This window comes from Dactylosporangium sp. NPDC049140, assembly GCF_040648435.1.
Window position 1 is genome coordinate 57320 of the sequence record NZ_JBEZDS010000005.1, and the last position, 227526, is coordinate 284845.

Annotated in this window: 211 protein-coding genes and 6 pseudogenes (2 of these 217 only partly in view); 108 read left to right on the top strand and 109 right to left on the bottom strand. The window is 72.2% G+C overall.

The window, feature by feature from the left end; genetic code table 11:
- The 3 genes in view from AB0B76_RS10835 to AB0B76_RS10845 are tightly spaced (at most 60 nt apart) and all read left to right on the top strand, a layout consistent with a single transcriptional unit that may run on beyond the window.
- Window positions 1-215: the end of a hypothetical protein gene (locus tag AB0B76_RS10835; RefSeq protein ID WP_360372885.1), read on the top strand. It extends 475 nt beyond the left edge of the window; only the last 215 of its 690 coding nucleotides appear in the window; the start codon falls outside the window, past its left edge; it ends in the stop codon at window positions 213-215.
- A gap of 60 nt (window positions 216-275) precedes the next feature.
- Complete coding sequence (locus AB0B76_RS10840; protein ID WP_360372888.1) at window positions 276-833, top strand: hypothetical protein; 558 nt, start codon at window positions 276-278, stop codon at window positions 831-833.
- Between the two features lie 4 nt (window positions 834-837).
- On the top strand, window positions 838-1347 hold the full coding sequence (locus AB0B76_RS10845; protein WP_360373633.1) for a GNAT family N-acetyltransferase: 510 nt from the start codon (window positions 838-840) through the stop codon (window positions 1345-1347).
- On the opposite strand, the gene AB0B76_RS10850 is transcribed toward AB0B76_RS10845, so the two are convergent.
- Window positions 1320-2396, bottom strand: a complete 1077-nt coding sequence (locus AB0B76_RS10850) for a LacI family DNA-binding transcriptional regulator (protein ID WP_360372891.1) — start codon at window positions 2394-2396, stop codon at window positions 1320-1322. The genes AB0B76_RS10845 and AB0B76_RS10850 overlap by 28 nt on opposite strands.
- 144 nt (window positions 2397-2540) lie before the next feature.
- On the opposite strand from AB0B76_RS10850, the gene AB0B76_RS10855 reads away from it, so the two are divergent.
- The 6 genes from AB0B76_RS10855 to AB0B76_RS10880 all read left to right on the top strand — a co-directional run bounded on the left by AB0B76_RS10855 (window position 2541) and on the right by AB0B76_RS10880 (window position 8423).
- Window positions 2541-3407: a sugar ABC transporter permease gene (locus AB0B76_RS10855; RefSeq protein WP_360372894.1), complete on the top strand. Its 867-nt coding sequence runs from the start codon at window positions 2541-2543 to the stop codon at window positions 3405-3407.
- A complete protein-coding gene (locus AB0B76_RS10860) occupies window positions 3408-4253 on the top strand; it encodes a carbohydrate ABC transporter permease (RefSeq protein ID WP_360372897.1) in 846 nt (281 codons plus the stop codon).
- Window positions 4254-4284: 31 nt separating this feature from the next.
- A complete protein-coding gene (locus AB0B76_RS10865) occupies window positions 4285-5628 on the top strand; it encodes a sugar ABC transporter substrate-binding protein (protein ID WP_360372900.1) in 1344 nt (447 codons plus the stop codon).
- Between the two features lie 14 nt (window positions 5629-5642).
- On the top strand, window positions 5643-7655 hold the full coding sequence (locus AB0B76_RS10870) for a beta-galactosidase (RefSeq protein WP_360372903.1): 2013 nt from the start codon (window positions 5643-5645) through the stop codon (window positions 7653-7655).
- The gene (locus AB0B76_RS10875; RefSeq protein ID WP_360372906.1) at window positions 7652-7975 is read left to right on the top strand and encodes a DeoR family transcriptional regulator; all 324 of its coding nucleotides are present in this window, start codon (window positions 7652-7654) and stop codon (window positions 7973-7975) included. Before AB0B76_RS10870 ends, AB0B76_RS10875 begins: the two co-directional genes overlap by 4 nt.
- Window positions 7976-8099: 124 nt before the next feature.
- Window positions 8100-8423, top strand: a complete 324-nt coding sequence (locus AB0B76_RS10880) for a hypothetical protein (protein ID WP_360372909.1) — start codon at window positions 8100-8102, stop codon at window positions 8421-8423.
- A gap of 362 nt (window positions 8424-8785) precedes the next feature.
- Here AB0B76_RS10880 and AB0B76_RS10885 read toward each other — a convergent pair whose 3' ends face one another.
- Window positions 8786-11479, bottom strand: a complete 2694-nt coding sequence (locus tag AB0B76_RS10885; protein ID WP_360372912.1) for an RICIN domain-containing protein — start codon at window positions 11477-11479, stop codon at window positions 8786-8788.
- A 458-nt stretch (window positions 11480-11937) separates the two neighbouring features.
- Here AB0B76_RS10885 and AB0B76_RS10890 point away from each other — a divergent pair, with 458 nt between their 5' ends.
- Both AB0B76_RS10890 and AB0B76_RS10895 read left to right on the top strand, forming a co-directional pair.
- Window positions 11938-13857, top strand: coding sequence for a transketolase (locus AB0B76_RS10890; protein WP_360372915.1), 1920 nt, complete (start codon window positions 11938-11940; stop codon window positions 13855-13857).
- A gap of 155 nt (window positions 13858-14012) precedes the next feature.
- Window positions 14013-14795: an alpha/beta fold hydrolase gene (locus AB0B76_RS10895; protein WP_360372918.1), complete on the top strand. Its 783-nt coding sequence runs from the start codon at window positions 14013-14015 to the stop codon at window positions 14793-14795.
- Between the two features lie 124 nt (window positions 14796-14919).
- Here AB0B76_RS10895 and AB0B76_RS10900 read toward each other — a convergent pair whose 3' ends face one another.
- The gene (locus AB0B76_RS10900) at window positions 14920-16380 is read right to left on the bottom strand and encodes a non-reducing end alpha-L-arabinofuranosidase family hydrolase (protein ID WP_360372921.1); all 1461 of its coding nucleotides are present in this window, start codon (window positions 16378-16380) and stop codon (window positions 14920-14922) included.
- A 672-nt stretch (window positions 16381-17052) separates the two neighbouring features.
- Window positions 17053-17427, bottom strand: coding sequence for a helix-turn-helix domain-containing protein (locus AB0B76_RS10905; protein ID WP_360372924.1), 375 nt, complete (start codon window positions 17425-17427; stop codon window positions 17053-17055).
- Between the two features lie 99 nt (window positions 17428-17526).
- On the opposite strand from AB0B76_RS10905, the gene AB0B76_RS10910 reads away from it, so the two are divergent.
- The gene (locus tag AB0B76_RS10910) at window positions 17527-18354 is read left to right on the top strand and encodes an alpha/beta hydrolase (RefSeq protein ID WP_360372927.1); all 828 of its coding nucleotides are present in this window, start codon (window positions 17527-17529) and stop codon (window positions 18352-18354) included.
- 370 nt (window positions 18355-18724) lie between these two features.
- Complete coding sequence (locus tag AB0B76_RS10915; RefSeq protein WP_360372930.1) at window positions 18725-19759, top strand: sugar phosphate isomerase/epimerase; 1035 nt, start codon at window positions 18725-18727, stop codon at window positions 19757-19759.
- A gap of 341 nt (window positions 19760-20100) precedes the next feature.
- On the opposite strand, the gene AB0B76_RS10920 is transcribed toward AB0B76_RS10915, so the two are convergent.
- The gene (locus tag AB0B76_RS10920; RefSeq protein WP_360372933.1) at window positions 20101-20811 is read right to left on the bottom strand and encodes an NAD(P)H-binding protein; all 711 of its coding nucleotides are present in this window, start codon (window positions 20809-20811) and stop codon (window positions 20101-20103) included.
- 225 nt (window positions 20812-21036) lie between these two features.
- Between AB0B76_RS10920 and AB0B76_RS10925 the strand changes: the two genes are divergently transcribed.
- Entirely contained in the window at window positions 21037-21720 is a 684-nt protein-coding gene (locus tag AB0B76_RS10925) for a GNAT family N-acetyltransferase (protein WP_360372936.1), read from the top strand.
- Here AB0B76_RS10925 and AB0B76_RS10930 read toward each other — a convergent pair.
- Window positions 21708-22397 (bottom strand): TetR/AcrR family transcriptional regulator, encoded by a 690-nt coding sequence (locus AB0B76_RS10930; RefSeq protein WP_360373636.1) that lies wholly within the window; start codon window positions 22395-22397, stop codon window positions 21708-21710. The genes AB0B76_RS10925 and AB0B76_RS10930 overlap by 13 nt on opposite strands.
- A 375-nt stretch (window positions 22398-22772) precedes the next feature.
- On the opposite strand from AB0B76_RS10930, the gene AB0B76_RS10935 reads away from it, so the two are divergent.
- From AB0B76_RS10935 to AB0B76_RS10945, 3 genes are all read left to right on the top strand, one after another.
- Complete coding sequence (locus AB0B76_RS10935) at window positions 22773-24113, top strand: serine hydrolase domain-containing protein (protein ID WP_360372939.1); 1341 nt, start codon at window positions 22773-22775, stop codon at window positions 24111-24113.
- Between the two features lie 168 nt (window positions 24114-24281).
- Window positions 24282-24725, top strand: a complete 444-nt coding sequence (locus tag AB0B76_RS10940; RefSeq protein ID WP_360372942.1) for a hypothetical protein — start codon at window positions 24282-24284, stop codon at window positions 24723-24725.
- Window positions 24726-24968: 243 nt separating this feature from the next.
- Window positions 24969-26408 (top strand): cytosine permease, encoded by a 1440-nt coding sequence (locus AB0B76_RS10945; RefSeq protein ID WP_360372944.1) that lies wholly within the window; start codon window positions 24969-24971, stop codon window positions 26406-26408.
- On the opposite strand, the gene codA is transcribed toward AB0B76_RS10945, so the two are convergent.
- The 4 genes from codA to AB0B76_RS10965 form a co-directional block, all read right to left on the bottom strand.
- Window positions 26383-27651, bottom strand: coding sequence for a cytosine deaminase (codA, locus tag AB0B76_RS10950; protein ID WP_360372947.1), 1269 nt, complete (start codon window positions 27649-27651; stop codon window positions 26383-26385). The genes AB0B76_RS10945 and codA overlap by 26 nt on opposite strands.
- Window positions 27648-28847 carry a Rieske 2Fe-2S domain-containing protein gene (locus AB0B76_RS10955; protein WP_360372950.1) on the bottom strand — a complete coding sequence of 400 codons (1200 nt, stop codon included), beginning with the start codon at window positions 28845-28847 and terminating at the stop codon, window positions 27648-27650. Before AB0B76_RS10955 ends, codA begins: the two co-directional genes overlap by 4 nt.
- A gap of 132 nt (window positions 28848-28979) precedes the next feature.
- On the bottom strand, window positions 28980-29993 hold the full coding sequence (locus tag AB0B76_RS10960) for a hypothetical protein (RefSeq protein ID WP_360372953.1): 1014 nt from the start codon (window positions 29991-29993) through the stop codon (window positions 28980-28982).
- A 228-nt stretch (window positions 29994-30221) separates the two neighbouring features.
- Window positions 30222-30596, bottom strand: coding sequence for a DUF5997 family protein (locus AB0B76_RS10965; RefSeq protein WP_360372956.1), 375 nt, complete (start codon window positions 30594-30596; stop codon window positions 30222-30224).
- A 24-nt stretch (window positions 30597-30620) separates the two neighbouring features.
- Here AB0B76_RS10965 and AB0B76_RS10970 point away from each other — a divergent pair, with 24 nt between their 5' ends.
- Window positions 30621-31301 (top strand): LysR substrate-binding domain-containing protein, encoded by a 681-nt coding sequence (locus AB0B76_RS10970; RefSeq protein WP_360372959.1) that lies wholly within the window; start codon window positions 30621-30623, stop codon window positions 31299-31301.
- On the opposite strand, the gene AB0B76_RS10975 is transcribed toward AB0B76_RS10970, so the two are convergent.
- The 4 genes from AB0B76_RS10975 to AB0B76_RS10990 all read right to left on the bottom strand — a co-directional run bounded on the left by AB0B76_RS10975 (window position 31302) and on the right by AB0B76_RS10990 (window position 38927).
- A complete protein-coding gene (locus AB0B76_RS10975; RefSeq protein ID WP_360372962.1) occupies window positions 31302-33641 on the bottom strand; it encodes an RICIN domain-containing protein in 2340 nt (779 codons plus the stop codon).
- A gap of 2 nt (window positions 33642-33643) precedes the next feature.
- Window positions 33644-35119: an RICIN domain-containing protein gene (locus AB0B76_RS10980; protein WP_360372965.1), complete on the bottom strand. Its 1476-nt coding sequence runs from the start codon at window positions 35117-35119 to the stop codon at window positions 33644-33646.
- Window positions 35116-36597 carry a pectinesterase family protein gene (locus AB0B76_RS10985; RefSeq protein ID WP_360372968.1) on the bottom strand — a complete coding sequence of 494 codons (1482 nt, stop codon included), beginning with the start codon at window positions 36595-36597 and terminating at the stop codon, window positions 35116-35118. Before AB0B76_RS10985 ends, AB0B76_RS10980 begins: the two co-directional genes overlap by 4 nt.
- A gap of 143 nt (window positions 36598-36740) precedes the next feature.
- Window positions 36741-38927: a sigma-70 family RNA polymerase sigma factor gene (locus tag AB0B76_RS10990; RefSeq protein WP_360372971.1), complete on the bottom strand. Its 2187-nt coding sequence runs from the start codon at window positions 38925-38927 to the stop codon at window positions 36741-36743.
- A gap of 337 nt (window positions 38928-39264) precedes the next feature.
- Between AB0B76_RS10990 and AB0B76_RS10995 the strand changes: the two genes are divergently transcribed.
- Window positions 39265-40140 (top strand): GH25 family lysozyme, encoded by an 876-nt coding sequence (locus AB0B76_RS10995; RefSeq protein WP_360372974.1) that lies wholly within the window; start codon window positions 39265-39267, stop codon window positions 40138-40140.
- A 7-nt stretch (window positions 40141-40147) separates the two neighbouring features.
- On the opposite strand, the gene AB0B76_RS11000 is transcribed toward AB0B76_RS10995, so the two are convergent.
- Complete coding sequence (locus tag AB0B76_RS11000; RefSeq protein WP_360372977.1) at window positions 40148-40936, bottom strand: SAM-dependent methyltransferase; 789 nt, start codon at window positions 40934-40936, stop codon at window positions 40148-40150.
- A gap of 132 nt (window positions 40937-41068) precedes the next feature.
- Between AB0B76_RS11000 and AB0B76_RS11005 the strand changes: the two genes are divergently transcribed.
- Both AB0B76_RS11005 and AB0B76_RS11010 read left to right on the top strand, forming a co-directional pair.
- Window positions 41069-41869, top strand: coding sequence for an ABC transporter ATP-binding protein (locus AB0B76_RS11005; RefSeq protein ID WP_360372980.1), 801 nt, complete (start codon window positions 41069-41071; stop codon window positions 41867-41869).
- Between the two features lie 3 nt (window positions 41870-41872).
- Entirely contained in the window at window positions 41873-44347 is a 2475-nt protein-coding gene (locus AB0B76_RS11010) for an FtsX-like permease family protein (RefSeq protein ID WP_360372982.1), read from the top strand.
- A gap of 33 nt (window positions 44348-44380) precedes the next feature.
- On the opposite strand, the gene AB0B76_RS11015 is transcribed toward AB0B76_RS11010, so the two are convergent.
- Window positions 44381-45400 carry a LacI family DNA-binding transcriptional regulator gene (locus tag AB0B76_RS11015; RefSeq protein ID WP_360372985.1) on the bottom strand — a complete coding sequence of 340 codons (1020 nt, stop codon included), beginning with the start codon at window positions 45398-45400 and terminating at the stop codon, window positions 44381-44383.
- 243 nt (window positions 45401-45643) lie between these two features.
- Between AB0B76_RS11015 and AB0B76_RS11020 the strand changes: the two genes are divergently transcribed.
- The 4 genes from AB0B76_RS11020 (at window position 45644) to AB0B76_RS11035 (ending at window position 49802) form a co-directional block, all read left to right on the top strand.
- Window positions 45644-46642 carry a polysaccharide deacetylase family protein gene (locus AB0B76_RS11020; RefSeq protein WP_360372988.1) on the top strand — a complete coding sequence of 333 codons (999 nt, stop codon included), beginning with the start codon at window positions 45644-45646 and terminating at the stop codon, window positions 46640-46642.
- 199 nt (window positions 46643-46841) lie between these two features.
- On the top strand, window positions 46842-48122 hold the full coding sequence (locus tag AB0B76_RS11025) for a hypothetical protein (RefSeq protein ID WP_360372991.1): 1281 nt from the start codon (window positions 46842-46844) through the stop codon (window positions 48120-48122).
- A 40-nt stretch (window positions 48123-48162) separates the two neighbouring features.
- The gene (locus AB0B76_RS11030) at window positions 48163-49128 is read left to right on the top strand and encodes an RNA polymerase subunit sigma-70 (RefSeq protein WP_360372994.1); all 966 of its coding nucleotides are present in this window, start codon (window positions 48163-48165) and stop codon (window positions 49126-49128) included.
- Complete coding sequence (locus AB0B76_RS11035; RefSeq protein WP_360372997.1) at window positions 49101-49802, top strand: SDR family NAD(P)-dependent oxidoreductase; 702 nt, start codon at window positions 49101-49103, stop codon at window positions 49800-49802. Before AB0B76_RS11030 ends, AB0B76_RS11035 begins: the two co-directional genes overlap by 28 nt.
- A gap of 7 nt (window positions 49803-49809) precedes the next feature.
- On the opposite strand, the gene AB0B76_RS11040 is transcribed toward AB0B76_RS11035, so the two are convergent.
- Window positions 49810-51249, bottom strand: a complete 1440-nt coding sequence (locus AB0B76_RS11040; RefSeq protein ID WP_360373000.1) for an MFS transporter — start codon at window positions 51247-51249, stop codon at window positions 49810-49812.
- An 84-nt stretch (window positions 51250-51333) separates the two neighbouring features.
- Between AB0B76_RS11040 and AB0B76_RS11045 the strand changes: the two genes are divergently transcribed.
- Both AB0B76_RS11045 and AB0B76_RS11050 read left to right on the top strand, forming a co-directional pair.
- Entirely contained in the window at window positions 51334-51942 is a 609-nt protein-coding gene (locus AB0B76_RS11045) for a TetR family transcriptional regulator (RefSeq protein ID WP_360373003.1), read from the top strand.
- A complete protein-coding gene (locus AB0B76_RS11050; protein WP_360373006.1) occupies window positions 51939-52070 on the top strand; it encodes a hypothetical protein in 132 nt (43 codons plus the stop codon). The genes AB0B76_RS11045 and AB0B76_RS11050 overlap by 4 nt, the downstream gene beginning before the upstream one ends.
- Window positions 52071-52214: 144 nt before the next feature.
- Here the strand turns inward: AB0B76_RS11050 and AB0B76_RS11055 are convergent, their stop codons facing one another.
- From AB0B76_RS11055 to AB0B76_RS11065, 3 genes are read right to left on the bottom strand one after another with little or no spacing between them, the layout of a single operon-like run.
- Window positions 52215-52979, bottom strand: coding sequence for a dienelactone hydrolase family protein (locus AB0B76_RS11055; RefSeq protein ID WP_360373009.1), 765 nt, complete (start codon window positions 52977-52979; stop codon window positions 52215-52217).
- 10 nt (window positions 52980-52989) lie between these two features.
- Entirely contained in the window at window positions 52990-53427 is a 438-nt protein-coding gene (locus AB0B76_RS11060) for a TIGR03668 family PPOX class F420-dependent oxidoreductase (protein ID WP_360373012.1), read from the bottom strand.
- Window positions 53424-54257, bottom strand: a complete 834-nt coding sequence (locus tag AB0B76_RS11065) for an LLM class F420-dependent oxidoreductase (RefSeq protein WP_360373015.1) — start codon at window positions 54255-54257, stop codon at window positions 53424-53426. Before AB0B76_RS11065 ends, AB0B76_RS11060 begins: the two co-directional genes overlap by 4 nt.
- A 79-nt stretch (window positions 54258-54336) precedes the next feature.
- Between AB0B76_RS11065 and AB0B76_RS11070 the strand changes: the two genes are divergently transcribed.
- Window positions 54337-55644 (top strand): hypothetical protein, encoded by a 1308-nt coding sequence (locus tag AB0B76_RS11070; protein WP_360373018.1) that lies wholly within the window; start codon window positions 54337-54339, stop codon window positions 55642-55644.
- A gap of 139 nt (window positions 55645-55783) precedes the next feature.
- Here the strand turns inward: AB0B76_RS11070 and AB0B76_RS11075 are convergent, their stop codons facing one another.
- On the bottom strand, window positions 55784-56005 hold the full coding sequence (locus AB0B76_RS11075; RefSeq protein WP_360373638.1) for an ATP-binding protein: 222 nt from the start codon (window positions 56003-56005) through the stop codon (window positions 55784-55786).
- Window positions 56006-56010: 5 nt separating this feature from the next.
- On the opposite strand from AB0B76_RS11075, the gene AB0B76_RS11080 reads away from it, so the two are divergent.
- Together AB0B76_RS11080 and AB0B76_RS11085 are read left to right on the top strand one after the other, a co-directional pair.
- Entirely contained in the window at window positions 56011-56319 is a 309-nt protein-coding gene (locus tag AB0B76_RS11080; RefSeq protein ID WP_360373021.1) for a hypothetical protein, read from the top strand.
- Window positions 56320-56437: 118 nt separating this feature from the next.
- On the top strand, window positions 56438-56803 hold the full coding sequence (locus tag AB0B76_RS11085) for a hypothetical protein (protein ID WP_360373024.1): 366 nt from the start codon (window positions 56438-56440) through the stop codon (window positions 56801-56803).
- 51 nt (window positions 56804-56854) lie between these two features.
- On the opposite strand, the gene AB0B76_RS11090 is transcribed toward AB0B76_RS11085, so the two are convergent.
- From AB0B76_RS11090 to AB0B76_RS11100, 3 genes are all read right to left on the bottom strand, one after another.
- Window positions 56855-58252, bottom strand: coding sequence for a glycosyl hydrolase (locus AB0B76_RS11090; protein WP_360373027.1), 1398 nt, complete (start codon window positions 58250-58252; stop codon window positions 56855-56857).
- A gap of 43 nt (window positions 58253-58295) precedes the next feature.
- Complete coding sequence (locus tag AB0B76_RS11095; RefSeq protein ID WP_360373029.1) at window positions 58296-59195, bottom strand: ROK family protein; 900 nt, start codon at window positions 59193-59195, stop codon at window positions 58296-58298.
- 78 nt (window positions 59196-59273) lie between these two features.
- On the bottom strand, window positions 59274-61625 hold the full coding sequence (locus tag AB0B76_RS11100; RefSeq protein WP_360373032.1) for a glycoside hydrolase family 2 protein: 2352 nt from the start codon (window positions 61623-61625) through the stop codon (window positions 59274-59276).
- 129 nt (window positions 61626-61754) lie between these two features.
- Between AB0B76_RS11100 and AB0B76_RS11105 the strand changes: the two genes are divergently transcribed.
- The 7 genes from AB0B76_RS11105 (at window position 61755) to AB0B76_RS11135 (ending at window position 68925) form a co-directional block, all read left to right on the top strand.
- Window positions 61755-62777, top strand: a complete 1023-nt coding sequence (locus tag AB0B76_RS11105) for a LacI family DNA-binding transcriptional regulator (protein ID WP_360373035.1) — start codon at window positions 61755-61757, stop codon at window positions 62775-62777.
- Between the two features lie 203 nt (window positions 62778-62980).
- Window positions 62981-64291, top strand: a complete 1311-nt coding sequence (locus tag AB0B76_RS11110) for an extracellular solute-binding protein (RefSeq protein WP_360373038.1) — start codon at window positions 62981-62983, stop codon at window positions 64289-64291.
- Window positions 64292-64350: 59 nt separating this feature from the next.
- Entirely contained in the window at window positions 64351-65271 is a 921-nt protein-coding gene (locus AB0B76_RS11115; protein WP_360373041.1) for a sugar ABC transporter permease, read from the top strand.
- Entirely contained in the window at window positions 65268-66098 is an 831-nt protein-coding gene (locus AB0B76_RS11120; RefSeq protein WP_360373044.1) for a carbohydrate ABC transporter permease, read from the top strand. The genes AB0B76_RS11115 and AB0B76_RS11120 overlap by 4 nt, the downstream gene beginning before the upstream one ends.
- 16 nt (window positions 66099-66114) lie before the next feature.
- Window positions 66115-67128 carry a LacI family DNA-binding transcriptional regulator gene (locus AB0B76_RS11125; RefSeq protein ID WP_360373047.1) on the top strand — a complete coding sequence of 338 codons (1014 nt, stop codon included), beginning with the start codon at window positions 66115-66117 and terminating at the stop codon, window positions 67126-67128.
- Window positions 67129-67184: 56 nt separating this feature from the next.
- On the top strand, window positions 67185-68246 hold the full coding sequence (locus AB0B76_RS11130) for a LacI family DNA-binding transcriptional regulator (protein ID WP_360373050.1): 1062 nt from the start codon (window positions 67185-67187) through the stop codon (window positions 68244-68246).
- A 7-nt stretch (window positions 68247-68253) separates the two neighbouring features.
- Window positions 68254-68925 carry a TVP38/TMEM64 family protein gene (locus AB0B76_RS11135; RefSeq protein ID WP_360373053.1) on the top strand — a complete coding sequence of 224 codons (672 nt, stop codon included), beginning with the start codon at window positions 68254-68256 and terminating at the stop codon, window positions 68923-68925.
- 57 nt (window positions 68926-68982) lie between these two features.
- Here AB0B76_RS11135 and AB0B76_RS11140 read toward each other — a convergent pair whose 3' ends face one another.
- The 3 genes and pseudogenes from AB0B76_RS11140 to AB0B76_RS11150 all read right to left on the bottom strand — a co-directional run.
- The gene (locus AB0B76_RS11140) at window positions 68983-69753 is read right to left on the bottom strand and encodes an SDR family NAD(P)-dependent oxidoreductase (RefSeq protein ID WP_360373056.1); all 771 of its coding nucleotides are present in this window, start codon (window positions 69751-69753) and stop codon (window positions 68983-68985) included.
- A gap of 9 nt (window positions 69754-69762) precedes the next feature.
- Window positions 69763-71148 carry a lectin gene (locus AB0B76_RS11145; RefSeq protein WP_360373059.1) on the bottom strand — a complete coding sequence of 462 codons (1386 nt, stop codon included), beginning with the start codon at window positions 71146-71148 and terminating at the stop codon, window positions 69763-69765.
- Window positions 71149-71284: 136 nt separating this feature from the next.
- Window positions 71285-71668, bottom strand: a pseudogene (locus AB0B76_RS11150) (EAL domain-containing protein); the annotation flags it as partial.
- Between the two features lie 166 nt (window positions 71669-71834).
- On the opposite strand from AB0B76_RS11150, the gene AB0B76_RS11155 reads away from it, so the two are divergent.
- Entirely contained in the window at window positions 71835-72020 is a 186-nt protein-coding gene (locus AB0B76_RS11155) for a hypothetical protein (RefSeq protein WP_360373062.1), read from the top strand.
- Window positions 72021-72282: 262 nt separating this feature from the next.
- Here AB0B76_RS11155 and AB0B76_RS11160 read toward each other — a convergent pair whose 3' ends face one another.
- A complete protein-coding gene (locus AB0B76_RS11160; protein ID WP_360373065.1) occupies window positions 72283-72651 on the bottom strand; it encodes an MTH938/NDUFAF3 family protein in 369 nt (122 codons plus the stop codon).
- Between AB0B76_RS11160 and AB0B76_RS11165 the strand changes: the two genes are divergently transcribed.
- From AB0B76_RS11165 to AB0B76_RS11180, 4 genes and pseudogenes are all read left to right on the top strand, one after another.
- Window positions 72586-73167 (top strand): hypothetical protein, encoded by a 582-nt coding sequence (locus AB0B76_RS11165; protein WP_360373658.1) that lies wholly within the window; start codon window positions 72586-72588, stop codon window positions 73165-73167. The genes AB0B76_RS11160 and AB0B76_RS11165 overlap by 66 nt on opposite strands.
- A complete protein-coding gene (locus tag AB0B76_RS11170) occupies window positions 73089-73742 on the top strand; it encodes a hypothetical protein (RefSeq protein ID WP_360373068.1) in 654 nt (217 codons plus the stop codon). Before AB0B76_RS11165 ends, AB0B76_RS11170 begins: the two co-directional genes overlap by 79 nt.
- A gap of 25 nt (window positions 73743-73767) precedes the next feature.
- Window positions 73768-74064 (top strand): annotated as a pseudogene (locus AB0B76_RS11175) (DUF4062 domain-containing protein); the annotation flags it as partial.
- A gap of 104 nt (window positions 74065-74168) precedes the next feature.
- Complete coding sequence (locus tag AB0B76_RS11180) at window positions 74169-75032, top strand: SMI1/KNR4 family protein (RefSeq protein WP_360373071.1); 864 nt, start codon at window positions 74169-74171, stop codon at window positions 75030-75032.
- Between the two features lie 36 nt (window positions 75033-75068).
- On the opposite strand, the gene AB0B76_RS11185 is transcribed toward AB0B76_RS11180, so the two are convergent.
- A complete protein-coding gene (locus AB0B76_RS11185) occupies window positions 75069-75542 on the bottom strand; it encodes a hypothetical protein (RefSeq protein WP_360373074.1) in 474 nt (157 codons plus the stop codon).
- Between the two features lie 166 nt (window positions 75543-75708).
- The gene (locus AB0B76_RS11190) at window positions 75709-76428 is read right to left on the bottom strand and encodes a histidine phosphatase family protein (RefSeq protein WP_360373077.1); all 720 of its coding nucleotides are present in this window, start codon (window positions 76426-76428) and stop codon (window positions 75709-75711) included.
- A 49-nt stretch (window positions 76429-76477) separates the two neighbouring features.
- On the opposite strand from AB0B76_RS11190, the gene AB0B76_RS11195 reads away from it, so the two are divergent.
- Both AB0B76_RS11195 and AB0B76_RS11200 read left to right on the top strand, forming a co-directional pair.
- Window positions 76478-77332, top strand: a complete 855-nt coding sequence (locus AB0B76_RS11195; protein ID WP_360373080.1) for an aminoglycoside phosphotransferase family protein — start codon at window positions 76478-76480, stop codon at window positions 77330-77332.
- A gap of 14 nt (window positions 77333-77346) precedes the next feature.
- Window positions 77347-78246, top strand: a complete 900-nt coding sequence (locus tag AB0B76_RS11200; protein ID WP_360373083.1) for a sporulation protein — start codon at window positions 77347-77349, stop codon at window positions 78244-78246.
- Window positions 78247-78252: 6 nt separating this feature from the next.
- Here AB0B76_RS11200 and AB0B76_RS11205 read toward each other — a convergent pair whose 3' ends face one another.
- From AB0B76_RS11205 to AB0B76_RS11225, 5 genes are all read right to left on the bottom strand, one after another.
- Entirely contained in the window at window positions 78253-82299 is a 4047-nt protein-coding gene (locus AB0B76_RS11205) for a hypothetical protein (RefSeq protein WP_360373086.1), read from the bottom strand.
- A 260-nt stretch (window positions 82300-82559) separates the two neighbouring features.
- Complete coding sequence (locus AB0B76_RS11210; RefSeq protein WP_360373089.1) at window positions 82560-82844, bottom strand: hypothetical protein; 285 nt, start codon at window positions 82842-82844, stop codon at window positions 82560-82562.
- A gap of 57 nt (window positions 82845-82901) precedes the next feature.
- Window positions 82902-83246, bottom strand: a complete 345-nt coding sequence (locus tag AB0B76_RS11215; protein WP_360373092.1) for a DoxX family protein — start codon at window positions 83244-83246, stop codon at window positions 82902-82904.
- Between the two features lie 26 nt (window positions 83247-83272).
- Complete coding sequence (locus AB0B76_RS11220; protein ID WP_360373095.1) at window positions 83273-84307, bottom strand: oxidoreductase; 1035 nt, start codon at window positions 84305-84307, stop codon at window positions 83273-83275.
- Between the two features lie 41 nt (window positions 84308-84348).
- Entirely contained in the window at window positions 84349-85878 is a 1530-nt protein-coding gene (locus AB0B76_RS11225; RefSeq protein ID WP_360373098.1) for an alpha-L-arabinofuranosidase B, read from the bottom strand.
- 109 nt (window positions 85879-85987) lie between these two features.
- Here AB0B76_RS11225 and AB0B76_RS11230 point away from each other — a divergent pair, with 109 nt between their 5' ends.
- Window positions 85988-87016 (top strand): NAD(P)H-binding protein, encoded by a 1029-nt coding sequence (locus tag AB0B76_RS11230; protein ID WP_360373102.1) that lies wholly within the window; start codon window positions 85988-85990, stop codon window positions 87014-87016.
- Window positions 87013-87717: a type II CAAX endopeptidase family protein gene (locus tag AB0B76_RS11235; protein WP_360373105.1), complete on the top strand. Its 705-nt coding sequence runs from the start codon at window positions 87013-87015 to the stop codon at window positions 87715-87717. The genes AB0B76_RS11230 and AB0B76_RS11235 overlap by 4 nt, the downstream gene beginning before the upstream one ends.
- Here AB0B76_RS11235 and AB0B76_RS11240 read toward each other — a convergent pair.
- Window positions 87714-88199 (bottom strand): SRPBCC family protein, encoded by a 486-nt coding sequence (locus AB0B76_RS11240; protein ID WP_360373108.1) that lies wholly within the window; start codon window positions 88197-88199, stop codon window positions 87714-87716. The genes AB0B76_RS11235 and AB0B76_RS11240 overlap by 4 nt on opposite strands.
- Window positions 88200-88286: 87 nt before the next feature.
- Window positions 88287-89024, bottom strand: coding sequence for an alpha/beta fold hydrolase (locus tag AB0B76_RS11245; RefSeq protein WP_360373111.1), 738 nt, complete (start codon window positions 89022-89024; stop codon window positions 88287-88289).
- Between the two features lie 53 nt (window positions 89025-89077).
- Between AB0B76_RS11245 and AB0B76_RS11250 the strand changes: the two genes are divergently transcribed.
- The 3 genes from AB0B76_RS11250 to AB0B76_RS11260 are packed head-to-tail and all read left to right on the top strand — an operon-like array spanning window position 89078 to window position 92687.
- Window positions 89078-90694, top strand: coding sequence for a GMC family oxidoreductase (locus AB0B76_RS11250; protein WP_360373114.1), 1617 nt, complete (start codon window positions 89078-89080; stop codon window positions 90692-90694).
- The gene (locus AB0B76_RS11255; RefSeq protein ID WP_360373117.1) at window positions 90691-91269 is read left to right on the top strand and encodes a helix-turn-helix domain-containing protein; all 579 of its coding nucleotides are present in this window, start codon (window positions 90691-90693) and stop codon (window positions 91267-91269) included. Before AB0B76_RS11250 ends, AB0B76_RS11255 begins: the two co-directional genes overlap by 4 nt.
- The gene (locus tag AB0B76_RS11260; RefSeq protein WP_360373120.1) at window positions 91266-92687 is read left to right on the top strand and encodes an NAD(P)/FAD-dependent oxidoreductase; all 1422 of its coding nucleotides are present in this window, start codon (window positions 91266-91268) and stop codon (window positions 92685-92687) included. The genes AB0B76_RS11255 and AB0B76_RS11260 overlap by 4 nt, the downstream gene beginning before the upstream one ends.
- Here AB0B76_RS11260 and AB0B76_RS11265 read toward each other — a convergent pair.
- Window positions 92678-93289 (bottom strand): acetoacetate decarboxylase family protein, encoded by a 612-nt coding sequence (locus AB0B76_RS11265; protein ID WP_360373123.1) that lies wholly within the window; start codon window positions 93287-93289, stop codon window positions 92678-92680. The two genes, AB0B76_RS11260 and AB0B76_RS11265, sit on opposite strands and share 10 nt — an antisense overlap.
- Before the next feature lie 298 nt (window positions 93290-93587).
- Entirely contained in the window at window positions 93588-94799 is a 1212-nt protein-coding gene (locus AB0B76_RS11270) for a D-alanyl-D-alanine carboxypeptidase (RefSeq protein ID WP_360373126.1), read from the bottom strand.
- Window positions 94800-94924: 125 nt separating this feature from the next.
- Between AB0B76_RS11270 and AB0B76_RS11275 the strand changes: the two are divergent.
- A pseudogene (locus AB0B76_RS11275) lies at window positions 94925-95290 on the top strand (sensor domain-containing diguanylate cyclase); the annotation flags it as partial.
- 47 nt (window positions 95291-95337) lie between these two features.
- Window positions 95338-95409, top strand: a pseudogene (locus AB0B76_RS11280) (hypothetical protein); the annotation flags it as partial.
- A 171-nt stretch (window positions 95410-95580) separates the two neighbouring features.
- Here the strand turns inward: AB0B76_RS11280 and AB0B76_RS11285 are convergent.
- Together AB0B76_RS11285 and AB0B76_RS11290 are read right to left on the bottom strand one after the other, a co-directional pair.
- Window positions 95581-96927: a chitosanase gene (locus tag AB0B76_RS11285; RefSeq protein ID WP_360373129.1), complete on the bottom strand. Its 1347-nt coding sequence runs from the start codon at window positions 96925-96927 to the stop codon at window positions 95581-95583.
- Window positions 96928-97016: 89 nt separating this feature from the next.
- Window positions 97017-97256: a hypothetical protein gene (locus AB0B76_RS11290; RefSeq protein WP_360373132.1), complete on the bottom strand. Its 240-nt coding sequence runs from the start codon at window positions 97254-97256 to the stop codon at window positions 97017-97019.
- Here AB0B76_RS11290 and AB0B76_RS11295 point away from each other — a divergent pair.
- Window positions 97255-97632, top strand: a complete 378-nt coding sequence (locus tag AB0B76_RS11295) for a response regulator transcription factor (RefSeq protein WP_360373135.1) — start codon at window positions 97255-97257, stop codon at window positions 97630-97632. The genes AB0B76_RS11290 and AB0B76_RS11295 overlap by 2 nt on opposite strands.
- 32 nt (window positions 97633-97664) lie before the next feature.
- Window positions 97665-99320, top strand: coding sequence for a lysine--tRNA ligase (gene lysS, locus AB0B76_RS11300; protein WP_360373138.1), 1656 nt, complete (start codon window positions 97665-97667; stop codon window positions 99318-99320).
- Here lysS and AB0B76_RS11305 read toward each other — a convergent pair.
- A complete protein-coding gene (locus AB0B76_RS11305; RefSeq protein ID WP_360373141.1) occupies window positions 99279-100124 on the bottom strand; it encodes an ornithine cyclodeaminase family protein in 846 nt (281 codons plus the stop codon). The genes lysS and AB0B76_RS11305 overlap by 42 nt on opposite strands.
- A 69-nt stretch (window positions 100125-100193) precedes the next feature.
- On the opposite strand from AB0B76_RS11305, the gene AB0B76_RS11310 reads away from it, so the two are divergent.
- The 5 genes from AB0B76_RS11310 (at window position 100194) to AB0B76_RS11330 (ending at window position 103511) form a co-directional block, all read left to right on the top strand.
- Window positions 100194-101096 (top strand): UbiA prenyltransferase family protein, encoded by a 903-nt coding sequence (locus tag AB0B76_RS11310; protein WP_360373144.1) that lies wholly within the window; start codon window positions 100194-100196, stop codon window positions 101094-101096.
- A gap of 164 nt (window positions 101097-101260) precedes the next feature.
- A complete protein-coding gene (locus tag AB0B76_RS11315; protein ID WP_360373147.1) occupies window positions 101261-101839 on the top strand; it encodes a MerR family transcriptional regulator in 579 nt (192 codons plus the stop codon).
- A 35-nt stretch (window positions 101840-101874) separates the two neighbouring features.
- On the top strand, window positions 101875-102489 hold the full coding sequence (locus AB0B76_RS11320) for an FKBP-type peptidyl-prolyl cis-trans isomerase (RefSeq protein WP_360373149.1): 615 nt from the start codon (window positions 101875-101877) through the stop codon (window positions 102487-102489).
- 140 nt (window positions 102490-102629) lie between these two features.
- On the top strand, window positions 102630-103196 hold the full coding sequence (locus AB0B76_RS11325) for a GNAT family N-acetyltransferase (RefSeq protein ID WP_360373152.1): 567 nt from the start codon (window positions 102630-102632) through the stop codon (window positions 103194-103196).
- A gap of 114 nt (window positions 103197-103310) precedes the next feature.
- Complete coding sequence (locus tag AB0B76_RS11330) at window positions 103311-103511, top strand: hypothetical protein (RefSeq protein ID WP_360373155.1); 201 nt, start codon at window positions 103311-103313, stop codon at window positions 103509-103511.
- Between the two features lie 30 nt (window positions 103512-103541).
- On the opposite strand, the gene AB0B76_RS11335 is transcribed toward AB0B76_RS11330, so the two are convergent.
- A complete protein-coding gene (locus tag AB0B76_RS11335; protein WP_360373157.1) occupies window positions 103542-106121 on the bottom strand; it encodes a polynucleotide kinase-phosphatase in 2580 nt (859 codons plus the stop codon).
- Window positions 106118-107544: pseudogene (locus tag AB0B76_RS11340) on the bottom strand (3' terminal RNA ribose 2'-O-methyltransferase Hen1). The gene AB0B76_RS11335 and the pseudogene AB0B76_RS11340 overlap by 4 nt, the downstream one beginning before the upstream one ends.
- Before the next feature lie 77 nt (window positions 107545-107621).
- Here AB0B76_RS11340 and AB0B76_RS11345 point away from each other — a divergent pair.
- Window positions 107622-108224, top strand: a complete 603-nt coding sequence (locus AB0B76_RS11345) for a class I SAM-dependent methyltransferase (protein ID WP_360373160.1) — start codon at window positions 107622-107624, stop codon at window positions 108222-108224.
- Window positions 108225-108781: 557 nt separating this feature from the next.
- Here AB0B76_RS11345 and AB0B76_RS11350 read toward each other — a convergent pair.
- The gene (locus AB0B76_RS11350; RefSeq protein WP_360373163.1) at window positions 108782-109396 is read right to left on the bottom strand and encodes an HAD-IA family hydrolase; all 615 of its coding nucleotides are present in this window, start codon (window positions 109394-109396) and stop codon (window positions 108782-108784) included.
- 42 nt (window positions 109397-109438) lie between these two features.
- Between AB0B76_RS11350 and AB0B76_RS11355 the strand changes: the two genes are divergently transcribed.
- Window positions 109439-110536 (top strand): ROK family transcriptional regulator, encoded by a 1098-nt coding sequence (locus tag AB0B76_RS11355; RefSeq protein WP_360373166.1) that lies wholly within the window; start codon window positions 109439-109441, stop codon window positions 110534-110536.
- Here the strand turns inward: AB0B76_RS11355 and AB0B76_RS11360 are convergent.
- Window positions 110523-110651, bottom strand: coding sequence for a hypothetical protein (locus tag AB0B76_RS11360; protein WP_360373169.1), 129 nt, complete (start codon window positions 110649-110651; stop codon window positions 110523-110525). The genes AB0B76_RS11355 and AB0B76_RS11360 overlap by 14 nt on opposite strands.
- 61 nt (window positions 110652-110712) lie before the next feature.
- Here AB0B76_RS11360 and AB0B76_RS11365 point away from each other — a divergent pair, with 61 nt between their 5' ends.
- A complete protein-coding gene (locus AB0B76_RS11365) occupies window positions 110713-111861 on the top strand; it encodes a PLP-dependent transferase (protein WP_360373172.1) in 1149 nt (382 codons plus the stop codon).
- Window positions 111862-112264: 403 nt separating this feature from the next.
- Window positions 112265-113227 (top strand): fibronectin type III domain-containing protein, encoded by a 963-nt coding sequence (locus tag AB0B76_RS11370; protein ID WP_360373175.1) that lies wholly within the window; start codon window positions 112265-112267, stop codon window positions 113225-113227.
- A gap of 277 nt (window positions 113228-113504) precedes the next feature.
- Here the strand turns inward: AB0B76_RS11370 and AB0B76_RS11375 are convergent, their stop codons facing one another.
- Window positions 113505-115913, bottom strand: coding sequence for a family 20 glycosylhydrolase (locus AB0B76_RS11375; protein WP_360373178.1), 2409 nt, complete (start codon window positions 115911-115913; stop codon window positions 113505-113507).
- Between the two features lie 229 nt (window positions 115914-116142).
- Between AB0B76_RS11375 and AB0B76_RS11380 the strand changes: the two genes are divergently transcribed.
- Entirely contained in the window at window positions 116143-116715 is a 573-nt protein-coding gene (locus tag AB0B76_RS11380; RefSeq protein ID WP_360373181.1) for a GNAT family protein, read from the top strand.
- A gap of 48 nt (window positions 116716-116763) precedes the next feature.
- Here the strand turns inward: AB0B76_RS11380 and AB0B76_RS11385 are convergent, their stop codons facing one another.
- The gene (locus AB0B76_RS11385; RefSeq protein WP_360373184.1) at window positions 116764-117396 is read right to left on the bottom strand and encodes a hypothetical protein; all 633 of its coding nucleotides are present in this window, start codon (window positions 117394-117396) and stop codon (window positions 116764-116766) included.
- Between the two features lie 131 nt (window positions 117397-117527).
- Between AB0B76_RS11385 and AB0B76_RS11390 the strand changes: the two genes are divergently transcribed.
- The 4 genes from AB0B76_RS11390 (at window position 117528) to AB0B76_RS11405 (ending at window position 120930) form a co-directional block, all read left to right on the top strand.
- Entirely contained in the window at window positions 117528-117923 is a 396-nt protein-coding gene (locus tag AB0B76_RS11390) for a hypothetical protein (protein WP_360373187.1), read from the top strand.
- Between the two features lie 292 nt (window positions 117924-118215).
- Window positions 118216-118470: a hypothetical protein gene (locus AB0B76_RS11395; protein WP_360373190.1), complete on the top strand. Its 255-nt coding sequence runs from the start codon at window positions 118216-118218 to the stop codon at window positions 118468-118470.
- 103 nt (window positions 118471-118573) lie between these two features.
- Window positions 118574-120184, top strand: a complete 1611-nt coding sequence (locus AB0B76_RS11400; protein ID WP_360373193.1) for a glycosyltransferase — start codon at window positions 118574-118576, stop codon at window positions 120182-120184.
- A gap of 200 nt (window positions 120185-120384) precedes the next feature.
- Window positions 120385-120930, top strand: a complete 546-nt coding sequence (locus AB0B76_RS11405) for a hypothetical protein (protein WP_360373196.1) — start codon at window positions 120385-120387, stop codon at window positions 120928-120930.
- Between the two features lie 523 nt (window positions 120931-121453).
- On the opposite strand, the gene AB0B76_RS11410 is transcribed toward AB0B76_RS11405, so the two are convergent.
- Window positions 121454-122095 (bottom strand): helix-turn-helix domain-containing protein, encoded by a 642-nt coding sequence (locus AB0B76_RS11410; protein WP_360373199.1) that lies wholly within the window; start codon window positions 122093-122095, stop codon window positions 121454-121456.
- A 58-nt stretch (window positions 122096-122153) separates the two neighbouring features.
- Here AB0B76_RS11410 and AB0B76_RS11415 point away from each other — a divergent pair, with 58 nt between their 5' ends.
- Together AB0B76_RS11415 and AB0B76_RS11420 are read left to right on the top strand one after the other, a co-directional pair.
- On the top strand, window positions 122154-122603 hold the full coding sequence (locus AB0B76_RS11415) for a VOC family protein (RefSeq protein ID WP_360373202.1): 450 nt from the start codon (window positions 122154-122156) through the stop codon (window positions 122601-122603).
- A gap of 829 nt (window positions 122604-123432) precedes the next feature.
- A complete protein-coding gene (locus tag AB0B76_RS11420; protein ID WP_360373205.1) occupies window positions 123433-124452 on the top strand; it encodes a hypothetical protein in 1020 nt (339 codons plus the stop codon).
- Between the two features lie 444 nt (window positions 124453-124896).
- On the opposite strand, the gene AB0B76_RS11425 is transcribed toward AB0B76_RS11420, so the two are convergent.
- Both AB0B76_RS11425 and AB0B76_RS11430 read right to left on the bottom strand, forming a co-directional pair.
- Complete coding sequence (locus AB0B76_RS11425; protein ID WP_360373208.1) at window positions 124897-125322, bottom strand: integrase; 426 nt, start codon at window positions 125320-125322, stop codon at window positions 124897-124899.
- Window positions 125323-125430: 108 nt separating this feature from the next.
- Window positions 125431-126390, bottom strand: coding sequence for a DUF6193 family natural product biosynthesis protein (locus AB0B76_RS11430; RefSeq protein WP_360373211.1), 960 nt, complete (start codon window positions 126388-126390; stop codon window positions 125431-125433).
- Between the two features lie 406 nt (window positions 126391-126796).
- Between AB0B76_RS11430 and AB0B76_RS11435 the strand changes: the two genes are divergently transcribed.
- A complete protein-coding gene (locus AB0B76_RS11435; RefSeq protein ID WP_360373214.1) occupies window positions 126797-128404 on the top strand; it encodes a cellulase family glycosylhydrolase in 1608 nt (535 codons plus the stop codon).
- Between the two features lie 490 nt (window positions 128405-128894).
- Here the strand turns inward: AB0B76_RS11435 and AB0B76_RS11440 are convergent, their stop codons facing one another.
- The 3 genes from AB0B76_RS11440 to AB0B76_RS11450 are packed head-to-tail and all read right to left on the bottom strand — an operon-like array spanning window position 128895 to window position 130722.
- Window positions 128895-129761, bottom strand: coding sequence for a PhzF family phenazine biosynthesis protein (locus AB0B76_RS11440; protein ID WP_360373217.1), 867 nt, complete (start codon window positions 129759-129761; stop codon window positions 128895-128897).
- Window positions 129762-129784: 23 nt separating this feature from the next.
- Window positions 129785-130387: a carboxymuconolactone decarboxylase family protein gene (locus tag AB0B76_RS11445; RefSeq protein ID WP_360373220.1), complete on the bottom strand. Its 603-nt coding sequence runs from the start codon at window positions 130385-130387 to the stop codon at window positions 129785-129787.
- A gap of 47 nt (window positions 130388-130434) precedes the next feature.
- Window positions 130435-130722 carry a helix-turn-helix domain-containing protein gene (locus tag AB0B76_RS11450; protein WP_360373223.1) on the bottom strand — a complete coding sequence of 96 codons (288 nt, stop codon included), beginning with the start codon at window positions 130720-130722 and terminating at the stop codon, window positions 130435-130437.
- A gap of 259 nt (window positions 130723-130981) precedes the next feature.
- Between AB0B76_RS11450 and AB0B76_RS11455 the strand changes: the two genes are divergently transcribed.
- Together AB0B76_RS11455 and AB0B76_RS11460 are read left to right on the top strand one after the other, a co-directional pair.
- Window positions 130982-131821, top strand: a complete 840-nt coding sequence (locus AB0B76_RS11455) for an HAD-IA family hydrolase (protein WP_360373226.1) — start codon at window positions 130982-130984, stop codon at window positions 131819-131821.
- Window positions 131822-131926: 105 nt separating this feature from the next.
- Window positions 131927-132238, top strand: a complete 312-nt coding sequence (locus AB0B76_RS11460) for an EthD family reductase (protein WP_360373228.1) — start codon at window positions 131927-131929, stop codon at window positions 132236-132238.
- A 176-nt stretch (window positions 132239-132414) separates the two neighbouring features.
- On the opposite strand, the gene AB0B76_RS11465 is transcribed toward AB0B76_RS11460, so the two are convergent.
- The 3 genes from AB0B76_RS11465 to AB0B76_RS11475 all read right to left on the bottom strand — a co-directional run bounded on the left by AB0B76_RS11465 (window position 132415) and on the right by AB0B76_RS11475 (window position 133609).
- Entirely contained in the window at window positions 132415-132603 is a 189-nt protein-coding gene (locus tag AB0B76_RS11465; RefSeq protein ID WP_360373231.1) for a hypothetical protein, read from the bottom strand.
- A gap of 39 nt (window positions 132604-132642) precedes the next feature.
- Window positions 132643-132948, bottom strand: coding sequence for a hypothetical protein (locus AB0B76_RS11470; protein WP_360373234.1), 306 nt, complete (start codon window positions 132946-132948; stop codon window positions 132643-132645).
- Between the two features lie 121 nt (window positions 132949-133069).
- On the bottom strand, window positions 133070-133609 hold the full coding sequence (locus tag AB0B76_RS11475; RefSeq protein WP_360373641.1) for an O-acetyl-ADP-ribose deacetylase: 540 nt from the start codon (window positions 133607-133609) through the stop codon (window positions 133070-133072).
- Between the two features lie 473 nt (window positions 133610-134082).
- Here AB0B76_RS11475 and AB0B76_RS11480 point away from each other — a divergent pair, with 473 nt between their 5' ends.
- Entirely contained in the window at window positions 134083-134721 is a 639-nt protein-coding gene (locus tag AB0B76_RS11480) for a GtrA family protein (protein WP_360373237.1), read from the top strand.
- 220 nt (window positions 134722-134941) lie between these two features.
- Here AB0B76_RS11480 and AB0B76_RS11485 read toward each other — a convergent pair whose 3' ends face one another.
- Window positions 134942-135757 carry a MerR family transcriptional regulator gene (locus AB0B76_RS11485; RefSeq protein ID WP_360373240.1) on the bottom strand — a complete coding sequence of 272 codons (816 nt, stop codon included), beginning with the start codon at window positions 135755-135757 and terminating at the stop codon, window positions 134942-134944.
- A 48-nt stretch (window positions 135758-135805) separates the two neighbouring features.
- Here AB0B76_RS11485 and AB0B76_RS11490 point away from each other — a divergent pair, with 48 nt between their 5' ends.
- The 3 genes from AB0B76_RS11490 (at window position 135806) to AB0B76_RS11500 (ending at window position 137777) form a co-directional block, all read left to right on the top strand.
- Window positions 135806-136132, top strand: coding sequence for a nuclear transport factor 2 family protein (locus AB0B76_RS11490; protein ID WP_360373243.1), 327 nt, complete (start codon window positions 135806-135808; stop codon window positions 136130-136132).
- Entirely contained in the window at window positions 136129-136971 is an 843-nt protein-coding gene (locus AB0B76_RS11495) for an SDR family NAD(P)-dependent oxidoreductase (RefSeq protein WP_360373246.1), read from the top strand. Before AB0B76_RS11490 ends, AB0B76_RS11495 begins: the two co-directional genes overlap by 4 nt.
- Before the next feature lie 98 nt (window positions 136972-137069).
- A complete protein-coding gene (locus AB0B76_RS11500) occupies window positions 137070-137777 on the top strand; it encodes an SHOCT domain-containing protein (RefSeq protein ID WP_360373249.1) in 708 nt (235 codons plus the stop codon).
- Window positions 137778-137782: 5 nt separating this feature from the next.
- Here AB0B76_RS11500 and AB0B76_RS11505 read toward each other — a convergent pair whose 3' ends face one another.
- The 3 genes from AB0B76_RS11505 to AB0B76_RS11515 form a co-directional block, all read right to left on the bottom strand.
- The gene (locus tag AB0B76_RS11505) at window positions 137783-138649 is read right to left on the bottom strand and encodes a methyltransferase domain-containing protein (protein WP_360373252.1); all 867 of its coding nucleotides are present in this window, start codon (window positions 138647-138649) and stop codon (window positions 137783-137785) included.
- Between the two features lie 95 nt (window positions 138650-138744).
- The gene (locus tag AB0B76_RS11510) at window positions 138745-139137 is read right to left on the bottom strand and encodes a hypothetical protein (protein WP_360373255.1); all 393 of its coding nucleotides are present in this window, start codon (window positions 139135-139137) and stop codon (window positions 138745-138747) included.
- Between the two features lie 6 nt (window positions 139138-139143).
- The gene (locus AB0B76_RS11515) at window positions 139144-139503 is read right to left on the bottom strand and encodes a hypothetical protein (protein WP_360373258.1); all 360 of its coding nucleotides are present in this window, start codon (window positions 139501-139503) and stop codon (window positions 139144-139146) included.
- Between the two features lie 339 nt (window positions 139504-139842).
- On the opposite strand from AB0B76_RS11515, the gene AB0B76_RS11520 reads away from it, so the two are divergent.
- Window positions 139843-140367 (top strand): SUKH-4 family immunity protein, encoded by a 525-nt coding sequence (locus AB0B76_RS11520; RefSeq protein WP_360373261.1) that lies wholly within the window; start codon window positions 139843-139845, stop codon window positions 140365-140367.
- Between the two features lies 1 nt (window position 140368).
- The gene (locus AB0B76_RS11525) at window positions 140369-142657 is read left to right on the top strand and encodes a hypothetical protein (protein ID WP_360373264.1); all 2289 of its coding nucleotides are present in this window, start codon (window positions 140369-140371) and stop codon (window positions 142655-142657) included.
- Window positions 142658-142860: 203 nt separating this feature from the next.
- Here AB0B76_RS11525 and AB0B76_RS11530 read toward each other — a convergent pair whose 3' ends face one another.
- Both AB0B76_RS11530 and AB0B76_RS11535 read right to left on the bottom strand, forming a co-directional pair.
- A complete protein-coding gene (locus AB0B76_RS11530) occupies window positions 142861-143691 on the bottom strand; it encodes an SDR family oxidoreductase (protein WP_360373267.1) in 831 nt (276 codons plus the stop codon).
- A 28-nt stretch (window positions 143692-143719) separates the two neighbouring features.
- Entirely contained in the window at window positions 143720-144052 is a 333-nt protein-coding gene (locus tag AB0B76_RS11535; protein WP_360373270.1) for a helix-turn-helix domain-containing protein, read from the bottom strand.
- Window positions 144053-144120: 68 nt separating this feature from the next.
- Between AB0B76_RS11535 and AB0B76_RS11540 the strand changes: the two genes are divergently transcribed.
- Window positions 144121-144576: a group II truncated hemoglobin gene (locus AB0B76_RS11540; protein ID WP_360373273.1), complete on the top strand. Its 456-nt coding sequence runs from the start codon at window positions 144121-144123 to the stop codon at window positions 144574-144576.
- Here the strand turns inward: AB0B76_RS11540 and AB0B76_RS11545 are convergent.
- On the bottom strand, window positions 144573-145499 hold the full coding sequence (locus tag AB0B76_RS11545) for a GNAT family N-acetyltransferase (RefSeq protein ID WP_360373277.1): 927 nt from the start codon (window positions 145497-145499) through the stop codon (window positions 144573-144575). The genes AB0B76_RS11540 and AB0B76_RS11545 overlap by 4 nt on opposite strands.
- Before the next feature lie 63 nt (window positions 145500-145562).
- Entirely contained in the window at window positions 145563-146429 is an 867-nt protein-coding gene (locus tag AB0B76_RS11550) for a winged helix-turn-helix transcriptional regulator (RefSeq protein WP_360373280.1), read from the bottom strand.
- A 59-nt stretch (window positions 146430-146488) separates the two neighbouring features.
- Between AB0B76_RS11550 and AB0B76_RS11555 the strand changes: the two are divergent.
- Window positions 146489-147640 (top strand): annotated as a pseudogene (locus tag AB0B76_RS11555) (MFS transporter); the annotation flags it as partial.
- Window positions 147641-147981: 341 nt separating this feature from the next.
- Here the strand turns inward: AB0B76_RS11555 and AB0B76_RS11560 are convergent.
- The gene (locus AB0B76_RS11560; protein ID WP_360373283.1) at window positions 147982-148320 is read right to left on the bottom strand and encodes a hypothetical protein; all 339 of its coding nucleotides are present in this window, start codon (window positions 148318-148320) and stop codon (window positions 147982-147984) included.
- Between the two features lie 31 nt (window positions 148321-148351).
- Between AB0B76_RS11560 and AB0B76_RS11565 the strand changes: the two genes are divergently transcribed.
- Window positions 148352-149296 (top strand): WYL domain-containing protein, encoded by a 945-nt coding sequence (locus AB0B76_RS11565; protein ID WP_360373286.1) that lies wholly within the window; start codon window positions 148352-148354, stop codon window positions 149294-149296.
- Here AB0B76_RS11565 and AB0B76_RS11570 read toward each other — a convergent pair.
- The 4 genes from AB0B76_RS11570 to AB0B76_RS11585 all read right to left on the bottom strand — a co-directional run bounded on the left by AB0B76_RS11570 (window position 149259) and on the right by AB0B76_RS11585 (window position 151559).
- Window positions 149259-149543, bottom strand: a complete 285-nt coding sequence (locus AB0B76_RS11570; protein WP_360373289.1) for a hypothetical protein — start codon at window positions 149541-149543, stop codon at window positions 149259-149261. The two genes, AB0B76_RS11565 and AB0B76_RS11570, sit on opposite strands and share 38 nt — an antisense overlap.
- An 84-nt stretch (window positions 149544-149627) precedes the next feature.
- A complete protein-coding gene (locus tag AB0B76_RS11575; RefSeq protein ID WP_360373292.1) occupies window positions 149628-150389 on the bottom strand; it encodes an SDR family oxidoreductase in 762 nt (253 codons plus the stop codon).
- Window positions 150390-150486: 97 nt separating this feature from the next.
- Entirely contained in the window at window positions 150487-151044 is a 558-nt protein-coding gene (locus AB0B76_RS11580) for a hypothetical protein (protein WP_360373295.1), read from the bottom strand.
- 38 nt (window positions 151045-151082) lie between these two features.
- Complete coding sequence (locus AB0B76_RS11585; protein WP_360373298.1) at window positions 151083-151559, bottom strand: hypothetical protein; 477 nt, start codon at window positions 151557-151559, stop codon at window positions 151083-151085.
- 152 nt (window positions 151560-151711) lie between these two features.
- On the opposite strand from AB0B76_RS11585, the gene AB0B76_RS11590 reads away from it, so the two are divergent.
- Entirely contained in the window at window positions 151712-152458 is a 747-nt protein-coding gene (locus AB0B76_RS11590; protein ID WP_360373301.1) for a hypothetical protein, read from the top strand.
- Here the strand turns inward: AB0B76_RS11590 and AB0B76_RS11595 are convergent.
- From AB0B76_RS11595 to AB0B76_RS11610, 4 genes are all read right to left on the bottom strand, one after another.
- A complete protein-coding gene (locus tag AB0B76_RS11595; RefSeq protein ID WP_360373304.1) occupies window positions 152447-154360 on the bottom strand; it encodes an Hsp70 family protein in 1914 nt (637 codons plus the stop codon). The two genes, AB0B76_RS11590 and AB0B76_RS11595, sit on opposite strands and share 12 nt — an antisense overlap.
- Window positions 154361-154413: 53 nt before the next feature.
- A complete protein-coding gene (locus tag AB0B76_RS11600; protein ID WP_360373307.1) occupies window positions 154414-154704 on the bottom strand; it encodes a peptidoglycan-binding domain-containing protein in 291 nt (96 codons plus the stop codon).
- A gap of 49 nt (window positions 154705-154753) precedes the next feature.
- Window positions 154754-157432 (bottom strand): AAA domain-containing protein, encoded by a 2679-nt coding sequence (locus AB0B76_RS11605; protein WP_360373310.1) that lies wholly within the window; start codon window positions 157430-157432, stop codon window positions 154754-154756.
- Window positions 157433-157540: 108 nt separating this feature from the next.
- Entirely contained in the window at window positions 157541-158338 is a 798-nt protein-coding gene (locus AB0B76_RS11610; protein WP_360373313.1) for a class I SAM-dependent methyltransferase, read from the bottom strand.
- Between the two features lie 108 nt (window positions 158339-158446).
- Between AB0B76_RS11610 and AB0B76_RS11615 the strand changes: the two genes are divergently transcribed.
- Window positions 158447-159622, top strand: coding sequence for an ROK family transcriptional regulator (locus AB0B76_RS11615; RefSeq protein ID WP_360373315.1), 1176 nt, complete (start codon window positions 158447-158449; stop codon window positions 159620-159622).
- On the opposite strand, the gene AB0B76_RS11620 is transcribed toward AB0B76_RS11615, so the two are convergent.
- Window positions 159619-159975 (bottom strand): GlsB/YeaQ/YmgE family stress response membrane protein, encoded by a 357-nt coding sequence (locus AB0B76_RS11620; RefSeq protein WP_360373318.1) that lies wholly within the window; start codon window positions 159973-159975, stop codon window positions 159619-159621. The genes AB0B76_RS11615 and AB0B76_RS11620 overlap by 4 nt on opposite strands.
- Before the next feature lie 155 nt (window positions 159976-160130).
- Between AB0B76_RS11620 and AB0B76_RS11625 the strand changes: the two genes are divergently transcribed.
- A complete protein-coding gene (locus AB0B76_RS11625; protein ID WP_360373321.1) occupies window positions 160131-160913 on the top strand; it encodes a universal stress protein in 783 nt (260 codons plus the stop codon).
- Here the strand turns inward: AB0B76_RS11625 and yidD are convergent.
- From yidD to sthA, 6 genes are all read right to left on the bottom strand, one after another.
- Window positions 160910-161116 carry a membrane protein insertion efficiency factor YidD gene (gene yidD, locus AB0B76_RS11630; RefSeq protein WP_360373643.1) on the bottom strand — a complete coding sequence of 69 codons (207 nt, stop codon included), beginning with the start codon at window positions 161114-161116 and terminating at the stop codon, window positions 160910-160912. The genes AB0B76_RS11625 and yidD overlap by 4 nt on opposite strands.
- Before the next feature lie 259 nt (window positions 161117-161375).
- A complete protein-coding gene (locus tag AB0B76_RS11635; RefSeq protein WP_360373324.1) occupies window positions 161376-162635 on the bottom strand; it encodes a pyridoxal phosphate-dependent aminotransferase family protein in 1260 nt (419 codons plus the stop codon).
- Window positions 162636-162652: 17 nt separating this feature from the next.
- On the bottom strand, window positions 162653-165757 hold the full coding sequence (locus AB0B76_RS11640; protein ID WP_360373327.1) for an EAL domain-containing protein: 3105 nt from the start codon (window positions 165755-165757) through the stop codon (window positions 162653-162655).
- Between the two features lie 232 nt (window positions 165758-165989).
- Entirely contained in the window at window positions 165990-167093 is a 1104-nt protein-coding gene (locus AB0B76_RS11645; RefSeq protein WP_360373329.1) for an MFS transporter, read from the bottom strand.
- A 105-nt stretch (window positions 167094-167198) separates the two neighbouring features.
- On the bottom strand, window positions 167199-168704 hold the full coding sequence (locus AB0B76_RS11650) for an NTF2-like N-terminal transpeptidase domain-containing protein (protein ID WP_360373332.1): 1506 nt from the start codon (window positions 168702-168704) through the stop codon (window positions 167199-167201).
- Window positions 168705-168723: 19 nt separating this feature from the next.
- A complete protein-coding gene (sthA, locus tag AB0B76_RS11655) occupies window positions 168724-170127 on the bottom strand; it encodes a Si-specific NAD(P)(+) transhydrogenase (RefSeq protein WP_360373335.1) in 1404 nt (467 codons plus the stop codon).
- 61 nt (window positions 170128-170188) lie between these two features.
- Here sthA and AB0B76_RS11660 point away from each other — a divergent pair, with 61 nt between their 5' ends.
- Window positions 170189-170686 (top strand): type II toxin-antitoxin system PemK/MazF family toxin, encoded by a 498-nt coding sequence (locus tag AB0B76_RS11660; protein ID WP_360373338.1) that lies wholly within the window; start codon window positions 170189-170191, stop codon window positions 170684-170686.
- 117 nt (window positions 170687-170803) lie between these two features.
- Here the strand turns inward: AB0B76_RS11660 and AB0B76_RS11665 are convergent, their stop codons facing one another.
- Entirely contained in the window at window positions 170804-171460 is a 657-nt protein-coding gene (locus AB0B76_RS11665; protein ID WP_360373341.1) for a hypothetical protein, read from the bottom strand.
- A 230-nt stretch (window positions 171461-171690) separates the two neighbouring features.
- On the opposite strand from AB0B76_RS11665, the gene AB0B76_RS11670 reads away from it, so the two are divergent.
- Window positions 171691-172041, top strand: a complete 351-nt coding sequence (locus AB0B76_RS11670) for an STAS domain-containing protein (protein WP_360373344.1) — start codon at window positions 171691-171693, stop codon at window positions 172039-172041.
- A 3-nt stretch (window positions 172042-172044) separates the two neighbouring features.
- Here AB0B76_RS11670 and AB0B76_RS11675 read toward each other — a convergent pair whose 3' ends face one another.
- From AB0B76_RS11675 to AB0B76_RS11685, 3 genes are all read right to left on the bottom strand, one after another.
- Window positions 172045-172692, bottom strand: coding sequence for a DUF3159 domain-containing protein (locus AB0B76_RS11675; RefSeq protein WP_360373347.1), 648 nt, complete (start codon window positions 172690-172692; stop codon window positions 172045-172047).
- Between the two features lie 80 nt (window positions 172693-172772).
- Window positions 172773-173972, bottom strand: a complete 1200-nt coding sequence (locus tag AB0B76_RS11680) for a polysaccharide lyase family 7 protein (RefSeq protein ID WP_360373350.1) — start codon at window positions 173970-173972, stop codon at window positions 172773-172775.
- A 106-nt stretch (window positions 173973-174078) separates the two neighbouring features.
- Window positions 174079-175212 carry an aromatic acid exporter family protein gene (locus AB0B76_RS11685; protein WP_360373353.1) on the bottom strand — a complete coding sequence of 378 codons (1134 nt, stop codon included), beginning with the start codon at window positions 175210-175212 and terminating at the stop codon, window positions 174079-174081.
- 76 nt (window positions 175213-175288) lie between these two features.
- Here AB0B76_RS11685 and AB0B76_RS11690 point away from each other — a divergent pair, with 76 nt between their 5' ends.
- The 4 genes from AB0B76_RS11690 to AB0B76_RS11705 all read left to right on the top strand — a co-directional run bounded on the left by AB0B76_RS11690 (window position 175289) and on the right by AB0B76_RS11705 (window position 180198).
- Window positions 175289-176011, top strand: coding sequence for a tyrosine-protein phosphatase (locus AB0B76_RS11690; protein WP_360373356.1), 723 nt, complete (start codon window positions 175289-175291; stop codon window positions 176009-176011).
- 85 nt (window positions 176012-176096) lie between these two features.
- Window positions 176097-176981: a septum formation family protein gene (locus tag AB0B76_RS11695; protein WP_360373359.1), complete on the top strand. Its 885-nt coding sequence runs from the start codon at window positions 176097-176099 to the stop codon at window positions 176979-176981.
- Between the two features lie 119 nt (window positions 176982-177100).
- Window positions 177101-178669: an ABC-F family ATP-binding cassette domain-containing protein gene (locus AB0B76_RS11700; protein WP_360373362.1), complete on the top strand. Its 1569-nt coding sequence runs from the start codon at window positions 177101-177103 to the stop codon at window positions 178667-178669.
- A gap of 1280 nt (window positions 178670-179949) precedes the next feature.
- The gene (locus AB0B76_RS11705; protein ID WP_360373646.1) at window positions 179950-180198 is read left to right on the top strand and encodes an SWIM zinc finger family protein; all 249 of its coding nucleotides are present in this window, start codon (window positions 179950-179952) and stop codon (window positions 180196-180198) included.
- Here AB0B76_RS11705 and AB0B76_RS11710 read toward each other — a convergent pair.
- The 3 genes from AB0B76_RS11710 to AB0B76_RS11720 all read right to left on the bottom strand — a co-directional run bounded on the left by AB0B76_RS11710 (window position 180195) and on the right by AB0B76_RS11720 (window position 183828).
- A complete protein-coding gene (locus AB0B76_RS11710) occupies window positions 180195-180728 on the bottom strand; it encodes a hypothetical protein (RefSeq protein WP_360373365.1) in 534 nt (177 codons plus the stop codon). The genes AB0B76_RS11705 and AB0B76_RS11710 overlap by 4 nt on opposite strands.
- A gap of 61 nt (window positions 180729-180789) precedes the next feature.
- A complete protein-coding gene (locus AB0B76_RS11715) occupies window positions 180790-181812 on the bottom strand; it encodes an FAD-dependent oxidoreductase (RefSeq protein ID WP_360373368.1) in 1023 nt (340 codons plus the stop codon).
- 51 nt (window positions 181813-181863) lie between these two features.
- Window positions 181864-183828: a hypothetical protein gene (locus tag AB0B76_RS11720; protein WP_360373371.1), complete on the bottom strand. Its 1965-nt coding sequence runs from the start codon at window positions 183826-183828 to the stop codon at window positions 181864-181866.
- A gap of 152 nt (window positions 183829-183980) precedes the next feature.
- On the opposite strand from AB0B76_RS11720, the gene AB0B76_RS11725 reads away from it, so the two are divergent.
- The 4 genes from AB0B76_RS11725 to AB0B76_RS11740 are packed head-to-tail and all read left to right on the top strand — an operon-like array spanning window position 183981 to window position 187937.
- The gene (locus tag AB0B76_RS11725) at window positions 183981-184949 is read left to right on the top strand and encodes an aminoglycoside phosphotransferase family protein (RefSeq protein WP_360373374.1); all 969 of its coding nucleotides are present in this window, start codon (window positions 183981-183983) and stop codon (window positions 184947-184949) included.
- A 46-nt stretch (window positions 184950-184995) separates the two neighbouring features.
- A complete protein-coding gene (locus AB0B76_RS11730; RefSeq protein WP_360373376.1) occupies window positions 184996-186765 on the top strand; it encodes a PAS domain S-box protein in 1770 nt (589 codons plus the stop codon).
- A complete protein-coding gene (locus AB0B76_RS11735) occupies window positions 186743-187315 on the top strand; it encodes a GNAT family N-acetyltransferase (RefSeq protein WP_360373379.1) in 573 nt (190 codons plus the stop codon). Before AB0B76_RS11730 ends, AB0B76_RS11735 begins: the two co-directional genes overlap by 23 nt.
- Window positions 187316-187367: 52 nt before the next feature.
- Window positions 187368-187937, top strand: a complete 570-nt coding sequence (locus AB0B76_RS11740; RefSeq protein ID WP_360373382.1) for a class I SAM-dependent methyltransferase — start codon at window positions 187368-187370, stop codon at window positions 187935-187937.
- On the opposite strand, the gene AB0B76_RS11745 is transcribed toward AB0B76_RS11740, so the two are convergent.
- The 11 genes from AB0B76_RS11745 to AB0B76_RS11795 form a co-directional block, all read right to left on the bottom strand.
- On the bottom strand, window positions 187921-188361 hold the full coding sequence (locus AB0B76_RS11745; RefSeq protein ID WP_360373385.1) for a universal stress protein: 441 nt from the start codon (window positions 188359-188361) through the stop codon (window positions 187921-187923). The genes AB0B76_RS11740 and AB0B76_RS11745 overlap by 17 nt on opposite strands.
- Before the next feature lie 17 nt (window positions 188362-188378).
- On the bottom strand, window positions 188379-188909 hold the full coding sequence (locus AB0B76_RS11750) for an MgtC/SapB family protein (protein ID WP_360373388.1): 531 nt from the start codon (window positions 188907-188909) through the stop codon (window positions 188379-188381).
- 16 nt (window positions 188910-188925) lie between these two features.
- Complete coding sequence (locus AB0B76_RS11755; RefSeq protein WP_360373391.1) at window positions 188926-189324, bottom strand: GtrA family protein; 399 nt, start codon at window positions 189322-189324, stop codon at window positions 188926-188928.
- The gene (locus tag AB0B76_RS11760) at window positions 189321-190805 is read right to left on the bottom strand and encodes a glycosyltransferase family 39 protein (protein WP_360373394.1); all 1485 of its coding nucleotides are present in this window, start codon (window positions 190803-190805) and stop codon (window positions 189321-189323) included. Before AB0B76_RS11760 ends, AB0B76_RS11755 begins: the two co-directional genes overlap by 4 nt.
- Window positions 190802-192889 (bottom strand): glycosyltransferase, encoded by a 2088-nt coding sequence (locus AB0B76_RS11765; protein ID WP_360373397.1) that lies wholly within the window; start codon window positions 192887-192889, stop codon window positions 190802-190804. The genes AB0B76_RS11760 and AB0B76_RS11765 overlap by 4 nt, the downstream gene beginning before the upstream one ends.
- 17 nt (window positions 192890-192906) lie before the next feature.
- Window positions 192907-196353 carry a PA14 domain-containing protein gene (locus AB0B76_RS11770; protein WP_360373400.1) on the bottom strand — a complete coding sequence of 1149 codons (3447 nt, stop codon included), beginning with the start codon at window positions 196351-196353 and terminating at the stop codon, window positions 192907-192909.
- Window positions 196354-196475: 122 nt separating this feature from the next.
- Window positions 196476-197738 (bottom strand): cytochrome P450, encoded by a 1263-nt coding sequence (locus AB0B76_RS11775; RefSeq protein ID WP_360373403.1) that lies wholly within the window; start codon window positions 197736-197738, stop codon window positions 196476-196478.
- Between the two features lie 62 nt (window positions 197739-197800).
- Window positions 197801-199243 carry an SPFH domain-containing protein gene (locus tag AB0B76_RS11780; protein WP_360373406.1) on the bottom strand — a complete coding sequence of 481 codons (1443 nt, stop codon included), beginning with the start codon at window positions 199241-199243 and terminating at the stop codon, window positions 197801-197803.
- A complete protein-coding gene (locus AB0B76_RS11785) occupies window positions 199240-199827 on the bottom strand; it encodes a hypothetical protein (protein ID WP_360373409.1) in 588 nt (195 codons plus the stop codon). The genes AB0B76_RS11780 and AB0B76_RS11785 overlap by 4 nt, the downstream gene beginning before the upstream one ends.
- 110 nt (window positions 199828-199937) lie before the next feature.
- On the bottom strand, window positions 199938-201059 hold the full coding sequence (locus AB0B76_RS11790; RefSeq protein ID WP_360373412.1) for an epoxide hydrolase family protein: 1122 nt from the start codon (window positions 201057-201059) through the stop codon (window positions 199938-199940).
- 74 nt (window positions 201060-201133) lie between these two features.
- Window positions 201134-202327: a metallophosphoesterase gene (locus AB0B76_RS11795; RefSeq protein ID WP_360373415.1), complete on the bottom strand. Its 1194-nt coding sequence runs from the start codon at window positions 202325-202327 to the stop codon at window positions 201134-201136.
- A 91-nt stretch (window positions 202328-202418) separates the two neighbouring features.
- Between AB0B76_RS11795 and AB0B76_RS11800 the strand changes: the two genes are divergently transcribed.
- Window positions 202419-203015, top strand: coding sequence for a DUF6518 family protein (locus AB0B76_RS11800; RefSeq protein ID WP_360373649.1), 597 nt, complete (start codon window positions 202419-202421; stop codon window positions 203013-203015).
- A gap of 46 nt (window positions 203016-203061) precedes the next feature.
- Here AB0B76_RS11800 and AB0B76_RS11805 read toward each other — a convergent pair whose 3' ends face one another.
- The gene (locus AB0B76_RS11805) at window positions 203062-204453 is read right to left on the bottom strand and encodes an MFS transporter (RefSeq protein ID WP_360373418.1); all 1392 of its coding nucleotides are present in this window, start codon (window positions 204451-204453) and stop codon (window positions 203062-203064) included.
- Between the two features lie 355 nt (window positions 204454-204808).
- Between AB0B76_RS11805 and AB0B76_RS11810 the strand changes: the two genes are divergently transcribed.
- The 3 genes from AB0B76_RS11810 (at window position 204809) to AB0B76_RS11820 (ending at window position 208794) form a co-directional block, all read left to right on the top strand.
- On the top strand, window positions 204809-206620 hold the full coding sequence (locus AB0B76_RS11810; protein WP_360373421.1) for a discoidin domain-containing protein: 1812 nt from the start codon (window positions 204809-204811) through the stop codon (window positions 206618-206620).
- Window positions 206621-206695: 75 nt separating this feature from the next.
- Window positions 206696-207118: a MarR family transcriptional regulator gene (locus tag AB0B76_RS11815; RefSeq protein ID WP_360373424.1), complete on the top strand. Its 423-nt coding sequence runs from the start codon at window positions 206696-206698 to the stop codon at window positions 207116-207118.
- The gene (locus AB0B76_RS11820) at window positions 207115-208794 is read left to right on the top strand and encodes an MFS transporter (RefSeq protein WP_360373427.1); all 1680 of its coding nucleotides are present in this window, start codon (window positions 207115-207117) and stop codon (window positions 208792-208794) included. The genes AB0B76_RS11815 and AB0B76_RS11820 overlap by 4 nt, the downstream gene beginning before the upstream one ends.
- Here AB0B76_RS11820 and AB0B76_RS11825 read toward each other — a convergent pair.
- The 4 genes from AB0B76_RS11825 to AB0B76_RS11840 all read right to left on the bottom strand — a co-directional run bounded on the left by AB0B76_RS11825 (window position 208759) and on the right by AB0B76_RS11840 (window position 214036).
- The gene (locus AB0B76_RS11825) at window positions 208759-208974 is read right to left on the bottom strand and encodes a ferredoxin (protein WP_360373430.1); all 216 of its coding nucleotides are present in this window, start codon (window positions 208972-208974) and stop codon (window positions 208759-208761) included. The genes AB0B76_RS11820 and AB0B76_RS11825 overlap by 36 nt on opposite strands.
- Window positions 208971-210188: a cytochrome P450 gene (locus AB0B76_RS11830; protein WP_360373433.1), complete on the bottom strand. Its 1218-nt coding sequence runs from the start codon at window positions 210186-210188 to the stop codon at window positions 208971-208973. Before AB0B76_RS11830 ends, AB0B76_RS11825 begins: the two co-directional genes overlap by 4 nt.
- Window positions 210189-210261: 73 nt before the next feature.
- On the bottom strand, window positions 210262-211749 hold the full coding sequence (locus tag AB0B76_RS11835) for a hypothetical protein (RefSeq protein ID WP_360373435.1): 1488 nt from the start codon (window positions 211747-211749) through the stop codon (window positions 210262-210264).
- A 67-nt stretch (window positions 211750-211816) separates the two neighbouring features.
- A complete protein-coding gene (locus tag AB0B76_RS11840; RefSeq protein ID WP_360373438.1) occupies window positions 211817-214036 on the bottom strand; it encodes a choice-of-anchor J domain-containing protein in 2220 nt (739 codons plus the stop codon).
- 469 nt (window positions 214037-214505) lie between these two features.
- Between AB0B76_RS11840 and AB0B76_RS11845 the strand changes: the two genes are divergently transcribed.
- From AB0B76_RS11845 to AB0B76_RS11860, 4 genes are read left to right on the top strand one after another with little or no spacing between them, the layout of a single operon-like run.
- A complete protein-coding gene (locus tag AB0B76_RS11845; protein ID WP_360373441.1) occupies window positions 214506-214928 on the top strand; it encodes an STAS domain-containing protein in 423 nt (140 codons plus the stop codon).
- Window positions 214929-214947: 19 nt separating this feature from the next.
- Window positions 214948-215793 carry a helix-turn-helix domain-containing protein gene (locus AB0B76_RS11850; protein WP_360373444.1) on the top strand — a complete coding sequence of 282 codons (846 nt, stop codon included), beginning with the start codon at window positions 214948-214950 and terminating at the stop codon, window positions 215791-215793.
- On the top strand, window positions 215790-216200 hold the full coding sequence (locus AB0B76_RS11855; RefSeq protein ID WP_360373447.1) for a VOC family protein: 411 nt from the start codon (window positions 215790-215792) through the stop codon (window positions 216198-216200). The genes AB0B76_RS11850 and AB0B76_RS11855 overlap by 4 nt, the downstream gene beginning before the upstream one ends.
- A 30-nt stretch (window positions 216201-216230) precedes the next feature.
- The gene (locus tag AB0B76_RS11860) at window positions 216231-216494 is read left to right on the top strand and encodes a hypothetical protein (protein WP_360373450.1); all 264 of its coding nucleotides are present in this window, start codon (window positions 216231-216233) and stop codon (window positions 216492-216494) included.
- A gap of 443 nt (window positions 216495-216937) precedes the next feature.
- On the opposite strand, the gene AB0B76_RS11865 is transcribed toward AB0B76_RS11860, so the two are convergent.
- Complete coding sequence (locus AB0B76_RS11865) at window positions 216938-217291, bottom strand: Lsr2 family protein (protein WP_360373453.1); 354 nt, start codon at window positions 217289-217291, stop codon at window positions 216938-216940.
- Window positions 217292-217468: 177 nt separating this feature from the next.
- On the opposite strand from AB0B76_RS11865, the gene AB0B76_RS11870 reads away from it, so the two are divergent.
- Window positions 217469-218035: a DinB family protein gene (locus tag AB0B76_RS11870; RefSeq protein ID WP_360373456.1), complete on the top strand. Its 567-nt coding sequence runs from the start codon at window positions 217469-217471 to the stop codon at window positions 218033-218035.
- Here AB0B76_RS11870 and AB0B76_RS11875 read toward each other — a convergent pair.
- From AB0B76_RS11875 to AB0B76_RS11890, 4 genes are all read right to left on the bottom strand, one after another.
- Entirely contained in the window at window positions 218017-219123 is a 1107-nt protein-coding gene (locus tag AB0B76_RS11875; RefSeq protein ID WP_360373459.1) for a serine hydrolase domain-containing protein, read from the bottom strand. The genes AB0B76_RS11870 and AB0B76_RS11875 overlap by 19 nt on opposite strands.
- 192 nt (window positions 219124-219315) lie before the next feature.
- Window positions 219316-220095 (bottom strand): ATP-binding cassette domain-containing protein, encoded by a 780-nt coding sequence (locus AB0B76_RS11880; protein WP_360373462.1) that lies wholly within the window; start codon window positions 220093-220095, stop codon window positions 219316-219318.
- Window positions 220092-221108, bottom strand: coding sequence for an ABC transporter permease (locus tag AB0B76_RS11885; protein WP_360373465.1), 1017 nt, complete (start codon window positions 221106-221108; stop codon window positions 220092-220094). Before AB0B76_RS11885 ends, AB0B76_RS11880 begins: the two co-directional genes overlap by 4 nt.
- Window positions 221105-222181, bottom strand: a complete 1077-nt coding sequence (locus AB0B76_RS11890; protein WP_360373468.1) for a substrate-binding domain-containing protein — start codon at window positions 222179-222181, stop codon at window positions 221105-221107. Before AB0B76_RS11890 ends, AB0B76_RS11885 begins: the two co-directional genes overlap by 4 nt.
- Before the next feature lie 153 nt (window positions 222182-222334).
- Between AB0B76_RS11890 and AB0B76_RS11895 the strand changes: the two genes are divergently transcribed.
- The 5 genes from AB0B76_RS11895 to AB0B76_RS11915 all read left to right on the top strand — a co-directional run.
- On the top strand, window positions 222335-223357 hold the full coding sequence (locus AB0B76_RS11895; protein ID WP_360373471.1) for a LacI family DNA-binding transcriptional regulator: 1023 nt from the start codon (window positions 222335-222337) through the stop codon (window positions 223355-223357).
- A 230-nt stretch (window positions 223358-223587) separates the two neighbouring features.
- The gene (locus AB0B76_RS11900) at window positions 223588-224220 is read left to right on the top strand and encodes a helix-turn-helix domain-containing protein (protein ID WP_360373474.1); all 633 of its coding nucleotides are present in this window, start codon (window positions 223588-223590) and stop codon (window positions 224218-224220) included.
- Window positions 224221-224328: 108 nt separating this feature from the next.
- Window positions 224329-225597: an MFS transporter gene (locus AB0B76_RS11905; RefSeq protein WP_360373477.1), complete on the top strand. Its 1269-nt coding sequence runs from the start codon at window positions 224329-224331 to the stop codon at window positions 225595-225597.
- A gap of 254 nt (window positions 225598-225851) precedes the next feature.
- A complete protein-coding gene (locus AB0B76_RS11910) occupies window positions 225852-227141 on the top strand; it encodes an RICIN domain-containing protein (protein WP_360373479.1) in 1290 nt (429 codons plus the stop codon).
- 180 nt (window positions 227142-227321) lie between these two features.
- Window positions 227322-227526 carry the 5' portion of a cellulose binding domain-containing protein gene (locus AB0B76_RS11915; RefSeq protein ID WP_360373652.1) on the top strand. Its footprint extends 1931 nt past the window's final position, so 205 of the gene's 2136 nt are visible here — the first part of the coding sequence; its start codon is at window positions 227322-227324; its stop codon lies beyond the right edge, outside the window.

Genomic DNA, 227526 nt, shown 5'->3' on the forward strand with positions numbered 1-227526 from the left:
TCACGGGCATCGCGTACCGCAGCACCGACGCCCGGCTCTCGTTCGCCGCCGGCGGCAAGGGCCTGTTCGTGCAGTCCGCGTCGGCGCAGTGCGGCACCGGCGCCCAGGGGCTGGACGTGAAGGTGTTCGACCGCATCTCGCTCGGCGGCTTCGGCACCACGCTCACCGACTCCGCGGTGAACATCTCCCCGCCGCAGCGGATCACGTCACCCTGACCGCGCCGGAGCGGCCGCGGCCCGGTGGAACCGCCGCCGGGCCGCGGCCGTCCAAGGGTCATGCCGCGCAAGACGATCCCCCTGCTGCTCGCCCTCGCCATCCTCGCCGGGTGCCACGCGCCCGCCGCCGCCCCGGATCCGGTCAGCTCGCCCAGCGTCGCGCCGGTCGACGGCCCGGTCGCGTTCCACGTGCGCCTCGGGGCCGGGCAGCACCTGGTCACGAGCTCGCCGGCCCCGGGGTCGTGCCCGGCCCTGAGCGCCCGCATCGTGCTCGGCCACGACGGGCTGGCCCTGCTCACCGCCTCCGGCGCGCGGTGCGGGACGGGCGACAACGGCGCCCCGGGCAACGGGCGGCACGGGGTGTACCGCGGCAACGCCGACATCCCGCCGGACCGCACGGTCACGAGGACCACGACCCCGCTCGGCGAGGCGGCGCTGTTCACGCAGCCGTACTACGAGTGCACGAACTCGTGCAAGCACTACACCGAGCCGGTCGCCGTCATCACGCTCACCGCCCCGGCCGACCCGGACGTGCGCGCCCTGACCGTCGTCGGCGAGCGCGGCACCATCGACCTGAACGCGCTCACCGCCCTCGTCCGCGACCAGCTGACGCCCTGAAAATCTGCAACAGCGCGCCCACCGGGTTCGCCGCCGCCGACGCGCTCGGGCAGCACGGCACGGGCTCCGGCAAGCTGTAGGCATGCCGATCCGCCGATTCGAGCCCGGCGACGCCGCCATCGTCGCCGGGCTCATCGCCCGCTGCCTGCGCGAGGTCAACAGCCGGGACTACCCGCCGGAGCTCATCGAGCGCATGTGTGCGCACTTCACCCCCGCGCGCGTCGCCGAACTCGCCGCCGCGCGGGAGATGTGGGTGTGCGAGCACGGCACGGTGTCGCGCGACGGCAACAAGGTGTACACCATGTTCGTCGACCCGGACGCGGCCGGGCGCGGCGTCGGCCGCGCGCTCATGGCGCACATCGAGGCCCGCGCGGCGGCCGAGGGCCACGCCTTCATGGAGACCGGCGCGAGCATCACCGGCCACGGCTTCTACCACCGCCTCGGCTACACCGACGTGCGCACGAGCGAGACCGGGTTCGGGCTGAACTACATCCTGCGCAAGCCGCTGGCGTAGGGGGCGGTGCTCCCCCGCTCGATCAGGCGCGTCGGGACCAGGTCGGTGCCCGGGCCGGCGGGCTCGTTGCGGATCTGGGCCAGCAGCGCCCGCACGCACCGGCGGCCCACCTCGGCGAAGTCCTGGTGCACGGTCGTGAGCGGCGGCAGGTACGAGGCGGCGTCGGCGATGTCGTCGAAGCCGACCACGCTCACCTCGGCCGGGACCGGGCGCCCGGCCTCGTGGAACGCGCGCAGCACGCCCAGGGCCATCTGGTCGTTGGCGGCGAAGACGGCGGTGCAGTCCGGGTCGGTCGCGAGGCGCCGGCCGGCCTCGTAGCCGGAGCGGGCCGACCAGTCGCCGCGCTCGATCGGCGGGGCCGGGCGGCCCGCGGCCAGCAGCACCTCGCGCCAGGCGTTCGCGCGGCGCTCGGCCGCGTAGGACTCCTCCGGGCCGGCCACGTGGCGGACCGTCGGGTGGCCGAGGCCGAGCAGGTGCCGGACCGCCTGGCGGGCGCCGTCGGCCTGGTCGGTGTCGACCACCGGATACCGGTCGCCGGCGTCGGAGTCGACGATCACCACGTGCACGCCCGGCGGCAGGGCGACCGTGCTGGCGTCGAGCAGGTGTACCTCGATGATGACCACGACGCCGTCGACCGCGAGCTCGCCCAGGCGCGTGAACGCCCCGAGCACGTTGTCCTGCGTCGGTACCCCCACCGGAATCAGCGTTATCGCATAGCCCTCGGCCGCCGCGTGGGTCGCGATCGCCTCCACGGTGCGGCTGTTGCCCGTCGAGGACAGCCCGAACAGGATCACGCCGATGGTGTTGAACTGGCCGTAGCGCAGGGCGCGGGCGGCACTGTTGGGCCGGTACCCGAGCTCGCGCATGGCCGCCAGCACCTGCTGGCGCGTCGAGGCCACCACCGCGGGGTGGCCGTTGGACACCCGCGAGACGGTCTGTGAGGAGACGCCGGCCAGCCGGGCCACGTCGGCCATCGAGACCCGTTGCTTGCGCCGGCCGCCCGGCACGCCGGAGCCGCCGCGGTCCGCGGTGCGGGCCTCAACATTCATCGCCGGTCCCCCGAGTGGTGCTTCTTGACGGTTCATGTTCGGAAGTGCCACCATACCGCAGCCAATGTTTGCGTAAACATCCACACGGATGCCCACAAAGTCGCACAGGATGTTTACGTAAACACCGTTTGGAGGGAGGCCGCCGTGAAGCGACGATCCTGGGCGGGCTGGCGGTTCGTGGCACCGTTCATGACGGTCTTCGCGCTCGTCTTCCTGGCCCCGATCGGCTACTCGATCTACCTGAGCCTGTACCGCACCCGCCTCATCGGCGGCACCACGTTCGTCGGCCTCGACAACTACACCAAGGCGATCCAGGACCCGCAGTTCTGGTCCGCGTTCGGCCGGGTGGCGCTGTTCCTGGCCGTCCAGGTGCCGATCATGCTGCTCCTGGCGCTGTTCCTGGCCCTGGCGATCGACAGCGGCCGGCTCTTCGGCGCCGGCTTCTTCCGCATCTCCGTCTTCCTGCCCTACGCCGTGCCCGCCGTCGTGGCCACGCTGCTGTGGGGGTTCATGTACGGCAACCGTTTCGGCCTGGTCGCCAACGTCAACGACCTGCTCGGCGTGCACCTGCCCGACCCGCTGTCCCCACGGTACGTGCTCGCCTCCATCGGCAACGTCGTGACCTGGGAGTTCGTCGGCTACAACATGCTGATCCTGTACTCCGCGCTGCGCGTGGTGAGCCCGGCGCTCTACGAGGCGGCCGCGCTGGACGGGGCCGGGCAGCTGCGCATCATCCGCGCCATCAAGCTCCCGGCGCTGCGCGGGCCGCTGCTCATCGCCACCATCTTCTCGATCATCGGCAGCTTCCAGCTCTTCGCCGAGCCGAGCATCCTGCGGATCCTGGCGCCGAACGCGATCGCGACCTACTTCACGCCCAACCTGTACGCGTACTACCTCAGCTTCGGCGGCCAGCAGTACAACTACGCGGCCACCGTCGCCATCGTCATGGGCCTGCTCACGATGCTCGTCGCCTACGTCGTGCAGCTGCGCGGGATGCGGAAGGCGGTCTAGATGCGGGCCCGGCGCAGCGTCACCCTCACCGTCCTGTGCGGCATCATGCTCGTCTACACCCTGCTGCCCCTCGTGTGGCTGCTCGTCAACGCCACCAAGACGCAGCCCGACCTGCTCGGCACGTTCGGCCTGTGGTTCGGCCACCGGTTCGCGCTGTGGGACAACATCGCCGACACGTTCACGTACGACGGCGGCGTCTTCACCCGCTGGCTGCTCAACACGCTGCTCTACGTCGTGGTCGGGGCCGGGGGCGCGACCGTGCTCGCCGCGCTCGCCGGCTACGGCCTGGCCAAGTTCGACTTCCCCGGCCGGCGCGGCGTGTTCGCCGTCGTCATCGGGGCGGTCGCGGTGCCGGGCACGGCGCTGGCCGTGCCGACCTTCCTCATGTTCGCCCACCTCGGCATCACCAACACCCCGTGGTCGATCATCATCCCGTCGCTCGTCTCCCCGTTCGGCCTCTATCTCATGTGGACGTTCGCGGCCGACGCGGTCCCCGACGAGCTGCTCGAGTCGGCGCGGGTCGACGGCGCCGGCGAGTTCCGCACGTTCTTCCGCATCGCCGCGCCGCTGCTGGCCCCGGGCACCGTCACCGTGCTGCTGTTCAACGTCGTCGCGACGTGGAACAACTACTTCCTGCCGCTGGTGATGCTCAAGAACCCCGACTGGTACCCGCTCACGCTGGGCCTGTCCGCCTGGAACCAGCAGGCCGTCACCGCCGGCGGCGACGTCGTGTTCAACCTCGTCGTCACCGGCTCGCTGCTCACCATCGTGCCGCTGATCGCCGCATTCCTGCTGCTGCAGCGGTTCTGGCAGTCCGGCCTCAGCGCCGGAAGCGTCAAGGAATGAAGGACACCCCGCCCCAGAAAGGGAATCCAGGATGACTGCCATCAGTCGCCGCTCACTGCTCTTCGGCGCCGCCTCCGCCGCCGCCCTCCTCGTCGCCGGCTGCGGCTCGGACGACAACGGCGGTGACGGCGGGGCCAAGCCCGCCGGCGCCTCCGACGCCGACATCCAGGCCGCGCTCGACGCCGGCGGCAGCATCACCGTCTGGGCCTGGGAGCCGACCCTCAAGCAGGTCGTCGCCGACTTCCAGACCAAGTACCCCAAGGTGAAGGTCACGCTCACCAACGCCGGCACCGGCGACAAGCAGTACACCGCGCTGCAGAACGCGATGAAGGCCGGCAGCGGCGTGCCCGACCTGGCCCAGGTCGAGTACTACGCGCTGCCGCAGTTCGCGCTGGGCAAGCAGCTCGACGACCTCGGCGGCTACGGCTCGGCCAAGCTCGACGGCACCTTCACCCCCGGCCCGTGGGGCGCGGTGCACTCGGGCGGCACCCTGTACGGGCTGCCGATGGACTCCGGCCCGATGGCGCTGTTCTACAACAAGGACGTCTTCGACAAGCACGGCGTCGCCGTGCCCACCACCTGGGACCAGTACTACGAGGCGGCCCAGAAGCTGCACAGCGCGGACCCGAAGGTGTACATCACCAGCGACACCGGCGACGCCGGCTTCACCACCAGCATGATCTGGCAGGCGGGCGGGCGGCCGTACAAGGTGGACGGCACAAACGTCGGCGTCGACTTCTCCGACGCCGGCACCAAGAAGTTCACCACCATGTGGCAGAAGCTCATCGACGGCAAGCTCCTCGCCCCGGTCAACGGCTGGAGCGACGGCTGGTACAAGGGCCTCGGCGACGGCACCCTCGCCACGCTCGTCATCGGCGCGTGGATGCCGGCCAACCTCGAGTCGGGTGTGAAGGACGCCAACGGCAAGTGGCGGGTCGCGCCGATGCCGCAGTGGGAGGCCGGCGGCAAGGTCGTGGCCGAGAACGGCGGCAGCTCGCTGGCGATGCCGAAGCTCGGCGGGAACAAGAACCTGGCCTACGCCTTCATGAAGTACGCCACCGTCGACGCCGGCGCGCAGAGCCGGGCCGACAACGGCGCCTTCCCGGCCACCACCGCGCAGCTGAGCGCGGCGGCGTTCCGGGACAAGGAGTTCCCGTACTTCGGCGGCCAGAAGGTCAACCAGGTGCTCGCCGACGCCGCCGGGCAGGTCGCGAGCGGCTGGTCGTACCTGCCGTTCCAGGTGTACGCCAACAGCGTCTTCAACGACACCGCCGGCAAGGCCTACATCAGCGGCACCACCCTGCAGGACGGCCTCAAGGCCTGGCAGGACGCGTCCGTGAAGTACGGCCAGGAGCAGGGCTTCACCGTCAAGTAAGGAGTTCCGTCGCCGTGCCGCACCACCCCCGTCACCGATGGCTGCGCTGGCCGTCGGAGCCCGACCGGCCGCGCCTCGCGTTCGGCGCCGACTACAACCCCGAGCAGTGGCCGCGCGAGGTCTGGCGCGACGACGTGCGGGCGATGAAGACCGCCGGGGTCAACATCGTGTCCCTGGCCATCTTCTCGTGGGCCCGCATCCAGCCCCGGGAAGGCGTCTGGGACTTCGCGTGGCTCGACGAGGTCATGGACCTGCTGCACGGCAACGAGATCGCGGTGGACCTGGCCACGGCGACGGCGTCCCCGCCGCCGTGGCTGACCGCCGCGCACCCCGAGATCCTGCCCGTCGACCGGGAGGGGCACACCCGGTGGCCGGGCGCGCGGCAGCACTGGCGGCCGACTTCGCCGGTGTTCCGCGCGCACGCCCTGGCCCTGGTGAGCGCGCTCGCCGAGCGCTACGGCGGGCACCCGGCGCTGGCCGCCTGGCACATCAACAACGAGCTCGGCTGCCACAACGCCTACGACTACTCCGACGACGCCGCGCGGGCGTTCCGGGAGTGGCTGCGGCGGCGGTACGGCACCGTCGAGGAGCTGAACCGCGCGTGGGCGACCACGTTCTGGTCGCAGCGCTACAGCGACTGGGAGCAGCTCCTCCCGCCGCGGCTGTCCGCCCCCTCCTCCTACCCGAACCCGACCCAGCAGCTGGACTTCAAGCGCTTCTCCTCCGACGCGCTGCGCGACTACCTGCGGGCCGAGCGCGAGGTGCTGCGGGCCGCCACCCCGGACGTGCCGGTGACGACGAACTTCCTCGTCATGGGCGACACCGGCCCGGTCGACTACGCCGCGTGGGCCGGCGAGCTCGACTTCGTCGCCAACGACCACTACGTGATCCCCGGGCCGCAGGCCCGCGACGAGCTCTCCTTCTCCGCGAACCTGGTCGGCAACATCGCCGGCGGGCTTCCGTGGTACCTCATGGAGCACTCGACCAGCGCGGTCAACTGGCAGCCGGTGAACAAGGCGAAGGCCCCCGGCGAGCTGGCCCGGGACTCGCTGACGCACGTGGCCCACGGCGCCGACGCGGTCTGCTTCTTCCAGTGGCGCCAGTCGGCGGGCGGCGCCGAGAAGTACCACTCGGCGATGGTCCCGCACGCCGGGGAGGACAGCGCCGTGTTCCGGGCCGTCACCGAGCTCGGCGCCACCCTGCGCGAGCTGGCGCCGGTCGCCGGGACGCCCCGGGAGCCGGCCCGCGCCGCGATCCTGTTCGACTGGGACTCGTGGTGGGCCAGCGAGCAGGACTCGCACCCGAGCGACCGGCTGCGCTACCGCCGGGAGGCCCTGGACTGGTACTCGGCGTTCCTGGAGCTGGGCATCCGCGCCGACGTGGTGCCCGCGTCCGGCGCCTGGGAGCGCTACGAGCTCGTCGTCGCCCCCATCCTGTACGTCGTGCCGCGGCCGCTCGCCGAGCGGCTGGACGCCTACGTGGACGCCGGCGGCCACCTCGTCACCACGTACTTCTCCGGCATCGTCGACGAGCACGAGCACGTGTGGCTGGGCGGGTACCCGGGCGCGCTGCGGGACCTGCTCGGCATCCGCATCGAGGAGTTCGGCCCGCTGCTGGACGACGAGACCGCCGAGCTCGACGACGGCTCGACCGGCACGCTGTGGACCGACCGCATCGACGTCGTGGACCCGGCGACGGAGGTGCTCGTGCGGTACAAGACCGGCGAGCAGGCGGGCCGCCCGGCCGTGACCCGCCGCGCGCCCGGCCCCGGCTCGGCCGCGTACGTCTCCACCCGCCTCGGCCCGGCCGGCCTGACCCCGCTGCTGGCGACCCTGGCGTCCCGGGCCGGCGTGACGAGCGAGCTGCCCGCGGCCCTGCGCGGCCACGTCGAGCTCGCCGTGCGCGGCCCGCACCGCTTCCTCTTCAACCGCACCGACCGCCCGCTCGACGTGTCCGCGATCGCCGGCCCCGGCCGCGTGCTGGCACCACGGGCGGTGATGGTGCTCCTGCATGGAGGTACACCGTGATCCAGGATCTGGCCGCCCAGCGCCACCGGGCGATCCTCGACCTCGTGGCCGAGCGCGAGTACGCCACGATCACCGAGATCCAGGCCGCGACGGGCGCCTCGCCCTCGACCGTCCACCGCGACCTGGCCCACCTCGCGGACCGCGGCGCCGTGGCACGCATCCGCGGCGGCGTGACCCGCCCGCCGTCCCCGTCGGCCGAGGTGGCGGACCTGCGCCGCCGTCTGGCCCGGCTGCCCGATGTACTGGAGACGGGCGACCTGGCCACGGTCGAGCGCCTGCTGGCCCAGGCCCTGCACACCTGCGAGCGCCTGCGCCGGTGATGTGGCGTTGAAGGACCGTCGTCGCCGCGTCGGCGCGGGGGGCCGGGTCCGGCCGATCGGACGGCCAGGTTGCCGGAAGAGGCCAGTGCCGGAACCGGGGCAGGACGGCCTAAGATCGGCGGCGATGTCGCCTCGCTTCCTCCAGTCGCTGCTCGGCGTCGCGGTCGCCATTGTCGGTAACGGGCTCGCCGACGCCGCGGCGTTCGTTGTCATGCGCTCGCACGGTGACGGGCTGGGGTGTGGGTCGTCGCTCGATCCCAGCGGGCGGTTCGAGCTGCTCACCGCGCTGATCCTCACCTACGGCATCGCCCAGCTCGTACTGCTCGGCGCCGCGTTCGGGCTGTCGTGGCTGGCCAAGCCGCCGCCGGGGTACTGGGCGGCGCTGCGCGCGGGCTGGGCGGTACTCGCCCTGTTGTCCGTACTGTCCATGTTCTACCCGGGGTGCTGACCGGTTCGGTCCGGGGCGCCGATCGACCCCGCCGACCCGTGGCGACTGACCAGCGGCCCGGTCCGCCTCGTCGCCGCGGCGTACGGATGGAACGACGACGTCGCCGAGGGCCCGTTCCTGGTGCGGCACGGCGACCGCCTGGTGCTGAAGTACTCCGGCTCGGCGGTCGGCCGACGTACGCCGCGCGGGCGGTGCACGGCGCTGCGGCGCACCCGCTGGGCGGCCGACGGGCACCTGGTCCTCGGCCAGCGCCCCGACAAGGAGGTCGCCGCCCACCTGCGCGCGATCCGGGCGGTGGTACGCGTCGGCCGGCCGGACGATCCCCGGCCGGCCGCGCGGTTGACTCGATCAGGGCAGCAACGTCAGCTGCGCAGGCTCCACTGCTGGTTGGCGGCGCCGCTGCACGACCAGAGAATGATCTTCGTGCCGTTGGCGGTGCCGGCGCCGTTGGCGTCCAGGCACAGCCCGGACTGCTGACCCGTGATGGTGCCGTTGGCGTTGACGTTCCACTGCTGGTTGGTTTGACCGTTGCAATCCCAGATCACCACGGCGGTGCCGTTGGTGGTTCCCCGGTTGGAGGCGTCGAGGCACTTGTTGCCGTACACCTGCAGCTGCTTGCCGGACGTGTAGGTGAAGCGCTGGTTGGTGCCGCCGTGGCAGTCCCACAGCTGGGCCTGCGCGCCGTTGGTCGTCGACGCCCCGCTGATGTCGATGCACCGGCCGGACGCCGCGCCCACGATCGTGGCGCCCTGCCCGCCGCCGCCCTGCTGCCGGACGATCCACTTCGACTCGGCCGACCGGTTCCCCTGGGCGTCCACCACGAAGAGCCGGTACTCCCCCGGTGACGTCGGCACGGCGATGGACGTCGCGGTGCCGCCCGCCCGGGTCATCGTCGGGCCGGCCGTGAAGGTGGTCGTGCCGGACGGGGCCAGCCAGACCGTCCTGGTCGCGTCGCCGGTGCCGCGGATCGGGATCGGCGTCGCGCCGGCGCCCACGAACGTGCTCGCCGGCAGCGCGTAGTCCGGCAGCGACACCCGGCCCGACGGGATGATGTCGCGGTACGCGTCCTCGAGCCCGGAGTTCGCGGCGATGCCGTACGCCGCCGCCGGCCAGACGTAGTCGGACGAGACGAGGATGTCCTGAACGGTGCTGTTCGGCAGGTTCTTGTTCGAGACCTTGTTGATGGGCCCGTACGTCTGCGTGATGCTCAGGTCGTGCTTGCGTCCGAAGTCGTCGGAGTTGATGAGCCACGTGACGTTCTTGTCGACGCTCAGCACGTTGTCCCGGAAGGTGATGTACGCCGAGCCCTCGTCCGGGTGGAGTCCGTACTTGTGGCCGGCCGGCACGCCGTCGAGGTAGTTGTTGGTGACCGTGGTGCCGGGCTGGCTGCCGAGCGTGTAGATGGGCGCCGTGTCGCTGAGGCGTTGGACCGTGTCGATGATGTGGTTGTAGCTGATGGTGTTGTTCCGCGCCGTGGTGGTCGGCCGGTTGGGTGCGACCGAGCCCGAGGACCCGTCGAAGTTCCACCAGCCCCAGCCGAGGGTGATGCCCGACCACGGAGCCTTCTCGATCCGGTTGTGCTGGATGCTCAGCGTGTCGGCGAAGTACGCCGAGATGGGGCTGTGCCCGTTGAACAGCACGGCGCTGTCGTAGATGTAGTTGTTCCTGATCTCGATGTTCTTGCACAGGCCCTCGGCCTGGGTGGAGTACTTCTCGCCGTTGGTCGGCGTGGCGTCGCCGATGTAGACGTGCTGCGGATGGCCCACCGTGACCGCGGATCCGGCGATGTCGTTGGTGTAGTTCCCGATCAGCCGCGTGTTCTGCACGTCGTTGACCATGTTGATCCCGTCGGCGCCGGTGTGCTCGATCCGGTTGCGCTCCAGCAGGATCCCGTCGGCGTTCTCGACCTGGATGATGCCGGGCGCGACGTCGACGTTGCGGTAGTAGTAGTCGTGGAAGTTCCGCTTGGCGTACACGAAGGAGCTGAGGTTGCCCTGCTGCGCCTGCTTGAACACCGAGCCGGCCACGTTGACCAGGTTCCAGTCGGAGTGCTCGACGGTGAGCCCGGTGAACGTGAGGTTGCGGACGTGGCTGCTCGTGGACGTGCCGGCGACCCGTAGCACGGTGGACACGTTGTTCGGCGCGAAGACCGTCGCCGTCGTCATGTCCTCGGAGCCGGACTTGTAGTAGTACAGCGTCCGGCTGGTCTTGTCGAAGTAGAACTCGCCCGGCGTGTCCAGGAACTCGTAGGCGTTCATCACCTTGTGGCTGCCGCCGGCCTGGGCGTCGCCGTTGTACGCGCCCTGCGCGATGGCCGCGCCCGGTTGCTGGAAGAGGGCCACCCGGTTGGCGCCGTCGGAGCTCGTGGTGACCTGGCGGACGCCCACGATGGCCGTGGTCCAGGTCGTGGCCGTCTCGATCTCGAGGTCGTCCTGATTGCGGGAGATGGCCGGGAAGTCGGCCAGACTGTACTTGGCCCCGTCGCACTCCGAGCCGGACTCCCACGCCCAGGGTGCCTGCCCGGCGGTGACGCTGTACGTGCCGTAGCACCCCGCCGAGTTGATCGTCTTGGCCGCCATGTACGCCCGCTTGCCGTTGACGTAGAGCGCCCGCAGCTTGTTGCCGCGATCGAGCGGGGCCTTCCAGATGTTCCCGCTGTGCTGCGTCCACCCGGTGACCTGGACGCCGCCGGTCAGCACGGGCGTCTCGTTCGGGTAGGCGGCGTAGATGATCCGGTAGCCGTTCGTCCCGGAGTCGTTCGGCGTGAACTCGATGGTGCCGGTCACCTGAAAGTTTCCGCCGCGCAGGTACACGTAGATGTCCCCGGTCATGTTCGCGTTGATCGTGCGAACGACGTCCCGCGCATGCTGCACCGTCCGGAACGGTGCCGCGAGCGTCCCGGGATTGGCGTCGTTGCCGTCCGGTGCGACGTAGTACGCCGCCTGGGTGGCGGCCGCGGCCGGCGCTTGGTGCGTGACGGCCGGCAGCAGCGCGGCGAAGGCGAGCACCGCAAGCACCGTCAACGACCTTCCGGCGGTGGAAAGGGCGGACTTCACGCTCGTGTCCTTTCTCTGCCTGCGAACCGACGTCGTTCGGCCGCGAGCAACGCATCGATGGTGACCGCGACGGCGGGGACGGACTCCGTGCGGACGCGGCCGGGCGGAGGCATGACGTCGTGCGCGGGGGCACGGGCGGCAGGCGCCGGCCACGACGTGTCGGACCGCCGGCCGGCGGTCCCGCCGGCCGAGCACGACCCTTCCCCAAGCGGCTCGATCCGAGGGTAGACGTCATACGTATCAGGAGCAAGAACGTAAATATTTACGCGTACCGTTGCGGGCACGGGGGTCCACCGGGCGCGGCCACACTCGCCGCCCTGCGCCCGCTTCACCAGGGCTTCGACCGAGGCCCCGATCGTCGAAACCTGAACCCGCCCGCCGTTACCCGCCGCCACGCGCGGGTAGCGGTACCGACCGTCAGGTCCGCACCTCGATACCGCTACCGTGAAGGAAGCGTCATGACCACGATCACCACCCCGGAAACCGGCCTGGACACCGTCGCCGAACTCGCCGCCCAACTGCGCGTCGACGCGATCCGCTCGTCCACCAGCGCCGGCTCCGGGCACCCGACCTCCAGCATGTCGGCCGCGGACCTGCTCGCCGTGCTCGTCACCCGGCACCTGCACTACGACTGGGACAACCCGCACGATCCGAGCAACGACCACCTGATCTACTCCAAGGGCCACGCGTCCCCGCTGGTGTACTCCGTGTTCAAGGCCGTCGGCGTGATCAGTGACGAGGAGCTGATGACCGGCTACCGGCGCTTCGGCCGGCGCCTCGAGGGCCATCCCACCCCGATCCTGCCCTGGGTCGACGTGGCCACCGGCTCCCTCGGCCAGGGGCTGCCCGACGGTGTCGGCGTCGCCCTGGCCGGCAAGTACCTCGACAAGTTCCCCTACCGGGTGTGGGTGCTGTGCGGCGACAGCGAGATGGCCGAGGGCTCCATCTGGGAGGCGCTCGACAAGGCGTCGTACTACCAGCTGTCGAGCCTGGTCGTGATCGTCGACGTCAACCGGCTCGGCCAGCGCGGCGAGACCGACCTCGGCTGGAACCTCGACGCCTACACCGCCCGCGCCGAAGCGTTCGGCGCGCGCGTGCTCACCGTCGACGGCCACGACGTCGAAGCCATCGACGACGCCTTCACCACGGCCGCGCGGACCGACGGCAAACCGACCGTGATCCTCGCCAAGACGATCAAGGGCAAGGGCTTCTCCGAGGTCGAGAACAGGCCCAACTGGCACGGCAAGCCGCTACCGGCCGACATGGCCGGCCGCGCGATCGCCGAACTCGGCGGCGAACGTCACCTCATCCTGCGCGGCCCCCTGCCGCCGGACGGCAGCACCGACAGTAGCGCCCCGGCCGCCGACCGGGCAGCGCAGCCGCACACCACCAAGCCGGTCGAACCGCCCGCGACGACGTACGACGTTGGTGCGAAGGTCGCCACCCGCAAGGCCTACGGCGACGCCCTGGTCGCCCTCGGCGCCCGCGACCCGAAAGTCGTCGCCCTCGACGGAGAGGTCAGCAACTCCACCTACGCCTCCGAGTTCGCCAAGGCCTACCCCGACCGCTACTTCGAGATGTTCATCGCCGAACAACAGATGGTCGCCGCCGCCACCGGCCTTGCCGTCCGCGGCTACCGGCCCTACGCCTCCACCTTCGCCGCGTTCCTCACCCGCGCCCACGACTTCATCCGCATGGGCGCTGTCAGCGGCGTCGGCCTACGCCTGGTCGGCTCCCACGCCGGCGTCGAGATCGGCGCCGACGGCCCCTCGCAGATGGGCCTCGAAGACCTCGCCATGATCCGCGCCGTGCAGGGCTCCACCGTGCTGTACCCGGCCGACGCCACCAGCACCGTCGCCCTCACCGACGCCATGGCCACCACCCGCGGGATCAGCTACCTGCGCACCACCCGCGGCAACTACCCCGTCCTCTACCCCGACGGCGAATCCTTCCCCATCGGCGGCTCCAAGACTCTCCGCGAAACCGACCACGACCAGGTCACCCTCATCGGCGCCGGCGTCACCCTGCACGCCGCCCTGGCCGCCGCCGATACCCTCGCGGACAAGGGAATCACCGCACGGGTCATCGACCTCTACTCCATCAAGCCCATCGACGGCGCTGCCCTCGCCGCAGCCGCGAACGCCACCGCCGGCCGGATCGTCGTCGCCGAAGACCACCACCCCGAAGGCGGCCTCGGCTCCGCCGTCATCGACAGCCTCATCACCGCCCGCATCCCCGACCTGCATATCACCCATCTCGCCGTCCGCGAGATGCCCGGCTCCGGCACCGGAGACGAACTCCTCGCCTGGGCCGGCATCGACGCCGACCACATCGCCGCCGCCGCACAGGCGCTGATCACGACCGGTGATCCTGCGTAGCGACGACGCAAGCCCGTCGTGAAGCCCAGCCAGGTCAGCCTTTCGTCCGTTCGCGGGAGCCAATTCTGTCCTGTTTGGACAGTGGGGCCCCGGGGCGGCGAGAACTCCACGTGACCGGGCCGACAAAAGTTCGCTCGAAGCCATACCCTCCAGGCATGCGACGTATCCCCTTGCCCACCACGGCCATCACCCTGGCCCTCGCGCTCACGGCCTGCGGCTCCGACAAGCCCGCCCACCCCTCCCCGACCACCGCCGAGCCTGAAGCCGCCAGCTACTGCGCCCAGTTGGTCGGCCCCGGCAAGACGGTCGGCTTCAAGGCCGAGCAGGACGGTACCGTCCTGCGCGGTGTCGAGTTCGGCACCAGCGGCACCGGCGTGGTGCTCGCCCACCAGGACCAAGGCAGCGTCTGCGAGTGGCTGCCGTTCGCCAGGAAGCTTGCCGACAAGGGCTACCACGTCCTCGCGTTCGACTTCGGCGGTGAGGGCGACTCCGACAAGCACCCTGGCGGCCCCTCGATCGTCGGAGACGCCGTGTCGGCCGCGAACTGGTTGCGCACGCGAGGCGCGACGAACCTGGTCCTGATGGGCGCGTCGAAGGGCGGCACCGCGTCGCTGGCCGCGACGACGAAACTGGACCCCAAACCGAAGGCGGTCGTGACCCTGTCCTCCCCGGTGTCCTTCGCCTCCGCCGACGCTCTCAGCGCGGCGTCCGGGGCGGCGTTCCCGGTGCTGTACATCGCCGGGGAGTACGACTCCCCGTTCAACGACGACGCCAAGCAGCTCTACGACGCCACCCCGCCGGCCGTCGGCCCCCGGCTGCTGGTGGTCCCGGGCGCGCCGGAACACGGTACGGCCCTGTTCGCCGGCTCGGCCGCCGACACCGTCACCAAGGCCATCGACGATTTCCTGGCGAAGAACGCGCCCCCGGCAAGCAAGTGAGCGGCACGGTCTACACAATCAACGGTGTACCGAAGACCCGACGGCAGCTCGTCGGGGGTCACCGACGCATGCTCACCGCGCCGGTGACCCCCGACCAAGCCGACCTAACACGCCACCACAGCGACTAGCGCTGCAGCGTCAGCACCCCCGGCCGCCAAGGCAGGAGGTTGTAGTTCGTGCCGTCGGAGCTCGGGTCCCGGCCCTGGTACAGCAACTGCAGATTGCAAGGGTCGACGGTCTTGGTCTGATCGGGGTTGGTGCGGACCAGGTCGCCGTGGCTGATGTCCCTGGTCCAGGCGGCGCCGCTGTTGGCCTTGCCGGCGAAGGGATTGCCCTCGGTGGCGGCCTGCGGGGTCCACGACCCGCCCAGGCTGGTGGCCGTGAACGAGCGGAAGTAGCGGCCGTTCGCGCCCATCGCCTCGACCAGCATGAGGTACTGGTTCTGCCCCTGGACCTTGTAGACCTCGACCGCCTCGAACAGGTTGGCCTGCGTGTCGCTCATGATCTCGGTGTACGACGAGCCGAGGCTGCCCGGGAAGTTGCCGATGGGCATGCTGGCGCGGTAGATCTTGCCGTTGTCGCCGGCGAAGAACATGTACATGTTCGTGTCGTCGCCGATGAGGGTCTGGTCGAGGGGGGCGCTGCCGGAGATGCTGCCCGTGAAGAGCGTCTGGGGCGACGACCAGCCGTTGGCGTTGGTGGGGTCGCTCGAGGTGCGGTAGGAGAAGGTGGTCGGACCCCACTGGTAGGCGAGCACCCAGGTGTTCTTCGGGGCGAAGTAGAACAGCGTCGGCGCGACGGTACCGATGGACATCGTGTTCTGGCTGGCCGAGGCCATGTCGGACCAGTTGGTGAAGGGACTGAAGCCGATCGAGCCGTAGTTCCCACTGAGGTCGGTCGTGGAGGCGTAGACGATGTGCTGGCCGTTGTAGACGACGTTGGTGAAGTCCTTGACCGCGGACAACCCCGACTTCGGGGTGGCCAGCGGGCCGGTCGACGTCCAGCGGTAGCTCGACGGCAGCGCGCACCCTGTGCCGCCGCCGTCGACGCGGACGAGCTGCCACTGCTGGTTGCTGCCGTTCCAGTCGCTCCATTGCACCACGCTGGCGCCGTCGGCGGTCGAGGCTCCCTGCACGTCGGCGACCTTGCCGCTGTTGCGGTTGACCAGCCGGACGTACCCGTCACTGGAGTCGGCGAGGCTGAACTGCTGGTTGGTGCCGCCGTTGTCGGCCCACTGCACCATGGAAGCCCCGTCGGCGGTGGACTTGCCGTAGACGTCGGCGACCTTGCCGGAGTGCCGCGCGCGCAGCTTGTAGTAGCCGCCGCCGGCGTCCACGAACTGGAACTGCTGGTTGTACGTGTTCGTGCGGGTCCACTGGATGAGCTGGGCGCCGTCCGCGGTCGACGCGCCGTTGACGTCGAGAGCCTTGCCACTGTTGCGGTTCAGCAGCACGTACCAGGCGCTGGTATCGACCGTCGCCGCCGAGGCGGCCGTCATGTTCAGCACCGCCACGCCGGCACCGACCAGCGCGGTCACCACCGCGACGGCGATACCGAGGCGTCGTCTGCTTCGCTGTGTCTTCATTCCGGGTGTACTCCTTCAGGGGTGTCTATCAAATGCGGTAGCACTGTCACTGCCGGTTCGCACCGTCACCACGGGATCTCTGCGTGCTTCCGCTCGAGTCGGGGGGGGTCAGGGGCACCGATCGAGCCGGCTCGACATGGCCGGGTTGCCGTGGTGAGCGGGGCTATGCCGGCTACCAGTCCAGCGGCAGGCCACCGCACTCGGGGCACCCCCGGCGGCCGGTCGCGACGGACCACCTGCGCAGCCGGCAACGGCCACGAGCACCGCCGCCGACACGGCGGACGTGAACGCGCGCCGCCACGGGCGGCGCGGGTGTGACGGGGGCACGTCCAGGTTCTCCTTCAGCCTTCCCGGCCGACTCGACGACCTTGAGTGGTTCGGGGGAAGGAGAAGGTTGCTCGGCCACGGCAAGAAACTTGGAAACCGCCGCTCACCTGGACCTGGTAACAGAGCGGACGGGGTTCGTGACGCTGGCCGTCAGCCTCCACCGGTGCCCGGCCCCTGGGCATCGACAGGGCGCTCATCCACTACCGCGTTGGTTGGACGGTAGTTCGGCTTGACGGCTCAACCACCGCGCACCCTCGTCACCGACGTCGGCGGTCATCCGGACTCGGACCAGATTGCTCCGGCCCGGCACCCTCGATCCTCCGCCCTCGACGCCGCGCGCCTTTGTCAGCCATCGTCGTGTTCCCTCCCGAAGGTGATACGCGCCTGTTCGATTGCGGCGATGTGCCGCTCGGCCCAGGTGCGGACCACGGAAAGCGGTGCGTCCAACGACATCCCCAGGTCGGTGAGCGCGTAGTAGACCCGTGGAGGCACGGTCGGCTCGACCCGGCGGGTGACCAGGCCGTCGCGGCGCAAGCTCCGCAGCGTCTGCGACAGCATCTTGTGGGATACCCCCGGCACGCGACGGCGCAGCTGCGCGAAACCGACCTCATCCGGGTGCGCCTCGGCGAGCACCTTGATCAGCATCGACGTCCACTTGTCGCCGATCCGGTCGAGCAGCTGCCGGGTCGGGCAGGCGGGGCTGAACAGGTCCCCGGTCACCCCGGGCTCACCAGGTAACGCGGAGGTGCCGTCTTGTCCGGTCATGCCACGATCTCCAAGATTGAGTAGGTAACCGATGGTAACCGCGGTAGGAGTGGCATGGAGTTCCGCACCATCAAGACCAACGGCACCGAGCTGCACGTGGCACTGGACGGGGCCGGGCCGCCAGCGCTGTTCCTGCACGGCTGGCCGCACACCTGGCAGGTATGGCGGCCGGTCCTGCCGCTACTGACCGCGGCGCGGCGGGTCGTCGCGCCCGACCTGCGCGGGCTCGGCGACAGCGCCCGCGCGGAGGACGGCTTCGACGCCGGCACCGGAGCCGATGACATGCTCGGCCTACTGGACGCCCTCGACATCGATCGCGCCGACGTCGTGGCGATCGACGCCGGGGTGCCGGCCGCATTCGTGCTCAGCGCGCTGCATCCGGCGCGGGTACGACGGCTGGTGCTCCTCGAAGCGACGCTGCCCGGACTGCCCGGCGGGTTCGCCACGCCGCCGTGGTGGTTCGGCTTCCACACCGCACCGGGGCTCGCGGAGACGGTCCTCGAGGGCCATGAGGACGCGTACGTCGACTGGTTCCTCACCGCCGGCACCTACGAGCACCGCGGTGTCCCGCCGGCGATCCGGGACGCCTTCGTCCGCGCGTACACCGGCCGCGACGCCCTGCGGTGCGGCTTCGGCTACTACCGCGCGGCACAGCAGAATGCGGAGGCGGTCCTGGCGGCGGGCCGGCTGACCGTGGCGACCGTCGCCGTCGGCGGCAACACCGTCGGCGACCTGCTGCACCGGCAGCTGCGACCGGTCACCGACGACCTCACCGGCGAGCTCGTCGCCCGCAGCGGCCACCTCGTCCCGCTGGACCGCCCGGACGCGGTCGCGGACCTGATCCTCAACAACCGCGCAGGTCGGCAAGGAGCTTTCCGGTGACGACGTCGAGGCGGGCAGCGCTGCGCGGGTCGAACGCAGCGGTGTCGGTGGCGACGCGCCGACCCTCCAGTACCGCGGTGAGCCCCGTCGACGGCGCGTCGAGACAGCGCAACCAGCGTGGACTGTTGGGCGCTCTGTGACCGATTCGCGACATTGGTCGTCTCAACTTTTGCTCTGTGGCACCGAACTTTTTTTGGCACGGGCATATCTTTCGCTCGCGCGAAAAAATGTTTACGTTGTTCGAAGGTTAGTGCCTAGCCTCGCACCGGCGTCCTGCCCTACACACCCCTGGCCGCCGTGCGCATCCATCACGCGCCGTTGCCTGACCCACTCCCGCCACGTCACCGCCCGACCGACAGGAGACCTTCAGATGGCCCACACCCCCGACCCGATCGCGGACACACCGACCGCCACCGACCAGCACACCGCTCCCGACGCGACGAGCCGCCGCTGGCTCCTCCGCGGCGCGGCGGCCGGCGTCGCCGCGATCGGCACTGCCGCGCTGCTCCACCCGTCGGCGGCCATCGCCGCCCCCGACAACACCGCCCCGGGTACCCACGGCGGTGGTTCCGCCGGCCGGGTCCCGCGCGACCGGATCAGCGTTCAGCTCTACACGCTGCGGGACCAGCTCGGCATCAACCTGGAGAGCAGCCTCGCGGAACTGCGCCACATCGGCTACACACACGTCGAGCACGCCGGATTCGTCGGCCGTACCGCCGCGCAGTTCCGCACGGCACTCGACAACGCCGGCTTGAAGGCCACCTCAGGACACGTCGGCATCCCCCAGCCGTTCGACGCCGCCGCGTGGGAAGCCGCGCTGGCCGACGCCAACACCATCGGCAACCGTTACATCGTCAACCCACTCTTCGGCCTGGACTTCAGCACCTTCCAGCCCATCCGCGACGCCGCCCGCTACCACGCCTTCGCCAAGGACCTCAACCGGGCCGGCGCCATCGCCAAACGCGCCGGCATCAGTCTCGGCTACCACAACCACCACCTCGAGTTCATCCGCCAGACCGGTCCCGGGTCCGCCGGCGGCACCCGCACCGGGTTCGACATCATCACCGCCGAAACCGACCCCGCCCTCGTCCACCTCGAAGTCGACCTCTACTGGGCCTGGCGCGGCACCGCCGACCCCGTCGACCTCATCCACGCCAACCGCGGCCGCATCCGCCAGGTCCACGTCAAGGACGTCACCGTCGACACCAGCTTCACCACAGCCCCGTTCGCCGACGCCGGCCAGGGCGTGATCGACTTCGGCCGCATCTTCCAGCACGCCCGTGAGGCGGGCATCGAGGAATTCATCATCGAACGTGATGACGCCGGCAGCCCACCCCGCACGCCCGCCGACGCCCTCAGCACCGCCCGTGTCGGCTACCAGTACCTTTCCGGCCTGACCTTCTAGAGGAAGCCAGATGAGCCGTACCGCAAGGATCACGACGACGCTGCCCTCGTCGCCCCCGGACCGGGCACGCTGACCGTCAAACAGTCCGCCGGGCAGCCGAGTGCACACAAGGCTGCCCGCTCAGTCGACGCGGGCAAGGCCCGCGCCGGCGAGCCGCGACAGCGCGACCCGGCGTCCGGTCAGCCGACCGTGCGGACGGCCAACCTGCTCCGAATGCCGGTGCCGCCGCACAGACGCTCGTCCTCGCCTCCACCGGACGGCTGCGATGACCGGCCGCGCGTGGACGGTCGGCGGCACTTGCAAAGGGGTGCCTCAACCGGCGCGGTCGGTCGCCGAGCCGCTCAATCGCGTTGGAAGGCTTCACGGCGCATCATCTGCCACAGCGTCGGAATGCCCTCGGTGGTGGTCACGGCGACCGCCTTGCGCACGAACCGGTTGTCCGCGACCTGCTCGAGGATGGCCGCGGCGAGATCGGCGCGGCTGGTGAAGATGCCGGGCGCCCGGTCCTCGTACAGCGAGTAGCGGCTGACGGTCGCGGCGTCGAACAGGCCCGACGGACGCACGATCGTCCACAGCAGGTCGCTGTCGCGCATTTGCCGCTCCATGATGCGCATGTCCGCGTAGGTCGTCTTGCCAATGGTCGCGACGACGATCGGCTGCAGGATCCGGTTCATCACGAAGCCGCCGTCGGCGTGGTGGTGCGGCACGGTGGCGCTCGAGCTCACCGCGACGACCCGCTTGACGCCGTGCCGCGACATGGCCGCGGTGATGTTGCGAATCCCGTCGCTGTAGACGGAGATGGGCTTGCGGGCGAACGGCACTCCGAGGGTGGAGAGCACGGCATCGACGCCGGCCACCGAACGGTCCACGGCCTCGGCGTCGTGTACATCGGCGCCCACGACGCTGAGCAGCTTGTGATCGAGCGGAAAGTCGGCCGGTCGCCTGGTCACGGCAACGACCTCATGTCCTGCTTGCACTGCCTGGTCGGTGAGTAGGCGGCCGGTCGGTCCGTTCGCACCGAAGATGGCGATCCTCATGATGACGTCCTTCAAGGCTGGATGGGCATGTACTACGCATGGTAGATGATACGAGTCCCGAATGATATGTGACTCGTAGCATCTCGCGACGCCCACAGCCTTACCGGATAGGTGGCCCGGCGCGGCTGACCCGTACCACCAGGCAGCGCACCAACGGCGAATACGTGCGCGCGCCTGGTCTCAGGGTCAACGCGTCCCAGGGCCCAGCGGCCGCTCAGGTGCAAGTGATCTACTGTGTGGGTGAGCGACCTGCGAAATCTCATTGTCCGCTGGCAGCACGGCTGGGGCGTGGCCCGCGCGCTACCCGTCGCCGAAGACGTCGGCGGTGGGTTGCGGGTCCGGTGCATGCAGCCCGGCCGCGACGTCGAGTATGTCGCGCTCGACGCCGACGAGGACCTCGCATCGCTCACCAGGCTGGCTGAGCTTGTCGCCGGCGAGGACACCGTCACATGGCTGACCGTGCCCACCACCGATCCGGCGAAGGCGGCCTCGGCTCTGGTGGACGCCGGCCTGATCGTGCTCAAGAGTTCGGAGCTGCTGATGACGGCCGATCTTCGCCGGCATCCGCAGCATGTGCCCGCCGAACCGTACCGGCTCCTGACCCAGGTCGACTCGCACCTCGGCGGCAGCGTGGTCACGGCCACGATGCGCCACGAGTCGGGAGAGATCGGCGCACGCGGGACGATGGGACTGACCGGTACGGATGCGATCGCAGACCGGATCGAAACCGTGCCGGCTCATCGCCGCAAGGGCCTGGCCAGCGCGATCATGAGTGCGCTCGCCCGTTCCGCGATCGAAGAAGGCGTCGAACATGGCATGCTCGTCGCCAGCGAGGACGGTCAAGGTTTGTACACAACGCTGGGCTGGCAGCCGGTCGCCGGTGTCCTGATCGCAACCACGCCTGGCAACACTTACCCGTCCTGAACGGTGCCTTCCTTCGACCCGCGAGCCGGGGAGCTCCGTCTCGGTGCCGGTCCGTCAGCCTCGACCGGTCGCCTGGCCGTTGGCGGTCGGCGGGGCCGGGGCCAGGCGAGGAGGGCCATGTCGACGATCTGGAGCAGGTCGGCGGTGGTGGCGCCGTCGCGGGCCTGGGCCGACATGCCTTGCAGGACGGCGGCGTAGAACGCTGCCAGTGCGTGGGGGTCGGTGCCGGCCGGGAGCTCTCCGGCGCGCACGGCGCCGGCGATCCTGGCCTCGAGCCCTCGGACCCGGCCGGCCCGCTGGTCGCGCAGGCGGGCGGCGATGTCGGCGGACTGCGGGGAGCTGTTGGTTGCCGCGCTCAGGACCATGCAGCCGTGCGGGCGGTCCGGCGTGGTGAAGGCGGCCGCGGCCTCGCAGAGCAGGCGTTCTACGGCTTCGCGCGTGTTCGGCTCGTCGGCCAGCACCCGTTCGGTGTAGGCGGCGTGGGTGTGCAGGTAGTGGTCGAGGGCCTCGAGGAACAGGGAACGCTTGTCACCGAAGGCGGCGTAGAGACTCGGCGGGCCGATGCCGAGCGCCGTGGTGAGCAGCGCGACCGACGTCGCGTCGTAGCCGTATTCCCAGAATACGGCCATTGCCCGTTCGAGCGCCTCGGCGCGGTCGAACGACCGGGGCCGTCCCATCGTCACACCGCCATTCTATAGCGATCCCTACAGATGCGTGTTAGCGTCCGTTCTAGAGCGAATGCTACAGAACTTCGGGGGCGTTCATGGTCAACGTGGGTTTGTTCGTGCGCAGCGCGCCAAATGTCGTCGCCGGTCCGATCCGCGGCGCTTGACCTGCACCGACCGTCCGCCCTACCGGTCCTCGGCTCGCGAAGCGGACCGTCCCGCGGCGAAGGCAGCCGAGGTCGCGCGCTTCCCGCACCCATAGCCGTCCGTCAAATCGCTATCGCCCGGGCGATGGTCATGGCCATTGCCCGGGCCGCCTCACTCTGCGATCCGACGCGCAGCCCGCGGCGCGTTAATCGATAAACATCAGTTCCTGGAAGGAGCAGCATGACCGGAGTGCGTCGCCGCAACGTGATGAAGCTGGCCGGTGCGGCCGGACTGGCCACCGCCCTGGCGCCCGCCGCTCGGGCGTCGGCCCGAACCGCGGACACCACCTGGTACTCGTCGATCCAGGGGCCTCCCACACCGACCATGACGTCGTTCGACAACACCATGCTCGGCTTCATGGAGCAGCGCGGCATCACCTGCGGATCCCTCGCGGTCACCGATCAGGGCCGCCTGGTCAAGGCGACCGGCTACACCGTCAACCCGAACTGGCAGCCGGTGGCCCCCGACCTGGTCCAGCCCACCACACTCTTCCGGATCGCCAGCATCAGCAAGCCGATCACCGCCACCGCGATCAACCGGCTGGCGCAGGAGGGCAGACTCAACCTCGACACGCCGATCGGGTCGCTGGTCGACCTGACGCCGCCGACCGGCCAGACCGCCCCGGACAAAATCGGTGAGGCAACCGTGCGCCGGGTGCTGCAGCACCGCGGCGGCTGGGGCGACCCGTCGGTCACCCACTTCGACCCGATGTTCGCCGACCGGGCGATCGCCACCTTCTTCGGCACCCCGTTGCCGGTCACCCAGCGCCAGATCATCAAGTACAACTCCGGCCGCGCGCTGGCCAGCGACCCGGGCACCACATTTGCCTACAGCAACTACGGCTACCTGCTGCTGGGCCGGGTGATCGAGGCGGTCACCGGCATGGCCTATGCGGCCTACGTGCAGCAGGCGGTGCTCGGCCCGACGGGCATCACCCGGATGAAGCTCGGGCACAGCCTGGACCAAGCGCCCCACTACGTGAACACCGAAGCGGTCTACAACACCTCGCTGGAACCGACGCCGACGGTGCTGGAGGACTCGAGCGAGGAGCGGCCCGCCTATGTGCGGTGGCCGTACGGCGGCTTCAACCTGGAGAACATGGACTCGCACGGAGGCTGGCTCGCCAGCGCCGTGGACCTGGTCCGGTTCGCCTCGATCTTCGATCTGCCGGTGAAGCCGGCCGGCGTGCTCAACCAGACATCGGTGACGGCCACCTTCGCGCCGCCGGATTCCGCAAACACCTCCGACCCGTACTACGGGTACGGCTGGTTCGTCCGGCAGGCCACGGGCGGCGTCGGGTACAACTCCTGGCACAACGGCAGCCTCCCGGGCACCTGGACCTGGCTGGTGCGTTGCTTCAACGGGCGGAGCTGGGCGGCGCTGTTCAACCAGCGGGACGACCATCTGCATCCCGAGTCGGAGACCTACGCCGACATCGATCAGGCGTTGTGGAATGCGGCGGCCGCGGTGACGTCGTGGCCGACCGGCGACCTCTACCCGCAGTTCTTCCCGGCCGCCTGAGCCTGAACTCGGGTGTGTCCCGGCAATGAGGGTGCTCCGTCAGTGGGCGCCTATGTGGATGGTCGTCAATTTCTCGTCAAGTTGGGTGTCGCGCGATCGCTAGCGCGGGCCTGCCGGCCGTAGCGTGCGTGTCGTCAATGATCTCCATCGACGAGAACGGGGCCCCAAATGATCGGAAAGCGCGTCAAGACCGCTGCCCTCGCCGCCTGCGCGGCAGTACCGCTCGCCCTCCTGGCCACACCGGGTTCCGCGTCGGCTTCCGGCACCGATTACCTGTGGGCGTACTGGCAGAAGCCCGGCAGCACCACGTCCGGTGGATACGGCGTATTCCACGCGTACGGCGAGATCGTCCAGGTGCAGGACTGGCACGCCGACGGCTGGCGGACGTGGGCGCAGATCCAGACGCTGCTGCCGGACTCCAGTGGCGTGCTGCACTGGGTGAACCACAGCACGCCGTGCTGGGACGACACGAGCCACGGCGACACCAGCGGCGGTGGCTTCACGACGTGCAACTACTCGCTGCCGGAAGGCACCCGGGTCCGGGTGCACGTCTGGGCGACCAACAGCGGCGACCACAAATACGACGAGTACAGCCCTTCCGGTACGGCCTGACGACATTCCGCGGACGCGGCCGGGCGGCGACCCGGCCAAGTCACCAGTTGCGGCTACGGGCTCGTGCAGAGTTTCGGTGCTGCCCGGGCCTGGCCACCACGGCCGACGCCGCGGGCCGCGCTGCTGCGGGCCGTAGGCGGGCCGACAAATGCAGCGACCGGAAACGCCTGTGGAACGTGGTGGTCACAACTCGAACGGACATTGAACCAACGCTGAGGATCAGGGTAGCGAGTGGAGGCCGTCATGGTCGCATCTGGTACCGACACCCACGTCATCGCCGCCGAGGTTCGCGAGGGGATCTACGGTCGCAAGGTCGCCGCCGTGGAGCCGGGCGGCGCCGAGTTCATTTCCCTGTCCGAGCGGCACGGGCGGCCGCTGGACCTCTTCTGGACGTGGATGTCGCCGAACCTGGAGTTCGCCACGATCTTCGTCGGTGTCATCTCGATCCTGTACTTCCAACAGTCGTTCTGGGCGGCCGTCGCGGCGATCGTGGTGGGCACCGGGCTCGGGTCGCTCACGCACGGCATCCTGTCGTCGCGCGGGCCGCGGGCCGGCGTGCCGCAGATGATCCTGAGCCGTATCGGCTTCGGCTTCCTCGGCAACGTCCTCCCGGCCGGGCTCAACGCCGTCGTGGCGGGCGTCGGCTGGTTTGCCGTCAACAGTGTCTCCGGCGCGTTCGCGCTGGCCACCCTGACCCACCTGGACAAGCTGCCGTGCCTGCTCATCGTGGTGGTGGCCCAGGTCGTCATCGCGTTCTTCGGGCACAACCTGGTCCAGGTCTTCGAGCGGTACGCCTTCCCGGTGCTTGCCGTCGCGTTCCTCCTCGCCGTCGCCTGGACGTTCGCCAAGGCCGACCCCGGGGCGGCGGTCGCGGGGGGCGGCGGCGGCATCGGAGGCTTCCTGCTGACGGTCGGCGCCGCGTTCGGGTATGCGGCCGGGTGGAACCCGTACGCCACCGACTACACGCGCTACCTCAAGCCGGACACGAACGAGCGGGCCGTGGGACTGTGGGCCGGCCTCGGCGTCTTCGTCTCCTGCACGGTCCTGGAACTGGCCGGGGCCGCGTCCGTGACGATCGCCGGGCCCATTGGTGACAACCTGACCGGCAACTTCACCCAGCACCTGCCGACCTGGCTGGCCGACATCACGTTGCTGGCCATCGCCATCGGGGCCGTCTCGGCGAACGTCATCAACATCTACTCGGGCGCGATGTCCTTCCTGGCGCTCGGCATACGGCTCCCGTTGAACCAGCGGCGGGCCATCGTCGCGCTGGTGTTCGGCGTGGCCGGGTTCATCCTGGCCTGGACCGGGCTCAAGGACGCGGGCGCGAAGTACGAGGGCTTCCTGCTCGTCATCTCGTACTGGATCGGGCCGTGGCTGGGCGTCTACCTCACCGACTGGTACCTGCGGCGGGGCAAGCAGGTCGACGGGTTCCTTTTCGACCGGCGGCACAACCCCTGGGCCGGCGGGCTGGCGATGGCGATCGGCATGGCGGTGTCGATCCTGCTGTTCTCGAAGCAGGTGGACTACACCGGGCCGGTGCCGTCGCACATCAAGCAGTTCGGCGACTCGACCTTCGAGGTCGGGTTCGTGGTGTCGGCCGTCCTCTACTGGATCGGTTTCCGGCTGCAGGGCGGCAAGGACCGCGAGGAAACGCTCACGTTTGCTCCCGCAGGAAGCTGACCGGCTCCTCGACACCGTTCCACAGCACCGTCGTCTCGGCCGGCCGCGTGCGCGCCACCTCGCGGCCGGCCCGCAGCACCAGGTACCGCGGCGCGACCAGCCGCACGGCGTCGACCGCGGACGGTGCGTCGAAGACGACCAGGTCGGCCGGGCCGCCCACGTGCAACCCGTAGTCCTCGAGGCCCAGCGCGGCCGCCGGGTTCACGGTGATCATGTCGATCAGCCGGGGCAGTTCGGCGTCGCCGCTCATGTGGCCGAGGTGCGCGAGCACAAACGCCGCCTGCAACGGGTCGCCGTAGCCCAGCGGATACCACGGGTCCATGATCGAGTCGTGGCCGACGCACACGTTGACGCCGGCCTCCTGCAGCTGCTTGACGCGGGTGTGTCCGCGGCGCACCGGGCCGGTGTCGAAGCGGCCCTGCAGCACGGCGTTGTCCAGCGGATTGGTCACCATGTGCAGGCCCGCCCGGGCGATGTTGGCGACCAGGCGGTAGGCGTAGGCGGCGTTGTACGAGTGCATCGCCGTGGTGTGGCTGGCCGTGACCCGGCCGGTCAGGCCCCGCCGGATCGTCTCCGCCACCATCACCTCGATGAACCGCGAGTGCTCGTCGTCGGTCTCGTCGCAGTGAATGTCGACGCGCAGTCCGTGCTCGTCGGCGAGTGCGAACGCGAACCGCACCGACTCGACGCCGTCCTCGCGGGTCAGCTCGTAGTGGGGAATCGCGCCGATCACGTCGGCGCCCAGGTCGACCGCCTTGCGCATCAGGCCGCGGCCGCCGTCGTAGGACAGGATGCCCTGCTGGGGGAACGCGACCAGCTGCAGGTCGATCGTGCCGCGCAGCTCCTCGCGCAGCTCGGCCAGCCCGCGCAGCGCCCGCAACTCGGGGTCGCACACGTCGACGTGGCTGCGCACCGCCTGGACGCCGTTGGCCAGCTGCCATCGCAGCGCCTGAGCCGCCCTGGCCTTGACGTCGTCGACGGTCAGGTCCTTGACCCGCTCGGCCCACACGGCGATGCCCTCGAACAGCGATCCGGACACGTTGGGCCGCGGCTGCCCGACGGTGAGCACGGCGTCGAGGTGGATGTGCGGCTCGACCAGGGGCGGCGTGACGAGCCGGCCACCGAGGTCGATCGTGCGCGCGGCGGGCTCCTGCGCCGACGCGATCCGGCCGGCGTGGATGCCGATGGCACGCGGCTCGGTCTCGCCGGCCACGAGTGCGTTGAGCAGCTTGAGGTCGATCATCGACCCGACCTTTCACGGAACCGCGTGAGCTCGCGGCGCAGGGCCACGCCGAGCCGGTCGGCACGCACGTGCAGCTCGTCGCGCATCCGCAGCGGCAGCCCGGGCAGCGTCATCGTGCTCTGCAGCGCCAGGTCCTCGGCCAGGACGGCCTCCTCGAACGCGCACTCGTCCGCGACGACCTCGGGCCCGGGCCGCTCGACCCCGCCGATGCCGTACAGCAGCATCTTCGTATAGACGCGTGTCCGGGCGATCGACTCGGGCTGGGCGAAGAACAAGATCGTCTTGACCGCGCCCGCGTCCAGCTCCTCGAGGCGCAGCATCAGCTGGAACGGGGCGCGGTAGACGTATGTCGCACGACGCCGCTGCCGCATCGGCCGCGTCCCGTCGAGCACTCCCGGATCCCCGGGGTTGTCGAACCACTGCTCCTGCACGCTGCGGAATCCGTCCGGCTCGTCCTGCACGGTGTACGCCGGGACGGCCCGCTCCTCCCCGGCGCCGAACGTCGCGGCGTGCACGAAGGGGAAATGGGCGACGTCGAGGAAGTTGTCCGCGACCACGCCGGCCGACACGTTGGTGCGGGCCGGCGGTAGCCATGCGCCCACGTATTGCCGGTCCTCGTCGTCGGGGTCGTCGAACAGCTCCGTCAGCGGCTCCTCCGGGGCCAGCCAGACGAGGCCCCAGCGCGTCGTCACCGCGTGCGGCGCCGGCTCGACGTGCAGGTCCTCATACACGCTCCATACCTCGCCGAGCAGCTCCGCGGTGAAGGGCAGCTCGGCGACCAGCCCGACCGGGTGCCACGCCCGCCGCAGGACCGGGTCCTCATTGGTGCACAGCGACGGCGGCTCGGCCGGAGCGATCGTCGCCCGGTCGAGCCAGACGCGGCCGTCGCGCTCCTGCACCGCCGGGCCCGGCGGAAGGTCGGCGCGCGGCGGGACGGCCCGGTCGGGTGCCGACGGGATGCTGACGCAGCGCCCGTCGGGCCCGAACTCCCAGCCGTGGTAGGCACAGCGCAGCGTCCCGCCGGTCGGGGTGGCCGCCGACAACGGCACAAGGCGGTGCGGGCACCGGTCGGCGAAGACCCGGACGGGCCCGCCGTCGGCGAAGCGGACCAGCACGAACGGCATTTCGTCGACGTCGACCGCGAGGGGCCGCGTCGTGACGTCGGTGCTGCGCGCGACGGGCGTCCACTGGCTCACCGACCCAGTCTGCATCCCGGATGTTTCGATCGGGTGCCGACCGGCTCCGCGCGACCCCTTACCGGATAGGCACTGCCCTCGTCCAGCCCGCCGGTGAAGCCCACCACTCGACGTGACAGACGCCCGTGGCTTTCAGTGGCGGAAGAGGCGCAGGCCGGTGTGGGTCACGGTGATGCCGTAGCGCTCGGCGGCCGCGGCGATCTGCGCTGAGCGGGCGGCGCCGCCGGGCTCGGCGATGTGGCGCACGCCGTAGCGGGCCGCCTCGGTGATGTTGTCCTCGAACGGCAGGGCGCCGTCCGAGGCGAGGCTGACGTCCTGCAGGGGTACCGGCGGATCCAGCGTGGCCGCACGAGCCAGGTGGGCGGTGACGCGCTCCTGGGCCGATGGCAGCGGCTCGACCGGGGCGAAGCGGCGGCGGTGCCACAGCTCGGCCTTCGCGCCGGCCAGGCGGATGCCGTTGACCCGCGACTGCTGGCCCGCGGCCACGCCCAGGGTCGCGCCGCCGCGGGCCAGGACGACCGCGTTCGACTGGGTGTAGCGGGCCGTGGCCAGCGCCAGGCGCAGGTCCGGGGTCAGACCCCCGGGCAGCGGGGCGTCGTCGCGGCGCTGGACGAAGCGCAGGCCGTAGAGCTCGCGCACCTCCTCCGGCGGCGGCACGAACGCCGGGTCGGCCTCGAGCACCAGGTACGTCCCGCGCTTCTTCGCGGCCAGCACGGCCACGGCACCGGGCTCGTAGCCGGGGGCGATGATGCCGTCGCTGACCACGGTGCGCAGCAGCGCGGCGAGGCCGGCGGTGACCGGGGCGGAGACCGCGACCACGTCGCCGTAGGAGCTCTTCGGGTCGGTGTCGCGGGCCCGGGCGTAGGCGCGGGTCACCGCGTCGGCGGCGGGGTCGACGCCGAACAGCGCGGCGGTCACCGGGTCGAGCGGGCCGGCGAGGGCGGCCCCGGCCGGTGAGACGTGCTTGAAGGACGCGGCGGCGACGGTACCGCCGGCCGCCAGCTCCCGCACCAGCGGCCAGGCGGTGACGGCGTCGAGCAGGTTCAGGTACGACGGCCGCCCGTGCAGGACCGTGCACGGCGGCGCGTCCAGGGGTGTGACGGCGGCGGGGATCTGCTGGGGGTTCATGCCGTAGCGCAGGTGCACGCGGGCCTCCGGGCGGGCGACGGGGTGCGTCGCGGATGCCCAGGCGGTCGGCGGCCGACGTCAGCGCGCCCGGTCCCCGGTGGTGCCCCACCCTCGCCAGTCCCGGCCGCGCCGAAACTATAACCGACCGGCCGCATCAACACCGTGCGTGGTGCCTCCATTACTCAGAGATCTGAACCTCATCGGAGGAGCACCACGATGCAACGGGAATTCGAGGGGCCGATCTGCCTAGCGGTCCCCACGCTCGGACAGGCGGCGCTGCTCGCGGCGGACCTCGGCGTACGACTCCCGCTCGCGGACCAGCCACTCCGGCGGGGCCGCGTTGAGCTCGGCGATCTCGGCCGTGGTCAGCGCCTCGGTCACCCCGCCGCGGGCCAGGCCGCTGTTGGACACCCGCAGCCGCGCGGCGATCACGCTGCGCGGGTGCGGGCCCTCGCGGCGCAGCTCGACCAGCCACGGCGGCGGGTTGCGTTGCAGCTCGTCGAGCTCGTCGCGGGACACCAGGCCCTCCTGGAACTCCTGCGGGGTCGCCGGCAGGTACACGTCGAGCTTCTGCGCGGCGGTCGCGGGCTTCATGGTCTGGGTCTGTCTCGGCTTGCTCACCGCGCAAGGGTAGCGTGAACGCCCGTGACCTTTCGCCTGCTCGTGGTGCCCGGCGTCGTCATCGACCGCTGGCGGGACACCTGGGCCCAGCGGCGGCCGGAGACGCCGCTGGAACTCGTCCCCGTCGAGGCCGCCGAGGCGGAGCCCGGGCTCGGGATCTCCGGCGACGCCGCGCTGCTCCGGCTGCCCGTCGACAAGACGAAGCACCATGCGATTCCGTTGTACTCCGAGCAGAGCGTCGTGCTCGCCCACCGCGACCACGCCGTGCACGCCGCCGACGAGCTGACGATGGCCGAGCTGCTCGAGCTGGGCGAGCCGCTGCTGCGCCCGCTCGACGATGTGCTGGCATGGGAGACACCGGGAACCGGCGAGCGGCCCGCGACGACGGCGGAGGCGGTCGAGTGGGTCGCGGCCGAGGCCGGGCTGCTCGTGGTGCCGCAGTCCCTCGCCCGCCTGTACCACCGCCGGGACGTGAAGTACAAGCCGGTCACCGACGCCCCGGGCTCGTCCGTGGCCCTGGCCTGGCCGATCGACGGGCACTCGGAGCTGGTCGAGGAGATGATCGGCATCGTGCGCGGGCGCAGCGTGAACAGCACGCGCGGCCAGTCCGCGGAGGATGCGAAGCCCGCGCGGGCCGCGAAGGCGACGCCGAAGAAGGGGCCGGCGGGCAGGGCGGCCAGCAAACCGGCCCGCCGGCCCCGGTAATCACGGAGTGTAGATCTTCGGTGCGGCCGGCGTACTCATGCTGTCACCCAGGAAGAAGCTCGGGTGCGGCGGCTGGTTGTACGCCGTGTTCTGCCACGCCACGCCCTCGCGGTACTCGATGTCGTGCATGAGCGTGACGAGCCGCCGGTCCGTGACGGCGGTGCTCACGTAGACGCGCAGCGCCTTGTCGTCCGACGTGGGCCAGATGACCTCCTCGCGCCAGTCCCCGAACAGGTCGGCGGTCAGCGACGGGGTGGACTTGGTGCTGTTGTTGGAGTGCACGCCGCTCGCGGTCAGCAGGCGGGTGTCGCCCCCGGTCGTGTATTTGTCGATGTGCGTGGCGTCGAGCAGCTCCCGCACCGGGTCGGCGTCCCACCAGACGACGAAGTTGACCGCACCCGGGCGCCGGGTGCTGATCTGCACGCCCTTGGTGTTGTACAGCCCGGTGGTGCCGGTGCTCCACGACTCGGCGCCGGGGCTGCCGGCGTACACGTCGTCGGAGCGGCCGCGGCCGTTGTCGCAGCCACAGGTCGGCCACGACCACAGCAGCGCGCCGGTCTTGGCGTCGGCCATCCAGCCCGCCTTCGCCGAGGTGTTCTCGTCGACCTTGAACACCTCGAGGCCGGCGTGGCTCGGGTCGAGATCGCCGACGTCCATGGCGTCGCCGTGGCCCTGCTGGGTGTTCCACAGCGCGGAACCGTTGTCGTTGATCGCCATGGCCCCGAACAGGATCTCGTCCCGGCCGTCGGCATCCACGTCGGCGATGGACAGCTGGTGGTTGCCCTGGTCGGTGTACTGGCTGCCGGCGCTGTTGGAGTCGAACTTCCAGCGCTCGGTGAGCTTGCCGCCGCGCCAGTCCCACGCGGTGATGACGGTGCGGGTGTAGTACCCGCGCGACTCGATCAGGCTGGGCCGCTGGCCGTCGAGGTACGCGGTGCCGGCCAGGAACCGGTCGACGCGGTTGCCGTACGAGTCGCCCCAGCTGGAGACGGTCCCGCGGGGCACGTCGTAGTTGACGGTGGCCATCGCCGCACCGGTCTGGCCGTTGAACATCGTGAGGTACTCCGGGCCGGACAGCACGTAGCCGGAGGAGTTGCGATAGTCGGCCGAGGAGCTGCCGATGACCGTGCCGGCGCCGTCCTTGGTGGCGTCGGCGGTCTTCATCGCGATCTCGGCCTTGCCGTCGCCGTCGTAGTCGTACACCTGGAACTGCGTGTAGTGCGCCCCGGCCCGGATGTTGCGGCCCAGATCGATGCGCCACAGCCGCTGCCCGCCCAGCCGGTAGGCGTCCACGAACACGTTGCCGGTGTAGCCGGACTGCGAGTTGTCCTTCGAGTTCGTCGGGTCCCACTTGAGCACGACCTCGTACTGCCCGTCGCCGTCGAGGTCGCCGACGGAGGCGTCGTTGGCCGTGTAGGTGTACGCGACGCCGTCGGGCGTGGTGCCGCCGGACGGGGGCGAGATCGGGATGTCGAAGTACCCGTTGCTGCCCACCGGGAACGCCGGCTCGGAGTCGGCCTGCTCGGTGCCGCCCACCACGGGGCGCACGCTGTAGCCCGCGCCGGAGGCCGCGCCCGAGTCGTAGTAGTTGGTGGAGTTCGTGATCGGGCTGGCGTTCACCTTGGTCCCGGCCCGGTACAGGTTGAACGCCACCCCGGCCGGGTCGGTGCCCAGCAGCCGCCAGCTGACGTAGTTGCCGCTGCCGGACCGGACGCTGACGAGGCCGCGGTTGAGCTTCTCGGCCTGCCGGCCGGTCCCGGCCGGCGGCGCGCCGGTGGTCGGGCCGCTCGTGGCCCCGGAGACGTAGTTGAACGAGAACTGCATCCGGGAGATGTCCGAGCAGGTCTCCTCCACGATGGGGTTGTTCCCCGCCGTCGAACCGTCCTTGTCACTGATGCACAACCCCGACGCGACCGACTTCACCAGGTACTTCCCGGACGCCGCGGTAGAGGCCGTGAACGTCCACAACTGGTTCGTCTTCGTCCCGTCGCCGCAGCCGTACTGCTGCAGCTGCGTCCCCGACGTCGTCGTCCCCGACGGCACGTCGATGCAGCGGCCGCTGTTGCCGTTCGCGAGGTTGAACTGGCCGTTCGCCTGCGCCACCGCCTTCCACTGCATGTGCGTGGCGGACGTGTCGCACGCCACCTGCACCAGCAGCGCGCTGTTGTCGGCCGACGCCCCGACGACGTCGACGCACTTGCCGGACGCGCCGGCGGCGAGGGTGTACACCCCGTTGCCCACCGGCGCGGTGGCCGCCTCGGACGGCCAGATCGACACCGCGAGCACGACCCCCGGGACCGCCACCGCGGCGGCGATCCCGGCGACTCTCCAACGGTTCATGTTCAGACCCCGATGTTCGACTGCGGGCCGGCGTACGTCTTGACCAGGTTGGGCACGTCGGCCGCCGGGTCGAGGGTGTACGAGTAGAAGCTGTGCGGGTCGAACGCCGAGCCCGACGTCTGCTGCTTGCCGCTGCTGTTCACCACGATTGAGCCGGACTGCTTCAGCTGCGCGGTGCTGTCCGGGTAGTACGGGTTGTTCACGTGGTCGAAGTAGCTGTTCTCCAGCACCATCTTGGTCGAACCGCGCGAGTAGTTGCCGTAGCTGGAGATGTTCTGCAGATAGTTGTTGTACAGATGCGCGTACGCCAGGTTGTCCGCGCTCGGGTTGCGCTGGTTCGTGTCGTGGAACCAGTTGTGGTGGATCGTCATCCGGGCCGTCACGTTCTCGGTCCAGCCGATCCCGAACGTCTTGTTGTGGTTGCCCAGCACGTTCCACGACGCCGTCACGTACGACGTGTCCTTGCGCGAGTCGATGTACCCGTCGTTGATGTTCGTGAACGTGTTGTGGTCGATCCACACGTGATCGGCCGTGTCCATCTGAATGCCGTCGTAGTCGAAGTCCTTGTCATCCGGATCGTCCGACGCGACCGCGGTGTCCCCGATCGTCAGGTTCCGGATGATCACGTTGTGCACCCCGGCCCCGAGGAAGAACCCGCCGGCCTTGATCCGGCCGTTCTTGCCGACGCCGATGATGGTCTTGTTCGACGTCACCGGGATCTCGTAGCCGTACGTCGGGTACGTGATCGTGGCGTTCACGCGCACGGTGTACGCGGAGCTCGACGTGGCGTACTTGAGCAGGTCCGCGTAGGTGGTGACGGTGACGGTGGTGCCGCCCGCGCCGCCCGTGGTGCCCTGCGCGAAGCCGTCGGCGGTGTTGGACCAGGTCCGCCCGCCGCCGCCCCCGCCGGTCGTCGGCCCGGAGGTCGCGCCGGTGACGTAGTTGAACGAGAACTGCATCCGGGAGATGTCCGAGCAGGTCTCCTCCACGATGGGGTTGTTCCCCGCCGTCGAACCGTCCTTGTCACTGATGCACAACCCCGACGCGACCGACTTCACCAGGTACTTCCCGGACGCGGCGGTGGAGGCCGTGAACGTCCACAGCTGGTTGGTCTTCGTCCCGTCGCCGCAGCCGTACTGCTGCAGCTGCGTCCCGGACGTGGTGGACGAGCTGGGCACGTCGATGCAGCGGCCGCTGTTGCCGTTCGCGAGGTTGAACTGGCCGTTCGCCTGCGCCACCGCCTTCCACTGCATGTGCGTGGCGGACGTGTCGCACGCCACCTGCACCAGTAGGGCGCTGTTGTCGGCCGACGCGCCGGTCACGTCGACGCACTTGCCGGACGCGCCGGCGGCGAGGGTGTAGACGCCGCCGCCGACCGGGGCGGTGGCCGCCTCGGAGGGCCAGACGGCGACGGTCAGCACGGTCACCGGTACCGAGACCGCCGCGAGGGCGACAGCGAGCTTTCTGCGGTTGTTCACAGCGGGTTCCATCCATCCGTGCCGGCGAGATACCTCTGCGGGGTGTAGTTGCCGGCCTGCGCGTCGCTGAGCTGCGGCCGGTTGCTGTTCGTCCCGGCGCCTGCGCCGGTGTTCCTGTACTCGAAGAACCGCGCGTTCTTCCACGAGTTGTCGGACATGTCGGTCCACGGCTGCGCGGTCCTCATGGTGTTGCTGAGGCTCGACTCGCGGTACACGACCTGCGCGGCGGCCCCCCACGGCCGGCCGAGCTGGGTCACGCCGGTGGCCGCGCCGGTGATCGTCGACTTGTAGATGAGCAGGCCGTACGCCTGCCCGGCGTCCGTGTTGGCGGCGGTGATCGGGCCGCCGGAGGAGCGCCGCTCGTAGATGCTGCTCTTGTTGAACACCGCGGTGCCGCCGCCGAAGATGAAGTCGACGGTGCCCTCGACGTAGGAGTTCACGATGTACGAGCGGTTCTTGTAGATGTACAGCGTGTCCTGGTTGCCCAGGAACCGCACATTGTCGTAGACCGAGCGGTCCCCGGTCAGCCGGGCGGCGACCGCCTGGCTGCCCTCGCCGTAGTCGTTGGACATGGTGAGGTTGGTGGCCGCGAAGTCGTGGCCCTCGACGAACACCGTCGCGCTGCCCGAGGTGCCGTAGCCGCCGGCCGAGCTGTGGTTGTTCACGATGACCGTGCTGGCCGGGCCGGAGCCGAGGCCCTGCAGGGTGACGTACGGCTTGTTGGCCGGGATGGTCACGATCTCGCGGTAGGTGCCGGCCTTGATGGTGATGACCCGCCGGCTGGTGTTGTCGGCCGGCACGGCGTCGATCGCGGCCTGCACCGTCTTGTACGTCCCCGAGCCGTCGGCGGCGACGGTCGGCTTCGTGCCCGTGCCGGTCGTCGGGCCGGACGTGGCGCCGGTGACGTAGTTGAACGAGAACTGCATCCGGGAGATGTCCGAACACGTCTCCTCGACGATCGGGTTGTTGCCCGCCGTCGAGCCGTCCTTGTCACTGATGCACAGTCCGGTCGCGACCGACTTCACCAGATACTTCCCGGACGCCGCGGTCGAGGCGGTGAACGTCCACAGCTGGTTCGTCTTCGTCCCGTCGCCGCAGCCGTACTGCTGCAGCTGCGTCCCGGACGTGGTGGACGCGCTCGGCACGTCGATGCACCGGCCGCTGTTGCCGTTGGCCAGGTTGAACTGGCCGTTCGCCTGCGCCACGGCCTTCCACTGCATGTGCGTGGCGGACGTGTCGCACGCCACCTGCACCAGCAGGGCGCTGTTGTCGGCCGACGCGCCGGTCACGTCGACGCACTTGCCGGACGCGCCGGCGGCGAGGGTGTAGACGCCGCCGCCGACCGGGGCGGTGGCCGCCTCGGACGGCCAGGCGGTCACGGCCAGGACGGCGGCGGGCACCGCGGCCGTGACGGCGACCGCGGCGATGGTTCGGGGGCGGAGCCACCGGCGGGCGCCGGCGACAGGGGGTGGAGACATGGTCGTCCTCTCCTCGGGGGCGGGGCTTCGGCGCGAGGCGAGAACGAGCGCCGCGCCGGCCACTCCCGTAGATGACGAGGACTACCGGCCGATAACGAAAACTCGGGACAAATGTGGGAAGTGCTGATGTACCGGTGAAAGTTTCACGACTCGGACATCGACGCGCCCATGCCGTTGCCCGTGGACAGGAAGTCCGTGGCCGGCAGGGTGCCGTCCGCGCGCCGGGCGCCCTGCGCCGCGGTCGCGTCGGTGGAGCGGAACATCGACGCGGTCCAGGTGCCCTCGTCCCACGTGTTGCGGCTCGTGTGCGCACCCGTGGCCATGCTGACGGGGGTGGCGTTGCCGATGGCGACGTTGGAGCGCAGCGTCGCCGGCGTGGTCGGCACGCCGAAGCCGGTGGCGCCGTTGCGGAACGCGGTGTTGTTGGACAGCTGCAGCTCGGCCGGGTTGCTGCCGTCGGCGAAGCCGTTGTGGATGTTGTCCCAGGCGGCGTTGTGCCGCACGCTGTGGCCCGCCGCGACCGGCGGGCTGCCGCCGCCGAAGGTGAAGCCGTTGCCGTTGCTCTTCCAGCCGGCGACGTTCCAGCGGTTCACGCCGTTGCCGAACGCCCAGTTGTGCTGGATGTCGATCGGGCTGGCGAAGTCGCCGAAGTCGAAGCCGTCGTCGGCGTTGTCGAACGCGCGGCAGCCGCGCACGATGTTGTTCTCGCCGGAGCCGAACTTGATGGCCATGCCGATGCCGGACTGGCCCTGGCCGGCCGGGTCGTGGTTGTTGTAGAAGTCGCTGTCGAGCACCTGGTTGCCGGTCGTGCCGTCGCCGCGCAGGGTCAGGCCCGACTCGACGTTGTCGTGCATCGACAGGCGCACGAACAGGTTCTGCTTGCACGACAGGCACACGTAGGCGTGGCTGGCGGAGTTCTTGACCTCCAGCCCCTGCACGGTCCAGTAGCTGCCGTGCTGGGTGATGGCCCACTTGTCCGCCGGGATCCGGGCCGCGTCGATGACGGGGTGCTCGTTGCCGTAGTTGCTCAACGTGATCCGGTGGGTCTCGTCGCCGCTGGTGTCCAGCACGATGGGCGCGGTCGGCTTGTACGTGCCGCCGCGCAGCGCGATCGTCTGGCCGGGCTTCACCGCGGCCGCGGCCTTGCTGATCGTGGCGAACGGGTGCGCGATGCTGCCGTCGCCGTTGTCGCTGCCGTCGGGGGCGACGAAGTACGCGGCTCCGGTCGGGCCGGCGGTGCCCGTCGGCCCGGGCGGCCCGGCGGGCGCCAGGGAGCCCGTGGGGTCCGGCGGGTCGGGGGCGACCGCTCCCCCGGTCGCCGGCGGCGCGGCGACGCCGGGCGGGCGCTCGTCGCCGGTCAGCGGCGTCTCGTAGACCGCGAAGGCGAGCCCGCCGCCGGCCACGAGCACGACCGCGGCGACGGCGGCCGCCTTGGTCTGCACGACGTGCTGCAGGTGGGTGAGCACCCCGGTGTGGACGGCGGCGTGGGCGCCGGCCGCGGCGTGGGCCCCGGCGGCCGCGTGCGCGCCGAAGGCCTTGAACCCCTCCAGCGCGAACACCGGCAGGGGCAGCGCGGCGATGCCCGGCAGCAGCTTCTCGGGGGCCAGCAGGTCGCCGGACAGCTGGGAGCAGCGGCGGCAGCCGCGCACGTGCCGGGTGATCCGCTTGCGCCACAGCGCGTCGGTGGCGCCGTCCCACGGCTTGAGCACCTCGGCGAGGTCCGGGCAGCGCGGCGTGGCGTGCAGCGCCCGCACGAGCCCGCGGGCCGCGTCGAGCTGGGCCCGCATCCGCTGGACCCGCACGGCGGCATGGGTCGGGCGCACCCCCATCGCGGCCGCGAGCTCGGACCGGGTCAGCTCCCCCGCCGCCTCCTGCCACCACAGGGCCAGCAGGTGCCGGTCGTCGTCCTCGAGCCACCGCGTCGCCTCGGCCAGCTCGCGGCGCTGCCCGGTGAGCATGAGCCCGGTGATGCTGCGCTCCTCGAAGTCGCCGCCCGGGTCGGCGAGCTCCTCCGGCACCTCCCGCGCCGGCGGGTGGCGCCGGGTGGCGCCGCGGCGGTGCATCTGGATCTGCCGGTAGGCGATCGCGACCACCCAGGAGCGGAACCGGGCCGGCTCGCGCAGCCCCGGCAGCCCGCGCACGACCTGGATCATCGTCTCCTGGACGACGTCGTCGACGTCGGCGTGCCGGTTGAGGGCCCGCCCGATCACGTTGTAGATGAGCGGCAGGTGCGCGGCGATGAGTTCGTCGAGGGCGCGCTCGTCGCCGCCCTGCGCCGACCGCACGAGCGAGGTCGTGTCCTGGACCGGCACGGTCTCACCCTGCGTCACCGCTGCTTCCCTTCCACCCGCGGCCCGGGCGCCCACGGAAGGCACCGCCCGGACGACCCTGGCGAAGCCGTATGTTGGCACACCCCATCAGGCGTGTAAAGGCGCCGTAACATAGGGGAAAACGAATGGCCGGAAAGGTGTTATCGCTCTCATCACCCCGGCATCTACACAGTGCCGGGTCTATCGCTTGTCACTTTCCGTGACGAACGGGTGCCGTGACCTCGGCCTCGGCCCCCGCACCCGGCCGCGATCGCACCGCGGGCCGCTTGAACGTTTCAGCGGCCCGCCCGGCGCTCCTCGACCTGCCGGGCGGGCGCGGACGCGGCACACTGGACGAGTGCCGGAGCGGTGGAGGGTGGTGTGGCGCGTCGTGCGCCGGCGTCTCGCCCGCATGGCCCGCACCCCTCACGAACGCCGTTCGGTCGCGTTTGTGCTGCTCGTGCTGACCGGCGCGATCTGGGGCGTGGCGTCCGCGCCGCCGCTGGCGCCGGTGCCGGGCCCGCCGCCGGAGCCGCCCTCGCCCGAGGCGGTCGCCGCGATCGAGAAGAACCGGCCGGTCGGCTTCGACATCGGCGGCATCGACATCTCCAGCCACGACCACCGCAAGTTCACGGTGCACTGGCCGACCGAGGTGGCGGCCGGGAGCCAGTTCGTCTACGTGAAGGCGACCGAGGGCCTGACGTACGTCAACCCGCACTTCAACGCCGACTACACCGCGGCCCGGGCGGCCGGCCGGTACGTAGGCGCCTACGTGTACGCCCGCCCGGACAAGGGCGACCCCGTCGGGCAGGCCGAGCACTTCCTGCGCCACGCCCGCTTCGCCCGCGACGCGCGCACCCTGGTGCCGTTCGTCGACCTCGAGTGGCCCTACGACGGGCTCAAGACGGGCGACTGCTACAACCTGAGCCCGGCCGAGATGCGGGCCTGGATCGGCGCGTTCATCGGCCGGATCGAGCGCGAGGTCGGCCGCAAGCCGATGATCTACACGAACACGTTCTGGTGGAACCCGTGCACGGGCAGTGACGCCTCGTACGCCGGCTATCCGCTGGACATCGCCAACTACACGAAGGGCCCGCCGAAGCTGCCGGCGGGCTGGACCACGTTCGCGCTGTGGCAGTACACCCCGGGCGACCCGGACCAGGCCCACAGCCACGACCGCGACGTCGTCAACGGTGGCCCGGCCGGGCTGAGGGCGCTCGCCTGGCCTCCGTGACCCTGCGTCACGGCTTGCGGGCGACTCCGCCGTAGAGGGCGGCCTGGGCGTCGGTCAGCGGGGCCGCCGCGTCCGGCCGCCACTGCAGGATCGGGACCACGCCCGGCTCGACGAGCTCGAGGCCGTCGAAGAAGCGCGCGACCTCGGCGCGGTCGCGCAGGCGGGTCGTGATGCCCTGGGCGCGCATGATCGCCGCGAAGCGCCCCCACTCCTCGGGCTCGAAGTCGGCCGTGATGTGCGACAGCACCAGGTAGCTGCCGCTGGGCAGGGCGTCGAGGAGGCGGTGGACGATGGCGTAGGGCTCGTCGTCGTCCGGCAGGAAGTGCAGGATCGCGAACAGCAGCAGCGCCACGGGCTCGCGCAGGTCGAGGTTGTCGCGCAGCTCGGCCGCGTGCAGGATGCCGTCGACGTCCTGCAGGGTCGAGTCGACGTACGCGGTGCGGCCCTCGGGCGTGCTGGTCAGCAGGGCCCGGGCGTGGGCCAGCACGATGGGGTCGTTGTCGACGTACACGATCCGGGCCGAAGGATCCATGGACTGGGCGATCTCGTGCACGTTCGGCGAGGTCGGCAGCCCGGTCCCGACGTCGAGGAACTGCCGCACGCCCGCCTCGGCGAGGAAGCGGACCGTGCGGGCCAGGAAGGCGCGGTTCTGCAGCGGCGCCGTGGCCGCGTTCGGGTTGACCTGCAGGCCCGCCTGGGCCGCGGCGCGGTCGGGGGCGAAGTTGTCCTTGCCGCCGAGCAGGTAGTCGTACACCCGGGCCGGATGGGGACGCTCGGTGTCGAAGGGGGCCGCCATCGATGCTCCTCGGGTCGTGGTAGTGCCTGCTGTACCGCGGTTGGCCAGTGTGCTGCATCGCCCGTCGCCGAACCGAACCATAGCGTTTCCAGTGCGCGCACCGTACCTCGACGACACGAAAGGGCATCAGCCATGTCCGTCATGACAGCGTCCGCCGCGGCGGTACGCGTGGAGGGCCTCACGCGCACCTACGGCGCCGGGCCACAGGCGGTGCACGCCCTGACCGGCGTCGACGCCGTGTTCGCGCGGGGCACCTTCACCGCGGTGATGGGCCCGTCCGGCTCGGGCAAGAGCACCCTGCTGCAGACCGCCGCCGGGCTGGACCGGCCCACGTCGGGCCGCGTCCTCATCGGCGACACCGAGCTCTCGCGGCTGTCCGAGACGCGGCTGACCGAGCTGCGCCGCGGCCGGATCGGCTTCATCTTCCAGGCGTTCAACCTCATCGGCGCGCTGAGCGTCGCCGAGAACATCGAGCTGCCGCTGCGGCTGGCGGGCACCCGGCCCGACCCGGCGTGGCTGGCGCACGTGGTGGACCGCGTGGGCCTCGCCGAACGGCTGCACCACCGGCCGGCCGAGCTCTCCGGCGGCCAGCAGCAGCGGGTGGCGATCGCCCGCGCCCTGGCGAGCCGCCCCGACGTGGTCTTCTGCGACGAGCCGACCGGCGCGCTGGACACGAACACGGCCGCCGACGTGCTGGCGCTGCTGCGCGGGATCGTCGACGAGCACGGCCAGACGGTGGTGATGGTGACGCACGACCCGGTCGCCGCCTCGTACGCCGACCGCGTGCTCGTCCTCGCCGACGGCCGCATCGTGCGCGACGTACCGCAGCCGGGCGTGGAGCGGATCGCGGCGCTGCTGGCGGCGCTCGACCGCCGCACCGGCGCCCCGGCGCCGTCCGGCCCGCGCGGCGGCGCCGCGGTGCTGGGGGGCTGAACGATGCTGGCCTTCCGCATGCTGCGCCACCGTCCCGGGTCCGCTGTCGCGACCCTTCTCGCCCTGGTCGCCGGGGCCGTGATCCTCACCGCCATGGGCGTGCTCGTCGAGTCGGGCCTGCGCTATGCGCCCCCGCCCGGGCGGTACGCCGCGGCCGACATCGTCATCGCCCGCCCCGACGTCACCGTCACCGGCCGCGACCTCGACGGCTCCACCATCACCAGCACGATCGCCCTGCCCGAGGGCGGCACGGTGCCGGCCGCGCTGGCGACGCAGATCCGCGCGCTGCCCGGGGCCGCGCTCGTGGTCGTCGACGAGACCGTGCCGGTCGCGGTCGCCGGCGGCGTGGTCGAGGGGCACGGATGGGCGAGTGCACAGCTCACGCCGTACACCCTGAAGGAAGGGAATCCCCCGGAGACCGACGACGAGATCGTCGCCGCCGCGGGCCTCGGCCTCACCCCGGGCGCCACCGCGGACGTCGTGGTGGGCGGCCACCCGCTGCGGTTCCGGGTCAGCGGCGTGGCCACCGGCCCGGCCCCGGCCCTGTTCTTCACCGACGCCCGCGCGGCCGCCCTGTCGGCCCACCCGGGCCGCGCCGGCGCCATCGCGATCAAGGCGGCGCCCGGCCTGGACGTGGCCGCCATCGAGCGCCTGGCCGGACCGGACCTGCGGGTGTACTCCGGCGACGACCGCGGCCGCGCGCTGCGCTCCGACGACGGGGCCGCCCGCGACCTGCTGGTCCTGGCGGGGGCGAGCTTCGGCGGGTACGTCGTGCTGCTCGTCGTCTTCGTCGTCGCCGGCACCGTGGGCCTGTCGGTGCGCCACCGCCGCCGCGAGCTGGCCCTGCTCCGCGCGATCGCCGCGACCCCGGGCCAGGCCCGCCGCCTGATCATGGCCGAGGCCGCCGTGGTGAGCGCGGTCGCCGCGGCCGTAGGCGTCCCGGCCGGCCTGCTGGCGGCGCGGTGGGTGCACGACGAGCTGGTCGGCCGCGGCTTCATCCCGGCGTCGTTCCCGATGGTGCCCGGCGTGCTGGCCGCGGCCGCGGTGGCCGTGCTGACCGTGGCGTCGGCGGTGCTGGCGGCCCTGATCGCCGGCCGGCGGATCACCCGGGTCCGGCCGACGGAGGCGCTGGGCGAGGCAGCGGTCGAGCCGGCCCGCGGCGGCAAGGTACGCCTGATCTTCGGCGTGGTGTTCCTGTCGGGCGCGGCGACGGCGAGCTCGTTCACCGTGGCCGCGAGCGGCCAGGCGGCCCTGGCGTCGGCGACGGGCATGCTGTACCTCTTCGTGGCCGCGGTCGCCCTGCTGGCCCCGTGGATCAACGCCTTCGCGGCCCGCGTGCTGGCGCGCGTCCTGCGGGGCCCGAGCGGCCGCCTGGCCGCGGCCAACCTGCGCGCGAACGCCCGCGGCTCCGCGGCCGTCCTGACCGCTCTGGTCCTGGCTATCGGTTTCGGCGGTTCGGTGTGGTTCGTCCAGAACAATCTGGAACGTGGCACGGTGTCGCAGTCGCGCGCCGGCCTGCAGGCGGACCGCGCCCTGGTCGCCCCGGCGGGCCTGCCCCCTTCGGCGGCCGAGGAGGTGCGCAGGATCCCGGGCGTACGGGCAGCGACGGGCGTGTCGCACACGAGCGTCGTGGTGACCTTGATGGGCGAGCCGGACACGGCGCCCGCGCAGGTGGTCGACCCCGCGGACCTGTCGGCGACGATGGATCTCCGGGTGACCGAGGGCCGCCTGGACGCCCTGACCACGGACACGATGGCGGTGTCGTCGATGCGCGCGGCGACGCAGGGCTGGCACGTGGGCACACGCGCGGACCTGCGCCTGGGCGACGGCACACCGGTGACGCTGACGGTGGTCGCCCTGTACGACCGCGGTCTGGGCTTCGGCGACGTGACCCTGGCGCGCGCGGCGGTGGCGGGCCACACGGCGGCGGCGGTGGACGAGGCCGTCCTCATCCGCTCCGGCCCGGGCGCGGGCTCTGCCGCGGACGTCGACGCCGCGCTGGCCGCGATCGCGGCCCGCTACCCCGGCGGCCGGGTCACCGGCGCGGCCGAGCTCACCGCCCGGGTCGGCCACGATCTCGCGGTCAGCGCGTGGCTGAACCGGCTGCTCATCGGCGTCATGGTCGGGTACGCGGCGCTGGCCGCGGCAAACGTCATGGTGATGGCGGCGCTGTCCCGGCGGCGGGAGCTCGCGCTGCTACGGCTGGTCGGGGTGACGCGCCGGCAGGCGAAGCGCATGGTTCGCGCCGAGCAGGCCGGGCTGCTGGGCACCGCGCTGCTGCTCGGGGTCGCGATCGCCGCGGTCACGCTCGTCGCCGTGGTCCGGGCGCTGACCGGGAGCCTGCTGCCGTATGTGCCGCCGCTGGGCTGGGTGCTGGTGCTGGGCGGAGCGACCGTGCTGGCCCTCGTGACCACGATCCTGCCGATCGGCCGGCTGCTGCGAGCGCCGCTGATGGAGAACATCGGCCAGCGCGAGTAACCCCCGGGTCCCGGGGTGCCGCCCCGCGCGGGGTCACGCGCGCGGGGCGGCCGAGCTGTCGCGCACGATCAGTTCCGTCGCCAGCTCCACCCGCGGAGTCTCGATCGTCTCGCCGTGGGCCATGCGCAGCACCGTGCGCGCCGCCAGCAGCCCCATCTCCGCCAGCGGCTGGCGCACCGTCGTCAGCGGCGGCGAGGCCCAGCGGCTCTCCGGCAGGTCGTCGAAGCCCACCACCGACACGTCGTCGGGGACGCGCAGGCCGCGCTGCCGGACGGCCTCGTACGCGCCGAAGGCCATCTGGTCGCTCGAGGCGAAGATCGCCGTCGGCGGGTCCGGCAGGGACAGCAGCGCCTCGGCGCCCGAGCAGCCGGACTCGTGGTAGAAGTCGCCCTGCTGGATGAGGGCGGGGTCGGTTTCGAGGCCGGCCGCGGCCAGGGCGGCGCCGTACCCGTCCAGCCGCGCCCGGCTGCACAGCAGGCGCTTGGGGCCGGCGATGAAGCCGATCCGCCGGTGGCCCAGCGACAGCAGGTGCTCGGTCGCGCGCAGGCCGCCGGCCCAGTTCGTGGCGCCCACCGTCGGCACGTCGATAGTCGGCACGCCGGCCGGGTCGATGACGGCCAGCGGGATGTCGTGGCGGCGCAGCTCGGCGTGCAGCGGCGGGGACACGTCGGAGGTCACGAAGATGACGCCGTCCGTGGCGCGGGCGCGCAGGTTCTGCAGCCACTGCCGGGCCGAGGCGGGCTTGTCGTGGATGGCCGACACGACGGTGCCGATGCCGGTGGCGTGCGCGACCTCCTCGACACCCCGGATGATCTCGACCGCCCAGGGGCTGTCCAGGTCGTTGAAGACCAGGTCGATGAGGTTCGCGGCGGGCTTGTTCCGGGCGGTGCGGCGGCGGTACCCGTGCTCGCGCAGGATCGCCTCGACCCGCTCCCGCGTCTGCGGTGACACGTCGGAGCGCCCGTTGAGCACGCGGGACACCGTGGGTACCGACACGCCGGCCTCCCGCGCGATCGCGGTGATGGTGACCCGGCCTGCGTCCTCGACTGACACGAGCATCCCCTTCAACTGTTTTCGACATTTTCGCACGTCGCGACTTTCCGGAAACAGATCCGGAAATTTCAGCGATGTACGGTAGCAAACTCCCACGTCATAGCAGCTGAACCGGCTAAGGCAGTAACGGAAATCTTTGACACCCGCCGGACGGCCGCCCAATACTGACGCCATCGACAACCGTCAACCCGGCTGCCCCACCGGGTCGCGGCACGCTGCCTTGCCAAGGAGGAAAGCGCGCACATGAACAAACGCATCGGGCTGATCGCCGGCGCCCTCGCGCTCGCCGCGGGGGTCACGTTCGCCGTCGGGGTGGTCGGGGCCGCCCCGGCCCGGGCCGCCACCTGCAACGGGTACGTCGGGCTCACCTTCGACGACGGCCCGTCCAACGACCACACGCCCGCGATCCTGAACGCCCTGCGCCAGAACGGCCTGCGGGCCACGATGTTCAATGAGGGCCAGTACGCCGCCTCGTACCCGTCCCAGGTCAGCGCCCAGGTCGCCGCGGGCATGTGGGTCGGCAACCACAGCTACACCCACCCGCACCTGATCCAGCAGAGCCAGGCCCAGATCGACTCGGAGATCTCCCGCACCCAGCAGGCGATCGCCAACGCCGGCGGCGGCACGCCCAAGCTGTTCCGGCCGCCGTACGGCGAGACGAACGGCACGCTGCAGGCCGTCGAGCAGAAGTACGGCCTGACCCAGATCATCTGGGACGTCGACTCGCAGGACTGGAACAACGCGAGCGTCGATGCCATCGTCGCCGCGAACGCCCGCCTCACCAACGGCCAGGTCATCCTCATGCACGAGTGGCCGGGCAACACCCTGGCCGCCATCCCGCGCATCGCGCAGGGCCTGGCGAGCCGCAACCTGTGCGCGGGCATGATCTCGCCGCAGACGGGCCGCGCCGTGGCCCCCGACGGCGGTGGCACGCCTCCGGGCGGCGGCGGCACCACGCCTCCTCCAGGTGGTGGCGGCGGCGGTTGTACCGCCACGCTCTCCGCCGGGCAGAAGTGGGGCGACCGGTACAACCTCAACGTCTCGGTCTCCGGCTCCAGCGCGTGGACCGTCACGATGAACGTGCCGAGCCCCGCGAAGATCTCGGCGACGTGGAACGTCAACGCCACCTGGACGAGTTCGCAGGTGATGGTCGGCAAGCCGAACGGCAGCGGCAACAACTTCGGCGTGACCATCATGGCCAACGGCAACTGGAACTGGCCGTCGGTCTCGTGTAGTACCTGACCGGCGGGCTCGCGGTGGCGTGCGATCCCGCGCCACCGCGAGCCCGCAACGGGTTGGTCCGGAAGCGCCCATATCCCTGTAACGGGAGATATTTCAAGTAGCGAAGTAAGCCGAACGGTCGATCGCGCAAGGGTTTGCGGCGGTGCCAGCATTCATGGTGACGGATGTCGGCACGGGGGTTCGCAGACAGGAGCTCACCGTGCTGGTGGATCGCATCGCCGTGCCGTTCGAGGGGCGCGGGGCCGGGGCCGGGCCGCTCGCGTGGGGCCAGCGGCAGGTCTGGGACGCGATGGTCGACATCGGCTCGTCGCTGCCGATGGGTGGCGTCGCCCCGGTCACCGACGGGCGCACGGTCGCCGACTTCGCGGACGAGCTGCGCTTCCACATGAGCCGCTACCCGTCCCTGCGCACGCTGCTGCGATTCGGCGGCGACGGTACCGTCACCCAGGAGATCTTCGCCGCCGGCGAGGCGGTGCTCGAGGTGCACGAGGGCGAGGACCCGGCCGCGACCGCCGAGGCGCTTGCGGCCCGGTGGCGGGAGCGCAAGTTCGGCTACGACTGCGAGTGGCCGCTGCGCATGGGCGTGGTCCGCCACCACGGCGCCGTCACGCACGTGGTCGCGCTCATGTGCCACATCGCCGCGGACCTCGGCGGGGTCGAGGTCATGATGCGCGACCTGGCCGCCGCCGAGCCCGGCCCGCACGCCGCCCCGTCGCCGCTCGAGCTGGCCCGGGCGCAGCGGGAGCCGGCGATGCAGCGGCAGACGGCGGCGGCGATGCGGTACTGGGAGAGCCACCTGCGCCGCGTCCCGCTGAGCCTGCTCGGCGACCCGGTGGACCGCGGCGACCCGACGTTCTGCCGCATCCACTGGCGCTCCCGGGCACTGCACCTGGCCTCGGCGAACCTGTCCGCGCGGCTCGGCGCCGACCCGGCGTGGGTGCTGCTGGCCGCGATCGCGACCGGCCTGGACCGCGCGGTGCCCGGGCGCGGTCCGTTCGTGGCGCTCGGCATCATCGGCAACCGGTTCCGCCCGGCGCTGCGCGAGGTCGTCAGCCCGCTGACCCAGGACGGCCTGTGCGTGCTCGACGTCGCCGGGGTCGCCGCGCCGGAGGCGATCGCGCGGGCGCGCACGGCGTCGATGAGCGCGTCGAAGTACGCCTACTACGACCCGGCCGCCCGCGCCGAGCTCGAGGAGCGGGTCGGGCGCGAGCGCGGCGCCCGGGTCGACCTGCGGGTGCTGTACAACGACCGGCGCACGACCCCGATGGCCGCCCCGGACGGCGCGGACCCGCGGGCGGCCCGGGCCGAGACCAGCAGCCGGGAGGAGCCCGCCGCGTTCCTAGGCCCGAAGCTCATGTTCCACGTCGAGGACGAGCCCGGCGCGGTGAGCCTGGTCATGGAGGTCGACACCCGGTACCTCGCGCTGCCCGACGCCCGCCGCCTGCTCGACGAGGCCGAGCGGTTCGCCGTGGAGGCCTGACCCGCGACCAGTTCCCGGCCCGCCGCGGGTCGGTACACGCATGGGAGTCGACGAGGATTTCACCGCGCGCACCGGCGGCTACCGGGGCGAGCTGCTGGCGCACTGCTACCGGATGCTCGGCTCGGCCGAGGAGGCCGAGGACCTGGTGCAGGAGACGTACCTGCGGGCCTGGCGCGGCTGGGGCGCGTTCCAGGGGCGGGCGGCGGTGCGCACCTGGCTGTACCGGATCGCCACCAACGCGTGCCTGACGGCGCTGCGGCGGCGGGCGCGGCGGCCGTTGCCGTCGGGGCTGGGCGGCCCCGCGGCGGACCCGGCGGCGCCCATGTCGGCCACGGCGGAGGTGCCGTGGCTGCAGCCGTTCCCGGACGCGCTGCTCGCCGCCGCCGACGCCGACCCGGCCGCGGTGGCTCAGGCCCGGGCCGGGGTGCGCCTGGCGCTCGTCGCGGCGCTGCAGCACCTGTCGGCCCGGCAGCGGGCGGTCCTGCTGCTGCGCGACGTGCTGCAACGGCCGGCCGCGGAGGTCGCGGCGCTGCTGGGCACGACGACCACGGCGGTCAACAGCGGGCTGCGACGGGCCCGGGCGCTGCTGGCCGCCTCCCACCCCGTCGCCGACGAGCTGGCCGAGCCGCCCGAGCCGGCGCGGCGGGCGCTGCTGGACCGGTTCGCGGCGGCGATCGAGGCGGCCGACGTGCGGGCGTTCGCGGCGCTGCTGCGCGACGACGTCACGCTGGAGATGCCGCCCTTCGCGGCCTGGTTCGCGGGCCGGGCCGCGGTGGTGCGCTGCGCCGAGCTGCACCTGCTGACCGGGCCGGGCGACCTGCGCCTGGACCCGACGCGGGCGAATGGACGGGAGGGCTTCCTGGTGTACCGCCACAATCGGCCCCATGCCGTGCTCCTGCCGGTCCCGAAGGCCGGCGGGATCGTGGAAATCGTCAGCTTCGTCGGCGATTTCCGGCCGGATCGGTGGTCTGTACCGGCATGGAGTTCAACGACACGACAGTCCTGATCACCGGGGCCGGCCGCGGGATCGGCCGGGCCCTGACCGAGGAGTTCCTGCGCCGGGGCGTGCGGCGGGTGTACGCCGGGATGCGCGCCCCGCTCCCCCACGCCGACCCGCGCGTGGTACCGCTGGCGCTCGACGTCACCGACGAGGAGCAGATCCGGGCCGCCGCGGCGCGCGTCGACGCGCTCGACGTGCTGGTCAACAACGCGGGCGTGTTCGAGCCCGACGACCTGACCGGCCGGGCCGCGCTGGAGCGGCACCTCGCGGTCAACCTGTTCGGGCCGTGGGCGGTGACCGGCGCGTTCGAACCGCACCTGGTCGCGGCCGGCGGCACCGTTGTCACAAACGTTTCGCTGATGGCCCTCGCACCGCTGCCGATCACGCCCGCGTACTCGCTGTCGAAGGCGGCCGCGCTGTCGCTCACCCAGTCGCAGCGGGCGCTGCTGGCCGGCCGCGGCGTGCGGGTGCACGCGGTGCTGACCGGCCCGACCGACACCGACATGACCCGGGACCTGCCGATCCCGAAGGCCACGCCGGAGTCGGTCGCGGCGGCGATCCTCGACGCCGTCGAGCGCGGCGAGGAGGAGATCTTCCCCGACCCGATGTCGCACCGGCTGGAGAGCGGCTGGCGCGACGGGGTCGCCAAGGTGCTGGAGCGGCAGAACACCGCGGCCTGACCCGCCGCTACTCCTCCGGCAGGGCCGCGTCCGTCGTGGCCGTGTGTTTCGGGATGAAGACCGCGAGCAGGGCGGCCAGGACCGCGGCGCCGGCGCAGATGGCGAACAGGGTGCGGTACCCGGCCAGCGACGGCAGGGCGTGCCCGGCCAGGCTGATCGTCTGCGCGGCCAGGATCGCGCCGCCGATCGCGCTGGCCAGGGAGCTGCCGACGCTGCGGAACAGGGCGTTGAGGCCGTTGGCCGCGGCCAGCTCGGCGCGCGGGGCGGCGTGGATGATGAGGCCCGGCATCGCCGCGTAGGCGATGCCGGTGCCCGCCCCGGCGATGGTGGCGCCGAGCACGACCTGCCACAGCGAGTCGACGAGCACGATCCGGGTCGCGAAGCCGGCGGCGATGATGAGCGAGCCGATGATGAGCGCGGTCCGCGGGCGCAGCCGGGCCGAGAACGGCGACAGCAGCAGCATCGCGATGCCGCCCGGCAGCATGCACAGGCCGCCGGCGAGGACGGACTTGCCGAAGCCGTACCCGGTCGCGGCCGGCGCCTGCACGTAGGAGGCGGTGCCGATCAGGGTGGCGAACAGCGCGAACCCGACGCACAGCGAGGCGACGTTGGTCAGCAGCAGCGACGGGCGGGCGGTGGTGCGCACGTCCACGAGGGGCGAGGCGCGGCGCAGCTCGACGGCGACGAACACGACGAGGAGCACGGCGGCGGCCGCGAGCAGCCCGATGGTCCGCGGGCTCGACCAGCCCCACGACGACCCCTGCGCCAGCGGCAGGAGCAGGGCGAGCATGGCCGCGCCGAGCAGGGCGGTGCCGACGAGGTCCATGCGGCCCCGGGCCACCCGGGCCGGTTCGCGCACGAGCAGCAAGATGCCGGGCACGGTGAGGAGGCCGCCGGCGACGCAGACCCAGAACAGCACGTGATAGTCGGCGTACTCGGCGATGAGGCCGGCCAGGGGCAGGCCGAGGGCGCCGCCGACGCCGAGCATGGCGCTGATCAGGGCGATGCCGGCGGGCGCGTGCTCGCGGGGCAGGGTGACGCCGATGAGGCTGATGCTCAGCGGTACCGCCGCGACCGACAGGCCCACGACCGACCGCCCGATGATCATGACGGTGAGGTCGTTCGCGAGGGCGCAGATCAGCGACCCCACGACCAGGGCGGCGAGGGTGACCAGGAGCATCCGGCGGGTGCCGAACAAGTCGCCGAGGCGGCCGAAGGCGGGCACCGCGACCGCGCCGACCAGCAGCGTCGAGGTGAGCAGCCAGGCGACCCCGTCACCGCCGGCCTTGAGGTCGACGGCGAGCTGGGACAGGACGGGGACCAGCAGCGACTGGGTCAGCGACACCATGAGCGCCGCGGTGCCGATGACGAGCACGACGACGAGCTGCCGGCCGGTCCAGGCCCCGCGCACGGATGCGGGTGCGGCCTTGACGGCTGTCTGGGACATGAGCGCGGACTCCAGGTTCGAGGAATGTGGCACAATCTGCCACGAGGCAGAGCCTGCCACGAGACCGCCCGGGTGGACGTACAGTTGAGACCGCCATCACACGGAAGGAGCCGCGCGATCGAGAGCCTCCGCGACCGCAAGCGCGAGCAGAGCCGCACGGCCACCGCCGAGGCGGCGTGGCGGCTGTTCATCGAGCGCGGCTACGACCACGTGACCGTGCAGGACATCTGCGCGGCGGCCGACATCGCGCCGCGCACGTTCCACCGGTACTTCGCGGCCAAGGAGGACGTGGTCGCCGAGCCGGTCCGCCGGATGACCGCCCTGACCCACGAGCGCATCGCCGCCGCCCCGCCCGGCACCGCCGACGCCGAGGTGCTGCGCCTGGCGCTGCTGGCCGTCGGCCGGTTCGTCGTCGAGCACCGCGACCTGCTGCTGGGCCTGCGGACCGTCGCCCTGCAGTCCGCGCACCTGCGCGGCAGCCAGCCCGGCGTGCGTCCCGACGAGGAGGCCCAGCTCGCCGACCGCCTCGCCGAGCGCGGCGGCGCGGTGGACTGGCGCCGCCGGCTGCTCGTCGGGTGCGCGATCGCCGGGTTCCGGGTCTGGTACGACGACTACTTCCGCGGCCGCACGGGCGACCCGCTGGCGCACCTCGACGAAATTCTGTCCGCCGTCCAGGTCACGCCCGGGGCGTGACGCGGCCCGAGGCCGGGTCGTTGAAATCCGTGTCCACGAAGCGCCGCCTGCTCGCCGCCGCCGTGTTCCTGCTCGCCCTCGCCGGGGCCGGGCCCGCGACCGCCGGGCTCGCCCAGCCCGGGTCGTGAGCGAGCGCCCGGTCGCGTGGACGCCATCCGCGCCTCGGCGCTGTTGGTCGCGGCCGAGATCTCCTCGGGACGCAGGTGCACGACCCGGTCTAGCAGCGACTCGCGGATCCGCGCGACGTTCGCCTTCGACGCGGCCTGCCGCCCTCAGCCGCCATCGAGCACCTCGGCCAGGAACGCCTCGAGCGCGCGCCAGCTGCGGCGGTCGGCGACGGCGTGGTGGGCCTCGCCCGGCAGCGTGAAGCCGTGCTCGGCGCCGGCGTAGGTGGTCACCTCCCAGTCGAGGTCCTCGCGGGTGCGCAGCTCGTCCTGGAACTTCGCCACCGCCGCGTCCGGCACGACCTCGTCGGCGCCGCCGGTGAGCACCAGCAGCGCGCCGTCGATCGCGGCGACGTCGGCGGGCTCGTGGGCGATGAGGGCGCCGTGGAACGACACCGTGCCGCGCAGCGGGGCGCCGGTGCGCGCGAACTCCAGCGCGGCCGAGCCGCCGAAGCAGTACCCGATGACGGCGATCCGGGCCGCGTCGACCTCCGGGCGCGCGGCCAGCACGTCGTAGGCGGCCCGGACCCGGGCGCGCAGCAGCGGCAGGTCGCCGTAGTACTTGCGGGCCTCGGCGCTGGAGTCGTCGTCGTTGTCGAAGCGGCGGCCCTGGCCGTAGACGTCGGCGCAGAACGCGAAGTAGCCCAGCCGGGCGAGCATGTGCGCGCGGGCCTTCGGGTACTCCCGCAGGCCGGTCCAGTCGTGCACGACCAGCACCGCCGGCTTCGGCCCGGCCACAGCGGCGTCGTGCACCGAGAAGCCCTCCATGGCCCGGCCGTCGTGCTCGTACGTCACCACCGACTCCTCCGGGCGCGCGCCGGGAGCCGCGACGGTGTCGATGAGCTGCTGCAGTACCGCAGAGAAGTCCGTCATGATCAGAACTCTACGGCCCCGCCTCCTGCGGCGCGCCGGACGCCGCCCAGCCCGACCAGCGGGCCACGTCGATGGCGACCAGGCCGCCACGCAGCGCGAAGTCCGGGTAGCGTTCGCCGAGGCGGTCCACGGCCATCCGGCCCTCCGGCGCGTCCGGGTCCAGGTCGCGGGCGGAGCCGTCGGCCCGCACCCACCACAGCGCCGACCAGTCTTCCTCGTAGTGGTCGGCCAGCACCGCGGCCCGCGGGTTCGCGGCCAGGTTGGCCAGGCGCCGCAGGGCCAGGTGCCGCTTGGGCTTGGCGTCGACGCCGTGGTAGATGGTGTCGGCGTCCACCGCGAACACGATCGGGACCACGTGCGGGCGGCCGTCGGGTGTCGCCGTGGCCAGGTGGGCGACCCGGGCGCCGGCGAACCGGCGGCGCGCCTCGACCGCCGCGAGCCCGGTCACGACGCCTCCCCGGCGAAGACGGCGATCGCGTGCTCCCACTTGTCCAGGGCCCGCTCCACGGTCGAGCGCGGGCCCGACGGGACCCACCGGCTCGCGCGCTGCACGCCGGCCTCGTGCAGGCGCTGCAGTACCGCCGGATCGGCCGGCGCCGAGATCACCTGCACGTCGACGGGGCGCTCGGCCCGCGCACGCAGCTCGCGGATGCGCTCGAAGATGCCCTCCTCGTAGTTGGGGAACCAGGCGTCGCCGAACGCCAGCACCCGGTCGAGCACGCCGGGGCCGTCGCCGCCGACGAGCACCGGCGGATGCGGCCGCTGCACGGGCTTCGGGTATGACCAGATGCGGTCGAAGTTCACGTGCCGGCCGTGGTACGTCGCCTCGTCGTCGCGCCAGATCGCCTGCATCGCCTCGACCCGCTCGCGCAGGACCGCCATCCGCACCCGCGGGTCGGTGCCGTGGTTGCGCATCTCCTCCCGGTTCCACCCGGCGCCGACGCCGAACTCGAACCGGCCGCCGGAGAGCTGGTCGACCGACGCGACCTCCTTCGCGGTGATGATGGGGTCGCGCTCGATGACGAGGCAGATGCCACTGCCGATCCGCAGCCGCCCGGTGGCCGCGGCGGCCGCGGTCAGCGCGACGAAGAGGTCGTAGGTGTGCCAGTACCGCTGCGGCAGTTCCCGCCCGTCCTGGTAGGGCGTCTCCCGGCCGGCCGGGATGTGGGTGTGCTCGGCGAAGAACAGCGCCGAGTGCCCGCGCTCCTCGACCAGCCGGGCGAGCGCGGCGGGGTCCATTGCGTTGTGCGTGGGGAAGTACCCGACTCCGAAGTCCATATCCCATTGCTACAACACCCTGCGCCGGGACCGGATCACCCCTGCCGGAATTACCGTGGGCTGTGGAAGGATTGCGCGCGTGGCAGAGGTCCTCGACCGGCACGAGCGGCGCCGCCGCGCGGAACTCGCGGGGGTGTCGGCCCGGCTGCGCGAGGTCGGCATCGAGCCCGCGTTCGGCCCCCTCACCCCGACCTACGACTTCTACGGCAAGGTGCCCGGCAACCTGACCGGCCTCGTCGTCGGCGAGCCCCACAACACCGGCCGCATGCAGGTCACCGTGGTCGCCGCCCGCCGGATCGTGCCGCCCGGCCAGGGCGGGCTCTCCGCCGACGGGCACGTCTGGACCCGCGACGTCGACATCGAGCACGACCTCGCCGACAGCGACGCCGTCGTGTTCGAGGTGACGCTGCTCGACGGCGTCGCCGGCGTCCCGGGCGAGCCGGCCTCGGTGTGGGCGCCGCGCCAGCTCGTCGTCGACGAGGAGGCGGTCGTCGACGCGGTGCGGCTGTGGCACGGGTACCGCGACATGCTCCGTGCCACCCCGCCGAAGCCCGGCCCGCAGCGCCGCCGGGCCCTGCGCGCACGCACCGCCGCCGCCCGCCGGTCGGCCGCCGCGGCGCCCCAGGTATCCGTCGCGGCCGCCCCGGCCGAGCTGCCCCCGGCGCTCGGGCTGCGCCTCGCCGAGCTCGACCACGCCGCCCTGGCGTTCAACTTCCCGCGGGACCGCACCGGCCGGTACGCCCGCAGCGCCGTCGTCGCCCTCGCCGGCGACGGCACCGTGCTGAGCAAGCGCGGGCCGTGGCTCGCCGTGCGGGCCGACGGCGACACGCTGGTCGTCGGGGTCGAGGGGCTGATCGGCGCGAACCAGGACCACCGCTGGGACCGGCTGCCGTGGCTGTGGAGCGCGGCCCACGCCGAAGCCCCGGCGGCGGTACGGTGGCAGCTTCCCGACGCCGCCGGCGCCCGCCCCGTCGTGAGCCTGCTCGACCGGCACGCCCCCGCCGAGGCGCTGGCGTCGTGCGGGGTCGAGCTGGACGAGGAGCTGAAGGCGCTGCTGGCCGGCTACCCGATCACCTACGGGTTCGCCCGGCACACCGAGACGTGGGTGAAGCGGCTGTACGAGCAGCTGCAGCTGTGCGCGCCGTGGCGGCTCGCGGCCGCGTACGAGGTGCACCAGGACGAGCGGCGGGCCGTGCGGCGCCCGACCGGCGAGCCGATCGCGCTGTTCGGGCTCAAGGGCATGAACCAGCAGTCCAAGCCCATGGTCGGCCTCGACTGCGGCGACGGCGCACCGCGGCTGAGCATGATCTGGACGGCGAGCAACGTGCGCCTGCCGCACGAGCTGTGGCAGTGCCCGGCCGACCTCGAAGCCGAGCTGTATCCCTAGCTCGCTGCGCTCGCGGTGGGGGAGCTGCGCTCCACCCACACCCCCTCAACACCTGCACCAGCGCGCCCGGCGACGAACAGGCGCGACGTCCCGTTCCGTCAAGCCCGCCGCCGACGCCACGCTCGTCCTGAGTGCCGTCCTACGCCGGGCACACCGGCGACGCCCTGAGGCAGGCATCCCCCTCCTGCGGCCGCGGCAGCATCACGCTCACGACGGCGCCGGAGTCCGCGCCCGTGCTGCTCGCCACCGCGATCGTCCCGTCGTGCGCGTCGACGATCGCCCGCACGATGGTCAGGCCCACCCCGGCGCCCTGCGCGGCCAGGTCGTCGCCGGTGGCCGAGCGGTGGAAGCGCCCTGCCAGGCACCGTGCCCGGCCCCTGCGCCGCGTCCCTGTTCACCGCCGCCGACGGGATCGTCTACTACACCGACGCCCGGACAGGCGCGATCGGCCGCATCGGCCCGGCCGCCCCACCCGCGCCGAGCGCCGCGTACGAGGCCGGCGCGGCGGCCCCGAACGCCCCCGCTCGCCGCGGACGTCGCCGCCCAGGCCCCCGCCGCCGACGACGGCCCGGGCACCGCCGCGAGCCGCGAGGCGGCCCCGCTGACGGGGTCGCGCTCCTCGCCGCCCTCAGCGGCACCCTGGCCCACCGCCGCCGGGCCGTGAACGTCTCGTAGCCCTCCGGCGTCGGAGCGGTGCCTCAGCATATTCGTGTTATCCGATGGATGGCCGGGCCATCTACGGGCCGTGGCTACCTTTACATCGTTTCGTCGCCGGGCTCTGCTCTGCGGGGCGGTGCTGGCGACCGTCATCGCCGGCCTCGCCGTGTCCATGCTGCCCGCCCAGGCCGCCGATGCGCCCGCGGCCGGCGGCACCTACACGATCGCGTCCGCCGGGCAGTGCCTGAACGCGTGCACGCAGTGGCGCGTCGAGGGCACCAGGCAGTACTTCATGATCCTGGCGGCCGGGCAGTACCCCAACTACCCGTCCGGCATCGAGGACAACACGCACTTCCAGGCGTACGGCGCGATCGAGGTCGCCCGGCTCGTTGCCACCGCCCTGAACGGCCAGGGCATCCTCGGCGCCGGTTACTGGCAGAAGCTCACGTCCCCGATACCGACCAGCGCCGTCGTCTGGCCGTCCACCGCCCCGTCGTACTGATCGACCACAACACGGCTCCGGCCCGGGCCGGCTGGGTCTGCAGCCGACGGGTTACGGCAGCACCCAGTTCTGGTTGGTCTGGCCGTTGCAGGTCCAGATCTGGATCTGGGTGCTGTCGGCGCCGCTCTGGCCGGTGACGTCGAGGCACCTGCCGGTCTCGGGGTTCACGAGGGTCTGTCCCGCGCGCGTCCACCGCTGGTGGCCGTTGCCGTTGCAGTCCCACAGCTGCACCTTCGTGCCGTCGGCGTTCACGCCCCCGGCCACGTCGAGGCACTTGCCGAGCGCGCGCAGGGTCCCGTCGGAGCCGGCCGTCCAGCTCTGGGCGGCCGAGCCGTTGCAGGTGTACAGCTGGATCTTCGTCCCGTTCGCGGTGCCCGCCGCGGCCACGTCCAGGCACTTGCCGGCCAGGCCCGTGACGGGGCCGCCGGCGGAGGCGGTGCCGAAGTGGATGTCGCCGCGGTGCAGCACCCGCGGGTCGTAGTACGTGCGCTTCACGGCGTCGTTGGTGTTCCACGCCGGGTCGGTGAGCCAGCCGATCCAGACGCTGAAGAACGTCCACCGCGGCTGGGCCGTGATCGTCTCCGGCGTCGGCACCGTGCCCACCTCGGACAGCCCGATCGGCTTGCCCCCGGCGATGCCGAGCATCGCGTTGTACCAGGCCGTCGTCGGCTGCCTGTTCACCCACGCGTCGAGCGTCGCCACGTCCACGTAGGACGCTCCCGGCCAGTAGTCGGCGACGTGGCCCTCGCCGCCGGCGACGTCCTTGAGGTTCCACACCCACACCAGGTTCGACAGGCCCTTCGTGCCGGCCAGGTAGTCGTGGGTGATCTGGTACAGCTTGCGGCTGCCGTTGGCGCCGGGGCGCCCGCCCCACCAGGACCAGCCCTCGTTCATCTCGTGCTGGGGCCGGAACAGCACCGGCACGCCGCTGTTCCTCAGGTCCTGCAGGTACGGCACGGCCTCGTCGAGCCGCCGTTTGAACGCGGTGTTGAGCGCGCTGCCGTCGGTCACGAGCTCGTTCCACTGGGCGTCGGTCAGCTTGCTCTCGATGGCGCCGGTGCCGTAGTCCCAGTGGCAGGACGAGCCGACGGTCGGCGGGCACATGTGCCACACGAGGGCCGGGATGCTGCCGGCCGCCCACACCGACCTGGCCTGCGCGATGACGGTCGGACGGGCGTTGATGTCGGCCTGTTCGAAGGCGAAGTCGCCGGCCCACTCGCCCGGGTACACGCCGGTGATGTCGTGGACCTTCTGCTGCCAGGTGTTCGGGGCGGAGCTGGGGCCGTCCTGCTGGCCCGAGACGATGGCGCGCCCGGTGATGCTCTGCAGGTAGTTCACGACGTCGGCGGCGGTGGCGGTGCCGCTCGGGGTCGGGGCCGCGATGGCGGGCGCGGCGATGCCGGCGAGCGCGGCGAGCATTGCGGCCGTCGCGGCCAGGACTCTACGCACGGGGGCTCCTTTCGATTGCTTAACCTCTTCTGAACCGAGTAATTCAGCTAAAGGTGGTTAAGTCAATCGATGTCTGCAGCGCCAGGGCGGCCGCCCCGAACAGCCCGGCGTCGCGGCCCAGGGCCGCCGGCTCGACCCGCAGCCGGCGCAGGAACGCCATGCCGCCGCGGGCCGCCAGCGCCGCGCGGAGCGGGCCGAACAGCACCTCGCCCGCCTCGGCCACCCCGCCGCCGATGACGACCCGGTCCACGTCGCACAGCGCGGCCGTGGTGAGCAGCCCGGTCGCGAGGGCCTCGGCGCCGCGCGCGAACGCCCGCCCGGCGACGGGGTCCCCGGCCCGGGCGTCGCCGGCCAGGGCCCGGGCGTCGGGGCCGGACCAGCCCTGGGCGCGGGCCCAGCGGGCCATCGCCGGGCCGCTGGAGAAGGTCTCCACGCAGCCGACGGCGCCGCACGGGCACGCCGGTCCGCGCGGGTCGACGGTGATGTGGCCGATGTGCCCGGCATTGCCGGTCGGGCCGAGGTGCGGGCGGCCGTCGAGCACCAGGCCGCCGCCGATGCCGGTGGACACCACGACGCCGAGCAGCGATCCGGGCCGCCCGCCGCGCCACCACTCCCCGAGCGCCATGCACTGGGCGTCGCCGGCGAGGCTCAGTGGTACCCCCGGAAGCCAACCGGCCACAGTGGACACGAGCGGGAAGTCCCGCCACGCGGGGATGTTCACCGGGCTGACCGTCCCGCGCTCCCGGTCGAGGGGCCCGGCCGACCCGATCGCGGCCGCGGTGACGCCGGAGGACCCGGCCGCGGCGACGACCCGCCGCAGCACGTCGACCGGGTCGGCGCCCGCGATCGGCTCCTCGGCCCGGGCGTGGATCGCCCCGTCGGCGTCGATGACGGCCGCGGCGAACTTGGTACCGCCGACGTCGACGGCGAGCACGCGCGTCACGACCGGGCCTCGTTCACGTCGACGGCGAGCACGCGCGTCACGACCGGGCCTCGTTCACGTCGACGGCGAGCACGCGCGTCACGACCGGGCCTCGTTGACGCAGCGCAGCACCGGGTGGGCGACCAGCGCGGCCGGATCCAGCGCGACCTCGGCCCGGACGGCGAACACCACCGACTCCCCCGGCAGCAGGGTGACCAGCTGGTCGTCCACCGTCGCCGACGGGTGCAACCGATCCGGGAACAGTGCCAGATCACGCAGCATCGTGCGGGCGGTGATGCGCACCTCGTGTCCGCCCGGCACGTCGGTCACCTGCGCGTCGAACGCGGCCGGCGGGAACGGAACGCGCGGATCCTCGGCGAAGAAACGCACGTCCCGCGCACCGTCGAACGTCGCCTCGAGCAGCTGCGCCGCCCCGCCGGCGAGCCCGGCCGGCACCAGGGTCACCGTGCGCGGCGCGACGGTCACCGGACGCGACGACGAGGACATGACCGTGCCGTCGAGGTCGCGCAGGGTCAGGGTCAGCGTGCCGGTCCACGGCTCGGCGGTGTCGTTGACGGCCGCGACCCCGTCCTCGTGGAAGGTGAGCAGGCGCGGGGCGTAGGCGCGCCGCAGCGCGTACCACAGCGGCTTGCGCCGGCCGCCGCCGTCCACGGCCGCCCAGGACGTCACCGGCCAGCAGTCGTTGAGCTGCCAGACGACCGTGCCCATGCAGTAGGGCATGAGGGCCCGGAAGCGGCGGACCCCGAAGGCCATCGCGCGGGCCTGGTTGAGCTGCGTCCAGTAGTGCCAGTCGTCGAAGGTCTCCGGCCGCGGCAGGTGCTCGCCCAGGCCGGACAGCAGCTTCGCGTCGCCGTCGGCCGCCTTCTGGTGGTGGCGCACGCCCGGCGAGTCCGGGGTGAGCGGGTCGTCGGAGACCGCGGCGCGCAGGGTGGCGTAGGCGGGCGGGCCCTGGAAGCCGAACTCGGCGACGAACCGGGGCGTGTAGTCGGCGTAGTGGGTCCAGTCGCGCTCGCCCCAGACGGTCCAGATGTGGATGGTGCCGGTCGCCGGGTCGAGCACGTCGCGGTCCGGGTCGCCGGAGTACGGGGTGCCGGGCCAGTACGGCCGGCCCGGGTCGAGCTCGGCGACGAGCCGCGGCAGCAGGTCGTAATAGAAGCCGGCGCCCCAGCTACGGCCGTCGAGCTCGCCGGCCCAGCCCCACTGCTGGTGGCCCCAGATGTTCTCGTTGTTGCCGCACCACAGCACCAGGCTCGGGTGGCCCATGAGCCGGGCGATGTTGTCGCGGGCCTCGGCCTCGACCTCGGCCGCGAACGGCTCCTCCTCCGGGTAGGCGGCGCAGGCGAACGGGAAGTCCTGCCAGATCAGCAGGCCGAGCTCGTCGGCGCGGGCGTAGAAGGCGTCGGACTCGTACACCCCGCCGCCCCACACCCGCAGCATGTTCGCGCCGGCGTCGACGGCCTGGCCGAAGCGCTCGGAGAGCCGGGCCGGGCCGGTGCGGGCCGGGAAGGTGTCGTCGGGGATCCAGTTGAAGCCGCGCACGAAGACCGGCTCGCCGTTGACGACGAGCCGGAACGCGTCCGGGTCCAGCTCGACGTCGCGCAGCCCGACCCGGCCCGTCCAGACGTCATCGGCGGCGGTGACGCTGAGGTCGTACAGGTACTGCTCCCCGTGCCCGCGCGGCCACCACAGCCGCGCGTCGGGCACGTCGACCCGCAGCGTCGCCTCGGTCCGGCCCGCGGCGATCCGGCCCTCGGCCCGCACGCCGCCGACGGCCGCGCTCACCTCGACGGCCGCGCCCGCGCCCGCGTGCTCGACGACCACGACGACGTCGGCGCCGTCGCGGCGGCTGTGCGGGCGGACCTCGGCGATGCGCGTGCCGGACCAGGAGTGCAGGCCGATCGGGCGCCAGATGCCGGCGGTGACCAGGGTCGGGCCCCAGTCCCAGCCGAAGTTGCAGGCCATCTTGCGGATGAACGCGTAGGGCTCGTCGTACGGGCCCGGCCGCGCGCCGAGCTTCTCGGCCTGCGCCTCCGCGTACTCGTAGGGGGCGGTGAAGTCGACGACGAGCTCGTTCGGGCCCGGGCGCAGGTGCGGGGTGACGTCGAAGCGGTAGCGGCGGTGCATGTTTGCCGTCTCGCCGACCCGGTGCCCGTTCACGGTGACGGCGGCGATCGTGTCCAGGCCGTCGCAGACCAGGTCGACGCGGTCGAAGCCCTCCGGCTGCCATTGGACTTCGGTGGTGTACCGCCAGTGCGTCCGCCCGATCCAGCCGAGCCGGACCTCGTTGTCGTCCCGGTACGGGTCCTCGATGAGGCCGGCGGCGAGCAGGTCGGTGTGCACGCAGCCCGGCACCGTGGCGGGCACGTCGCGGAGGGTGTCGTCGTCCCCGAGGGCGGTGACGGTCCAGCCTTCGTGCAGCGAGCGGTACATCGGCGGCCCCTGTATCGTGCGTTGTTAACCGAGTAAGCGCGCCCAACGTAGCCAGAGGGTCAGGGGCTGTCAATGTGCGGCCACTTGGGCTTAGCATCACCTGAACCGAGCAAGACCCGAGGAGCCGAGGTGAAGCGACCGACCATCGCCGACATCGCCCGCGAGGCCGGGGTGTCGAAGGGCGCGGTGTCCTACGCGCTCAACGGCCGCCCGGGCGTCTCCCCCGCCACGCGGGAGCGCATCCTCGAGGTGGCCGGCCGGCTGAACTTCCACGCCGACACCAACGCGCGCGCCCTGGCCGGCGCCCAGGCCCGGGTCGTCGGCCTGACCCTGCAGCGCCCGCCGAGCACGCTGGGCGTCGAGCCGTTCTTCATGGAGCTCATCAGCGGCCTGGAGCTGGAGTTGTCCCGGCAGTCCTACGCGCTGCTGCTGCAGATGGCGTCCGGCCGCGACGAGGAGCTCGCCCATTACCGCCGCTGGCACAGCGAGGGCCGCGTCGACGGGGTGCTCGTGTGCGACGTCCGCACCGGCGACCCGCGCATCGCGGCCCTGGAGGAGCTGGGCCTGCCCGCGATCGTCATCGGCCCGCCGGACGCGAGCGGCACGCTGCCCAGCGTCTGGTCCGACGACGCGCAGTCGATGGTGGAGGCGGTGGAGTACCTGGCGGCGCTGGGCCACCGGCGCATCGCCCGGGTCGGCGGCATCGCCGAGTTCGCGCACACCGCGATCCGCACCGACGCGTTCACCGCGGTCTGCGCGCGCCTGGGCCTGCCCGACGCGGTGACCGTCGCCGCCGACTACACCGGCGAGTCGGGCGCCCGGGCCACGCGCCGCCTGCTCGGCGGGGCCGACCGGCCGACCGCGATCATCTACGACAACGACATCATGGCCGTGGCGGGCCTGACCGTCGCCCACGAGATGGGCGTGCCCGTCCCGTCCCGGCTGTCCATCATCGCCTGGGACGACTCGCCCGTCTGCCGCCTGCTGCACCCGCCGCTGACCGCCCTGACCAGGGACATCGGCGCCTACGGGGTGCGCGCGGCCCACCTGCTCCTGGCCGCCGTCGCGGGCGAGCCGGTGACCAGCACCCATGGCGCGCCGGCCCACCTGAGCCCGCGCGGCAGCACCGCCCGCCTGTCCGACCCCGCCTGACCGACCCGCCCTGACCGACCCCGCCTGACCACACCCCCATAGAACACGCCGAACCCGCAGCTCAGCGGGTCTTTCGGCCTGCCCGAAACGTACCAAATATCCGAATATAACGGTTCGGCCAAGGACCTTTACCGACGCCGCACCGCGGTGCCATTCTGCGTCCCGCTTCACTAAAACGCTTTAGGCCCGAATGGAGCGCACCAATGTTCAGACGAACGTTCGTCGCCGTGCTCGCCGCCACCGCCCTCGCGGCGGCCGCGTGCGGCGGCTCGAGCAAGTCCGGTTCGTCGGACGAGGCCCTGTCCCCCGCCGACGCCTCCGCCGTCTCCGGCGACATCACCGTGCTGACCAACCGCACCGACCTGGTCACCGACGGCACCATGCAGAAGTACGCCGACCAGTTCAAGCAGCTCTACCCGAAGGTGAACGTCAAGTTCGAGGGCGTCACCGACTACGAGGGCGAAGTCAAGATCCGGATGAACACCGAGAACTACGGCGACGTCCTGCTCATCCCGAACACGGTGTCGACCGACGACTACCCGAAGTACTTCGCGAGCCTGGGCGGCGCGGCCGACCTGGCGAACAAGTACAGCTTCACCGACAAGGCCAAGGTCGGCGACAAGGTGTACGGGGTGGCCGGCTTCGCGTACGTCAACGGCTTCGTCTACAACAAGGACGTCTGGAAGCAGGCGGGCGTCACGCAGTGGCCGGCCACGCCCGAGGAGTTCGTCGCCGACCTGCAGTCGATCAAGTCGAAGACGAGCGCCACGCCGTACTACACCAACTACCACGACGGCTGGCCGCTGAGCTCCTGGTCCAGCGTCGTCGGCTCGGTCACCTGCGACCCGAAGGCCAACGACAAGCTGCCCGGCACCGACCCGTGGGCGGCCGGCAGCGACCTGAACACCGGCGACACGCTGCTGTACGACATCGTCAAGAACAAGCTGTCCGAGGCCGACCCGACCACCACCAACTGGGAGGACTCGAAGGGCGCGATCGCCACCGGCAAGGTCGCCACGATGTGGCTCGGCTCGTGGGCCATCGTGCAGATGCAGGACGCGGCGAAGAAGGCCGGCAAGGACCCCGCCAGCATCGGCTACATGCCGTTCCCGAAGCAGGTCGGCGGCAGGTTCTGCTCGGTCGTGGCGCCGGACTACCAGTACGCGATCAACAGCCACTCGAAGAACAAGGCGGCCGCCCGCGCCTGGTTCGACTGGTTCATCGACAAGTCCGACGCGGCCGCGGTCAACCAGGCCGTCTCCGCGGTCAAGGGCGCCCCCATGCCGCCGGCGCTGCAGCCGTTCACCGCGGCCGGCGTGCAGTTCATCGAGCTGTCCCAGGCCGAGTCGGCGAAGCTGACGAAGATCGACAACGCCTCCGAGGTCGGCATCAGCAAGCCCGACTACCGGCAGAAGATCGTCGACACCGCGCGCGGCGCCGCCCCCGGCGACCTCAAGGGCATCTTCGCCGACCTGACCAAGCGCTGGACCGAGGCCGCGAAGACCGTCGGCTGACCCGGCGGGCCGGCGCCCCCCGACCGGGCGCCGGCCCGCAACCCCCGGAGAGGATCCAGATGCTCGACACCGTCACCCAAGCGCCGCTCGCGAGCGCCCCCGCCGCACCCCGGACGCGCCTGAAACGCCTGCTCACGCCGTGGATCTACCTGCTGCCGGCGCTCGCCCTGCTGGTCGTGTTCACCTACGTGCCCGTCGCCAGCATGGTCGGGTACAGCTTCACGGACTGGGACGGCCTGAGCGACGACCCCGCGTTCGTCGGGGCCGGCAACTACGCGGAGCTGTTCACCCGCCCGGAACTGTTCCAGGTGTTCTTCGTCAGCCTCTACTACCTGGCCGCCGCCGCGGTGCAGATCGTCCTGGCGCTGTACTTCGCGTTCATCCTCAGCTTCAACCTGCGGCTGCGGAACCTGTTCAAGGGCATCCTGTTCTTCCCGTACCTCATCAACGGCGTCGCCGTGTCGTTCGTCTTCCTGTACTTCTTCCGCCCGCACGGCACCCTCGACTCGGTGCTGGCGCTCGTCGGCGCGCACCCGGACAAGCTCTGGCTCGGCGACCCGGACCTCGTGAACGTGTCGCTGTCCGGGGTCTCGGTGTGGCGGTTCACCGGGCTCACGTTCGTGCTGTTCCTCGGCGCGATCCAGGCGATACCGGGCGAGCTGTACGAGGCCGCCGGGCTCGACGGGGCGAGCCGCTGGCAGATCTTCCGGCACATCGTCGCGCCCGGCATCCGCCCGATCATCGGCCTGAGCGTCATCCTCGCCGTGTCCGGGTCGCTGTCGGTGTTCGAGATCCCGTTCGTGATGACCGGCGGCGCGGGCGAGAGCAAGACGTTCGTGATCCAGACCATCAAGCTCGCCTTCCAGTTCAACAAGACGGGGCTCGCCTCGGCCGCGGCCGTCGTGCTGCTGATCATCGTCCTGCTGGTCACGTGGCTGCAGCGGCGCCTCGTGCCCGACGAGAGGACCGACCTGACGTGAGCGTGCGCGACGCCGCCGGCGCCTTCCTGCGGTACACCTCCCTCGTGATCGCCTCCGTGGTGGTCCTCCTGCCGCTGGTCACCGTGTTCCTGACCTCGCTCAAGACGCCGGCCGAGATGAGCTCGGGCGACACCCTCGACCTGCCGCACGACTGGCTGAACCTGCACAACTACGTCACGGCGTTCACCAACGGCCGGATGCTGACCGGGTTCGCGAACACCGCGGTCATCCTGCTCGTGTCCGTGGCCGGCACGGTCGTCGCGGGCACGCTCGCGGCCTACGCGCTGGACCGCTTCCAGTTCCGGTTCAAGCGGCTGGTCGTCGGGGCGTTCCTCGTCGCCACCCTCGTGCCCGGGGTCACCACCCAGGTGGCGACGTTCCGGGTGATCGACACGCTGGGGCTGTTCGACTCGCGGTGGGCGCCGATCCTGCTGTACATGGGGACCGACATCGTTGCCATCTACATCTTCCTGCAGTTCATGCGCGGCATCCCGGTCTCGCTCGACGAGGCGGCCCGGCTCGACGGCGCCTCGACGTTCAAGATCTACCGGTCGGTCATCCTGCCGCTGCTCAAGCCCGCGATCGCCACGGTCGTCATCATCAAGGGCATCTTCGTGTACAACGACTTCTACATCCCGTTCCTGTACATGCCCTCGGAGGACCTGGGCACCATCTCCACGTCGCTGTTCCGCTTCAAGGGCCCGTTCGGCGCCCACTGGGAGACGATCTCGGCCGGGGCGATCCTCGTCATCCTGCCCACCCTTATTCTGTTCCTGCTGCTCCAGCGGTTCATTTACAACGGCTTCACGTCCGGGGCCACCAAATGACCACGCAAGGAACCCCGTGAAACGCCCCACCATCAGCGACATCGCCGAGGCCGCCGGCGTCTCCATCGGCGCCGTCTCGTTCGCCCTGAACGACCGGCCCGGCGTGTCCGCGCGCACCCGCGAGCGCATCATGGCCATCGCCGCCGAGATGGGCTGGCAGCCCAGCGCGGCCGCCCGCAACCTCTCCGCGGCCCGGGCCGAGGCGATCGGGCTCGTCATCGCCCGCGACGCGGCCACGCTGGGCGTCGAGCCGTTCTACATGAAGTTCATCGCGGGCCTCGAGACCGAGCTGTCGGCGACCGGCACCGCCCTGGTGCTGCAGGTCGTCGGCGACCACGAGCGGGCGATCGAGGCGCTGCGCGGGCTGTGGGCCGCGCGGCGCATCGACGCGACGATCCTCACCGACCTGTGGACCGACGACGTCCGGGTCGCGGCCCTGGACAAGCTCGGGCTGCCCGGCATTCTGGTGGGTCATCCGTCGGTACGGCCGGAGGGCTCGACCGTCCCCGCGGTGTGGAGCGACGACGCGGCCGCGCTCACCGAGGCCGTCGGCTACCTGGCCGGCATCGGGCACCGGCGCATCGCCCGGGTCGGCGGCCTCGTCTCCCTCGCCCACACCCGCATCCGCACCGCGGCGTTCCGGGAGGCGGGCCGCCGCCACGCCCTGACCACGGCCGAGGTGGTCGACACCGACTACACATGGGAGGCCGGCGCCTGGGCCACCGAGCGCCTGCTGACCGCCGCCGAGCCGCCGACGGCGATCATGTTCGACAACGACATCATGGCCACCGCCGGCCTGCACGTGGCCCGCAAGCTGGGCGTCGACGTTCCCGGCCGGCTCTCGGTCCTGGCCGGCGACGACTCCCAGCTGTGCGAGATGGCCTACCCGGCCGTGAGCGCCCTGGCCCGGGACATCCATGCCTACGGGGCGAACACCGCCCGGATACTGCTCGGCGGCCGGCTCGAGGACTTCCAGGACGCCACGGCCCGGCTCCTGCTGCGGGACAGCATCGCGCCGCCCCCGACCTGAACCGGCCCCCGGCGGCGTGGCGCCGCTTCCGAACTGAACCGGTTACGCTTCGTCCCATGGCGGGGCGGCGACCGACGATGAGCGACATCGCGCGGCGCGTCGGCGTGTCCCGCGTCGCCGTCTCCTACGCGCTCAACGGCCGCCCCGGCGTCTCCGACGACCTGCGCGAACGGGTCCGCGAGGTCGCCCAGGAGCTCGGCTTCACCGCGCACCGCGCCGCCGTCGCCCTGCACGGCGCGGCCGCCGACGTGGTCGGCCTGGCCCTGCGGCGCACGTCCGCGGCCCTGCGCAGCGAGGTCTTCCGCCGGCAGTTCATCGCCGGGCTGCAGATGGAGCTGTACGCGCGCGGCTACGGCCTGGCCCTGCAGTTCGTCGAGCACACCGACGAGGAGATCGCCCTCTACCGCCGCTGGCACGCCGAGCGCCGCGTCGACGGCGTCATCCTCTGCGACCTGCGCACCGGCGACCCCCGCCTCGACGCCGTGCGCGAGCTGACCCTGCCGGCGGTCGTGGCCGGCGGCGCCGGGGAGCTGCCGGGCCTGGCCAACCTGTCGACTGACGAGCAGGCGGGCGCGGCCAAGATCGCCGGGCTGCTCTCGGCGCTGGGCCACCGCCGCATCGCCCGGGTGAGCGGCCCGCCCGACCTCGCGCACACCGCGGCCCGCACGGCCGCCCTGGCCACCGCGTTCGGCGCGGACGCGGTGCTGACCGTGGCCGCCGACTACACCGGCGAGGCCGCGGCGACCGCGACCCGGCGCATCCTGAGCGGCCGCGACCGCCCGAGCGCCATCGTGTACGACAACGACCTCATGGCCCTGGCCGGGCTCGGCGTGGCCGCCGAGATGCACGTCGCCGTGCCCGGCGCGGTGTCGATCCTGGCCTGGGAGGACTCCCCGCTGTGCCAGCTCGTGCACCCGGCCCTGACGGTGCTGCAGCGCAACATCACCGACTACGGCATGCGCACCGCCCGGCTGCTGTTCGAGCTGCTGGACGGCCGCCCGCCACGCAGCGTGCGCTACGGCAACGCGACCCTGGTCGTGCGCGACAGCACCGGCCCCGCCCAAATCATGAGCCGCTCGGCGCTCCCGGAAGGCGGGCCCCGGCCTCCCGCGGCATGATGGGATCATGACCGTTCGCGCCGGGCTCCTGCGCGGCGCCGGCCTTGTGGCTCTCGTGGCGCTGCTCGTGGCCGCCGCGCTCCTGGTCGGAGTGCCCGACGCCCAGCAACTGCGCAGCAGCGTCGACGCGCTCGGCTGGTGGGCCCCGGTGGCCTTCGGCGGCCTGTACGCCCTGGTGTCGCTCTCCCCGCTGCCGAAGACGGTCTTCACCCTGGCCGCCGGCGCGCTGTTCGGCCTCGCGGCCGGCGTCGTGGTCGTCGTGGCCGGCGCGATGCTCGGCGCCGTGGCCGCGTTCCACCTCGGCCGGCTGCTCGGCCGCGACACCGTGCACTGGCTCACCCGGGGCCGCCTCGACCGCCTCGACGCCGCCCTGGCCGGCCGCGGCCTGCGCACGGTCGTCGTGGCCCGGCTGATCCCGATCGTCCCGTTCACCGCGGTGAACTACGTGGCCGGCCTCACCTCGGTGCGGCAGCGCGACTTCACCCTGGGCACGGCGGTGGGCATCCTCCCCGCGACCACGGCCTACGTCACCGTCGGCGCCTACGGCTGGCACCCCGGCGCCTGGCCGATGTGGGCCGCGCTCGCCACGCTGCTGGTCCTCACCGTGGGCGGCGTCGTCGCCGGGCGGTACCGCCGCCGCCACCCGAAGCCGTCGGAGGCCCAGGCCCCGTCGCAGTAGGGTCACGCGCATGTGGCCCACGGTCGTTGCTGTGGTGCTTGGACCACGCGGCCTCGCTCAGCGGGCGGTCCAGCCGCCGTCGATGAGCATGACCTCGCCGGTGATGAGGGAAGCGGCCGGGGAGACGAGGAACAGCACGGCCCCCGCGACCTCCATCGGCTCGCCGATGCGGTGCAGGGCCGCGATGCGTTCGACGACGTCCGCGCGGTGGGCGGGGTCGGCGAGGTACTCCGCGGTGCCCGGCGTGTGCACGAACGTCGGGGCGACCGCGTTGACCGTGATGCCGTGCGGGCCCCACTCGACCGCCAGGCAGCGGGTGAGGTGCGCGATCGCGGCCTTCGTCATGCAGTACACCGACTCGCCCGGCAGCGCGACCGCCCCGGCCTGCGAGCCGACGTTCACGATCCGGCCGTAGCCCTGGCGGATCATCACCCGGCCCGCGGCCTGGCTGGCGAAGAACGTGCCCTTGAGGTTCACCCCGAGGGTGGCGTCGAAGTCCGCCTCGGTGACGTCCTCGGCCCGGTTCTCGGGCGCGATGCCGGCGTTGTTGACGAGGATGTCGAGCCGGCCGAAGCGCTCGGCCACGGCGTCGACGGCCGCGCGGACCTGGCCCGGGTCGGTGACGTCCATCTGCAGCGGCAGCACCCGCCGGCCGAGCGCCTCGATCTCGGCGGCCAGCCCGGCGTCGGCGCTGAGGTCGCGCAGGCCGATGGCCACGTCGGCGCCCGCGTTGGCGAGCGTGAGCGCGATGGCCCGGCCCAGGCCACGCGCCGCCCCCGTCACGAGGGCGGCGCGGCCCGGGATGTCGAACTGCGGGAAGTCGGTCACCACCCCAGACTAGGTCAGCGTCCAGCTCTGGTTCGCTGCGCCGGTGCACGACCAGATCTGGATCTGGGTGCCGTCGGCGCTGCTCTGCCCGGTCACGTCCAGGCATTTGCCGGTCTCCGGGTTCACGAGCGCCGACCCGGAGCGCGACCACTGCTGGTGGCCGTTGCCGTTGCAGTCCCACAGCTGCACCTTGGTGCCGTCCGCGTTCGTGCCCCCGGCCACGTCGAGGCACTTGCCCAGGGCCCGCAGCGTGCCGTCGGAGCCGGCCGTCCAGCTCTGGGCCCCGGTGCCGTTGCAGGTGTACAGCTGGATCTTCGTCCCGTTCGCGGTGCCCGACGCGGCCACGTCCAGGCACTTGCCGCCGAGGCCCTTCACGGGACCGGATCCGCCGCCGGGGGATGTGGAGCCGGGGACCGTGAACTCCCCGCGCACCAGGGCCCGGCTGCTGAAGTACGTGCTCTGCACGTTCGCGTTCGTGTTGTACGCCGGGTCCTGCAGGTACTCGGCCCAGACCATGAAGTACGTCCAGCGGGGCTGGGCGTTGAGCAGCGCCACGCTCGGCACCTGCCCGACCTCGGCCAGCGCGATCGGCTTGCCGCCGGCCACGTTGAGCATCGCCTGGTAGTCCGAGGCGCTCGGGGCGAGCTTCACCCAGATGTCGAGCGAGGCGACGTCCACATAGGACGCTCCCGGCCAGTAGTCGCCGATCGAGCCCATGTTGACGTCCTTGACGTTCCACACCCACACGAGGTTGGACAGGCCCTGCGCGGTGTAGTAGTCGTGCACGATCTGGAACAGCCGGCGGCTGCCGTTGGCGCCCGGCCGGCCGCCCCACCACGACCATCCCTCGTTCATCTCGTGGATCGGGCGGAACAGCACCGGCACGCCGGCGCTCTGCAGCTGCCGCAGGTACGGCACGGCCTCGTTGAGCCGGTTCTTGAACGCGGTGTTGAGCGCGGAGCCGTCGGTGATGAGCTGGCTCCACTGGGTGTCGGAGAGGTGGCTGAGCACGCCGCTGCTGTCCCAACCGCAGGTCGAGCCGACCGTCGGCGGGCACATGTGCCAGGTCAGGGCGACGATCGAGCCGCCCTGCCACTGCCGGATGGCCTCGCTGACCATCGTCTGGCGCGCGTTGACGTCGGAGGAGGCGAACAGGAAGTCGCCGCCCCACAGGCCGGGCGTCTGCCCGGTGATGCCCTGGGCCACCCGCGTCCACTTGGTCGGGTCCGAGTTGGGTTCGCGGTTGTGCTGGCCGGTGATCGTGTACTGCCCGGAGATGCCCGACAGGTAGCTGACGAGCGCGGCCCGCGTCGATGCGGGGAACGCCTGGGCGGGTGCGGGGTTGGCGATGAGCGCGGCGAGCAGGATCGCCGCCGCGGCGAGAGCCTTGCGCACGGGGAACTCCCTCCGATGAAGGGCCGGGCGAGGCGGCGCCCGGCTCCATCAGTTCAGTACCTTTACTGAACCGAGTAAGTGCCCCGACACTAGAACCGGAGAGCTACGGCTGTCAATAAGGTCTGAAGCGAGTGAGTCAGCCGACCGTCTCCACGCCCTCAGCGACCGTCAGCAGGTTCAGGCTGTGCGCCAGGTCGACGATCGCCCGCACCAGCGCGGTCTGCCCGGCCACGTCGTCGCGGCTGTGCGGCAGGAACGAGCGGTCGATCTTCACGCTGCGCGGCTCCGGCGCCGCATCCTCGTCGACCAACGCCGGGACCAGCGGCACGGCGCAGCGCGGGCACCTCGGCTCGAACCGGCCGGCCGCCAGGTCGTCCAGCGCACGCGAGGCCGGCCGGACCGCGCCGTGCACCGGGCAGGCGTACGCCCCCTCGCCGTAGACCACCATCGAGCTGGCCAGCACCAGCCGCCGCAGGCCGACGCGGGCCATCTCGGCCAGCAGCACCGCGGTGCCTACGTCCACATCGGACCGTACGTCGAGGACCTGGCCCGCACGTACACCGCCGCGCTCAACGGCCTACTGCCACGCGACCCGATGCTGGTCTGCGCCCAGACGTCCGTCGTGGACCCGACTCGGTCGCCGCCCGGCAAGCACGTGCTGTGGATCCAGGTCCATCGCCGGCTCGATGCACCTGCGGCAGAACTTCGCATTCCGGCCGTTCCCCGGCATGTCCCGCTACAAGACCCCGGTCCGGCACCTGTACCTGATCGGAGCGTCCACCGGGCCGGGCGGCGGCGTCAACGGCCTGTCCGGCGACCACGTCGCCCGGTACCCGATCCGCCGGACACGTCAGCGGCGCAGCGCCCGGTAACTCAGCTTGAGAAGCCTCACGATCACCTGCGTGTCGAACATGAACGCGATCATTGAAATGGTGGGTGCGGACCGTCTGAAACCGGATGCACCCGGCTGAACCGTGTCTCCCGATCGCCAAATGCAAAGTGCCTCGCCCAGATCATGCTCGGCGTGATCCGGTAGCCTAGGCCGGCCAGTTCGCCGTGGATGCGCCGACACCCCCAACATTTTCGGCCAGGGCAGGGCCGTGGTTCGGGTCACCGAGTCAAGCCTCGGCTGGATCAACAGGTTACGTGGAACAAGCCGACCGCCGTGCCCTTCATCCGGTTCCAAACGTTGGTCACTTTTGGCGTCGGCACCAGCCTCACGCGGCAATTCTTTCGTTTCAGATAGGCCGCTGCCTCAGGCGAGAGCGTTACGTTGCCGTCCTGCCCGCTGCCCACGATCAAACGGTCCGCGCCGGCCGCCTGCTTGTACACGTATCTCGCTTCTTGCCGCGAGATCGTGTGTGACGTGCCGTAGACGGCTCTGGAGAGCTTCTTCTTGCGCTTCTTCACCCGACCGTCGGGCCGAATGATGACGTCGTGGTTGAAGACTGTTCCGTCGACCGTGATCGAACCAAATCTCGTCCCATCGATGTGAGGTTTCATCGTTCACCTCCAGGGCCCAACAGCTGGACGCTCATCGCCCTGCGGCCAGCCTATGCCGACGATGGTCCATTTCGTCGGCCCGCGCGGCATCTCGTCATCGGGGAACCCCAACTCGCGGTTGAAGGCGGTGCGATCCGGACCGCCGAACTCACCGCGCCAGGGTACCGGCACGAGGTCTTCTCCTGCTGGCATCCGCTGTTCGTCGGCGGGCCGGCGTACCCGGGACTCAAGGACGACCTGGACCGGCGTGGTCTTACCTACCGCAACACCGCCACCCCGACCGGCGTCGCGATGACCGGCGGGGCGGCCGCTGTTCTGAGCACCGACGAGGATGCCCTGACCGCCGAGCTGGACCAGTACGCCGACGGTGACGGCGCGGTGTGGCGGCGGGAGATGGACGAGTTCGGCGCTCAGTCCAAGCTCGCGTTCGGGGCGACATGCAGATCCACGCGGCGCTGCGCGAACCGCTGCGCTGGCGCGACAGCCGGCTCGACAGCGTGCCCCTGGTACATGTGACGCCGGGCCTGGACGGGGTGCGCAAGGCCGTCGGCGAGGCGGGCCGCGACATGTTGCCCGCTCGGCCGTCGATCGCGGCAGGACAGCCCACCGTGCTCGATCCGTCCCGGGCGCCCGACGGCGCCGCGGTGCTGTGGATCCAGCTGCTGGAGACCCCGTACCGGCCGAGCGCCGACGCCGCCGGTGAGATCGATGTAGGCGACGGCAGGTGGACGCCGCAGCTGACCGAGGCCTACGCCGACCGGGTGTTCGCCCAGCTCGGCGAGCAGGTGACCAACCTCGACCGGGCGATGCTGGCCCGCGCGGTGCTCAGCCCCGCCGACCTGGAGCGGGAGAACCCCAATCTGGTGCACGGCGACCCGTACTCCGGCGCCTGCACCCTGGACCAGTTCCTGCTCTGGCGGCCGATACCGCCCCGCCCGGGCCACCAGACACCGGTCGAGCGGCTCTGGCACATAGGGGCCGCGACCCACCCCGGACCCGGACTGTCCGGCGCGTCGGGTCACATCGTCGCGGCCCACTTGCTCCGCCGTGGCCCCCTCGAACGGCTACGCGGCCTGCTCGCTGCGCGGTAACAACTCTGATGGGGGAAGGGCTGGCATGTCTGCTCGCTATGAGCCGGTGGTGGTGGGCGCGGGACACGACGGTCGATCCTGCCGGGCCGGTGTCGCTGGCACCGATCCGTTCCAGACTTGGACGGTGGGCTCACCGGGGGGCGATTCGGTGAGCGAAAGGCCGCGGGGTGACAGCATCATCCGGACTCCTGACCAGCACCTCCGGGTGTTCGTGAGTTCTACGCTGGGTGAGCTGGCTGATGAGCGACAGGCCGTCTCTCGCGCCATCTCGACGCTCAGGCTCACGCCGGTGATGTTCGAGTCCGGGGCGCGGCCGCACCCTCCCCGCGAGTGGACGCCGGTTCGAGCGGCCCATCGAATTCGCGCCTCGAGGTGGGCGCGCGTGACGATCATGCGGGATGATCCGGCGCTGTGGATTGGTCGTCGGTGTTCGAGTATCGGGATCTTCGGCCGGGAGTTACGCAGCGGCAGCTTGCCAGCTTCGTGGCCGAGGTGCGTCAGCCGCCCACCGAGCAGGAGATCGCCGACGTCGCCGCGCAGCAGCGCAACCTGGTGCCGCCCGACGGCCCGGGGCGCGCCTCGTACCGGCCGATCGACCCGAGCCGGTGGCAGCTGCCCGAACGGCCGCTGCCACCCGGTTACCTTGCCCTGCTGGCGTGGTCAGGCGGCGGTGACTTCGGCAATGGTGAGCGGTGGCTGCAGCTGTTCCCGATCGATGGCCCAAGCGGAGTACGGGCGATGATGCTGGCCTACCACGTTCCGGAGTACATGCCCGCGGCGCTGCCGTTCGCGTTCAACGGCGGCGGCGTGTTCTACCTGTTCGACATGCGCGAGCCCGCCGACGCCGACGGCGAGTACCCGGTGGTCGCCGCACACGCAGGCAACCTCGGCTGGGCCGGCCACGACGAGTGCTACCCGCCGGAGTGCTGGCCCGTCGCCGACGGCTTGGCGCAGGCATGCCGAGGGCGAACCAACATCGAGGATCTCGCTGACTGCGACTGCCACGCCCCGTCGGCCGGGTTCCCTGACCTGCCCGAGACCGCCGACATCTACGTCGACCATGTACCGCCCGACTCCGTCGCGACCCTGAGCCGTCTCAGGAAGCTGCTCGCCGTCACATGGCCGATCGGTGCACTTCGCGAATTGCTGGCCAGCCAGCCGATCCTTGCCGTACAGGGTGGCCGACCGTACGCACTCCACCACGTGCTCGAGCAGTCCGCGGACCTTCGGCCATACCTGTTCTACGACGCACAGGGAAGACTCGAACCGGTATGGCCCGATGATCAATAGCTCTCAGCGACCAGCGGCAGAAGAGGATGTCGCTGATCAGCCGTCCTGGACGCTGGACGAACGGTCGGCCGCTCTCATGAAGACTCGAAAGGTTGTGCAGGGGTGGTCGGGACACGCACGGCAGACGCCGGCAGCGATCAGCTCATCACGTAGTCGCGGCGGAGTGTTCGGATGATGGGCAACGTACTCTCGGTTGACCGTCAACCCTGGGCGCCGGGAGGCTTTGGCCTCTTCCGTTTCCTGGCGGGCCAGGAGTTCTAGCGCTTCAGGCGGGGTTCGAGGATGGAGTAGAGCGTTCCATTGCACGCTGTGGTCCTCATCCTGCAGCAATGTTGCGAGGGCGTCGGGTGGAGTGTTCGGGTTTCGGGCGGTCCACAGCCGCACTGCCCGGATCGGGTCTCTTGCCAGGGTCCGAAGGCGTTGGGTCGTCGTAGCAGCGGCCCGGGATTCGTACACCCTGAGAAGGCCGAGCCTGCGTTCGACCGCAGGTCGAATGTGTCGGGGTTCCATAGCTGCATGGTCGCAGCGGCGACGGCGCCGACGCACCTGTAACCCGGCTTGATCGTGTGCCCCCTCCGCGGCATATGCGGATGCCTTGAGGACGGTCCCGCGGCTGTGCTTGTCGCCGGTGGGCTCGGGCAGCGGCCACTCCCGCAGCACCCGGGGCGTGATGATCTCAGTCGTCGGCACCGACGGCCTCCTGCGTCGTCGCGGCCGCCTCGCGCAGGTGGCCGACCTCGTTGAACAGCTCGGGGCGCAGCACCCCGCCGGCGCCGGTCCAGCTGCTCACCGAGCAGTTGGCCATGGCGGTCGCGCGGGACAGCCCCAGGAGCGTCTCCTCGTCGAGGCTTTCGAGGAGGTACCGCAGCAGCAGCACGATCGCCTCGTGCCCGACGAGCAGGACCCGCCCGCCCGGGTGGTCCGCGCGCACGTCGCGCATCAGGCTGCGCAGGCGCAACAGCACGTCGGACCAGGATTCGCCGCCCGGCGGCCGGTAGTACAGCTTGCCGAGGCGCTGTCGCCGGGCCGCCTCCAGCGGCAGGCGCACGGCCACGCCCCGGTTCGTGAGCAGGTCGAGTACGCCGAGCTCGCGGTCGCGGAGGCGCTCGTCGTACCGCACGGGGATCCCGGTCCCGGCCAGCGCCACCGCCGCCGTCTCCCGGGTGCGCAGGTAGGGCGAGACGACGGCGAACTCGGGCGCCTCGGGCGGGGGCAGCGCGCGAATCCACCGGCCGACGGCGGCGGCCTGCTCGCGGCCGAGGTCGGTCAGCGGCACGTCGGCGTCGCGCTCGGCGAGGTCGATGACCTCGAGCCCGCCGCGCTCGGCCGCCTCCGCCCGCACGTTGCCGACGCTCTGCCCGTGCCGCACCACACCCAGCCAGCCCAGTTCCGCCATGCGGGGTGCGTACCCACCGATGGTCCACTTGAAAGCTACTGTCCTGCGCATGGGGATCTCGTGGTCCGCCGTGCCGGGGCCGGTGCGGGCGGGTGTGGAGGCGCGTCTCGGCGGCCGGGTGGCCGGCGCGGTCGATGTGAGCGGCGGGCACTCGGAGGGCGCCGCGGCCCGGCTGCGGCTCGCCGACGGGCGGGACGTGTTCGTGAAGGCGGCGGCCGACCCGGCGGTGCGCGACTTCCACCGGCGCGAGGCGGTCGTCGCGGCGCGGCTGCCTGTGTCGGTACCGTCGCCGCCTCTGCTGTTCGCTTTTGACGACGGCCCCTGGGCCGTGCTGGTCTTCGAGTTCGTGGCGGCGGTGCTGCCCTCGCCGGCGGACCGGCCGCGGGTCCTCGACACCGTGACCGTCATGGCCTCCGCGCTGACGCCGGCCCCGGTGCGCCCGGCGACTCCGCCGCGGCTGGGCGGGTTCGCGGGGCTGGCCGCGGCGGATCTGGCGCGGGTGTCGCCGTGGGCCGCCGAGCACCTCGACGACCTGGTGGCGCTGGAGTCCGCGGCCGCCCGGGACGGCGACACGCTCCTGCACGGCGACCTGTACCTGTTCAACGCGCTGGTGTCGCCGTCACGCGTGTACATCGTGGACTGGGCGCACGCGTGGGTGGGCCCGCGCTACTGCGACGCGCTCATGCTGATGGCCGGCGCCCCGGACGCCGCCGCGTTGTGCGCGGCGAACCCGCTGACCCGCGACCTGCCGCCCCGCACGGTCGACGCGTTCCTCGCCGCGCACGCCGGCTTCCTGCTGGCGCTGGCGCTGCGGGCCACGAACCCGGCGGTGGGCGGCACGGCGACAGCGCTCGGACGGGCGTCGGCGGAGTGGCTTTCACGGAGACTGTACAGCGCCACGTGATAGTGTCGGGTGCCATGGTGTTCAAGAAGATGCTCGCCGCCCTCGGGGTCGGCGGCCCGAGCGTCGACACGGTGCTCGACACCCCCACCGCCCGTCCCGGCGGCTTCCTCGACGGCCACGTGCACATCCAGGGCGGCGACGCCGACGCCCGCATCGAGCACGTCGTGCTCGCGCTGGCCACCGGCGCCCTCGACCTGCACCGCGAGTCGGTCGCCGACCACTTCACCGTCCGCGCCGGCACCACCGAGTCGATCCCGTTCCGCCTGGCGGTGCCGTGGGAGACCCCGATCACGAGCGTGTACGACCGCCCCCTGCGCGGCATGGTGATGGGCGTACGCACCGAACTGGAGATCGCGGGCGCCCGCGACAAGGGCGACCTCGACCCGGTGTCGATCACGCCGCTCCCGGCCCAGCAGGCGATCCTCGACGCCTTCGCCGAGCTCGGCTTCCGCTTCAAACACGCCGAGGTGGAGCACGGCCACCTCCACGGCGTGCCGCAGCGCCGCCCGATTTATCAGGAGATCGAGTTCTGGCCGCCGGAGCGGTACGCGGGCCGCGTCAACGAGGTCGAGCTGACCTTCGTCGCCGACCCGGACGGCGTGGAGGTGCTCCTGGCGCTGGACAGGCGCGGCGGCCGCGACGCCTACAGCCGCTTCGGCATCACCCACGCCGCGGCCGGCGCCACCAACTGGACCGCGACGGTCGACGGCTGGCTCCGCGAGGCGACCGACCGCCACTTCGCCGCCCCCGCCTACGGCCACGGCCACGGCCACGACCCCCACGGGCGGCGCGGGATGGGCATGGGCACGGTGGTGGCGGCGGGCGCGGCGGGCATCGTGGGCGGCCTGGTCGCGGGCGAGGTCATCGACGAGGTCTTCGACGACGACGGTGGCGACTTCGGCGACTTCGAGTAGCCGGGGTCAGAAGCCGAGCTCGTCCGCGATCGCCAGCACCGCATCGGGGTCGACGGCCACGAGCGCCCCGACGGCCGTCGACCAGCCCCCGACCAGCAGCGCCAGCGCGGTGAGCGGTGCATACCGCTCCCGCTCGAGCGCCGGGCCCCACTGGCGCGTCACGCCGTCGAGCCGCAGCAGCGTCTCCGCCCGGGCGGCATCGCCGGCTCGCAGATACGCGGCCGCCACCCGGGTCAGGGCCGCCGCCCGCGACGTAACCGCGACGATGTCACGGGCCACCACCTCGGCCTGCGCGGTGTCACCCGCGGCGAGGAGCGCATCGACCACCCGGGCCAGCGAACCGGCCCGACGCTCCTCGTACGGCAGGCAACGCGCCGCCGCCTCCGCCTGGCCGATCTCCCCGATTTCGAGGAGCACTGCGACCATCCGCTCGAGCGCCTCCTCCTGGGGGCCCTCACGGCCCCGAACGCCGTCGAGGACGTCGGCCGATGCGATGCGGCGACCCGCGAGCGCGGCGGCGACCGCGGCGGCGACGATCGCCTGGGGCCGGGATCCGGCGCCGCGCATCGCGTCGCGGGCTTGGGCTGCCGTCGGCGTGGCCTCGTCGAACCGGCCGGCCCGGACCGAGACGGCCGTGATTGCCGCGAGTACCACGGCCCGGTCCAGCGGATCGCCGAGTCCGGCGGCGATGCCGATCGCCTTCCGGTGGTCGCCGCCGTCGACAAGGGACAGCGCGACCCGGCGCAGGGCCGCCGAGTGGAGCCGCGGGTCGTGCAGCGCACGCGCCACCGCCGTGGCGCGGTCGGCGTGACCGCCATCGGCCAGCGCCACCACGAGTCGCCCCCACCGTTGCTCGCCGAACGGCGAGCCGGCCAGCGCCTCCGCGCGGTCGAGATCACCGGCCTCGATGAGGGCATCGAACAGCGGCCCCCACTCGGCGGTCCCCTCCACCGACCGGGCGACCGTCTCCGCCCGGTCCGGGCGGCCGGCGTACACCTGGATACACGCGATGTCGATGGCCGAAGCCGGGTCGGCCGGCGCCGCGGCGCCGCGGCCGAACCAGTCCCAGGCATCGGCGGCGAGCGCCTTCGCCGCGCGGCCGGAGCCGGACCGGACGAGGGCCCGCATGACGGCGGCGGAGCCCGCCGGGAAGGGAACCGGACCTGAACGGGCGAACCGGACCGACCGCTCGAGGTCTCCCGCCCCGAGCAGTGCCTCAAGCAGTACCGTACAAGCCGGCCGGGTCGCGACTTGCAGATGCCGTACGAAGTCCTCGGCGCGAGCCGCCTCACCCGCATCGACGAGAGCGGAGATCAGTGCGGCCAGGCCAGGACGCTCCCGATACGGAGTCTGCGCCGTGCGCACGATGCCTTCGGCCCACGCGAACTCGCCGGCTCGGACGAGCGCGGAAACCATGGGCGCCTGCACGGCGTCGTCCATGGCTGCGTGGTCGAACTCCGTGAACAGGTTTGCCGCCTCCCGGACGCGGCCGGCTTCGATCAACGCCGTCGACAAGGCCAAGCGCGGGTCGTATCGCCAGTCCGGCTGCGCGACTAGAAGGACTGCCGCATACGCGCGATCGAGCTCACCGGCACGGATCAGGTGCGGCACCGTGCGCGCCACGGCCGACGACCGGCCCTGGTCGGATCTGATCAACCGAATCGCCCTGTCCGCCTCGTCGAACCTTCCCGCCTCGGACAGCGCCGCGACCATCTCCGCGACGGCCTCGCCGTTGCGTCCGGGATCGGTGATCGCGCCCGCCACCGCCTCGCCGCGGCCGGCCGCGCCAACCCGGACCAGCGCGCCCGCCAGCAGCGCGCGAGCCGAATCCGTACGGCTCTCGTCGACAATCAGCCGGGCGGCCGCCTCGGCCGCCAGCGCCAGCGCCTCGGCTCGCCGCAGCTCACCGGCGCGTACGAGGGCAGCGGCCACCTCGCACATCGCGGCCGCCCGGCGGTGCGGATCGACGATGTCGCGCACGACGTGCTCGGCTCGCTCCAAGGCATCCGCGGCCACGTGTGCGATCGCCGCTCCGGTCAACGCCAGCGCCCTGACGGGTGTACTCGTGATCGATCCGGCGGCGGCCTCCGCCTCGGCGGCAACCGCCCGGGCACGGTCCATGTCTCCGGCCCGCGCAAGCAGCGACGCGACCGCCGTCAGCGCCTCGGCCCGGGGGTAGACCCCGGCAACCGCCCGGGCCGCGGCCTTGGCCTCGTCCAGCAGCATGCGGGCCGGACCGACGTTTCCGGCCTGGAGCAGCACGGCCGCCGTCCCGGTCAGAGCCCTGGCGCGGGCCCGAGGATCATCGAGACTCCGGGCCGCCACTTCCGCCCTGAGCGCGAGCGCGCACGCCCGTTCGGCCTCGCCCGTCCGCAGGGCCGCGGCGGCCAGTGCGGTGAGCGCCAAGGTCCGGCGGCGCAGCTCGACGTGTGCGCCGGCGATCGCCATCGCCCGTCGCAGCTGCCCGGTTCGGATGAACGCCTCGGCGGTCGCGGCAAGAGCCTTCATGGCCGATTCTGGCTCGACTATCAACTCCAGGACTGGCTCCGCTCCGGCAAGTGTGCGGCGGGCCCGATCGTGTTCGTCGACCCGCACCAGCACGGCGGAAATCGCGGCCAGGGCCATCGCCTGCTGAAACGGTTCGCCGATCGCACGGGCAGCCGTGTCGGCCTCGAACGCGATCGCTCGGGCCGTTGCCAGGTCGAGCCGTCCGGCCAGGGCGTCGGCCACTGCCACAAGCCCATTGACCTGCGCGAACCGGTCAACCATCCCGCGCGCGACGGACTCCGCCGACGACAGGTCGCCGGCCTGCAGCGCGGCGGCGACGATGGCCCTCTGCGTGCGCGTGAACTGCTTGAAATCGGACTCCGGGTCGGTGACGGCGGCCGCGTCGTCCGCCAGGAGCCGCGCCCGTTCGTTGTCACCGAGCTTGAGCAACGCCGCGGCGACCGCGGTCATGGCCTGGGAGCGACGCCGCGGGTCGGTCATCGAGCGGGCCATCGCCTCGGCGCGATCGGGGCAGCCCATTGCCGCCCACACGGCGGGCAGATCGACTGGGGTGTTCTGGTTGCGCTGATGCAGCTCGTCGCGGCGCACCGCCAGCCGGGCCAGCGTCACCAACTCGGGCCGGTCGCGGTGGTCGAAGTGGTACCGAGCGGTCGCGACGATCTCGGACAGCGCCGCGAAGTCGGCGCCCGTCGCCGTCAGCAGGCGCTTGTGGCGGGCACGGTCGAGCGCGCACGCGAGCATCCGCGGCTCGTCGTCCGCGCCGTGCAGGAGCTGGAAGTAGCCGCGGAGCAGGTACCCGGGCGTGCCGTCGGGCCAGCCGCGGGCCCGGTACGTCTCCGCCCACGCGTGGATGCGGTCCCGGTACGCGGGGAGGCGGCTCGCCAGCGCGGCGGTCGCCTGGGCCTCCAGCTCCTCATGGGCCAGGACGTACGCGTCGGCCCGCCGGGTGAAGGTGCGGGCCGAGACCGCGCCCAGGTGCTCGTCCACGCGCCACGGTTCCAGGCCGGTCAGCTCGGCCAGATCCGCGCCCGCCAGGCCGCCGCCCGAGGCGGTCAGCAGGCCCAGCAGGTCCAGCTCGGTCGCGCTGCCGTGCAGCAGGTGGCGCAGCTCGCGCTCGGCGTCCTGGCGTACGACCTGGGCGTGCGGCGAGGTGGCCAGCGCCCGGACCGTCGACGGGTCGTGCAGCGGGTGCTCGTCCGGGACGTCGTGCGGGATGCGCGGGTCGGGCCGGCCCGCCACGATGATGCGCAGGCCCGGGACCGGGGCCGGCGGGAGCAGGGCGGCGATGCTGTGCGCCGACGGTCCTACCGTGACGCCCCGGTCCTCGTCCAGGCCGTCCACCACCAGGACCAGGCTCTGGCCCCGCTCCCGGCAGTGCGCCGCCGCGCGGGACAGCAGGCGCAGGAGGTGCGCCTCGCGGGTCGCGTCGGTGAACATGGCCGGCAGCGGGGTGTTCAGCAGCTCGGCCAGCTGCTCGACGACCACGTCGGTGAAGGCGACGCGGTCCGCCTGGCCGGCGAAGCGGCCCGTGATGAAGAAGGACACGACCAGCACGCCCGGCGGCGGGTGCAGGACGAACCAGGACAGCAGGCCCGACTTGCCGGCCCAGGCCGGGGCCCGCCACCACAGGTAGGCGGGGGCGGGGTCGGCGGCGGCGCAGAAGGCGGCCAGGGCGGCCAGCTCCGGCTCGCGGTCCCGCAGCTGCGGGGGCGCGATGCGGCGGACCTGCTCCAGGTAGGCCGATTGGGGGACGATGCCGGGAAGGCGGGGGTCGTCCGGTGCGGTGCCGGCGGCGGGTGACCCGGCTACGCCGCCGGCGACAGTGGGGGGAGCGTCAGCAGGATCTGCAGGTTGTGGTCGCCGACCTGGACGCCCTCGGCGCCGTGGATGCCGAGGGTGTACCTCGGACCGGCGACCCGCAGCACCGCCCGCGCCGCGGCGAGGGTCTCCTCGTCGAACTCGGTTCCGGGGGCGAGCAGATCGGCCTCGTCGGGCGGGAGGCGCCGGCGCAGCACCGCGTAGGCTTCCGCGGCCGCCGGGTCGGCCGCGCCCGCGCGCAACGCCGCGAGAATGATCTCCACTGACGACACGGCCTCATTGTGCCAAGGCGCGCGGCGGAATGACCTCGCTCGAACGGTTCGTCCCCGCTACAGCAGCGACGTCACACCCGCGGCGGCGGACAGGAACAGCAGGAACCCGGCCGGGCCCAGGCCGGTCCGGTCGCCGGCCTTGAGGTGGGCGGCCAGGGCGCCGATGAAGTACAGCGTCAGGCCCGTCGCGGCCGCCGTGCCCAGCGGACGCCACGCCAGGCCCGCGAGCAGCCCCGCGACCCCGGCGAGCTCGGCCGTGGCCAGCCAGGGGTACCAGGCGTGCGGTACCGCGGCCCGGTCGAGATTCTGCACCACCGCGTCGGCGCGGCGCAGCTTGCCGAGGGCGGAGCCGACCAGGATGGCGGCGAGCAGCAGGCTCGCGACCACGTACCAGACGAACATTACCGGCGCCTCCAGGTCGGGTCATTTCAGCGGAGCCGGAGGACGGCGATGCGCCCCGCCTCCCCGGACGCCCAGCAGGCCCCGGCAGCGCACGCCACCGAGTCGAAGCTGCCGGTGTCGAAGCGGGCCCAGGTGCGGCCGCCGTCGCGGGTCCAGTCGCTGCCCGTCGGGCCGACCGCGAAGGCGATGTCGTCGTGGGAGGAGCGCCAGGCCACCCCCGAGCGGTACTCGCCGGGCACCGTGCGCGCGACGGCCCACGTGCGCCCGCCGTCGCGGCTCGTGGCGGCGCCGGACGGGGCGGTGGCCGGGGCGGCGAAGTCGCCGCCGACGGCGAGGCCGTGCGCGCGGTCGCGGAACGCGAGCGAGAAGATGCCCGCCGTCGGGCCGGACGGGATCGGGCTGGCGGCGACGCTCCAGTGGCGGCCGAAGTCCGCGCTGTGCAGGACGCGCGACACGGCGCCGCCACCCGTGGCGATCCAGGCGTCGGGGCCGGCGGTCACCAGGCAGGTGCCGCTCGCGGCGAAGGCGAACTCGCCGTCGAGGGCCGGGGGCAGGTCGGCGTTCAGCGGAGCCCAGTGCCGGCCGCCGTCGGCGGTCGACAGGAGCTGGAAGCGGCCGTTCACCGGGTCGCCGAGGGCGAGGCCGTGACGGCCGGAGAACGCGAAGCAGTCGTAGAAGGCCGCCGGGTCCGTGTTGCGGAAGGTCTCGGTCCAGGTGCGGCCGCCGTCGGCGGTGAGGTACACCCGGGAAGCATCGCCATTGCCGATCGACAGCACGGCGGCGTGCTCGGCGTCGAAGGCCTCGATGTCGCGGAACTGCAGGTCGGCGGTGTCGGGCGGGCCCACCGACCGCCACGTGCGCCCGCCGTCGACGGTGCGCAGCACGGTGCCGCCGGTCCCGGAGGCCCACGCCACCCGCTCGCTGACCGCGGCGAGGCCGCGCAGCCGGGCCGTGGAGCCGGTGTCGAGCAGTTTCCACGACGGTGCCGGCGGCCATCCGAAGCCGCCGGCACCGAGGACGACGGCAAGTCCGAGCGCGATCGCGACGATGCGATTCCTCATGACACCCGAACTTACCGACTTCGATACGGGATCAAAACCCCTCAGGGGGTCCAGGGGGCGGTGACGACCCAGCTCACGTCGTCGGCCCACAGGCCGGTGGCGTCCCACGTGTTGGAGCCGCCGTTGCTGGCGATGTAGACGTTGTTGCTGTAGTGGCGGATGTACCGGTCCGCGAAGTTGAGCGACCGGAACGAGTTGCCCTGCCCGTTCATGCCGGCCTCCGAGCAGAACGTCGCGTCCTGGGCGAACAGGGAGCTGCCGTCGTTGGCCTGCAACGAGATCTGGTAGTTCTGATGCCGCAGGTACTGCCCGCTCGTGTTCTTCGACTCGAAGGAGTAGCACGAGCTGCTGCCGAGCCCCGCGCGCACGATCCAGGAGGCGTTGGCCTTCTCCGTGGCCGTGTTCGACGCGCTCACGACCTGGGTCGAGACGGTCGCGCCGGAGTGGCTGATGTAGCGGGTGGTGCAGCAGGCGGTGGTGGCCCGCAGCGAGATGGTGGAGCCGACGGCGGGGCCGCTGGTGCTGCCGGAGGTGTTGTAGTTCGCGGCCACGATGTTGGCCTGGACCGAGTTCTCGGTGGCGTCGGACGGGTAGCCCGAGGTCATGACGCCCTCGTAGAAGGTGCCCGCGGCCCCGACGCTGTTGTCGCCGCCGATGCCGAGGATGATCGCGCCTTCCTTCTTCATCGGGTTGTACCCGGCGACGTTGGGCCGCACCCCGTTGTAGAAGGTGCCCAGGCTGCCGGACTGCGCGTTGCCGCCCCGGATGGCCCAGTGGTTGGGTTCGCCCTTGACGATCGCGGTCAGGAACCGGTGGCTGATGCTCGGGTTACCGGAGTTGAGGTGCTGGTTGACGCCGGAGAACAGGCCGTTCTCGAGGTCCGCCATGATCCACGGGCCGTTGCCGGCGCCGTAGCCCCAGACCTTGTTGTTGCCGAAGTAGATGGCCTCCATGGTGCCGTTGCCGTTGTCGCGGCTGTTGCGCTCGGCGTTGCCGTAGTCGAAGCAGCAGCCGCCGTTGAAGTGGGTGCCGTCGAAGATGGAGTACATGCCCTCGGGCTGGTCCCCGGTCGCCACGCCGTTGGTGTTGTTGTTGCGGTAGCCGGTGCCCGGGGCGACGAACACGCCGTACACCTTGTGCCCGCCGATCGTGACGGGCGCGGCGGTGGCGTTGGCGAGGTTGTCGTAGCCGCCGGCCGCCGGGCCGTTGAAGCCGCCGGGCGGGGCCTGGGTGAGGCGGTTGTTGCGGCCCGACTGGTCGTAGATGATCGTGATCACGCACGACGTGTTCGCGCAGAAGGTGTCCTGCGTGGCGGCGTTGGCGTAGCTGCCCGCGCTGACCGGCGCAATGTCCTTCGTGGTGTTGTCCGAGGCCCGGCGGACCTGGTACAGCGCGCCGCTGTAGGTCCCGTAGAGCGCCCGGGTGGTGCTGTGCGCGGCGACGCAGGGCGTGCCGCCGGCGGCGTAGATGTCGCAGGGCTGCGATGTCGCCGCCTGGGAGGTGCCGACGCCGACGAGCGCGCTCACAACGAGCGCGCACGCGAACGCGGCCCCGAGAAGGGCCTTTCGCATGGTGGTGGACCTCATTCCGTGTGGCGGTACGGATCGGGTGCGGTATATGTGAGCGCTAACATAGCGGAGCCGCGAGTGACATGCAACGCCGCGTGGTATCAGGGAGGGCATGACCTTGACCGTCCTGGTGACCGGCGCCTCCGGGTTCGTCGGCTCGAACCTGGTCCCGGAGCTGCTCGCGCACGGGCACCGGGTGCGCGCGATGACCCGGCGGCCGCAGCAGTACTCCGGGGCGGGCGAGCCCGTCGCCGGGGACGTCGGCGACCCCGCGAGCCTGCGCGCCGCGCTCGAGGGCGTGGACGTCGCCTACTACCTCGTGCACTCGCTGGGCCTGGACGACTTCGTCGAGCGCGACGCCGCCGCGGCACGAAACTTCGCCGCCGCGGCCGCCGGGGCACAGACGAAGCGGATCGTGTACCTCGGCGGGCTCGGCGCGGACGGCGACGCGCTCTCGGACCACCTGCGCTCGCGGCGCGAGGTCGAGGAGATCCTGACCGCCGGCCCGGTGCCGGTGACGACGCTGCGGGCGGCGGTCATCGTCGGGCACGGCGGCATCTCGTGGGAGATCACCCGCCAGCTCGTCGACCACCTGCCGGCCCTGATCACCCCGCAGTGGGTCACGACCCGCACCCAGCCCGTCGCTTTGCCCGACATGCTGCGGTACCTCCGCGCCGCCGCGGAGTCCGAGGAGGCGACCGGCCGCGTCTACGAGGTGGGCGGCCCGGACGTGCTCAGCTTCGCCGACATGCTCCAGCGGGTGGCGAAGCTCCGCGGCAAGTACCTGCCCAATGTGACCGTGCCCCTGCTCACGCCCCGGTTGTCCTCGATGTGGCTGTCGCTGGTCACCGACGTGGACATCCCGACCGCCCGCAACCTCGTGGACTCCCTCAGCGCCGAGACCGTCGTGCGCGAGCACCCCGTCGCCGAGCTCGTCCCCGGCCCCGCCCTCGGCTACGACGACGCCGTCCGCCTCGCCCTGGCCGAACGCGCCGCCGAGCTCGCCGGGCGGGAGGCGGAGCGGACCGCGACCGCCGCCGCCGAGGCCGCGGAGGCGGCCGAGACCGCCCGCCGCGCCGCCGGCGACGCCCGCGAACACGTGCGGGAGGTCCGTACGGAGCTGGGCGTGGGCACCCGGTGAAGGGCCTGCGCGACCTTGCGCGGGCCGCCTTCGTCGACCGCGTCCCGCGCAGCCACGAGGAGGCGCCCGCGGCCGTGCGCCGCCGCCGGATCGTGGTAGCGGCGACCCTCGTCGCCGGCGCGGTACTGCTGGGCTGGTCCCTGACCATCCGCCCCGGCGACCCGCTGTTCTACGCGACGACCCTCGCGGTCGCGGCGACCTGGGTGGCCGGAAGCCTGCTCTCGGGCCGCCTGCATCTGGGCCGCATCCTGTACCGCGACCAGCTCCGCCGCCCCGTCCTGACCCCGATCGCCACGGGCCTGCTCGTCGGGGCCGTGTTCGTGGCCGGCGCGCTGGTCGTGGCCCACATCCCGCCGCTGCGCGACTACGCCGGCGAGGTGCTCGACCACGCCCGCTACGGCGCGATCGTCCCCATCACCGCGGTCACCGTGCTCAACGGCCTGGCCGAGGAGGTCTTCTTCCGCGGCGCCCTGTTCGCCGCGATCGGCCGCGTCCGCCCGGTGCTGATCTCCACGGTCGTCTACGCCCTGGCGACCATCGCGACGGCCAACCCGATGCTGGTCTTCGCCGCGGCGGTGCTCGGCACCGTGCTGGGCCTGCAGCGCCGCGCGTCGGGCGGCATCCTGGCCCCGATGCTCACCCACGTGACGTGGTCCATGGTGATGCTGTTCGCGCTGCCGCCCCTGCTCGGCACGGCCTAGAGGGACGCCGCGACGGCCTCCAGGTGGTCGAGCGACTCCTGCATCCCGCTCTCCATCCCGGAGGCGATGACCGAGTCGCGGGTCTCCTGGTCGTCGTACTCGCACAGCATCTCCATGCGCGTACGCCCGCCGCTCTCGGTGAACGTCACGGTGACGACGCCGCTGTGCGCGTCGGGGTCGGGCAGCCCCTCGAAGACCTCGGTGTTGACGAGCCGGTCCGGGGCCTCGATCGCCCGGTACTCCCCGTGGAAGGCGACCTCGAAGCCACCGTTGGCGATCATGACGTACCGCCACGAGCCCCCCACCCGCAGGTCGATCTCGGCGTTGCGGACCGTGCCCCGGTCGCCGGCCCACCAGCGCCCGACGAGCTCGGGCGTGGTGTAGGCCCGCCAGACCTGCGCCTTGGGCGCGTCGAACTCGCGGGTGATGAGGATCTGCAGGTCGGCCGGGAGCGTGACCTCCGCGGTGCCCTTCGTCGCCATGCCCCAATCATGTCGCCGGAAGAGCGCGCGTCAAGCACGCCAAGACACGCGTCCGGGCAACAGACCAAGTTGCCGCGGTCGTGGGCGTCAAGCGCCGGCCGCCGTCTCGGTGATCAGCCCCGCGCACGCCTCCGGGTCGTCGGCGAAGGGCAGGTGCCCGCACCCGCGCAGGCGCACATGCCGCGCCCCCGGCAGCAACCGCCCGGCCCGCCGCGCCTGGAACGCCGGCAGGATCAGGTCCCGCGGCCCCCAGGCCACGGTGACGGGAATGTCGGTCAGCGCACCCGGCTCCCCGAACCGGTACCCGGCGAACGCGTCCCGGGCCGCCCGGAACCCGGGCGCCACGGCGAGCGAGCGCGCGTCGGCGACCCCCGCCGCCGGGTCGACCCGCGTGGGGTGGCCGAAGAACAGCCCGAACAGCGCGACCCGCCCCGCCGCCGTCCCGGCGAGCCGCGGCAGGCCCGGCCCGAACGCGCGGGCACAGGCCCGGGCCGTGGTGACCGACGCCTGGCACCAGCGCCGCGACGCCGGGCCCCAGAAGCCGACCGGCGCGAACGCCGTCACCGACCGGGCCGCCCCGCGCCGGCCCAGCTCGAGGGCGACGCCCCCGCCCATCGAGCTGCCGGCCACGTGGAAGGGCGCCGGCACGGTGGCGAGCACCCAGTCGGCCAGCTCCGGGACCGACGCGGCGCCGGTCGGCGGGGCCAGGCCGAAGCCCGGCAGGTCGGGGGCGCGCACGTCGAAGCGGGCGTCCAGGGCAGGCCGGACCGGGTCCCAGACCTCGCGGCGGCTTCCGAGGCCGTGCAGCAGCACGAGGGTCGCCATACCCAGGCATCGTACTTGTTGACAGCCTGACAACAAGCGGGCACGGTGGCCGCATGGAGTACGACGTCATCGTCGTTGGGTCCGGCTTCGGCGGCAGTGTCAGCGCGCTGCGCCTGGCCGAGAAGGGCTATCGGGTCGGGGTCCTGGAGGCCGGGCGGCGCTTCGCCGACGCGGACTTCGCGCGGACGAGCTGGCGACTGCGCGACTACCTGTTCGCGCCGGCCGCCGGCTGTTACGGCATCCTGCGCATGACGCTGCTGCCCGACGTGCTCGTGCTGTCCGGGGCCGGCGTCGGCGGGGGGTCGCTGGGGTACGCCAACACGCTGTACCGCCCCCCGGACGTCTTCTTCGCCGACCCCCAGTGGGCCGGGATCACCGACTGGAAGGCCGAGCTCGGCCCGCACTACGACGAGGCGTCGCGCATGCTCGGGGTGGCCGAGAACCCGCGCACCACCGCCGCCGACGAGGTCCTGCGCGCCGTCGCCGAGGACCTCGGGGTCGCGCACACCTACCGTCGCACGCCGGTCGGCGTCCTGTTCGGCGAGCGCCCCGGCGAGACCGTCCCCGACCCCTACTTCGGCGGCGCCGGCCCCGAGCGGACCACCTGCACGTTCTGCGGATCGTGCATGACCGGCTGCCGGGTCGGGGCGAAGAACACGACGGTGAAGAATTATCTGTACCTCGCGGAGCGGGCCGGCGCCGAGGTCCACGAGCGCACCACGGTGACCCGGGTGACCCCCCGGCCGGGCGGCGGCTACACCGTGCGGACCGTGCACACCGGCGGCAAGCTGCGCCGCCGGGCCCGCACGTTCACCGCGCGCGACGTGGTCCTGGCCGCGGGCGCCGTGGGCACCCAGCGGCTTCTGCACCACCTCAAGCGCAGCGGGGACCTGCCCAACCTCTCACCCCGGCTGGGCGAGCTGAGCCGGACCAACTCCGAGTCCATCCTGGGCCCGCGCGCCCGCCGCCGCGACGCCGACTTCACCGACGGGGTGGCGATCACGTCCTCGATCCACCCGGACGCCGAGACGCACATCGAGCCGGTGCGCTACGGCCCGGGCAGCAACCTGCTCGGCCTCATGGCCGCCGTCCTCGTCGGCGACACCGGCCGGACCCCGCGCTGGCTGGCCGCGCTCGGCCGGACGCTGGCGAGCTGGCGCGACTGGCCGCGGCTGTTCTGGGTGCGCCGCTGGTCCCAGCAGACGATCGTCCTGCTCGCGATGCAGCCGAAGGACAACTCGATCACGGTCGGCCCCCGCCGCGGCCCGTTCGGCGGCCGGCGGCTGACCAGCCGGCGCGGGGTCGGGGAGCCCAATCCGGTGTACCTGCCGGTCGCCCACGACGTCGCCCGGCGCGTGGCCGACAAGATCGACGGCATCCCGCTCGGCTCCGTGACCGAGCTCGCCGGCCGGCCGGTGACGGGGCACTTCATCGGCGGCGCGGCGATCGGCGCCGACCCCGAGCACGGCGTCATCGACCCGTACCATCGCGTCTTCGGCCATCCCGGGCTGCACGTCATCGACGGCGCCGCGGTCACCGCGAACCTGGGCGTCAACCCGTCGCTCACGATCACCGCGCTGGCCGAGCGGGCCGTGTCGATGTGGCCGCGGCGCGGCGAGCCCGACCCGCGCCCGGAGCTGGGCGCGCCGTACCGCCGGATCGCCCGGTGACGACCATCGCCGAGCGCGGCCGCCGCCTCGAACCGGACCAGCGGCGCGCGCAGATCCTGTCGTGCGCGGTGCGGCTCTTCGGCGAGCGGCCCTACGCCGAGGTGTCCACGACCGACATCGCCGCGGCCGCCGGCGTCGCCCGGGGCCTCATCAACCACTACTTCGGCACCAAGCGCGACCTGTACATCGAGGCGGTCCGGGTCCTCGTCACCATCCCGCCGGTCGCCGTCGAGCAGCTGCCCGCGGGCGACCTGACGACCCGGGTCGACGCCAGCGTCGCCTGGTTCCTCGACGTCATCGCCCGGCACAGCACCGCCTGGCTGGCCGCGGTCGACGCCGGCGACCCCGACGTGCGCCGGGTCCTGGCCGAGGCCGACGAGGTCGCCGCGGCGAGCATCCTGACCGCCGTCGGCCTGCCCGACACCGGCGCGCACCGGGCCGTGATGCGGGCGTACTGCGGCCTGGCCAAGGCCACCGCCCGGGAGTGGCTGGAGCGTGGCGCCCTGGACCGCGCACGCGCGCACGCCCTGCTCGCCGTCGCCCTGGTCGCGCTCGTGCGCGAGGTCCTCCCGTGACCGGCCCCCGGGTCGCGGTCATCGGGGCCGGCTTCGGCGGGATCGCGGTCGCCCACCTGCTGCGGCGGGCCGGCGTCACCGACGTGACGATCTACGAGCGCGGCGACGACGTCGGCGGGGTCTGGCGCGACAACTCCTACCCGGGGTGCGCGTGCGACATCCCGGCCCCGCTGTACTCGTACTCCTTCGCGCTCAACCCCGACTGGTCCCAGCGGTTCCCGCCGCACGGCGAGATCCTGCAGTACCTGCGCCGGTGCGCCGACGACTTCGGGCTCCGGCCGCACCTGCGCCTCGGCACCGCCGTCGAGGCCGCGGCCTGGACGGGCGCCGCGTGGCGCCTGACGCTGGCCGGCGGGGCCACGGCGGAGTACGACATCCTCATCCCGGCCACGGGCCAGCTGTCGCGGCCGGTGGTGCCGGCCATCCCCGGCGCCGCCGACTTCGCCGGGATCGTCGCGCACACCGCCGGCTGGGACCCGGCGATCGACGTCACCGGCCGGCGCGTTGGCGTGGTCGGCACCGGGGCGAGCGCCGTGCAGCTCGTGCCGGCCATCGCCGGCCGGGCCGCCCGGATCACCGTGTTCCAGCGCAGCGCGCCGTGGACGCTGCCGAAGCCCAACCGGCGGTACGGCCGCGCCCGCAAGGCCCTCAACCGGCGGGTCCCGGCGCTGATGCGCGCGGCCCGGGCCGGCACCTGGCTGCTGACCGTGGTCACCGGGCGCGCCGTCACCGGACGGCCGGTCGCGCGCCGGCTCGTGCGGGCGCTCTCCGACGGCCAGCGGCTCGTGCAGGCCCGCCGGCTGCGGCCCCGGGTGACGCCGGACTACGCGATGGGGTGCAAACGGGTCCTGTTCACCGGCGACTGGTACCGCACCCTGCGCGCCCCGCACGTCGACCTCGTCACCGACGACATCCTGCGCATCACCGGCACGGGCGTGCAGACGGCGGGCGCGGCGTACGACTGCGACGTGCTCGTCTACGCGACCGGCTTCGCCGCGACCGAGTTCCTGACGCCCCTGGCCGTGACCGGGCGCGACGGCCGGCGCCTCGACGACGAGTGGCGCGACGGGGCCTACGCGCACCTGGGCATCACGGTGCCGGGCTTCCCGAACCTGTTCCTCATGTACGGCCCGAACACGAACACCGGCAACACGTCGGTGGTGTACTTCCACGAGTCCCAGGCCCGCTACATCGTGCAGGCGGTGCGGGCGATCGCCGAGTCGGGCCCGCTGGAGGTGCGGCCCGACGTCGCCGCCGCCTTCGACGCGGAGATGCAGCGCCGCCTGGCCGGCAGCGTGTGGACGGGCTGCACGAGCTGGTACCGGACCGGCTCCGGCCGCGTGGTCACCAACTGGCCGGGGATGGCCTCGGAGTACCGGGCCCGCACCGCCCGCCTGGCCCGCGCCGACTACCGCTGAGTCCCGAACCTCATCCGGAAGTCGTCGGCCACCAGGGTGAGCACGGGCCTGCGCCCGGCGAGGAACCCGAGCGGCCCGCCGGGCTCGACGTGCCAGGCCACGCCGGCGGGCCCGCACCGCGCGGTGGAGCGCACCGGCGTCGTCTTCGGCCGCCCGTCGAGCGCCTGCGTGCACCGGAACCGGACGGGCATCCGCAGCCAGGGCCGCACGCGCCCGATGTCGGCGCGGGCAATCGGCCCGCCGTCGCTCGCCCGCGCCCCGGTGTCGGTGAGTTCGAACTCGGCGAGATCCTTGGGGATGCCCCAGAGCGCCCGCCCGCCGTCGCGCGAGTCGGCGCTGTCGACCCAGATGTGGGAGATGGTGACGCGGAGCCGCATCCCGGAGCGCACGAGCACGGCGGCGAGCAGCTCGCGGTAGCTCATGTCCCCGCCGGGCCGGTAGTCGACCCAGGCGGTGCCGACCACGGCCCGCCCCCCGATCCGCACCACGCGGACGGCCCCGGCGAGCTCGCCGGGAAGCTCGGGCACGGCGGCGAGGGGCAGCAGCCAGACCGAGACGAGCATGCGCCCGCGAAGTGACCACGGCTCCGGCGGGTAGGCCATGGCAGGCACTCTACGCCTTCTTGGCACTCTGCCAACAGCTCGAAGTCCTCAGCCGAGCGCCGCCCCGGCCGAAAGAGGGCCCATGACCTCCGGCCGCTCCTCCAACCCGTACGCCACCTACGTCGACCTCGACACCGCGGCCCCGCCGACCCGGCACGCACACCCGGCAGCACCGCCCCCGCCCGCGTACGCCCCGCGGTCGCCTACTTCCGGCCCGAACCGCCCCGGACCCGCCGCGTCCTGCGCCGCTCACCCAGAGCCTCGACGAACACCTGCGCGCCGCCCAGACGGCCTGTGGCTAGGCCCTGACCCGCCGGGCGCGGCGGACCATCACGACCGTGCCCGCCGCGCACAGCACCACCAGCGCGGCCAGGGCCACGACGGCGAGGGTGAGCGTGCGGCCGGGCGCCCGGGACTGCGCGCCCGCGGGGCCCAGGGCGCCGGCCGCGGGCACCGCCGCGGCCGACGGGGGCGCGTGCAGCGCCGCCGCCTCCGCCGGGGTCACGAGCTTCCCGACCGAGGAGCCGACGGGCCGGGCGAAGCCCCAGTCCAGCAGCGTGGTGCCTTGCTTCCAGGCGCGCGCCGGCACCACCTCGGCGCCCATGATCGTGACGACGAGCCGCCGGTCGCCGCGCTTGGCCGCGCCGACGTAGGTGTGCCGGGCCTCGTCGGTGAAGCCGGTCTTGCCGCCGATCGCGCCGGAGTACTCGGTCAGGAGCTTGTTCTCGTTCTGGATCTGGAAGCCCTTGGGGTCCTTGGGCGGCTGGGCCGGCCACGGGAACGTCGGGGCGGTGTCGTACTGCAGGAACGCCGGCCGGTCGAGGTCCTCGCGCGCGATGAGGGCCAGGTCGTAGGCGCTGGTGAACTGCTCCGCTGCGTCGAGGCCGGACGGGGTGACCGCGTGGGTGTCGTCGGCCCCGAGCCGATGGGCCTCGGCGTTCATCGCGGCGATCGTGGCCGGCACGCCGCCGTCGCCGCCCCCGACCCGGGCCAGGGCGTTGGCGGTGTCGTTGCCGGACTGCAGCAGCAACCCGTACCAGAGCGTGGAGACCGGGTAGTGCCCGCCGACGATCATGCCGACCAACGAGCTGTCGGCGGGCAGGTCGAGGTCGGCCGGGGTCCCCTCGACCAGCTGGTTCGGGTCGAGCTTGGGCAGTACCGTCGCGGCGAGCAGCAGCTTCTGGACGCTGGCCGGACGGCGGCGCAGGTGCGGGTCGCAGGCGCCGAGCACCTCGCCGGTGTCGAGGTCGGCGACCACCCACGACATCGCCGAGGTGGTCGGCGGCGCGGCGGCCCCGGCCGGGATCGCCAGGCCCTTCGTGCCCAGCTGGGCGCCGCCGACGACGGGGGCGGCCGGGTCCCGCTCGGGCGACGGGGGCGTGGGCGGGATGGTGGGCGTGGACGCGTAGGGGCACGGCACGACGGCGGCCCCGGACGGCTCGAGCAGCGGCACCGGCCCGGCCGACAGGGTCAGCGCCAGACCGGTGGCGGCGATGCGCCAGACTCCCATGACCGGCAGCCTATCGAGCCGGACAACCGATGGTGATCCGGACTCCCATCGGCCTCGCGCCGCCTTACCCGTACTGCACCGCAACCGCACTCAGAATCGGCGGCCGCGCACCGATCGGTGTGATCATGCCGGAGAGCGCGCTGGAGCAGCACGCCGAGTCCCGCGTCCGCCGGGCCGACGGCGCCTGGATCTGGGTCGAGGTCATCGGCACCGACCGGATGGGTGAGGCGCCGCTGTACGCCGCCGTCATCAGCATCCGCGACATCACCGGCCGCAAGGAGCTGGAGGAGGAGCTGACCGGCATGCCCAACCGGGCCCTGCTCCGCGACCGCCTCGAGCACGCCATCGCCCGCAACCGCCGCGGCGGCGGCCGGATCACCCTGCTGCTGGTCGACCTCGACGACTTCAAGCTCGTCAACGACAGCCTCGGCCACAACGCCGGCGACCAGCTCATCACGACCACCGCGCTGCGCCTGCACCAGCAGCTGCGCGCCGCGGACACCCCCTGGCCCGCCGCGGCGGCGACGAGCTCGCGATCCTGGTCGAGGACATCAACGAGATCGAGGCGATGGACCTCGCGGAGCGGCTGCTGGTCGCGATCCACCGGCCGCTGCGGCTGGGCAACCGCGACGTCGTGTGCTCGGCCTCGATCGGCGTGGCGACGGCGACGACTTCGGCACCGGGTACTCGTCACTGTCGTACCTCAAGCATTCGCGCGCCCGGGCGCCGCCGAGGCGATCTCCTCGATCCTCGGCGACGCCCGGAACCCGCGGGACGGTGGCTAAGCGGCGATATTGTAGGAGTCGCCGTACACCTTCCACGACAGCGGCGGGTCGAGGTCGAAGTTGCGGTTGTTGAGGAACACCCGCTGGGCGGTGTCGACCCGGCTGGTGTCGCTGTGCGCCTCCTCGGTCTTCATCGCCGCGACCCGCGCGTCGAGGAAGGCGTTGAGGTACGTCACCTCGTCGCCGCCCTGGGCCGGCGTCTTGGCCTTGGCCATGGCCGCCTTGCGGATGCCGCCGAAGCTGACCGCGCTGTTGCCGGGGCCGTGCATGACGATCGCGTCGTAGTAGATGAACTGGCCCAGGGCCCGCAGGCCGTCGGCCTTGGCCTGGCTGACGGACGGGTTGAAGTACACGCGGTCCCGCTCGTCGTTCTGGGCCTGCTGGAACGCGGGGTCGGCGGCGGCGGTCTTCCAGTCCTTGGTGAAGTTCGGGTCCAGGCCCGCGTGGGAGTCGCTGCCGTCGACGTTGCGCAGCGCCGGCAGGTACTTGGCCAGCACGTTGCCGGGCACCCGCTGGGTGTAGAGCTCGACCAGCTCGAGCATGTCACCGGTGCCGGAGCAGAAGCCGATGATCCCGGCGGTGTAGCCGCGCCCGTCGCCGATGTCCTCGATGTACTTGTACTGCGCCTTCCAGTCCAGCGAGGAGTTCTCGGCCGAGGACACCAGCTGCATCGCGATGTCCTTCTTGCGCGGGTCGTTCAGGTCCTTGCCCGGGGTGCCCGTCGGGCTCTTGGTCGGCGTGGCGCTGGCGGACGCGCTGCGCGACGGGGACGCCGACGGCGAGGCGGAGGCGGAAGGCCCGGCCGTGCGCGACGCCGACGCCGACGCGGTCGGGGTGCCCTCGGTGACGCTGCCGCCGTACACCTTGAACTCGAACAGCGAGTAGCCCCACTCGGTGCCGCGGGCCGTGCCGAAGAGCCGCACGTACCGCCCGGTGCCGGACAGGCCCGTGAGGTCGTCGGTGCCGCCGTTGCCGGTGGTGGTGCTGTAGATGGTCGTCCACGCGCTGTCGTCGGACGAGGTCTCGATGCGGTAGGCCTTGCCGTAGGCGGTCTCCCAGTTCAGGTTCACGTGCGTGATGCGCTTGGTCGCGCCCAGGTCGACCCGGACCCACTGCGGGTCGGAGCCTTCGGCGCTGGCCCAGCGGGTGCCGGTGTTGCCGTCGAAGGCCAGGGCGGCGCCGAGCGACGAGGTCTCCACCGACGACGACGTGGCCGGCCGGCCCTGCGAGAGCAGGGTCTCGGTGGCCGCGTCGGCGCCCTGCATGACCACAACGGTCGTCACGGTGCCGACGGCGAGCAGGGCCGCGGCGCCCAGGCCGGCGAGCCTGAGGGGGTGGTTCACGAGGTGCCTCCGTGCGAAGTCTGATAGGCAACTTGCCTGCCAGATCTTTGAATTGGAGGACCTCGATGTCAACCTTCCTAAACGAGACTTCATTTCACGTTATGGTTCGCCGCACGCAGCGCCGCGGCCGGGCGCCGCAGGGCGGCCGCGACGGCGTCGATCGTGTCGAGGTACCGCTGGACCTCCCCGCCGGCCGCGGCCTGCGCGAGGTCGACCTGCCGGTCCACCGCCTGGGCGGCCGAGCGGCGCTCCTTCAGCCCGAGCGCGACCGCATATTTGATCGTATTTGTTCGTATACTTGGGTTCAGCCCGACTGGGGAGGTTGTCATGTCGACAGTCCTGGTAGCCGAGGACGATCTGGCCATCCGCGACCTGCTCACCTTCCTGCTCGACACCTCCGGGCACCACGTGCTGGCCTGCGCCGACGGCGGCAGCGCGCTGGACACCGCCCATCGCGAGCACCCCAACCTGGCGATCCTCGACGTGAGCATGCCCGGCCTCAACGGCATCGAGGTGTGCCGGGCGCTGCGCGAGGCGGCCGACACCGAGCTCATGCCGGTGCTCATGCTCACCTCGCACGGGCAGTGGCTGGAGGTGAGCACCGGCTTCGACGCCGGCGCCGACGACTGCCTCGTGAAGCCGTTCGAGCCGAGCGAGCTCATGGCGCGCATCGATACACTGCTGGAGCAGGCGGGGCCCGAGTGAATTCGCTCGACCCGGTCGGGCAAAATGGTCGGGTGACGCACAGTATCGCTGACGACTGGGTAGCCCGCTTCGCCGATGAGGTCATCGCGCACGCCGAGGACCGCGCGCCGGGGAAGCCCATCGTCTGCGCGTCCGGCCTGAGCCCGTCCGGCCCGATCCACCTCGGCAACCTGCGTGAGGTGATGACCCCGCACCTGGTCGCCGACGAGATCCGCCGCCGCGGCCTCGACGTCGAGCACATCATCTCCTGGGACGACTACGACCGCTTCCGCAAGGTGCCGGCCGGCGTCGAGGGCGTCGACGAGTCGTGGAACGAGCACATCGGCCGGCCGCTGAGCGCCGTGCCCGCCCCGCCCGGCAGCCCCTACGACAGCTGGGGCGAGCACTTCAAGGCGGCGATGGCGGCCTCGCTGGACGAGCTCGGGGTGCAGTACCGCGGCATCAGCCAGACCGCGATGTACCGCTCGGGGGCCTACCTCGAGCAGATCCTGCTCGCGATGCGCGAACGGCAGCACATCGACGCGGTCCTCGCGAAGTACCGCACCAAGATCGCCCCCGCGGAGAACGACGAGGACGGCGAGGGCGCGACCGGCTACTACCCGTACCGCCCGTACTGCTCGGTCTGCAACCGCGACACCACCACCGTCACCGCCTACGACGACGAGACCACCGAGCTGACCTACACCTGCTCCTACGGTCACGGCGCGACGATCCTGCTCCGCGACGACCACAGCGGCAAGCTGGTGTGGAAGGTCGACTGGCCGATGCGCTGGGCCTACGAGGGCGTGCACTTCGAGCCCTCGGGCGTCGACCACTCCTCCCCCGGCTCGTCGTACGTCGTCGGCACCCAGCTCATCGCCGAGGTCTTCGCGGCCAAGGCGCCGGTCGGCCCGATGTACGCCTTCGTCGGCATCGCCGGGCAGGCCAAGATGAGCAGCTCCAAGGGTGGCGTGCCGACCCCGGCCGACGCGCTGGAGATCATGGAGGCGCCGCTGCTGCGCTGGCTGTACAGCCGCCGCCGCCCCAACCAGTCGTTCAAGATCGCGTTCGACGACGAGATCCAGCGCCTCTACGACGAGTGGGACACGCTCGGCCGCAAGGTCGGCGAGGGCACCGCGGCGCCGGCCGACGTCGCCGCCTACCACCGCGCGGTCGGCACCGCCGCCGGGCCGCTCGCGGTGACGCCGCGGCCGCTGCCGTACCGCATGCTCGCCTCCGTCGCCGACATCACCGTCGGCGACCCGGCCCAGATGCTGCGGATCCTGACCGACATCGACCCGGCCGACCCGATCGACTCGCTCGACCTGGTCCGGCCGCGGCTGGACTGCGCGGTGCGCTGGGTCACCACCTACGTCGCCGACGAGCAGCGCACCCACGTGCGCGCCGAGCCCGACACGGAGCTGCTGGCCTCCCTCGACGACGAGCGGCGCGCCGCGCTCGCCCTGCTGGCCGGGCGCCTCGACGAGCAGTGGTCCCTCGAGGGGCTGACCAGCCTGGTGTACGGCGTGCCGAAGATCCGCCTCGGCCTGCCCCTGGACACGAAGCCGACCCCGGAGCTCAAGGTGGCCCAGCGGGAGTTCTTCTCGCTGCTGTACCGCCTGCTGGTCTCCCGCGAGTCGGGCCCCCGGCTGCCCACGCTGCTGCTGTCACTCGGCGCGGCCCGGGTGCGCACCCTGGTCGGCGCGTAGCACCGCCTCGGCCACGACGAGGTCCTGCCACGCCATCCCGGAGCCCTTGAACAGGACCCGGGTGGCGCCGGCCGGGGCCGATCCGATCGGGACGAGGTCGTCCGCGGTGAGCCCCGCGAGGACGACGTCGCCGCACTCGCGCAGCGCGGTGGCGACGTCCTCGACGATCACGGTGGCGCTGCGGCACAGGGCCGTGTCCACCTCCCGGGCGTCCGGCTCGTGGGAGCCGACCGCGATCACCACCACGTCGTCGCGCAGCCGCGCGGAGTCGAACAGTGGCTCGCGCGCGGTCGTGGCGCAGACGACCACGTCCGCCGCCGCGATCGACGCGGGGACACCTGTCGCGCGCGTCGCGATGTCCACTGCGGACAGTTCGGCCACGGCGGCCAGGGTCCGGCGGTGGCCGAGCCCCTGCGGCCCGGCGCCGAAGATGACGACGTGCAGCGGCCGCGCGGGCAGGAACGGCCGCACCGCCGCGACCGACACCGCGGGCGTGCGCAGGGTCGTCAGCGCGGCGCCGTCGAACAGCGCCGCCGGGCGCAGCGTCGCGCCGTCGAAGAGGACGTACACCGCGTTGACCCGCGGCCGCCCGCGGTCCGCGACGGTGGCCACCTTCACGCCGGCGTGGGTGCCCGACACGGCCGGCATGAGCAGCAGCTCGCCCGCCGGCACCTTCATCGAGGTCCGGGGCACGCCCGCCGATGGGTCCAGGCCGCCGGCGAGGGCCCGCTCGACCGCCGCGACGGCCCGCTCCGGCGGCAGCAGGCGCTCGATGGCGGCCGCGTCGTAGTACGGCAGCGTCATCGCGGCGCCACCCGGGGGTTGACGGACATCACAGCGTCACCACAGGCCACAGGGAGGATCGTAGATCTCATGACCGGGGTCATGGATCGTCCCGCGGTACTGCTCGTGGCCGTGTCCCGGCCGTGGTTCTGGCCGGTGTCGTGGGTGCCCGCCTACATGGGCACCGTGCTCGCCTCCCACGCCTGGCTGCCGGCGGCGGCCGACCGGCCCCGGTCGCTGCTCGCGCTGCTGGTGCTCGGCCCGCTGATCTGGTTCGCGGTGCTGGCCCAGAACGACCTGCACGACCTGCCGAGCGACCGGGCCAACCCGCGCAAGGCGTCGGCGCCGCTCGTGACCGGCCGGCTCTCGGCGCGAAGCCTGCGCCGGTGGTACCGCCTGATCGCCGCCGCGAGCCTGGTGACCGCCTGGTTCGTGGGGCCGCTGTTCGTGCTCGGGGTCGCCGGCGTGCTCGCGCTCGGGTGGGCGTACAGCGTGCCGCCGCTGCGCCTGAAGACCCGGCCGGGCTGGGACGTCGCGGTCAACGCCCTGGTCGTCGGCGTGGTCTCGCCGGCCGCGGGCTGGGCGATCACCCGCCCGCCGTGGGACTTCCCGTGGCCGTTCGGCCTGCTCGGCCTGCTCTTCGCCGCGGCGCTGTACATCCCGACGACGGTGACGGACCTGGCCGCGGACGCGAGCGCCGGCTACACGACCTTCGCGGTCCGCTTCGGCCGCCGCCCGGTCTTCGGGGTGGGGCTGCTGCTCTGGGTCGCGGCCCTGGCCTTCTCGCTGGTGCTGGCGGCCTTCGACGTCCTGGTGCCGCGCACCACCCTGGGTCCCCAGCTGCTCATGGCCCCGGTCCTGGCTGCCGCCTACGGGCTGCTGACGTGGCGCCCGTCGATCTTCCGCCTGGCGCTGCTGTCGGTGCTGTTCGGGGTACCGACGCTGGGGTTTGCTCTGGCTTACACCGGCCCGGCGGGCACTATCCTCCCGTGACGGATCCCCTCGTTCGCGGCCCGCTGGCCGGCCTCGGCCGCTGGCCGTATTGAAGCTGCTCACTCTAGCGACGCGTATTCGCATTCGCCATAGACGATGTTGACAGAGTTTCTTTGGATGATCCGCCGGGTGGATCGGCGCGGACGGAACCTTACGCTACGCTCATGATGCGCTACACGGTGGAGGAGCTGGCGGCCAAGGTCGGCATGTCGCCGCGCAACGTCCGCGCCCACCAGACGCGCAACCTTCTCGGCCCGCCGACCCGCCGCGGGCGCACGGCGTACTACGACGACGGCCACGTGCGCCGGCTCGAGGCCATCAAGGCGTTGCAGCGGCAGGGGTACAACCTCGTCGCCATCGAGGCCATCCTCGGCGTGCGTGCACCTTTCGCGTCCGGCGAGGCGCTCCAGTCGCTGCTGCAGCACCTCGGGCGCGAGCAGCCGGCCCTCGTGCACGCCCTGGCCGGCCACGGGGTCCTCGTCCACGGCGAGGACGGCAGCATGCAGATGGCGCCCCGGCTCCTGCGCTCGGTGGTCGGCCTGCACCGGGCCGGCGTGCATCCGGTCCCGTCGCTGCACATCCTCTCCGAGGCCCTGGACCGATTACGCGGCGTCGCGGCGGAGCTGGTGCGCTCCACCGCGACCTCGACCTCGGCCTCGAGCGACCCCGACGGCGCCGCCGACGCCCTGGTCCATCTGCTCACCGAGGCCTTCCGCGTGGCCCTGGAGAACGTCGAGGCGTGATTTGCCCGATCGCGGCGGTGACGTACGGTATTGCGGTGAACGAGCGTCGCGATCTGTTGTCGAAGGCCGAGAAGCGCGCGGCGGCCGGCGCCGCCCGGGCGCGCGCCGCCCAGGCCGCCCGCCGCCGCCGGATGCTGCTCGTCGCGGGCGCAGCGGTGGCCGCCCTGGCCGTGGTCGCCGCCCTGGTCGTCGTGCTGGTCCGCTCGTACAGCCCGGCGACGGCGCCGATCTCCGCCCCCGCCACCGCGACGCCGTTCCCGCCCCTGCCGCCCGGCGCCGACCCCGCCCTGGCAACGAAACCCCAGGCCAAGGGCGGCGGCGGCACGCTGACGAGCCTCGTGAAGACGACCCTCATCGAGGGCAAGGGCCCGGTAACGGCCGCGGGCCAGACGATCACCGTGAACTACGTGGGCGTCACCTACGCCGACGGCAAGGAGTTCGACTCGTCCTGGAGCCGCTCGGAGGCGTTCAGCTTCACCCTCGGCGGCGGCAACGTGATCAAGGGCTGGGACCAGGGCCTCGTGGGCTTCAAGGTCGGCTCCCGCGTCCAGCTGGACATTCCGCCCGCCCTGGCCTACGGCGACAACCCGACCAACGGCGCCCCGAAGGGCGCCCTGCGCTTCGTCGTGGACGTCCTGGGCGCACAGTAGCCGCACGACCAGCGGGAGGTCCGTGCGCCAAGTCCGATCGTGACCGTGCGAGTCGGGGGCCGCTCTTGCAGGCGCTTCGCTTTTTGCTTTCGACTATTTCCAGCAGTCCGGCTTCCCGGCCGCTCGGTCACACTGAGGGCATGACGCTGACGACTCGGCTGCTCACGCCCGAGACCTGGGACGACTTCGCCGCGCTCGTCGAGTCCAACAACGGCGTGTGGGGCGGCTGCTGGTGCATGGGCTTCCACCCCGAGGGTGTCGGCGGCGGGCACACCCCGGAGGGGAACCGGGAGGCGAAGCTCCGGCACGTGACGCGCGGAACGGTGCACCAGGTGCTCGTCTACGACGGCGACGACTGCGTGGGCTGGTGCCAGTTCGGCCCGCCGCCGGAGATCCCCGGCATCAAGAACCGGCGCGCCTACGAGCAGGGAGCCGCCGATCCGCCGGACTGGCGGATCGGCTGCATCTTCACCAACGCCAAGGACCGCGGCCGGGGCGTCGCCGCCGTTGCGGTCGCGGCGGCACTCGACGAGATCCGGCGCGCCGGTGGCGGGGTCGTCGAGGCCTACCCGGAGCAGGTCGAGGAGCGGCCGCCGCAGCGGGGCGCCTACCTGCACACCGGGCCGGAGACGCTCTACGCGCGGCACGGCTTCACGAGGGTACGCAAGATCGCGAAGTGGCGCTGGGTCATGCGCACCAGAGTCTGACCCCGATGAGACCGTTTCATCCCTTCGGGTGAGCGCCAGTGCGACACCGGCGGGGAACGCTTTGCGAATGGGAGGTGTTTTCCGTCCACGCTCCGATTCTGAGCCGGAGGAGCGATGAACACGCCGCACAGCGAGCCAATGCCTCTGGATGAGCTCAAACTTGTCGTGCTGGCCGAGCTGGTGATTGCCGGCCGGCCGGAGCGGACCGTCGGCGTGCCGCTGGAAGAGCTGTTGTTCGACCGGGTGGACGCCGACCGCTACGAGCTCTGCCTTCACGGTCTCCTCGATGCGGTCGTCGCACTTGAGCGAAGGTAGCCGGGCGTGACCAGCGGCGAATGAGGGTGTCTACAGCCGCGGGTCGACCGGTTCGGATTCGAGGGCGAGCACGGCGAACACCGGCTCGTGGATCCGCCAGAGGGGCTCGCCGCGGGCGACGCGTTCGAGCGCTTCGAGGCCGAGGGCGTACTCGCGCAGCGCCAGGGACCGTTTGCGGCCGAGGTTGCGCTGGCGCAGGCGGTCGAGGTTGGCGGGCTCGGTGTAGTCGGGGCCGTAGATGATGCGCAGGTACTCGCGGCCGCGCACCTTGATGCCTGGCTGCGCGAGTCCGCGGGGCGTCCGGTGGAGGTTGGCGTACGGCTTGACGACCATGCCCTCGCCGCCGCTGCCGGTGAGCTCCTCCCACCACCTGATGCCCGCGGCGGTCGAGTCCGGGTCGGTGGTGTCGACGACGAGACGGCGGGTGGTGCGGATCAGGTCCGGCGCGGCGGCGGCGAGGCGGTCGGCGAGCGCGAGGTGCCAGCCGTGGTCACGGTCGTGATAGGTGGCGCCTTCGCCGGCGAGAACCTGGAACGGCGCCAGCTGTACGCCGCCGAGGCCGTCGGTCGGCCAGCAGTAGCGCCGGTAGGCGTCGGTGAAGGCGTCGGCGTTGGCCGCGCGGGCCTCGGTGCGCTGCAGCAACGCGGTGACGTCCAGGCCCGAGGCCTCGGCGGCCCGCAGCGCCCGGACGGCGGCCGGCATGGTCGCGCGGGCGGCGGCGCCGACGGCGGCGTACTGGTTGCGCAGCAACTCCTCGGCCTTGGCCGACCAGGGCAGCAGCTCGCAGTCCAGCAGCAGCCATCCGGTGCCCAGCTCGTCCCACAGCCCGGCCGCGGTGACCGCCGCGCGCAGGCGGGTGAGGAGCCGGCCGGTGAGGTCCGGGTCGAAGAACGGCCGGCCGGTGCGGGTGTACAGGGCGCCGCCGGTCCCGGCGTCCGCGCCGAACCGGGCCCGGGCCACCCCGGGGTCGCGGCAGACGAGGACGACCGCGCGGGAGCCCATGTGCTTCTCTTCGCAGATCACCTCGGCGACGCCGGCGCCGTGATAGGCGGCGAAGGCCTCGGCCGGGTGTTCGAGCAGGTCCGGCCGCGGGGAGGTGGCGCACGGGGCCATGGTCGGCGGCAGGTACAGCAGCCACCGCGGGTCGAGGGCGAACCGGCTCATCACCTCCAGCGCTCCGGCGGCGTTCGCCTCGCCGACGGTGACCCGACCGTGGTGGCGGGTCTCGACGACCCGTTTGCCGAGCACGTCGGTGATGTCGAGCACGCCGGGGTCACGCCGGGCGATCTGGCCGCCGGGCGCCGCCGGCGACGGCCCGGTGGTTGGGAACGGCTTGACCGGGGCGTACCAGACCCGCTGGGCGGGTACCGAGACGATCTCTTTTTCGGGGTAGCGCAGCGCGGTGAGCCGGCCGCCGAAGACGCAGCCGGTGTCCAGGCACATGGTGTTGTTGACCCACTCCGGCTCCGGGGTGGGGGTGTGTCCATACAGGACCATCGCCGCGCCGCGGTAGTCGTTCGCCCACGGGTAGCGCACCGGCAGGCCGAACTCGTCGGTCTCGCCGGTGGTGTCGCCGTAGAGGGCGAAGCCGCGCACCCGGGCCGACGCGCGGCCGTGGTAGGCCTCCTTCAGCCCGGCGTGGGCGACGACGAGCCGGCCGGCGTCGAGGACCAGGTGCGAGACCAGGTCGCGGCAGAACACCTCGACCTGCCGGCCGAACTCCCCGGTCTCCCCGGCGAGCTGGGCGAGGGTCTCGGCCAGGCCGTGGGTGGCCTCGACCTTGCGGCCGGACAGCGCCCGGACCAGCTTGTTCTCGTGATTTCCGGGTACCGCCAGGGCGTGCCCGGCGCCGACCATGCCCATCGCCAGGCGCAGTACCCCGGGCGAGTCGGGGCCCCGGTCCACGAGGTCACCGACGAACACCACCTTGCGCCCGTCGGGATGCGCGGCGTCCACCGCCCGGCCGTCACCGTCGCGGACGATCCCGTAGCCGAGCCGGTCGATGAGCGTCTCCAGCTCCTCGCGGCAGCCGTGGACGTCGCCGACGACGTCGAACGGGCCGCTCTCGTGCCGGTAGTCGTTGAGCAGCCGTTCCCGCACGATGCGGGCGGCGTCGACGTCGGCGACGCTGCGCAGCACGTGGACCTTGCGGAACCCTTCCCGGGCCAGGCTGCGCAGCGAGCGGCGGAGCTGGTCGCTCTGGCGGCGCACCACGTGACTGCCGAACGCACGGTCGGGGCGGGCCGCGTTGCGGTCGAGGCACACCTTCTCGGGCAGGTCGAGGACGATCGCGACGGGCAGCACGTCGTGGGCCCGCGCGAGCTCGACGAGCTTCCTGCGGGCCTCGGGCTGCACGTTCGTCGCGTCGACCACGGTGAGGCGGCCGGCGGCCAGGCGCTTGCCGGCGATGTAGTACAGGACGTCGAAGGCGTCCGCGGTGGCCGACTGGTCGTTCTCGTCGCCGCTGACCAGGCCCCGGCAGACGTCGCTGGAGATGACCTCGTACGGGCCGAAGTGCTCGCGGGCGAAGGTCGACTTTCCGGAGCCGGACGCGCCGACGAGCGCGACCAGGCACAGCTGCGGAATCGCCAGCTCCTGATCCTCGGTCACGGGGTGTCCTCCGCCGGTGCGGTGTGGGTGAACAGCGCCATCTGGGTCGGCGGGCCGGCCTCCGGGTCGTCGGGCCCGACCGGCAGGTACCGCACGCGGTAGCCGTGTCCGGCCGCGACGCCGTCGGCCCAGGCGCGGAACTCAGCCCGGGTCCACTCGAACCGATGGTCGCGGTGGCGCATCGACCCGGCGGCAAGACCCGGAAAGCGGATGTTGTACTCCACGTTCGGCGTCGTCACCACCACCGTCGACGGGCGGGCATGACCGAACACGGTGCGCTCCAACGCCGGAAGGCGGGGCGGGTCGACGTGCTCGACGACCTCCATCAGCACCGCCGCGTCGAACCCGGCGATCCGCTCGTCGCGGTACGTCAGCGACGACTGCAGCAACCGCACCCGCTCGCGCTGATGGTCGGACATCCGCTCCAGCCGGAGCCGGCGGGTCGCGATCTCCAGGGCGCGGTGTGACACGTCCACCCCGAGGATCTCGCCGAACGCCGGATCCGCGAGCAGCAACCGGATCAGCGCACCCTCCCCGCAGCCGAGGTCGACGATGCGGGACGCCCCCGCCGCACGCAGCGCGGCCACGACGGCGGCCATCCGCTGCTCGACCAGGGGCGGCCGCGGCGGCACCTCGGCCGCCTCGTCGTCGGGCACCGCGTTGTCCAGCGCCTCCGGTTCAGCGTCGTCGACCTCGGCGAGCCGGCCGACCGCCGTGGCCACCAGCGCCCGTCGGTGGGACAGGTACCGGCGGGTGATCAGTTCCCGGTCCGGATGGGACCGCAGCCAGCCCTCGCCGGCCCGGACCAGCTTGTCGACCTCGTCGGGGCTGACCCAGTAGTGCTTGGCGTCGTCCAGCACGGGCAGCAGGACGTACAGGTGGTTCAGGGCGTCCGCCAGCCGCAGTTCGCCGGTCAGCCGCAGCTCGACGTAGCGGGAGTCCCCCCACCGCGGCACCTGCGGGTCGAGCGGCAGCGGGCCGGCCTGCACCGACCGCCGAGCGGGGCGAACAGCCGCGCCGCGACATCGGCCCCGCCCCGGCACGGCAGCGCCGGAACGTGGATCTCCAGCGGCAGGCGCCGCCCGGGCAGTTCCGGCCGGGCGTCGCAACGGCCGGCCATGGCGCTGCGGAACACCCGGGACAGGGCGACCGCGAGCATCGACGACGCCGCGTACGGCCGGTCGTTGACGTACTGCGCCAGCGAGAACGCCTCCGGCCCGGCCGGCCGCCGGCCCCGGACCAGACCCACCGCGTCGACCTCGACGAACAGGGCCGCGGTACACCGGCCCTCGGTCGCCTCCGGGTAGAACACGTGCGCCCGGCCCACCGGCACGTCGAAGTCCTGCACCTTGCCCGGATGCTTGTGCAGCAGGAACCCGAGATCGGTGGCCGGCGGGGCGGTCGAGGTGATCGTCAGCAGCACGGCCCAATGATGCCCGCGGGCGCCGTCCGGGCGCCCCGAATTTCGCAGCCCGCAACGGGCCGACCTATAGTCGCGCGGTGAGTGTCGAGCGGGTCCAGCAGGCGTACACGTCCGTGGCCGAGCTGTACATCGAGCTCTTCGGGACCGCCGGCAAGGTACACCCGGACGACCTCGCGCTCGTCGCGCGGCATCTCGGGAACCGGCCGGGCCCGGTGCTCGACCTCGGCTGCGGCCCCGGCCACCTCACCGACTACCTGCGCGGCCTGGGCACCGACGCGACGGGCGTCGACGTGGTGCCCGAGTTCATCGCCCACGCCCGGGCGACCCACCCGACCGGCACCTACCGGCTCGGCTCGATGGACGACCTCGCGATCGCCGAGCACTCCCTGGCCGGCATCCTCGCCTGGTACTCCCTGATCCACCGGCCGCCCCGGGAGTTCGACGCCGTGCTCGCCGGTTTCCGCCGGGCCATGGCCCCGGGCGGCTCGCTCGTGCTCGGGTTCTTCGTGGGTGACGAGGTGGACGCATTCGAGCACAAGGTGGTGACCGCGTACCGCTGGCCGCCCGACGAAGTGGCCGCGCGCCTGGCGCTAGCGGGCTTCACCGAGGTCGAGCGCGTGCTGCGGCTCGACGACGAGGCCCACCGGCCGCACGCGGCGATCGCCGCCGTCGCCCGGTGACACCGGCGTGACGCCGCGGTGAAAGCGGGCGCCCCGACCGTTGGCGCATGCGAATCTCCTGGCACAAGCCGCTGCTGGTCAGCGCGGCAATCATGTTTCTGCTCGCCGCCGTCGCGCTCGGCGGCCTCGTCCTGGACCACCGGACGCTGCTCGGGGCGCCGCTGTGGCTCAAACCCGGCAAGTTCGGGATCGCGTTCGGGGCCTACGCGCTGACGCTCGCCTGGCTGCTGTCCAGGCTGGAGAAGGCGAAGCGGCTCGGGTGGTGGGCCGGGACGGTGTTCGCGGTATGCGGCGTGCTCGACGTCGCGGTCATCGCCTACGCCGCCGCCAGCGGCACGTTCAGCCACTTCAACACGAGCTCCGACCCCGTCAACCGGCTCGTGCAGTCGGTCTTCGAGTTCGCGGTGCCGCCGATCCTCGTGGCCATCCGGGCGGCTTCGGTCGGGTACACCGGAATCTTCGTGCTCTCGTTCTGGCAGGCGTGGCGCGGCCAGTCGGTGCTCCACCCGGACGCGCGGACGCTGATCGGCCTCGCGGCGGTCGCGGCGGTGACGGGCCTACTGCTGGGCCTGCAGCAGGTCCGCCAGGTCCGCCAGCGTCGCGATGCGGATGTCGGCGTCGAGGCCGCGCAGCGCGGCGACCGTGCAGCCGGCCGCCTGGCCCGCGTCGATGCCGGGCTGTGAGTCCTCGACGACCAGGCAGTCGCCCGGCTCGACGCCGAGCCGGGCCGCCGCGGCCAGGTACGGGTCGGGGTGCGGCTTGCCGCGTGGCGTCTCCTCGACGGTGACGAGCATCGGGGGCGCGATCCCGGCCGCGCCCAGGCGCGCGCGGGCCAGCCGGCGGTCGGCGCTGGTGACCACGGCCCAGGGCAGCTCCAGCTCCTTGAGCGCCACCAGCAGCCGGGCCGTGCCGGGCGTGGGCACGACGTCGTCGAGGTCGGTGTACTGCAGCTCCAGCTGCCGCGCGGCCGCGCGTTCGACGCCCTCGTCGGACAGGTCGGGGCGCACCGCGCGGATCGTGGTCGGCGCCGGGTTGCCGTGCATGCGGGGCCGCAGCTCGGCGACGGGCACGCCCGACTCGCCGGCCCACGTGACCCACGCCCGTTCGACGGCCGCGTCGGAGTCGACGAGGGTGCCGTCCATGTCCAGCAGTACCGCCGCAAAACGCCGCATGCCGTCCTCCAAATAAACTCGTACAGCGAGTATATTCGAGAAATGCCCGGCGCCCTAGACCTCCTGCGCTACGCGCACGCGCACCCCGGCGTGACCCGCGCCGAGGCGGCGGCCCGGCTCGGCCTGGGCAGCGGCGCGGCCACCGAGATCATGGGGCGGCTCCGCGCGGCCCGGCTGCTCGGCGAGGTCGCCGCCCCGAGCGCCGGCCGGGGCCGGCCCACCACCGTGCTCGTACCGCACCCGGAGGGCCCGCTCGTCGCCGTCGTCGAGCTCACGCACGCGACCTGGCGGGTCACCACCGCGGCCATCGGCGGCGAGCTGGCCCCCGCGCCGGCGCACCGCCGCACCGGCGACCCGGCGACCGTGCTGCGCGAGATCACGGACGCGCTGCGGGCCCGGACCGACGACCGGCTCGTCGCCGTCGGGGTCTGCGTCCCCGCCACCGTGCGCGGCGCGACCGTCGTACAGGCCGCGACCCTCAACTGGCGCGACGTCGACCTGTCCGGGCTCGGGCTCGGGCGGCCGCTGACCGTCGGCAACGACGCCGCCCTCGCCGGGGTCGCCGAGGCGCTGCGCGGCGCCGCCCGCGGCCATGCGGTCGCCCTGCACCTGACCGTCGAGGTCGGTGTCGGCGGCGTGGTCCTCATCGACGGCGCCCCGGCGCCGGGCGCCGCCGAGTTCGGCCACGTGCCCTTCGGCGACCCGGCGCTGCACTGCCCGTGCGGGGCGACCGGCTGCTGGGACGTGACAGTCGACGGGCGGGCGATGGCCCGCGCGCTCGGCCGGCCCGCCCCCGCCGACCCCCGGGCCTTCGCGGGCGAGGTGCTGACCGCCGCCCGGTCCGGCGACGCCGCCGCGCGCGCCGCCGTCGAGCGGGCCGCCGCCGCGCTCGGCCGGGGCGTCGGCGCGCTGCTCAACGCGCTGGACCCGGCCGTGGTGACCCTGGGCGGGCTGGGCGTGGACCTGCTGGAGTCGGCCGGGGACGTCTTCTCGGCGGCGGTACGGCGAGCCGCGATGGCCTGGCGCCGTGACGCGCTCCCGCCGATCGTCCCGGCCGCGCTGGGCTCCGCGGGCCCGGCGATCGGCGCCGCCGAGTCGGCCTTCGCGGGGCGGCTCGAGGAGCTGCTCACACGTCGGTGAGGTGCCGGTAGGGCTTGCCGACCTGGGCCCGGGCGTACGCGATCGCCGTCGCCGTCTTGCGGGCCCGGACCGCGGCCGCGTCGTCGTGCAGGCGAGCCCCACATGGAGGCAACATAACCAACAAACCTCTCGTACGTTGCAAATCGGGCATCTCGGCAGCGGCGATACTGGGACCCATGGAGATCCGCCCGAGCATGACCCGCCTGCTGCACCCGGACGTCCCCGCACGGCCGGGCGGCGTCCCGGTGACGACGCCGGTCTACCAGACGAGCACGTACGAGCTGCCCCGCGGGCCCGAGGCCGCCCAGATCGCGGAGGCGGTGGCGCCCGTCGGGTACTACACCCGCTACGGCTCCCCGAACGCCGCCGAGGCCGAGGCCATGCTCGCCGACCTCGACGGCGCCGAGCGGGCGCTGCTGCTGGGCAGCGGGATGGCCGCGGTGAGCGCCGCGCTGCTGTCGAACGTGCGGGCCGGCACCCGGATCGTCGCCCAGACCAACCACTACACGGCCGCGCTGACGCTGCTCCGCGACGTCCTGCCTTCCTTCGGCGCGGACGTTTCGCTGGTACCGCAGGAAGCGCTCGCGGACGCCGTGGACGCCTCCACGGACCTCGTGTACGCCGAGACGCCGAGCAACCCCGCGATGGTGCTGACGGACCTCGCCGCCGTGCGCGCCGCGGCCCCGGACGCGCTGTTCGTGGTCGACAACACGTTCGCGTCGCCGTACAACACCCGCCCCCTCGACCTCGGCGTCGACCTGGTCGTGCAGTCGGCGACGAAGTACCTCAACGGCCACAGCGACGTCACCGCCGGCGTGCTCACGGGCCGCGCCGAGCTCATCGACCGCGCCTGGGACACGGCGCGCGTGCTCGGCCCGACCTGCCACCCCTTCGAGGCCTGGCTGCTGGCCCGCGGGCTGCGCACGTTCCCGCTGCGCATGGCCCGGCACAACGCGAACGGCCAGGCGGTCGCCGAGGCCCTGGCCGCCCACCCGGCCGTGGCCGCGGTGCACTACCCGGGCCTGCCCACCCACCCCCAGCACGCCTTGGCGCGCCGCCAGATGTCCGGGTTCGGCGGGATGCTGTCGTTCACCGTCGCCTCGGCCGAGGCCGCACAGCGGGTGCTGGAGAAGACCCGCCTGGCGCTGAACGCGGTGAGCCTCGGCGGCACCGAAACGCTTATCACGCACCCGGTGAGCCTGCTGTTCACGCACGGCGACACCTCGGGAGGCATCGACCCGGCGCTGCTGCGGCTGTCGGTGGGCCTGGAGGAGCCGGAGGACATCATCGCCGACCTGAGCCAGGCCCTGGACACCATCCGGTGACGTCACACCACCGGCTACCGTCCCGCGTTGGCTTGTTTCGCGATCGGCGCTCGACTAACGACGCCGGAACAGGCCGCGCCTCGGCGGTTCCGGCCGCGGGAGTCGCACGACCAGCCCTTCTTCGCCGATGCTCGTGGAGCCGCGTCCAGTACTGCGCGCCGATCCCGGCCACCACGGCGAGCTGCACCGAGCCCTGCCCGACCGGGGCGCCGGCGTCGACAGGTCGCCATCCCCGCGAACAACTCGATCGGCCAATCCCTTTTCCGAAGCCAGCGGTTTGAAATTTACGCGCCGGACGGTTCGGCTCGCACCGCGGACCACACGGTCACCTACCGGTCGATGGACACGGACCCATGGATGTCTGACGATGGAATTTCCGCCGGGTACTCCGAAGGGTGCCGCCGTGCAACGTTTCCTGGCCGTCTCCGTCGCCGTCGTCATCGCCCTCACGCTCGCCCCCGCACCGGCCCACGCGGACACACCGGTGACAGCGCCCTCGCAACTGGAAGCCGTCCACGTCTCCGACACCGGCGCCGACCTGTGGTGGAACCGCAACGGCGCGGCCGCCTACGACGTCGCCGAGGTGCTCACCGGCGGCCAGTGGTACGAATACCGCCGGAACCTGACCGGTGCGCTCGCGCTGACCGGACTGACCCCGGGCGTCACGTACACGTTCCGGGTCTACTCCGTCCCGAAGCCGGGCCTGGATCTCGCCAACAGCGAGCCGTCGGCACCGGTCACCTTCACGACCCTGCCCGGGCCGGACACCCAGCCGCCCAGCACCCCGGCGGCGCCCACGTTCAGCGCGGTCACGCCCACCTCCTTCACGGTCTCGTGGGCGGCGGCGACCGACAACGTCCAGGTCACCGGCTACCAGCTCCAGCGGCTGTTCGGCACGACCTGGGCCACGGTCGCCACCGTCGCGCCCGGGTCGCGCGCCTACGCCTTCAGCGGACAGACCCCGGCAACGGCCTACACCTTCGCCGTGATCGCCGTTGACGCCCGGAACAACCGGTCCCCGCGCTCCAGCGCCGCCACCGTGACGACGCCGGGCGCCCTCACCTGCCAGGTTGCGCTCAACACGTCGCTTCCCACGATCGCGGTGACCTTCGTTGTGCAGAACACGACGCCGGACCCGGTGACCCCCTGGTCGGTCCAGTTCACCCTGCCACTGACGATCAGCATCAGCGGCGCCTACAACGCCACCGCGACCCGGGTGGGGACGGCCGCCACCCTCACCCCGGCACCCGGGCTCACGACGATCGCCCCGTCCGGCGGCGTCGCGGTGGTGAGCGTCGGCCTCTACACCGTCACGCCGTACACGCCACCCAGCAACTTCAGCGTCAACGGCATCGCCTGCCGCTGAGCTCCCAGCCCGGCGCGCGAATCCGGCGGGGCGTCGGCGATGCTGTGGGCGTGGAGTACGTGTCCAGAGTGCCGCGAACGCCGCTGGACGGGCTGATCGACGACCTTTACTACCTGGATGGTGGGCCGCCGTACGGCCGGCTGACGCTGCCGCCGATGCCGGCGGCGTGCACATCAAGCCGTGGGGGCTGGCGCATCGCGTGGAACAGGTTCGTAGCGCGGCGCGAGGAGGCCGGCGGCGTGCTCGCCGCCGGCCTCGATGTGCTCTACGACAGGCGCTACCGGTTGAACTGGAACCAGTTGAGGTTGACGAAGTCGGTGCCCGCGGTACCGGTGAAGGTGAGGAACACCGTGTGGACGCCGGTGGCCGCGCCCGTCAGGTTCGTGGTGGTGCTGGTCCAGGCTTGCCAGCCGCCGGTGGACGTGACCGGGACGCTGGCGATGACCGGGCCGGTGGCGGAGTCCAGGCGGTACTGGATGGTGCCGCTCGACGCGCCGGAGGCCAGCCGCGTGGTCACCGACGCCGCGGTCGGGGTGCCGAAGTCCACGTTGGTGTAGCCGAGCCAGTCGCCGGGGGTGACGTAGCCGACGTTCTGGCCGCCGCCGGTGTCGGTGGTGGTCTCGGTCTGGGTGCCGGACTGGCTTCCGAAGCTCTCCGCCTGCCGCACGCTGTACGCGTTGGGCAGTCCGCCGGCGGCGTTGAACTGCAGCCAGTTGAGGTTGACGAAGTCGGTGCCCGCGGTACCGGTGAAGGTGAGGAACACCGTGTGGACGCCGGTGGCCGCGCCCGTCAGGTTGGTGGTGGTGCTGGTCCAGGCCTGCCAGCCGCCCGTTGAGGTGACCGGGACGCTGGCGATGACCGGGCCGGTGGCGGAGTCCAGGCGGTACTGGATGGTGCCGCTCGACGCGCCCGAGGCCAGCCGGGTCGTGACCGAGGCCGGCGACGCCGCGCCGAAGTCGAGGTCGTAGGCGAGCGTGTCGCCGGGGGCGATGTAGCCGACGTTCTGGCCGCCGCCGGTGTCGGTGGTGGTCTCGGTCTGCGTCCCGGTCTGGGCGTTGTAGCTCTCGGCCTGGATCTGGGTGTACGCGCTGCGCGTCGCCGGCGGCGCGCCCCACGGGACCTGCGGCGAGCTGTAGTAGTTGATTCCCTGCACCGTCCACCGTGGACCCTGCGCGCCGAGCCGCACCTTGAACGTGTCCCAGTTGCGCGCCGACTGCGGCGACCACGCCAGCTCGGCCAGCGCCGGCAGCCGCGGGAACGCCATGAACTCGATGTCGGCCAGCTTGGTGATCGTCTCGGTCCACAGTGGAGCCTCGACGCCGAGGATCGCACCGGCCGGCACGCCCGAGAGGTAGGCGCCCGGGTCCCAGTTGTAGGCCGTCTGGACCTCGATCAGGCCGGCCCACGTCTGGCCGAGCGGGGTCGAGCTGGTGTACTTCATGTCGAGGTACGCCTTGTTCGCCGGGGACAGCAGGATCTTGTCACCCTTGGCCACCGCCGCGCTCAGGTCGGCGTCCGATGTGGACGTTCCCCAGTACTGTGCGACACGGTTCGCCGTGTGGTCGGCCTGACCGATCTGGTGCCAGCCGACGACGGTCTTGCCGGCCGCCCCGACGAAGGGCTGCACGCGGTTCATGAACGCGGTGTAGTCCGCCGCCGGCGTGCTCGACGCCTCGTCGCCGCCGACGTGCAGGTACGGCCCGGGGGTGATGGCGGCGAGTTCGCTGAGCACCTGCTGCACGAACGTGTAGGTGACCTCCTTGCCGACGCACAGCGAGCTGAAGCCGACGCTCGTGCCGGTGTAGAGCGGCGGGGCCGTGTTGTTGCAGTTGAGCTGGGCGTAGGAGGCGAGCGCGGCGTTCACGTGGCCGGGCATGTCGATCTCGGGCACGATGGTGATCTGCCGCGACGCCGCGTAGGAGACCAGGTCGGAGTACTGGGCCTTGGTGTAGTAGCCGCCCGCGCCGCCGCCCACCTGGGTGCTGCCGCCCACGGTCGCCAGCTGCGGCCAGGCGTCGATCACGATGCGCCAGCCCTGGTCGTCGGAGAGGTGGAGATGCAAGATATTGATCTTGTACTGCGAGATGTCGTCGATGTACCGCTTCACCACGTCCGGGGCGAAGAAATGCCGCGACACGTCGAGCATCGCGCCGCGGTACGCGTACCGCGGGTAGTCGACGATCCGGCCGCCCGCAACCGTCCAAGGTCCACTCTGGACGGTCTGCGCCTCGACCGTCGCCGGCAGCAGCTGTCGCAGCGTCTGCACCCCGTGGAACAGCCCGGCCGCGGTCTGCGCGCGGAGCGTCACGACGGCGGCGGTCACGTCGAGCTGGTAGCCCTCGGCGCCCACGCTCGGGTCGGCGCCGGACAGCAGCAGGGCAATGCCGCTCGTCGGCGTGCCGGTCGTCGTGGACACCGGCAGCGCGTAGCCGGTCGACGGGCGGAGGATGCCGGCGAGGTAGTTGCCGGCGTCGGCGGCGCCGGCCGCGGTCTGGATCGCGGCGTTCGACGGCAGCGTGTAGGTCACGCCGGCCGCGGGCTGCGCCGACACCGGCACGGGCACGACGTCGGCGAGACTCACCGCGGCGCTGGCGGGAGAGGGCGCCAGCAGCCAGGCGGCGCCGGTGGCGACGGTCGCGACGGCCACGGCGGAGGCGAGCAGCAGGTCACGCGGGGATCGATGCACGGCTTCCTCCAGCGAAACTGTTAAGTTTCCTGTTAGTTTGACGGCACGCTATGTCCCGCGCGGGAAAGTGTCAAGGGATGCACCTCCGTCATCCCGGCCGGGCTGCGTCCGCCCGGGGGTGGTGATCACCGTGGCCAGGGATAGGCCGCGGCGAGGGAAACCCGTTGCGAGTGGCCGGCATCCGACGTCTGCTTGTTCGGCCACCAATCACGGGAGGAACGAGACGCGCATGTCGCCACCCACTCCTACGCTGCACACCGCTCGCCTTCGGCTGCGTCCCTTCGACGACGCGGATGCGAACGACCTCTTCGCGCTGCACAGCAGCGCCCACGTGCTGCGCTACTGGGACGCGCCGCCGTGGAACGAACGCGAGCGCGCCGAGCGGTTCATCACGGCCAGCCGGCAGATGGCAGAGGAGGGCACCGGGGCGCGGCTGGCCGTGGATCTTGTTTCCGCCGGGGCGTTCATCGGCTGGTGCAGCTTGAGCCGGTGGAATCCGGACTACCGCAGCGCGTCGCTGGGCTACTGCTTCGACGATGCCGCGTGGGGCCACGGCTACGCGACGGAGGCCACGCGCGCTGTGCTGCGGTGGGCATTCGACACGCTGGACCTGAATCGCGTCCAGGCTGACACCGATACGCGCAACGTGGCATCGGCCCGCGTGCTGGAGAAACTCGGGTTCGTGCGTGAAGGGACGCTGCGGGAAGACTGTGTAGTGAACGGCGAGGTCTCCGACTCGTGGGTCTACGGGCTGATCAGGCGAGAATGGCGGCCGACGTCCGAGCCGGTCTCCGCCGGCTGAATCCTCGCGACTTCCGCTCAAGCCGCTGCCGGTGAGTGTCTTGCCGGGTCACAGGGCTCCGGATTCTGGCCAATGGAACCAATGTGTGTTGGGTGGCATGTCTGGTGCGTACCGTTCCACGTCTCCGGTGGTGAGCACGTCGGCGAGTTGGCTGAAGGTCGTTGACTCGCTAGGGAGCTCACCGTCGGGGTGATGCCATTGATCCAGCCGTATGATCTCGGGTAGGTCGGCCGGGATTCGCCGCCGGAGTTCTGCTTCATCGGCCAGGAGCAGTTCTCGGTGGTCTGGAACGAGTCGGCGGAACACGTCGATCAGTTCCTCGCCATGTTCGGCGGGTATGTCGAGCCGGTGGCCTCGGATCACGATCGAGGTTCCGCAGTACGTCTCGGGCTGGTCGTCGTCTTCGATCTCATCCCAGTTGTCGATCCGGTCGAGGAAGTCCGCGTTCTCGAAGCCCGGTTCGCCGCTGGTCAGGCAGTTGCCGAAGATGTGGAGTATGTCGGTGAGGTTGCCGGCCCGGGGTGAGTAGCCCACCGTCTCGACGATTAGCGCCCACCGCCGGGCGTCGCGGTATGCGTGGAGCCGGGCGTCGAGAGCGTAGTAGTAGCCGTTGTTCAGATCCGGAAACGCGTACTGTTCGGCCGCGGTGTCGAGCTGGCTGAGGATCTCAACGGAGTCCATGGCCGTGCAGCGTAACTGCGCACGCACCGCCACGGGCGACCCGCGCACATCTGCCGCCGACCGCGAGTAAGGTCGGCGACCTCCCGTCACGGCCCGTGACCGGCATCCGGAACCGGCCGGAAGGATCGCAGATGGACGCGATGATCGGTCGTAAGCTCGTGAAGGTCGTGCGGCTGGCCTGGCATTGGGCGGCCGAACCCGACGATCTCAGTGTTGGGCCGGTGCATCTTGTGTTCTCTGACGGTCGAGGGCTCTTACTCGCCGGCCGGAGCGACTGGACCCTCAACCTCGTGGGGACCGACCCGGGCGATGACAGATGGCTCGATCCCTACGACTACGACCACGACGGTGGGCGTTGGTTGCCGCGGGACGCGTCGACTGAGCCGCCGTTCGCCTCAGTCAGCGCGAGGCCCCTCACTGAACTGGCGTCGATTCGCAACGAGGTCAACGAGGTGATTGGCCTCAGGCTGGACTTCGATGGCCAAATACTGACGCTCAAAACGTGGCAGGGAGAGGTCAAAACCTAAGGCCGACGGGCGGCTCTACGGCCTGAGCTGAGCTGCGGCGGCTACGAGGCCGCACCGGGCTGCTCCGAACATCACGCCAGCCGAGCGGCGGCCCGCGGCGCATTCCGGCCACGCCTCCCTCGGCACTGCCGAGCGCTCAGGCGTCGGTATCAATGGACGGCTGGCCGTCAGCGCCTGTTGTAGCGGCCAACCAGCAAGAAGACGACGACGCCGATGACTGCGATGCAGCAAATGCTACACAGGGAAATCCAGGCCAAGCGTGGTTGACGGCGGCTGGCCATTGTCTGGAATCATGAACTCCATGCGGCTTGTTGATCGGGTTGCTCAGGTGTTGTTCAGCCTCGACAGGGCGTTCGCGCCGTACTACCGGGTCGCCGCCCTGTTCGGAACCCTGTGTTTCGTGGCCAACGTCATGCTCAACACCGGTCGGATGCGGCTGCTCGCAGTGGTGTGGGTGATCGCAGTGCCGCTCTGGATTCGCCGCTACCAGCAATATCGAAGGAGACGTGCGGCGACTGTCGCCGCCTCCGAATCCCAGGACCAGTAACGCGTTGAGATGTCCTGTCAACCGCTATCCAGGCGCCCGGGACGCAATCGATCGTCCGCCCCGGCCCACGATCCGCTAATCGCGTCGCTTGAACCGTCCAACTGTGGCAACTGCTGCCGGCCGCGGCGTTGCCGGCCGGGTCCGCTCGGCAAGGGCCGACAACGGCGGGCTGTGCGGGTTTCCCGCCTTGACCGCCCGTTGGGTCGTGGCTAATATATCAACGTTCATCGTTGCGTCGATGGGCAATGATGGACGGATGCAGTTCAGGCAGGGCGCCTGCGATCCCGGTTTCCCCGTTCCTCAGTTCCGGCGTATGCGGGTGCTTGGAGGGCGCTGCTTCGGTAATACGCAGTCCGAGGAGAACCGAGTGTCGAACAGAGACGTTGGGCTGACCGCGGAATATTCCGGTGGCGGCGCCGACGCGGCGTTGCGGGTTTCGGTTGTCGTGCCCACCCACAACCGCGCCGAAGACCTGCGCCTCACGCTCGAGAGTCTGTGCGGGCAAACGCTGCCCGTCGACCAGTACGAGGTGATCGTCGCTGACGACGGTTCGAGTGACGAGACGCGGGCCGTCGTGAACTCCTTCGCCGGCAGACTGCGGCTCAAGTACCACTTCCAGGAGGATCTCGGGGCCCGAGCCGCGCAGGTGCGCGACAACGGCGTCACGCGGGTGCGCAACGCCGGCGCGCGGCTGGCCGGCGCGCCACTGCTGGTGTTCCTGGACTGTGCCACGCTGGCCGGCCCGGATCTGCTCGCAGCGCATCTGCTCGTGCACTCACCGCCGGCCGTGCCGGGCGTGGCGTGCGCCGGATACGTGTACGCATACCCCCCACGCAAGGTCGACGACCCGGACTACGCATGCCCGGCCGGACTGGCCGAGGCCGTCAAATCTCTGACACCGCAGCAGGTGGTGGACCGCTATCGGGACGAGCCCAGGTTTCGTGACCCGCGGCACGGCGAGTTCGAGAAGGTCGGGTTCGACCTGAGCAACCGCATCTTTCCGGAGGAGCTGTTGTGGAGTTCGAACTGCTCGGTACCCGCCGCCGACTTCTGGATGGTCGGCGGATTCGACGAAAGCTTCCGCGGCTGGGGCCTTGACGACATCGACCTGGGCTACCGGCTGGCCCGTAACGGTACCGCGATCCGGCTGAGCATGGACGGGTGGGCGATCGAGACACCGCACGAGCGGGACGGGATGGTGAACTTCGCGGGACTCCTCCGCAACGCCCAGAGCTTCTTTGACAAGCACCGATTCGCCGAGCCGACGCTCGAGCTCAGCTGGCTGGTCATGCAGCCGCCCGGCCAGCCGGGGCTGTCCACGTTGGAGACACTCAATCGCAGGGTGGCAGACTGGACCCGCAAGTGCGCTGGACTGACCGTTGCCGCGGAGCTGGAGAAGGCGTTCGAGTCCATCGCGTCCGACGCACGCGTCGCGGTGTTCGGGGCCGGGGCCATGGTGCCCGCAGTCGGGCAGTCGTGTGTTCTCGCCGATTTCGACCGGCAGGTCGTGGACCGGCTGCTCGCCGACGGCGCGGGGACGCGCCACGACGTGCGCCACAATGTGGGCATCCGCACCGCGTTGCCGGACAAGGCGGTGGACACGGTGGTGATCACATCGAGGCTCGACGGGCTCTGGAGCGCTTTCGGCCCGGCGATTCTGGCCGAAGCCCACCGTATCGGCACGCACGTGTCAGTCCTCACGGCGGATTGCTAGCACGACTGGTCTCCGGGGACCCGCGAAGCGACGCGGACGCGCACGGGATCGACGCGATCCAACAGGCCGTCCCGGATGCGGCCGCGGGGACGGCACCGGCCCGTGGCGGTGTTCCTTGGTGGCAGCTAACGATGCTGCCGCCCGCCATTGGACCGGTCATACGACCAGGCGTCTTTTGGCGAAGCGTTACTGTCGCGGCCATGGGTGCATCAGGTTGGCACGCCCGAGTGTCGTACCAGAACGATGTCCGTGCGGCGTTGCAGCAGGCGAGATGGGATGCGTACCGTCGGGGCGCTTTCTACCGGGAATCGCCGAACGAGCAGGCCCGCGCGTTGGGTGAGGAGGAGTACGTCGCGTGGGGTATCGCCGACATCAAGGCGTCCGTTCCCCCCGAGTTGGCCGGTCTCGAGTGGAGCGGCGATCAGCACCGGACTGAATGGCGAGCCGCGCAGGTCGTGGTGACCGGCCCGGATTCGTTGGTGGATGCGCAGCCTTTCTCCGGAACCCATTCGGTGATCGACATGACCGGCGTCGCCGACGAGCCTGGGCACACCATGGTTGCCCCGGCGCCGAGGGAGTATCTGATGGAACTGTTCGGTACTACGCAGCCCACGGTTGCCGCGGTTGAAGCCGCGATCGAAGCGCATGCCATGCACGGATTTGGTCGCTGGCACGGGATGTATCTGTTCGGGTACGCCGACCGCAAGCCGGTGGAGATCTTCTTCGTCGGTCGTAGCGGCGATTGAACGAGCTCGTCGGCAAGATGCCCGCGAAGTGCGGTTCCGCAGCTCGATCGTGAGGCTGGCCGAGATTCCAGCCAAGAACCATCCGCACGTGTGGCACCGGATCAACGGTAGGCGGCGCCATCGCACCGTCGATCGTGAGCCACCGCCGCCAGTACACGACGCTGCGCCAGGTCACCCGCGGCGATGTCACCGCCTGGCTCGCCCAGAAACCCGTTCAGGCCGATCCGGCGTCGTCGCTGCGGAGCCTGTTCCAGACCCTCAAACGTCGCCGCACGGCATTCACCGATCCAACCCGCACCATCCACACAGGACAGTCGATCCGGACCATCCCGACACCAATTCTCCGAGCGAAGGTCATGCTGGCCGAACACCGGCAATCCGCATCTGCTCGCCACCCGCCGCACCGCACACGACCACCAGCCCGTCGGCGCCTACTGGCTCACCACACTCGTCCGGGACCTGCCCACCACCCTCGCGCAGCTGTGCGAGGACCGCCTCGTCGAGTTCACCTGGGGCGCCTGGTTCAGCCGAGCAGTTCGCGGGTGGCGGCGTTTTCGATCCAGGCGGCGTACCGCTCGACCGGCCAGCCGCGGTGCCGGCGCAGTAGCTGGTGCATGTGGGGTGAGGCGAGCGCGTAGAGGGTGTCGGCCGCGGTGGTGGGATCGAGGCCGTCCCGGAGTGCGCCACGCTGGTGCAGCGCCGTCGTGAGGGCGAGATGCACCCGGTGGGTGGCGTCGGCCCCGGCGTCGGCGGCGGCGCGCATGTCGGGGTCCGCGCCGGCCGCTTCGACGCTGACCATGATCAGGTCGCCGGCGCGTTCGAGGAGTTCGGTGGTATAGGTGATCAGTTGCGCGATCGTGGCCCGCGGGTCGATCTGGTGGCGGGCGGTGGTCATTTCGGGACGGTCGAAGACCCGGACCGGTTCCTCGTCGCCGACCGTGGCCACGCTCAGCGTATGCGTGAACAGCGCCGCCTTGGTCGGGAACGCATCGTAGAGCGTTCGTTCGCCAACACCCGCCGCGGAGGCGACCTCCCGCATCGTGGTGGCGACGTACCCGCGCTCGACGAACAGCCGTGCGGCGGCGTCCCGGATGCGCGCACGGGTGGCCGCTGCCGATGCGGCGCGTGCCTCGGATCGGTATGCCCTCTTGACGTCGCTGGCCATGCCCTGCATCCTACACATATTAGCCGCAGTTTAACTGCGCCCAATATGGGGGTACCTGATGACCAGCCCGATCCTGTCCGGCATCCATCACGTGAAGATCCCGGTTTCCGACCTCACTCGGTCCGTGCAGTGGTACGGGCAGGTCTTCGGATTCGCCGTGACCACGCAGTTCCCAGAGGCCGACGGCACGGTGCTCGGTGTCGCCGGCACCGTGCCCGATCTCGGCGACACCCAACTGACGCTGCGCGTCAACCGCGACGCCGCACAGGGATGCGTCGGGTTCGACCCGGTCAGCTTCGCCGTCGACGACCTCGCCGATGTCCAAGCCTGGGCAGCCCACCTCGACACCCTCGGCGTCGCCCACTCACCGGTGATCGAGGCAACAGTCGGCTGGCTCCTGGTCTTCGACGACCCCGACGGGATCAGCCTGCATCTGTACAGCTGGGCAGGGCACGGCGTCGACCACTCCGACCGGCCCGGCTACGGACGAGCAGTGGCCGCTGCGTGACCAGCGCATACGGCGCCCAGCCGCGGAGCGGTCGCGCCGGCGGCCAGTTGGGGTCGCTGGCGGGACACCTTGGTCGGCGCCCGCCGTGTCTCCGTGTTCGTTGCTGCCGGCCCAGGGCGCTGGCCGCCCCGGACGACGAGGCCCGGAGCGTTGCCGCGGTTGGTCGTCACGTTCCCGCGGCGCCAGGTTTCAGCTCGGCGATCAGGCGACTGCCCGGCATACAACAACACCTCGATCCACAACACGCGACCGCAATCGGGAAGCCAGATGGACCCACAGCACCCGAGCAGCCGATGAGGCAGCGGTCGCCGGCGGCGTCGCCACTGGTACACCGCGCCTCAACTCCGGCGCCGACAAGCAACGCTGAGCGTCACGCCGCGTAACTGGCGACGCGCTGGTCAGCAGGCTGTGCAGGCAGACGGCGAGGCCCTCGATCTTGCGGTCGCCATGTTGACGGAGGTGGGCAGCGCGGCCGCGACGGGGAGCTGCCGGACCGGGGTGGAGAGGGCCCCACCGAGCCGTGTCGCGACCTCGATCGGTTGCCGCGGCGGTGACTGAGGTCCGCCATCGCGTCCACCGCCGTGATCCGCCACCCGAGCGCCGGTCGTCAATGGTCGGGGTCGAACGTGCGTTCCTGCGGCGCTGGGGTTGAACGTGAGCGAGTTCGCGAAGCCTTTCATGAACCCTCGTAACCGTTCACGCAGCCGTCAGTCAGCCGTAAGCCGGCGGACGGCGTGCGCCTCACCGACGCGGATTGGATCCGGTTGTTTGGCCGGATCGGCGCCCCGCGCGCCGGTCTCCGGTACCACCGAACTGTCAGGAGCGCTGTATGAAGAGGCTGGACCTCGCCCGGGCAGGCGCGCTGGCCGCCGCCGGGGTGCTCACCCTGGCCACGCTGACCTCGCCCGCCGCGGCATCGCAGGACGAGAGCTACACGTTCGCCGTCATCGGTGACATTCCGTACGGCGACGCGGCGATCGCCCGTTTCCCGGCCAACGTCGCCCAGATCAACGCTGATCCGGCGGTGCAGTGGGTGGACCACCTCGGCGACATCAAGAACGGGTCGAGCGTCTGCAGCGACGAGTACGTCCAGTTGATCAAGACCGACTTCGACCAGTTCAAGGACCCGCTGGTGTACACCATCGGCGACAACGAGTGGACCGACTGCCACCGGCCGAACAACGGGGCGTTCGACCCGCTGGAGCGGCTCGGCAAGGTCCGCCAGGTGTTCTTCCCGCAGCCGGGTCGCACGCTGGGCATGCGCAGCGCGCGGGTCGAGGCGCAGACCGACTGGGGGCTGCCGGAGAACGTGCGCTGGAGCGCCGCCGGCGTCGGGTTCGCCGCCGTGCACATCGTGGGCAGCAACAACAGCCTCGCGCCGTGGACCGGCAAGACCGCGCCGACCCCGGAGCAGACCGCCGAGGTGCTCAACCGCACCGCGGGCGCCATCGCGCACATCCACGAGACGTTCGCCGACGCCAGGCGCGAGCATCAGCGCGCAGTGGTGCTGCTGACCCAGGCCGACATGTTCGACCCGACCGTGGCCAATCCGTCGTACGCCGACTACTACGGCTTCCAGTCGATCATCGCCGCGATCGTGCGCGAGGCGGCGGCGTACCGGGGCCCGGTGTACCTCTTCAACGGTGACAGCCACACGTTCAACGCCGACCACCCGCTTGCGGCCGGATCGAGCTGGCTCGCGTTCTACGGCGTGACCCAGCCGCTGACCAACCTGACCCGGATCACGGTCGACGGCTCGAGCAACGCCAACGACTACCTGCGCGTGACCGTCAACCGCCACGGCCAGCAGGTGCTCAGCTGGACCAAGGTGCCCTTCACCGCGGCGTAGCGACGCGCGAGCGCGGCCCCGGCCACCCTTCGCCGGGGCCGCATCCGCGCGTTGACATTGCTCGACCCCACGGACGGATACGAGCCCCGGTGCAGCTGTTCCCATTCGCGCAGGGCTCCGAGTTCCCGGTATTGCCGGCGTACCTGCCCGGCCTGCTGGATTCCGCTGGTTTCTCCTGCCTGCGCGACGTGTTCCTAGGGGTCGAGCCGGCGGTGGCACCGGCCGTGCCCGCATTGTCCGAGGACGGCTCGCCGATGACCGCGGACTCGACCGGCGGCGTGCGGTTCGCATCAGTTGCTGATGGTGACTTCCCGCGTGCTCCGCCTCGCCCTCTCGCACGCTCATGCCGCCGTTGGCGTGCGGGCGCCGAGCCGCTGTCCGCCACAGAGGGTGACCGCGTCGGTGACGCGGAGGCGCTCGGTCCTGCCGATGAGCGGTAGCCCGTCATTCTCGATGGCGAGCTTCGTCAGAGCGGATCACTCGGAATGTGGGGTCCGGGCTCTCCGGCGTGCGCAGGCGATCGGTCAGCAGGAAACCGGGCAAGGAGAACCGAGCCGCATGCTCGCGCTCGGACAGCACGAACGTTCCGCCTCGCAGCTCTGGCTGCCACCCGTGCTCCACGGCATAGCTGATGATCGCCCATACGTCGGCTGGTGCGGGATAGGCGCCGTCTGCCGCACATGCTCCCCACGGTGCCGGCCAGGCGACCGACAGCAGATCCGCCTGGAGCGCCTGGCTCGTCTTTCCGGTGCCCCAGGCTCGAACGCGGATGCACCGGTGGCAGTCGCCGCTGCCCTGCACGTGATGAATCTCTGCGCGCCACACAAAAGCCCGCGCGTCGATTCGTATCTGCCGCAGCCGGGTCCGCACGTCAGTCACCCCGTGGTCGGATCTTTCCCGATCCGTCGACGTCCGCCAACGTATTTGCCAACGTGCGTGCACCGCGAACTCCAGCGCTGAAGCTTCGGCGGGCCTTGATCATCCGTTCTGGTGCTCGGACGGTCCGGGAACGGCCGGACCGGGGGCGGTGCGCAGGTGGCGGACAGCGATGGACACCGCCTCCGCTGCGGTCGCGACCTTGGCGAGGACCGGACCCATCCAGTACGCCCGCACGGTGTAGGCCCCGCCGCGTGACGCCTCCAGGCAGACCGGGTCTGCGAAGGCCGGCCGGGCGGGTGCGGAGAACCGAAGGGACCAGTGGCTGGTGTAGGGGTACAACTGCCGCAGGTCGGGCTCAGCGTGTGCTGCCTTGATCAGCGCCAGGTACTCGGGCCAGTCCGCATCCTGCGCGTCCTTGAGCATGTATCCCCACTCCGAGGCGACCAGGTGGGCGGGGCTGTCGTCCGGTACCTCGTAACGCCCTGTCAGCTCGACGAACGACACCATCCGGTCGATCTCGGGCAGGGGTACGCCGTCGCGCCACGCCTGCGCCGCCCTGGCGACTGCACCCAGATCCTGCGTGTCTCCTTGGATCAGCAGCTTGGACCGGCCAGAGCCGTTGCCCGTGCCAGCGCCAGTGATGGACCACCGCCGTTCGAAATGCCAGGCACCCACGACCAACTCTTCGCGGCCAGGGGTGGCGCTCGGGACCAGGGCGTGGCGCAGGGGATCGGACTCGGTGGCGGTCACGGCAAGGGTAAGCCCCTGCTCAGCCCCCAAGGCCTGCAGCGCCGCCGCCAGGCTGCCCCTGGCAGCCACGTCCGGATAGAGGACAGCCGGGTCGGGAGTCGTCCGCACGAGCGCAAGTCTGCCGCATGAGGGGTAGGTCGAGGTCCTCGATGTTGAGGTTGAGGATCTCGCTGGCCCGGGGTAGGCAATGACGAACAGCCGGGTCAGCAAATGCTGGAGCAACGTGCCGGACGTCGGGTAGGACAGCAACTCGGCAGGTTCGGCCTGGTCGATCGCCTCCAGCGCAGGCCCGCGAAGATCGTCGAGCATCTTGTCAACCCGTCGAGGAACAACGTCAGCCGACCCGACTGCAATAACTCCAGCGCGGCTCCGGACCCGGCATACCCGGCCAGACAGCGAAGCCTCGGCGGCCGTCGTCACCGCCGGCCAAGCATGGAGGTGCGTCGCACGATCCTCCGCCACGGCCGCGACCGCATCCAGTGGCTCGGCGCGGGCACCTCGGCCGCGGCGAGTCAGGACAATGTCCGAAAGATGCAGAGCCGGTTTGCGGCCGTCGCCGGCAAACCGGCTGCTCCGCGCCCTGTGCCGCCAGGCGAACATGTTCGTCGAAGCGCGTCGATTGACACCCGCCCATGCCCGCGGCAACACTCCTCGCCAGGTTCGGACCGGAGACGCCGCCACGCCCGGCGCTCGAGACCGTACGAGAGGAATCCTCATGAGTTCGACAGTCAGGAGGGCCGGGCTCGCAGTCGTTGCCGCCACCCTGGCCCTCGCCGGGGCCGTATACGGCGTGACGAGCTCGACCGCGGCCAACGCCGCGGTGCAGCTGACCGCTCCCCAGCTGGTCGCCGACATGGGCGCCGGGTGGAACCTCGGCAATCAGCTGGAGGCCAACGCCAACGGCATTCCCAGCGAGACGGCCTGGGGCAACCCGGTCATCACCCAGGCCCTTATCGACCGGGTGAAGGCATCGGGCTTCAAGACGATCCGCATCCCCATCTCGTACCTCGGAAAGATCGGAGCCGCCCCGAACTACACCGTCGACTCGGCCTGGTTGAATCGGATCCAGGAGGTCGTCAGCTACGCCTACAACTCCGGGCTGTACGTGCTGATCAACATGCACGGCGACGGCTACAAGAGCGTGACCGGTTCCTGGCTGATCTGCGACGCATCGGACCAGACCACGATCAAGGCCAGGTATCAGAAGGTCTGGCAACAGGTCGCGACGAAGTTCGCGAGCTACAACGATCACCTGATCTTCGAGTCGATGAACGAGGAGTTCGACGGGCAGTACGGCAACCCCACCCAGCCGTGCTACTCGAACATCGTCGCCTACAACCAGATCTTCGTCGACACCGTCCGGCGGACCGGCGGCACGAACGCCTCGCGATGGCTGCTCATCCCGGGCTGGAACACCAACATCGAGTACACGACGGGCAGCTACGGCTTCTCGCTGCCCACCGACGCCTACCGGTCGTCCTCCATCCCCAGCGGCGAGCAGCGACTCATGATCTCCGTGCACTACTACGACCCGTGGGACTTCACGGGCCAGGAGGACGGCAACATCACGCAATGGGGTGCGGCCGCGACCAACTCGGCCAAGAAGTCGACCTGGGGCCAGGAAGACTACATGGACCTCATGCTGAAGAAGATGTACGACACCTTCGTCGTCAAGGGCTATCCGTTCTTCGTCGGTGAGTACGGCTCGATCGACAAAACGTCGGCCGACCCGGCGAACAACACCTACCGCGCGAACTTCGCCAAAGCACTGGTCGCCACCGTGAAGAAGTACGGCGGGGCGAGCGCCTACTGGGACAACGGCTACAACGGCCAGTACGGGTTCGGCCTGTTCAACCGCAGTTCCAACACCGTGACCCAGCAGGGCATCATCAGCGCCATCATCACCGCCGCCGGCAGCACGTCCCCCACCACCCCGCCCGTCACGCCGTCCCCGACCAAGACGCCCGGCACTCCGTCGCCCACGACCCCGACGAGCAGCCCGGGCGGCACCGGCACCTGCCGGGTCGTCAACGCGGTCAACGCGTGGAACAACGGCCTGACCAACAGCATCACCATCACCAACACCGGCAGCACCGCCATCAACGGCTGGAGCCTGGTCTTCACCCTGCCCGCCGGGCAGACCATCACCGGCGGCTGGAGCGCCACCTACTCCCCGACCAGCGGCACGGTGACCGCGACCAACGCCAGCTACAACGGCAATCTCGCCCCGGGCGGCTCCGCCACCATCGGCTACCAGGCCAGCCACACCGGCAACGCCGCCGCCCCCACCGGCTTCAAGCTCAACGGCTCCACCTGCAGCTGAACCCCCGATCGCCGGCACCGTGGCCCGGTGCACGGGAAGCCGGAATGGCTCTGCGCGCCCCGATCGGGCCGGACGGTGCACCGTCCGGCCCGATCGGGCGGATCGAGGCCGGCCGGGTCGTGTCCCCGGAGGGGCAGCGCCGCCGGTCGGAGCAGTTCGAGCTTGGAGGTCCGGCAGCGGAATGCGGCCATGGCGCCGGCGTAGGCGACGACGAGGATGCCGGCGCTCCAGATGCGGATGGGCTTGGCCGAACTCGTACGGGGTGTTGCCGTGCCAGAATGCCAGCCACGACTCTTCCCAGCCCAGACGGCACCTGTTCTCTAGCACTGTAAAGCCGCCCGACGCCCGGAACCGCCCAGCCATCCAGCTGAAGATCCAGCATCCGCTTCTGCCGCGGGTGTTGCGCGCTGGCAGGACTGTAGTCGCCACAGCGAGTGACCGCCCACAGCGACACTGGGGCTTCCTGTCCTGCCGAATACAGTGCATCCGATCATCGCCAGGGAAGCTGGCTCGACGGCTTTGGCGCACGGAGATCGATGGGCGGGCCGAGGTCGACCGCTCCGCCGATTCTGGCGACGATGCCGGATCCAGTACATGTCGCGCTGGCGAAAATCGATGACGGTCTCCGGAGCGTGTCGCCCTGGTGGATCTCGATTTCGCCATTGCCGGATGTGTCGAGCAGGTGGGCGGCAAGGCAGCCGACACTGTTGGCGTTCGCGATATCCTCGTTGACGCCGATCGCGGGGGCGAACATGCGGGCCGCGGCCGTTCTTGCGGTCGGCGACAGTGCGTAGGTGAAGCAGCCGAGATACCCGAGTCGGCGACACTCGGTTGCCAGCCGATCGAAGTCGGGCTGCATGGACAGCAGCGTCAGGTGATCCCGGACGGGGACGAGAAGTCGTGGCGTGCCGGGCGAGGCGACCCGTACGTCGGCGGCGATGTCCGCTCGTTGCAGGTCGAGGGCCGCGATTATGTCGCCGGCAGTGGCGTCGGCGTAGTCCGCCAGGGCGATGACGCCTTGGTCGAACCAGACTTCGATGCCGTTGTGGCGGCGGATGGCGGTCGTGGCGAAGGTGCGGCCTGCGGTGCGCAGGCTGCCGTGGTGCTCGGTGGCGCCGCTGCGGTGCAGCAGGACGGCTTGCGCTGCGATGGTGCCATGGCCGCAGTTCGTGAGTTCCCCGGCGCTGGTGAAGAAGCGCACCATGGGCGCGTCCGCTGTGCTGGTGTCGATGAACGCGGTGTGGGAGGTGCCGGTCCTACGGGCGATGGCGTGACGGTCGTCGTCGGTGAGCGTGGCGTCGTCGATCACGACCGCGGTGGGGCTGCCGCCTTCCCCATCGCGGGTGCAGGCGTTCACCACTGCCACCGGTGGGCCGGCCATCAGGCGGCCGTGACGTCGACGAAACGGGGGGCGCCGGGCTCGAGTTCGACGCGAGCGGTGCGGGCGGCGAAACAGATCGCGTGGTACCACCCGCACAGCAGTGGCACGTCGAGCAGCTGCCGCTCGTCGAACGATTCCTGCGCGGACCGCCACAGTTCGTCGTCGACGTCGCACGAGTCGTGCAGGGCGTCCACCATCCGGATGAGCATGGCTTCGCGGCCGGCCGTCCAGCACGGATCGTCAGGCGAGCCGCAGGTGAGCGAGGTGACCTCGGCCGGCGTGAGCTCGGCACGGTTGGCGAAGACCATCACGTGGACGCCCCACTCGTATTCGCAGCCGCAGCGTGCGCAGGTTCGCAGGATGACGATCTCCCGCTCGCGGAGTGTCAGGGACAGGAAGCGGCCGAGTTCGTACCTGCCCCAGTGGCTCATCGCGATGGTCATCGGCAAGTTCCTGGCGAACGTTCGGAACAGGCCGATAGGAGGCATTCCGGCCGGCATCATCGTGGCGAGCTGTGCCTCCACGTCCGGCGTGAACGGCGGTTCGAGCGCTGGGATGCGAGCCATGGCCAACCCCTCCAGGCGATTCGGATTCAGAATCACGGTAGCGATTCGGTTTCCGAAGCGCCAGGGGGCGGTGCTTCAAGGGTTCAGTCCTTGCCGTCCTCGCTCAGGGCCGAGGCCCACGCGTCGGACCAGCGGCCGAGCGGGCGCAATGCCTGGTAGACGCCGCGGCCCAGGTCGGTGAGCGTGTAGGCCGCGTCCGGCTGCTGAGCAACGAGCTTGGCGTCAAGGAGTTCGGTCAGCCGTTGCCGCAGGACGCTGGAGGACATGTTGTCGCAGCGCTGCCGCAGCGCGCGGAACCCGACCGGCCCATGCTGCAGCTCCCAGACGATGCGCAGGTTCCAGCGGCGGCCGAAGAGGTCGAGGGCGGCCATGAGGGGTCGTCCGGTACTCGATCCGCGTACGGGCTGGCCTGGCCTGGGTACCGTCATCGCCTGTGTCACCCCTCTTGATGCTTCGATCTTCGATACAGTAGCGTCCGGTAAGACGATTCGATTTCCGAATCGGAAGGGGTGGCTTTGTGAGGCGTCTGCACACTGCGCTGCGCGACCGGATGGGCATTGATCTGCCGATCGTGCAGGCGCCTGCGGGTTCGGCTGCGGCACCGGCCGTGTCCGAGGCCGGGGCCTCGGGATGCTGACGTTGACCCGGCAGACTCCCGAGCAGGCACGCCGCGCGTTGCGCAACGCGACCCTCCGAGGCGGGGAAGCCGCCGGCGCGGCGGCGGCAATACACCGGCCCGGCGAAGGTGATGTCGTCGCCGTCGACGCGGCCGGCAAGATGGTTCGGCAGGCCGCGCACGAAGGGCTGCATCACCTCCACGACATCGGCGCGGGCGCAACCGACAAGGCAGTGTTGTTCGACGTCGACGGCGTGCTCGTCGATTCGTACCCCGCGTACCGCCGGATCTGGAGCCGATGGGCAGACCACCGCAACCTCGATCCAGACCTGGTCTGGTCACACACCCACGGCCGCCGGCCCGTCGACACCATCCAGGTAGTAGCACCGCACCTCGACGCCGCCGCCGAATACCAGCTGATCAGGGAATTCATGGCCCACGAAGGCGACAACTTTCCGGTGTACCCCGACGCCGCCGCGGTGTTGCACCTGTTGAAGGACCGGCGGTGGGGCGTCGTCACCTCAGGCCGGACGCCCACGGTCCTGCACCGCCTGCGCGCCGGCGGGCTACCCGATCCTCCGGTCCTGGTCGACAGCAGCCAGGTCCGACGCGGCAAACCCGATCCGGAGGGCTACCTACGCGCGGCACAACTCCTCAACGTGCCGGCGCCCGACTGCCTGGTGATCGAGGACGCTCCCGCCGGCGTAGCGGCAGCTCGAACTGCAGGCATGACGGTGATCGCGGTACGCACCACCCACGCTGACGACGAACTCACCGGCGCACACCACCGCGCCGACACCCTCAGCGACGCCATCCCCCTCATCACCGACTGGCTGGACAGGACGCACCCATAAACCAAAGGAGCGAACGATTCGATCTGATCGTCGCTGGGCCCCGGCGAAAAACACCCAGCCATGAACGTCGACCCTGGGCATTGGACCGTGTAAACGGAGGTTGTCATGCACAAGCTGGTTGTCCTGTACCCCAAACCCGCCGATCCCGACCACTTCCGCGACTACTACGTGACCAACCACCTCCCGCTGGTCACGCGCATGCCCGGCCTGCTCGCGTGGCGCTACAGCTTCGACGTGGCAGCGACGCAGAGTGAGACGCCGTACTTCGCGGTCTTCGAAGCCGAGTTCGCTGACGCTGCGGCAATGACCGCGGCGAGGGAGTCTCCGCAGGGCCGGCAGGTGGCCGCCGATGTCGCCAACTACGCCACCGGTGGTGCGGTCGTCATCCACTATCCGGTGCAATACGGCACCGGCTGAGCCTGAACCCGGGCGGATGGCCCTCGAGCCGCGCCCGGCCCTACAGCAAAGGAAGGCGAGCGCCGACAACCGGAGCGACGTGAATTGTCCAGGAAGTAGCAGTAGGCCCGCAGATGGACTTCCAGGTTGTCCCTCATGGCGCCGTAGAACGGGCCGGGCACGTTGCGCCAGTTGTGCTACTCCCACTTACCCTGGAACGTCACATCGACACCGCGCCACAAGCTGCGCATGGTAAGCCGCTTGATCAGCTGCGCGGACATGCCGCAGGTCTCGTGCGCCGGGCCGACCTGAAGATCGCCACGCTCAGTGGCGACGGCTCGGCGCCGCTGGCTCGCAACCGTGCCGACGAGCGCGCGGCCGATCATGCCGGGCCGGCGTCCCGAGTGCTCCTCGACGCAAGGCCGCTACAGCGGCAACGCAACTTCCCAGTCCGCGAACGGAGGGTCCACCTCATAGCCGGCATCGCACACTTTGCGGATCCACTGCGCCGCGCGGTACTCCGCGTCGCCGTAGTTCGTCACACTGCCCGCTGCATCCACGTCCAGAACATTGGCGAAGATGGCGAAGACCTGTTCCAGGCCGGATCCGAACGCCATGACGACCGGGCGGTAATCGAAATCCTCCAGCAACTCCATGACAAGCGTGCCGTTGGCCAAATAGAACGCGAAGAAGCGAAACGCTGCCCGAACGTCCTCAGGGAGATGCGCCACGACCTGATCATCTCCTGACACACATCTCCGGTCGACGCATATCTTGCTCGAAGCGACTGATCTTCAGCCAGCCCGTGCACTGATCTGCCGCGACCCGCTCCTCAGGTCAGAGGTCTTCGGGTCACTCGCCTGGCGGAACGGGCTGGCTGTGCAGTGCGTGTCGGACCTGCTCGGCGGTCTGCCGGGTGTCGTCGTCGAAGAGGACGAGACGGAGGAGTTCGATGCTTGGCGGTGGCGTGCGCATGGCGGTCAGTGCCTGGGCGATAGCGTCCGGTTTTGGCCAGCGGTAGATGCCGGAGGAGATCAGCGGGAAGGCGACCGACGTCGCGCCGAGTTCGGCGGCGACTGCGAGGGAGTTCGCGTAGCAGCGGCGCAGTAGCGGCGAGCGGTCCTCGGTGGTGGTCCATACCGGCCCGACGGTGTGGATGACCCAGCGGGCCGGCAGGCGCCCAGCGGTCGTCGCGACGGCGTGTCCGATCGGCAGTCCGCGGCCGTATCGGCTGGCGCGCAGTGCGCGGCACTCGTCGAGGATCGCGGGGCCGCCCTTGCGGTGGATCGCGCCGTCCACCCCTCCGCCACCCAGCAGCGACGAGTTTGCCGCGTTGACGATCGCGTCCACACGCTCGGCGGTGATGTCGCCCGTGACAAGCTCGATCTGCACGATCGACATCATGACCCAGGACCGGGCCGCCGGCCCAGCAAGATATCGTCGGCGAACTGCTCGATCACGTGCGCGCTCGTGTCACCCACTCGGTCGATCGCAGCGGCAGCAGTTTCGCTGGGAGCCGCGTAGCAGTCGTGCCCGATCGGTGGCCCTGCAGAGATCCACGAACAAAGGTGAGCGGCGATGGCAAGGCCCGTCGGCGCGGGCCGGGCCGCTCCGGGTGGCGCGCATCAACGCTACTCGCTGAACGACTCGCCGGGCAGCTTTCCGCAGGTGCTGTGAGGGATTCCATCGACGCGTGCGGCTTGATGAAGCCGGCGCCGATCCGTGCTGCTGCCGTTGCGCTGACGCGGGCCCCCCGTGCATGTCAGCGCGCTGATAAGGCGGTGTCAGCGGCGGCGGCCATGGTCAGTTGGCCGGCAGACGTACGGGCCGGCGGGACCGGATGGCGACGCTCGATGGAGGGCACGATGCAGACGTTCGACACTCCCGCGCCGACCTCCGCCGTCGTCGCGAGGAGAACTGTGATGAGCGAGCAGACGGCCGGCGCGGTGGGGTTGACCGGCACCGGCGCGGGTTGCCGGCCACGGCGGCGCGGGCAGGCCGGTCCAAGACGTTGCTCCGGCTCGACCGTACGGGCGATGCCGAAGCCCGCTCGCCGCCGTTCTGGTGCGGAGCGCGAAGGCGAGCCGAAGCCGGCCACCCGGAGCCCATTCGCCAAGTTCGTTCTGATCGGCGGTGGTGTCGGGCTCGCTTCCAGTGCTGCGGTACCGCTGACGGCCACGCTCATGCCATGGGTGACCGCGAACGCGTTGATCACCGTCGTGTCCACCCTGCTGGGCACAGAACTCCACGCGCGGTTCACCTTCGGCGCTCGTCGGCGCGCGCAATGGCATCAGCACCTGCAGTCCGCCGGCTCGGCCGCGGCCGCCTACATGATCACCTCGGCTGTCATCCTCGTTCTGCACGCGGTGCAGCCGTCCGTCGGTATGTGCTGGGAGCAGGCTGCTTACCTCAGCGCCTCCGGACTCGCCGGAGCCGGGCGGTTTCTGATGCTCCGCCTGTACGTCTTCCGCGCCCAGCGGCACCCTCGGCATCGGACTCGATGATTCCGGTGCTCGTCGGCGTTCTGCTCGGTTCGGTGTCGACGTCCGTCGTCGCCGTGTACCAGGTGCAACTGGCCGGCCGGCGTGAACGCGAGGCTCGTATGCAGGATGGCCCGGAACTCCTGCTCCGCCTCGGCGTACCTGTCGTCGCTCACTCCGGCCGCAGCGCCGTCGTGGGTGTACCGGATCCGTGCGGCACACGAGCCTTGTCACCTCACCGATCTCAGCTCTCCGGGGTGAGTCGGAACACCGGCCAGCCGATCTCGGTGCGCCAGTCGGCCGGGATCGGGGTGTCGCGGGGGCCGATCACGTACGTCTCGTCGACCGGGCCGTCGACGGCCAGGGCGTGCTCCACCACCCATGACCCCAACCGGCCGTACGTGACGTCGATGTCGCCGTGTCCACCCGAATGCACGGCGACGGCGAGGTCGGCCGGGGGCAGCTCGACGACCTCGATGCGGCCGGTCGCGCGGGGTCCGCGGACCGGGCGGTACACCGTCATCATCCCGGCGCCGTCGGTGAACAGCTCGTTGGCGTAGCGGCCACCGGGCGGGCCGGTGCGCTCGGCCGGGGCGAACGCGGCGTCGAGCTCGGCCATCGCGGCGTCGTACCAGCTGGTCGAGTCCTCCAGCATGACGTGGCCGCGAACGGCCACGACGGTGCGGGCGGGCACCGAGCGCAGCTCGACCCGCAGGTCGTCCGGGTCGGGACGCAGCAACCGACGCAGCGACACGACGGCGGCCCGGGTGCGATCGAGCTCGTCCTCCAGCCGGCGCAGGTGCCCGGCGATGACGTCCGCGCGCCGCTGCGGGTCGTCGGCGGCGAGGATGGACTTCACCTCGGCCAGCGGCACGTCCAGCTCCCGCAACCGGTGGATGACCTGCGCGGACGGGATCTGCTCGGCGGCGTAGTAGCGGTAGCCGGTGAACGGGTCGACGGTGGCCGGCTCGAGCAGGCCGGTCTCGTGGTACCGACGCAGCGTCCGCACGCTCAGGTGGGTCAGCGTGGCGAACTCCCCGATGGTCAGTCCTTGGCGCATGGTTCCAGTCTTGACCCTCCTCCCGGGAGAGACTCCACCGTTGGTCTCATGGACCTTCCTCCCGCAATCACGACATATCTGACCGCCCACAACGCCCGGGACGTCGACAGCGCGATCGCGGCATACGCGTCCGACGCGGTCGTGATCGACGACGGCCGCAGCCATCACGGTACGGATGCGGTCCGCGCCTGGCTGGCCGGCGCGGCAGCCGAGTACACGTACACCACCGAGCTCATCGCCGCCACGCGGCTCGACGAGGAGCGGTACGACGTGGTGCAGCATCTGGAGGGCGATTTCCCGGGCGGGGCGGTCGACCTGCACTACCGGTTCACCCTGCGCGGCTCCTCCATCGTCCGGCTAGTGGTAGAGCCATGAGGACATGGTTCATCACCGGCGGGACGCCGGGCGGCTTCGGCATGGCGTACGCCGATGCCGCGCTCGAAACGGGTGATCAGGTGGTGCTGACCGCGCGCCGCCCGGAGCAGCTGCGGGAGTGGGCCCGGCCGCACGGCGACCGCGTCCTGGTTCTGCCGCTGGACGTCACCGACACGGCGCAGGTCCGCACCGCGGTGGCCGCCGCCGAGCAGCGCTTCGACGGGATCGACGTGCTGGTCAACAACGCCGGGCGCGGATGGTACGGCTCGATCGAAGGCATGGCCGAGGACGCGGTACGCCGCACGTTCGAGCTGAACTTCTTCGCGCTGCTCTCGGTGACCCGGGCGGTGCTGCCCGGCATGCGCGAACGGCGCCGCGGCTGGATCCTCAACATGTCCTCGGTTGCCGGCCTGCGCAGCATCGTCGGCTTCGGCTACTACAGCGCCGCGAAGCACGCGGTCGAGGCGGTGACGGCGGCACTGCGCGAGGAGGTCGCCCCGCTGGGTATCCGCGTACTGGCGATCGAGCCTGGAGCGTTCCGTACCCATGCCTATGCCGGATTTCCCGGCGAGCCGCTCACCGAGACCATTCCGGCCTACCGCCGGATGCTGGAAGACGTGCGGTCCGCGATGATCGACCAGGACGGCAAGCAGCCCGGCGACCCGCTGCGCGGCGCTCGCGCGGTCATCGCCGCGATGGCCGGGGAATCACCGCCACATCGGCTGGTACTCGGCAGCGGCGCGTACGACGCGGTGACGTCGACACTCCGCGAAGCAATTACCGACATCACCCGATCGGAGGCCGCCTCCCGCGCTGCCGACTTCCCGCCGGGAACGTGAGGCGGGGCCTCCGGCACCCTCGCCACGCGGGCGGGCTCCTGCCAACTCCTGCCTGCGTCGGCTTCCGGACAGGACGTCACCGAGGTTGGTGCCACGCTGTGCGGCATCTCGCAAACGGCCCGGAGGTCGGATTGAAAATCAGCGTGCGGGAAGTCCTGAGCCTGGTGATCGGCCTCGGCGGCGTCGCCCTGCTGGCGACCGGCATCTACCACCTCCTCGACATCGGTACCTGCGGGACGGGCGGCCCGCACGCGATCGCGCGCGAATGCCCGCAGGGCTCCGGGATCTGGGGCCCGCTCCTCCCGGTCGGCCTGGCGCTGTGGTTCATCGGCCTGTTCGTGAGCAAGGAGGGCCTGGTCAAGCCGGGCGCCGGCCAGATCGTGTGGAGCGCCCTGTTCGCCGGTGGCGGCTTCGCCCTGCTCTACCTGGTCCTCACGCAGCCCGACCTCGGCCCCGGCTCGGAGCTCGGCGCCTACATCATGGCCGCGGTCTTCCTCCCGCTCGGCCTCGGCATCTGGATCCCCGCACTGCTCAAGCTCCGGCGCAAGCAGGGCGGTGGCGCGCAACCGCAGACGACCGGCGCCGCGGTCGCCGACGACCACACGGCCTGGACGAAGCAGCTGCACCAGCTGCGCAGCGACCAGGCGCTGACGCGGGCCGAGTTCGATCAGCTCAAGGGCGACCCCGCCGGGTTCGCCGACCGGCTCGATCTGATCCAGCAGCTGGCCGACCTGAAGGCGGCGGGGCTGCTGTCCGCGGAGGAGTTCGCGGCCAAGAAGCACACCGTCATACTCGGCGGCTCGTAGGACATCTATCGTCCCGGGCGGCGTCCCCAGGCCGAGATCAGGGGCGCGAGGGTGAGGTCGAGCTCGCCGGCGTCGACGGCGGCCAGGTGCGCGTCGATCTCGGCGTCGCCGGCCAGCCCGGCGGCGAGCAACTCGGCGCGGACCATGCGTACCGTCGAAGCCTCCAACCGGTCGCAGGCCACCCCGCCGAACGGGAAGCAGCCGCTCGCCGTGACGTCGGCCAGGCCGGCCGCGCGCAACGCCCGCGGCAGCGTCCGGCCGTAGCGCAGGTCGGCGCCGCGGCGGGTCAGCAACTCCCGGACGGCGCGCCGCAGCCGGTTGGCGCGCTGCTGGGCCGGGCCGACCTCGTCCAGGCAGGCCAGCGGCTGCAGCTCGGTGTCGGCGTCCTCGACCAGCAGCCAGCCGCCGGGCCGCAGCGCCGCCACCATCGTCGCCAGCGCCCGGGCCCGGTCGGGCACGTGGACGAGCACGAGCCTGGCGTGTACCAGGTCGAACGTGCCCGGCTGCGGCGGCGGGTCGCCGACGATGTCGTGCCGGAGCACCTCGTACCCGCCGTGCGGGTCCAGCCAGGCCGGATTGATGTCCGTGGCCAGCACGTGACCGGCCGGTCCGACGGCCGTGGCGAGCGCCTCGGGAATGCTGGGGCCTCCGGCGCCGACCTCCCAGCAGCGCCAGCCCGCCTTCACTCCGAGCCGGTCGAAGTGCCCCCGGGTGACTCCGTCGAACAGCTCGGCCAGCCAGCTGAACCGCTCGCCCGCCTCCACCCGGGCGTTGTCGAGCAGGTAGCGGTGATCCGGGGCCGGCCCGAGGGGGTGCGGGGCGGCCGTGTCCGGCTCGGACCCGGGGTCGGCGAGGGGCTGCGACGAACTCACGCTCACATCCTCACGACCTACCGTGTGCTGTGCCAGTGCGACACGGTATCCCGTGCAGTCCGGCCGGAGAGCAGAGCGGGCCGTGACCCGCACGGTCACGATCGGCGTGACTCGCGGATGACCTGCCACTGCATCCAGGCGAGTTCGGGCTCGAGGTCCGCGTAACCGCGGCTGCGTTCGAGCTTCTGCGCGTCGGCGTGGGACATCGTCATGCAGCTGCCTTCGTTGGTGAGGCGTTCCACCTCGTCCTGGCGCAGGTGCCGACCGGCGTTGTCCTCGGCCGCGGTGAGCAGGGCCACCAGGGCGGGAATGAACACGGGTCGTAGTTCGCTGCGCGGATCCGCCTGACCTCCCTCGGTGCCCAGACGCCAGATGCCGAAGGGGTTGTGGCACGCGTGGCCCTGCGGGTACCCGTCGTCGGGCCAGCGCTCGAGGCGGCGGCGAGGGGTATCCAGGTCGGGGCTGAAGGTGTCGCCGCCGACCAGCACGGGGTCCTACGCCAGCCGGTACACGTTGAGCGCGCCGAGGAGCCGGCCGGCCTCCGGCGGTGGGGCCCCGACCTGCGCGTCCGGCAACCCGAACGCGTGCATGCCGCAGGTTCGCGACACACCGCGGTCCTGCAGCACCACGACGGCGCAGCTGTACAGCATCGACAGCTCGCGGCCCTCGAGAGCCCGAATCCAGTGTGCGACGGGCCAGCCCAGCTTCGACTGCTCCAGTCGCACCCCCAGCGCGCCGGCGTCGCCCAGCGCGGCGATCAGCATCGCCACCTCTCCCGCCGCCGCGCCCAGGTACACCGGCAGATCCAGGACCAGGGCGCTGCCGGCCCCGGCGACGGCGCGCTGCTCCTTCACCGACATCGTGCCGTAACTGAACGCCTGACCGAACGAGCCGTCGTCTCCACCCACTCCGCCGGCGCGCGAAAGCCGAGGTTCGGCGATGTGAGCGACTCGCCGTCCAGCGTCAGGCCGGAACGTTCGAGTGAGCGCTGCCACTGAGCCGTCGTCGCCGCGGTCCCTGGGACGAAGAGCCGCACTCCGTACGCATGATCGTCAGGCATGCAACGGAGGGTAGCGCCGCTCGTGTGGGTGCCGCCGCACCGGCCGCGTGCGTCGGGGCCGCCGGTCCAGGTACCGAGGCGTACACTCAGCGCAATATCCATGAATAGGCATGCGTCATCACGGGGGTTTGACGTGGCAGAAGGCCATTCCTGGGCGGAGCTCGTGCAGCGGGTCCGCGACGAGTGGGGCGACGCGCTGGTCCCGGTCGCACCGGAACATGTCCCGCCGCTGCTCGACGCGCGGGCCCGGGACTTTCTGACGACCGTGGGGCTGCCGGACGTCCAGGTGCGCGACATCCTGCTGATCGGCGACGAGCGACTGCTCGACGTGGCCGAGCGGGACGGGCGGCAGTACGTCGTCGTGGTGGTGCAGCAGTGGTACCGCTACGCGATCGACGTCTCGACGGGGTGGGTGCAGTACCTGCACGACGATCCCGACTACGAGGTCCCCACCAACTCGAGCATCGCCGCGTTCGTGCTGGCCGTCGGGCTGCTCAAGCATCAGCTCGACGACCTGCGGCACGCCACCGAGGAGTCGGTCGCCGAGGCGGTCGACGCCATCTGGAGCGGCTTGGAGGAATGGGACCCGGACTCGCTCACCGACGAGGAGTCCCGGTGGAACGTGCTGCTCAACGAGTACGGGATGGAGTACGACTGACATGCGGTACACCTTCCGGCTCGTGCTGTTGCGCAGTGTCGGGGCGCTCCTCGCGCTCATCGTCGGGGTCGGCTCGGCCGGCCTCGTCGTGGTTCCCGCCGCTGATGCGGCCCCGAAGCCGAACCCGAACTATCCGATCGACCGCTTCGCCGCGGGCGAACAGCTGCTGATGCCGCTGCTGATGTGGCGGTGGCGGCACACCGTGATGACGGACCCGGGCCATGTGGACCACCCCGACGATTGGGCGGGATACGGGCGCAACGTCGCCGACGCGCATTGGCAGACCGAGACCGGTGGGCAGATCACCGACTGGTACGTCGTCATGCCCAGCGTCAACGGGAGCGAGTTGAACACCAAGGTCGCGAACGTCGACATCTTCCAGTTCAACCGGAGCACGGGGCTGTGGCGGCTGGTCAACCCGGCCGGTGAGCAGCTGACGGAGGGCGGCAAGGCGGTGGTCTGGGACCAGTCCTCGACGCCGAGCTTCAAGTGGAACCTGCTGGAGTACCCGGACCTGGCCCAGGACCTCAAGGTCGGCAGGACCCACTCCGAGCCGAACCTCCGCTACTTCCTCGACCACATGATGGACGCGAAGCTGCACCTGCAGGTCGACGAGGTCGGGTCGGAGAAGATGTTCTGCTCCGGGCCGAGCGACTGCATCAACCAGCTCAAGCGGACCCACTTCCCCAACCTCCAGCGCGGCGTGGTGCTGACCAGCAAGCCGAGCCGGGCGATGATCGGCCGGATCGCCTACCCGCGCGGGAAAGACAAGGACAAGGTCAGCGAGGAGAAGAAGCAGGAGGCCCGGCAGAAGCTCAAGGACAAGCTGACCTCCGACGACGAGATCGAGCAGTCGGTCAAGGACTGGGACAAGCAGGGCCGCCCGGTCGCGGCGGGCACCCAGTTGGCCGTCGGCGGCAACAACTTCGGCGGCGGCTCCGGCAACGCCCCGGCGCAGGGTCCGGCCGTGCTGTCCAACGCCGGCACGGGCGGCGCCGGCGATCCGGGGGGCATCGACTTCACGTCGCTGCAGCTGCGGTACCTGTCGGAGAGCCCGGGCGGCGACATGCAGTACGCGTACAGCGCGTCCCCGGCCGGCCCGGGCGCGCCCCAGGACGTCGCCGGCGGGCGGCTGGCGATGGCGCAGATGTCCGACGCGTTCTACGTCTGGCTCAACCTGCCCGCGTCGACGTTCTGGGTCAACCTCAACCCGAACGAGCCCGACCGGATCGTCGACAAGAAGCTCGGCGCGACCGACGTCGGGCGGATCATGCTGCAGGCCGACCTCAACATGAAGAAGATGTCGGCCCGGCTGACCAATCCGAACACCGACCTGGGGCAGCAGTTCTGGGGCCCGCCCGACCCCAATGCGCAGCAGGAGTGCGTGGTCACCCGGCAGTGGATCGTGCCGAAGCCGGCATCGGTCTACGAGGCGGACGGCGGCATCTACATCATCGACGCGCCGCTGGAGGTCAAGGCCGAGTCGGAGATGAACAAGGGCGTGTTCGGCGACCCGTCCTGCCCGGCGCCGAGCGACCGCATGGAGAGGGTCTTCGAGCAGCTGATCCTGCCCAAGGTCGAGGACGCGGTGAACCACGCGCCGGAGTTCGCGGAGCTGCGCCGGGTGTATCTGGCTCGGGTGGCGGCCGAGTGGTACCGGCAACGCCACACGGGCGCGCTCGCGCCGATGATCGACAGCGGCGACGTACACCGCTGGCCGGCCCTGCAGTCGTGGTCGCCGAAGACGGTGTTCGACGACTACGTGAAGTCGTACCGCGACCACGAGTACAACGTGACGAAGACCGTCGACAGCGGCAACTACCGCTACACGTTCAGCTACAGCGACGGCGGCGTGGACTTCGGCAAGGTCCCGTTCGCGGCGGTGCCCAAGAACACGTTCCAGCAGCAGTACTCCGACGTGTCGAAGGCCGTCGGCCAGTCCTTCCAGCAGCGCACTCCAGACGCCCACAACCGGATCTGGCTGGGCGCCACCGCCAAGGTGAAGGAGGAGCCACTCGACTACACCGCCGGCGACGACGGCTACGGCGAGGACGGTCCCGTGCCCGACTACGCGCTCGAGCCCGGCTTGTCCTACGCGGCCATCACCGGCTGGTCGCTCCTGGCCATCCTGGTCCTGTTCATCGCCGGCATGGTCACGGTCGTGGTCCTCAACGTCCGAGCGACCCAGCGGCGCCGGCTCGCCGTCCCGATGGGCCAGCCACCCCGTCCCCCGATGCCACCTGGGCTGCAACCGCCGCCGCCACCACCGCCGGGTGGCTATCGCCCCTGACGCTTGGCCGGGAGACAGGGCCGCACCGCCGCCAAGGAGGAAGAGCAATAATCTGAGCCGGGTCCGAGGCGTCTGCGGACGCGACTTGTTGCCGTGGTTGCGCGCCGTCGGGGTCGCCGAGCGGGCCGCGACGCGCGCGGTCACGATCGGGCTTCGGGCGCGGAGCTGCCGCAGGTCGCGGGCCGGCAAACCGATGGCCTGGCTTACGCCACCAGCTCCTCGCTCAGGGTCCACAGGCGGGCGGCGGCCTCGGGGTCGCGGGCCAGGGCGCTCGGCTCGATCTGTTTGCCGCGGAAGAAGTAGCCGCCGGTGACCTCGGCCGCCTCGGGGGCGGTGGCCAGGTAGACCGGGGTGGCCGCGCCGGTCCGGACGGTGCCCATGAACGGTTTGGCGGCCGCGACGAGCAGTTTGGTGACGCCGCGGACCTCGCGGCCCAGCTGGGTGCGGATGAGGCCCGGGTGCAGGCAGTTGGCGACGACGCCGGTGCCGGCCAGGCGCTTGGCCAGTTCAGCCGTGAACAGGATGTTCGCCAGTTTCGACAGCGGGTAGCTCGGCTCGCCGCGGGCCAGTTCGTCCCACGGGATCTGCTTGGCCGAACTGTGCACGTTCGACGACACCGTGATCACGCGGGCCGGTGCGCTGCCCACCAGCCGTTCCCGCAGCAGGCTGGTCAGCAGGAACGGCGCCAGGTGGTTGACGGCGAACATGGTCTCGTAGCCGTCGGCCGTGAACCGCCGCTCGAGCATGATCACACCAGCGTTGTTGTCGAGGACGTCGAGGCGGTCGTACCGCTCCAGCACCTCGGCGGCCAGCCGGCGCACTTCGGCCAGGCTCGACAGGTCGGCCGTCAGGAGGTCCACCTCGGCGCCGGGCGCCCGGTGCCGGATCTCCTTGACCGCCGCCCGCCCTCGCTCGGGGTCGCGCCCGACGACGATCACGGTGGCGCCCAGCTCGGCCAGCCGGGCCGCCGTCTCCCGGCCGATCCCGCTGGTGCCGCCGGTCACCAGGCACACCTTGCCGCGCATTGTGGTCATTGACCCTCCCAGGTCCGGCCGAAGACGATCAGGCGGCGTCGATCGGGGTGCCGGTGCGGTCGGCGCGGGCCGCGCCCCAGTCGTACAAGGCCTGCAACACGGGGGCAAGGCTGCGGCCCTCGTCGGTCAGGGCGTACTCGACGTGCGGCGGGCTCGCGACGAGGGCGCGGCGGGTCACCAGGCCGTCGGCCTCCAGTTCGCGCAGGCGCTGGGTCAGCATTTTCTCCGACACGTCCGGCATGCGGCGGCGCAGTTCGCCGTAGCGGTGCACGCCCTCCTTCAGGTGGGCCAGGATCACCGGGCGCCACTTGCCGCCGATGACGTCGACGGCCAGTTCGACCGGGCAGTGGTACCGCTTCATCAGGGTCCCCCAAACGCACCGAAAAGTGCGTACTTGTGGCCGTCCGGCCACGCATGATCCAGTCAAGTGTGACTCCGACACTCTACGAATGGGCGGGCGGCGGCGCGGCGTTCGAACGGCTCACCGAGGTGTTCTACCGCGAGGTCGTCAAGGACGAGGTGCTCGCGCCCGTGTTCGCGCACATGGACCCGCAGCATGCGCACTACGTGGCGATGTGGCTCGCCGAGGTGTTCGGCGGGCCGGCGAGCTACACGGAGCAGCGCGGCGGCTACCCGCACATGCTCGGCCGGCACCTGGGCCGCGGCATCACCGAGGTTCAGCGGCGGCGCTGGCTCGACCTGCTCATGACCGCGGCCGACGAGGCCGGGCTGCCCGACGACCCCGAGTTCCGGGCCGCGTTCGTCGGCTACCTGGAGTGGGGCACCCGGCTCGCGGTGGGCAACTCCCGGCCGGGCGCGGAACCGGTACAGGAAGCACCGGTCCCGCGCTGGGGCTGGGGCGTGGCGCCCCCGTACAAGGCCTAGCCGGCGACAGACGGGGCCCAGGTCATGTCGATCTGGTTCTGGTAGTTGACGTACCCGTGCCGGGCGAACGCGCGCGCCATCGGCACGTTGCCGACGTCGGTGTTCGCCCGGATGCGGGGGATGTCGTGCGCGGCCAGCACGCGGGTGCCCTCGGCGAGGATCGCGTCGATGTACCCGTGGCCGCGGTGCCCGGGCAGCACCCCGATGTACGCGATGATCGGCCCGTAGTCGTTGCGCGCCGGGAACACGAACCCGACGGGCTCGCCGTCGGGCCGCGTGCCGACGCGCCACCACTCCTGCGGGCTCGGCCACCGCTCGAGCTCGCCGTGGAAGTGCTCCTCGGCGACCGCGCGCGGGCTCATCCGCGTGAGGTCGGCGCGGTTGTGCGCGTCGAGGGTGCCCTCGACGGTTCGGGTCATCAGCTCGAGCGCCTCCTCGGCGCCCGTGAAGCCGCGGAACCGCAGCCGGCCGTCGTCGGGCGCGACGGGCGTGCCCGGCCGCCATTCGAGGCGGAGCCGTTCGACGAGCAGGCGCGCGCCGAGACGCTCCAGAACGGCCATTCGCTGCTGTACCGCCGCCGGGTCCCGCTGCCAGTCCGGCGGGATGAAGCGGAGGTACTCGGGCGGGACCGACCCGTGGGGGACGACCTTCTCCATCGCGGTGCGCACGAGCGTCTCCGCGGTCTCCGCGTGCCCGTCGGCGAAGTCGAAGAAGTCCATGAGGTACGGCTCGGAGGCGCCGGGCCGCGACCACCAGGCGGCGCGGGCGACGACCGTGCCGTCGTGCTCGGCGATCCAGATCCACTCGGGGCGGCGGTTGCCGCGTTCGAGGTCGTCGGCGACCTCGTCGTCGAGGTCGTAGGTCAGCTGGAGGAAGAGCGGAAGTTCATCCGGCCCGGTGATCGGGCGGAAGGTGGCGTGCATGTGTGGCTGCTCCAATGTGTGGTGCTCGGACTGCGAACATGACCGGCTCCTCCCATCTGGCGATCACTCGTCGCCGCCGACCTTCCTACCGGCTCGGCCCCGGGTCCGCAAGCGCATTTCCGTGAGCATCGCGTCGACCGAGCCGGCCGGGTCGGTGATCGGGAACTGCACGGCCCGCACCGTGCCGGCCGGGTCGAGCAGCAGCGTGAGGCGCTTGAGCCGGTCGGTGCCGGCGACGCGGAACGTGGGCAGGCGCAGCGCGGCGGCGAGGCGCACGTCCTGGTCGGACAGCAGCGGGAACGGCAGCCGCGCGTGCTCGGCGAAGGCCTGCAGCTGGTCGGGGCGCTGGGTGCTGACCCCGCGGATGCGCGCGCCGAGCGCGCGGAAGGCGGGCTCCCGCTCGGCGTACGTCAGCGACTCCAGCGTGCACCCGATGGCGCCCGGGATGTCGCCCCACCCGGGCGGGTGCCCGCCGGAGCCCGGGGCGAAGGCGCCGGGGAAGCAGTACAGCACCGTCCAGTCCTCCCCCGCCATCCCGGGCACGACGTGGCCCTCGAGCGCGTGGACCCGGTGCGCCTCGGGCGCGGTGCCGATCGCGTCGAGCGAGCCGTCGCCCATGACGTGGCGCGAGCCCCAGTCCTGCAGCGCGATGAGCACCGGCAGCAGCCCCTCGCCCTTGGGTGTGAGCACGTAGTCGTGGCGGGGCGGGTGCTGGGAGTACGGCCGCCGCAGCAGCACGCCGTGCTCGACCAGGGCGCCGAGCCGCTCGGTCAGGGCGCGCCGGCTCACGCCGAGCCCCCGCGCGAGCGCGTCGAAGCGGGTGGTGCCCCCGGCGATGTCGCGCACGATCAGGAACGTCCACCAGTCGCCCATGACCCCGAGCGCCTGCGCGATCCCGCAGTCGGCGTCGGCGAGTTCTTCTTGCCGCACCCATGCATTATAGTGAGTTCCAATCTGGAACTGACTCGCGATGCGGACGGGGGTGCGAGATGTTCTGGCGCTGGTGGTCGGCGTTCGCGACCGGCTCGGCGGGCTCCGCGATCAGCGCGGTGGCGCTGCCGCTGACGGCCCTGACGGTGCTCGACGCGAGCCCGGTGCAGATGGGTCTGGTCGCGGCCGCCGGCTACGCGGCGTGGCTGCTCATCGGCATGCCGGCCGGGGTGCTCGTGCAGCGGCTGCCCCTGCGCGGCACTCAGATCGCCATGGACCTGCTGCGCGCCGGCGCGGTCGCGTCGATACCGGTCGCCTGGTACCTCGGCGTGCTCACCATCGCCCAGCTGATCGCTGTCGCGCTCGCGGTGAGCCTGGCGACCGTCGTGTTCGGCATCGCCACCGCGACCTTCGTGCCCGCGATCGTGCCCCGCGAGCAGCTGCAGTCCCGCAACAGCCTCAACTCGGCCACCGAGGCGGTCGTCCAGCTCGGCGGCCCGTCGGCCGGCGGCCTCCTCGTGCAGGCGCTCGGCCCCGTGCCCACGCTGCTCGCCGACATGGTCAGCTACCTCGTCTCGGCCGCGCTGCTGCGCACGCTGCCGCCGCGGCGCACCCCGGTCCCCGAGGCGTGGCCGCCGATGCGCCGCATGATCGCCGAGGGCTGGCGGTTCGTCGCCCGCCACCCCGTGATGGCGCCGGGCATGTGGACGGCGACGGCCGTCAACTTCGTGTGCGGGGCGCAGCTGGCGCTGTTCCCGCTGTACCTCGTCCGGGACCTGCACACCCCGCCCGGCCTCGTCGGGTTCCTGCTGGCCGCCGAGGGCGCCGGCTCCCTGGCCGGAGCCGCCCTCGCGGGCCGCCTCGCCAACGCCCGCGCCCTCATCGGCGCGTCGCTGGTCGCCGTGGCCGGCGCGGCGATCATTCCCCTCGGCACCGGCCCGGCCGCCTACGCCGCCTTCGCGCTGGGCAACGTCGTCTTCGCCGGCGGCGTGGTGATCCTGAGCATCACGACGCGCACCTACCGCCAGCTCGCGACGCCCCCGTCACTGCTGCCGCGGGTGGCCGCGACGGTCCGGTTCGTGTCGTGGGGCGCGATCCCGGTCGGCGGCCTCCTGGCCGGGTTCCTCGCGGACGCGGCGGGCGCCCGGGCGGCCCTCTTCGCCTTCGCGGCGGCGACGGTACTCGCACCGCTCGCGCTGCTGCGCAGTCCCCGAATCCGCTCAGCTGCTCTGGATCCGCACGACGACCTCGGCATCGGTGACCTTCTGCACCGAGATGTCGAAGCCCTGGGCCTGGGTGCTGCCGTCGACGGGCACGCTGACGACGGTGCCGCCGACGTCGAGCTTGACCTGCCCGTTGTCGACCCCGACGAGCTTGACGTCGACGCCGAGCACCGAGGACTCGGCCTCGACCCCGCGGTCGAACGTGACCGTGCACGAGTTGGTGGTGCAGTCGACGTTGTCGCTGCTGCAGGCGGCGACGCCGCCGAGCGCGAGCACGAGGGCGGCGGTGACCGCGGCGAACCTTCGGGTCAGAGTCGTCGTCATGTGAATCAAGTGTAGGCGGCCCGCGCCAGCAGGCTCTTCAGCGAGCCCATGCCGTAGTGGTCGACGTCGCCGGCCATCGCCGCGGCCTCGCGCACGTACGGCCGCGGGTCGATGCCGAGCACCTTCGCGCGCTCGCACAGCGCGTGCAGGGCCATCAGCTCGTCGCGGGTGTCGTCGCCCTGGTCGCGCAGGCACAGGTGGATCAGGCGGGCGCGCAGCTCCCCGGCGGTGTGCCACCCCACGGACAGGTGCGCCGGGTCCCCCTTGAACCGTTCGCGCAGCGCCGCCCGCTCGGCCTCGTCGCCGGCCGCGTAGCGCTCGATGAGCGCGCCGAGCTCGTCCACCCCGCCAGGGTAGATGCCGCATGATGGGCCGATGGACTCGCCGGCCTCGCGGGCGCTGCTCGCGCTCGAGCTCGTGCAGGGCAGCCCCGGCATCACCGCCGAACGGATCGGCGAGCGGCTCGGGGTGTCGGAGCGCGCGGCCCGCCGCTACGTCGGCATCCTGCGCGAGGCCGGCATCCCGATCGAGTCGGTGCGGGGGCCCTACGGCGGGTACCGCGTCGGGCGGGGCCTGCGCCCGGCGCCGCTGATGTTCACCGCGACCGAGGCGCTCGGCCTGGTCATGGCCGTGCTCGACGGCCGCCGCGACACCGCCGCCGACGCCGCCCTGGCCAAGCTCATCCGGGCGCTGCCGGCGCCGGTCGCCGCCCCGGCCTCCTCGGTACTGCGCGCCGCGGCGACCGGCCCCGCGCTCCCCGACCGCGCCGACCCCCTGGTCACGAGCGCGCTGGTGCAGGCCAGCTCCGACCGGAGGCGGGTCCGCGTGCGCTACCGCACCGCGTCCGGCTCGCAGTTCGACGCCGACGTCGAGCCGTGGGCCGTCGTGGTGCGCCACGGCCGCTGGTACCTCCTGTGCTTCTCCGACCACGCCGGCGCCCGCCGCGCGTACCGCATCGACCGCGTCGGCGCCGTCGAGGTGCTCGCGTCCGGCTTCACGCCGCCGGAGGGCCTCGACCCGATGGCGGCGCTGGAGGAGCAGCTCGCCGAAGGCTGGGAGTTCGCGGTCGAGGTGCTCGTCGCGGCGCCGCTGGCCGAGGCCGCCGCGCGCGTGCCGCGGTCGCTGGGCCGCCTGGAGGCCGCGGGCCCGGACCGCTGCCGGCTGCTCGCCACGACCGGCGATCCGCACTGGTACGCCCAGCAGCTCGCCGCGTTCCCGGCGCCGATCCGCGTCGTGGGCGGGCCGGAGCTGCGCGCGGCCGTCGAGTCGGTCGGCCGCCGGCTCACGGACGCGTGTGGCGCCGATCCAGGTACCACATGAACAGTCCAGCGACCGCTATCGTACTGACGGCGACGTGGAGCGCGGTGAGCGGCCACGCGTGGGGCCGCAGGAGGACGCCGCTCTCGAGCAGCAGCAGGGCCGCGAAGGTCGCCACCGACGAGCGGCTCCAGGCCCGCCCACTCTGCCGGGCCGGTCGCCACGCCCGCGAGCGCACCCACTGCGTGGCCGCGACCACCGCGACCGCGAACCCGGCGAGGCTCAGCCCGGTACCAATCCAATCACGCACATGTATGTATTACCGCATCGGCGGCCGTTCGGGGCGTGAATCGCGGTCGATTCCCGGCGTGTCCCGGCGCCCCCGGCCCGCCGGTCAGCTCGCCTGACGGGTCGGCATGATGGTGACCTGCTGGAGGTTGACCCGGCGCGGCAGGGCGGCGGTGAAGGCGATGACCTCGGCGATGTCCTCGGGCTCGAGCCACTCGACGGTCTGCTTCGACTCGGCGAGCCAGTCCTGGGCGCCCTCGTCGGTGACGTGCCTCTGCAGCTCGGTACCGACGATGCCCGGCTCGATCGCCGAGACGCGCACGTCCTTCGCGCCGAGCTCCACGCGCAGGTGGCGGGACAGGTGGGTGATGAACGCCTTCGTCGCCGCGTAGACGGCGAAGTTCGGGAAGATGTTCTGCGCCGCGATCGACGAGGTGTTCACCAGGTCGGCCGGGCGCCCGGCGGCCGCGGCGGCCACCAGCTGCGGTACCACGGCACCGATGGTGTGCATGGCCGCGCTCACGTTCAGGTCGATCTGGTGCTGCCACTGGTCCGTGCGCAGCTCCTCGATCGGAGCCGGGAGCATCACCCCGGCGTTGTTGACGACCAGGTCGGCCGGGCCGTGCTCGGCGGCGGCCTGCTCGGCCGCGGCCTTGAGGGCGTCGGCGTCGGTGACGTCGACGGCCACGCCGAGGGCCGTCCCGCCGGCGTCGACGATCCGGCCGGCGAGCTCGTCGAGGCGGTCCTTGCGGCGGGCGAGCAGCGCGACCCGGGCCCCGCGCTCGGCCAGCAGCGTGGCGGTGGCCGCCCCGATGCCGCTGGAGGCGCCGGTGATCAGCGCGACGCGGCCCTGCAGGGAGTCGGTCATGGCTTCTCCTCGTGCCGGGGACGGCGGGTCCGTCCGCCCCTCCAGCGAACCCGGGCGGCGCCGCCCCATACTCCCCCGCCGGGTGTGACGGCCGCGGTCAGGCCACGACGTCGATGTCCCGGCGGACGTCCGGGGCGTGCGCGGCGGCGTCGGCGAAGGCCTGCTCCTCGGCGTCGTCGTCGCGGGTCATCGGCAGGATCGGGCCGCGCCAGCCGCAGTCGCAGCGGGCCTGGTAGAAGTCGTCCTCGCCGGCCGAGGTCAGGGCGACGGAGGCCCGGTGGCGCAGCTCGATCGTGTACAGCCCGCTGGTCCACAGGACCGCGACGACGGCGGCGACGGCGGTCAGGCCCGCCACGGCCGCGCTCACCGGGAGCGCGACGGCGGCCGGGATCGTGGTGCCGCCGCCGTCGATCGGCAGGCCGAACGAGGCCGCGCACAGGACGATGAGCCAGAACGGCAGGCGCAGGACGAACATCGGGCGGGTGCGCAGGTAGGGCGCGAGCAACGCCCCGGCCACGACGCCGACGGCGGTGTAGAGGTACAGCAGGCCGGAGCCGTGGGCGAGCCACAGCGCCCGCAGGAAGGCGGCCGCGGCCGCCGGTGGGAGCAGCACCAGCAGGACGAGTGACAACTCGGTGGGACGCACCTTGTCCACGCCATCGATGATGGCAGACGCAGGCGAGCCGCCGGGGGCTACACCGGCTCCGGCCGGGCCCGCAGGACCGAGCCGAGGTGGTCGGCGGCGCCGCACAGGGCCTGGACGGCGTCGGCCGCCACGGGGCCCGGCGGGGGCGGCGCCGACAGCAGCTCGACCAGCACCCCGAGGGTCGTGGCCACGGCGTCGGCGACCGGGTCGGGGCGGCGGCCGCGCTGCCGGGTCACGGTGTGCTGGGCCCAGGCCAGGCGGGCCCGCTGGAGCCGGTCGACCCCGCCGGCGCCGGCCGCGGCCCGGTCGGCCGCCCAGTGCAGGTCGGCCCGGTCCTCGACGTCGAGGCCGGCGAGGGTCTCGAGGGCCTCCTGCCGGTCGACGAGCGCGGCCGCGATGTGGGCCAGCAGGTGTGCGCGGCGGCGGTCGGCGCCGAGGTCCTGCATGATGTACAACGGATCTCCGTCGACGCCGAGCACGGTCATCGCCCGCAGCAGGTCGTCGGTGCTGGGCAGCGGGTCCATGCGCGCCACCCTAGACCGGCCCGGCCGCCCCGGCTGTGACGAATCCGGCAGCCGGACGCGGGCCGTGCCGATGTTGCCCTTAGGCTGTGTCGAATTCGTGGCGGCGGGGCCCCCGGCGACCCGATACATTCCCGTGCATGGGAGGTGGCACGGTGTCACAGAGTACGAACGGGGAAGACAATTTAGGCCGGCGCAACGCCTGGCTGTACTACCTGCTCGTCGGTGGTGTGGGCATCGTGCTGTTGCCGTTCACGGTGGCGCTGCACGACGCACCGTGGCCCGGGCCCTTCGCACTGCTCCTGCTCGTCGTCACCGCGGTTGGCGCGCTCCTGACGAACCTGCGCGCGCCCAAGCTGCGCACGCTCCTGGTCCGGCCCGGCGCGTTCGAGGCGCCGCCCTCGCACCTGCGGCTCGCCGCCAACGCCGCCGTCCTGCCGCCGGTGGTGGGGGTGCTGTTCAGCATCGTGTACGACGACGATGACTGGGGCGTGTTCACCTGGATGCTGTTCGCGGTGGCGCTCGGCTGCGTCTACCTGATGGTGTACACGTTCATGATGCTCCTGCGCGGCACGGGGCGCCTGATCCTGCGCGCCGACGGGCTGACCGTCGTGGACGGGACGACGACGCACGACGTACCGTGGGCGGCAATCATGTCCGGACCGCTGCCGACCGTGTTCGGCGTGGGGCGGCTGGGCATCCTGTGGCCGGAGCTGGTGACCACGACCGGCCTCGGGCGCAAGAAGAACCTGCAGCGCATCCAGCTGCAGCTGCAGTCCAGCGCCGTGGAGCGCGAGTTCCTGCACGACGTGGTCAACCACTACCTCAACCACCCCGAGGACCGGGCGTCGATCGGAACCCAGGAGGGGCTGGAGCACCTGCTGGCGGCGCTACCCGTGTAGGTACTGGGCGGCCGCGGCCAGCACGACCGGCGGCTTCGCGCGCAGGGCGCGCAGGTCCGCGACGAGCAGCGTGCCGTCGGACCGCCGCCGCTGCCGCCAGAACGGGTCCTCGGCGCGCGGCCCGCGCGCGTGCGGGACGGCGACGAGCACCGGACGGCGGTCGAGGCCGCGGCGGCGTACCTCGACGCGGACCTCCGCCCAGGGCAGGAAGTGCTGCCGGCCCCGGAGCGTGACGGTCACGCCGGCCCCGTCGAGCAGCAGCCGGGTCGCCTGGTGGCCCGCGGAGGCCATCCGCACGATCGGCAGGACCAGCCACAGGGCGCCGTACGCCCAGATCGGCCCGGCGAGGAACCAGGGGGCGACCTCGCTGTCGGTCGCCGCGAAGGTCAGCCCGCCGGCCAGCGCGCCGGCGGCGTAGAGGGCGGGGACGAGCAGCAGCCGCAGCGCCGCCCGGCCCACGATGGAGCCGACCGAGGTGGCGAACTCGGCCGGCGGGCCGCCCGGCCGGCTCGGCCACAGCGGCATGGGCTGCGACACGGGGGCGGGGGCCGGCAGCGGCGCCGCGACCGGGCTCACCGGGGCGGCCGGCATAGCCGAGACGGGGTAGGCGGGCTGCGGTACCGCGGCCGGAACGGGGCTGACCGGAGCGGCGCTGATCGGCACCGGGCTCGTGGGCATCGGGGGCATCGGCGCCGTCGGAGCGGGCGACGCCGGAGCGGGCGACGCCGGGGCCTGCGGCATCGGGGCCGACGGGATCGGAGCAGGCGGGATCGGGGCGGGCGGGATCGGGGCGGGCGGGATCGGGGCGGGCGGGATCGGAGCGGTCGCCGGGGCTGGGGAGTCGACGAGCAGGGCGCCCTCCGCCACCACGAGCTCGGGCTGGTCCAGCACGGTCGGGGCGATCTGCGTCGCCCGGTGCAGCTCGGTCGCGACCAGGGGCATCCGGGTCGAGCCGCCGACCAGGAACAGCCCGGCGATGCGGTCCCGGGGCGTGCGGGCCGCCTTGATCGTCGCGGTGGTCACGACCACCGTCTGGGCGACCAGGGCCAGCGCCCGGCCCTCCAGCTCGCCGCGGGTCACGTGCAGGTCCCGGTCGACGATCGGCACGAGGATCGCGGCCGAGGACTCGCGGGACAGCCGCTCCTTGAGCATCCGGGCGTCGTCGCGCAGCTGGCGGGCGGCCCGCCGGTCGGGCCGGGTCTGCGGGGCGAGCAGGCGCAGCCACTCGGCCGGGGCCGTGGGCTCCACGACCGCGCCGATGAGCTGGACCACGAGGTCGTCGACGTCGACGCCGCCCACGTCGTCGAGGCCGCGGTACGCCAGCGTCTCGAACCCGGCCGCCGTGCGCCGGACGACCGAGGCGTCGAAGGTGCCCGCCCCCAGGTCGTACACGACCACGCAGCCGCCCTCGGGGACGCCTTGGGCGAGGACGACGCTGAAGTAGGTGCCGGCCGCGACCGGCTCGGGCACCAGCCGCGGCTCGCGCAGCCCGGCGGCGCGGGCCGCGTCGAGCAGCACCTGCCGGCGGGCCGCGCCCCACTCGGCGGGGTAGGTCATCACGACGTCGTCGACCGCGACGCCGGCGACGTGCCGGGCCTCGTGCGCGACGCGCGTCAGCGTGGCCGCGACGACCTGCGTGAGCGGCACCGGGGCGTCGCCGAGCAGCAGGTCGAGCTCGTCGACGTGGCGCTTCGGATTCGGCTCGTAGCGCGTCGGGTCCAGCCGCGCGCTGTTCACCGCGTCGCGCCCGGTGGACAGGTGCCCCTCCGGCGCGGCGTACACGGCGGAGGGCAGCAGCGGGGACCCGTCGAACAGCAGCGGCCGGGTCTTGCCGTCGGGCCAGCGCAGGACCGCGACCGTGTTGGACGTGCCGTAGTCGACCGATAACGCGAACGCGCTCACGCCCGGAAAGGTAGAGCCCGGTCAGCCGGAGCGCATCCGGCGTTCGGACCTTCTTACGCGGCCATCCCGAGGGAGCGCAGATGGCGGGCCTCGCGCGCGGAACGGGCCAGGGCCTGGGTCGTGCGCGGGCCGGCGACGCCGTCGGCGGTGAGCCCCGCGCGGGCCTGGAAGCGGCGCAGCGCCTGCGGCAGTTCGGCCTCGAACGCCCCCGGGCGCAGCAGCCCCAGCTCGGCGAGCAGCGCCCGGACCTCGCGCGGGTCGGCGGGCGGCGCCGCCCCGTCGGAGGCGTTGACGGTGCCGGCGAGCGCGGCGCCGACGACGGTGAAGATGCGGCGAACGGTCATAGGTCGAGTGTGCTGCGGCAACGTTCGCGAGGCGTCAGGGAAAACCCTGTCAACCGACCCTGAAAGTCGCCCCCAGGTCGAGCGCGGCGCGGACCGGGTCGCCGTTCCAGCGGCTCGGGAACGCCTCGCGCAGGGTCCAGCCGGCGCGCAGCAGGGCCCGCTGCCGCTCGAGGTGGGCCCGGTTGCCGTCCGGGTGCGGGGCGCAGACGAAGCCGGCGCCGTCCACCACGAGGTCGACGGTCCAGCCGCCGACCCGGTACGCGGTGTGTACCTCCCTCCCGGCCGCGCGCAGCTCGGCGGCGAGGCGGGCGGCCCACGGTACCGCCGCCGGATCTTGATCTTCGAGGGCCGCGGGCGCCTCGGCGTGCGCGAGGAAGTCGGCGACCAGGCCGCTGCCGCCGGTGAGGGAGGTGACCACGACGAGGCGGCGCCGGGCCCGGGTGGTCATCACGTTGAACAGGTTCGGCTCGGCCGCGAAGCGCTGCCGGGCCGGGGTGTCGCCGTCGACGAGCCCCAGCGAGACGACGACGGTGTCGGCCTCGCCGCCCTGGAAGGCGTGCACGGTGCCGGAGCGCAGCCCGAGCCGGTCGATCTCGGCCGCGGTGAGCTCCTTGAGCAGCGCCGCCTCGATCGCGTCGGCCTGGGCGCGGAACGGCGTGACGATCCCGATCCCGGCCCCGCCCGCGGCGGCCAGGTCGCGCACGGTCGCCAGGACCGCGTCGACCTCGGCCCGGTTGACGCCGTCGCGCACCGCCGCCCCCTCGACCCGCACCACGTCGATGGCGTCCTCGCGCTCGGCCGCCGGGGTGCGCGTCATGAGCGTGAGCCGGCCGTCGTAGAAGCGGCGCGCGGCGAACGCGATCAGGTGCGGGGCGCACCGGTAGTGCTCGCCGAGCCAGGTCACCGGGGCGGCGCCGACGGCCACGTCGTAGGCGCTGGAGCGCCGCACGTCGATGCGGTCGGGCAGCCCGTGCCGCTGGAGGGTCGCGGCCACGTCGACGTCGGCGACGAACGACACGAAGCGCAGCTGGCTCGGGTCGCCGGCGACGAGGGCGCGCCGGGCCCGGGCCAGCACGGGCGCGGCCCGGATCTGGTCGATGTGCGCGGCCTCGTCGAGGATCACCAGGTCGAACAGGCCGGGCACGGGCGGCAGAAGGTCCTCGACGTCGGCCACGGTGCCGACCCACAGCGGCAGGGCCCGCACGAGCGCCGGCCCGTCCAGCGCGGCGAGGGCCTCCCGGCGGCGGTTGCGCCCGGCCCGCAGCGCGGCCCCCAGCTCGGCGGCGCTGGCGCGGGCGGCCTTGCCCCACCGGTCGGCGGCGGCCGCGGCGTCGCGCATCGCCGCCCCGACCGCCGCGCGCAGCCGCTCGTCGGCCTCCAGCAGCCCCGGCCACACCGGCGCCAGGTCGGTCCCGCCGGCGACGGCGAGCGTGGCCGCGGCCCGGTCGGCCTCGACCGCCTCGAGCAGGGCGGCGAGCCGTTGCGCGGTGACGCCCGCCAGCCGGCGAATCCGCCATTCCCGTAGAAACCGTGCCCCGAGGAGCTTTTGCGCCTTGTGTACGTCGAAGCCGGCCTCGAACACGCGTGGCGCCTCGGCGCGCAGGCCGGCCAGCAGCGGCTCCCACACGGCCATGGTGGCGGCCTTGCGCTCCAGGTCCAGCGCCGCGCCGATCGCCGCCTCCAGGCGCTCGACCGCGGCCGCGGCCGCGCGCACCTCGCCCCGGCGGCCGTCGAGCACCTTGCCGTCCACCCCCGCGGGCCGCCCGGACGTGAGCGCGAGGGCGAACCGGTCCCGGCGCTCGGCGTCGCCGAACAGCACCGGCTCGGCCCCCGGGAACCGGCCGAGCAGCCCGCCGAGCACCTCGGCGGCGTGACCGGCCTGGGTGGCGACGAGCACGGAGCCGCCGCGGTACACGGTGTCGAGCGCGGCCGCGACGACGGCGTGGCTCTTGCCGTTGCCGGGCGGCCCGGACACGACGACGATCCGCTCGCGGCGCACGCGCCGGACGACCTCGCGCTGGGCGTCGTTGAGCGGCAGCGGCGAGTACACGTCGTCGTCGGCCGGGTCGTCGCCGGCCGGCCCGTCCCCGTACACCTGGGCCAGGGCGGTCAGCTCCAGCCCCGGGCGGGTGGACCAGGCGCGGAGGGTGTCGCGCAGGCCGGGCGTGGCGACGTCCCGGGCCACGTACAGCGCCGCGACCGCCTGCCCGACCAGCTCGTCCTCGGGCAGCTTGGCGACCGCGCCGACGCGGGCGGGCTTGAACCCGGCCCCCTCGGCCGCGGCCTGGACCCACGCGGCGGTACCGCTCCCGGCGAGCCACGGGGCCGTCCCGATCCCGGGCGCCGACTCGAGCGCCGCGGCGAGCTCGCGGTCCCCGATCAGCGGCGTGACCTCGAGATCGCCGGCGGGCTCGACCCGGTACCCGCGCAGCCGGCCCCCCGACCCCTCCAGCCGCACCGGCTCGTACAGCAGCGGCAGCCGCACGGTCCGCGCCGACCCGTCGACGTCGGCGGTGCCGAGCAGCCAGGCCCAGCCCCGGCGCAGGAGCCGCTCTTCGCGGTGCAGCGAGTCGAGCGCGGCGAGCCGCTGGGCGGCCGTGTTGCCCGGCACCCGATCGGGATCGTCGAGCCACAGCGGCGCGGGCGCGCCCCGGGCGACGTCGAGCACACGGTCCCGCCCGGCCGGTGCGAGGTCGGCGAGCGCGGCGAGGACGCGGCTGGGCTCCATAGGTGCCCGATTCTGTCACCACGGGGCCAGGGGCTGTATCGAAGTGGATGGCCGGGCTGCGGCGGACTCAGGCGTCGGCTCGCTCCGACCCCCACTTCGATACAGCCCCTAGACCTCCGGCGCCGCCACCGAGTACAGGTTCACGCGGGTGTTGACCATCCGGCGCGGGACGAACGCGTTGATGGCCGTGAGCGCCGCCCGCGTCCGAAAGGGCAGCGTGCCGCGCACCGGCCAGGCCGGGCGGGTCAGGGTGTGCGACTCGCGCAGGGTCAGGCCCAGGTCCCACCGCTCCGGCTCCCGCGGGTCCTCGCACGCCCACACGAGGTCGGCCGCCATGCGCTGCAGCGGTCCCCGCGGCCGGGCGACGATCCACGCCCCGTACGTGTCCAGCGCGACCCGGCACCCCGGGAACCCGGACGCGACCCGGGCCAGCGCCGCGCGCACGTCGGGCGGCGAAAGGTACACGAGCACGCCCTCGGCCAGGAAGAGATACGGACCCGGCGCCTCCGCCACCTGCGGCACCCAGTCCGCGTCCAGCAGCGAGCCGGTCACGGTCCGGCGGCGCTCGCCGTCGGGCAGCAGGGAACGGCGCAGGGCGGCGGCGTCCGGCAGGTCGACGAAGAGCCAGTTCGCGGTGCCGTTGTCGAGGCGGTCGGCGCGCGTGCTGAGGCCGGCGCCCAGCTCGACCACCGTCCCGTGTGGACATTCGGCCAGGAAGTCGCGGGTCCACGCGTCGTAGGAGCCCGAGCGCAGCACGTGGAACAGGGCCGTGAGCCCGGCGTGGCGCTCGAAGATGCCGAAGTCGAAGTCGATGGCCTCGACCAGGCGGCGGGCCTCCCCGTCGCCGGCGGTGGCACGCGCGTGGAGAGTGATGAGCATGGTCTGCTGGACCGCCCCGAGCTCCATGGCGAGCAGCATAGACGGTGGCCTTCGTCGCATTTTGTCGGTTCAGTAAGGTTTATGTCAGGTCGCGGATTGACACCGGCGTAGGCCGCCCATACGGTTCGAGCCACCATGACGCACCTCGGCGGATCATCGAAGCTGCTCAGGGCCATGAACGACGCGGCCGCCCTGAGTCATGTGCTGGAACGCGGGCCGCTGACCCGTGGGGAGCTGCGCGATCTCACGGGGCTGTCGAAGCCGACGATCTCCGAGGCGCTGCGGCGTCTCACGGAGGCGCGGCTGGTGAGCGTCGTGGGCTATGTGAGCGCCGGGCCGGGGCCCAACGCCGAGGTCTACGCGGTGAACCCGGACGCGGCCTACGCGGTCGCGCTGTCGGTACGCGACCAGAAGGACCGCGGCACCCCGACCGTGACCGCCGCCGTGACCGACCTCGCCGGCACGGTCCGCGGGCGCCTCGAGTCCACCGTCGACTTCGCCAGCACCGACACCGTGGCCGCGGTCGCCGACACCGTCGACGAGGTCTGCAAGGAGGCCGGCGTCTCCCGCGACCCGGTGGCGCACGTGCAGATCGCCGTCGCCGGCTCCTACGACCAGCGCGGCGACGTGCTGCACCACGTCGAGGTGCCCGGCTGGGGCCGCCCCGGGCTCGTCGAGGACCTGCGCAAGCGCCTGGGCGTGCCCGTCGGCGTCGACAACGACGTGAACCTGGCCGCGGTCGCCGAGCGGGCCCACGGCGCCGGGCGCGACGCGGAGAGCTTCGCGCTGCTGTGGCTCGGCGAGGCGGGCCTGGGCCTGGCCATCGACCTCGGCGGCACCCTGCTGCGGGGCGCGCGGGGCGGGGCGGGCGAGATCGGGTACATGCCGATCTCCGGCCGGACCAACTTCCAGCGGCTCGTCGGCGGGGCCGCGGTCCTCGAGCTGGGGGCGGCCCACGGCTTCGCCGCCCCGACGGCGGCCGGCACCATGGCCGCCGTGACGGCCCGCGCGGCCGGCCAGGACCCGGCCGCCACCGAGTTCGTCACCACGCTGGCCGGCCGTATCGCGATCGGCCTGTCGGCGGTCGTGGCCGTGCTCGACCCGCCGCTGGTCGTCATCGGCGGCGAGGTCGGCCAGGCCGGCGGCGAGCTGCTCGGCACCGCGGTCGCCGCGGCCCTGGCCGAGGCGGCCCCGCTCGACACCACGATCGCCACGACCCAGGTCCAGGACGACGCGGCCCTGCTGGGCGCCCAGGAGGCCGGGCGCGCGTCGGTACGGGAGACCCTGCTGGCGGACCTGAGCCGGCCCTAGTCGTCCTCGGTCTTCTTCGTCCGCCGCTTGCGCGTGGCCCGCTTGCGCGGCCGCGGCGCCCCCGAGGCGAGCTTCGTGTAGGTCAGCATGTTCGCCAGCCCGATCCCGACCGCGGCGAACAGCACCTGGATGCCCAGCTCCCACCAGCTCCACTGGATCTTCCAGACCTTCACGACGGCGTTGTCGTCGAGGTTGACCAGCTCGGCCACGAGCGTGCCGAGCAGCGCCGCCCCGACGCCGATCAGGAACGTGATGAACACGCCGATCGACTGCTTGCCGGGGAGCACGAGCCGCCCGAGCACGCCGATCACCAGGCCGATGGGGATGGCCACCCAGAAGTCGTTGATGTGCATTGGTCCCGAGCTCCCCTCGCGTACGTCGACACGGGACCGTACACGATCAGCTCCCGGCCGCAGTGACGGGTGTCGACCCGGGCCCCGGCCGCCCCTTGTTACCGGGGCCGACCCGAGGGACGGTGGAATCGGGAGATTCCGGAAGGGGGCGCGTCATGCTGCTGGAACACAACCCGATCGTCGTCGGCGTGGACGGGTCGGCCGCCTCGCTGGGCGCCGTGCGGTGGGGGGCCGACGAGGCCGCCCGCCAGCAACGAACGCTGCGGATCGTGCACGCCATGAACTGGGAGGGCCCGGCCGACGGCCAGGGCCTGGTGCTGGACGCCGCCGCGGAGGCGAAGACCTGGCAGCCGGGCATCGCGGTGGAGACGATGACCCAGGGCGGCTCCCCCGCGTGGGTCCTGCGCGAACAGTCCCGCACCGCGGCCCTGGTGGTCATCGGCGGCCGGGTCCACGACGGCGGCGTGCTCGACGCCTCGGTCGGCGCCCACCTGTCGGGGTTCGCCCACTGCCCGGTCCTGGTGGTCAACAACGGCTGGCGCTGGGCCGACCCGATGGCCGCGCTGCCGGCCCACGCCCCGATCGTCGTCGGCGTGGACGGCTCCCCGTCGAGCCAGCGGGCCCTGGCCTTCGGCTACGGCGAGGCGGCGTCCCGCCATGTGCCGCTGCTGGCGGTGCACGCCGGGCGCGCCCGGCCGCACGACGCCGTGGCGGCCGGGCTGGAGCCGTGGCTGCGCCGCCACCCGGAGGTCGAGACGCGGTTCGACGCCCGGGACACGGGCGTGCTGGAGACGCTCACCGAGGCCGCCCGCAACGCGCTCATGCTGGTGGTGGGGGCGCACCGGGTGGGCTGGTACGAGCAGCCCCGCCCGAACCCGGTGACCCAGATGGTCGTGCACCACGCGTCGTCACCGGTCATGGTGACCAGGAGCGTCTAGACACCCGGCACCGGGTCCATACCGCGCGGCCCACCCGGACGGCAGCGGGCGAGCCGCCGCGTGGCCAGCCAGACCCCGCGCACGGCGCCGTGGCGGGTGATGGCCTCGGCCGCGTAGTGCGAGCAGCTCGGCGTGAACCGGCAGCACGGCTCCGCGCGCCTGGCCGAGATCTCCGTCTGATACCGCCGGATCGCCCCGACCATCGGCCCCTCGGCCGAGGCGGCCCGGCGGGGCGAGCGCGCCATCGTGAACAACATGCTCGGCAGTGACAGCAGCCCCAGCATGAGGCAGCTGCCGTCGATCGCCTCTCCGATGCAGCAGCCGGTCTCCAGCAGGCAGGCGTCGCGCAGGCAGGTGTTGCCGCCGCGCTGGTACTGGTAGTCCGGGTGCCGTCGGTACCGTCGTCGGTTCATGTCTCAACGTGATACCTGTCCGGCGCCACCACTAAGGGTGATCCCCGGATCAGCTGGCGCTGGACTCGCGCGCCTCCTGCAGCACCCCGGCCGCCGCCAGGTCCGAGATCACGTCGTTCAGGGCGTCGATCTCGGCGTCGGTGTTGGCCGCGGTGACCTGCACCCGGAAGCCCACCTGGTCGCGCGGCACGCCCGGGTAGGGGGCCAGCGTCACGAACAGGCCCCGCTGCCACAGCCGCTCCGACACCTCGACCAGGTCGCGGTCCAGCGCGATCGGCAGCTCGATGATCGGGGTGTCGTCGGTGTTGGGCGTGAACACGCCGAGGCCGCGCACGTGGCTGAGCACGCGCATCGTCATGCGGTGCAGCTCCGCGCGCAGCTTGTCGCCCCGGTCCGCGTTCACGTCGAGGCCCGCGAGCACCGTGGCCAGCGAGGCGGTCGGGGACGGGCCGGAGTAGAGGTACGGCGCCGCCGAGGCCTTGAGCCGGTTCTTGAGCACCGTCGGCACAGCGAGGAACGCCATCAGCGACGAGTACGCCTTCGAGAACCCGCCGACCATCACCACGTCGTCGTAGGACTCCCCGAAGTACCGGATGATGCTGTTGCCGGTGGTGCCGTAGGGGCTGGTCTCGTCGGGCGAGCGGGTGCCGATGACGCCGAAGCCGTGCGCGTCGTCGATGTAGAGCACGGCGCCGTGCGCGCGGCACAGGTCGAGGTACGCCCGGACGTCCGGGATGTTGCCCGTCATGCTGTTCACGCCGTCCATGCACACCAGCACCGGCCCGCCCGCCGCGGCCGCGCCCGGCAGCAGCGACGCCAGCTCGTCCAGGGAGCGGAAGCGCGACAGCGTGGCGCCCTGGGCCCGGGCGAAGACGCAGCCGTCCCAGACGGTCTTGTGGGCCCGGGCGTCGATGAGCACCGTGCCGCGCTGGACCAGCACCGGGATCACGGACAGGTGGATCTGGGTGATGGTGGGCAGTACCAGGGCGTCCTCGGCACCTAATAACGACGCCAGGCGCTCCTCGATCTGCGGGTACAGCGCCGGGTTGCCCAGCATCCGCGACCACGACGGGTGCGTGCCCCATCGGCGCAGCTGCTCCTCGACGGCCCCGATGATCTGCGGCTCGAGGTCGAAGCCGAGGTAGTTGCACGAGGCCCAGTCGGTCAGCCAGTGCTCGCCGACGCGGATGCGGCGCCCGTCGACCTCCTCGATGACGGCGTCGTAGAAGCGGGTCTCGGTGCGGAGCCGGGCGATGCCGCTGTACCGCGGGTCAAGGTCAACTTCGCTGGCCAGCTCTGAGGCGTGCACAAATCCTCCGGGGTGGTTCAGGCCGCGGTGCGACCTCCCCGTTGAGGCCCCGACGCATCATCCGACAACCATTGACTGGCGTCACGGTAGCTCAAGGGCCGGGAGAACAAGTAACCTTGACCATGGTCGCAACCCATCGTGACCAGCAGCTCGCGTTCCGCTCCGGTCTCGATCCCCTCGGCGACGACCTGCAGCTTCAGGATCCTGGCCAGCTGCACGATCATGTCGACCACGGCGTGCTGCTCGGTCGAGGAGACCACGGTGTCGATGAAGCTCTTGTCGAGCTTGAGCACGTCGACGGGGAGCCGGCGCAGGTACGACAGCGACGAGAAGCCGGTGCCGAAGTCGTCGATGGCGATGCGCACCCCGGCCTGGCGCAGCGCGGCCAGCTCGGCCGCGACCTCGCCGTCGTCGTGCAGCAGCAGGCTCTCCGTCATCTCCAGCAGCAGCCCGCCGGGCGGCAGGCCCATGCGGTCGATCTCGGCGAGCACCCACTGCGCGAACTCCGGCGAGCGGAACTGCCGGGCCGAGACGTTCACCGAGACGTAGATCTCGTCGCCGGGGTAGGCGATGCGCCACTGCGCCGCCGCGGTGATCGACTGGGTGAGCACCCAGGCGCCGAGCGGGACGATGAGCCCGCTCTCCTCGGCCACGGAGATGAACTCGTCCGGCGGCACCATGCCGCGGGTCGGGTGGTCCCAGCGCACGAGCGCCTCGAAGCCGCGGGTGCGGTCGTCGGCGAGGGTCACGATGGGCTGGAAGTGCAGCAGGAAGGCCTCGTCGGCGATGGCCCGGTCGAGGTCGGCGCGCAGCTTGTGGCGCTCGACGACGGCGCTGTGCAGCGAGGACTCGAAGCGCCGCCAGCGGTCGCGGCCGGCGTCCTTGGCCACGTACACCGCGAGGTCGGCGTGGCGCAGCAGCTCCTGCGCGCTGGCCGCCTCGGCGGTGGTCGACACCCCGATGCTGGCGGTGGCGCTCACCGTGCCGTGGGCCAGCTCGAACGGCGCCTTGAAGCTGCGCAGCACCCGCTCGGCGACCCGCTCCACCTCGGCGGAGGTGCCGGCCCGGCGGACCAGGGCGGCGAACTCGTCGCCGCCGAGCCGGGCGACGGTGCCGGCCGCGCCGTAGGAGCCGTCGACGGCCCGCAGCGCCTCGGTGAGCCGCTGCCCGACCGCGACGAGCAGGGCGTCGCCGGCGGCGTGGCCGAAGGTGTCGTTGACGACCTTGAAGTCGTCGAGCTCGATGATGAGCACGCCGACCGTCGCGCCGGTCTCGGCGCCGGAGGCCACCGCCTCCTGGACCCGGGTCAGGAAGACCTCGCGGTTGGGCAGGCCGGTCAGGGCGTCGAAGGTGGCGCGCTGGTACAGCTCCGCCTGCAGCCGGCTGCGCTCGGTCACGTCCCGCAGGGTCACCACGACGCCGCGCACGGTCGGCTCGGCGCGCAGGTCGCGGAAGGTCGCCTCGACCAGCGCCGGCCGCCCGTCGGGGCCGGTCACCCGCAGGTCCTGCCCGGGCCGGTCGCGGTCGGCGCCCGCGTCGACCGGGCGCCGGGGCAGGTCGGCGGGCAGCGCGGCCGGGCGCCGCGCGGGCTCGGCCGCCCGGACCTCGGCGAGGCGCGCGGCGACCTCGTCCGCGCTCTCCCCGGCGAACGCCCCGGGCAGCGCGGTGCCGACGAGGTCGGAGCCGAACAGCGCCTGGGCCGACGGGCTGGCGTACCGCACCAGGTCGTCGTCGCCGACGATGAGGATGACGTCGGCGGTGTTGAGCACGAGGGTCCGGAAGTACGCCTCGCTGTTGCGCCGGCCCACCTCCTCGCCCAGCGCGATGCGCTCGAGGGCCATCGCGGCCTGGGTGGCGAGGATCTGCGCGGCCTCCTGCAGCCCGACGAGCATCACCTCGTCGGCGGCCACGTAGAGCGCCCGCTGCGCGGCCCGCCCGTCGGCGAGGGCCAGCGGGCAGCACAGGGTCACCTCGAAGTCGCCGAGCTCGGCCGCGACCGCTGGGTCCAACGCGGACGTGTACGGCATCGAGACCTTCGGCCCGAGCGCCGGGCCGAGGGTCACGGCGTGGGCGCGCCCGGGCGGCAGCAGCTCGGCCACGGCCGCGCGCACGGTGTCGGCGACGCCTTCGGCGTCGTTGGCCATGAGCAGCGCCGCGCCGGCACTGCGCAGGCGTCGCTCACGCTGCACGGTGAGCCGTTGCGCGCGCACGGCCCGGCCGAGCCGGAGCAGGACCAGCCCGGACAGCAGCGCGGACACGGCGGCGATGGCGGCGGCGTCGCGCACCCGGCCTCCCCGCATCTCGACGAACAACACGATCGGAGCGATGAACAGCGACAGCCCGAGCAGCAGCAGGCGGCCGAGCCGCTCGTCGCCGCCGCGCTGCACCTGGGGCTCGGTCAGCTGCCGCATCGAGGGATGCAGCGCCGCGACGCCCCACAGCACGTAGAAGGCGGCCCAGCCGATGTCGACCGGCCCGCCGACCGCCCAGTCCCCGGCCAGCTGGCGCAGGCCGTAGCCGACGTCGGAGCTGAGCAGCCCGATCCCGCCGAGGGCCAGCAGCGCGACGGCGGCGTTGAAGCGCACCGAGGCGATGAGCCGGGCCCCGACGAGCAGCACCACGATGTCGGCGAGCGGGTACGCGATGGAGATGCTGCGGTCCAGGGTGGACAGGCCCGGATTGTCCACGTAGGGCCGGATCAGGAAGATGTACGACAGCAGGCCGAGCCCCGCGGTGAGCGTGATCGCGTCGAACAGGCCGCCGGGGTCGCGCCGGACCACGCCGAGGCGGTAGAGCCAGACCATGGCCGCGGCGATGAGGACGTACACCGTGAGGTAGAAGGCGTCCGCGAGCGACGGGAACGCCTTCGCGTGCAGCCTGGTCAGCAGGTCGGCGATGAGGTCGCCGGTGATGAAGCACGCGACCGCGCCGGCCAGCAGCAGCCAGGGCGCGCGCTTGCGCGGCCGGTGCAGGTGTACCCCGAGCAGGACGGCGGCGACGCTCGCGTAGCCGATCGCGGACCACAGCACCGGATGCAGGTTGGGCAGCGCGAAGTTGACGGTCACCAGGACCGCCATCGCACCGGCGTACCCCGCCAGCACCCCGCGTGCCGACCCGTTCACCCTCAGCTGCCTTCGTTCGCGATCACCAGCCCCGCCCCGCGCGTCCGCGGCGAGGCAGACGCTACCCAGTTCGCTGCCGATTGAGGAGTACCTGGCAGGATCGTTCCGAGCGGCCCGCACGACGCTTTTGACGGTGTTTGCGCATTTGGCGAGGTTGATGGTACTGCCTGATGACCGTCATATCTACACCGCGCGATTGACCGTTCTACGTTCGGCAACCAACCGTACGAATTCATTCACGCAATCGTTCACCGTCACTCGCCGGAAGCAGCAGGGTGACCGCCAGGCCGGCGGTCAGCACGGCCACGGACCATGCTCCCCCGAGGGCCCAGGCGGCGAACAGCAACAGGGCCGAAAGCTCGGTGGCGAGGGCCGCAACCGACGTGACCGTGGCCCGGGCCGCCCCGTCGATGACGGCCTGCAGGCGCGCGTCGGCGATGACGAGCACCAGCCGGTACAACCCGTAGAACACGGCCACGAGGACGATCCCGGCCGGGCGGTCGAGCGCGGCCGCCGCGGCGAGGGCCAGCCCGGCGGCGAGCATGAGCCCCGCGAGGCCCCACCCCGCGAACCGCCCGGCCTTCGCGGCGAGGGCGGCGCCCGCGGCCCCGCCGACGGTGATCACGAGCGTGGCGGCCGGGTTGAGCGCGGTGGGCACGCCCCAGCCGTGCACGAGCAGCGGGAAGTACTCCTCCACGGCGTCCAGGCCCGCGAGCGCGGCGAGCACGAGCGCCGCGGTGCGCACGGCCGGGCGCCCGGCCGCCTCGCGCACGCCGTCGCGCAGGGTGGCGAAGTACCCGGGGCCGTCGTCGTCCTCCTCGTTGCCGCCGCCGGGGGCCGCGCGGACCTCGGGCAGACGGGCGGCGAGGGCGGCGGCGAGGCAGACGGCGACGCTGACCCAGCCGACGAGCGGGTACCCGCCGAGCGGGAAGAGGAGGGCGGCGGCGATGGCCGCGGGGATCTGCGCGACCAGCCCGGCCGCGGTGACCTGGCCGGAGACGCGCACGTAGCGGTGTTCGTGCCCGGCGGCGCGCAGCCCGTCGTAGAGCAGCGCCTCGACGGCGCCGCTGGCCAGGGCCCCGCCGAGGCCCCAGAGCACGAACCCGGCGGCGAAGACCGCGAAGGAGGGCAGCGCCGTCCACAGCGCGAACCCGGCCGCCTGCAGCAGTCCCGCCGCGACGAGGTTGGCGCGGCGGGAGAACCGGTCGGCGAGGGCCCCGGTGGGCACCTCGGCGACGATCCCGACGGTGGACCAGAGCGCGAACAGCAGCGAGATCTCGCCGCCGGACAGGCCGGTGTCGGTGAACAGCAGGGCGTACAGCGGATAGAGCGGCACGGCGTCGGACAGCAGCGCCCAGCCGACCCCGCGGCGGCTCAGGCGGCGGACATCGGCGGGCAGCGGTTCAGGGGCGCGGCGTCAACCGAACGGCATGGGGGCACGCTACTTGATCGCGGCCAGGAACGCGTCCGCAATTGGGGCGGCGTCGGCGCTCGTGCCGTCGGTGACGTAGACGCAGTACGCGACCCCGTCGCGCACGCCCAGGCCCAGGTTGGGCGCGGCGAGCGTGCCGGTGACCTTCGCCCCCGGCTGGACCTTGGCGTCCTTGATGAGCACCGGCTCCTGCCACGTGCCGCGGGACAGCGCCGCGGCGGCCGCGGCCCAGCCCAGCGGCGAGGCGGCGACGCCGCTCGCCTCGGTGCGGCCGGTGAACGCGTCCGCGCCGGGATTCCACTTGCCGCCGACGCCGAGGGCGGCCGCGTCCCCGGGCCACGCCGGGCCGAGCACCTCGCCAAGGAAGGCGAGGTTGTACCCCGCGGGGCCCGGGCCGTTCGCGGCGGCGAGCACGGTCCCGTCGCTGACCCGGATCGCGACCAGCGCCGAGGGCTTCGCGGTGCCGGCGAGGGCGGCGTCGGCGGCCTGCTGCACCTTCACGTCGATCGTCGTGGCGATGACCGCGCCGTCCTGGGCCGGCAGCGTGAACAGCGCCGGGCCCGCCTCCTTGTCGATCGGCACCACGGAGACTCCCGGGAGGCCGCGCAGCTGGGTGTCGTACCGTCGCTGCAGCCCGGTCAGGCCGGAGACGTCACCGGCCTTGAGCGCCCCGTTGCTCGCGTCGATGATCTCCTTGGTCGCCGGCCCGGAGGTGCCGAGCAGCGCCCGGGCGAACGTGCGGGTCATCGGCAGCGAGAGGGTGCCGGCGCGCACCCGCACCCCGGGCGTCGCGTTCAGGTCGACGGCGATCTCGTCGAAGTCGGTCTTGCGCAGCGTCACCAGGTCGACGAACGCGTCGGGCTTGGCCGCCTGGAGCTTCGCGGGCAGCCCCTGCACGTCGACGTCGGCCTGCACCGAGCGGAACACCGAGTCCAGGTGCTGCACCAGGTCGGGCACGTTCGGCACGGCCCGCGGCTCGACGCCGACGTAGACGACGGGCGTCTCGGCGACGATCGGGGTGCCGTCGGCGGCGGCGATCTTCCCGCGCTTGGCCGGGGTCGAGCGCAGCGCCAGGTGCTGGCCGTCCTCCAGCCCGGGGTGGACGGTGGCGGGGCCGAAGTACACCTGCCAGCGCTTGCCGAGCATCCGCGCGTGCACGGCGGTGTCGTAGGTCCAGGTGCGCCCGTCCGGAAGCGTCCAGGCGACGCCTACCGACTGGGTCGCGTCGGCCGCCTGGATCTTCGCCTTGCCGTGCGGGGCCAGGGCCGGGCGGCGAGCCGACAGGTCGCCCTCGGTGCCGGCGAGCAGTTCCTTGGCCGCCGCCGCGTCCAGGGCGCGGCCCTGCGGGGTCAGCAGGTCGGGGAAGCCGGTGAAGTCGGCCTTGCGCCAGCCGGCGAGGAAGGCCGTGAACCGGTCGTTCACGGCCTTGTCCGCGTCGTCGTCACAACCGGCCGCCAGGGGCGCGACCAGGGTCAGCGCGCCGAGCAGCAGCAGTATCCCCCGAAGCCTCGTCACGCGCCGACGATAACCCTCCTTATGCCGACAAGCGCGACACGGACCGCATCTTGTTCATTGCGTCAAGCGCGGCAACCTTGTAGGACTCCGCGAGCGTCGGGTAGTTGAAGACCGCGTCCACCAGGTAGTCCACGGTCCCGCCGCAGCCCATCACCGTCTGTCCGATGTGGACGAGCTCGGTGGCCCCGGTGCCGAAGACGTGCACGCCGAGGATGCTGCGGTCCTCGGGCGAGACGATGAGCTTCAGCATGCCGTACGAGTCGCCGATGATCTGGCCGCGGGCCAGCTCGCGGTACCGCGAGATGCCCACCTCGAACGGGATGCTGGCGTCGGTGAGGTCGTCCTCGGTGCGCCCGACGAAGCTGATCTCCGGGATGGTGTAGATGCCGATCGGCTGGAGCTGGTGCATGCCCCGCACCGGCTCGTCGCAGGCGTGGTGCGCGGCCAGGCGGCCCTGCTCCATCGAGGTCGAGGCGAGCGCCGGGAAGCCGATGATGTCCCCGACCGCGTAGATGTGCGGGACCTCGGTGCGGAAGTGCTCGTCGACGGTGATCCGCCCGCGCGCGTCGGCGGCCAGCCCGGCCTTGTCCAGCCCGAGCAGGTCGGCGGCGCCCTGGCGCCCGGCCGAGTACATGACCGTGTCGGCCGCGATGCGCTTGCCGCTGGCCAGCACCGCGACCGCGGTGCGCCCGTGCCGCTCGACGGCGGCCACGGACTCCCGAAAACGGAATGAAACCGACAAATCGCGCAGATGGTACTTCAGCGCCTCGACGATCTCCAGGTCGCAGAAGTCGAGCATCCGCTCCCGCCGCTCGACCACTGTCACTTTGGTGCCCAGCGCCGCGAACATGGAGGCGTACTCGATGCCGATGACCCCGGCCCCGACCACCACCATCGAGTGCGGCACCTTGTCGAGGTTGAGGATGCCGTCGGAGTCGATGATCGTCACGTCGTCGAAGTCGACACTGTCCGGCCGCGCGGGCCGCGTCCCCGCCGCAATAATGATCTTGTCCGCGGTCACGTGCGACTCACGACCCTGGTCGTCCTCGAGCGCGATCGTGTGCGCGTCGGTGAAGCGGCCCGTGCCCTGCAGCAGCCGCACCCGGTTGCGGGCGAGCTGGCTGCGGATAACCTCGATCTCGCGGCCGATGACGTGCGTGGTGCGCGCGCCCAGGTCGCCGACGGTGATGTCCTCCTTGACGCGGTAGCTCTGGCCGTACATCTCGCGCTGGTTGAGGCCGGTCAGGTACAGCACCGCCTCGCGCAGCGTCTTGCTCGGAATGGTGCCCGTGTTGATGCAGACCCCGCCGATCATGTTCCGCCGTTCCACGACGGCAACGCGGCGGTCGAGCTTGGCCGCGGCGATGGCGGCCTTCTGGCCACCCGGCCCGGAGCCGAGCACGAGGACATCGAAGTCGTACATGGTCCACAGTCTCCCCGGCGTGTCCAGGACCGTAAAGGCGCGTCCGGCTATGGTCGTCCGCGTGAAACGTCTTCTTCAGGCCGTGGCCACACGACTGGGTGTACGCCGCCCCGCGCCCAGCACCCCGGCCCCCCGCCCGCGCACGCGCACCCCGCACCCGGTGCCCGGCCCGCCGCCGCAGCGCCACGAGACGCAGAAGCTGCTCGAGTACTCCCCCAACCTGGACGGCGACGCCGACCCGGGCGAGGTCGTCTGGACCTGGGTCGCCTACGAGGAGGACCCGAACCAGGGCAAGGACCGCCCGGTGCTGGTCATCGGCCGCCAGGGGGCGTCGGTGCTGGGCCTGATGCTGTCGAGCCAGTCGGAGCGCGACGGCCAGCGCAACTGGTTCGCCCTGGGCCCCGGCTCGTGGGACCGCGACGAGCGCCCGAGCTGGGTGCGCCTGGACCGCGTCCTGACCGTGGACGCCGACGGCATCCGCCGCGAGGGCGCCGTCCTGGACCGCGCCCGCTTCGACCGAATCGCGGCGCAGCTGCGCGCGAACTACGGCTGGTCGTAGCCCCGGCTTCATAGTTTCGCGGACGCAAGCCGGCATTCTCCGCGCATTCAGCGCATTGACGGACCCGCGCGATCCCGAAACCGATTTGCCAGCCCCCCGTCCAAGTAAGAAGGGCACCTAGGACTGCGTAACCGCCATAGGCAACATCCGCCCCAGCTCCTCACGCATAGCCGAAGCCGCCGTATCGAAGTCCTCCGCCCTGGTCTCCACACCCCGCCGGGTGACCACACGCCAGGTCCCGTCGGACGACGAGGAGAGAGTCGCCCGAGCCGGCTGAATGCCCCGCTCGAACTCCGTAGCGCTGGACGCCGTGAACGTGGCCGGCGCCGGCCGGTGCCGGTGCAGGAAGCGGTCGGCGACGGCCAGGAGCGGCTCCCGCACGTCCGTGTCGGCGGCGATCGGGGTGATGTCGTAGCAGCGGTACGCGCGGACCGCGACCAGCACCCGGATGCGCTCGGCGTCCAGCAGCACCGCGCCGTCCGCGTGGTCGTCCGCGGTCAGGCCGACCTGGACGAAGCCGCGCGGCCGGTGCAGGCCGGCCGCGACCGCGGCGACCGCCGGGGCCAGCTCCAGGCTGCTGCCGCTGCCCTCGACCGGCGCGGCCAGGTGGCGCAGCAGCAGCGAGCCGACGCCGGCGCTGAGTACGGCGTCGGTGCGGTCGGCGTCGGTGAGGCCCGGCAGGCGCGGGGTCTGACCCTGCCGGTCGCCGCTGGCCAGCAGGAATGACAGCTCGGCGGCGGTCATGCTGAGCTGCTCGGTGGGGGTCCCGTCCATGGCGTCCTCAATCCCGTCGCGCGCCTGTCGGTGGGTCGAAAGTCTCAACGGTTGCGGCGCCTGACGGTCACGCCTCCGTCGCGCTTTGCTGCCGATGCGGCCAACCGACACGCGTTGGTTTCAAATCTGGCGTGCGATCGCGGAGGGTGGCGGCGGGGGCGGTAACATGCCGCGTGTCCGACGGGAGAGGGACCTCGATTGACGCAGCGTGACAGGCCATGGGGGCGGAGATGACCGACGGCATCGCGACCGGCACCGTCGGTGGGTGCGTGGTGGTCACGCCGGCCGGGGCGCTCGACGTCGCCACCTCGCCGGAGCTGCACGCGCTGCTGCACCAGACCCTCGACGACGGCCAGACGCGGCTGGTGCTCGACCTGTCGAAGGTCGACTTCATCGACTCGACGGCGCTGCGGGTGCTGGTGTCGATCCACAAGCGGCTGCGCGAGAGCGGCGGCTTCGCGGTGGTGTGCCCGCATGCGCGCATCCGGCGCATCTTCGACCTGACCGCGCTCGACCGGGTCCTGACACTTACCGACACGGTCGACGAGGCCCTGGTCGCACTGGGAGAAACCCCCCGGTAGGACTCAGCCGGTCCGGGGGTGGCGGATGCCCGGGTGCTCCGGAGGCAGCGAACGGCGCAGCACCCACCAGCTCACCGCCAGGCACGCGGCGACCAGCGGCCAGGTCAGCACCGTCTGCGCCGCGGCCAGCCACAGCACGGCCCCGGCCAGGTAGAGCGGGATGAACACGGCCAGGCGGACGAGGTACTGCAGCACCCACACCCAGCTGGCGCGCTGATAGGCCCGCAGCAGGTCGGGGTCGGCCCGCCACCGGGTCTTCTGCCCGAGCACCGTGCCGACCACCACGCCGAGCAGCGGCCAGCGGACCAGGATGCTCGCCGCCCAGGCGAGCGCGGACACGGCGTTGGTCAGCACCCGGACGCCGAAGAAGTCCTCGGCCCGCCCGGTCCGCAGCGCCACCAGGGCACCGGCGCAGACCACCAGGAGGCTCAGGACGGTGCCGACCGGCCGCCGGCGCTCCGCGAGCCGCCATCCGGCGACGGCCGCCCCGGCCAGCACCGCGACGCCCGCGCCCCAGGGGATCGAGTGCCCGCCGGCCAGCCACCCGGCCGCGAACGCGAGCAGCGGCACCGCGGTCTCCACGGCCGAGTGCCAGCCGCCCAACAGGTCGGCGAGCGTCTCCCCCGCGACCTGTTCACTCTCGCGCGCCATCGGTCCCCCGCCTCGCCCGCCACCCACAGAACGAAGGTAAGCCTGCCCTACCGGGCGCGGGCGAGGCAAGGGAACGTATCTCAGCCGTGACTCACGGTCAGCGCGTAGAACTTGACCTTCGCGCCGTTCGTGGTGCTGTCCGACGAGGACTGGTTGTACGAGCCGGCCTTGAAGTACATGCCGTACTGGTTGAACGACGACGGGATCGCATAGCTCGTCGTGCTGCCGTTGACCGTCAGCTTGATCGTGTTGCCGCCGGAGACCGCGATCACGTAGCTCCACTGCACGCCGAGCGGCACGTTGCCCACCGTGTGCAGCGTCTGGCCGCCGTCCGGGGAGTTCTCGGTGCCCAGGACGATGTCGCCGTTGGGCCGGTAGTACAGCTCCAGCAGCGGCTTCGTCGAGGTTCCGCCGGTGCCGAGGTGGATCTGCCCGACGCACACGTTCTTGGTCACCGAGGGGATGCGCAGCGTCGCGGAGAGCTTGTGCGAGCCCGCGAGCCGCCAGTCGGCCGCGCTGCCGTCGGCGTTCATCTCGCGCAGCTCGGAGCGCGCGTAGTTGGAGTTCGGGGTGGTCACGCCCTTCTCCGGGGCCCAGAAGGTCATCGAGCCGTCGGTCTTGTCGGTGAAGAAGTACGCCGGGTTGACGTACCCGTTCGCCCCCTTCAGCTGCGAGGGCGGGATCTGGGTCGGCGAGCCGGGGCTGCCCGTCGGCAGCTGCAGCTGCCAGATCGACAGGTCGAAGTTCCCGCCCGGCGCCACGTTCGGGTTGAGGCCCGCCGACGGCGTGGTCGGGGTGGTGGTGCCGCCGGGCAGCGTCCACGCCTGGTTCGCCGCGCCCGTGCAGGTCCAGATCTGCAGGCGGGTACCGTTCGCGGAGCTCTGGCCGGTCGCGTCGAGGCACTTGCCCGAACCCGTGTTGACCAGCGCCGGGCCGCTGGCCGTCCACTGCTGGGCCGCGCTGCCGTTGCAGTCGTAGAGCTGGATCTTGGCCCCGTTGGCGGTCCCGGCCGCCGTCACGTCGAGGCACTTGCCGAGCGCCCGGATGCTGTTGTCGGCGTTGCCGGCGGTCCAGCTCTGGGCGGTGGTGCCGTTGCAGTCGTACAGCTGGATCGCGGCCCCGTTGGCCGTGCTCGCGGCGGCCACGTCGACGCATTTGCCGCCGAGCCCGGTGATCGGCCCGGCGGTCGCCGCCGTGGCCGCGGTGACCCCGAGGACGCCGAGCGTTCCGGCGACCGCGGCGGCGGTGAACCCGATGAGAATCTTGGAACGGCGCTTCATGGGCGGTCCTTGCCTGTTGCTAATTGGCAGAGTGGCTGCCAATAAACGCCTCCATCGATGTCTTGTCAACCGTCCGCGGTCGCTTTAAGGCCGTTTTCACAGGTCGTTAAGGTTCGCGGCGCGGCAGCGGGCCCGGGTCGACGAGCGCCTCGGCGTCGTCGCCGGCGATGTCCTGGCGCAGCTGGTCGAGCCGCCCGAGCAGCGACACCGAGTCGAGCGCGGCCAGCGCGGTCGGGAACACGGTGAACACGCGCTCGGCCGCGGCGATGAGCTCCGCCCGCAGCGGCCCGTCGTCGACCTCCTGGCCGTCGAGACGCCGCCCGAGCAGCACGCCCACCCGGTCGAGCAGCGCCCGCAGCGTGTCGCGGTCCAGGGCCGGGACCGGCCCGGGCCGGTCGTAGAGCCGGTCGGCGGCCAGCGCGACGGCCCGCACCTGCAGGGTGATGCGCACGAGCCAGAGCTGCTCCCGGCGGACCTGGTCGACGTCGCGGCGCAGCCGGCGCGTGAACAGGTTGAGCAGCGTGATCTCCTCCACCCCGGCGACCGTGGCGGCCGCCTCCGCGCCGGCCTCGTTGAGCTTGCGCGACTTCGGGACCCAGTCGTGGCGTTCGCCGGGCTCGAGCAGCGCCGGCGCGTCCGCGCGGGTGCCCAGCTCGTCGGCGATCCCGCGCAGCACCCCCACGCAGGCGTACCCCCACGAGTGCAGGGTCTCGCGGATGTGCGCGATGCGGGGCCGCTCGGGCACCACGACCGCGATGGTGAGGCCCACCACGGAGCCGATGGCCACATCGATGAAGCGCCACTGGCCGTAGCCCCTGGCCACCGGCGCCAGCAGCAGCACCACGAGGGTGGCGATGGTGAGCTGGTTGCGGGCGAGGGGTGTGTTCGTGATGTGCCGGGCGACCGCGAGCGCGGCGAACACGGCCAGCGCCAGCGACCACCAGGTGAGCCCGAGCAGCTGCGTCCACGCGCTGGCCAGCGCGGTGCCGACGAGGTTGGCGAAGAGCAGCTGCACGCCGGTGGCGATCGAGCCGTACACGCTGGCCTGCAGCGTCAGCACCGCCACGACGGGCGCGAAGATGACGGCCACGTTGTCGCCGAGCTGCCGGGCCAGCATCCACGCGATCGTCGCCGCCGCGGTGGTCTTGGCGATGGTGAGCCAGCTCGGCTTGCTCTGCGGCACGCTGGCGAGCAGCGTCCCGAGGGGCTCGGTCACGACTTCGTGCGGTCTGCGCGCCACACCTCGATCCTCTCAAAACGTGACGCCCGTGCCGCGGGGAAGCGGTCAAGCGCACGCGCGGGTTAAGGTCCAAGCCGTGCGGAACTACGACCACCCCAACCTCTTCAACTTCCGCGATCTCGGCGGCTACGCGACGGCCGACGGGCGGGTCACCCGCTGGCGGCGGCTCTTCCGGTCCGACTCGCTGAGCCGGATCGACCCGGCCGACGCCGCCTCGTTCACCGCGCTCGGCGTGCGGACCGTCATCGACCTGCGCCGCCCGCGGGAGGTCGAGCGCGACGGCCGGGTGCACGCGTTCCACGGGCTGACCTACCACCACCTGCACCCGGTACACGCGGAGTGGGAGGAGGCGACCGACGCCGCCGAGACCAGCGACGCCCGCTGGCTGGCCAACCGCTACCTGGACCTCGCCGAGCACGGCCACGCCGCGATCACGGCCGCGGTCGAGGTCATCGCCGACGCCGACAACGCGCCGGTCGTCGTGCACTGCGTCGCCGGCAAGGACCGCACCGGGGTGGTGTCGGCGGTGACGCTCGGGGCGCTCGGCGTGCCCGACGACGTGATCGCCGAGGACTACGCACTGACCCAGGGCGCGACCGAGCGCAGCATGCAGTTCCTGCGCCGGCTCAACCCCGAGGTGGCCAAGATGCCCACGCGGTGGCTGGACTCCCCGGCCGAGACCATGCAGCTGTTCCTGGCCGACCTGCGGGAGCGGCACGGCTCCGTCCGCGCGTACCTCGCGCTGCCCGACGCCACCTACGCCCGCCTCGAGGAGCACCTGCTCGAGCGGCCGGCCTGACCCGGCCCGTCGGCTGTTCGGTTGATTCCCGTCCGCACGAGAAGTTGACATAGTGCCCCTCGCAATATTCGCGGGGGAGGCAACGATGAAGCGGATCGCGCTGCTGGCGTGCGCCGTGGCGCTGGTCGCCGCGGCCGCCGGCTGTGGCCCGGCCCAGGCCGGCGACGGCGACCTGGTCGACGACTGGGCGATGCTCGCGGCGGCGAAGGTCCCCGAGCCCGCGGCCGGCGCATGCTGGACGACGACGGCGACGAACGTCGGGGACCTGGGCGACGTCGTGCTCAGCCAGCAGCCGTGCGACATGGACCACGTCGTGGAGACGGTCAGCGTCGGGCACTTCACCGGCGACGCGGCCAAGGGCTCGAGCCGGCCCAAGGGCGCGGCGCTGGCCGCGGCCTGGACGGACTGCGACAAGGCGGTCGGCGACTACCTGGGCGGCGAGTGGCAGTCCGCGCGCGTGTTCGTGGTCGTCAACCCGCCGAGCGACCGGCAGTGGGACGGCGGCGCGCGGTTCTACCGCTGCGACATCGGCGCCCTGCGCTCGGAGGCGGGCACGCTCGAGCCGCGCAAGGCCACCATGAAGGGCGCGGTCGCCGGCGACCTCAAGCTGGGCTGCGGCACGCTGGTCGGCACCACCCAGAACAGCTGGGACGACATCACGCCGGCGTCGTGCACGGACCCGCACGACGCGGAGTACGTCGGCACGGTGTCGAGTCCGGTCAAGGAGTACCCGGCCGACGAGAAGGCGTACGACGCGGCGTTCGGCAAGTCGTGCGAGACCAAGATGCTGTCCTACATCGGCATGAGCCACACGAGCTGGGGATCGCAGAAGGCGCTCTACTACGGGTACTGGATGACCGGCGACGAGGACGAGTGGGCCGCGGGCAACCACAGCGCCCGGTGCTACGCGATGATCGACAAGAAGAAGATCAACCGTTCGCTCAAGGGCGCCGGGGACGGCCAGGTGTAGCGGAACTCCCCCGGGACCGGTTATGTTGGAGGAGATGTGATCACCAGACCTTCCCGCGCCCGCGCCTGAGGACCCCATGTGCCCGGCGGGCGGAAGCGTCTACCTGACGGTGGTCCGCCTTGTCTCGACAGCCCCTGATCGCCCATGACCTCGTACGCACCTACGGCACCCGCCGCGTGCTCGACGGCGTCTCCCTCACCGCCGCGCCCGGCCGCCGCATCGGCCTGATCGGCGAGAACGGCACCGGCAAGTCGACGCTGCTGCGGCTGCTGGCCGGGGCCGAGGAGCCCGACGGCGGCACCGTCACGCGCCCGGCCGACCTCGGCCACCTGCACCAGGAGATGCCGTTCGACCCGGCCGCGACCGTGGCCGACGTCGTCGCCGACGCGGTCCGCGAGGCCCGCGAATGCCTGGCCGCCATGGATGCCGCGCTCGCCGCCGGCGGCCTCGACGACTACGCCGGGCTGCTGGAGCGGGCCCAGGAGATCGACGCCTGGGACGCCGACCGGCGGGCCGGGATCGTCCTGGACGGGCTGGGGCTTTCGGCGGTACCGCACGATCGGAGCCTCTCCACCCTCTCCGGCGGGCAGCGCGGACGCCTCGCGCTCGCGGCCCTGCTCGTGCGGCGCCCGGCCGCGCTGCTGCTGGACGAGCCGACGAACCACCTCGACGACGCCGCCGCCGCGTTCCTGGAGGAGCAGCTGCGGGGCCTGCCGGGCGCGGTCGTCCTCGCCAGCCACGACCGGGCGTTCCTCGACGCGGTCTGCACCGACCTGGTCGACCTCGACCCGGCCGTCGACGGCCCGGTGCGCTACGGCGGCGGGTACTCGGCCTACGTGGCCGAGCGCCACGCCGAGCGGGAGCGCTGGGAGCGCCGCTTCGCCGAGGAGCAGGAGGAGCTCGGCGACCTGCGGCGCGCCGTCTCCGTGACCGCGCACCAGGTCGCCCACAACCGGCCCAAGCGCGACAACGAGAAGATGAACTTCGGCCGCACCACCGGCCGCGTCGAGGGCCAGATCTCCCGCCGCGTCCGCAACGCGACCCGCCGGCTGGACACGCTCACCCGCGAGCAGGTCCGCAAGCCCCCGCCGCCGCTGCGCTTCCGCGCCCGGGCCCTCGCCACCGAGGCCGAGGGGCTGCTGGTGGCGCTGCGCGACGTGCACGTGCCGGGCCGGCTGACCCTCGACCGGCTCGACATCCCGGCCGGCGACCGGCTCCTCGTCACCGGCGCCAACGGCACCGGCAAGTCGACGCTGCTCGCGGTCCTCGCCGGGCGGCTCCCGTCCGCGGGCGTGCAACGGCGGCCGGGCCTGCGCGTCGGGATGCTCGCGCAGGACACGGCCTTCGACCGCCCGGACCGCACGGCGCTGGCCACCTACCGGGCGGCGCTCGGGGAGGAGCGGGCGGAGGCGGTACCGCTGCGCAGCCTCGGCCTGCTCGCCCCGCGCGACGCCGCGCGGCCGGTCGGCGAGCTGTCCGTGGGCCAGCGCCGCCGGCTCGACCTGGCCCTGCTGATCGCGGACCCGCCCGACCTGCTGCTGCTCGACGAGCCGACCAACCACCTTTCCCCCGCGCTCTGCGACGAGCTCGAGGAGGCGCTCGCCACCGGCCCGGGCGCGTTCGTGGTCGCCAGCCACGACCGCTGGCTGCGTTCGCGCTGGGCGGGCCGGGCGCGGCAACTAGGCTGAGCCGCGATGGTGGCGATCGACACGGTGTACGCGCGGCTGCGCGGCGCCCCGGACGGCGTCGGATACCTCCTGTCCGTCCTGTGGCGGCTCGACCCGGAACCGCCCGCGGACCCGGCCCCGGCGCGGCTGCAGCGCGACGTGGCCGAGATCGTCGTGGACATCGCGGTGCACTGGCCGCAGCGCGCGATGTTCGCGGGCGTGCGGCTCCTGGAACGCCAGGGGCAGGTGCGGCTGGAGCACGACGACACCTACGTCCGGGCGATGGTCTCGGCCCTGGGCGACCGCGGCGACCCGCAGCCGCGGCGGGCCGCGATCCGCGCCGACGAGGAGCTGCGCACCGCGCTGCTGTGGCGCGTCTTCGAGGTCGAGGGCGGCCGTCGGCTCCAGCAGGTCCACGCGCTCGGCGACCCGCGAGGCGGCCGCGTGGCTCGACCCGGCGGCCTCCACTGTGGACTCGCGGCCGGCCGCCGCGCCCGCAACGGCCCCGCCCGCCGGGCGACCCGCGGACCGGTCGGCCGACGAGCGGCCGGCACCGAACGCGCCTACTCGGCCTCGGCCGTCCTGGACGCGCTCGCCGTGCATCCGGGGCGGCTGGGACCGCTCGCGGCCGGGGTGCTCGCGGCCGGCCTGACCGCGGGCGAGCCCGGGCCTCGCACGCACGCCGCCGAGGCGTTCGCCGCACTGCTGCCGTCCCGCCGCCGCGGCCCCGCCCTCCTCGCCGGAGCCATGGTGACCCTGGCCCGCCACGCGACCGCAAGCCGCTGGTCGTCATCGCTGCGCGCCGCGGGCGCCCCCGGGGCCGTGGCCGACGTGCTGTCCCGCGCCCTGCCCCGCCTCCCCCGCGACCACCCCGGCCGGCACGCCCTGCTGGCCACGCTGCACGAGGAGTCGGTCCGCGCCCGGCGCCGCCCCGGACCCGGCGCTGCGCCCGTGGCTGGAGGGCTTCACCGGCACGTCGAGCGCGGCGGGAACGGCCCGCGCCCTGCTGGCGGAGCGCGCATGAGCGAGGTCGAGCAGGTGTACCGCTACCGGCGGCCGTCGACTGTGGACGGTGACGGCCTGCGGCTGGCCACGAGCGGCGGCCCGGCCCCGCATCCGTACTTCTACCACGGCTTCGTCGCGCTCGCCGAGCCCGTCGCGGCCGCGCTGCTCGTCGTCGCGCGCATCGCCCGCACCCGGTTCTACACGCCGCCCAGCATGCTCGCCGAGGCGATCCGGGCGGCCGACCCCGTCGTGACCGCGGACGCGGGCGGGCACCTGCGGTTCGGGGCGCTGTCGGCGTGCTGCGGCGTGTACGCCTCCTGCCGCTGGACGCGCTCGTCGACGTCGCCGGCCAGCGCGCGGATGCGCGACGCCCGGGACCTGGTCGTGGAGCTGACCGCCGGGGGCGCCGCGGTCCACAGTGGAGGCACCCGGTACGCCGTCCGGGACACCCGGACGGCGAGCGGTGCACATGCCAGTGGTTCGCCCGGCACGGCCTCGGCCGCGGGCCCTGCAAGCACATCCTGGCCGTGCGCCTCGCGCGTTAGGGCAGCTCGGCCGTCTCGCCGGTGGACTCGTCGGTGACGTGGACGCGGCGGCCGTCCGGCGGGCGGTGGCGTGGGGTCGACAGCACCTTGGCGAAACGCGTCACGCCGTTGTGCCACCAGGATCCTTCGGGCAGGCCGAAGACGTTCGCGTCCAGGTCGGAGTGGACGGTCACGGTGAGGCCGTTGCGGCCGTGGTCCGAGGTCGTCTGGACGGTCGTGGCGCGCGACAGCTCGGTGTACCACATCTTGGCGCGGATGATGTCGGCCACGGGCCGGCGGCCGGCGGCCGGCGGCGCCTCGACGGTCGCGCCGCGCACGGTGGCCGTCAGCGCGCCGCCGCGGTGCAGGGTGACGTCCACGGCCGGGGTGCCGGGCGCGAGGCGCAGCAGGTCGGCGGCCGTCCACGCGGCGATGATGAGCGGCCAGTCGACGGCCGGGAAGGAGCCGAAGTACAGACCGGGGTTCGCCTTGACGGCGCCGGTCGCCGACCGTACCCGAGTGCGAAGGGCCGGTAACCCATTGTCAGCCACGCGGCAGACTTTTGCAGTCGCGCCCTTCGATGTCCAGACCCCCGGGCCCTGCCGCCGAGATTTAACACACCTCTAAGACGCTCAGGACCTCGGCGAGTTCGTGGACGGCCGCGCGACCGGCGCGGTTGGCCCCGACCGTGCTCGCCGACGGGCCGTAGCCGACCAGATGGACCAGCGGCTCGCGCACCGCGCGGGTACCTTCCACGCGGATGCCGCCGCCCGGCTCGCGCAGGTGCAGGGGCGCCAGGTGCGACAGGGCCGCCCGGAAGCCGGTGGCCCAGACGATCGCGTCGAAGGGCTCGAACCGCGAGCCCCACACGGCGCCGCCGGGGACGAGCCGGTCGAACATCGGATGCCGCACGAGGGCGCCGCGGTCCCGGGCCTCCCGGGCCAGGGCGGTCCAGCCGAGGCCGGTCACGCTCACGACGCTGCGCGGCGGCAGGCCGGCCGACACGCGCTCGGCGACCTGCGCCACGACCTCGCGGCCGTGGTCCTCGGTGAACTCGCCGTCGTGGAAGACCGGCTCGCGGCGGGTGGCCCAGAACGCGCCCGGCAGCTCCGCGAGGAGGTGGATCGCGGAGGCGCCGCCGCCGACGACGAGCACGCGCCGGCCGGCGAACTCCTCCGGGCCGCGGTAGGCGGCGTAGTGCAGCTGGCGGCCGGCGAAGTCGGCGATGCCCGGGTAGTACGGAATGTACGGTGCGGTCCAGGTCCCGGTCGCGTTGATGACCGCGCGGGCGGTCCAGGAGCCGGTCGGGGCGTCGACCCGGAAGCCGCCGCCGGCCCGCGCGACCGAGGTCACCGCGACCGGGCGCCGCACCGGCAGGTCGAACGCGGCCTCGTACTCGCGGAAGTACGCCGGCACGACCGTCGCCGCCGAGCCCGCCGGCGGGGGCGTGAACGGCCGCCCGGGCAGGTCGAAGATGCGGTGCAGCGACCCGGCCCCGAGCGACGGCGAGCGGTGCTGCCACGCCCCGCCCGGGCCCGGGTCGGCGTCGAGCACCACGAACGACAGGCCGCGCCGCCGCAACCAGTAGGCGGCCGACAGCCCGGCCTGTCCCGCGCCGATCACCACCACGTCCACGGCGGGTAGAACCCCGCCGCGGACGCGGATCATGCCCGGTGGTGACCGGTCTTACTTGGCCTTGCCCTTCACCAGCGCCCAGGCGGTGGTGTTCAGCGTGTCCTCGGTGCCGACCAGGCCCTCGTCCGGCGTGTACTCGTCGTCGCCGAAGTCGTAGTCGAAGTCGTCCGCGGTGCCGCCGACGTTGTCCGGCCCGACGCCGAACAGGCCCGGGAACGCGCCGCCGGCGTCCATGAGGTTGGGCGTGTCGTTGAGCGGGTCCGTGTGGAAGTTGCCGTAAAGGTGCCCGGCCTCGTGCGAGATGACGTTGCCGAGCGCCCGGCCGATGAACTTGATCTTGTTGCTGGCCGGGCTGATGTACGTGTTCAGCGACGCGCTGCCGGCCGGGTCGGACAGCGTGTCGAGCAGCACGATCGCGCTGTCCTCGGTCGCGTAGTTGCCCGGGTCGATGAACTGCGCGATGCCGATCGTGTCGATGCCCGACTCGGCGACCGTGCCGCCGACGACGATGCGGTGCACGTTGGGCTGGCCGAACGGGTCGGGGTCGTCCCGGCTGTTGAGGATCTTCAGCCCGACGCGCGGGTCGGTGCCGCGGGCCTTGGCGTCGGCCAGGATGTTCTCCCGTACCGCGGCGATGACCCCGTCGATCACCTTGTCCTCGTCGGCGGCGCTGAGCCCCCACCGGCCGAGGAAGCCCTGCAGCGGGCTGAGCTGGCGCACCCCGGGGCCGCCGAAGATGGCGGTGTTGATCCGGGCGCCGTCGAAGTCCAGGTAGAGCGTCTGGGTGACGCCCTGGTCCAGGGCTTCGGGGCCGGGCCGGTAGGCCTCGACGGTGATGTCGTACTGCCCGGCGGTCCCGCCGACCTCGATGGTGTACCGGCCGTCGCGCGGCGCCACGTAGGACACGACCGCGTTGCCACCGCCCGGCAGCGGCGAGGCGGGCGCGTAGATGAAGCTGGCGTCCTGCTCCGAGCCGAAGACGATCTTGCCGCCCGGCTCGCGGACGGTCAGGCGGGTGCCGACGCCGGTGACCGAGCCGCCGAGCACGTCGCCGGCGACCAGGTCCACGGCGTAGAAGTCGAGGTCCGGGTACGCGAGGGAGACGTCGAGGCCGTACGCGCCCTCCCGGCCGGCGCCCAGGCCGCTGCCGGAGTCGAACGGGTCGGCCGGAAACACGGTGCCGAGCCCGTACCCGGCGATCATCAGGAAGTAGTCGCCGGTCGCGGGGATCGTGAAGTTGAGCAGGCTCAGCAGGCCGGGGCCGCCGTCGTCGTCGGCGGCGACGATCTCGCCGGTCGCGTCGTACAGGCCGACGACGGTGTCCGTCGTGCCCGAGGTGCCGGCGCTGAGCTGCTGGCCGGCGCGGCCGTGGACCTTGATGAAGTCGAAGTCGCCGCTGCCGTCGCCGGTGGTGCCGTGCGGGCCGTCACCGATGGTGCCGGTGGTGGTGAACGCGTTGCGGTTGGCGCCGAGGCCGAACTCGTACGCGAGCGTGATCGAGCCGTCGTCCTCCGCGGCCGGGTTGAGCGCCGACGGGCTTACCGCCTCGGGCGAGAGCTGGCCGAGGACGCGGACCCGGTTGTTGAGCTTCTTTCCGGTGCCGAAGCCCTTGATGAGCTCGGCGGTGGCGTGCGAGTCGTTGGCGCCGTAGAAGCCCTTCGGCTCGGCCTCGTCATGGATGATCGGGTTGGCCGCCGCGAGCTTGTTCTGCGCCTGCTTCTGCTGGGCGCGGGACTTCGCCGCGGCCTTGGCCTGCTCCGACCAGTAGTACTTGTCGACCTTGCCCGGGTCTTTCAGCAGGGCGGTGTAGGGGTTCGCGGCCCCGGTCGCCGCCAGCTTGCCGGACGCGGTCTGCTTCGGGACCACCTGGATGCCGGCGGCGAGCTGCCGCTGGATCCCCGCCTCGAGGTCACCGTGCGGCGACGTGGGTGTCGCGGCCGCCGGCGCCTGTGCGACGACCGCCGCGGCCCCGGCGATCAGGCCGGTCACAGCGACCCTCGCGAGCCATTTCCTCACTTGGCCTCCCCATTGAGTCAGGCTGATTCGTGCACGCTACGACCAGCAAGGTCATTGGCACCACCCTTTCTTTGTTACTAATCTCGATCAATACATAATGGGATCTTGCAACCGACAGTCGTCAATGTAATCACGGGCGGTAGGGTGGAGCGGTGTCCGCCGTCATCAGCCCGACCCAGCGGCAGCTGACCGCCGGGGCCGTCGCGGCCCTGCTGCGCGAGCGCTTCGGCCGCATCGCCGTCCACTGTGGACCGCTGTCCGGCGGCACCTTCGCCGCCGTGTGGTCGGCCACCCTCGACGACGGCACCGAGGCCGTGGTGAAGATCGGCCCGCCGCCGGGCGTGCCGCTGCTGCGCTACGAGCGCGGGGTCATCGCCGCCGAGGCGCGCTACTACCGCCTGGCCGGCACCGCGCCCGGGGTGCCGGTGCCGCCGGTGCTCGCCGCCGACGAGGACCTGGTCCTGGTCGGACGGCTGCCCGGACAGCCGCTGACCGGGCTGGCGCAAGAGCCGCAAGCCGATGCATCGGTACGCCGTCAGCTCGGCACGGCACTGCGGCACCTGCACACAGTGACGGGCGACCGGTTCGGCTACGACGGCGCGGGCCGGGCGAGCGGCGCCACCTGGCCCGAGGCGTTCACGGCGATGACCGCCGACCTGCTCGCCGACGGCCGCGACTGGGGCGTGGCGCTGCCGGTGCCCGAGCCCGAGATCATCGCGGCGATCGAGCGGCACGCCGGGGCGCTGGGCGAGGTGCGGGTGCCGAGCCTCGTGCACTTCGACCTGTGGGACGGCAACGTGCTCACCGACGGCGGGCGGCTCACCGGGCTCGTCGACGGCGAGCGGTACTTCTGGGGCGACCCGCTCTACGACTTCGTCTCCCCGGCGATCGGGCGGCGCATCGAGGACGAGCCGTCGCACCCGGTCCTGGAGGGGTACTACGGGCAGGTACCGCACCGGTTAACGGATTCGCAACGGGTGAGGCTCATGCTGTACCGGATCCAGTTCTGTCTTCTGCTGCTGATCGAGATGCCGAGCCGGGCCATGGTGGGCGAGACCGAGCGGGAGCGCCGGGAACGGGTCACCCCCTGGTTGCTGACCGACCTGCGGGAGCTGAGTTGATCAATCACGATGTGGTATAGATAGGTCACCGACGGTAAGGATGTCGATGGGCGTGCTGGGCGGAAGGCGGCTCCTGACCGGCTGCTGCGCGCTCATGGCGGCACTGGCCCTGGTCCTGCTCGTGCGGCCGGCCCTGGCCTCCGTCGTCTGGGCGGCGATCGGCCTCGCCTCGGCCGGCGCGATCGTCGCCGGCGTCGTGCGCGCCCGTCCGCCGCGGTCCGGCCCCTGGTGGGCGCTGGCCGCCGCCCTGATCGCGATGATGGCCGGCGACTTCGTCTACGGCCTGTCCCCCGACAAGCCGCCCGCGCTCGCCGAGGTCTTCTACCTCGCGATGTTCCCGCTGGTCGCGGTCGCCCTGATCGGCCTGACCCGCTCCAGCAGCTTCCTCGACGACCGCTCCCGCCTGCTCGACCTGCTCGCGCTCGGCACCGCCGCGCTGCTGGCGGGCTGGGTGTTCATCGCCTCGCCGCACCTCGCCGGCGGCATGGGCCCGGCCGACTGGTCGACCCAGGCCGCGTTCACGCTCGGTGACGTGATCGTCCTCGTCGTGACGGTCCGGCTCGTCACCGCGGCACCGCGCAGCCCATCGGCGATCCTGCTCGCCGTCGGGGCTGCCGGTATGCTGCTCGGCGATGTGATCTACGGGGCCGGTCAGGCCGACGACGACCCGATCCGCCCCGGCGGGCCGGCCGACTTCGCCTACGTGCTGCTGTACGCCGCGTGGGGCGCCGCCGCGCTCATCCCGTCGATGGTCCGGCTCACCGCCCCGCCGGACGGCCCGATCCGCACCGCCCGCGAGCCCGCCGGCGGCCTCGGCCTGGCCCTGCTGCTGGCCTGCGTCGCGTTCGCCCCGCTCGTGCTCCTGGTGCAGGCCCTGACCGGCGGCGTGCACGACGGGCCGATGATCGCCGTGACCTCCGGCGTCACGCTGGTGCTGCTCGTCGTGCGGCTCAGCGACGCGGTGCACAAGCACGCCAGCGCCCTGCGCCGCGAGCGCGCGCTGCGCGAGACCGGCACCGTGCTCGTCAGCGCCGCCGACGCCGGCCAGGTCGCGGCCGCGGTCAAGGCCGCCGTCGCCACCCTGCTGCCCGGCGAGACACCGCACGCGATCGTCGTCGACTTCAGCCTCACCGACCTGCTGCCGATGGGCGAGCTGTCCGCGCCGCGCATCGAGCCCGTCGCCGACATCCCGCCGCTGTGGGGCGCGAAGCTCTCCGAATGGGACCACGTGCTGGTCTGCCCGCTCGACGCCGGCGTGCTCTACGTGGCCGGGCGCCGCCGCGACCTGGTCACCGCGATCGACGCGGTCTCCGTGGTCGCCGGGCAGGCGGCCCTGGCCCTGGCCCGCATCGGCCTGACCGACGCGGCCAGCCGCCGCGACAGCGACGACTACCTGCGCGCCGTCACCGAGCACGGCGGCGACGTCGTGCTCGTCCTCGACGACGACCAGCGCATCCGGTACACCAGCCCGTCGGTGGCGGAGGTGCTCGGCATCTGGCCCACGCCGTTCGCGACCCTGCGCGAGATCGTCGCCCCCGAGGACCGCGAGCAGGTCGCCCGCACCGTCGAGCGCGCCCGCGACGGGGACCGCGACGGCACCCAGGACCGGTGGAGCCTGCTGCGCCCCGACGGCCGCCGCGTCCTGCTCGAGGTCATCTTCCGCGACCTGCGCGACGACCGCCTGGTCCGCGGCATGGTCGTCACCCTGCGCGACGTCACCGAGGACCGCCGCGCCGAGCACGACGTGCTGCGCCGCGCGTTCACCGACACCCCGGCCGCCCAGAACCGTGACAGTGCCTCCCGCAAGTTCCACTGATCCTCCCGCAAGGTCCACTGAGGTCCGCTGGGAGACCGGGCTGACGCCCGGCGACCACGCGGCCCTGTCGGCCCTGCTGCGCGCCGCGTTCCCCGGCCCGGAGTTCGAGCCCGACCGCTCCTGGCCGGCCTCGTGGGCGCGCAAGGAGGTCCGCGTCTGGCTCGAGGCGTCCGGCGTGCCGGTAGCGCACCTGGGCTTCGAGCGCCGCCTGGCCGGCGCCCCCACCGGCGACCTGCTCCTCGCCGGGGTCGGGGACGTGGCCGTCTCCCCGTCGCACCAGGGCCGCGGCCTGGGCGCCGCGCTGATGCGGGCGCTGGCGGACGTGCTGCCGGACGCGGCCGACTTCGGCTTCCTGCAGTGCCGCGAGGAGGTCGCCGGGTTCTACGCCTCGACCGGCTGGACCCGCGTGGACAACCCGACCCGGTTCGTGGACGTGCGCGACGCCCGCTCGGTCCGCGAGGGCGTCTTCCCCACCTTCGTGCGCCCCGGCCGCCGCCCGCTGTCCGACTGGCCCGCGGGCCTCATCGACCTGCGCGGCCTGCCGTGGTGACGCCCGTGGGCATTGCGCCGCCGGGCCGCGACGAGCCGCTGCGCGGCCGGCCGTGGTGACGCCTCTGATCGCGGCCGCCCAGGCCCTGGGCTTTGCCCAGTCGTGCCGGGACGAGCACGGCGAGCTGCTGCGCGTCCTGGCCCGCGGCGTCGGTGCCGGCGCCATCGGCGAGACGGGCACGGGCTGCGGCGTGGGCCTGGCCTGGCTGGCCGCGGGCGCCGCCCCGGGCGCGCGCCTGGTGAGCATCGAGCGCGACCCGGCCCGGGCCGCCGCGGCGGCCGAGCTGTTCGCCACGGACCCCCGGGTCGAGGTGCGGCTCGGCGACTGGCGCGAGCTGCACGCCCACGGCCCGTTCGACCTGCTGGTGCTGGACGGCGGCGGCCAGGGCAAGGGCGCGGACCCGCCGCTGGACCCGGCGGCGTGGCTGCGCCCGGGCGGCCTCATCGTCATGGACGACTTCACCCCGTGCACGACGTGGCCCCCGACCTACGAGGGCCGCGTGGACGAGGCGCGGCGGTACTGGCTGACCCACCCGGACCTGCTCGCGACCCAGGTGAACGTGGCCCCCGACGCGGCGACCCTGCTCGCGACCTACCTGCCCGGCCTCAGGGCACCACGGTGACCGGCCAGCGGCCCGACTTCACCAGGCGGACCGCGAGCGAGCCGACGAAGCGGTGGCCGAAGCGGCGGCTGGCGCCCACCACGACCGCGTCGGCGCGCAGCTCCATCGCGACGCGCACGAGCTCCTGGTAGGGGTCGCCGCGCACGGCCACGAAGTCGGTCGTCACGCCGGTGTGCAGGGCGCCCTCGTGCACCTGGCGGCGCATGTCCTCGATCGACTCGGAGATCGCCTGCTCGACGGCGCCCGCGGCCTCGGCGACCAGGCGGCTCGCGGCCGGGGCGCCGGTCACGTAGACGACGACCAGGCGGGCCCGCTGGCGCCGGGCGAGCCCGGCGGCGTACGCACCGGCGCGCATGGAGGTGTCCGAGCCGTCGATACCGACGACGATGACCTTCGGGCCGTCGGTACCGAGTTCGAAATGCACGGGAACAGGATGCCGTATCAGTCCGGATTCCGCCGGGAGGGGTGAGGCTCGTCGTCGCTGACGAAGCGGTCGGCGTAGCGGCCCGCGTCGAGGCGGCGCAGGAGCGGGATGTACCGCAGCTCCAGGGTCAGCAGCACCAGGGCCGTGGCCCCGGTCGCCACGACGACCAGGCCCTCCCCGGCGCACGCCCCGATGACCGCGGCGACCAGGATCGTCGCGGCCGTCGTCACGCCGTGCAGGGTGGCGAGCTGGCTCTGGCTGCGGGTGCCCTTCGACGCCGGCGCGATCGGGTCCTGGGTCGTCGCCTGGGGCCGGTTCTGCCGGAACAGCAGCCCCGCCCCGATGAACCCGACGCCGGTGATCGCCCCGGCGAGCGCGGTCGGGGCGTTGAGCTGGGCGAGCAGGCCGATGACGCCGCCGGCGATGCCGACGAGGGCAAAGGTCCGGTCCCCGGCCGTCGACCCGCGCAGCTCCCGCTCGTAGCCGAGCGCGAAGGTCAGCCCGAACGCCACCGCCAGGCGCCCGACGAGTACGAGCTCATGTACCACGCCGGAAGCATAGGGGTCAGGCCGGCTCGGGTGGACGGTAGATGAAGCGGTCGGTCAGCGTGAACCGCAGCGCGAACGCCGCGACCAGGGTGGCCAGGTTCGCCCCGACCTCGTCGAGGTGCAGCGAGCCCACCAGCAGGGTCAGCAGCGGCAGGCGCACGGCCAGGTCGAGGTTGTTCAGCACGGCGAAGCGGGTCAGGCGCGCCCACCAGCGGCGGGCGGTGCGGCGTTTCCGGTATACCAGCGTGTCGAGCAGGACGAAGTTCCACGCGATGGCCACCTCCGTCGCCGCGACCGCGGCCGCGACGTAGTGCACGCCGAGGCGGTCCGACAGCAGCCACATGACCGCCAGGTTCGGCAGGACGCCCGAGGCCCCCGCGGCGCCGAAGCCGGCCAGGCGCAGCAGGCGGTTCACCGGCGCACCTTCCGGACCTCGATCTCGCCGAAACGCTCGACCACGTCGGAGCCGGCGAGGCCTTCGCGGAGGGTCGGCAGGGACGCGAGGGTACTGTCGGCCTGGCCCGCCAGCACCACGTAGTCGATGCTCGCCGCGCCGGCCGGGAGCACCTCGGTCATCACCTCCGGGTCGGTGTCGACCTTCCACAGCCAGACCGGTTTCGTGAACCCGGCGAGCTTGAGGTCGAGCCAGATGTAGTCGTCGGTGACCACCACGGAGTCGCGGGGGACGTGGTCGACGACCCACCGGGTGGCCGCGCGGGAGTCGGCGCTGCCGTCCACGTGCGACTGGGCGACCATCGTCGAGGTCCACGCGGGGAGGACGAGGACCGCCGCCACCAGTCCCGCCGCGATCGCCGGGACGCGGGTGGGAACCGCGGCGAGCAGCCCGGCGATGAGCAGGGCCGCGAACGGGAGCATGGCGATGACGTAGGCGAAAGGCATGTAGCCGCCCCGGCACATCATCACGACCTGGATGAGCAGCGCCAGGGCGATCGGGCGCAGGCGCGGCACGAACCAGGCGGCCGGCACCAGCAGTACACCCGGAACGATCAGCCACGGGTCGAGGTCCACCCAGGAGTGGGCCAGGCCGTAGGTGCCCGACGACGGGTCGAGCAGGCTGCCGCTGCCCGCCCGGCCGAAGACCTGCCACCACAGCGCCCAGCCCAGGCTCACGTGCCCGGCGCCCGGCACAAGCTCGTTCTTGAGCAGGGCGAAGACCGGGTACGCGGCGACGAGCACGGCGAACGTGACGCCGAAGACGCCGAGGTTCCAGGGGCGGGTCCGGCGGTCGGTGTGCCGCACGAGCAGCCAGACCAGCGCCGGGAGCAGGATGACGATGGTCTCCTTGCACAGCGCGGCGCCGGCGAACCACACCGCGCTCCACAGGGCCGCGCCGACGCTGCGCCGCGGGGAGGCGGCCGCGGCCAGGGCGGCGATCATGAACATGGTCGCCAGGTTGTCCAGGAACACCATGCGGTGGAAGTACACGGCGAGCGGGCTCAGCGCGAACAGGGCGACGGCGACCGCCGACCAGCCGCGGCCGAACCGCAGGCGCCGGGCCAGCAACCACAGCAGTGCGCAGCTGACCAGCGCGGCGATGAGCATGACCTCGCGGCCGACCATGACGCCGCTGGGCGCGCGGTCGAAGCCGTCGGTGAGGCCGGCGTACCCGGCGATGATCGCCCAGCCGAGGAACGGGTGGTCGTACCAGTACGTGTAGTGGGCCAGGGCGCCGTGGTCGAGCATCGCCCAGGCCTGGTCGACGTACGTGCCCTCGTCGTCGTTGATCCGGCCCGGCCAGCCGTGCAGGTTCCAGCCGTTGACGAGCCCGGCGACGACGAGCAGCGGGGTGAGGATCCACCAGGAGCGGTACGAACGGACCGGCTTGACCGGCGCGGTATCCGCGGTGGGCGACGGGCGCTCGATGACCAGGGTCATGACGCCAGCACCGGCCGGTGGTGGCCGCCGTGGGCCGTCTTGTGCCAGGTCGTATTCCCGTCGATGTGCTGCCAGACCGCCCAGAACGCGGCCCCCATCAGCACCCACTGGTACACCGGGGCGCCGGCGAGGAGGAAGGCGTAGTGCCGCCACAGCACCTTCTGCCGGTACGAGCGCGCGAACTCCCGCAGCCCCAGGAACTGGGTCGCGAGCGTGATGAGGATCGGCATGAACGGCGCGTACATCAGCATGGCCACGAACACGGGCACCTTGAGCCACACGATCGTCGCCACCGACAGCGGCAGCAGCAGCGCCGAGAACGCCTGCAGGAACGGGGTCGCCAGGATGTACCCGGCGAGCGCCCGCTGGCGCAGCGTCGGCAGCGTCGACCAGCGCCCCTCGAGCAGGATGCTCAGGAAACCCTGGTTCCAGCGCACCCGCTGCCAGAACAGCGAACCGGCCCGCCGGTTGCCGATCGTCTGCGGCACCTCCTCGCGCGTCGCGAGCTCGGGCTCGTAGGCGGCGACGACCCGCGCGCCGTACTTCGTGCACAGCAGCACCCCGAGCGCGCAGTCCTCGGTGAGGTTGTCCGGCCATCCGCCGGCCCGGTCCAGCAGCTCCCGGCGGATGAACACGGTGTTGCCGCCCAGCGGCACGAACCCGGTCCGCACCTGGTAGAACATGCGGCTGGTGAACCAGAAGAAGTACTCCATGACGTTGTGCACCTTGAACCAGTCCCGCGCCCGCGAGCCCAGCGTCATGAGCTGCACCCCGCCCTGCACCACGTCGGCGCCGGTGCGCCCGAGCAGGGTGTCGACCCGCGTGAGCAGCTGCGGGGCCACGTCGTCCTCGGCGTCGACGACGCCCACGACGGTACCGCGGCAGACCGCCAGGGCCGCGTTGAGCTGCCGCGGCTTGTTGGAGCGCTCGTAGGCGCGGATCACCGTGCGGACCCGGCCGTGCGGGTCGTCGTCCGCCTGGACCCGTGCGACCTCGGCGATGGTGGCGTCGTCGCCCTCGCACAGCGACACGAGGATCTCGTAGTCCGGGTGGTCCTGGCGGAGCAGGTGCCGCAGGGTCGCGGCGATGACCAGCTCCTCGTGCAGCGCCGGGACAATGATCGTGAAGCGCTCCTGGGTGGCGAGGCCGTCGCCCGAAGGCCAGCGCATCTGCTCGACGGCCTCGGGCGTGCGCCAGCCGTACAGCCGCCAGCGCACCTCGAGCGCGCCGACGACGGTGTTGTAGACGGCGACGGCGGTCACGAGCAGCGCCAGCACCGCGGCCCCGGACAGCGGGGCGGCGACCAGCCCGACGGTGACCGCGGCGATGAGCGCCAGGAACGTGCCCCACCGCGCGGCCGGGGTCGCGAACCACGTCGCGGCCCGCAGCGCCGGGAGCTGCCGCAGGTACAGCAGGCCCTGTCCGAGGTCGCCCTTGCTCTCCCCGGCCAGCCGCGCCCCGAAGTCCAGCGGCAGCTCGGTGCGCCGCAGCCGCGGGTAGCGGGCCAGGATCTCCAGCAGGATCTTGAAACCGCGGGCCCGGAGCCGGTCCGGGTCGATCTGGTCCAGGCGCACCCCGAAGAACCCGGTCATCGGGTCGGTGACCCCGCGCAGCGCCACCGGGAACGCCACCCGCGCCAGCACCGTGCTGCCGGTGGACACCAGCCGCCGGACCGGGCCGTCGAGGCCGCCGCTGCTGCCACCCTCCCGGTAGCGGCTGGCCATCACGAGGTCGTGGTCGTCGAGCGCGGCCAGCAGCGCCGGCACCAGCTCCGGCGGGTGCTGCAGGTCGGCGTCCATGACCAGCACCTTCGTCGCGCTCGCGCGCCGGTAGCCGTCGGTGACCGCGCCGGCCAGGCCGCCGGCCCGTTGCGCGCCGCGGCGGTGGAAGACGCGCACGCACAGGGACGCCGGCAGTTCGCGGGCCGCCCGTTCAACTGCCGCGACGGTACGGTCATCGTCGCTGTCGTCCACGAAGAGCAGCTCGACGTCGGTGACGACCGCGGCGAGCCGCACGATGAGCGGCCCGACGTTGTCCTCCTCGTGCCGGCAGGGAATGACGATCGTGGCCCTTGGGGTGGTCACGGGGAATCTCCTAACGCTCACAACCGGATGACCGAACAGCGCGCCAGTGCGCCCCCACCGCTCTCGAAGTACTCGACCGTGATCGTGTGGTCGCCCTCGAGCAGGGTGGTGTCGTACGTGAAGGTGGCGGGTGGGTGTTCGGACCAGCCGTCGATGACCACGTCCCCGTCGAGGAGCACGCGGATCCCGTCGTCGCTGGTGGCGGTGATGCGGTAGGTACCGCCGGCCAGGTGGTCGGTCCTGGTCCAGCGGGCGGAGAACCCGTCGGCGGGGATCGCCGGGCCGGGTGAGCCGGCGCCCCAGTCGAAGTCGATGGCGCCGTCGGTGCGCAGCATGGCCGGGGGTCCGCTCAGGTCCCGCCCCGCGTAGTAGGCGCCGGTCCAGCCGGACGGGGCGGCGACGTCGCCGACGCGCCGGTAGCCGAAGTGCAGGCGGGCGCCGGCGGCGTGCTCGTAGTACTCGACCCGGATGTCGTGGGCGCCGCCGAGCAGGGAGATGTCGGCGCTGAAGTCCTCGTTCTGGTCGCGCCACTTGTCGACGATCGGCAGCCCGTCGACCGACACGCGCACCCCGTCGTCGGAGGCGCCGGCGAAGCGGTACAGCCCGGCGGGGAGCACGACCGTGCGGGTGTACTCCGCGCGGAAGTCGTCGGCCCCGATCCCGGGCCCGGGGCCGCCGTCGCCCCACTCGTGGTCCACTGTGGACTCCGACGCGTACAGGTCGCCGCCGTCGCCGGTGTACTTGGCGAGGTACGGCGGGGGCGCCGGGATGTCCCCGGTGCGGGCCCACGCCAGCCGGGCGAGGGCGCCGCCGCCGTTCTCGTAGTACTCCATGACCACCGTGTGGGCGCCGTTGCCCAGCGGGAGGTGCGCCGTGTAGGGCGTCGGCCCCTGGTCGCCCCAGTGGTCGACGGCGAGCTGCCCGTCGACCCACAGCCGCACGCCGTCGTCCGTCGTGGTGGTGAAGTCGTAGTACCCGGCGGCCAGGGTCAGCGACCGGGTCCACCGCGCCACGAAGTGGTCGGCGGGCAGGCTCGGGTCGGGCGACCCCAGCTGCCAGTCGTGGTCCACCGCGGGCTCGTCCCGGGTCAGGGCCGGCGCGGTCGCGGGCACGCTGGGCTGGTCGCCGGCGCCGGGGGTGCTCCAGTACTGCGCGGTGAACACGTCCCGCGGCTGGTCCGGCGTGGTGTCCCAGCTGAGCCGGGCGCTCGCGTCCACGACGTTGTCGTAGAACTCCATCCGCACCGTGTGCTCGCCGGCGCCGAGGTCGGCGACGTGGTCGTACGCGGTCGGGCCCTGGTCGTGCCACTGGTCGATGACCAGGTCGCCGTCGAGGTACAGGCGGGCGCCGTCGTCGGAGGCGACGGTGAAGCGGTAGCGGCCGGCCGCGAAGTACTCGGTCTTGCTCCAGCGGGCCGAGAAGTGGTCGGCGTCGACGCCGGGGCCGGGCGGGCCGGTGGACCACACGAAGTCGACGGTCTTGTCGGCCCGCACGAGCGCGGGCGCGCCGGCCAGGTTCTGGTTGTCGAAGTACTCGCCGGTGAACGGGGCCGACGGCGCGTACGCCGCGGTCCAGGTCGCGTCGGCGGCCGGGGTGGTCACGAAGTGGCGGATCGCGCCGCCGTCGGACCAGCCCGTGAAGTGGTAGACGTTCCCGGCCGCGTCGGTGGCGGTCGGCGGGGCGGCGATCTCGCGCCGGAAGCCGACCACGCCCGGCACCGCGTCCGGGGTGGGGACCGGGACGCCGTCGAGGGTCAGGCCCAGGCCGGGCGGGCTGGTCGCGAACGTCATCGTCGACGTGCGCGGGTGGATGTACACCGACTTCGTGCTCGACAGGCCGTTGCGGTCGGTGACGGTCACCTTGACCTCGAACCAGGTGTCCGCCGACGCCTCGCCCGTGGTCGGGATCGTGAACTGCCCGACCCGCCCGGTCAGTGGCCCGGCGAACGGGTGGACGTGGGTGTTGTGGTGCAGGAACACCTCGGTCTTGATGTCGCCGTCGGAGACGTCGAAGCCGGCGGCGTCGTTGCCGAAGGCGTTGAACGTGATGGTGTCGCCCGAGTTGTACGCGCTGCCGTCGACGGGCGCCGCGATCCGCACGACCGGCGGGGTGCCGACCTGGATCACGATCGGCCGGGACGCGACGGTGCTGACGCCGTCCGAGACCGTCAGCGTCGCCGGATAGACCCCGACGTCCGGGTAGACCTTCGTGGGGTTCGGCGCGGTGCTCGTGCTGCCGTCGCCGAAGTTCCAGGCGTACGTCAGGTCGTCGCCGTCCGGATCGCTCGTGCCGGCCGAGGAGTAGTGCACGGTGAGCGGGGCCGGGCCGCCGGTCGTGTCGGCGGACGCGTGCACCGCGGGCGCGTTGCCGGCCGGGCTGTACGACACACGGTAGAGCTGGCCCGGGAAGTACGTGATGTAGTACAGCGAGCCGTCGGGCGCCACCTTGAGGTCGACCACGCTGCCGGCGTCGAGGTCGAAGTCCTGGACGGCGGTGACCTGGCCCGCCGGGTCCAGCACCGCGCGCTTGATGAAGCCGCGGGAGTAGTCGCCGAAGAACAGGCTGCCCGCGTATTCGGCCGGGAACTGGCGGCCGTGGTACACCGGCCCGGCGGTGACCGCGCCGCTGCCGCCGTCGTGGTTGTACGCGGTGACCGGGTCGGTGTAGCCGGCGCAGTTGCTCGTGCAGCGCCCCTCGTGCACCGGCCAGCCGTAGTTGCCGCCCTTGACGACGAGGTTGAGCTCCTCCCACGTGTAGTCGCCGACGTCGCCGGCGTACAGCCGCCCGGTGGCGTCGTCGAACTGGAAGCGCCACGGGTTGCGGAAGCCGTACGCCCAGATCGCCGCGAGCTTCCCCGGCTGCCCGTAGAACGGGTTGTCCGCCGGGATGGTCCCGTCCGGGTTGATCCGCAGGATCTTGCCGTGCGGGTTGGACAGGTCCTGCGCGTTGGGCGGGTACCCGTTGTCCCCGACCGCGAAGTACAGCTTCCCGTCCGGCCCGAACCGGATGCTCCCGCCGACGTGCAGCAGCTGCGACGGCGACTGGGTCTCGAAGATCGTGTACGGCCCCTCGGTGCCGACGTCCCCCGACGCGTCGAACCGCACCAGGTGGTTCCGCAGGTCGTGGCCGGTGTAGTAGAAGTACACCCAGTGGTTGGCCCCGCCGAACGCCGGATCGAACGCGACCCCGATCAGGCCCCGGTCGCCGGACGCCTCGGACGGCAGGTCGGCGAACGGCGGCTCGAGCAGCCGCCCGTCCTTGAAGATCTTGACCTTGCCGGTCCGCTCCAGGATGAAGATGCGCCCGTCCGGGGCGATCTCGAACCCGGTCGGCCCGTCGAGCCCCGAGCCGGCCAGCAGCTGCGTGGCGAACCCCGGCGGGGTCGCGGCGCGGGCCGCGGGCACGGGCCCGAGCAGCGCGGCGACCAGCGCCAGCAACAGGGTGAACGGCAGCGATCTGCGCACGGCCAGAATGCTCCGGCCCCGGTGTGATCCGCCCGTGGCGGTTCCACGAATACGCCGTCACAGCACTGATTCGGCGCCGTTTCCCGCAATTCAGGTATGCGCATCCGGAAACACGCTTCTGCTCAGATCGTCACCGGCAGCGATTCGAATCCGCGCAGGACCCGGGTCGTCCGTCGATGCGGTTCGCCGTCGATGCGCAGGTCGGGATAGCGCTCGAACAGCATGCGCAGCCCGATCTCGCCCTCCAGCCGGGCCAGCGCGGCGCCGAGGCAGTAATGCGCACCGCCGGAGAACGACAAATGTTCACGAGCATTCGTCCGGGTCACGTCGAAAGTGTCCGGATCGGTGAATATTCGCGGATCGCGATTTCCGCCGGCGAGCATCGCCATCACCACGTGCCCCGGTTCAATGCGTTCCCCGCCGAATTCGGTGGCCTTGCGACAGACCCGCGCCGTCACCTGCACCGGCGAGTCGAAGCGCAGCGTCTCCTCGACCGCGTTGCCCCACCGCCGCGGCTCCTCGCGCAGGATCGCCAGCTGCTCCGGGTGCCGCATGAGCAGCCACGCCCCGGTGCCGAGCAGGTTCACGGTGGTCTCGAACCCGGCCGCGAGCAGCAGCCCCGCGGTCGCCAGCAGCTCGTCCTCGCTCAGGTCGTCCAGCTGGACCAGCTGGCTCAGCAGGTCGTCGCCCGGCTCCCGGCGCAGGCGCGCGAAATGCCCGCGCATCCAGTCGTTGACGCGCCGGATGTTGATTTCGGTCTGGCGGTACAGCGGGAAGGACAGCCCGAGGTCGAGCGTCGGCGCGGCCGCGTTGCCCCACGCGAGGAACTGCCGCCGCATGTCCAGCGGGACGCCGAGGATCTCCGCGATCACGGTGACCGGCAGCAGCGAGGCGTAGTCGGCGACGAGGTCGGCCGGCTTGTCCCGCAGCAGCTCGGCGCACGTCTGCTCGATGCGCGGCCGCAGCCCCTCGATGGCCCGGGCGGTGAACACCTTCGAGACGAGCCGGCGGTACCGCGTGTGGTCCGGCGGGTCCGTGACGAGCATCGACGGCGGGTCGACCGGCCCGATCGGCGAGCTGCGCCGGCTGAACCGGAACATCAGCCCGATCGGCGCCGGCAGCGGCCGGTCCGTGAACCCGACCCCGAACGCGTCGTGGCGCAGCACCGCCCCGGCGAGGTCGTGTCGCGCGGTGGCCCACATCAGCCGGCTGCGCACGAGCGGCGCGGTCTCGCGGATGCCCTTGTAGAAGGGGTAGGGATCGGCGCGGACGGCGGGATCGATGAAGAACCGGGCCTGCTCGTCGCCCTTGCGCGCGGCGGCGTTGATGCCGGCCCGCATGAAGCCGTGCTTGGTGGCCCATCGGACCGCGGTCCCCATCACCATTGCGCACCCCCTGGTACTTGACGGTACCAAGGGGTGCGCCGCTGGTCTACTTGGCCTCGATGCTACTTCGCCTCGATCGCCTCGGGCTTGCCGTTGGAACTGGGCGTGCCGCCGGTCGCGAGGCCGGAGAGGAGCGCCTTGAGGTCGATCCCGGTGAGGTCGGTGCCGAGCTGCAGCCCCTGGGCCACGTTGCTCGCCACGGTCTTCGTCAGCGAGGTGGCGCCCTCGGTCGAGATGACCGTCAGCTGGTCGATCTCCCCGATCGGCGCGCTCGCCGCGCCGACGACCTCCGGCAGCACCCGCACCAGCAGGTCGAGGATCGCGGCCTGGCCGTACTCCTCGAACGCCTCGGCCTTGGCGCGCATCGCCGCCGCCTCGGCCTGCCCGCGGGCCAGCACCGCGTCGGCCTCGGCCACGCCCTCCAGGCGCACCGCCTCCGCGGCCGCCGAGCGCCGGGACCGCTCGCCCTCGCCGACCAGCCGGGCCTGCTCCGCCTGGGCCTGGGCCGCGGCGATGGTGGACTGCCGGGCGGCGTCGGCCCGGGCGATCGCCGCGTTCTTGGCCGCCTCGGCCTCCTGCTCGACCTTGTACCGCTCCGCGTCCGCCGGCTTGCGCACCTCGGTGTCGAGCTGGCGCTGCTTGAGCTCGGCGTTGCGCTCGGCCACCTTCTGCTGCTCGGCGAGGACCGCCTGCTGCATCTCGGCCTGCGCGATCGGCCCGGCGCTCGCCGAGCGGGCGTTTGCCGCGTCGATCTCGGCCTGCACGGTGGCCTTCTTGACCGCCAGGTTCCGCTCGGCCTCGGCGATCGCCTCCTCGGCCCGCATCCGCTCCTGCTCGGCCCCCTGCCGGGCCTGCGCCTCGGCGATCGCGGCCAGCCGGAACACCCGCGCCGCCTCGGGCCGCCCGAGGTCCTGCAGGTAGGTGCCCGCGGTGCGGATGTCCTCGAGCTGGAACACGTCGAGCACCAGGCCCTGGTGCGTGAGCGTCAGCTCCGCCTCCTCGGCCACGTGCGCGGCGAACCCGGCCCGGTCCCGGATGATCTCCTCGATGGTGAGCCGGCCGATGACGCTGCGCAGGGCGCCGGAGAGCACCTGCGCGGTGAAGGTCTCGATGCGATCCTGCTGGTGCAGGAAGCGCTGCGCGGCCGGGCGGATCATCTCGGCGGTGCCGCCGACCTTGACGATCGCCACCGCGTCGGCGTCGCAGCGGATGCCCTGCTTGCTCACCGCCGCGTTCACCTCGACGGGGATCTCGCGGCTGGACAGGTCCAGGCGGTACAGGCGCTGCACGACCGGCAGCACGAACACCGACGCGCCCATCACCACCTTCTGGCCCGACAGATCCGTGGTGACGCTGCCGTCGTTGCCCGTGACGGCGCGGCCCTTGCGGCCGGTGACGATGAACGCCTCGTTGGGCCCGGCGACGCGGACCCGCGACAGGACGGAGACGACGATGAGCACGACGAGGACGGCGAGGCCGCCGACGGCGACTAGCAGGGGTGTCATGACCCTTCCTCAAGGTTGAGAACGGCCTGCAACGGCGTCACGAGCACGCTGGTCGGGGTCGGTACCCCGATCACCAGGACCTGGACGCCGAGCGCGAGCGGACCGTCCGCCCGCGCGTTGAACTTCATCGGCTGCCCCGCGTACGACAGCCGCACCTGACCGAGCCCGCCGACGGGGATCTCGCTGATGACGACCCCGATGGCCCCGACGACCCCGGCGCTCTCGGGCGTGGCGTCGGTGTGCATCCCGGCGACGGCGGCCACGAACCGCCCCGCCGCCCACGCCAGCGGCACGCCGACCACGACTCCGGCCACGGCGCCGACGAGGAGGGCGGTGGGCCCGCTGCGATGGGTGACCTCGATCGCGATCGCCCCGCCGAACCCGAACCCGCCCAGGAAGCCGCTCGTCACGGGCAGCGAGAGCCCCTGTGACCGCCGCCGCCCGGGCAGGCGCAGCCGGTGCGAGAAGCGGCCGAGGTGACCCAGGTGGCCGAGACGGCCGAGATGGCGGAAGCGCAGCGAGGCGAGCAACAGCAGCAGGCTCAGGCCACCCAGGCCCAGAAAGGCGAGCGACACGGCGCTCATGTGCCATCCCCGTTGGTCCCAGTGTCAGGGCGCCGGGACCCGCAACGCTGAAGATACGCCTGCCGCGCAACGCCGTCGTCGACGAATGTAGTGACGGCGATCACTCAGCGTCAGGCCGGCGTCGTCTTGAAGAACGCCCGCACGTCTTCGGCGTACAGCTCCGGCTGCTCGGCCGGCAGGAAGTTGCCGCCCGCCGGAAGCTCGGTCCAGTGGGTCACCGGCGTGTCCCGCTCGGCGAAGCGGCGGACCGTGATGTCGGTGACCCCGAGGGCGACGCCCAGCGGTACCGCGGACTTCTCCTTCGGCGCCCAGGCCGACGGGTCGTGCGCCGACTCCCAGTAGATGTTGGCGGACGAGCCGGCGGTGCCGGTGAACCAGTACAGGCTCACGTTGGTCAGCAGCAGGTCCCGGTCGACCGCGTCCTCCGGCCGCGCCGCGGACGGGTCCGTCCACTCCTGGAACTTCTCGACGATCCAGGCGAGCTGCCCGACCGGCGAGTCGTGCAGCCCGAACGCGAGCGTCTGCGGCCGGGTGGACTGGATGGCGTTGAACCCCATCTTGTCGTCGCGGAACTCCTGCAGCCGCCGCAGCCGGTCCTGCTCGGCCGCGGTGAGCCCGTCGAAGTCGGCGGGGTCGCCGGTCGGCAAGGTGACGTGCCCGTTCACGTGTACCCCGATGACGCGCGCCGGCTCCTGGCGCCCCATCTCCACGGCGATCCAGGCGCCGCCGCCGGTGCCCTGCACGCCGTAGCGCTCGTAGCCCAGCCGGCGCATGACCTCGTTGAGCGCGGCGGCGCTGCGGGCGGTGTTCCAGCCGGCGGACGTCAGCGGCCCCGAGAAGACCATCCCGGGGTTGCTGACGATGACGAGGTGGAAGTGCTCGCGCAGGGCCTCGACCACCGGGAGGTACAGGGCGAACGACCCCGGCCAGTCGTGGCTGATCAGCAGCGGCGTGGCCGCGGGGTCGTCCGAGCGGACGTGGGCGAAGTGCAGGTCCTGCCCGTCGACGGTGGTGAGGAACTGCGGCAGCGCGTTGAGCCGGGCCTCGGCCGCCCGCCAGTCGAAGTCGCGCTCCCAGTACCGCGCCAGGCCCCGCAGGTAGTCGACCGGAACGCCGCGGCTCCAGCCCTGCCCCGGGATCTCGCCGCCCCAGCGGGTCCGGGCCAGGCGCTCCCGCAGGTCCTCGACGTCGGCCTGGGCGATCTCGATGCGGAACGGACGGATCTCGCTCATGACAACTCCCGAGCTGTGACGGAACGGAATGCTTCGTTCCGTCACAGCTTAGCAGACCGGAATGATCCGTTCCACTAGCGCTCGGCGGCGCGCAGGGTGATCTCGGTGATCTCGCTCGGCGCGAACACCCGGAACGGCGGGCCCCAGAAGCCGGTGCCGCGGCTCGTGTACAGCTGCGTCCGCGCGCCGTGCCGGGTCAGGCCCTGCACCACCGGCTGGTCGATGCGCACCAGGTAGTGGAACGGCCAGATCTGCCCGCCGTGGGTGTGCCCGGAGATCTGCAGGTCGATGTCGTACTCCACGGCCGCGTCGATCTGCTTCGGCTGGTGGGCGAGCAGCAGCACCGGCAGCTCGCGGTCGGCCCCCTCCAGCGCCAGCGCGTGGTCGGCCCTGTGCCCCTCCAGCCCGGTGCCGGCCGCGGTGCGGTCGTCGACGCCGGCCACCACGAGCCGGTCGCCGCCCCGCTCGACGACGATGTGCCGGTTGTGCAGCGGCTCCCACCCGAGCTGCTGCATGTGGTCGAGCCAGCCCTGGGCCTCGCCGAAGTACTCGTGGTTGCCGGTCACGTACACCCGCGCCAGCCCGGCCCGGACGTCGCCCAGCGGGGCCGCCTGCCCGGTGCGCTGCCCGACGGTGCCGTCGGCGATGTCGCCGGTGTGCGCCACGATGTCGGCCCCGAGCGAGTTGACCACCTCGGTGACGCCCTTCGACCAGGCGATGCGGTCGATCGGCCCGTAGTGGGTGTCGGTGAGCTGCACGATCTTCAGCCCGTCAAGGCCGGCCCCGAGCCGCGGGATGCGCACCTCGACGCGCCGGACGCGCGGCACGCGCATGGCCTCGCGGTACCCCCACAGGCCGAGCCCCAGCGCGACGACCGCGGTGAACCCGGCCGCCACCCGCGAGCGCACGGGGTCGTCGACGCCCCCGGCCAGCAGCGCGAGCCGCAGCAGGTCCCCGGCGATCGCCCAGACGAACAGGATCCACACGGCCCCGAGGATCGTGTCGCCGGTGCGCGCCGCCCAGTCGACCCGGCGCCCGTGCCCGAGGAACATCGAGACGGGGAACACGACGAGCGCGACGGCGAACACGACGGTCCCGGCCACCCGCACCCCGACCGGCCAGTCGTTGCCGGCCATGACGAGCGACCACCACGGCACCCCGAAGAGCAGCCCGAGCACGACGGCGAGCGTCGCCGTGAACGCCAGGGGCCGCAGGAGCGAACGCCGCCGCACGGCCGCGGGGCCGGGAACCGCCTCAGTAGTCGCCATCGGACCATCATGACACGCAGTGCCATCCAGATCCTGAGAGCAGGCTGTGACGGCGGTTGCAGCTTCTTGGGACGATGTCGCCGTGAAGACGATGCTCGCGTGCGTGCTCGGCGGGATTGCCCTCGGCGTGGTGTCGCTGCTGCTCGGCGGCGTTCTGGGCGGCGACTCCGGGCGGCTGGTGAACTCCGGGGCGGTGTGGGCCGTCGGGGCGTTCGCGGCCGGGGCCGTGGCGCGCCGGGGCCCGTGGCGGGTCGCGCTCGCGGGCGTCGTCGTGCTGGTCGGGGCCGTGGCCGGGTACTACGGCGGGCTCGTGGTGTTCGAGCACCGGCACGTCGGCGCCGATGTGCTCGCCGGGCCGGTCGGCTGGTCGGTGGTGGGGCTCGCGGCCGGGCCCGTGTTCGCGACCGCCGGGGCCTGGTGGCGCGACGAGCGGCGGGGGCACCGGGTCGTCGGGGTGTGCGCGCTGGGCGCGGTGTTCCTGGCCGAGGCGGCGTACCTGGCGGTGAAGGGGCGCCCGGCCGGCGAGGCCTGGATCGTGGCGGCGATCGGGCTCGCGGTGCCGCTGGTGCTCAGCCGGGGCGGGCGGGAGCGGCTCATGGCGATGGTGGCGCTCGTGCCGGCCACGGCGCTCGGGGTCGTGGGGTACCTGACGCTCGCCTCCGTGCTCGACGTGGCCTTCACACGGTGAGGCGGCGCCCGGTCAGGAACCGGACGCCGCCCGTGAAGGCGAACCGTCACTCCTCGATGCGGGTGCCCCCGACCGAGACGGCGGTCAGTGGCGTGGCCACGTGCTCGAGGGACCTGCCCTCCGCGTCCACGCCCAGGACCACTTCGACCACGCCGCCGATGATCATGACGGCGGCGCCGATGAGGTACCCGATGAACAGCTTGCCCGGGTCGGTGCCCTCGCCGATCAGCCAGCCGTAGAAGATCGGGCCGATGGCGCCGAAGCACTGGGCGATGGCGAAGAACACGGCGATGGCCTGGGCCCGGATCTCCAGCGGGAAGATCTCGGAGACGGTGAGGTACGCCGAGCTCGCCCCCGCCGAGGCGAAGAAGAAGATGATGCACCAGGCGATGGTCTGCGTGAAGGCGTTGAGGATGCCGGCGTCGAACATCCAGGCCGAGATGGCCAGCAGGACGCCGGAGAGGATGTAGGTACCGGAGATCATCTTGCGCCGGCCGACGGTGTCGAAGAGGTGCCCGAGCAGCAGCGGGCCGGCCAGGTTGCCGATCGCGAAGGCAATGAGATAGATCGGCGTCTTCTCGGCGTCGACGTGGTAGAACTTCGACAGCACCAGGGTGTAGGTGAAGAAGATCGCGTTGTACAGGAACGACTGCGTGATCATGAGCGTGGCCGACAGCGTGGAGCGGGCCGGCAGCTTGGTGAAGAGCACCTTGACCAGCGCGAGATAGCCGTGGCCGGAGGCCGGCTTGACCTCGAGGGCGTGGTTCTCGTCGACCGGGGCCAGGGTCTGACCGGAGCGCTCGACGTCGCCCTCGATCTGGGCGATGGCCTCCTCGGCCTCCCGTTCGCGGCCGTGCATGACGAGCCAGCGCGGGCTCTCCGGCAGGTGCCGCCGCAGGTTCCAGATCGCCAGGCCGATGATCGGGCCGATGAGGAAGCCCAGCCGCCACGCGATGTTGAGCGAGATGTGGTTGAGCAGCACGTACGTGCCGAGGGTGCCGATGATGGCGCCGCCCCAGTAGGTGCCGTTCACGCCGATGTCGACACGGCCGCGGTACCTGGCCGGCATCATCTCGTCGATGGCGGAGTTGATCGCGGCGTACTCGCCGCCGATGCCGGCGCCGGCGATGAACCTCGTCAGGTACAGGAAGATGAGGCCGCTGAGGCCGTTGCCCCACGTCAGCGCGGTGAGCGCGTTACCGGCCAGGTAGACGCCCAGCGTGACGATGAAGAGGTTCTTGCGCCCGAGGGCGTCGGAGAGGCGGCCGAAGAACAGCGCGCCGAAGACCTCGCCGAGCAGGTACACGGTGGCGATCGCGCCGACCTGCGTGCTGGAGAGCCCGAGGGTCTCCTCCTTGTTCAGCACGGCCCCGACGGCGCTGGCGATGGTGATCTCGAGACCGTCCAGCACCCAGGCGGTACCGAGCGCGATCACCATGCGGGTATGGAACGGCGCCCAAGTCAGGCGGTCGATCCGGGCGGGGATCAGACTTCGGATGACACCACCGGTCGGGGCGGATGCGGATTGCGTGTCAGCCAACGTGCACCTCCCAGGCGCCTGCGAGCACGACGACGTGCCCTTCTGTGACAGCACGTGCCCGCCGCGTGAGACATCAAAACCCGCCACTTGACGGAACGGGTCGATTGGATGAGGCTCTGTTACGGAGAGAGCGCTCTCTCATCACCCGCCAGCGACCACCGCCCGCCCGCGCCGGTCCACCGCCTGAACCGGCGCACCAGATAAGGTGCGGCGGCGGTCGAGGACGCCCCAACCACGTCAGGGAGCAGCCTTGATGTCCGAAACAACCAGACCCGCCACCCCCGAACCCATCGATCGGCGCGCACGGAACCGACGGCGCGGGCTCCTCGTGAGCGCGCTCTCTGTCGCGGTCGTCCTGGTCGGCTACGCGGCCTTCTCGATCGGCAGCGCCAGCGCCGCGAGCACGCTGTTGTCCCAGGGCAAGCCGACCACCGCGTCGTCGACGGAGAACGCCGCCAGCCCGGCCTCGGCCGCCACCGACGGCAACACCGGCACCCGCTGGTCGAGCGCGTTCAGCGACCCGCAGTGGATCCAGATCGACCTGGGCCAGACCGCCACGATCGACCAGGTGGTGCTCAACTGGGAGGCCGCCTACGGCAAGTCCTTCCAGATCCAGACCTCGGCCAACGGCACGACCTGGACGAACGTCTACAGCACCACGACCGGCACGGGCGGCGTGCAGACGCTGAGCGTGTCCGGCTCCGGGCGGTACGTCCGGATGAACGGCACGGCCCGCGGCACCGCCTACGGGTACTCGCTGTGGGAGTTCCAGGTCTTCGGCACGATCGGCGGCGGCGAAACCTGCGGCTCGGCCAACGCCGCCCAGGGCAAGCCCGCGACCGCGTCGTCGACGGAGAACGCCGCGAGCCCGGCCTCGGCCGCGTTCGACGGCAACACCGGCACCCGCTGGTCGAGCGCGTTCAGCGACCCGCAGTGGATCCAGGTCGACCTCGGCGGCACCGCCAGCATCTGCGGCGTCGACCTCAACTGGGAGGCCGCCTACGGCAAGTCCTTCCAGATCCAGACCTCGGCCGACGGCACGACCTGGACGAGCATCTACAGCACCACGACCGGCGCCGGCGGGGTCCAGAACCTCACCGTCACCGGCTCCGGGCGGTACGTGCGGATGTACGGCACGGTCCGCGGCACCGCCTACGGGTACTCGCTGTTCGAGTTCGGCGTCCGCGTCACCGGCACCGTGCCGACCACGCCGATCAGCAACCCGCCGAGCAGCCCGCCGCCGCCGGACCAGTTCTGGGGCGACACCAGCACCATCCCGGCCGCGCAGAACGTGGTCGAGGTGAAGGTGCTCAACCGCACCAACGGGCGCTACCCGGACAGCCAGGTCTACTGGAGCTTCAACGGGCAGACGCACTCGATCGCCGAGCAGCCGTACCTCGACATGCCGGCCAACAGCGCGGGCCGGATGTACTTCTACGTGGGCCAGCCCAACGGGCAGTACTACGACTTCATCGAGTTCACCGTCGGCGCCAACGTGTTCAACGGCAACACCACGCGCGTCGACGCCTTCGGGCTGAAGCTCGCGATGCGCCTGCACGCCAAGGACGGCTACGACGTGCAGGTCGGCGAGGACTACCAGACCTTCACCGAGACGCGGGAGGCCACCTTCGCGAAGTTCATCGCCGAGGTGCCGCAACAGTTCAAGGTGCTCGCCCAGTCGCAGGCGCCGTACCGGATCATCGCGCCGGGCAGCGACCCGACCTTCCGCTCCGGCGGGGTGAACCAGAACTACTTCACCGCCTACGCCCAGCAGTTCGGCATCAACGCCCCGACCTCGGACATCTTCGGCTGCGCCGGGGTGCTCGCCAACGACCCGGGCAACTGCGCCGCGCTCAACCGGCACGTGCGCGAGCGGCCGCAGTCGGACTGGTCGACGCCGAGCCTGTACTACCTGGCCGCGCCGGCGAACTACTACGCGAAGTTCTGGCACGACCACGCCATCAACCGGCTCGCGTACGGCTTCCCGTACGACGACTACGCCGGCCAGTCGTCGTTCGTGTCGCACGGCAGCCCGCAGTACCTGCTGGTCGCCGTCGGCTTCTAGGAGGAACCGGGGGTGGTGCGGATCACCGCGCCGCCCCCTTTCTTCAACCCAGGTTTATCAGTCTACATTTACTAAATGGAGATCGAGAGCACCGCCGCCGCGCTGCAGATCGCGGTCGGGCGGCTGGTCCGGCGGCTCCGGCAGACGCACGTGCCCGGCGAGCTGACGCTGTCGGAGGCCTCGGTCCTGTCGCGGCTGGACCGCGGCGGGCCCGCGACGCCCGGCGAGCTGGCCGGCGACGAGCGGGTCAAGCCGCAGGCGATGGGCACCACGCTGCAGGCCATGGAGCAGCGCGGGCTGGTGCGCCGCTCCCCCGACCCCGGCGACGGCCGCCGCGTGCTCATCACGGTCACCGACGACGGGCGCCGGCTGCTCACCGACCGCCGCACGCTCAAAACGCAGGCGCTGGCCGAGGCGATCGCCCACCTCAGCGCCGACGAGCGGCGATCCCTGGTCGAGGCGGCCCGGCTGCTCGACAAGCTGGCGGAGGAGCTGTGACCGCCACGCTGCCGGAGACGAAGACCGACCGGTACAAGTGGATCGCGCTGTCCAACACCACGCTCGGCATGCTCATGGCGACGATCGACGGGTCGATCGTCATCATCTCGCTGCCGGCCATCTTCCGGGGCATCGGGCTGGACCCCCTGGCGCCGGGCAACATCGGCTACCTGCTGTGGATGATCATGGGCTACCTGCTCGTGTCGGCCGTGCTGGTGGTCGCGCTCGGGCGCCTCGGGGACATGTTCGGCCGCGTCCGGATGTACAACCTCGGCTTCCTGATCTTCGCCATCGCCTCCGTCGCGCTCTCCTTCGACCCCTTCCGCGCCGGGGCCGGGGCGATGTGGCTCATCGGCTGGCGCATCGTGCAGGCCTTCGGCGGCGCGATGCTCACGGCCAACTCGGCGGCCATCCTCACCGACGCGTTCCCGGCGCGCCAGCGCGGCATGGCGCTGGGCATCAACCAGATCACCGCGCTCGCCGGGCAGTTCCTCGGGCTGCTGCTGGGCGGGGTGCTCGCCACGATCGACTGGCGGGCGGTGTTCTGGGTCAGCGTGCCGGTCGGGGTGGTGGGCACCATCTGGTCGTACCGCAGCCTGCGCGAGACCGGCGAGCGGCAGCGCGCGTCCGTCGACTGGCTCGGCAACGTGACGTTCGCGGCCGGGACGCTGCTCATCCTGGCGTCGATGACGTACGGCATCCAGCCCTACGGCGGCCACCCGACCGGCTGGACCAGCCCGCGCGTGCTCGGCGGGATCGGGCTCGGCGTGCTGCTGCTCGTCGCGTTCGTGGTCGTCGAGTCGCGCATCGCGCACCCGATGTTCCGGCTGGGGCTGTTCAAGATCCGGGCGTTTGCGGCCGGCAACCTGGCAGCGCTGCTGGTGGCGATCGCCCGCGGCGGCATGCAGTTCATGCTCATCATCTGGCTGCAGGGCATCTGGCTGCCGCTGCACGGGTACAAGTTCGAGGACACGCCGCTGTGGGCCGGCATCTTCATGCTGCCACTGACCGCCGGGTTCCTCATCGCCGGGCCGATCTCCGGGTACCTCTCCGACCGCTTCGGCGCCCGGCTGTTCTCGACCACGGGCCTGCTGCTCGTCGCGGCCGGGTTCCTGGGGCTGCTGCTGATCCCGATCGACTTCCCGTACCCGCTCTTCGCCGCCCTCCTCGTGCTCAGCGGCCTCGGCCAGGGCATGTTCTCCGCGCCGAACACCTCGGCGATCATGAGCAGCGTGCCGGCCGACCAGCGGGGCGTGGCCTCGGGAATGCGCGCCACGTTCCAGAACGCGGGCACGTCGCTGTCGATCGGGGTGTTCTTCTCGCTCATGGTGGTGGGCCTGGCCCGTGCGCTGCCGCGGACGATGACGGACGGCCTCACCGCGCAGGGGGTACCGCACGGCGTGGCCGCCTCGGTCGCCGGCCTGCCCCCGGTGAGCACGCTGTTCGCGGCGTTCCTGGGCAGCAACCCGGTCGCGCACCTGCTGGAGCCGTACGGGGTACTGGCGAGCCTGCCGCCGGCGAACGCGACGACGCTGACCGGGCACGAGTTCTTCCCGAACCTGATCGCCCAGCCGTTCCACGACGGCCTGGTGGTCGTCTTCGGCGCGGCGACGCTGATGACGCTGCTGGCCGCGGCCGCCTCAGCCTCCCGCGGGCGCCACGTCCTCCAGGACTGACAGCGCCCCCGCGGGGCAGCCGAGCACGGCCAGGCGCACCTTGTCCTGCAGCCGCGGGGGCGGCTCGGCGACGAGCAGCTCCACCACCCCGTCGTCCTCGCGCTGGTCGAAGACCTCGGGCACGCTGAGCACGCACATGCCCGAGGCGAGGCACACCGCGGCGTCGGCCCGGACCCTCACCAGAGCACCGGGACCTCGTCGACGGCCCCGGTGAGCCGGTTCTCGTGGACCACGATGTCGTCCACGGGCACCGCGAGGCGCAGGTCCGGGAAGCGGCGCAGCAGCGCCGGGAACACGGTGCGCAGCTCGGTGCGGGCGAGGTTCGCGCCGATGCAGACGTGCACGCCGTGGCCGAAGGCGAGGTGCACGTTCGGCGAGCGGTCGACGTCGAACCCGGCCGGGTCGGCGAACACCGTCGCGTCGCGGTTGGCCGAGTTGCTGGAGATGATGACCGCGTCGCCGCGGGCGATCGTGACACCGCCGACCTCGACGTCGTCGTGGGCGTACCGCAGCAGGCCGAGGCCGCCGGGGGCGGTGATGCGCAGGATCTCCTCCACCGTCGCGGCGACCTCGCCGTCGGGGTCGGCCCGGAACCGGTCGCGCCGGTCCAGGTCCGCGAGCAGCAGCAGGGTGCCCAGGTCGATGCGGGTGGAGGTGGTCTCGTGGCCGGCGAAGATGAGCCCCGCCGCCAGCCGCGCCACCTCGTCGTCGGTGAGCGTGGGGTCCGTGGTCTGCGCGGTGACGAGGTCGGAGATGACGTCCGGCGTGGGGTCCCGGCGCTTCTGTTCGGCGAGCCCGGAGGTGTACTCCCGGAACTCCGCCATCGCCAGCTGCGCGTCGGCGCCGCCGTCGATGCGCCCGACGCGCTCGGACAGCCCGCGGAAGCGCTGCCGGTCCTCGTAGGGCACGCCGAGCAGCTCGCAGATGACGAGCACCGGCAGCGGGAACGACAGCACTTCGTGCAGGTTCACCGGCTCGTCCGGGCGCGCGTCCCGGGCCGCCTGCATGTCATCGAGGCAGCGCGCGGTCAGCTCCTCGATGCGGGTGCCCAGGCGGCGCATGCGGGCCGCGGAGAACGCCGGCGCCAGCAGGCGGCGCATCCGGGTGTGCTCGCGCTCCTCGGTCTCGAAGTCACCCGTCGGGCCGTCCTGCAGCGCGGCGTGGGTGATCCGCGACGCGCGCTCGGGCTGCGGGTGGGAGCGGCCGAAGCGCTTGTCGCCGAAGACCTGGCGGGCCTCCGCGTACGCGGTCACGAGCCAGGCGGGGTCGCCCGCGGGCGTGGTCACACGGGTGATCGGCGCCTCGCGACGCAGGACGTCGTAGAGCGGGGCGATCTCGAGGATGTTGGGCCGGGCGAACGGCAGCCGCGGGGCCGCCTCCGTCGTAGTGGTCATGGTGTTTCTCCCCGGGACGGCAGGCATCGACTTTGATCGATCGCGAGACTACCACGGGTCATGCCGCTCCGACCTACGGTAGCCGCCCCGCCCGGACATCACCATGCGCGAAAACGGCCAGGGCGGCCACGAGGTCCGGGGCGGCGCCGGCCCGCTGGGCGTGCCGCAGCGGGGTCAGGCCCTGCTTGGTCGGCGCCGCCGGGTCGAGGCCCGCGGCGACGAGACGGTGCAGCAGGCGCGGCCCGGCCTCGTCGGGTACCAGGGCCGGCAGGACGTGCAGCAGGGAGCGGCCGTCGCCGGCCCGGACGTGCGGGTCGAGGCCGGCGTCGAGCAGGGCGGTCACGGTGTCGGCCTCGCCCCGCTCGGCCCGGGCGAAGAGCTCGGCGCGCAGCTCGCGCAGCCGGGCCGGGAGCCGGCCGGGACCGCCCCGCCAGGCGATCGCCGCGCCCGCGCATCCGGCCGGGACCGGGCCGCCGACGGCGAGCAGCGCCAGCTCCCGCCCGAGCTCCTCGGGCGGGTGGGGCCCGGCCAGGACGCCGTCGCGGAAGGCGACCTCGTGCCAGTCGGGGCCGCAGCGCACCCGGACCGGGGCGAGCGGCGCCATCGGGGGCGGCCCGGCCGGATCGGACGCGGGCCGCGCCGGGAACAGGGCCGCGGCCACCAGGGGATGCAGGTCCCCGGGAGCGATGCGGCCGAGCAGCAGGTCCCAGAAGTCCTCCGGGGCGTACAGCTCGGTCAGCGGCAGCTCCACGGACGGCTCCCCCATGTCCCACGCCACGTCCACTACCCGCAGGCGGGGCTTTACGCGGCCGGTCGGGTCGAGCCGGTCGATCCAGAAACGGTGGTACCGGGCGGCCGGGATGCGCACCGCCCCCACGCCGGCCCGCGTCGCGATCGTCCAGGCCACGTACGCCAGCTGCACGGCCGCGGGCGCCTTGCCGTTCTCCAGCGCCTGGTACCAGCCCGGGGCCGAGTTGTTCAGGTCCACGTCGAACCCGGCCTCCAGCCACGCCTGCTCGCCGCGGCCGGCGCGGAAGTCGGCCACGACCCGCTCGGTGACCGCCTCGGGGCCCTCGCCCTCGAGCCGCGTGCCGTCGGGGGCGAAGAACGGCAGCCGGGTGTACCCGCCGCAGCGCGCGAGCAGCCCCGCGGCGTGCCGGTCGTCCCACAGCTCGCGCAGGCCGTGCAGCCCGGAGGCGAGCCGGTCCGGATCCAGCCGGTCGTACCGCAGGGCGAAGCGGGTTGCGCCGGTCTGCGGTACCAGCTGCAGGCCGTGCTCGCCAAGGACCGTCAGCGGGATGGCGGCGCCCCCGGCGACGGGCCGGGCCGGGTGCTCGTACAGCCGCAGCACGTGCCAGCGCAGCAGGTCCGGCACCAGGTGGCGCAGGTCGTCGTCGAGCGCGGCGCCGGCCTCGGCCCCGAACCGCGCGGAGACGGCGGCGGGGTCGGCCTCGAGCGCGATACCGGCCGCTGCGCAGGCGCCGGCCCGGTCGCCCGCGGCGCGCCGGCGGGTGCACAGGTCCACCTGCGCTCGGGTCAGGCCGTAGCGGGTCTTCTGCACCGCGGCAGTCTAGAACGGCAGCGGCCCCACCGTCCGCAGTGGACGATGGGGCCGCCTCGGAACTTTGTTACGCCCCGCCGCCACCGGGCTGGGTCACGCCGTTCACCGTGAGGGTATACGGCGCGTACTGCTGCACCTGCTCCGTCGGCTCGTCGTAGGCCACGACGGCCACGACCTTCGGGAACAGCGACAGCAGCGCCAGCTGGATCCAGTTGAGCGAGAGCTCGTTCTGGCCGTTGAACTCGAACTGCCAGGCGAACGCGTGCGCCTCGTCGATGCCGATCAGCTTCACGTTCCAGTTGTGGACCGTGACGGGCTTGATCTGCGTCGGCGACTTGAACGGCGCCAGGCTGGAGCCGTCGCTGAGCACGGTGCCGCCCAGCTTGATGTTGTCCAGCAGCAGGCCGCCCTCGTTCACGCCGCCGTCGGAGACGTAGCGGAACGACACCAGGATCGACTGGCCGGCGTACGCCGACAGGTCGTAGGTGTGCGGCTCGAAGCCGTCCGTCGTGCCGTTCAGGCCGGGGCCGAACGGCGCGTCGACGGTCTTGTCACCGGCGATCGAGGTGTACGTGGTGCCACCGTCGGTCGAGACCTGGACGTATCCGTAGTCGTAACCGGACTCGGCGCCGTACTTCGCGTCGAAGCTCAGCGTCGCGTTGGTGGCGGGCACGGTCACCGGGATGACCGCGGCGGCGTCGGTGTTGTTCGCGTTGCCGGAGAACAGCACCGAGTCGCCCGGGCGGTCCGGGTCGTTGTTGACCAGCGTCCAGGCCAGGGGCAGGGTCGGCAGGGTCTTCGCGCCGCTGAACTTCAGCGAGCGCAGGTCCTTGCCGGCCAGCGCCTTGCCGTTCTTCTGGAGCAGCACGTAGTCCGCACCGTTGGGGGCCGCACCGGGCTTGTCGTACGAGCTCGGGTTGGCGAAGTTCACCGTCGACTTGACGCTCTTCGACGTGACCTTCTTCTTGTCGGCCCCGAGGACGATCCCCCACGGGGACTCCCCGACGATCCGGTCGAGCAGCACCGAGCTCTGGTAGTCCCGCAGGACCGCGTATGCGCCGCCCTTGACGCCCTCCGCCTTCGCGGCGGCGTCGAGACTGGCGATACCCTGCAGGTCAGCGTCGCGGTGGAGCCGCGAGATGATGTCCTCACCGTAGTGGTCGGACAGGTACAGCATCAGCTGGAACGCGTTGCCGTAGTCGGCGAGCACGCCACTGCCGGTGTTGCCCTCACCCCAGAGGTTGAGCGAGTTCTGCGCACCGTTGCAGTCCCGGGGGTTGGGGTTGTACGGCGTCTGCACGCTGCCCCAGCCCTGGAAACAGTTCAGGTGGCTGTCGTTGCCCTTCTCGGTGATCGTCTTGGTCCCGTCGACGTACCCGGTGAGCACCTGAGCCCAGTCGCTCAGGCCCTCGTTCATCCAGGAGACCTCGTTCGGGTCCGAGTAGTACTCGACCAGGTGCTGCCACTCGTGCGCGAACGTGCCCTCGTAGAGGCGCGGCTTCGTCGGGCGGCTGGTGCACAGGTCCGCCGTCGGCTCGTCGGCCGGGTTGGCACCGGTGCGGTGCGCCCAGTCGAACGCGTCGATGGTCATGACGTTACGGTCGAGCAGCTCATTGATCTGCGAGGAGAAGAAGCCGGCGATGTACGTCGGGTTGGCCGGGAAGTCGTAGTAGTTCGAGTCCCGGACGTTGTCGACGAGCGTCACCGTCTTCTCGCCGCCACCCGAGTAGTCGCCGCCGTGTCCGTTGGCGTCCGGGGGCACGACGGCGTTGCTGCCGTCGCGGTCCGGCGGGGTGGCGAAGGCGGCCGTCTCCTTCGGGTACATGTTGGTGTCGAACTCCTGGATGAAGCTCGTCACCTGCGCATCCGTCACCGTGGTGGTGTTCGAGATCTGGTTGCGGCAGTCCCCCGCGGGGAACGACGTGTCCACCGCGACCCACACCTCGATGTGGTTGCCGACGCCACGCAGCACGTAGTCCTTGCGGTACAACGAGCCCGTGGTGTCGTTGGAAGCCAGCCACTGACGCACGGTGCCGACCGGCGGGGTGACCCCCGCGGCGAGCGTGGAGCGCCGCTGCGCCTTGCTGCTCGCCATCTTCTTCGCGTCGACGGCCTTGCCCTCGAACGTGAAGTTCGTGCGGTTCATCTCCCGCACGTCGGACGCGCCCGCCGCCTGCTTGGCCGGGGCTTTCGCCGGGGCCGCAAGAGCCGGCGCCGCCGGCAACGCGACGAGCACCGGGATGGCCAAGGCTACGGCCGCGGTCGTGGCCAGCCCTTTTCTTACCATGGAGCCTCCTTTACGACGACACGCCGAACCCGGCGGGGTGGCCGCCGGGAACGGAGCGACGAGTGCGGGATCGTATTGACACCGCACACTATCGTCGCGATCCATGGAGACGGCCGTCGCTTCGTAGGCCGAGGGTCCACGCAAGGGGTTGCCGGGCTTGCCGTTCGAGGCCAAACCGTGATTACCGTCGATGTTCGGCCATCGCCGGGAAAGGTGCCCTTAAGAAAGGCCGCTTGATCACCGAACGTGACGGGCGGATTGCGGCCACTCGAATCCGTGACGCACGAACCGGTCAGCGGGTTGCACACCGGGGCGAAACTCCGGCGAAAACACCCGGCCGGGCGACATCCGCCGCCGGTCAGACGATCACCGACCGCGACGTCCGGTGGTGCCCGCACCGGCCGGACGGATGGGGTTACCGGCTGGACAGTGGTTCACCCACCGTCACCGCAGACCGTATCGTCGCAGCATGGCAGCCCTGACCCTCGCGGTGGAACGACTCGCTGCCGCCACGGTCCTGTCCTGTCACGGGGCGTTGGTGGCGGCCAGCGCGATGCAGCTCGAGACGGCCCTGTCCCAGGCGCTGCTGCGGCCCGACCTCCGCATCGTGGTCGACCTCGGGGCGGTGGCCACGATCGACTGCACGGGCGTGATGATGCTGCGCGTGACCGCGGGTATCGCCGCCGAGCAGGGCGGCTCCCTGGTGCTGGCGGCGCCGAACCCGCAGGTCGTGCACACGCTGCGTGAGGGCGGGACGCTGCACACCATCGCGACGTACCACACCGTGCAGGCCGCCCTCGACGGCGACGCGGACGCCCTGATCACCGAGCCCGACGCGACGCCCGCCCCGACCGCGTGGCCGATGAACCGCACGGACCGCCGCAGCGCCTGACCGGCCTTAGGCTGGCCCTATGGAGTCCGCGTACGTGCGCTGGCGGCCCGCCCCGGCCGTGCGCCCCTTCGCGGCCTTCTACACGGGTTACGCCCGGCACGAGCTGCCGCCGGGCCGGCACCGGGGGCTGCCGTCGCCCTACCTGACCCTGATCGTCGCGCTCGACCGGCCGCTGCGCATCCTCGCCCACCCGGACCCGGCCGCCCCGCCCGGCGACTACGGCACCCTGATCGGCGGCCTGCACACCACGCCGGCCCTGATCGAGCAGACCGGCACCTCGGCGGGCATCCAGGTGGCCCTGTCGCCGCTGGGCGCCCGCGCGCTGCTCGGCCTGCCCGCCGGCGAGCTGGCCGGCGCCGACCTCGACGGCGCCGACGTGCTCGGGCCGCTCGCGGCCGAGCTGCGTGAGCGGGTGGCGCTGGCCGCGGACTGGCCGGCGCGGTTCCGGATCGTCGACGAGCTGCTCACCCGGCGGGCCCGGCCCGACGTGCGGCCCGCGCCGGAGGTGGCCTTCGCGTGGCACCGGCTGTGCGCGACGGGCGGCGCGGTCGGCCCGGGCGAGCTCGCCGGGGAGACCGGGTGGAGCGCGCGGTACCTCGCCCGCCGTTTCGCCGTCGAGATCGGCCTGTCGCCGAAGGTCGCCGGGCGCGTGGCCCGCTTCGACCGGGCCCGGCGGCGGCTGCAGGACTCGGCCGGCACGCACCCGCTCGCCGCGCTGGCCGTCGACTGCGGCTACTACGACCAGGCCCACCTGACCCGCGAGTTCACGGCGCTGGCCGGGGTACCACCGGCGCGCTGGTGGGCGGAGGAGTTCCGAAACGTGCAATCCCCGGTGGACCTGGCCGGGGCAGACTCGGCGGCATGAGCGATGACAAGATCCCGCCGCCGAACGTGTGGCCCACCCTGCGCGCCACCGACGCCCGCGCCCTGATCACGTTCCTCGTCGACGCGTTCGGCTTCGTCGAGGTCGCCGCCTACGGCGAGGGCAACCTGATCATGCACGCCGAGCTGGCCTGGCCCGAGGGCGGCGGCATCATGCTGGGCAGCGACCGCCAGGACGGCTCCAAATGGAGCCTCAAGCCGGGCTCGTTCGGCTGCTACGTCGTGACCGCCGAGCCGGATGCGCTGCTCGCCCAGGCCCGGGCCGCCGGGGCCGAGATCACCCAGGAGCTCGAGGACACCGACTACGGCTCGCGGGGGTTCGCGGCGCGCGACCCGGAGGGCAACCTGTGGTCGTTCGGCACGTACCGCGGCGAGCCCCGCCCCGTGTAGAGCCGCGCGCCCCGGCTCCGACCTCAGGGCATGACGAAGTTCCTGCTGTTGCACGGGCTCGGATCGGTGCCGCCGGCCGAGCTGGGCGGCGAGTTGGTCGACGCGGGCCGCCTCGCCGACCCCAGCCTGACGGTCCTCGTCGAGGGCGGCGTCGGCCGGGGTTCGTTCCGCTGGTACTGGCTGATCGACGTCGAGTCGCTGGAGCGCGCGGTGGAGATCGCCGCGGCCGCGGGCGGCCCGGTCTCGGTGTGCCGGCTCATGAGCGACCGGCCCGGCCCCGACCTCGACTGCTGAGCACCCACTCGGGCCGGCCGGCGGCCTCGACGGCGGCGTTGCACGCTTGGCGCGGGCTTCGCCCGGTACGCGGCTGTTCCTAGCCTGGCGCGGGCTTCGCCCGGTACGCGGCTGTTCCTAGCTTGGCGCGGGCTTCGCCCGGTACGCGGCGGGGGGTTCCCACCCCGCATCCCCCATGGCCGCTACGCGACCACTTTGACGGGCGCATCCGCGCACCAGGTGCGCGACTGCTCCTAGCATGGCGCGGGCTTCGCCCGGTACGCGGCGGGGGGTTCCCACCCCACACCCCCCATGGCCGCTACGCGACCACCTTTGACGGGCATCCGCGCTCGGGGTGCGCGGCTGTTCCTCGTTTGGCGCGGGGCTCACCCAGCACTCCGTGGCCGCTTTTGCGGGCGCGGCGGCCGCTGCCCTTGAGCGGCGGCCGCCGGGCCTGTGGTGGCTCAGCGGCCGCTGGCCGCGTGGTACTGGTCCACGATCTCCTGCTTGATGCGGCCACGGTCGGACACCTGGAATCCGGCGCCCTGGGCCCATTCCCGGATCGCCCGGTTCTGGTCGCGGTCGCCGCGCGTGGTGCCGCGGCCCCGTCCGGGTGCGGTTCGGGACCCTACGGACGCGCTCCGGCCGACCTTGGTGCCCGCGGAAATGTAGGGCTTGAGCGCGGCGCGCAGTTTCTCCGCGTTCTTCTTGGACAGGTCGATCGAATACTGCACGCCATCGAGGCCGAACGTCACACTCTCATCGGCGGGCTTACCGTCCAGATCGTCGATCAGTTCCTGAATGACACGCTTGGCCATGCCGGCCGACCTCCCGTATGCGACTGGGACCGGTTGTTTGAAACGGCGCCCGTGGCAAACAGTATCGCGAATCAATTGCATTCCCGCCAGATAGCCGGGGAAAACAGTTCATCACCGATCGTGTCCATGCAATTACCGGGTACCCGGCGCGCCCCTTGACCGGTCTAGGCTCGGGCGATGAGCGCACCGCCGCTGGACTGGGGGCGCCTGCTCGTGGCGCAGCTGGAGTTCTACTGGGACGCGCACCTGTGGCCGCGGCTGCAGGGCCTGACCGACGACGAATACTTCTGGGAGCCGGTGGCGGACTGCTGGAGTGTCCGGGCCGGCGCGGACGGCCGATTCCGTCCCGACGGCGTCACCACCCGCCGGGAACCGCCGCCGGTGACGACGATCGCCTGGCGGATGATGCACATCGCGGTCGGCTGTTTCGTCATCCGTTCGGCGACGTTCTTCCCCGGCCCGGGCGACCCCGCGGATGCCGACATGTTCGACCCGCGTCACGTGCCTGCGGATCTGCCGCACACGGCGGCCGACGGGGTGGCGTTCCTGCACGACAGTTACCGGCAATGGCACGACCACATCGCCGACCTCGGCGACGAGGCGATGCGAACGCCACTAGGACCGAAGGGCGCCTATTTCTCCGCCGATCCGATGGCCGCGCTCATCGTGCACCTGAACCGGGAAACGATGCACCACGGCGGCGAGATCGGCGTGCTGCGCGACCTTTACGCCGCCCGTAGCTGAACCGGCGGGCACGCGGCGAGCACCGCCTCCGCGACCGCGTTCTGGGCGGCCACGGCGGCCGGGCGCGGCTCGAGGCGGTCGGTCAGGTACACCGTGACGAGCCGCCGCTGCGGGTCGGCCCAGGCGATGCAGACGTAGCTGCCGTTGTGCCCGAACGTCGCCGGGCTGCTCGTGCGGCCCATCGGGCGCGGCGTGCGCGGGTCGGGGCCCGGGCCGCCCAGCTGGAACCCGTGCGACCAGCGGATCGGCAGGCGCAGCAGGGCATCGACGGCGCCGTCGCTGGTCGGGGTGGTGGCGAACGCGACGGTCGGCGGCGCGAGCAGCTTCACGCCGCCGAGGCTTCCGCCGGCGGCCAGCAGTGTGTAGAGCACGGCGAGGTCGCGGGCGGTGGCGGAGACGCCCGCGGCCGGGATGACGGCCCGGCGGACCGCGCGGCGGTTCACGAACGCGGCCGTGACCTGCGGGCCCGGGCCGCGGCCGCGCAGCGGGACGTGCCGGTGCCACTCGGCGTCGGGCAGGCCCAGGTGCGTGTCGCGCAGGCCCAGCGGCCGCAGGATCTCGGCCGCCAGCACCTCGCGGACCGGCTCGCCGGTGACGCGGCGCACGAGCTCGCCGAGCAGGAAGCCGAAGCTGAGGTACTGGTAGGCCGGGCCCCCGCCGGCCGGGAAGCGCGGGCGGGCCCGCTCCAGCGCCCGCACCGACGCGTCCCAGTCGGTCATGGCGAGCGCGTCGCGGGCCGTGGACCGCGCGACCGGGAGCCCGGAGCGGTGCTGGAGCACGTGCCGCACGGTGATCGACGTCTTGCCGTTGGCTCCGAACTCGGGCCAGTGCCGCGCGATCGGGTCGTCCAGGCCCAGCTCGCCGCGCTCGATCAGCCGGTGCACCAGCAGCGCGACGTAGGGCTTGCTGACCGAGAACAGCCAGAACAGGGCGCCGGGGTCGCAGCCGTGGGCGCGGTCGAGCACGACCGTCCCGTCGCGCACGACGACGAGCTGGGACGCGCCGCCGCGGTCGCGGGCCAGGGCGGCCGCCGTTTCGAGGCCGTCGCGGTCGACGCCGCCGGGGTCCCGTTCGCGCCAGTCGAGCACGGCACCAGTATCGGGCCGGCAACCGTTCCGCACCCGCCGGTACCCGGACCGCACCGCGCGAGGACGGCCCGGCCGGCAGAACCCGGAGCAAGGGCGTGGACGCCCGCTCGGTCCTGCAGAGCGGCGACCTCGTCGACACCTACGCCTGACCCGGCGCCGGGCGGCCGTCGCGGGCCGCCCGGCGTCCAGGGTCTAGCGGCCCGGCGTCTCGGCCAGGGTGCTGGCGCCGGTCATGATGGCCACCGCCTCGGACATGGTGTGGGTCTCCGGCGTGATGACGCCGGCCCCGCGGCCGAGGCGCTGGATGTGGATGCGGTCGGCCACCTCGAACACGTGCGGCATGTTGTGGCTGATCAGGATGACCGGAAGGCCGCGGGCGCGTACCTCGCCGATCATCCGCAGCACCTGGTTCGACTCGCGCACGCCCAGGGCCGCGGTCGGCTCGTCGAGCACGATCACCTTGCTGCCGAAGGCGGCGGCCCGGGCCACGGCGACGGCCTGGCGCTGGCCGCCGGAGAGCGTCTCGACCGGCTGGGCCATGTTCTGCAGGGTGCCGATGCCGAGGTCGGCGAGCGCCTGGCCGGCGTCGGCGCGCATGCCCTTCTTGTCGAGCATCCGCAGGACCGAGCCGAGCACGCCCGGGCGGCGGCGCTCCCGGCCCAGGTACAGGTTCCCGGCGATGTCGAGCGCGGGCGCGACGGCCAGGGTCTGGTACACGGTCTCGATCCCGGCCTCGCGCGCGTCCTGCGGGCGGCGGAAGTGCACCGGGGTGCCGTCGAGGCGGATCTCGCCCGCGTCGGGGACGAGGGCGCCGGTCAGGCACTTGATGAGCGTCGACTTGCCGGCGCCGTTGTCGCCGATGACGGCCAGGACCTCGCCCGGGTGCAGGTCGATGTCCACGCCGTCGAGGCCGACCACGCGGCCGAAGGTCTTCACAAGCCCGCGCGCGGACAGCACCGGGGCCGCGCTCATGCCTTCACCCGCCGGATCCACTGGTCGACGGCGACGGCGACCAGGACGAGCAGGCCGACGGCGAGGACGCGGTACTGGTCGTCGACCCCGGCGAGGGAGAGCCCGCTGCGGAAGGCGCCGACGATGAGCGCGCCCAGCATGGTGCCCAGCACGGCACCGCGGCCGCCGAAGAGGCTCGTGCCGCCGATCACGACGGCGGTGATGCTCTCCAGGTTCGCGTCGGTGATCGCGTTCGGGCTCGCGGCGCCGGCCCGGCCGATGAGGATCCAGGCGGTCAGGCCGTAGATGGCGCCGGCGAGGGTGTAGACGCTCAGCAGCACCCGGTCGACGCGGATGCCGGCGAGGCGGGCCGCCTCCTTGTCGTCGCCGACGGCGTAGACGTGCCGGCCCCAGGCGGTGTTGGCCAGGGCGAAGCCGACGGCGCAGTACAGCACCAGGACCAGCACCACGCCGACCGTGATGTGGAACCGGCCCACGGCGAACGTCTCCCCGGTCCAGTTGACGAACGCCGGCAGGTCGACCTGCTGGACGCTCTGGCCCTTGGAGTACAGCAGCCCGATCGCGGTGAACACGCTCAGCGTGCCGAGCGTGACGATGAACGGCGGCAGCCCGATGCGGGTGACCAGGGCGCCGTTGAGCAGCCCGGCCAGCACGCCGACGGCGATGCCGACGAGCACCGCGACGAGCCCGGGCAGCCCGTTGCCCTCGGCCAGCTTCGCCGAGAGCATCATCGCCAGGATCGTGACCGCCCCGACGGACAGGTCGATGCCGGCGGTGAGGATGACGAGGGTCTGCCCGACCGCGAGCGCGCCGATGACGGCGACCTGCTGCAGTACCAGCGACAGCGAGTTGGGCGAGGAGAAGCGCGGGTTGATCGCCGAGAAGACGACCGCCGCGACGACGAGGACGAGCAGCGGGCTGATCGCCGGGTGGGCGTGCAGCACGTGCTGGACACGCTGCAGGGGCGACTGGCGGCGCAGCGCGAACTGCTCGGCGGCGGTCGTGGCTGTCACTTCTTGCCCCAGCACAGCTCGGTGCCCTTGGCCACGTCGATCGACTCGACGCCGGCCGCGGGCTTGCCGGTGACCAGCGCGACCCCGGTGTCGTAGAAGTCCAGGCCGGAGGTGACCTGCGGCTTCTGCCCGCCGGTCGCGATCTGCTTGATGGCCTTCACGCCGAGCTCGGCCATTTTCAGCGGGTACTGCTGGGAAGTGGCATTGATCAGGCCGTCCTTGACCTGCTGCACCCCGTCGCACCCGCCGTCGATCGACACGACGATCGGGCTCGGCACGTTGGCCGCCTTGAGGGCCTTCTGGGCGCCGACGGCCGCGGGCTCGTTGATCGTGTACACCACGTTGATCCCCGGGTTCTTGGTCAGGCACCGCTCCATCGCGGTCCGCCCGCCGTCCTCGGCGCCGTTCGTGGGCTCGTTGCACGCGATGGTGTAGGTGCCATTCCCGCCGGCACTGGTGTAGTTGCCGGTTTTTGCTTCATCGCCGTTGCGCTTCTTGTCCTTGGCGTCGATGCCCATGCCGGTGAGGAAGCCCTGGTCCCGGTTGTAGTCGACCGACACGATCTTGTCGTTGAACAGGTCGAGCAGCGCGATGACGGCGGGCTTGCCGGCCAGGGTGGTGGCCGTCCACTTGCCGATGAGCTCGCCGGCCTTGAAGTTGTCGGTGGCGAAGGTGATGTCGACGGTGTTCGCCGGGTCGGGCGGGGTGTCCAGGGCGATCACGTACAGGCCGGCGTCGCGGGCCTTCTTGATGGCGGGGTTGACCCCGGGCCCGTTCGGGGTGATGAGGATGCCGGCGTCGCCGCGGGCGATGGCGTCCTCGATCGCCTGCACCTGGCCGGCCTCGTCGCCGTCGGCCTTGCCCGCGGCAATGGTGATCTTGATGCCGTCGGCCGCGGCGGCCTGCTTGGCGCCGTCCTGCATGGTGACGAAGAACGGGTTCGTGGAGTTCTTGGTGATGAGGGCGACCGAGATTTCCTTGCCGCCGCCGCCCCCGCCGGCCTGGTCGTCGCCGCACGCGGCGGCCGGCAGCACCGTGAGGGTCGCGGCGAGCGCGATAAGGGCCCTGCGCATGGTTCCTCCTTTGACAACGTTGTCAAAACACTCTCGTTAGGCCACATCATGATTGTCAATACATGCAGTTCCAATATCTCGTGTAACGATTTGGGCACGGTCATGCGTGTCCGACAACGTTGTCAAGACGAACTCCTGGTAGCTTGGGCGACCGTGGACGCCCGACCGACCCTCCGCGACGTGGCCCAGCTGGCCGGGGTCAGCCCGAAGACCGTCTCCCGGGTGGTGAACGCCGAGCCGGGGGTGAGCGCGGCCAAGGAAGGGCGGGTCCGGCGGGCGATCGACCAGCTGGGATACCGGCCGAACATGACCGCCAGCCGGCTGCGGCGGGCGGATGGGCGTACCGCCGCCATCGCCGCGCTGCTGGAGGACATCGCGAACCCGTTCTCTTCGGCGCTGCACCGCGCGCTCGAGGACGTCGCCCGCGAGCGCGGGGTGCTCATCTTCGCCGGCAGCGTCGAGGAGGACCCGCAGCGCGAGCGGGCGCTGGTGCACGAGTTCGCGCGGCGGCAGGCCGACGGGCTGGTCATGGTGCCGGCCGGGGACGACCAGGCGTACCTCACCCGCGAGCTGAACCCCGACACCCCGGTCGTGTTCGTGGACCGGCCCCCGGTCGGCCTGCACGCCGACGCGGTCCTGGCCGACAACGAGGCCGGCGCCGCGGCCGCGGTCCACCACCTGGTCGCGCACGGCCACCGCGACATCGCCTACCTCGGCGACCTGCGCTCGATCGCCACCGCGCGCCAGCGGTTCACCGGCTACCGCGAGGCCCTGGCCGAGCACGGGATCCGGCGCACCGCCGCGCACGTGGCCCACGACCTGCACACCGCGGACGCGGCCGAGGCGGCCCTGCTGCGCATGCTCGACGGCCCGCGCCCGCCCACGGCCTGCTTCAGCGCGCAGAACCTCGTGACACTGGGCGCGATCCGGGCGCTGCGCCGCCGGGACCGGCACACGGCGGTGGCCCTGGTGGGCTTCGACGACTTCCCGCTCGCCGACCTGCTGCAGCCCGCGGTGACCGTGGTGGCCCAGGACGCCGCGGCGATGGGGCGCCTCGCCGCGGAGCTGCTGTTCCGCCGCCTCGACGGCGAGACCTGGAACCCGGCCGCGCACGTGGTCGCGACCCGCCTGATCCCCCGCGGCTCCGGCGAGATCCGCGGCCCCGCCGGCCTCTGACCGGCCCCGGGCCGACGCCGCCGGCGAGAACACCGCAGCAATGTTTGCTCGGGCGTTGCGGCACTTCACCGCCGACTCCGCGGCCAGCACGGCGGCGGAGGTCCCGTGGCAGGCCAGACGCGTCAGCAGCGGCCGCTCGCCCAGTGCTCGGCCGCAGCGTCGAGTTGCGCTCCCCGGCCCGCAGCGTCCGTGGCAGCGAATCGAATCTGGGGTCCTCATACGATGCGCTGGTGGAGAAGTATGGCGCGGAGGGCCGGGAGCGGTCGTACCGGAAGGCCGCGGTGCGCCGCGCGGAGATCCTGGCTAGGGCCATCGAGCTGTTCGCGGAGCGGGGTGTCGGTGCCTCACTGCGGGCGATCGGTGAGGCGATCGGCGTGTCACATGCGGCGTTGCGGTACTACTTCCCGTCGCGGGACGAGCTGCTGGTCGAGGTGTACCGCGCGCACGAGCGGGGTGAGCATGACGATCCGCCGCCGGATTCGGTGTCGGCGGTCGGGGTGATGGAGCGCAGCGCCGACCGCAACCGCACGATCCCCGGCCTGGTCGAGCTGTACGCCACGCTGACCACCGACGCGCTGCAGGGCGAGCAGCACCCGCTGACCCGCGATTTCGTCCGCGAGCGGTTCTGCATGGTGCGTGGGCATCTGGCTGAACGGGTCCGCGCCGGGCAGCGCGCCGGAGTGATCGCCGCGGACATCGATCCCGACGACGCGGCCTCGCTCGTCATCGCCGCGTCGGACGGGCTGCAGCTGCAGGGGCTGCTCGACCCGGAGGCGGTGGACGTACGCCGCGCGCTCGCGCTGCTCGAACGGCTGCTGCCGGCGTCGCCGCAGGCAGAACCCCGCGACCGGCCTGAGCGATAGTCCTTGACCGCCAGATTCTTCCATTGGAAGAATCTGCGGCTGCGGGCATACCCGGCCAGCCGCCAAGGCCGTGTCGCTGCTCCGCGACGTGATGTGGAGGCACCGCCGATGACCCTTCCCGAGCAGCTCCAGCCGACCGATCCGGCGCTCGACGAGCCGGTGGCGCATGCGTCAGCGCTGCGGCTGACGCTCGCCTCGCCGCTGTACCGGGGCGCCACGCTGGCGGTGTTCCTGTCCGCGCTGGGGTTTTCGGCGGCAGCGCCGCAGATCGCGTCGTTCCTGGTCAACGAGCTGCACGCATCGCTGACGGCGGCGGGGCTGTTCTACCTGACGAGCCTGACCGCGCCGGTGGCCGGATTCCTCGTCGGCCGGCGCTCGGACCGTACCGGCCGGCGGCTCGGCCTGTTCCGGGTGTGCGCCATCGCCGGGTTCCTGGGCTGGGCGGGTATCGCGTACTCGACCGAGCTGTGGATGCCGTACGTCATCAGCGCCGTGGTCGGCGCGTTCGGCGGCGCCGCCACCTCCCAACTCTTCGCCGCCGTCCACGACGAGCTCAAGGCCCATCCCGGCCCGAACAACGACGGGGTGGTCGCTGTCGTGCGGATGGCCTTGACCGGCGGTTGGGTGGTCGGTCCGGTCGCCGGATCGTTCCTCGCCGCGCAGACGTCGCTGCGCACGATGCTGTTCGCCACCGCAGTGTGCACCCTCGCCCAGATCGTGCCGCTCGGCGTGCTCCGCACGGCGCCTGCCGTTCCGGCCGGACCGGATGGCTCGGCTTCGGGAAACCACAGTCCCGGTCTGCGGGCGATGCTGCCACTGCTGGCCTTCACCGGCCTGTACGTGCTCGTGTATGCCGGCGAGCCGATCAAGTACGCCTACCTACCGATCTACATGAACACGCAGCTGCACCTGCCGGCCGGGCTCAGCGGCGCGATCATCGGCATCCAGCCGCTGGTCGAGATCGTCCTGATGCCCGTCGCCGTCATCGTCGCCCGGCGCACCGGCATGATGCAGCTGATGGTTCTCGGCGCCGGTTTCGGCGTCGCGGCCAACGTCTGCTTCGCCGTCACCGGCAACCCGGTCGGCCTGTTCGCCGGGCAGATCCTCATGGGCGGCGTTTGGGGCGTCTTCGCCACCCTCGGCATCATCGTCGCGCAGCGGCTGCTGCCCACCTCCGTCGCCACCGCGTCGGCGATCTTCATGAGCTCCACCGCCCTCGCATCCGCCCTTGGCGGTGCCGCCGGCGGGGTCGGCGCCGCAGCGGTCGGCCTTCCCCAGGTGTTCCACATGCCGGCCGCGCTCGCGCTGGCGGCCGTCGTCGGCCTGGCCGTCATGGCCCGATCCGCTCCCCGGGAGCACCGAGCGCCATCCACGTGAACGTCGGCGGATGGTCACCTACCCGGCGGCGAGGACATCCATCGACCAGCGGCAACGCCGGGCTGACCTCGGTGGCCGTCGCGGGCGTGACGGTGATCGGGATCGGCCCCGGACGACCTGCGGTTTCAGTTAATTGGCGACTTACTTTAACTATTAGGGTTCTTTACCTTGTGCGGCCGTCATCGATGCCCGATGATGCGACAGAGCGGATCCGCCCACCCTCACCCGCCTACACCCGATAGGAACCCCCAACCGTGCGCAGAAAGCTGGCGCTGGCAGCGCTTGCCCTGTTGACGGCGCTGGGGGTGGGCCTCGTGATCCGGCCCGCCCTCGCCGCCACCCCGTTCAAGGTGCTCGCCTTCTACAACGGCACCTGGGACGCCGCCCACATCGACTTCGACAAAGAAGCCAAGGACTGGTTCCCCGCCCAGGGGGCCGCGAACGGCTTCACGTGGGAGGCGACCACCGACTGGAGCCGGCTCAACACCGGCAGCCTGGCGCAGTACAAGGTGATCATGTTCCTGGACGACGCCCCGCCCTCCGGGCAGCGGGCCGCGTTCCAGCAGTACATGCAGAACGGCGGCGCCTGGATGGGCTTCCACGTGAGCGCCTTCACCACCGACCCGGGCTCCTGGAGCTGGTACTACAACACCTTCCTCGGCTCCGGCGCGTTCCAGACCAACACGTGGGGCCCGACCCGCATCACGTACAAGGTCGAGGACCGCAACCACCCGTCCACGGCCGGGCTGCCGGCGACGTTCACCTCCGCGGTCTCCGAGTGGTACTCGTGGAGCAACGACCTGCGGCAGAACCCGAACATCGACATCCTCGCGTCGGTCGACCCGAGCAGCTTCCCGGTCGGCACCGACCCGAACCAGTCCTGGTACAGCGGCTACTACCCGATCCTGTGGACCAACCGCAACTACAAGATGCTGTACGCCAACTTCGGCCACAACGGCATGAACTACGACACGAACACGCGCACGTCCTCGACGTTCGAGAGCGCGAACCAGAACCGCTGGATCATCCAGGGCATCCAGTGGCTGGCCGGGCAGTCCTCGACCCCGCCCACGACGACCCCGCCGACGTCGGCCCCGCCCACGTCGTCCGGCCCCATCCAGCCGGGCACGTACTACCAGCTCGTCAACAAGACCAGCGGCAAGTGCGTCGACGCGCGCTCGGCCGGCACCGCGAACGGCACGGCGATCCAGCAGTACACCTGCAACGGCACGAACGCGCAGCACTACCGGTTCCAGACCACCACCGACGGCTACTACCGCGTCGACAACCAGGGCAACCCGGCCCAGTCGCTGGACGTGACCGGCAAGTCCACCGCCGACAACGCGCCGATCCAGCTGTGGGCGTACAGCGGCGGCACCAACCAGCAGTGGCAGCCGGTCGCCGAGGGCGGCGGGTACTACCACCTCGTCAGCCGGGCCACGGGCAAGTGCCTGGACACGCCGGCCGCCTCCACGGCCGACGGTGTGCAGCTGGTGCAGTACGCCTGCAACGGCACCGGCGCGCAGTCGTTCACGCTGAGGTAAACGCTTTCCCGTAAGTTTCACGATCCCGGGACCGTCCCACACGGTCCCGGGATCGATGACTTTCGAAACTCTTCGCCCCGCGACTACCGTCCGCCGAAACAGTCCCCGCGGGTGAGGAGCGCGAACGTGCGAAGAGCAGTGGCCGCCTCGGCGGCGATTCTGGCGGCCGGAGCCGGTGCCGTGGCGGCGGTGCACATCGCCTACGCGGCGGCCGGCTGCCGGGTGCAGTACACCGTGACGAACCAGTGGCAGGGCGGCTTCGGCGCGAACGTCGACATCACCAACCTCGGCGACGCGATAAACGGCTGGAACCTGACGTGGACGTACGAGAGCGGGCAGTCGGTGACGCAGGCGTGGAACGCGACCGTCACGCAGAGCGGCACCG

Bases quoted from the DNA above. Each gene is read 5' to 3' on its own strand.
- AB0B76_RS11890 (WP_360373468.1), bottom strand. From the start codon at position 222,181: ATGCGCAGGGCCCTTATCGCGCTCGCCGCGACCCTCACGGTGCTGCCG.
- AB0B76_RS11385 (WP_360373184.1), bottom strand. From the start codon at position 117,396: ATGGACTCCGTTGAGATCCTCAGCCAGCTCGACACCGCGGCCGAACAG.
- AB0B76_RS11430 (WP_360373211.1), bottom strand. From the start codon at position 126,390: ATGCTCGACGATCTTCGCGGGCCTGCGCTGGAGGCGATCGACCAGGCC.
- AB0B76_RS10975 (WP_360372962.1), bottom strand. From the start codon at position 33,641: ATGAACCGTTGGAGAGTCGCCGGGATCGCCGCCGCGGTGGCGGTCCCG.
- codA (WP_360372947.1), bottom strand. From the start codon at position 27,651: ATGATCGACCTCAAGCTGCTCAACGCACTCGTGGCCGGCGAGACCGAG.
- AB0B76_RS10915 (WP_360372930.1), top strand. From the start codon at position 18,725: ATGGCCCACACCCCCGACCCGATCGCGGACACACCGACCGCCACCGAC.
- AB0B76_RS11610 (WP_360373313.1), bottom strand. From the start codon at position 158,338: ATGGAGCTCGGGGCGGTCCAGCAGACCATGCTCATCACTCTCCACGCG.
- AB0B76_RS11830 (WP_360373433.1), bottom strand. From the start codon at position 210,188: ATGACCACTACGACGGAGGCGGCCCCGCGGCTGCCGTTCGCCCGGCCC.
- AB0B76_RS11845 (WP_360373441.1), top strand. From the start codon at position 214,506: ATGGCAGCCCTGACCCTCGCGGTGGAACGACTCGCTGCCGCCACGGTC.
- AB0B76_RS11290 (WP_360373132.1), bottom strand. From the start codon at position 97,256: ATGACAACCTCCCCAGTCGGGCTGAACCCAAGTATACGAACAAATACG.
- AB0B76_RS10895 (WP_360372918.1), top strand. From the start codon at position 14,013: ATGCGACGTATCCCCTTGCCCACCACGGCCATCACCCTGGCCCTCGCG.
- AB0B76_RS11465 (WP_360373231.1), bottom strand. From the start codon at position 132,603: ATGATCGGCCGCGCGCTCGTCGGCACGGTTGCGAGCCAGCGGCGCCGA.
- AB0B76_RS11355 (WP_360373166.1), top strand. From the start codon at position 109,439: ATGCCCGGCGCCCTAGACCTCCTGCGCTACGCGCACGCGCACCCCGGC.
- AB0B76_RS11170 (WP_360373068.1), top strand. From the start codon at position 73,089: ATGCAGATCCACGCGGCGCTGCGCGAACCGCTGCGCTGGCGCGACAGC.
- AB0B76_RS11115 (WP_360373041.1), top strand. From the start codon at position 64,351: ATGCTCGACACCGTCACCCAAGCGCCGCTCGCGAGCGCCCCCGCCGCA.
- AB0B76_RS10940 (WP_360372942.1), top strand. From the start codon at position 24,282: ATGATCGGAAAGCGCGTCAAGACCGCTGCCCTCGCCGCCTGCGCGGCA.
- AB0B76_RS11490 (WP_360373243.1), top strand. From the start codon at position 135,806: ATGGACCTTCCTCCCGCAATCACGACATATCTGACCGCCCACAACGCC.
- AB0B76_RS11880 (WP_360373462.1), bottom strand. From the start codon at position 220,095: ATGAGCGCGGCCCCGGTGCTGTCCGCGCGCGGGCTTGTGAAGACCTTC.
- AB0B76_RS11365 (WP_360373172.1), top strand. From the start codon at position 110,713: ATGGAGATCCGCCCGAGCATGACCCGCCTGCTGCACCCGGACGTCCCC.
- AB0B76_RS11185 (WP_360373074.1), bottom strand. From the start codon at position 75,542: ATGGAACCCCGACACATTCGACCTGCGGTCGAACGCAGGCTCGGCCTT.
- AB0B76_RS11380 (WP_360373181.1), top strand. From the start codon at position 116,143: ATGTCGCCACCCACTCCTACGCTGCACACCGCTCGCCTTCGGCTGCGT.
- sthA (WP_360373335.1), bottom strand. From the start codon at position 170,127: ATGTACGACTTCGATGTCCTCGTGCTCGGCTCCGGGCCGGGTGGCCAG.
- AB0B76_RS11010 (WP_360372982.1), top strand. From the start codon at position 41,873: ATGCTGGCCTTCCGCATGCTGCGCCACCGTCCCGGGTCCGCTGTCGCG.
- AB0B76_RS11855 (WP_360373447.1), top strand. From the start codon at position 215,790: ATGAGCGATGACAAGATCCCGCCGCCGAACGTGTGGCCCACCCTGCGC.
- AB0B76_RS11395 (WP_360373190.1), top strand. From the start codon at position 118,216: ATGAACTCCATGCGGCTTGTTGATCGGGTTGCTCAGGTGTTGTTCAGC.
- AB0B76_RS11405 (WP_360373196.1), top strand. From the start codon at position 120,385: ATGGGTGCATCAGGTTGGCACGCCCGAGTGTCGTACCAGAACGATGTC.
- AB0B76_RS11295 (WP_360373135.1), top strand. From the start codon at position 97,255: ATGTCGACAGTCCTGGTAGCCGAGGACGATCTGGCCATCCGCGACCTG.
- AB0B76_RS10910 (WP_360372927.1), top strand. From the start codon at position 17,527: ATGGAGTTCCGCACCATCAAGACCAACGGCACCGAGCTGCACGTGGCA.
- AB0B76_RS11850 (WP_360373444.1), top strand. From the start codon at position 214,948: ATGGAGTCCGCGTACGTGCGCTGGCGGCCCGCCCCGGCCGTGCGCCCC.
- AB0B76_RS11460 (WP_360373228.1), top strand. From the start codon at position 131,927: ATGCACAAGCTGGTTGTCCTGTACCCCAAACCCGCCGATCCCGACCAC.
- AB0B76_RS10890 (WP_360372915.1), top strand. From the start codon at position 11,938: ATGACCACGATCACCACCCCGGAAACCGGCCTGGACACCGTCGCCGAA.
- AB0B76_RS10850 (WP_360372891.1), bottom strand. From the start codon at position 2,396: ATGAATGTTGAGGCCCGCACCGCGGACCGCGGCGGCTCCGGCGTGCCG.
- AB0B76_RS11245 (WP_360373111.1), bottom strand. From the start codon at position 89,024: ATGGCGACCCTCGTGCTGCTGCACGGCCTCGGAAGCCGCCGCGAGGTC.
- AB0B76_RS11265 (WP_360373123.1), bottom strand. From the start codon at position 93,289: ATGGCCTACCCGCCGGAGCCGTGGTCACTTCGCGGGCGCATGCTCGTC.
- AB0B76_RS11110 (WP_360373038.1), top strand. From the start codon at position 62,981: ATGTTCAGACGAACGTTCGTCGCCGTGCTCGCCGCCACCGCCCTCGCG.
- AB0B76_RS11840 (WP_360373438.1), bottom strand. From the start codon at position 214,036: ATGGTAAGAAAAGGGCTGGCCACGACCGCGGCCGTAGCCTTGGCCATC.
- AB0B76_RS11240 (WP_360373108.1), bottom strand. From the start codon at position 88,199: ATGGCGACGAAGGGCACCGCGGAGGTCACGCTCCCGGCCGACCTGCAG.
- AB0B76_RS11695 (WP_360373359.1), top strand. From the start codon at position 176,097: ATGAAGCGGATCGCGCTGCTGGCGTGCGCCGTGGCGCTGGTCGCCGCG.
- AB0B76_RS11130 (WP_360373050.1), top strand. From the start codon at position 67,185: ATGGCGGGGCGGCGACCGACGATGAGCGACATCGCGCGGCGCGTCGGC.
- AB0B76_RS11675 (WP_360373347.1), bottom strand. From the start codon at position 172,692: ATGGCGCGCGAGAGTGAACAGGTCGCGGGGGAGACGCTCGCCGACCTG.
- AB0B76_RS11785 (WP_360373409.1), bottom strand. From the start codon at position 199,827: ATGAGCGCCGTGTCGCTCGCCTTTCTGGGCCTGGGTGGCCTGAGCCTG.
- AB0B76_RS11305 (WP_360373141.1), bottom strand. From the start codon at position 100,124: ATGACGCTGCCGTACTACGACGCGGCCGCCATCGAGCGCCTGCTGCCG.
- AB0B76_RS11200 (WP_360373083.1), top strand. From the start codon at position 77,347: ATGGTGTTCAAGAAGATGCTCGCCGCCCTCGGGGTCGGCGGCCCGAGC.
- AB0B76_RS11530 (WP_360373267.1), bottom strand. From the start codon at position 143,691: ATGACCACAATGCGCGGCAAGGTGTGCCTGGTGACCGGCGGCACCAGC.
- AB0B76_RS11195 (WP_360373080.1), top strand. From the start codon at position 76,478: ATGGGGATCTCGTGGTCCGCCGTGCCGGGGCCGGTGCGGGCGGGTGTG.
- AB0B76_RS10865 (WP_360372900.1), top strand. From the start codon at position 4,285: ATGACTGCCATCAGTCGCCGCTCACTGCTCTTCGGCGCCGCCTCCGCC.
- AB0B76_RS11310 (WP_360373144.1), top strand. From the start codon at position 100,194: ATGACCGGGGTCATGGATCGTCCCGCGGTACTGCTCGTGGCCGTGTCC.
- AB0B76_RS11410 (WP_360373199.1), bottom strand. From the start codon at position 122,095: ATGGCCAGCGACGTCAAGAGGGCATACCGATCCGAGGCACGCGCCGCA.
- AB0B76_RS11225 (WP_360373098.1), bottom strand. From the start codon at position 85,878: ATGCGAAAGGCCCTTCTCGGGGCCGCGTTCGCGTGCGCGCTCGTTGTG.
- AB0B76_RS11160 (WP_360373065.1), bottom strand. From the start codon at position 72,651: ATGAAACCTCACATCGATGGGACGAGATTTGGTTCGATCACGGTCGAC.
- AB0B76_RS11905 (WP_360373477.1), top strand. From the start codon at position 224,329: ATGACCCTTCCCGAGCAGCTCCAGCCGACCGATCCGGCGCTCGACGAG.
- AB0B76_RS10860 (WP_360372897.1), top strand. From the start codon at position 3,408: ATGCGGGCCCGGCGCAGCGTCACCCTCACCGTCCTGTGCGGCATCATG.
- AB0B76_RS10945 (WP_360372944.1), top strand. From the start codon at position 24,969: ATGGTCGCATCTGGTACCGACACCCACGTCATCGCCGCCGAGGTTCGC.
- AB0B76_RS11790 (WP_360373412.1), bottom strand. From the start codon at position 201,059: ATGAGCGAGATCCGTCCGTTCCGCATCGAGATCGCCCAGGCCGACGTC.
- AB0B76_RS11860 (WP_360373450.1), top strand. From the start codon at position 216,231: ATGACGAAGTTCCTGCTGTTGCACGGGCTCGGATCGGTGCCGCCGGCC.
- AB0B76_RS10880 (WP_360372909.1), top strand. From the start codon at position 8,100: ATGTCGCCTCGCTTCCTCCAGTCGCTGCTCGGCGTCGCGGTCGCCATT.
- AB0B76_RS11565 (WP_360373286.1), top strand. From the start codon at position 148,352: ATGGACTCGCCGGCCTCGCGGGCGCTGCTCGCGCTCGAGCTCGTGCAG.
- AB0B76_RS11040 (WP_360373000.1), bottom strand. From the start codon at position 51,249: ATGTCCCAGACAGCCGTCAAGGCCGCACCCGCATCCGTGCGCGGGGCC.
- AB0B76_RS11420 (WP_360373205.1), top strand. From the start codon at position 123,433: ATGAAGAGGCTGGACCTCGCCCGGGCAGGCGCGCTGGCCGCCGCCGGG.
- AB0B76_RS11865 (WP_360373453.1), bottom strand. From the start codon at position 217,291: ATGGCCAAGCGTGTCATTCAGGAACTGATCGACGATCTGGACGGTAAG.
- AB0B76_RS11535 (WP_360373270.1), bottom strand. From the start codon at position 144,052: ATGAAGCGGTACCACTGCCCGGTCGAACTGGCCGTCGACGTCATCGGC.
- AB0B76_RS11805 (WP_360373418.1), bottom strand. From the start codon at position 204,453: ATGGTGATCGCGCTCGGTACCGCCTGGGTGCTGGACGGTCTCGAGATC.
- AB0B76_RS11325 (WP_360373152.1), top strand. From the start codon at position 102,630: ATGACGCTGACGACTCGGCTGCTCACGCCCGAGACCTGGGACGACTTC.
- AB0B76_RS11665 (WP_360373341.1), bottom strand. From the start codon at position 171,460: ATGGACGGGACCCCCACCGAGCAGCTCAGCATGACCGCCGCCGAGCTG.
- AB0B76_RS11800 (WP_360373649.1), top strand. From the start codon at position 202,419: ATGCTCGCGTGCGTGCTCGGCGGGATTGCCCTCGGCGTGGTGTCGCTG.
- AB0B76_RS11230 (WP_360373102.1), top strand. From the start codon at position 85,988: ATGACCTTGACCGTCCTGGTGACCGGCGCCTCCGGGTTCGTCGGCTCG.
- AB0B76_RS11450 (WP_360373223.1), bottom strand. From the start codon at position 130,722: ATGGCCGCCCTCGACCTCTTCGGCCGCCGCTGGAACCTGCGCATCGTC.
- AB0B76_RS11360 (WP_360373169.1), bottom strand. From the start codon at position 110,651: ATGTTGCCTCCATGTGGGGCTCGCCTGCACGACGACGCGGCCGCGGTC.
- AB0B76_RS11100 (WP_360373032.1), bottom strand. From the start codon at position 61,625: ATGTACCGCTCGCTGCACGAAGGCTGGACCGTCACCGCCCTCGGGGAC.
- AB0B76_RS11330 (WP_360373155.1), top strand. From the start codon at position 103,311: ATGAACACGCCGCACAGCGAGCCAATGCCTCTGGATGAGCTCAAACTT.
- AB0B76_RS11620 (WP_360373318.1), bottom strand. From the start codon at position 159,975: ATGCACATCAACGACTTCTGGGTGGCCATCCCCATCGGCCTGGTGATC.
- AB0B76_RS11680 (WP_360373350.1), bottom strand. From the start codon at position 173,972: ATGAAGCGCCGTTCCAAGATTCTCATCGGGTTCACCGCCGCCGCGGTC.
- AB0B76_RS11390 (WP_360373187.1), top strand. From the start codon at position 117,528: ATGGACGCGATGATCGGTCGTAAGCTCGTGAAGGTCGTGCGGCTGGCC.
- AB0B76_RS10930 (WP_360373636.1), bottom strand. From the start codon at position 22,397: ATGGGACGGCCCCGGTCGTTCGACCGCGCCGAGGCGCTCGAACGGGCA.
- AB0B76_RS11575 (WP_360373292.1), bottom strand. From the start codon at position 150,389: ATGACCGACTCCCTGCAGGGCCGCGTCGCGCTGATCACCGGCGCCTCC.
- AB0B76_RS10900 (WP_360372921.1), bottom strand. From the start codon at position 16,380: ATGAAGACACAGCGAAGCAGACGACGCCTCGGTATCGCCGTCGCGGTG.
- AB0B76_RS11055 (WP_360373009.1), bottom strand. From the start codon at position 52,979: ATGACGGACTTCTCTGCGGTACTGCAGCAGCTCATCGACACCGTCGCG.
- yidD (WP_360373643.1), bottom strand. From the start codon at position 161,116: ATGGTCGGGGCGATCCGGCGGTATCAGACGGAGATCTCGGCCAGGCGC.
- AB0B76_RS11810 (WP_360373421.1), top strand. From the start codon at position 204,809: ATGTCCGAAACAACCAGACCCGCCACCCCCGAACCCATCGATCGGCGC.
- AB0B76_RS11485 (WP_360373240.1), bottom strand. From the start codon at position 135,757: ATGCGCCAAGGACTGACCATCGGGGAGTTCGCCACGCTGACCCACCTG.
- AB0B76_RS11495 (WP_360373246.1), top strand. From the start codon at position 136,129: ATGAGGACATGGTTCATCACCGGCGGGACGCCGGGCGGCTTCGGCATG.
- AB0B76_RS11035 (WP_360372997.1), top strand. From the start codon at position 49,101: ATGGAGTTCAACGACACGACAGTCCTGATCACCGGGGCCGGCCGCGGG.
- AB0B76_RS11270 (WP_360373126.1), bottom strand. From the start codon at position 94,799: ATGGGAGTCTGGCGCATCGCCGCCACCGGTCTGGCGCTGACCCTGTCG.
- AB0B76_RS11005 (WP_360372980.1), top strand. From the start codon at position 41,069: ATGTCCGTCATGACAGCGTCCGCCGCGGCGGTACGCGTGGAGGGCCTC.
- AB0B76_RS11730 (WP_360373376.1), top strand. From the start codon at position 184,996: ATGGGCGTGCTGGGCGGAAGGCGGCTCCTGACCGGCTGCTGCGCGCTC.
- AB0B76_RS11220 (WP_360373095.1), bottom strand. From the start codon at position 84,307: ATGAGGAATCGCATCGTCGCGATCGCGCTCGGACTTGCCGTCGTCCTC.
- AB0B76_RS11670 (WP_360373344.1), top strand. From the start codon at position 171,691: ATGACCGACGGCATCGCGACCGGCACCGTCGGTGGGTGCGTGGTGGTC.
- AB0B76_RS11065 (WP_360373015.1), bottom strand. From the start codon at position 54,257: ATGGACTTCGGAGTCGGGTACTTCCCCACGCACAACGCAATGGACCCC.
- AB0B76_RS11020 (WP_360372988.1), top strand. From the start codon at position 45,644: ATGAACAAACGCATCGGGCTGATCGCCGGCGCCCTCGCGCTCGCCGCG.
- AB0B76_RS11135 (WP_360373053.1), top strand. From the start codon at position 68,254: ATGACCGTTCGCGCCGGGCTCCTGCGCGGCGCCGGCCTTGTGGCTCTC.
- AB0B76_RS11870 (WP_360373456.1), top strand. From the start codon at position 217,469: ATGAGCGCACCGCCGCTGGACTGGGGGCGCCTGCTCGTGGCGCAGCTG.
- AB0B76_RS11615 (WP_360373315.1), top strand. From the start codon at position 158,447: ATGACGCACCTCGGCGGATCATCGAAGCTGCTCAGGGCCATGAACGAC.
- AB0B76_RS10935 (WP_360372939.1), top strand. From the start codon at position 22,773: ATGACCGGAGTGCGTCGCCGCAACGTGATGAAGCTGGCCGGTGCGGCC.
- AB0B76_RS11315 (WP_360373147.1), top strand. From the start codon at position 101,261: ATGATGCGCTACACGGTGGAGGAGCTGGCGGCCAAGGTCGGCATGTCG.
- AB0B76_RS11215 (WP_360373092.1), bottom strand. From the start codon at position 83,246: ATGTTCGTCTGGTACGTGGTCGCGAGCCTGCTGCTCGCCGCCATCCTG.
- AB0B76_RS11415 (WP_360373202.1), top strand. From the start codon at position 122,154: ATGACCAGCCCGATCCTGTCCGGCATCCATCACGTGAAGATCCCGGTT.
- AB0B76_RS11625 (WP_360373321.1), top strand. From the start codon at position 160,131: ATGCTGCTGGAACACAACCCGATCGTCGTCGGCGTGGACGGGTCGGCC.
- AB0B76_RS11250 (WP_360373114.1), top strand. From the start codon at position 89,078: ATGGAGTACGACGTCATCGTCGTTGGGTCCGGCTTCGGCGGCAGTGTC.
- AB0B76_RS11815 (WP_360373424.1), top strand. From the start codon at position 206,696: ATGGAGATCGAGAGCACCGCCGCCGCGCTGCAGATCGCGGTCGGGCGG.
- AB0B76_RS11030 (WP_360372994.1), top strand. From the start codon at position 48,163: ATGGGAGTCGACGAGGATTTCACCGCGCGCACCGGCGGCTACCGGGGC.
- AB0B76_RS11545 (WP_360373277.1), bottom strand. From the start codon at position 145,499: ATGCACGCCACCTTCCGCCCGATCACCGGGCCGGATGAACTTCCGCTC.
- AB0B76_RS11480 (WP_360373237.1), top strand. From the start codon at position 134,083: ATGCAGACGTTCGACACTCCCGCGCCGACCTCCGCCGTCGTCGCGAGG.
- AB0B76_RS11760 (WP_360373394.1), bottom strand. From the start codon at position 190,805: ATGACCCTGGTCATCGAGCGCCCGTCGCCCACCGCGGATACCGCGCCG.
- AB0B76_RS11775 (WP_360373403.1), bottom strand. From the start codon at position 197,738: ATGGTGATGGGGACCGCGGTCCGATGGGCCACCAAGCACGGCTTCATG.
- AB0B76_RS11155 (WP_360373062.1), top strand. From the start codon at position 71,835: ATGCACCTGCGGCAGAACTTCGCATTCCGGCCGTTCCCCGGCATGTCC.
- AB0B76_RS10840 (WP_360372888.1), top strand. From the start codon at position 276: ATGCCGCGCAAGACGATCCCCCTGCTGCTCGCCCTCGCCATCCTCGCC.
- AB0B76_RS11585 (WP_360373298.1), bottom strand. From the start codon at position 151,559: ATGGACCCGCTGCCCAGCACCGACGACCTGCTGCGGGCGATGACCGTG.
- AB0B76_RS11455 (WP_360373226.1), top strand. From the start codon at position 130,982: ATGCTGACGTTGACCCGGCAGACTCCCGAGCAGGCACGCCGCGCGTTG.
- AB0B76_RS11525 (WP_360373264.1), top strand. From the start codon at position 140,369: ATGCGGTACACCTTCCGGCTCGTGCTGTTGCGCAGTGTCGGGGCGCTC.
- AB0B76_RS11350 (WP_360373163.1), bottom strand. From the start codon at position 109,396: ATGCGGCGTTTTGCGGCGGTACTGCTGGACATGGACGGCACCCTCGTC.
- AB0B76_RS11190 (WP_360373077.1), bottom strand. From the start codon at position 76,428: ATGGCGGAACTGGGCTGGCTGGGTGTGGTGCGGCACGGGCAGAGCGTC.
- AB0B76_RS11795 (WP_360373415.1), bottom strand. From the start codon at position 202,327: ATGGCGACTACTGAGGCGGTTCCCGGCCCCGCGGCCGTGCGGCGGCGT.
- AB0B76_RS11000 (WP_360372977.1), bottom strand. From the start codon at position 40,936: ATGGCGGCCCCCTTCGACACCGAGCGTCCCCATCCGGCCCGGGTGTAC.
- AB0B76_RS10985 (WP_360372968.1), bottom strand. From the start codon at position 36,597: ATGTCTCCACCCCCTGTCGCCGGCGCCCGCCGGTGGCTCCGCCCCCGA.
- AB0B76_RS11435 (WP_360373214.1), top strand. From the start codon at position 126,797: ATGAGTTCGACAGTCAGGAGGGCCGGGCTCGCAGTCGTTGCCGCCACC.
- AB0B76_RS11605 (WP_360373310.1), bottom strand. From the start codon at position 157,432: ATGGAGCCCAGCCGCGTCCTCGCCGCGCTCGCCGACCTCGCACCGGCC.
- AB0B76_RS11600 (WP_360373307.1), bottom strand. From the start codon at position 154,704: ATGACCGTTCGCCGCATCTTCACCGTCGTCGGCGCCGCGCTCGCCGGC.
- AB0B76_RS11780 (WP_360373406.1), bottom strand. From the start codon at position 199,243: ATGACACCCCTGCTAGTCGCCGTCGGCGGCCTCGCCGTCCTCGTCGTG.